Here is a 193,599-nt window from a genome sequence, read left to right on the forward strand (position 1 = left end):
GAAGACGCGCCTGCTCGGGCGTGATCGTCTGACCGGTCTGCTGCTGGTAGTTCTGCAGCCAGCGCCGGAAGGATTCGGTGAACTGCTGGCTGGAAATATCCTGATCGCCGACCGTGGCGAGGGCCGAGGTTGCGCTGAAGCGGAACATATCTTCAATGCCCCAGACGCCAAAGCTCAGGACCAGGAGGCCCATGAGCACTTTGGCCACCCAGCTTTTGGCGGCATTGCGCATACTGTCGAGCATCAACATACCTTCTTGCAAACATTCCCCGGGGCAAGCTCCCCGGAGCGGCGCGCATCATAGGGATGAGGATCAGGCCTCGCAAGCATAGCTTGGCTCTGCTAGGAGGAATCGAACGATGGGGTAGGGGACTGAAATGGCTCAGAAATCACCTAAGCCGCTGGTGGCGGGCAACTGGAAGATGAACGGCACGACGGCGTCGCTCAGGGAAGCGCGGCTGCTGGCCGGCATGCTGAAAGGCGTCCGGCTCAAATGCGAGGTCATGATCTGCCCGCCGGCGACGCTGATCAGCACCATCAAGCCGGTCTTCAAGGGGACCCGGATCAGGCTCGGCGGCCAGGACTGCCACGGGCAGGCCAATGGCGCCCATACGGGCGATATTTCGGCGGAGATGCTCGCCGATGTCGGCTGCGGCGCCGTCATTGTCGGCCATTCCGAGCGCCGCACCGACCATGGCGAGACAGATGAGACAGTGCGCATGAAGGCGGAAGCCGCGCACCGGGCCGGCCTCATTGCCATCATCTGCATCGGCGAGACGCTGGCGCACCGCAAGAACGGCGAGACGCTGGCGGTGATATCGCGGCAGCTGGCGGGCTCGGTTCCCGAAGGCGCGAATGCGGCCAACACGGTCATCGCCTATGAGCCGGTCTGGGCGATCGGCACCGGCCTCACACCGACCACGGTGGAGGTCGCCGAAGTCCATGCCTCCATCCGCACCAAGACCGACCCCGACATGCGCATCCTCTATGGCGGCTCGGTTAAGCCCGCCAATGCGGCCGAGCTGATGGCGGTTACCAATGTGAATGGCGCGCTGGTCGGCGGTGCCAGCCTCAAGGCCGCCGATTTCATCGGCATCATCAAGGCCTATGCCTGAGCCCGCAGAGAAATATGGCAAGGCCGACAAGCAGAAGGCTCGCTGTGCTGAACGCCATGCGCAGATGGTTCCACCATGTCCAGGGTGCTGAATAGCTTGACCAGATGGCTACTGCCTCCTGCGCATCCGCGGGCGTGATGGCCTTCGCGAGGGCATCGTTCAGGGGAACATTGACGGCAAAGGTCGGAACAAGCGCGCCGAGCAGATAGACCACCACGGCCAGCACCATCGCAACAGCCGCAGGCCGCTGCCGCGTCATGAACAAGAACAGCCCGGTCAATGCGGCCATGGCCGGCATGCCGAAAAAGGCGGGCGCGAAGGCGGCGTTGCGGATGGTCGCGTTGATCCCTTGCATCGCGGCGATAGCGTGCTGCGGATCGGCCGCATCGAGCCCGCGCATGACCGAAACCGAATAGGCATAGAAGAAGCCGGCAATGGCGCCGGCGAGCACCAGGGTCGTTGCCGCGAGAATGCCGGTGATGATTGTCGATGTCCGATGCATAGTGTCCCTCCATGAGTACTGGGCGGTACTTGTTGTTATGAGTACCGTATGGTACTCATCTGCGCAACTGAAATAGCGGAGGCTTAATGATGGCCAGGATTACGCCCGAGCGCAGGGATGACATTCTCGAGGCGGCGTTGCGCCTATTACGCGAAAGGGGCGTCGCCGGCGTGACGACCACCGCTTTGGCGCGCGAGGCCAGGTGCTCGAAGGAGACGCTCTACCTGCTCTTCGAGAACCGCGACGCCATTCTGGCGGCGTTGATCGACCGCCAGGCGACGGCACTCAATGCAGCGCTGCAGCAGAATGATCCCTCGCAGCCGGCTATGGAGGCATTGGCCCTGGTTGGCGCGCAATTGCTGCGTCTGTTGACCTCGGAAGGCTCGCTGGCGATAAATCGTGCCGCGTTGTCCGATCCGACCGGCAGGCTGTCACACATACTGATCAAACGCGGGAAGGAACGCTTGGCGCCGAAGATTATCTCACTCATCGAGCGGCTGCATCATGAAGGCACCATTTCTGTCGCCGACATGTCGGACGCCTACCGCACAGTCTATGGCCTCCTGATCGCGGATCGCCAAATTATGGCGCTGCACGGCATGCCCGAGGGCAAAGGCGGGGCGGAGGCTCCGGCCCGGATCGCACAAAGGGCCGTGGAGAGATTTGTCCATCTCTACCGGCCTCGGCCGGCGCCCCCCTGAGGCCCGGCTTGCCGGAGGGTTGCCTCAACCCCATATCCGCGCTAGACGCTGCCCCGAAATTCCAGAAACCGGACTTTAGAGATGCAAACCGTCCTGCTTGTCGTTCACCTGATCATTGCCATTGCGCTCATTGCCGTGGTCCTGCTGCAGCGCTCGGAAGGCGGCGCGCTCGGCATTGGTGGGGGTGGCGGCGGTTCGCTGTTCTCCGCCCGCGGCGTGGGCAACACCTTGACGCGGACGACCGCCATCCTGGCCGTCATCTTCTTCATCACCTCGATCGGCCTGACGCTCCTGGCGACGAATACGGGCGGCGGCTCGATCTTCGACCGCACGACCGCGCCGCAGACCCAGGGCGGAACGCAGGCGCCGGCCGGCACGGGCGGCAGCGCGCTGCCCGAGTTGCAGCCTTCCGGCCAGAACCAGGGTGGCAGCCAGAACCAGGGCGGCACCGGCAACAACAGCGGCCAGCCGCAAGTACCTGTTTCACAGTAAGATGTTTCACAGCTTTCCACAGAAGCCCGGACCCCAAAAATCCGGGCTTCGAATCGTTTGGATGAGAGGTTAGATTAGGGGCCCATGGCGCGGTACATCTTCATCACCGGCGGCGTGGTCTCCTCCCTCGGCAAGGGTCTTGCTTCAGCGGCGCTCGGCGCGCTCCTCCAGGCGCGTGGTTTTTCCGTGCGTTTGCGCAAGCTCGATCCCTATCTCAATGTCGATCCGGGGACCATGAGCCCCTATCAGCACGGCGAAGTCTTCGTCACCGATGATGGTGCGGAGACCGACCTCGATCTCGGCCATTATGAGCGCTTCACCGGGCGCTCGGCCAACAAGCAGGACAATATCACCACCGGACGCATCTATCAGGACATCATCGCCAAGGAACGGCGCGGCGACTATCTGGGCGCCACCGTCCAGGTCATCCCGCACGTGACCGACGCCATCAAGGAATTCGTCACCACCGGCAATGAGGGCTATGATTTCGTCCTCGTCGAGATCGGCGGCACGGTGGGCGACATCGAAGGCCTGCCGTTCTTCGAGGCCATCCGCCAGCTCAGCAACGAGCTGCCGCGCGGCCAGACGATCTTCATCCACCTGACGCTGCTGCCCTATATCCCGACCGCGGGCGAGCTCAAGACCAAGCCAACCCAGCATTCGGTCAAGGAACTGCGCTCGATCGGCATCCAGCCCGATATCCTCCTGTGCCGCGCCGATCGCGAGATCCCGGTCAATGAGCGCCGTAAGATCGCGCTCTTCTGCAATGTGAGGCCTAGCGCCGTCATCCAGGCGCTCGATGTGAAGAGCATCTATGACGTGCCGCGCGCCTATCACGCCGAAGGCCTCGACAAGGAAGTGCTCGACGCCTTCGGTATCACCACCGCGCCCGAGCCCGACCTGTCGCGCTGGAAGACGGTCATGGACCGCATCACCAATCCGGAAGGCGAGGTGAAGATCGCGGTCGTCGGCAAATATACCGGTTTGCTCGATGCCTATAAGTCGCTCAACGAAGCGCTGGTGCATGGCGGTGTGGCCAACAAGGTCAAGGTCAAGCTCGAATGGATCGAGTCGGAGATATTCGAGAAGGAAGATCCCGCTCCTTATCTCGAAGGCGTGCACGGCATTCTGGTGCCGGGTGGTTTCGGTGAGCGGGGCTCGGAAGGCAAGATCAAGGCGGCGACCTTCGCGCGTATCCGCAAGGTGCCTTATTTCGGCATCTGCTTCGGCATGCAGATGGCCTGCATCGAGGCGGCAAGGAGCCTGTGCGGCATCGCCGATGCGAGCTCGACCGAGTTCGGCGAGACGTCGCAGCCCGTGGTCGGCACCATGACGGAATGGATGAAGGGCAACGAGCTCGAAATCCGCCGCGCCGGCGGCGATCTCGGCGGCACAATGCGGCTTGGCGCCTATCAGGCGGCGCTGAAGGCCGGCAGCAGGATCGCCGGCATCTATGGCGATACCCGCATCTCCGAGCGCCATCGCCACCGCTATGAGGTCAACACCGCCTATCGCGAAAGGCTGGAGAAGGCGGGCATGCTGTTCTCGGGCATGTCGCCCGACGGGCTGTTGCCGGAAACCATCGAATATCCCGATCATCCCTGGTTCATTGGTGTGCAATATCACCCCGAGCTCAAATCAAGACCTTTCGAGCCGCACCCGCTTTTCGCTTCCTTCATCGCCGCCGCCGTCGAACAGAGCCGTCTGGTATAACGCCGCCGGCAATTGTAAAACCGCGCCATGACCGCGATCGACATGCGACTTCGTTATGTCCTGGCTGCCTTTTGCGGCCTCCTTCTGCTGACGCTCCAGGCTTTTGCGTTCGACCAGGCGATTTTAGGGGCGGCCGAGCGTGCCGCGGTGTCGCTGCGGCAAGATCTGACCCGTATCCAGAACGAACTGGCGTTGCCGACGCTCACTTCCGATCAGCTCACCGATTTCCGCCGCCAGCTCGACAATCTGCGCACCAGCGCAGTGCGTCAGTCCGAGAGCCTGAACGGGCCTTCAGCCGAGGTCGACCAGCAGCTGAAGAGCCTCGGCCCCGCGCCTTCCGACGGCAGCGCCGAGCCGCTCGAGATCGCTACCCGGCGCACCGACCTGCAGAACAGTCTCAACCGCATCAAGGCGGCGCAGTCGCAGCTCGATCTCATCACCGTCGAGACCGACCAGCAGATCGACCGCACCGCGCAATTGCAGCGCGACCAGTTCCTGAGCCGGCTGCTGGAGCGTACCGGCTCGATTCTGAGCCCGTCGCTCTGGTTTGACGGGCTGATCGCCAGCGGCGTGTTCTTCACGCGGCTGGGCCAGCTCCTCGTCAACTGGTGGGGCGAGGCCTCGCGCACCGGCGATCTCATCGTCCTCATCATCATGCCGCTCTTCCTTGGCATGCTGTTCTTCTTCTATCGGTTGATCCGCCGCTGGTTCATCCGCCGCTATGGCAGCACGTTGTTCGTCCGCAAGCCGCCGGACGATACCGACCGTCTGTGGCGCATCGTGCGCGGCGTCGTCTTCACCGCCGTGGTCGGCACAGCAATCATCGTCGCGACCTTCCTCGGCTTCCAGCTCGCCGGTATCTTCACGGCGCGTTTCGAGCAGATGTTCTCGGCGCTCGTCGACCTGCTGTTCTTCCCCGCCGTATACGCGGCGCTTGCCTATCGCCTGGCGGCGCCCGCCAATCCCGCTTACCGGGTCGTCAATCTCGACGACACAGCAGCCGGCCGCTTCGCGCTCATGGCCGGCGTTGCTGCCTTCCTGTCGCAGGCCAAGAACTTCTTCACCGAGATTTCCGGCGTCCTCTATCTGCCGAATGCCTTTCCGGTGGCGCAGGGCGCTTCGATCTCGATCGCTCTCATCGCCATCATCGCGGCGATCCTCATCGTCACGCGCAACCAGGAAGGACTCGCCAATGCCGCCCATGGCGGGGAGGTCTATTTCGGCTGGGCCCGGCAGCTCGTTCCGCCCGTCTGGCTGCTGCTTGCGGTATCGCTGGGCGCGCTCATTCTCGGCTATACCGCGCTTGCCGGCTTCATCACCGAGCAGATCGTCGACACGTCTTTCCTGGTCGTCGGACTGCTCTTGATCCATCATCTGTCCGATGCGCTCGTCGTGTCGGGCCTCGATGGCGCCTCGAGCTTCGGTCAGTTCCTGCGCCGGCTCACCGGCCTCGGTGATCGCGGCATCTCGCGCCTCAGCACGCTGTTCCGCACCTTCATCGACCTGGCGCTGGTCCTTGTCGGGCTGCCCTTGCTGTTCCTGAGCTGGACGGTGACCTGGATCAGCTTCTCGAGCCTCATCGACCGTGCCTTCGACAGCTTCAAGATCGGCGACATCAGCATATCGCTGTCGGGCATCCTGCTCATCTTCGCCATCCTGGTGATCGGCTTCGGCCTTACCAAGCTGGTGACACGCTGGCTCAACGCACGCGTCCTGTCGCAGACCAAGGTAGATACGGGCGTCCGCGATTCGATCGTGAAGGGCGCCAATTATACGGGCTATGTCGCGGCGACCGGCTTCGCGCTTTCGGCCGCCGGGCTCGATTTCTCCAATCTCGCCATCGTCGCCGGCGCGCTTGGCGTCGGCATCGGTTTCGGCCTGCAGTCGATCGTCAACAATTTCCTGTCGGGCCTCATCCTCCTCGCCGAGCGGCCGGTGCGGGCCGGCGACTGGGTCGACGTCAAGGGAGCCGAAGGCCTGATCAAGCAGATCAATGTGCGCTCGACCGAGATCGAGACCTTCGACAACTGCACCATCATCGTGCCGAATTCGCTGCTGATTACCGAGCCGGTGAAGAACTGGACGCATCGCGACACGATCGGCCGCTTCGTGGTGACCGTGTCGGCGGCGCTCAGCGCCGATCCCGTCAAGGTCAGGGAGGTCATCCTCAAGGCCGCCAAGGACCATGCCCTCGTACTCTATCATCCCGAGCCCGCCGTCGTGATGCGCGATTTCGGCACGCAAGGCTATATCTTCGATTTGCGGGCCTTTGTCGGCGACATCATGAGCGGCGGCGTGGTGGCAAGCGACATCCGCTTCGCCATCCTCGCGGCTTTCAAGGAGAACGGTATCGACATGCCGACAATAGTACGCGATGTGCCGGTCGGTGCGGCGCAATCGCCGGCCGAACCGCCCAAGCCGGCAAAATCATGAAGGGCATCGACCATCTCGTTCTGTGCGGCCGCAGCCACGAAAGCATGCGCGAGAGCTTCTCTGGCCTCGGCTTCACCTTGACGCCGCAGGCCCAGCATCCTTTCGGCACCGGCAACAGCCTGATCCAGCTCGAAGGCTGCTTCTTCGAATTGCTGAGCGTCTTCGAGGCGGGCAAGATCCCGGATCACGAGGCGCAGCGCTTTTCCTTCGGCGCCTTCAATCGCGACTTCCTGTCCCGGCATGAAGGATTGTCGATGCTGGCGCTCGACTCGACCGATGCGCGCGCCGACGTGGCCGCATTCCGTGCGGCCGGCCTCAAGACTTACGAGCCCTTCGACTTCTCGCGCAAAGCGCGCCTGCCGGACGGGCGCGAAGTGACGGTTGGCTTCTCGCTCGCTTTCGTCACCCATCCGGCAATGCCCGATGTGGCCTTCTTCACCACCCAGCAGCACGCGCCGCAGCATTTCTGGAAGCCCGACTACCAGCGTCATGCCAATCGCGCTTTGACGATTCTCGAGGTCTGCCTGGTGGCCGAAAAGCCGGAAGAGCACGCCGCGTTCCTGTCCGCCTTCGCGGGGTTTCCGGCAGGGACGGTCGAGGAGGGCATCACGGTGCGGACAGCGCGTGGCAACATCACCTGCCTGACACCGCAGGGTTTCCAGAAAAGCTTCGGACGCCCGGCGCCGGAATTGAGCAACGGGCCGCGCTTCGGCGGATTCACCATTGGCGTGCGGCGAATAGCCAGGCTGGCCGAGGCCATCACCAGCTCGCGCTTCAGTTTGCAGAAAGACGGGCCACATCGTGCCGTGTTGTCAGTTGACGTAAACGGTAGTGCTCTTGCGTTTTTCGCGCTGAACCGGCAAGACGCTGAGGATGAGCGATGATCATAAGACCTTGACGCAGCGTGAAGAAATCGAGCGGTGGTGGCGGGGCGCCGGTTCACCCCTGAACGAATTGCTCGATATGAAGCTCGTCAGCCTCGGCGACGGCGAAGCGACTTTCGAGGCTTTCCCTTCGCGGAAATTCTATAACCCGCAGCAGCGCACCCATGGCGGCTATGCCGCAGCCCTTCTCGACAGCGCCATGGGTTGCGCCATCTTCTCCAGGCTCGGCCGGGAAGCGAATTTCGGCACCATCGAGCTCAAGGTCAATTTCGTCCGCGGCATTTTCGCCGAAACGGGACGCTTGACCTGCACCGGGAAAGTCATTCATTTCGGCCGGCGCGTGCAGACCGCCGAGGCCCGGATCACCGATGCCAATGGCAAGCTCTATGCGCACGGGTCCGGCACTTTCATGGTCTATAACGAATGAAACCGAATACCACCGTCGCGATCGGCGCGCTCAGGATCGGCAATGCGCTGCCGCTCACCCTGATTGCCGGCCCCTGCCAGCTCGAGAGCCGTGACCATGCCTTCATGATGGCGGGCCGGCTCAAGGAGATCGCGACGCGGCTCAAGATCGGTCTCGTCTACAAGACATCCTTCGACAAGGCGAACCGCACCAGCCTGACCGGCAGGCGCGGCCTCGGCCTCGAGCGGGCGCTGCCCGTCTTCGCCGACATCCGCAAGGAATTCGGCCTCCCGGTCCTCACCGACGTCCATGAGAATCATCAGTGTGCGGAGCTTGCTCCGGTGGTCGACATACTGCAGATCCCGGCTTTCCTGTCGCGCCAGACCGATCTCCTCATCGCCGCGGCCCAGACCGGCAAGGTGGTGAATGTGAAGAAAGGCCAGTTCCTGGCGCCCTGGGACATGAAGAATGTCGCGACCAAGATCGTCGAGAGCGGCAACCCCAATGTCATCCTCACCGAGCGCGGCGCCTCCTTCGGCTACAACACGCTGGTGAGCGACATGCGCGCGCTGCCGGTGATGGCCGAGACCGGCTGCCCGGTCGTCTTCGATGCCACCCATTCGGTGCAGCAGCCGGGTGGGCAGGGCACATCCTCGGGCGGCGATCGCCGCTTCGTTCCCGTCCTCGCCAGGGCGGCCGTTGCGGTCGGAGTCGCAGGCGTCTTCATCGAAACGCATGAGGATCCCGACAATGCGCCGTCCGACGGCCCCAATATGGTGCCGATCGATCGCATGGAGGGCCTGTTGCGCCAGCTCATGGCCTTCGACCGGATTGCCAAGGCGCAATAATACCGGACTTGCAATCGTCATCCATCGCCATCATAGAGACGCTCCGGCCAGCCAATCGGAGTGACCCATGACCGCCATCCTCGACATCACCGCGCGCGAAATCCTCGACAGCCGCGGCAATCCGACCATCGAAGTGGACGTGGTCCTGGAAGACGGGTCCTCCGGCCGCGCCGCTGTCCCATCGGGCGCCTCGACCGGCGCCCATGAGGCGGTCGAGCTCAGGGACGGCGACAAGAAGCGCTATCTGGGCAAGGGCGTCACCAAGGCGGTCGCCGCGGTCAATGGCGAGATCTTCGATGCGCTGGCCGGCTTCGATGCCGAGGATCAGATCGCCCTCGACCGAGCCATGATCGATCTCGACGGCACCCCCAACAAGGGACGCCTCGGCGCCAATGCGATCCTCGGCGTCTCGCTGGCCAATGCCAAGGCCGCAGCCGATGCGGCGGGCCTGCCGCTCTATCGCTATGTCGGCGGTCCCGCGGCGCATGTCCTGCCGGTGCCGATGATGAACATCATCAATGGCGGCGCCCATGCCGACAACCCGATCGATTTCCAGGAATTCATGGTGATGCCGGTGGGCGCCGAGACCTTCCGCGAGGGCCTGCGGATGGGAGCTGAAATCTTCCATACGCTGAAGGGCGCTCTCAAGAAGGCCGGCCACAACACCAATGTCGGCGACGAAGGCGGTTTCGCTCCAAATCTTCCTTCGGCGGAAGCCGGGCTCGATTTCGTCATGAAGGCGGTCGAGCAGGCGGGCTATAGACCGGGCAAGGACGTTTGTCTGGCGCTCGATTGCGCCGCGACCGAGTTCTTCAAGAACGGCAAATACGAATATGAGGGCGAGGGCAAGACCCGCTCGATCGACGAGCAGGTGAGGTATCTGGCCAAGCTCGCCAAGGACTTTCCGATCATCTCGATCGAGGACGGCATGGCCGAGGACGACTGGGACGGCTGGAAGGCCTTGACCGATCTCATCGGCAAGAGCTGCCAGCTGGTCGGCGATGATCTTTTCGTCACCAACACGACGCGACTCAGCCAGGGCATCAAGAAGGGTGTCGCCAACTCCATCCTGGTCAAGGTCAACCAGATCGGTTCCCTCACCGAGACGCTGGCCGCCGTCGGCATGGCCCATAAGGCGGCCTATACCGCGGTCATGTCGCACCGCTCGGGCGAAACCGAGGATTCGACAATAGCCGATCTTGCTGTCGCCACAAATTGCGGCCAGATCAAAACCGGCTCGTTGGCGCGCTCCGACCGGCTGGCGAAATACAACCAGCTTCTGCGCATAGAGGAAGAATTGGGGGCTCAGGCTCAGTATGCAGGACGTTCGATCCTCAAATAGAGGCGGCGGAGGGACGGCGAGATCCTCCAGGCTCTCGAGTTTCAATCTCGGCATCAGCGCCTTTGCCGCCCTTGCCGGCGTGGTCTTCGCCGGCATCCAGGCCTTCGGACCGACCTCGGGAACGGCGCCCATCAATGTGACGGTGGCGCTCGACAAGCCGGGACAGGGGCAGCCAGCGTCCAATCTCGATGTGGCGAAGACCGGCGGGGTCACCGATGCCATCAATATCGGCGGCAAGAGCGACATCACTGCCGCGACCTTGCCGCAGCCGGTGGTCGATACCGCGGCCCTCGACCTCAGCCGCAGCATCGCGACCGCCGCCCTCAAGGACGGCAGCGAGCAGCGCTACCGGTTCGGCGATCTCTTCGATGGCCGCCCGGAGACCTCGCTCACCATTTCGGCGCCCGACCAGGAGATCAATGTGCTTCTCGATCTGGGCGGCGACCGCAAGGTGAGCGCCCTCGATTATGCGCCGCCGGCATCGGCCGACGGCGCGGCCATCGCCAACGTCCTCGATGTGATGGTGCTGCCGGAGGGCCCGCTCGAAGCGTCGGGCCGCCCGGTCTTCTCCTTCCCGTTGCAGACGACCGCCGGCCGCCAGACCTTCTCGCTGCCCGCCGACACCCATGGCAAATATCTGTGGCTGCGCATTGCCGGGCCGCAAGGCAAGGAGAAGGTCGCCGTCGGCGATTTCAAGGTCTTGCAGTAGACGCCTGCGCCATGTCGGGCAGGGCGCGGCGCTGGATCGCCACGCGCTTGCCATGCTCACCAGTGCCGCGAACACGACATAACCGATGAGGTACCAGGGCTGCTTGCCGTTGGCCTCGATCAGATAGGTCGCGATGATCGGCGTAAGGCCGGAGGCGAATATGCCTGAGAACTGGTAGACGAAGGATATGCCGCTATAGCGCACGCGCGGATCGAACAGATCGGCGAAGAGGCCGCCATTGCCTGCCCGCCCCCAGCGCGCGCCTGAGCCTCGACCAGGCGAAAGCACACCTTCCCTTGCTCCAGGAGGCGGCCCGGCGAATGGCTGCGACCCTGCCCTGAGGATCACGCCGCGGCGCGCGATCCTCGCCGCTCGATTTCGCGATCGATGCGTGCCGCGAGCGCGTCGGATACGGGAACCATCGGCAGGCGCAATTCGGGGCTGTCGATCAGACTGATGCGCCACAGCCAATGCTTGACCGGTGCCGGGTTCGGTTCCTGGAACAGCAGTCTCGGCAAGTCCGCGAGGGCTCGCCAATCCGCCAGAGCGCCCGATTGATCACCCTGCAGGAGCTTGCTGCGGATCTGGGCGAAGGCTGCGGTTTCGATATGCGCGGAAGCAAGAATGCCGCCATCCGCCCCTTGCGTGAGCGCCGTGTAGAACAAGGCATCCTCGCCGGTCAGCACCGAAAAGCCGGAAGGCCTCGACCGCGCAAGGTCGAAGGACTGCGCCGCATCGGCGGAGCAATCCTTGACGCCGATGATGTTGCGATGCTCGGCCAGCCTGAGCATGGTTTCGTTGCCCAGATTGACGCCGGTTCGATAGGGGATGTTGTAGATCATGATCGGCCGCGCCGCATTGTCGGCGAGCGCGGAAAAGTGGCGGAAGAGTCCCTGTTGCGACGGCCTCGTATAATAAGGGCAGGCGATCAGATAACCGTCGATCGGCCATGATGCGGTATAAGCGAGCGCCTTGCCGAGCTTGCGGGTGTCGCTGCCGCTGAGGCCGAGAAAGACCGGCATGTTACGACCGGCGACGGTGAGCGCGTGGCGGGTGCTGAGGACGATACGCTCAACCTCGGCATCATCGAGGCTGAGGCCTTCACCGGTTGTAGCGGCAAGGATCAACCCGTCCACAGGCTCATGCGCATAGTGTTCGACCATTCTCCGGAGCGAAATCTCGTCGATCAGGCCGTCGCGGAACGGCGTTATGAGCGGGAGCCACAGGCCTTGCGGCATCGTTTGATTGGTCGGCATTTCATCCATCTCCTGTTGCTGGGCCGGAGACAGGCATGAAAAAACCCCGTCCAAACCGGCGGGGCTGCTTTGATCTTGAGTGCTGGCTATCTGCTACTGCGCACGACGATCATCGTTCCCCGGAATGGGGAATTTTTTCGACTTCGCGGTGAGGCGGCGGATGACCATGGACGGAAAGTGGCGCAAGGAGGCGCTGGCGTCAAGTGAGCGCCTTGACTCGCGCCATGACCCGCCGCCAGATGTCGCTTATGTTCATCGAGACCAAGATGCATCCGCCGCATCTGCGTGGCGCCATGGTGGAGCGCCCGCGCCTCATCGCCATGCTGGAAGCAGCGACAGCCGCGAAGCTCGCCACGGTTTCATCGCCCGCCGGTTTCGGAAAATCGACTCTCCTGTCGCAATGGGGGGCCAAGGTCGCCGCGAAAGGCGGGCGCGTGGCCTGGCTCTCGCTCGATGCGCAGGACAATGATCTCGCCCGTTTCCTTAAATATGTGACGGCAACGCTCAACCGCGCCGATCCCTCGATTGCCGCCAATGCGCTGGCGCTCATCGAGTCGAGTCCGGTGACGCCGGTCGATTCGATCCTGGGCGGCCTGATCAATGATCTGGCCCGTGCCGGCGACCCTGTCTATCTGGTGCTTGACGATGCCCATCTCATCGTCTCGCCCGAGATCGCGCTGTTCCTCAACTCCATGGTGGCCTATGCGCCGCCGGCGCTCCATATCGTGCTCGCGACGCGTGGTGAGCTGCCGGTCGAGCTCATCGCGATGCGCATGAAGGGCCATGCCGTCAATCTCGGCGACAGCGAATTGCGCTTCTCGCTGGACGAGACCGATCACTATCTGCGCGCCATCTGCCGGCTCGATCTGCCGATGTCGGCCATCGTGGCGCTGCATCACAAGACCGAGGGCTGGCCTGCCGGCCTGCAGCTCGTGGCGCTGGCGCTTGCCCATGAAGATTCGCGCGAGACCTTCATCGCCGATTTCTCCGGCAGCCAGCGCGACGTCGCCGATTTCCTCAGCCACGAGGTATTGGCCCGCCAGCCCGAGGCGGTGCAGGATTTCCTGCTGCGCACATCCATCCTCGAGCGCTTCAATCTGGGCCTCGTCGAGGCGGTTTGCCCGGAGCATGACTGCCCGGCGACGCTTGGCCTCATCGAGCGCGCCAATCTCTTCCTGATCGCGCTCGATTCGACCGGGCAATGGTTCCGCTACCATCATCTGTTCAGCGACTTCCTGCGCGGCAAGGTCGAGCGCTGGCCGGCCGAGAAGCGCGCCGCCCTCCATCGCCGGGCATCGTCCTGGCTTTCCGCCAATGGCTCGATCTCGGACGCGGTGGGCCATGCCCTGGCGGCGGGCGACAAGGACCTGGCGGCCCGCCTCGTCGAGGAATGCGCTCTGCCGATCATCATGCAGGGCCATATGCCGATGGTGACGGAGTGGCTCAATCGCCTGCCGCCCGAGCTGATAGCGATGCGCCCGCGACTGCTGCTGACGCGCGTCTGGGCCCATTTTCATATGGGGCGATCGCGCGATGCGGTCAGGGATCTGCGCCGGGCCAAGCTCCTGGTGGTCAGGCAGGCCGGGCAGGGCAGGATCGATGCCGCGACGACCCGCTCGCTGCAGGCGGAGCTGCAGACCCTGACGGCAGGCGTCATCAGCGCCGCCGACTGGCCGCGCATGGCGACGAGGCTGGCGGCCCGCTGGCTTGCCGATTATCCCGAAAGCGAGCCTTTCGCGCGCGGCACCTTGTGCAATATCCGCTCTTTCGCCCATTTCTCGCTGGGCGAGCTCGATGCGTCGCGGCTCTCAGCTCTCAAGGGGCGCGACCACCATACACTGGCGAATTCGATCTTCGGCATTGTCTATTCCGATCTCCTTCTGGGGCTCGTCGAGCTTGCCGCCGGCAATCTGCACCAGGCGCATGACCTGCTTGCCCGCGCCATGCGCCTGTCGCGCGTAGGTCTCGGCGCCAATTCCTATTCGGAAGCCATGTCGGCGATCATCCAGGTCGAGCTCCTTTACGAATGGAACGACCTGCACAATGCCGAAAGGCTGTTGCACCAACATCGCGGCGTTATCGAGGAATGCGGCCTCGTCGTGCATGAGATGGCCTGCAAGCTGCATCTGGCGCGGCTTGCGGCGGCACAGGGCCGCCATGACGAGGCGATCATCTATCTCGAACGTGCCGAGCAGCTCGGCATCGAGAAGCGCTACCGGCGCCTGACCGCGAGCGCGCTCAATGACCGCGTACGCCTGCTGCTGTCACGCGGCGATGTCGCCGCCGCCCGCATGGCGCTGCAACTGCGCGGCATCACCACCGCCATGAGCGAGCGGGCGGAGCATGTCCACCCGCTCGATGAGTATGCCCATATCGGCGCCGCCCGGCTTCTGATCGCCGAGGGCCAGCCGAAGCGCGCCATCGTTGTCCTGGAGCGCATCGCCGAGCGCCAGCGCAAGGACGAGCGTTTGCGCGCGCTGCTGCAGGTTCGGGCCCTCGTGGCGATTGCCGCGCATGCGGCAGGCGAGACCTTGCAGGCGCTCGCCGCCACCGTCGATCTCATGGCGCTCGCCGTGCCGCAGAATGCGGTGCGCTCCCTGGTCGATGAAGGCCAGCCTTTGAAGGCGGCGCTCGATTTCGCGCGCGGACGCATTCCCGCCTGGTCGCGCTCGTCCGAGACCGCGGTCTTCGTCGACCGCATCCTGGCCGAGCTCGGGCGTGGCGGCAGCGAGCGGATACGCCCCATGGCAGGCACGCCGCTCGCGGGAAAGCGCCAGCTCAGCAGCAAGGAAATGGAAGTCGCGTCCTATCTGGTGCGCGCCTATAGCAACCGTGAGCTCGCCCGATCCCTGTCGATGGCGCCCGACACGGTGAAGTGGCATCTCAAGAATATCTTCGGCAAGCTCGGCGTCTCCAACCGCACCGAAGCGGCGCTGAAGCTGCGCGAGATCGGCTTATCCGATTTCGACGCTACGATGCGCTAGACCGGCGCGCGAAGAGCAGCAACGCTCCCAGGCCACACATCGCCGCTCCCGATGTCTGCCGCATCCGGACGATGAGCGTCGGCCGTTGGGCAAGGCCGGATCTCACTTTGGCTGCCCAGAAGGTCACGACGACGTCCACGGCCGTGTTGAGCATGACGGACAGGACGCCGAGGAAAATGAACTGCTGGGCCACATTGGCGGCGGGGTCGACGAACTGGGGAATGAAGGCGAGGAAGAACGCCGCCGTTTTCGGATTCAGCGCCTCGACCAGGATGCCCTCCCGAAACGCCGAAGCGGGTCCGCTCGTTTTCAATGTGCCTTGCTCGTTGAAGCCTGCGGCGCGCCAGGTTCTGACGCCAAGCCAGATGAGATAGAGAGCGCCGGCAATTTTCAGAACGGTGAAGGCTTCGGCGCTGGCCATGACGAGCGCCGATATGCCCACGGCCCCAGCGAAAACATGGACGAGGCCGCCGACACCCGTGCCGAAGCTCGACGCCAGGCCGTCGGGACGGCCGCCGGCGAGCGTTCTTGCCGCGACGTAGAAAATGCCGGGTCCCGGCGTGATGGCGAGCAGCGTTGCCGCCGCCAGGAACAAGATGAAACTATGAAGCTCGGGCACCGCTCACCTCACGATCCGCTGGGGACCAGAGCCGCGACCTCACGATCCTCGTTACGGTCGCTGGCTGACAATCCTTCGATGACGCCGGCACGATCGGCAGCGCTGCGGTTCTGACTCATCTTCCTTTTGCCATCCAGCCGCGAGATCGGCAGGCGCAGGCCGACGATTCCCCGAAGCTGCGACTTGATGAAATCGGCCGGCGCGTCCGTAACTGCCCAAGGCTGCTTTCGCGACCCTTCATGCAGCTTCGTCAGTCTCGTTATGATATCGAGAAGCCGGTCGGCGTCGTCAAAGAACTCGACGGGTCCATAGGCATGGATGGCGATATAGTTCCAGGTCGGAACGACCTTGTGCGTTTCCTGCTTGGTTGCGTACCATGACGGCGTGACATAGGCCTCGGGCCCGTTGAATATGGCCATCGCCTCGCAGGTCGGCGCCAGTTTCCACTGCTGATTGGCGCGCGCCAGGTGAGCATAAAGCGTGCCGCAAGGGCCTTCGCTCTCATCGAGAAGGATGGGCAATGTCGTCCCGATGAGTCCCTCTTCGGTCGCGGTGACGAGCGTTGCCGAGCGCGCCTCGCGCATGCCCCGGTGAATATCGGGAACGTCCTCGACACGGAAAGCTGGCGGGACATACATTGGCGAACGATCCTTATGCGGTCTCGGTACGGTCCATTAAGGCTCAAAGTGGTTTGCCTGAAGCGCCAGTTTTAAGAAATAACGGCAGACCAGTTGAGAGGGGTTAAGAGGGATGGATTGTTGCCCTCCACCCGATCGGGTGGGTCAAAAAACACCACCCCTTACCCGTAAGTGTCGGGACTCCCTGGGGCAGCCGCGCCATCATTGCCTCAATCAATAATGAACAGGGAGCCGCGATGGCGACGGGTTTCGTCTTCCACGAACTTTATCTGTGGCACAATACCTGGAACTGGGCCCAGGTCTTCCCGCCAGGTCTCACGGTGCAGCCCGGCACCCATGCCGAGAATCCCGAAACCAAGCGGCGCATTCGCAACCTGCTCGAAGTGAGCGGTCTCCTCGACAAGCTCGTCGCCATCAAGCCGCGCGAGGCGACCGTCGAGGAAGTCGCCCGTGTCCACACGCAGGCCCATATCAGGCACATCAGGGAGATCAGCGACAAGGGCTATGGCGATGCCAGCCAGCTGACCCCTTTGGGCTCGGGGAGCTACGAGATCGCACTCCTCGCCGCGGGCGGCGCCATCGAAGCGGTGGACGCCGTGGTCAAGGGCAAGGTCGCCAATGCCTATGCGCTCATCCGCCCGCCGGGTCATCACGCGACCAAGGATGTCGGCATGGGCTTCTGTCTTTTCGCCAATGCGGCCATCGCGGTGCGCCACGCGCAGAAGGTTCTGGGCCTCGACCGTGTCGCCACCGTCGACTGGGATGTCCATCACGGCAACGGCACCCAGGCGATCTTCTATGACGACCCGAGCGTGCTGACGATCTCGCTGCACCAGGATAATCTCTTCCCGGCCGCGTCCGGCGGCATTGCCGAGAATGGCGAGGGCAAGGGCAGGGGCTACAATATCAATGTGCCCTTGCCGCCGGGCTCCGGCCCCGGCGCCTATGTCGCCGCCTTCGAGCGCGTGGTGCTGCCGGCATTGGCGCGCTACAAGCCCGAACTCATCATCGTGCCGTCAGGCTTCGATGCGGGCGGTGTCGATCCTCTGGGCCGCATGATGATGAGCGCCGAGGGTTATCGCTCGCTCACCCGGATGCTCAAGGAAGCCGCGGCCGATCTCTGCAACGGCAGGATCGCGATGACCCATGAGGGCGGCTATTCCGAGATGTATGCGCCCTATTGCGGTCTCGCCGTGCTCGAGGAACTGTCGGGCCGCAAGACCAGGATCGATGATCCCTGGGGCCCGATGATGGCCCAATGGGGCGGGATGGATGCCCAGCCGCATCAGCTCGCCGTGATCGATGAAGCAGCCCAACTTGTCCAGAGAATGAGCTAAGATAGAAGGAAAGGGGAAACACCATGAAGCGTAAGTCTGATCTTTCCAAACCGAACGTGATCGCAGGCTCGCGCCGCAACTTCCTGATCAGGGGCAGTGCGGCGACGGCAGCGACCTTGACCGGCCTCCCGGCGATGCTCTTCGCCATGAATAAGGAAGCGCGCGCCGAAGGCGACCCCATCCCGGTCGGCCAATGCGGCCCGACCACCGATTTCGCCGCTCCCGACGGCATCGAGTTCAAGAACGGCCTGACGCTGGCCTGCGAGGAGATCAATGCGCTGGGCGGCATATTGGGCCGGCCGCTCGAACCCTCCTTCGAGGACACGGCGCAAATGGGCGATGCCACCAATGTGCAGGCGGCGCAGCGCCTCATCGATCGCTATGGCGTCCACGCCATCATCAATGGCTACAATATCGGCTCGGGCGCCGCGATCCAGGAAGTCGTCGCCGACAATGGCATCATCTATGTCCATTACGACACCACCATCGGCCACAACAATCTCGTGAAGTCGAATCCCGAGCGTTACTGGGGTTCCTTCATGGGCGATCCGGCCGAGACCTTCTACGGCTCGGGCTTCCTCAAATTCCTGCAGGGCCTCGAGACCAATGGCGAGTGGAAGCGCGCCAACAACAAGATGGCGGTGATCCTCTCGGCCGGCGTCTATGCCTCCAACATCGCCAATGCGGTGAAGGAGCAGGCGGCGCAGTTCGGCTGGGAGATCAGCCTGTTCGAGACGGTGAGCGTGCCGGCCTCCGAATGGGGCCCAACGCTCGCCAAGATCCGCCAGGATCCGCCGGCGGTGATCTGCATCACCCACTTCCTGCCCGCCGACCTCGCCCAGTTCTGCCTGCAATTCGGACCCAACCCGACGCAGAGCCTGGTCTATATGCAATATGGCCCATCGATCCCGGCCTTTCGCGACATCGGCAAGGAGACCACCAACGGCATCCTCTATGCGACGCTGGTCGGCGCCTTGCAGGATGAGATCGGCACGGCCTTCGAGAAGCGCTACAAGGAGAAGTTCGGCGCCAATGCCGGGCATAATTCCGGGGCCCAGCCCTATGACGGCGCCTATGTGTGGGCGACTTCGGCCGCACTTGCCGGCGGCAGCGGCGAGCCCGGCAATAACGACCAGAACAAGAAGGTGGCGGCGCGCATGAGCTCGATGATCTGGCGCGGTGTCACCGGAACGACGCGGTTCGTACCGATCGAGAATGCGGCCTATTCCTACCCGACCCAGGTCAATGACTCATCGCTCGGCATGCCGCATCAGTTCCTGCAGATCCAGGACTATACCAAGGGACCGGCGCTCATCGCGCCCGCACCCTATGGTACGGCGAAATTCGTGATGCCGCCCTGGATCAAGGCGTAACGCACTGATGACCGCCGCCGTGCCGCCGCTTCTGTCCTGCCGCAATGTCGGCAAGTCGTTCGGTGCGCTGGCGGCGGTCAACAACCTCTCCTTCGATCTGACGGCGGGCGAGGTGCTCGGCATCGGCGGACCGAACGGCGCCGGCAAGACGACCTTGTTCGAGGTCATCTCCGGCCTCAATCCGGCGACCAGCGGCAGCATCCTGCTGTCCGGCCGCGACATCACGCGGCTGGCGCCGGAAGAGATCTGTCATGCCGGCGTGGCGCGCACCTTCCAGCTCAATGCCGGCTTCGACAGCCTCACCGCCCGCGAGAATGTCCTGGTCGGCGCTTATTTCGGCCGCGCCAATCGCCGCATGCCGAGTTTCCGCGTCGGCCGTGAGGCCAACGCGGCCGCAGATGAAGCCATGGCGCTGGTCGGCATCACGGCGAGCGCTCATCGCATCACCGGCAAGCTCCCGGTGCTCGAGCGCAAGCTCCTGATGATGGCATCGGCGCTTGCGACCAAGCCGAGGCTCCTGTTGATGGACGAGCCGGTTGGTGGCCTCACCGCCAAGGAGATCGACCGGGTGATGCAGGCGGTGCGCGCCATCAAGGCGGCCGGCATCACCATCATCCTCATCGAGCATGTGATGCGCTTCCTGGTGCAGCTCTCCGACCGGGTGATGATCATGCATCATGGCGAGAAGATATTCGAAGGCCTGCCCGGCAACCTGGTCAACGACAAGACGGTGGTCGATGTCTATCTGGGGCAGGGCGCTTCCGAGCGCTTGCGCCACTTCATGCGCGAAGGGGCCACTGCCCATGGCTGAGCCGGCGCTCGCGCTCAAAGCTGTCAGATCGGGCTATGCCGACCGCATCGTCCTCCAATCCGTCGATCTCACGGTCGGCAAGGGGGAACTGACCGCGATCATCGGCCCCAATGGCCATGGCAAGTCGACGCTGCTCAAGACCATCTCCGGACTCCTGCGTGTGCGCGAGGGCGAGATCGCCCTTGCGGGTGAGCGCATAGACGGTCTCAGGCCCGATGAGATCGTCGAGCGGGGCGTCATCCATGTGCCGCAGGGCGATCTCCTGTTTCCGGCGATGAGCATAAACGAGAACCTGATGATGGGCGCCTATCGGACGCGCGAGGCGGCCGCGATCGCCGAACGGCTCGAAAAGGTCTTTGCCCTTCTGCCCAAGCTCAAGGACCGGCGCAACCAGCTTGCCGGCACGCTGTCGGGCGGCGAGCGGCGCATGTGCGGCATCGGCCGCGGGCTGATGGCGGGCGGTGATCTCCTGATGCTGGACGAGCCGTCGCTCGGCCTCGCCCCCATCGTCATCGATCAGATCTATGAGGTGATCCTCGACCTGCGCCGCGCCGGCTCGACCATCCTCGTGGTGGAGGAGAATGCCGAGCGGATCATGGACGCGGCCGACCGCATCCATCTCCTCGACAATGGCCGTTTCGCATGGGCCGGCAAGGGGCCTGAGCTGATGGCGAGTCCTCAGATCATCGAAGCCTATCTGGGAGCCTGACCGGTGGACGTCCTCATCCAGATCATCGCCTCCGGCCTCACTCTCGGCGCCATGTATGCGGTGGCGACCATCGGGCTCTCGCTGGTCTATGGCTCGCTCAACATGCTGAACATGGCGCATGGCGCGCTCCTGACGCTCGGTGGCTATATCTGCTACGCAACCATCACCCATCTGGGCTTCCATCCGGCACTGGCGCTCATCGCCGCGGCACTCGTTTGCGCGGCGGCCGGTCTCGTCATCTATGCCTTCGCCACGCTGCCGCTGCTGCGGGCCGAGAATTTCGAGACCAATATCTTCATCGCCACCATCGGCATAGGCTCCATCATCGAAAACCTGATGCTGAAGAGCTTCGGTCCCTATCCGATCCCCCAGCCGCTCGGCATTTCGGGGCAGGTGGTGATCGGCAATGTCCACATCCCGGTGCAGAACATCCTGATCCTGGTGACGGCGCTCACCCTGATGGCTGCGGTGGCCTTTCTCCTGCAGAAGACCCGCACCGGCCGCGCCATCCGCGCCACCTCGATGAACCGGGAGGCGGCCCAGCTGATGGGTGTGCGCGTCGGCCAGGTCTATGCGCAGGTGCTGGCGCTGTCGGGCGCGCTGGCCGCAGTGTCCGGCATCATGATCTCCTCGATCGCGACGCTGACCCCAGTGATGGGCGGCGATCCGATGCTGAAGGCCTTCATCGTCTGCGTCGTCGCGGGCCTCGGCAATGTCTATGGCGCCGTCATCGCGGCGATCGTGCTGGGCCTGCTCGAGGCCGCGACGCAATATGTCTTCGGCGTGCGCTGGAGCTTCGCCACCTTGCTTCTCCTTGTCATCCTGGTGCTGATCTGGCGCCCCTATGGCCTGTTCGGCCGTGGCCAGGTGGTGCGCCTGTGACCGGAATCCGCCGCGACATCCTCATCGGTCTCGCCTGCCTGCTGGTGGCGGTGCTCGTGCCCATCCTGCTCGGTGGCCGCTACATCGTCACCCAGGCGACGGTGTTCTTCATCTGGGCGATCGTCGTCGTGCAATGGAACCTTGTGCTGGGCATCGGCGGCATCTTCTCGCTCGCCCAGATGGCGCTCTTCGCGACGGGCGCCTATGCGACGGCGATGCTGGGCTTCTATCTCAAGGTGCCGATGCTGATCGCCATTCCGCTCGGCGGCCTCGTCACCGTGGCAGCGAGCATGATCATCGGGCTGGCGTGCCTCAGACTGCGCGGCCCCTATGTGGCGCTGCTGACGCTCGCCATCGCACAGGTGATGTTCGTGCTGATCGTCAACGACACCGCCTGCTTCACCAACAGCTCGGGCTGCATGCCGCTCTTCGGCGGCGTGCGCGGCATCGGCCAGTTCGGCGATCTCGGCCTGCGCGCGCTGTTCCCGACCAAATGGTATGTGGCGCATTACTACGTCGCGTTGTCACTGCTCGCGATTGCGGTCGTTTTTTCGATCACCGTCATCCGCGGGCCCCTGGGGCTTGCCTTCAAGGCGCTGCGCGACAGCCCGGGCTATGCGCTGTCGCGCGGCATCAGCCGCTTCAAATACCAGCTGTGGATCTTCGCCGTGTCGGCCTTCTTCACCGGCATCGCCGGCGGCTTCTATGCCGTGCATTTCCGCGTGATCGGCCCGACGGTGTTTTCTTTCCCGCTGCTGCTGTTCCTCATCGCCATGATCGTGGTCGGCGGCATGGGCTCGATCTGGGGACCGATCATCGGCGCTGCTCTGCTGATGCTGGCGGATGAAGGGATGAAGGAGTTCTCCGACTACCGCAATATCGGGCTCGGGCTTCTGGTGACGCTCTTCGTCATTCTGTGGCCACGCGGTCTTGCCGGATGGTTCGAGCGGCTGTCGTTGTTGCGGATAAGCGACAGTCAAAAGAATACCTAGGGTAATTTGGGGGCGCTGTGCTGTGGCGAGTCTTTGAGCAATAAGCCATCGTATTGGGCAATCCGCCATCGTGGATTGCAAGGCGACCAAACGGAAGCTCCATTTCCGATTAGTTGTGTAAATGCGGCCGTAACTTAATTTCATTGCCACATATGTGGCGGGACGGGGGCGTTTCTACGGCATCGCTATGGCGAGCGGGGACTTTGCGCATTCACTGGCGCGAAGCAGCTCTCTTATGCGGTCTACCCAGAACATGCCTTGCCTGCACAGGCACAGGAGGCATGGGGCGATGCGGGGGACGGCCGGTGTCGCGGAAGAAGAGCCAAGCAGGCGAGAACGCAGTCGGCAGAGAGTCGAGCCGCATATTCTCGATGTCATTCCCTCAAGCGCGGGTCCCAGGCTGGCGACAGCCGGGGGTGGGGTGATCTATTCGCTCCGCCAGCCCGGATCGCAGTCATTATTGGCTGAAAACCATTTCGTAGCCGTGATGCTCGCCCCGGCGCCGGGAAACCGGGCAGCACTGGCAAGCGACAGGTTGACGCGATACGATGCGCCGATCGGGGCGCTTGTCGTCCAACCAGCGACGGTTGAAGGCCGCGCTATCTGGTCATGCACCAGAGAATCCGTGATCATAGCCATGAAGCCCGAGAGCCTTGCCGATGTGGCGGCGAGCGCGCTCGATGCCGGCCATGTGGCTCTCAGGCCGCCGGCCTTCGGAACCGTCGACCCGATAGCGCTGCGCATCGCGGAAATGATGAAGATCGAGCTGACGCAGGGCGGAACGGCAAGCGAGCTCTTCATGGACACGCTGATCACACTGTTCAGCATTCATTTGCTACGGACCTATTCGGGCGTGAGCGCGCAGCCGGCAAAGGCGAGGGGAGGCCTTTCGGTATCGAGTGCGCGCCGGGTGCACGAATTCCTGAATGAAAACTTCTCGCAAAAGCTGTCTGTAGCCGAGCTTGCCGGAATCTGCGGCCTCTCGCCCTATCATTTCATCGGCGCGTTCACCAAGACCTTCGGACAATCGCCTTACCAGTATCTCCTCGCCCTGCGACTGGCGTTTGCCGAGAAGCTGCTGGTCGAGGGAGGCCTGCCGATTGCGGAGATCGCTTATCTGAGCGGGTTTTCGAGCCAGAGCCATCTGACCGCGACCATGAAGAAGCACCGCAACAGGACCCCGGCCGAGATCCGACCCGGTGCATAAAAATTGCGTGGAATTTTAACGACTGGCGGCTGACAGGTTCCGATGTCATCTGCTCGGTTAGATGTGGCGTAAGTACAACATCCGCCCGGTAAAGTGACATGTTCCGCAATTTGCTGACAGGAAGCGAAGGTTCTTGAAATACTGCATGCCGTGATTCTGATCTCCTGACCGCGGCGGGGCCGTCCGATGTTCGAATCTGTTTCACGCCGATTCGAAGTGATTCGACCATCGGCGGCAATAAAGTCGGGGGCACTTCATGCAGGGTTTCGTTCAGTCGTCAGCGGCAGCACGCCTGTTCTTGTCGAGGGACCTGCTGCTCGCGGGGCGCGACATTGGGCGCAGCGTGCTAGCCGCTCTGGTGATGATCAGCGCAGTCTTCTTCTCGAGCGCTACCGCTCATGCTCAGGCCGGCGGCGCATGCAATCTCGCCGTCAACGGTTCATTCGAATCTCCGAACATTCAAACAGAGCCACAACGGCCGGGTGAGAATACGTCCATTATTAATGGCTATGCGATCTGGCGGACGACGACATATCCCCTCGACGGCTGGCAGACCGTCAGCGGCACGGTGGACCTGCTCCGTTACCACAGCAATGCCAGCGACGGGATGCAAAGCATCGATCTGTGGGGCACCGCGCCGGCAACACTCCGGCAGACCTTCACCGGCCTGCTTCCCGGACAGCAATATACTTTTTCGATCGACTATGCCGGACAGTCGGCTTCGCAATCGATCGCTTCGGTTCGGTTGGGGAATGGAAACGGGGTAGCACCCGTCACCATCGCGACACTTCAGCCTGTTGCCAATTCCATCCTCAACGGGGGCAGTGGTCTTCCTACAACGCCGTATTATACGCAAACCTGGGCCACCTATCAGCATACTTTCGTGGCGGCGGGTACCGCGGCAACGATTCAGTTCGTTAACAATGCCGCCCCCGGTCCCGGAAACACGGGTCTCTTCATAGACAATTTCACCTTCGCCAGCGCCGAGCCGTGCACAGATCTTTCGATCACCAAGGACGATGGCGCAACGACGTTCACACGCGGCTCCAATGTCACCTACACCATCGTCGTCAGCAATAATGGCTCCGTCGATGCGCCGAGCGTCCAGGTCAGCGATCCGTTGCCGACAGGCATCACGACGGCGACCTGGACCTGCGGCAGCGCCACGGGCGGTGCCGCTTGCGGCGTAGCGAGCGGCACGGGTGCAATCAATACGACGGCCGATATGCCGGCGGGTTCTTCGGTCACCTATACCCTCACGCTGACGGTGCCGCCGAGCTATTCCGGCGTCATCCTGACCAACACGGCCACCGTCACCGCGCCGGACGGCATCACCGATCCCGACACGAGCAACAACACGGCGACCGATTCAAACGCGGTGTCGCCAGCGCAGCCGGGCTTTGGCTCGTGCGATGCCAGCTTGTATCTGGCGCAGAACGTTCCGACAGGGCTTTTCGAGTTCAATACCTCCTCGAACCCATTCATCGTCAATCCGGTCGGGCCGGCCTCGTCGGTTCAGTACAACGCAATCGCGATGCACCCCACCAATGGCTACATCTATGGGCTGCAAGGGCCGGCCGGCACACTCGTGCGCATCGGCAGCGACGGCAGCGTAGTGAATCTTGGCGCGATCTCAGGTCTCTCGACCAACAGCGTCTCCGGTGAGATCGGCCCAGACGGCACGTACTATGTGGCGGCAGGCGGCTTGCTCTATCGCATCAATCTGGAAACAAAGTCGGCCACTTCAGTCGTGCTGAGCCAGAACATCGGCACCCTGGATATGGCCTGGCACAATGGGCTGCTCTACACGGCGGTCGACAGCAGCAATCTCTACGCGATCAATCCGGCGAACGGAAGCGTCACCACGATCGGTCTCACAGGGACCACCGGCCCCTTCGGCGGCATGTTCGGCGCCACCAATGGCGTCTTCGGCAGCAACAATAATGGCGGTTTCTATCGGTTCGACCTGACGACAGGTGCGGCCACGCTGATCTCGGCTCTGCAGGGGTCCGGCAGCAACGACGGCGCGAAGTGTGTCACGACGCCGATGAATTTCCCGGCCGATCTGGCGATCACCAAAAACAACGGCACTGACATCTACGCCACGGGCGTGGACACCACCTATACGATTGTTGTCACCAATGACGGCCCCTTCGGCGCGCAGGGCGCGTTGGTCAGCGATCCGCTGCCCACGGGCATCACGGAAGCGACCTGGACTTGCGGCGCTCCGACGAACGGGGGTGTTTGCAGTGTGCCGAGCGGCACCGGTCCGATCGAGAATGTGCCGGTGAACCTGCCTGTCGGCGCCTCCGTTACCTTTGAGCTGACCATCAGCATACCAGATACCCAAAGCGGTTCCTTGAGCAACACGGCAACGGTCACGCCACCCGGGGGCACCACTGATCCTGACCTCGCCAACAATGAGGCCAACGACACCGACCTGCACGAGCCGGCGCTGGAACTCCAGAAGACCGGCATGCTCAACGACCTGAACGGCAACGATCTTATCGATCCGGGCGAAACGATCACTTACTCGTTCCTTGTCCGCAATACCGGTAGCGTCACCCTCACCAATGTCACGGTAAGCGACCCGCTGGTGACGGTCGATCAAGGACCGCAGACGCTGGCACCCAATGCTACTTTCACCTTCACGGCGACCTACGCTCCCACACAGGCTGATATCGATGCGGGGGCGGTGACCAACACCGCCACTACTTCCGGCACCACGCCAAGTGGCGAGACCGCCGAAAGCCCGCCCGACAGCGTCACGGTTCCACCCGCGCAGACGCCGGGCATGACGGTCGACAAGACCGGCACGCTCAACGATCTGGATGGCGACGGGCTTCTCGATCTCGGCGAGACGATCAGCTATTCCTTCCTCGTCCGCAACACAGGTGCGGTCACGCTGACCAATGTCACGGTGAACGACCCGCTGGTGACGGTCAATCAGGGCCCGCAGACCCTGGCGCCCAACGCCACCTTCACCTTCACGGCGACCTACACGCCGACACAGGCCGATATCGATGCCGGCTCGGTGACCAACACCGCCACTACTTCGGGCACCACGCCAAGTGGCGAGACCACCGAAAGCCCACCGGACAGCGTCACGGTTCCACCCGAACAGACACCGGGCATGACGGTCGACAAGACCGGCACACTCAATGACCTGGATGGTGACGGGCTTCTCGATCTCGGCGAGACGATCAGCTACTCATTCCTCGTCCGCAACACGGGCGCGGTCACGCTGACCAATGTCACGGTGAACGACCCGCTGGTGACGGTCAATCAGGGCCCGCAGACCCTGGCGCCCAACGCCACCTTCACCTTCACGGCGACCTATACGCCCACCCAGGCCGATATCGATGCCGGCTCGGTGACCAACACCGCGACAGCCACCGGCACCACGCCGGACGGCGAGACGACCGAAAGTCCGCCCGACAGCGTGACGGTGCCGCCGGAACAGACACCGGGAATGACGGTCGACAAGACTGGCACGCTCAATGATCTGGATGGCGACGGCTTGCTCGATCTCGGCGAGACGATCAGCTACTCCTTCCTCGTCCGCAACACCGGAAACGTGACGCTGACCAATGTCACGGTGAACGACCCGCTGGTGACGATCGATCAGGGTCCGCAGACCCTGGCGCCCAACGCCACCTTCACCTTCACCGCGACCTACACCCCGACGCAGGCCGATATCGATGCCGGCACGGTGACCAACACGGCGACCGCCACCGGCACAACGCCGGGCGGTGAGACGACCGAAAGTCCGCCCGACAGCGTCACGGTTCCACCCGAACAGACGCCCGGCATGACGGTCGACAAGACCGGCACACTCAATGACCTGGACGGCGACGGCTTGCTCGATCTCGGCGAGACCATCAGCTACTCCTTTCTCGTCCGCAACACCGGCGCGGTCACCCTCACCAATGTCACGGTCTCCGATCCGCTGGTGACGGTCGACCAGGGTCCGCAGACCCTGGCGCCCAACGCCACCTTCACCTTCACCGCGACCTACACACCGACGCAAGCCGACATCGATGCCGGCTCGGTGACCAACACCGCGACCGCCACCGGCACCACGCCGGGTGGGGAGACAACCGAAAGTCCGCCCGACAGCGTGACAGTGCCGCCCGAGCAGACGCCGGGCATGACCATCGACAAGACCGGCACGCTCAACGATCTCGATGGCGACGGGCTGCTCGATCTCGGCGAGACCATCAGCTACTCCTTCCTGGTCGGCAATACCGGCGCGGTGACCCTCACCAATGTCACGGTCAGCGATCCGCTGGTCTCGGTGAATGAGGGGCCGCAGACCCTGGCGCCCGGCGCCACCTTCACCTTCACCGCGACCTACACCCCGACCCAGGCCGATATCGACAACGGCTCGGTGACCAACACGGCCACTGCCTCTGGCACCACGCCGAGCGGCGAGACGACGGAGAGCCCGCCCGACAGCGTCACGGTGCCGCCGCAGCAGACGCCGGGCATGACAGTCGACAAGACCGGCACGCTCAATGATCTCGACGGCGATGGCTTGCTCGATCTTGGCGAGACGATCAGCTATTCCTTCCTCGTCCGCAACACCGGCAATGTGACCCTCAGCAATGTCACGGTGAGCGACCCGCTGGTGACGGTCAATCAGGGGGCGCAGACGCTGGCGCCCAACGCGACCTTCACCTTCACCGCGACCTATACGCCGACCCAGGCCGATATCGACGCCGGCTCGGTGACCAACACCGCGACCGCCACCGGCACCACGCCGGGCGGTGAGACCACGGAGAGTCCGCCCGACAGCGTGACGGTGCCGCCGGAGCAGACACCGGGCATGACAGTCGACAAGACCGGCACGCTCAACGACCTCGATGGCGACGGGCTTCTCGATCTCGGCGAGACGATCAGCTATTCCTTCCTCGTCCGCAACACCGGCAGCGTCACCCTCACCAATGTGACGGTGAGCGACCCGCTGGTGACGGTCAATCAGGGTCCGCAGACCCTGGCGCCCAACGCGACCTTCACCTTCACCGCGACCTATACGCCGACCCAGGCCGATATCGATGCCGGCTCGGTGACCAACACCGCAACCGCCACCGGCACCACGCCGGACGGCGAGACGACGGAGAGTCCGCCTGACAGCGTGACAGTGCCGCCGGAGCAGACACCGGGCATGACGGTGGACAAGACCGGCACGCTCAACGACCTCGATGGCGACGGGCTTCTCGATCTTGGCGAGACCATCAGCTACTCCTTCCTCGTCCGCAACACGGGCACGGTCACGCTGACCAATGTCGCGGTCAATGACCCGCTGGTGACGATCGACCAGGGGGCGCAGACTCTGGCGCCCAACGCCACCTTCACTTTCACCGCGACCTATACGCCGACCCAGGCCGATATCGATGCCGGCTCGGTGACCAATACCGCAACCGCCACCGGCACCACGCCGGACGGCGAGACGACGGAGAGTCCGCCTGACAGCGTGACGGTGCCACCGGAGCAGACACCGGGCATGACGGTGGACAAGACCGGCACACTCAACGACCTCGATGGCGACGGGCTTCTCGATCTTGGCGAGACGATCAGCTACTCCTTCCTCGTCCGCAACACGGGCACGGTCACGCTGACCAATGTCACGGTCAATGACCCGCTGGTGACGATCGACCAGGGGCCGCAGACTTTGGCGCCCAATGCCACCTTCACCTTCACCGCGACCTACACCCCGACCCAGGCCGATATTGATGCCGGCTCGGTGACCAATACCGCGACCGCCGGCGGCACCACGCCGGGCGGTGAAACCACTGAGAGCCCACCTGACAGCGTGACGGTGCCACCGGAGCAGACGCCGGGTATGACGGTCGAGAAGACCGGCATTCTCAATGATCTTGACGGCGACGGCTTGCTCGATCTCGGCGAAACGATCAGCTATTCCTTCCTGGTCCGCAACACCGGCAGCGTGACCCTCACCAATGTCACGGTGAACGACCCGCTGGTGACAGTGAATGAAGGGCCGCAGACCCTGGCGCCCGGTGGCAACTTTACGTTCCACGCGAGCTACACGCCGACACAGGCCGATATCGATGCCGGCTCGGTGACCAATACGGCGACTGCCAGTGGCACCACGCCGGGCGGTGAAACCACCGAAAGTCCGCCTGACAGCGTGACGGTGCCGCCACAGCAGACGCCCGGCATGACCATCGACAAAACCGGCGCGCTCAATGACCTGGACGGCGATGGCGTGGCCGATCTCGGTGAGACCATCGGCTACTCGTTCCTGGTCACCAATACCGGCACAGTGACCCTCACCAATGTGATGATCAACGATCCGCTGGTAGCGGTCGATCAGGGTCCGCAGACCCTGGCGCCCGGCGCCACCTTCACCTTCACCGCGACCTATGCCCCGACCCAGGCCGACATCGATGCGGGTGGGGTGACCAACACCGCGACCGCCACCGGCACCATACCGGGCGGCGGCGCCATCGAAAGCCCGCCCGACAGCGTGACCATAACCATACCGCCGCCCGCCAGCCTGACGATCCAGAAGACTGGCGCGTTCAACGACGTCGATGGCAATGGCTATGCCAGTGTCGGCGACACGATCACCTATTCCTTTGCCGTGACGAATACCGGCGGGCAGACGGCCACCGGGGTCTCGCCGCAAGATGCCGGCCCGACCTTCAACGGGCAGCCCGCCAGCAACAGCCTTTCCGCCTTCGAGCCGACGGAAGTGACGCTGGCGCCCGGCGCCTCCCAGACCTTCACGGCAACCTATGTGCTGTCACAGCAGGACATCGACAACGCCGCCGGGGTCACGGACGGCATCAGGAATTCGGCGACGGCGCGCGGCACGTCTAACGGCTCAACCGTGCCGTCGAACACGTCTACATCCGACGAATCGATGCCCGCCGTGGCCGCATCGGACATCACCATCGTCAAGCAGGCCGGGTTGCGGCAGATCCGCCGCGGCGAGAAGGCACCCTTCATCATCAGGGTGACGAATAATTCGAGCAGCAATGTCGCCGGCATAACGGTGACGGATGTCATGCCGTCGGGCTTCCGCTATGTCGACGGCTCGGCGACCGTGGACGGCATTGCCGCCACCCCGGTGGTCAACGGCCTGCGGGTACGTTTCGATAACATCTCGATAGGTCCGAACGCCGAAGTGGTGATCCGCCTCCAGATGCTCGCTTTGAGCTCGGCCGGCCCGGGTGAGCATACCAACCGGGCGATTGCCACCGGTCCGGACGGCCGCGTGCTGGCGGAAGCCAAGGCCTCGGTCGAGATCGTGATCGAGGCGGTATTCGATTGCGGCGACATCATCGGAAAGGTGTTCGATGACCTCAACCGCAATGGCTACCAGGACGACGGCGAACCCGGCCTGCCGGGGGTACGGGTCGCCACCGCCAAGGGCTGGCTGATCACCACCGACAAATTCGGCCGCTTCCACGTGCCTTGCGCTGCCCTTCCGGACCAGCGCATCGGCTCGAACTTCATCATGAAGCTCGACACGCGCACGCTGCCCCTGGGCTATCGCCTGACGACGGAGAACCCGCGCGTGATCCGCCTGACGGCGGGCAAGATGAGCAAGCTCAATTTCGGCGCATCGATCGGCCGCGTGGTCCGCGTCGACCTGAGGGGTGAAGCCTTCGAGGCCGGCAGTGCCGAGCTCAGGCCGCGCTGGGCCCGAAGAATCGACAAGCTGATCGAAGTGCTGAGCGCGGAACAATCCGTGCTGCGCCTCAGCTACATCGATGCGCGGTCCAATGAAGCCATCGCCAGAAAACGCCTGGATCACTTCAGCGAGCTGATCCGCGAGCGGTGGCGAGAAAGGGGAGGACGGTATCGGCTGGAAATCGAGACACGGGTGGAGGTGGGCCAATGAGAACGATCGTCGGCAACCCCGTGACCAATGGATCCTGGGCCATGAACACCTCGCGACGTCAGAAGCTTTTCCTGGGCACGGCGCTGTCCTTCCTCATGCTGGTGAGCGGCGAAACCTTCGCGCAGAGTCCCGGCGACTGCGGGGACGATGACTGCATGCCGCAGGTCCGCGGCAAGGTGCTCGACGACAGTTCGTCAGGCCATATCCCCATCGGCAAGAACACCGAGCGCGAGACCCCGGCCGATGAGGGCGATATCCCGTTCTCGATCAGCGTCGATGGGAAAGCCATCGATGGAAGCGCTTCGAAGGCGGAGGCCAAGCCGGTCGACAGGCAGAGAAGGATAGACACGGCACTGAGCTCGGTCGACATCCAGATCAAGTATGACGGCCTGGAGAAGGGAACGCTGCTCAACATATCGACCGTGCCGGTCAGACGGGTCTACAAGGCGGGCGAGCCGGTCCATTTCCTCGCCACCGCCAACTATCCGGCCTTTATCGAGCGCTCGGAGATCCGCATCTACGAGCGGAAGAAGGAACGGAGCGAAGGGCCGTTCGAGATCATTCCCGTCACCATCAATGGCGAGGCCGAATGGACCATGCCCTCGGACGAGGACGAGGTGAGGGAGTTCTACTATGTCCTGCGCGTATATGATGCCGAGGGCCGCTATGACGAGACCGCGGCCCTGACAATCGCGCGCACCGAGAAGGATCTGCCTCCCGCGGCGGACAAGGCTTCCTTCGCGCCGGGGATGAGCGAGGACCGCACGGCGCTGCGCAACATTCCGGTGAATGGCGGCGCCGTCACGATCTATGGGCGCAACGTGCCGGAAGGCTATTCGGTCGAAGGCTTCGGCGAAGCGATACCGCTCGATCGCAACCAGGCCTTCGTCGTGCAGCGCATCCTCCCGCCCGGCGATCATGTGGTTGGTATCGCCGTCAATGGGCCGTCAAGGAAGAGCGGGTTGCGCTTCAACCGGGACATCAACATCCCTGATAATGACTGGTTCTATGTCGCTTTGGCCGATCTGACCGTCGGCATGCGCACCGGCGATTCCAGGATCGAGACCGTTCGCCCCGGCGAATATGACAAGGTCTATGCCAAAGGCCGCACCGCCTTCTATCTGAAAGGCAAGATCAAGGGCGAATATCTGCTCACCGCTTCGGCCGACACGACCGAGGACGATCTCGACAAGCTGTTCAGCAATCTCGACGGCAAGGATGCGAAGCAATTGCTGCGCCGCCTCGATCCGGACGACTACTACCCGGTCTATGGCGATGATTCGACCTTCACCGAGGACGCACCGACCAAGGGCAAGTTCTATGTGCGCCTCGAACGGGGCGACAGCCATGTGATGTGGGGCACCTACAAGACGCGGATCACCGGGCCTGAATTCATGCGCTCCGAGCGTGAGCTTTATGGCGCCAATGCCGTATACCGATCGCAGGAGGCGACGTCCTTCGGCGAACGCAAGACCGAGGTGACCCTCTACGCCTCGCAGCCGGACACGCTGCCGCAGCGCGAGGAGTTCCTGGCAACAGGCGGTTCCGCCTACTTCATGAAGCATCAGGATATCACGGCGGGCTCCGAGACGATCACCATCGAAATCCGCGATGAGGTGACGGGACGCGTCATGGAGCGCCGCACCCTGAGCTATGGTGATGATTACAGTTTTGATTATTTGCAGGGCGTTCTGATCCTGAAGCGCTCGCTCTCATCGACGCTGGGTACCGACGAGCCGGTGCGCAATGGAGCTTTGGGCGGCAACAGGGTCTACCTGATCGCCCAGTACGAGTTCACCCCCGTCCTGGAGGATGTGGACGGCTATAACTATGGCGGCCGGGCCCAGCAATGGCTGGGCGAGAAAGTCCGCGTCGGCGTGACCGGAATGAACGAGACCACGGGGGCCGACGACCAGCAGGCGCTTGGCGCCGATATCCAGCTGCGCCACTCGGAGAGGACCTTTGTTGAAGGCGAGTTCGCCCACTCCGAGGGGCCGGGCTTCGGCCTTTCGCGCTCGACCGACGGCGGACTGAGCTGGGGCGATACCACCGGCAGCAATCGCAACCGCAAGGGCGATGCCTGGCGAGTGCGCGGCCAAATGGCTCTCGAGGAGCTGAACGACAGCGGCCTGTCCGGCGTCGTGGGCGGCTACTATGAGGAGAAGCGGGCGGGTTTCTCAACGCTCGCGCAGGAAATCGACTATGACCGCACCATCTGGGGCGTGCATGGCGATGTCGATGTGAGCGAGAGTGTCCGCGTCGCGATCACCTATGATGACTTCGCAGACGACGAAGGGCAGGAGAAGCGGGACGGAAAGGCCAGCGTTACCTGGGAACTGGATGACGAGTGGAAGGTCTCCTTCGGTCTCGGCTATACGGAGATCATGTCGCCGCTGGCGATTGCATCGGGCAAATCCGGATATGACGGCTCGCGCGTCGATGCAGGCGTCAGGGTAAGCTACCGGTGGGACGATGATCACAAGGTTTACGTGTTCGGTCAGGGCACTCTCGACCGTTCGGGCAACATCGACCGCAACGACCGCATCGGCATCGGCAGCGCCATCCGGCTGACGGAGAAGATCGGCCTCGAGAGCGAGCTTTCCTACGGCACGCATGGCATAGGCGCGCTGGCGGCGCTGACCTATGATCCGACCGCCGACGACCACTACTATCTCGGCTATAAGCTCGACCCGGACCGCGGCTATGACCTGGACCGGGTCTACGATCTCTTCGGCACCGACCTGGGTGCCATCGTGGCGGGCGTCAGAAGCAAGATCAGGGAGGATATCTCGGCCTATTCCGAGAGTACTTACGACATGTTCGGCGACCGGCATTCGCTCGCCCAGACCTATGGCGTGGTCTATACGCCGGCTGCGGCATGGACCATAGATGGCGGGCTCGAGGTCGGGCGGATCCGGGACGAGACCGTCGATGCAGGCACGGGCTTCCAGCGCGAGGATTTCGATCGCTACGCACCGTCTCTGCTGATCGCCTACAAGGACGAAGAGGCCGGAATCAGCGGCCGTGTGCGAGGCGAGGTGCGCATAGAGCGCTCCGATGACGATACGCGCGATCAGAACAGCTATCTCTTCGCGGCCGGCGTCGCCTGGAAGACGAGCGACAATTGGCGGCTGCTCACCAATGTGGACGCCGTCCTGTCGGACTCGACCTCATCGGCGACGACGTTCCAGGATACCAATTATGTCGAGGCATCGATCGGCTATGCTTACCGGCCAGTGGACAATGATCGCCTCAACGCGCTGTTCAAATATACCTGGCTCTACGATATGCCGGGCAACGATCAGCTCGACAGCGAGGACACCTTCGCGCCCGCTCAGCGCAGTCATATCCTCTCCGCCGACGTCATCTATGACTTGACGCCCTGGCTGTCGCTCGGCGCCAAATATGGCATGCGCTTCGGTGAGGTCCGCAACAGGACCGATGACGGGCAGGGCACCGATTTCGAGGATGACTGGGAAAGCTCGACGGCGCATCTCGGCATCATCCGTTCCGATCTTCATATCGTGAAGAACTGGGACGTGATGCTCGAAAACCGGGTGCTGCACATGCCCGAGGCCGATACGACCGACTACGGCCTTCTCGCCGCCTTGTACCGGCATGTCGGCGACAACTTCAAGGTCGGCGTCGGCTACAATTTCGGGGTGTTCTCGGACGATCTGAGAGACCTTACGCTCGACGACGAAGGCGTTTTCGTGAACATCATCGGCAGTCTCTGAGATGATTGTCTTGCATTCGCTTCGACACGCTTCCTCCTTCGAAAGCCGTGTCACTCAATTAGCCTGTCTCACCCGCGGGGTGCAGTCCAGTCCAGTCCACAGTCCACCAGGGTCGGATACAGGGAATTACAGGGAATTACAGGGAATTTTCGCAAAAAGAATCTCGCCTCAGCTATTTCAATGACTTAGCAAATCGAGCAGGGAATTTCGGTATCCTCGTCAAATCCTGCCTCAAAGCTGTCCAATCCGAGGGGTGCGCTCGAAAGTCCGGGTAAGCGCGCACCGCTCGCGATCCTCCTATTTCCCAATTCCACGGTCCTGACCGCAATTTCAAGCAGGATCGACGCATAGGGGAAAGAGGACGAACGATCCCGGCGCAGAGCCGGTCCCGGTCGAAATCTCCCGCTTTGCCCCAAGGCTCGGACGGCATACGATCGATATGCCGCGCGAGCCCGGCCTGTCGCTTGGGCGGATCGCGAAGCTTCCGCAACGGGGCATCGCCACCGCAGCCACTGTTTGACAAGACGAGATTGCGCCATAGATGACGAACCAATTGTCTTTCCCTCTGCCGACCGAAGCTGACCTTCGCGAGCTGACGGCTTTCCGCCATGAGCTGCACCGTAACCCTGAGCTCTCGGGTGAGGAGCGGGAGACTGCGCGCCGTGTCTGCAACATGCTGGGACCGACACGGCCCGACAAGGTCCTGACCGGACTTGGCGGTCATGGGGTCGCGGCAATCTATGACAGCGGTGCCCCCGGACCGTCGATCCTGTTCCGCTCGGAGCTCGATGCGCTGCCCATCCAGGAATTGGGCCGCATCGACCACCGTTCGACCGTTCCAGGCAAGGCGCATCTGTGCGGGCATGATGGCCACACCACGATCCTGCTCGGCCTGGGGCGCATCCTGGCGCGGGCGCGCCCGACCAGCGGGCGTGTCATCCTGATGTTCCAGCCTGCCGAGGAGGATGGCGCCGGCGCCGCGGCCGTGATTGCCGATCCGCGCTACCGCGAGATCAAGCCGGATTGGGCCTTCTCGCTGCACAACATGCCCGATGTGGATTTCGGCTCGGCCAAGCTCGGCGCCGGCGCCACCAACTGCGCCTCGCGCGGAATCTGGATCCGCCTGACGGGCAGCACCGCCCACGCCGCACACCCCGCCGACGGCCGCTCGCCCATGCAGGCGATCTCGGAGCTGATGCCGGCCCTGGCTGCCTGCGGCAGCGGCAAGCCCTTGGGACCGGGCTTCGCGATGGTCACCGTCACGCATGCCTCGATGGGGGCGGAGTCCTATGGCGTGGCGCCGGGCGAGGCGAAAATCCTCGCAACGTTGCGCACCTTCGCGGATGGGGAGATGGATGCGCTGGTCGCGCAGGTCGAAGTCCTGGTGCGCGGCGCAGCCGAGCGCCATGGGCTCGACTGTGAATGGGGCTATGATGACGTGTTCCTGGCCTGCACCAACGATGCCGACGCGACCGCCCTTCTGCAGAGCGGGGTCGAGCGGGCAGGCCTTCGGCATCAGATCCAGACTCTGCCGTCGCTTGGCTCTGAGGATTTCGGCCGGTTCGGGCTGAGCGGGGCGAGATCGGCGATGGTGTATCTCGGCGCCGGTCCCGATCGGCCAGGCGTGCATACGCCGGAATATGATTTCAGGGACGAGCTGATCCCGATCGGCATCCGCATTTTCTCGGAAACCCTGGCGGCCTGCCTGGAAAATCACTGAAGCATCGAGAGGCTGTTCATGCTGACTTACGTCTATTTCGGCACCAATGATCTTGCCCGCGCGATCTCTTTTTACGGACCTGTGTTGACGCCGCTCGGCATGCAGCGCTGCGTGACGGGCGATCCCGCATGGGACCGCACATCGGCGGGCTGGGGGACTTATGAGCAAGACGGCCTCAACGAGCTGGCCTTCTGGGTCGGCCTGCCTTTCGACCAGCGGCCCGCAACCGTCGGCAATGGCAGCATGGTCGCCTTCAAGGCGCGGTCATGGGCTGCGGTCGACGATTTCCATGCCGCGGCTTTGAAGCATGGCGGCACATGCGACGGCCCGCCGGGGCTGCGCTTGCACTACAACCCGGATTTCTACGTCGCTTATGTCCGCGATCCCGACGGCAACAAGATTGCCGCGGTCTGCCGTGGCTTCACGGCACGTCAATAACTTGCAGCATTTACAATATTGCTGTATATTTCAGCTAACGAAGGTATTTGACGATGACCAGTTTCACCACAAGCGACCTCAGCCGAAAGTCAGGCGATATCATCGCCGAGGCACTACGTCGGCCCGTGACGATCACCCAGCGCAACAAGCCGCGGCTCGTTGTTCTGAGCATCGAAGACTATCGCCGGCTGGTTGCTCACGGCGATACGCGCAAAAGCGGTACCATCGATAAGATTTCGAATGAACGCCTTGCCGAGATCGATGCCGCTGTAGCGGAGTATGAGAATGACGGAACAGAGCGTTGAGCTTTGGCGATCTCAAGACTGGTGTTGTCATTGAGTATCCATTTCTGTGGTCAATCGAGGCTCAGCGCGGCGAGACCGAAGGACGAAAGCCTCGTCCCGCTGCCGTAGGTGTACGCATACCGAGAGCATCGGGCGACATCCTGCTTCTGTTTCCGATCACGACCAAGCAGCCTGAAATGGATCGCTTTGCTGTCGAAGTGCCTGACATCGAGAAGCGGCGAGCAGGCCTTGATCCGCAGGCACGGTCATGGCTGATACTCGACGAATACAACGAAGACATTATCGGCCAATCTTTCTATTTGGAGCCGACGCCACCTTTAGGGCAATTCAGTCGGGCGTTTTTCCTGCCCGTGATCAGAGAATTCGTTGCACGCGCGAGGTACGCCAAGCGAATCTCACGCCGCTGAATCGACGGGCTCACTTAAGCGATCTGGTTGGCGATGTCGTCGAGGGTGGTGGTGGCGAGCGCCCGCTCCAGTGCCTGTTCGGCCGAGCGCAGGGGCTCGGCGACGATCTTGACGATGGCCGCACCCACCGGGCACTTGCCCTTGGGATCGGTCTTGTGCATGCGGAAGATGTTTTCGTCTTCCACCGCCTTGTAGATGTCGGCGAGGGTGATGCGCCCGGCATGGCGTCCGAGGATGAAGCCGCCGGCGCGCCCGGTGACTGAAGCGACCAGGGCCGCCTTTTCCAGATCGCGCATCAGCCTGCGAATCACCACCGGATTGGTGTTGACGCTTTCCGCCACGATGGTCGAGCAGACGGGGCGGCCATCGCTCATCCGGGCGATGACGCTCAGCGCGTGAACCGCGACCATGAATCGGCTGCTCGACAGCATAATGCAACTCCGTCCATTACATATTTAAGGTGCCGGCCCCCGACAAGCAACGCAATGTTAACCGTAGGGCTGCAGTTTCAGCCTATGGTGAAGCGCAAATTCGACCTCATCGTCATGACTGTCTGCCTGGGCCTGCTCGGTTATTTCGGCTGGCACGGCTTCTACGGTCCGCGCAGCTTCGATGCCCGCGATGCGCTGGCCGCCAAGGCGGAAGCTCTCGAGGCCAGGCTCGCCACCATCCGCGACGAGCGCCGGGCATTGGAAAGCAAGGTGGCGCTGATGCGCCCGCAATCGATCGATCCCGACATGCTGGACGAGCTGGCGCGCGAGAGCCTCAACTACGGCAAATCCTCCGAGCTCATCGTCAAACTGCCGAACTGAAATCCGCCTTAAGATTCCAGTCGATAAACCATATTCCGGTTAATCGCAGATTTCCGTGTTGAACCAAGCATTTACTGCTATAGTCTGCACCAAGAAATCGAACGGAAGGCGGATCCATGGCAGTCAAATCGGCCTATATCGCGAAGAAATCCCACAAAAATCAGCCGAAGGGAGAGGCCAAGGCCGGAGAGGCCAGGGACCTTTTCGACAAGGACGAGGAGCTTCAGGCCTATCACGACATGCTGCTGATCCGCCGCTTCGAGGAGAAGGCCGGCCAGCTTTACGGCATGGGCTTCATCGGCGGCTTCTGCCACCTCTATATCGGCCAGGAGGCGGTCGTCGTCGGCATGCAGATGGCGCTGAAGCCGGGCGACCAGGTCATCACCTCCTATCGCGACCACGGCCATATGCTGGCGACCGGCATGGATCCCAAGGGTGTCATGGCCGAACTCACCGGCAGGCGGGGCGGCTATTCCAAGGGCAAGGGCGGCTCGATGCACATGTTCAGCCGCGAGAAGCAGTTCTTCGGCGGCCACGGCATCGTCGGCGCCCAGGTGCCGCTGGGCGCAGGCCTCGCCTTCGCCAACAAATATCGCGGCAATGACCACGTCGCGCTGACCTATTTCGGCGAGGGCGCGGCCAATCAGGGCCAGGTCTACGAGACCTTCAACATGGCGGCGCTGTGGAAGCTGCCGGTGATCTTCATCATCGAGAACAACCGCTATGCCATGGGCACCGCGGTCACCCGCTCGGCCGCCAAGTCGGAGGAGCTGTTCAACCGCGGCTCCGTCTATGGCATTCCGGGCGAGCAGGTCGACGGCATGGATGTGCGCGCCGTGAAGGTCGCGGGCGAAAAGGCGGTCGCCCACTGCCGCGCCGGCAACGGCCCCTATATCCTGGAGATGATGACTTATCGCTATCGCGGCCATTCGATGTCGGACCCGGCCAAATACCGCGCCAAGGAAGAAGTGCAGAAGATGCGCGAGGAGTCCGATCCGATCGAGCAGGTCAAGAAACGCCTGGTCGAGACGAGGGCCGCCACCGAGGACGAGCTCAAGAAGATCGATGCCGAGATCCGCGCCATCGTGATGGAGGCGGCCGAATTCGCGCAATCCGATCCCGAGCCCGATCCGGCCGAATTGTGGACCGACATCTATGTGAAGGCCTGACATGGCGGCGCTCATCCATGTCGTGCTCTTCGTCGCGGCGCTGATCGCTTTCATCGCCTGGTCGATCGCCGCCCTCAATGCGATGATCGTCACGCGCGTGGCACTGCCGGGCGAGAAGCTCTCCACCTATTTCAGGCTGGGCTTGTGGAAGTTCGCCCAGCTCGAGGCCCGCCTTGGTCCCGGTATCGCGCCGCATATCGCCCGCTACAAGCGGGCCTTCCTCATCTTCTTCGCGACGATCGGCGTCATACTTGTCGTTTCGATCTCAAGCCTCTTCGTTAAATCCGCCTGATTGCCCCCTTCGGAGACGTGATCCATGCCGAATATCCTGATGCCCGCGCTTTCTCCGACCATGGAGGAAGGAAAGCTGTCGAAATGGCTCAAGAAGGTGGGAGACAGCGTCAAGTCGGGCGATGTCCTGGCCGAGATCGAGACCGACAAGGCGACCATGGAGGTCGAGGCGGTCGATGAGGGCAAGCTCACCGAGATTCTGGTGCCGGAAGGTACCGAGAATGTGAAGGTCAACACGCCGATCGCGATCATCCTGGGCGAGGGCGAGGCGGCACCGGCACCTGCCGCCCAGAAGCAGGCCCAGGCCGTGGAGGAGAAGCCGGCGGCGGAAGCCAAGAGTGAAGCCCCGGCCGCTCCGGCAATCGCGTCTTCCTCCCTCAAGGACCCGGAAATCCCCGAAGGCACCGAGATGGTGTCGATGACGGTGCGCGAGGCCTTGCGGCTCGCCATGTCGGAGGAGATGCGCCGCGACAAGGACGTGTTCCTGATGGGCGAGGAGGTCGGCCAGTATCAGGGCGCCTACAAGATCAGCCAGGGCATGCTGGACGAGTTCGGCCCCGAGCGCGTCATCGACACGCCGATCACCGAGCATGGCTTCACCGGCGTCGCGGTCGGCGCCGGCTTTGCGGGCTTGAAGCCCATCGTCGAATTCATGACCTTCAATTTCGCCATGCAGGCGATGGACCACATCATCAATTCGGCGGCGAAGACCCTCTATATGGCAGGCGGCCAGATGGGCTGCCCGATCGTCTTCCGCGGCCCCAATGGTGCCGCCGCCCGCGTCGGCGCCCAGCACAGCCAGGATTATGCCGCCTGGTATTCGAGCGTGCCCGGCCTCAAGGTGGTGATGCCTTATTCCGCCGCCGATGCGCTGGGCCTGATGAAGTCGGCCATTCGCGACCCCAATCCGGTGATCTTCCTCGAAAACGAGATCCTCTATGGCAAGAGCTTCGAGGTGCCGAAGGTCGAGGACTGGATCGTTCCGATCGGCAAGGCCAAGGTGACGCGGCCCGGCAAGCATGTGACGATCGTCTCCTTCGGCATCGGCATGACCTATGCCCTGAGCGCCGCCGACAAGCTGGCGGCGGAAGGCGTCGAGGCCGAGGTCATCGATCTCAGGACCATCAGGCCGATGGATATCGCGACCATCGTCGAGAGCGTGAAGAAGACCAATCGCTGTGTCACCGTCGAGGAAGCCTGGCCGCAATGCTCGGTCTCATCCGAGATCGCAGCGCAACTGATGACCCATGCCTTCGACTATCTCGACGCCCCGGTGGCGCGCGTCAACGGCAAGGACGTGCCGATGCCCTATGCCGCCAATCTCGAAAAGCTGGCGCTGCCCACTGTCGATGACGTCGTCCAGGCGGCGAAGTCCGTCCTCTACGTTTGAGCTGCGATCGAGTCATGTTTGGAAAAGTCATCCCTCTTGACCGTCACCCCGGCGAAAGCCGGGGCCCATTAAACTCTCGCCACGCGAGCAGTGCTGTCCGCGTTGCGCTTATTCAATGGATCCCGGCTTTCGCCGGGATGACGAATGCGGGGAATAGAGAAACAGATTTTAAGGGAGCGCGCTGATGCCCACCAATATCCTCATGCCCGCGCTGTCGCCGACGATGGAGAAGGGCAAGCTCGCCAAATGGCTCAAGAAGGAAGGCGACAACGTCAAATCCGGCGACATCCTCGCCGAGATCGAGACCGACAAGGCGACGATGGAAGTGGAAGCCGTCGACGAGGGCATCGTCGGCAAGATCCTCATCGCCGAAGGCACCGATGATGTGGCGGTGAACACGCCGATTGCCGTGCTGCTGGGCGAGGGCGAGAAGGCCTCCGATATCAAAGCGCCGGCGGCAGCGGCCCCCAAGCCCGCCGCGGCGGCGCCGAAAGCTGAAGCGCCAAAGGCCGAAGCCGCCGTGCCGCAGCCCAAGGCGGAAGCGCCGAAGCCGCAAGCTCCAGCGCCTGCCGCCAGGACCAATGGCCAGGCGAGCGGACGCGTCTTCGCCTCGCCGCTGGCACGCCGCATCGCCAGGGAGAAGGGCATCGATCTGGCGGCGCTCAAGGGCTCAGGACCGCATGGCCGCGTCGTCCTCAAGGATGTCGAGACAGCGAAGCCCGGCGCCAAGGCACCGGCCGCCGGCGCACCGGCTTCCGCCGGTCTTGCCGCCCCCATGGCCGATGATGCGATCGCCAAGCTCTATGAGCCGGGCTCCTATGAGGTCGTGCCGCATGACGGCATGCGCAAGATCATCGCCGCGCGCTTGCTGCAGGCGAAGCAGACGATCCCGCATTTCTATCTCTCGATCTCCTGCGATCTCGAGAACCTGCTCAGCGTGCGCGAGCGCCTCAATGCGCATGCGCCGCGCGACAAGGAGAAGAACCCGGCCTGGAAGCTCTCGGTCAATGACTTCATCATCAAGGCGCTGGCCCTGGCGCTGCAGCGCGTGCCCGACGCCAATGCGACCTGGACCGAAGGCGGCATGCTGAAGCATAAGAATTCCGATGTCGGCGTCGCCGTCGCGGTCGAGGGCGGCCTGTTCACGCCGATCATCCGCAAGGCCGAGACCAAGACGCTCTCCGCCATCTCGCTCGAGATGAAGGACTTGGCCGGGCGCGCCCGCAAGCGCCGTCTGGCGCCACAGGAATATCAGGGCGGCACCACGGCGGTCTCCAATCTCGGCATGTTCGGCATCGAGAATTTCTCCGCCGTCATCAACCCGCCGCACGCGACCATCCTGGCGGTGGGCGCCGGCGAGAAGAAAGCCGTCGTGGTCGGCGACAAGATCGAGATCCGTACCCAGATGATGTGCACGCTCTCGGTCGATCACCGTGCCGTCGATGGCGCGCTTGGCGCCCAGCTGCTCCAGGCCTTCAAGACGCTCATCGAAGAACCCGCGCTGATGATGGCGTAAGCGCCACCATGAAGCACATCCTCGCTTTCGGAGACTCGCTCACCTGGGGCTTTCAGGCCGGCACCTGGATGCGTCACGCTTTCGAGGATCGCTGGCCGAATGTGCTGGCCGCTGGTCTCGGCGGCAAGGCGCGCGTCATCGAGGAAGGCCAGAATGGCCGCATGACGGTGCATGACGATCCTTATGTCTTCGAGAACCGCAGCGGCGCCGAGGCACTGCCCATCTTGCTGTCGACCCACCAGCCGCTCGATCTGATGATCATCATGCTGGGCACCAACGACCTCAAATGGGAGGGCCGCCAGCGCGCGCTCGATGCCCGCCTCGGCATGGCGCGCCTCGTCGAGATCATCCGCACCTATGTCTACAAGCCGGGCTGCGGCGTCCCTGAGATCCTGCTCATGTCGCCGCCCCATCTCGGCAAGACCGAGGACGAGGACTTCGCCGGCTATTTCGAGCATGCCATCGCCGAGTCGAAGAACCTCGCCCGTCAATATGCGAAGCTTGCCGGCGAGACGGAGTGTCATTTCTTCGATGCGGCGAGCATCGCAAAGGCCGACCCGACCGATGGCGTTCATCTCGACGCCGCCAATACGCGCTCAATTGGCACTGCCCTGATCCCGGTGGTGAAGCGCATTCTTGATCTGTGAAGGAGTAATCCATGGCCGATACCGAATTTGACGTCATCATCATCGGCTCAGGCCCCGGCGGCTATGTGACCGCCATCCGCTCGGCCCAGCTCGGCTTCAAGACGGCGATCGTCGAGCGCGAGCATCTGGGCGGCATCTGCCTCAACTGGGGCTGCATCCCGACCAAGGCGCTCCTGCGCTCGGCCGAGATCTATCACTATATGCAGCATGCCAAGGACTACGGCCTTGTCGCCGAGAAGATCGGCTTCGACGCCAAGGCCGTGGTGCAGCGCTCGCGCGCCGTGTCGGGCCGCCTCAATATGGGTGTCGGCGGGCTGCTCAAGAAGAACAAGGTGCAGGTCATCTGGGGCGAGGCCAGGCTCGGCAAGGCAGGCGAGGTCATCGTCGCCGATCCGTCCAAGGCGCCGATGCAGCCGCAGCATGCGCCGCCCCGGGGCACGCTGGGGGCAGGCACCTATAAGGGCAAGCACATCATCATTGCCACCGGAGCGCGTCCGCGTGTGCTGCCGGGCCTCGAGCCCGACGGCAAGCTGGTCTGGACCTATTTCGAGGCCATGGTGCCGCCCGAGATGCCGAAATCGCTCCTGGTCGTGGGGTCGGGCGCCATCGGCATCGAATTCGCCTCCTTCTATCACGCCATGGGCGTCGATGTGACGGTGGTCGAGATCGTCGACCAGATCATGCCGGTCGAGGATGCCGAGATCGCCAAGATCGCCCAGAAGCAGCTCGAGAAGCGCGGCCTCAAGATCAAGACCGGCGCCAAGGTCAGTGCGCTGAAGAAATCGGCCAATTCGGTGACGGCGACGATCGAGCAGGGGGGCAACAAATCGGAGCTCACCGTCGATCGCGTCATCTCGGCCGTCGGCGTCGTCGGCAATATCGAGAATCTGGGTCTCGAGGCGCTTGGCGTGAAGACCGAGAAGGGTTGCATCGTCATCGACGGCTTCGGGCGCACCAATGTGCCGGGCCTCTATGCGATCGGCGATGTGGCAGGCCCGCCGATGCTGGCGCACAAGGCCGAGCATGAAGGCGTCATCTGCGTCGAGAAGATCAAGGGCCTCGATGCCCATCCGATGGACAAGAACAGGATCCCGGGCTGCACCTATTGCCAGCCGCAGGTCGCCTCCGTCGGCCTGACCGAGGCGAAGGCCAAGGCGGCGGGACGCGAGATCAAGGTCGGCCGTTTCCCCTTCCTCGCCAATGGCAAGGCGATCGCTCTCGGCGAGGACCAGGGCCTCGTCAAGACGATCTTCGACGCCAGGACCGGCGAGCTTCTGGGGGCGCATATGGTCGGCGCCGAGGTGACCGAGCTGATCCAGGGTTTCGTCATCGCCATGGGGCTGGAGACCACCGAGGAAGAGCTGATCCACACCGTCTTCCCGCATCCGACCTTGTCGGAAATGATGCATGAGAGCGTGCTCGACGCCTATGGCCGCGTGATCCATATGTGAGGAGATGCTTCTCACTACCGTCATCCCGGCGCAAGCCGCTATCATATGCGCACAATTCGCGGGCGAGCCTTTCACCCTCGCCCCGCTTCAGCGGGGAGAGGGTAGGGGCCCGCCGCGCAGCGGCGGGAAGGGTGAGGGGCCTGCGCGCAACGTTATAAAGTCCCCTCACCCTCCCATTGCTTCCGCAATGGGGCCCTCCCTCTCCCCGCTGAAGCGGGGCGAGGGCAAGGTCGCAATCCCTTCTACGATTTGTGAATCCGATAGCGGCGAAAGCCGAGATCCCCTGAATGCGGGCAATTCAGGCAGCGCTGTGCGCGTTTCGCAAATTTAATAGGCCCCGACTTTCGTCGGGGTGACGACAAGAGAGTATCACTGTCGGCGCAGTGGGGCATGGCTGCACTGCCCATTTTGCAAAAGTGGAGCGACATTTGCGTTGAATAACGGTGCTAGTTTGCGCGCTTTCCGTTATGGGACATAGTTTGCCGTTCAGGAGTGCCGTATGTTTGTCCTTGCCGATATCTCGACCGAGCTCGAATCCATCCGCGCGCAGTCTTTGTGGAAGACCGAGCGCCCGATCGTGTCGCCGCAGGACGGCCATATCAAGGTCATCCGCGATGGCGTCCGCCATGAGGTGCTGAATTTTTGCGCCAACAACTATCTGGGCCTTGCCGACCATCCGGCCCTCATCGAGGCGGCGAAGGCCGCCATGGAGAGCCATGGGCTGGGCATGGCCTCGGTACGCTTCATCTGCGGCACCACCGACCTCCATCGCGAGCTCGAGGCCAGGATCGCCGACTATGTCGAGCAGGAGGATTGCATCCTGTATGCCGCCTGTTTCGATGCCAATGGCGGCGTCTTCGAGCCGCTTTTCGGGGCCGAGGACGCGATCATTTCCGACAGCCTCAACCATGCTTCGATCATCGACGGCATCCGGCTCTCCAAGGCCAAGCGCTTCCGCTACCGCAATGGCGACATGAATGACCTCGAAGCGCAGCTCAAAGCCGCCAAGGCCGAGAATGCCCGGCGCATGATCATCGTCACCGACGGCGTCTTCTCCATGGACGGCTATCTGGCCAAGCTCGGCCAGATCCGGAAGCTCGCCGACGCGCATGGCGCCATGATTATGGTGGATGATTGCCATGCCACCGGTTTCATCGGCCCGCAGGGGCGCGGCACGCCGGCCAGGGCCGGCGTCAGGGTCGACATCATCACCGGCACGCTGGGCAAGGCGCTGGGCGGCTCGGCCGGCGGTTTCGTCGCGGCAGCGAAGCCCATTGTCGATCTGCTGCGCCAGCGGTCGAGGCCCTATCTCTTTTCCAACTCGCTGCCGCCCCCGATCGTCGGCGCGGCGATCCAGGCTATCGACATGGCGAGGCGTGGTGATGAATTGCGCAACGGCCTCTTCGACAATGCCCGGCGCTTCCGCATCGCCATGAGCAAATCGGGCTTCAACCTCTTGCCGGGCGAGCATCCGATCATCCCGGTCATGCTGGGCGAGGCGAAGGTCGCCCAGGACATGGCGGCGAAGCTCTATGAGCGGGGCATCTATGTGACGGGCTTCTTCTACCCCGTGGTGCCGCAGGGGGCGGCCCGCATCCGCACCCAGATGTCGGCCGCCCACACGCCACAGGATATTGACAAGTGCGCCGCGGCATTTACGGAAGTGGGCCAGGAACTGGGCGTTATCTAGGGAAGGCCCTCATGCGCGCATTGGTCAAGGCGGAACGGGCGGAGGGCCTCGTCATGCGGGACGAGCCGGTTCCCGAGATCGGCTCCGACGACATCCTGATCAAGGTCAAGAAGACCGGCATCTGCGGCACCGATCTCCATATCTGGAAATGGGACGAATGGGCCCAGAAGACGATCCCGGTGCCGATGGTGGTGGGCCACGAATTTTCAGGCGTGGTCGAGGCGATCGGCAGCCATGTCCGCACCGTCAAGGTCGGCGACCGGGTGTCGGGCGAGGGCCATCTGATCGGCATGAAGAGCCGCATGGCCAGGGCCGGCCATTTCCATCTCGATCCCGAGACCAAGGGTGTCGGCGTCAATGTGCCGGGCGCCTTCGCCGAATATCTGAAGATCCCGGCCTTCAACGCCATCCATCTGCCGCCCGAGGTCGATGACGAGATCGCCTCGATCCTCGATCCCCTGGGCAATGCGGTCCATACCGCGCTGTCCTTCGATCTCGTCGGCGAGGATGTGCTGATCACCGGCGCCGGACCCATCGGCATCATGGCGGCGGCGGTGTGCCGCCATGTCGGCGCCCGCCATGTGGTGGTGACCGACATCAATGATTTCCGCCTCGATCTCTGCAGGGAGGTCGCCGATGTGGTGACCGTCAATGTCTCGCGCGAGGATTTGCGTCAGGTGATGGAGCGGATCGGCATGCGCGAGGGCTTCGACATCGGCCTCGAGATGTCGGGCGCTCCGAAAGCCTTCGACCAGATGGTCGAGCATATGATCATGGGCGGCAAGATCGCCATGCTGGGCATTCCTTCGGGGAAGACGCCGGTCGACTGGAATTCGGTGATCTTCAAGTCCCTCACCATCAAGGGCATCTATGGCCGCGAGATGTTCGAGACCTGGTACAAGATGATCGCGATGCTGCAATCGGGCCTCGATATCCGCAAGGTCATCACCCATCGCATGAAAGCCGCCGACTACGCCCAGGGATTCGCATTGATGAAGCAGGGTTCCTGCGGCAAGGTGGTTCTGGACTGGAGCACCTGAACATGGCACGGGACCGACTATGTTGGTGTCTTATGGAACGGCCAACGGCTGCCTGACCGAGTTTCCGCAAGCGGACAAACCCGTCATCCCGCCCGGCACCGTATGGATAGATCTGGTCGAGCCCAGCCACACGGAAGAAACCGCCGTGGAGGAAACGCTCGGCATCGACATTCCGACGCGCGAGGAACTGGCCGAGATCGAGGCGTCGAGCCGGCTCTATGCCGAGGACGGCGCCGCCTTCATGACCGCCAATCTCATCCGCCGCGGCGAGAACGACCGCCCCGAATCCTCGCCCGTCACCTTCATCATCAAGGACAACACGCTCGTCACCATCCGCTATCATCACCCGCAGGCCTTTCCCGTCTATGTGCGCCGCGCAATGAAGCCGCAGACCACCTCGATGTCGGGCTGGGGCGTGCTGATCAGCCTGCTCGAAGCCGTGGTCGACCGCGCCGCCGACCATCTCGAGCGGGTCGGCACCATCGTCGACGACACGTCGCGGCAGATCTTCAATTCCGACCGGCATTCGCATAGCCGCCGCATCCGCAAGAAGGCGCCCAACCTGCAGGAGCTTCTTGAGAAGATCGGGGAGGAGGGCGACTTCAATTCCAAGATGCGCGAAAGCCTCGTCTCGATCGGCCGGCTCGCCGCCTTCATGTCGGCGGTCATCGAGCCGATGAAGCAGACACGCGAGATGAAGGATCACCGCGCCCGCATCAAGATCCTGCAGCGCGACATCATCTCGCTCACCGACCATGCGAGCTTCCTGTCGGGCAAGATCGCCTTCCTGCTCGACGCGGTTCTCGGCATGATCTCGATCGAGCAGAACGGTATCATCAAGATATTCTCGGTGGCGGCCGTCGTGTTCCTGCCGCCGACATTGGTGGCCAGCATCTATGGCATGAATTTCGATGTCATGCCGGAGCTGAAATGGGCGCTGGGCTATCCCTTCGCGCTCGGCTTGATGGTGCTCTCGGCGATCCTTCCCTATCTCTATTTCAAGCGCAAAGGCTGGCTATGAGCAAAGTGACTCTCATCAAGGCTTCGCATGCCCTGGCATCGGCGGAACTGGGCGATGCGGCGAAGGCGAACGAGCCGCAGGGATCGCCCATCGCCATGATCCGCTCCAAGGACTACCGCGAAGGCCCGGATGCCGGCGTGTGGGAATGCACGCCCGGCAAATGGAAGCGCGCCGTCAGGAACGCCGAATTCGCCCATTTCGTGAAGGGCCGCTGCGAGTTCCACCACGAGGACGGGACGGTGCTCGAGATCGCCGCCGGCGATGCCGTCTATTTTCCCGCCAATACGCGCGGGCTCTGGAATGTCATCGAGACGGTGCGCAAGACCTATTTCCTGCTGCCGATGGAGTAGTGCCGCAGGCATGATGAGTTTTCGTTCATCCCCCTTTCCGTCATCCCGGCGAAAGCCGGGACCCACTAAATTCCTTCCACGCGAGCAGCGCCTCCCAAGTTGCTCTTATTCAATGGGTCCCGGCTTTCGCCGGGATGACGGAATTGGGAAGAGAGTGGGCGCGAAGCCATGGCGCTGACGCTCTGGGTCGGCATCGGCGGCGCCATTGGCGCGATCCTGCGGCATTTCCTCAACATCGTCATCGCGCGGGTCTCGGGGTCGGACTTCCCCTGGCACACGATGCTCATCAACATATCGGGCTCCTTTGCGATGGGCCTGCTGATCGCTCTGATGGCGCAGCGCTGGAACGTGTCGAATGAGCTCAGAGCCTTCCTGACCATCGGCATCCTGGGCGGCTATACGACCTTCTCCGCCTTCTCGCTCGATTTCGCGTTCCTGGTCGAGCGCAAGGCCTATATGCTTGCCGGCGCCTATGCCCTGGGATCCGTCGTCATTTCGCTGGTGGCGATCTTCATCGGCCTGGCGCTCGGGCGCGCTTTCGCATGAGCGAGGTCACGCACCGGCGCGTGGTGCGCGATGAGGACGGCATGCGGCTCGACCGCTGGTTCCGCATCCATTTTCCGCAAGTGACCTTCGCCTATCTCAACAAGCTCGCCCGCACCGGGCAACTGCGCGTGGAGGGCAGGCGGGTGAAACCCAATGCCAGGCTGGCAGAGGGGCAGGAGATTCGCGTGCCGCCGCTCGCTTTCGAGGCGCGGCCGGCAGACACGCCTTCGGCGGAAGCCAAGCCCCTCAGCAAGGAAGAGAAGAAGCTCTTCCAGTCGATGATCCTGCATGAGGACAAGGACATCTATGTCCTCAACAAGCCCGCAGGACTCGCCGTGCAGGGCGGAACGAAAACTCACCGTCATATCGATGGGCTGCTGATCGGGCTGGGCGCTGAGCTTGGGGAGCGGCCGCGTCTCGTCCATCGTCTCGACCGCGAGACATCGGGTGTCCTCGTGATCGCCAAAAGGCGCGCGGTCGCGGCGTCCCTCGGCAAGCTCTTCGCCACGCGCACCGTGCGCAAGATCTACTGGGCGGGCGTCAAGGGCGTGCCCAAGCCGGCGCAGGGCAAGATCGATATCGCGCTCATCAAGGCGGCAGGCCCCGATGGCGACCGGGTGCGCGCCGCCGATGCCGATGAGGAGGAAGCCCAGCGCGCCGTCACCCATTACAGCGTGATCGACAAGGCGCCGCCGGTGCTGGCCTGGATGTCGCTCAAGCCTTCGACCGGCCGCCAGCATCAGTTGCGCGCCCATATGGCGCATATCGGCCATCCGATCCTGGGCGATGACAAATATGAGGGCGACAAGGACCTGCCGGCCGCGATCCCGAACCGATTGCATCTTCATGCACGGCGGATCGTATTCCCCCATCCGCGCGGCGGCACGGTCGATGTGACGGCGCCGCTTCCGCCCCATATGCTGGAAACCTGGGCCCTGTTCGGCTTCGATCCCGGGCGCTATGACGAGGGACCAGAGGAGAAGAACCGCAAGTGAAGCTCGCCTTGTTCGACATCGACGGCACGCTGATGGACAGCCAGGCCATGATCCTCGCTTCGATGACGGCCGCTTTCTCGACCGAAGGCCTGCCTGCGCCGTCACGCCCCGAGATGCTGGGTGTCGTCGGGCTCTCTCTGGTGAAGGCGATGAGTGTGCTGTGTCCGGAGCACGAGCCCGTCCGGCATGAAAGCCTCGCTCAGGCCTATAAGCAGGCCTTCTGGTCTTATCGTACCGACGGATCCTTTCCTGAAATGCCCTTTGACGGCGCGCTCGATCTGCTTCGCGCGCTGAAATCCCGCGATGACGTGATGATCGGCATCGCCACCGGCAAGTCGCAGCGCGGCGTGCGCCACATCATCGACCAGTTTGGGCTTGAAGGCGTCTTCTCGACCATCCAGACATCGGACGATGCACCGTCCAAGCCCCATCCGGGCATGATCCTCCAGGCCATGGACGAATGCGGCGCCACGCCGCAAGATACGGTCATGATCGGTGATGCCGTCTTCGATATCGACATGGCCCATGCGGCGGGCGTGAAAGCCGTGGCGGTCGCCTGGGGCTTCCAGCCCACGACCGTTCTGGCGCGCGCCAACCCTCACGTAATCGTCAATAATTTCAATGAATTGGACGGCGTGCTTACATCCCTATGGCAGGAGCCGGTGCCGGCATGACAGAGGCTCCGGCGCGGCGCTTCTACAAGACGGTGGCCATTGCCGGGACGAGCCCGCCCTATGCGGTCACGCTTGATCAGCGCTCGCTGCGCACACCCCTGAAGCAGGCCCTCGATCTGCCGACCCGCCCACTCGCCGAGGCGGTCGCCGCCGAATGGGAGGCGCAGGCCGAGAAGATCGATCCCCAGTCCATGCCGTTCACCAAGCTCGTCAATACCGCGCTTGACCGCGTGGCGAGCGACCGCGCGCGCATCATCCGCGAGATCGTGCAGTTCGCCGGCTCCGATCTCGTCTGCTATCGCGCCGAGAAGCCGCAGGAGCTCGTCGAGCGCCAGGCGCGCGGCTGGCAGCCGGTTCTCGATTGGGCGCGCGGCACTTTCGGCGGCGAGTTCGTGGTCACTGAAGGCATCGTCCATATCGAGCAACCCGAGGCAGCGCTTGCCGCCATGCGGGACTATCTTGACGGCAAGTCGCCCTGGGCGCTGACCGCGCTCCACAATATGACGACATTGACCGGCTCGGCGCTGATCTCGGCCATGGCCTGCGATGGCGGGATCCTGCCGGCCGAGGCCTGGCTCGCCGCCCATATCGACGAGGACTGGCAGATCGAGCAATGGGGGGCCGACGAAGAGGCCAGCCACCGCCGTCAATATCGCAAGCGCGAATTCGACACCTGCCTGCGCTTCAGCGCGCTTTCAAGATAACACCGAAGGAAGGGGAGGGATCCGATGCAGGATATCCTGGAGAAGCTGGAAGAGCGCCGCGCCAACGCCCGCCTCGGCGGCGGACAGAAGCGCATCGAGGCCCAGCATGGCCGCGGCAAGCTTACCGCCCGCGAGCGCATCGATCTCCTGATGGATCCGGGTTCCTTCGAGGAGTTCGACATGTTCGTCGAGCACCGCTGCACCGATTTCGGCATGGAGAAGTCGAAGATCCCGGGTGATGGCGTGGTCACCGGCTGGGGCACGATCAATGGCCGGGTCGTCTATGTCTTTGCCAAGGACTTCACCGTCTTCGGCGGATCGCTCTCCGAAGCCCATGCCCGCAAGATCACCAAGATCCAGGACATGGCGGTGCAGAACCGCGCCCCCATCGTCGGGCTGTTCGATGCCGGCGGTGCCCGCATCCAGGAAGGCGTCGCGGCGCTGGGCGGCTATGGCGAGGTGTTCCAGCGCAATGTGCTGTCCTCGGGCGTCATCCCGCAGATCTCGGTGATCATGGGGCCCTGCGCCGGCGGCGATGTCTATTCCCCGGCGATGACCGACTTCATCTTCATGGTGCGCGACACGAGCTACATGTTCGTGACCGGGCCCGATGTGGTGAAGACGGTGACCAATGAGACGGTGACGGCGGAGGAACTGGGCGGCGCTTCGGTGCATACGACGCGCTCGTCCATTGCCGACAAGGCCTTTGACAACGACGTCGAGGCGCTTCTGCAGATGCGCCGCTTCATCGACTTCCTGCCGTCCTCCAATACCTCGCCCGTCCCCGAACTGCCGAGCTTCGACGATGCCGAGCGCTTCGACATGTCGCTCGACACGCTGGTGCCGCGCAATCCCAACCAGCCCTATGACATGAAGGAGCTGATCCTCAAGGCTGTCGATGAGGGCGACTTCTTCGAGATCCAGGAGGCCTTCGCCCGCAACATCGTCACCGGTTTCGCCCGCATGGAGGGGCGCACGGTCGGCATCGTCGCCAATCAGCCCCTGGTGCTTGCCGGCACGCTCGATTCCGATGCCGGCCGAAAGGCCGCGCGCTTCGTGCGCTTCTGCGACTGCTTCAATATTCCGATCGTCACCTTCGTCGACGTGCCGGGCTTCCTGCCGGGCACCGCGCAGGAATATGGCGGGCTCATCAAGCACGGCGCCAAACTGCTCTTTGCCTATGCCGAGGCGACGGTGCCCAAGATTACCGTCATCACGCGCAAGGCCTATGGCGGCGCCTATGTCGTCATGGCCTCGAAGCATATTCGCGGCGACGTCAATTACGCCTGGCCGACGGCCGAGATCGCGGTCATGGGCTCGAAGGGCGCAGCCGAGATCATCTATCGCCAGGAACTGGGCGAGCCCGAGCGCATCAAGGCCAGGGTCAAGGAGTATGAGACGCGTTTCGCCAACCCCTTCGTCTCGGCCGAGCGCGGCTTCCTGGATGAGGTGATCATGCCGCATTCGACCCGCAAGCGCGTCGCCCGCGCGCTCAATATGCTGCGCAACAAGGAGCTGCAGAATCCCTGGAAGAAGCATGACAATATCCCGCTGTAAGTGATGGAACGCGAAGACCTTTTCCTGCGCCTGGGACTGGCGCTCGCCATCGGCTTCCTGATCGGCCTCGAGCGCGGCTGGAAGGACCGGGACGAGAAGGAGGGACAGCGCACCGCGGGCTTGCGGACCTTCTCGCTCATCGCGCTGCTCGGCGGCATCTTCGGCGCCCTCACCCGGGACCAGAACTTCCTGCTTCTGGCTTCGGGATTCGTGGTGGTGAGCGGAGCGCTTGCCGCCTTCTTCTGGCGCGAAGGCAAGAGCGAGGATGATTTCAGCGCCACCAGCGTCGTCGCCGTCATGCTCACTTTCATGCTGGGCGCTTTCGCGGTCCTGGGCGATCCGGCGGTGGCCGCGGGCGCCGGAGTGGCCGCGGCCGTGCTGTTGGCCATCAAGGCGCAACTGCATGGCTGGCTCGCCCGCATCACCTGGCCCGAATTGCGCGCCGGGCTGGTGCTGGCGGCGATGACCTTCATCGCTCTGCCCTTGCTGCCGCATCGCGCCGTCGATCCTTATGGCGCGATCAATCCCTATGAGCTCTGGCTGATGACGATCCTGATCGCGGCAGTTTCCTTCGCCGGTTATGCGGCGATCAGGATCGCAGGACCCGAGCGCGGGACGATCATGGCCGCCGGGGCAGGCGGGCTGGTCGCCTCGACCGCCGTGACCTTGACGCTCGCGCGGCTGGCCCGCGACAACCCGGCCCGCATTCCGCTTCTGGCGGGCAGTGTGACCCTGGCCAGCGCCATCATGCTGCTCAGGGTGCTGGTGGTGGTGGCGGTGATCAATCTCGCCCTGGCGGCTTCCCTGGCACCGGCCTTGATCGCCGGCGCGCTGGCGATGGCAATCCTTGCCTGGTGGCTCATTGGCCGCGCGCCCGACGGCAAGAAGGAGAGCCGCACCGATTTCAAGCTGCAGAATCCGTTCAAGCTGGCCGAGGTCCTGCGCTTCGGACTCATCCTGACGGCCGTCATGCTGCTCGCGGTCGCGGCCCGGCATTTCTTCGGCGAGGCGGGACTCATCGGTCTTGCCGCCATTTCGGGCCTGGCCGATGTGGACGCGATCACTCTGTCGATGGCGAAGGCAGCGCAGGCCGATGCGGCGTCGGGACCGGGTCTGGCGATCCTGACGGCTGTCGGCGTGAATACGGTCGCGAAGAATGTCTATGCCGCCTATGTCGGCGGGTCGCGTATCGGCCTGATCGTTGCGGCAGGCACGGTTCTCGGTTTTGTCGCGGCGGGCGCGGCCTATATTTTCGTTCCGGTGTAACGCTGAAGGAGCCTTTGATGTCGAAGAACGATGATCCGGCCTTCTGGGCTTCCGCGCGCCGGCATCTGTTGCGCTATGGCGGAAGCTTCGAGAAGCTGATCATCGAGCGCGCCCGGGGAAGCTATGTCTACGATGCCGATGGCCGCGCGATCCTCGATTTCACCTCCGGCCAGATGAGCGCCATCCTGGGGCATTCCCATCCGCGGATCGTGGCGACCGTCCAGGCGCAGATCGCCGAGCTCGATCATCTGTTCAGCGGCATGCTGTCCCGCCCCGTGGTCAATCTGGCGCAGCGGCTGGCGAAACTGGCGCCGGGTCTCGACAAGGTCATCCTTCTGTCGACGGGAGCCGAGGTGAACGAGGCGGCGATACGCCTGGCGAAACTCGTCACCGGCAAGCATGAGGTCGTCGCTTTCTCCAAGAGCTGGCATGGCATGACGGGTGCCGCCGTGTCGGCGACCTTCAGCGCGGGCCGCAAGGGCTATGGGCCGGCCGCGGTCGGGTCCTTCGCGATTCCGGCCCCCAATGCCTACCGCCCGCGCTTCACCCATAAGGACGGGACACTCGACTGGCAGACCGAGCTCGACGATGCCTTCGCGCTCATCGACAGCCAGTCGACCGGCAATCTCGCCGCCTTCATCGCCGAGCCTATCTTGTCGGTCGGCGGCGTGCTCGACCTGCCGCCGGGCTATCTTGCCGCCCTCAAGCGCAAATGCGCTGAGCGGGAAATGCTGCTCATCCTCGATGAGGCGCAGACCGGCATCGGGCGCACCGGCGCCATGTTCGCCTTTGAGCGCGACGGCGTGACGCCTGACATATTGACCTTGTCCAAGACGCTGGGCGCCGGCCTGCCGCTGGCGGCGATGATGACCACGGCCGAGATCGAGGAGAAAGCGCATGAGCGCGGCTATCTCTTCTACACGACGCATGTCTCCGACCCGCTGACGGCCGCTGTCGGATTGACGGTGCTCGATGTGGTCGAGGACGAGAAGCTGGTCGACAAAGCGCGCCGCGCCGGCGACAGGCTGCGCCAGGAACTGCTGGCGCTGCAGCAGCGCTATGATTGCATCGGCGATGTCCGTGGCCGTGGCCTTCTCATCGGCATGGAGATCGTGAGTGAGCGGAAGGGCAAGCAACCGGCCTTCGAGCTTGGCAGCCGGATCGGCGAGGAGGCGATGCGCCGGGGCCTCAGCACCAATATCGTGAAGATGCCGACCATGGGCAGCGTCTTCCGCATCGCGCCGCCGCTCACCATCTCGGACGAAGAGATTTCAAAAGGTGTCAGGATCTTCCGGGAAGCGATTGATGTCGCTTTAGCGGCCAGGTGACGCTGAAGCTGAAAGGCGCGAAGCGGGCATGAGGCAGGCCGGCAGCCGCAAGGGCATCTGCCGCCCATTGGTTGCAGGTACGCAGCGGCGAGTAGCGTCCTTTGGCGAGATAATAGGCTTCGAGGCCAGACTGGGCCACCGGCGGGTGTAGGGCTTCGGTAGAGAGGCTGAAACGGATATGGTCGATCAGGGCCTGTCTTCCGGCACGGTCGATGCGCAGCGGCAGACACTCCGGATCATTGACGGGCGGATTGACGGCCATCACCCTCAGCGCCGTGTCATTGAGGCCCACCAGGGCGGCAAGCGCCACGGACAATCTGACATCGCCCCAGGTCGGAGTCTCGCGAAAGAACCGCAGATCGCCCCAGCCGACAGCGAGATAGGCCTCGGAGGGCAGGCCTGGCGGAACGACGGCCGGGAAGAGAGTGCTCCAGTCGATGAGCGGATCCCGGCTCGGCATGAGGATGTCGGCATGGGCAAGCGAGGTGCAGACATAGACAGAAGGCTCGCCATCGGCCTGCTGCGACCGGCCGGCAGCGGGGAAGAGCGCAAATCCGAGAGCGGCGAGGAAGTAGAGGAAGACCGAGAGAGCGAGTGAGACAAGAAGGTGGGCGCCGAAACGCAGCGCGTGACGCCCCATTCGTCAGCCGATCTTCTCGCCGATCAGGTCATACTCCTCCGCCTCGACGATCCGTGTACGGATCATATCGCCGGGCTTGAGGCCTGTCTCGCCGGGCAGGAATACATTGCCGTCGATCTCGGGCGCATCCCAGGGGGAACGGCCGACCGCTTCCTCATTCTCCTCATCGATCTCATCGATGAGGACGTCGATCTCGCGCCCGACCTTCCTGGCGAAGATATCGGCGCTGATCTCCTGCTGGGTCTGCATCAGCCGGTGCCAGCGCTCCTCCTTGACTTCATCGGGAACCGGGGCGGCGCCGATGTCGTTCGCCGTGGCGCCGGCGACCGGCTCATATTTGAAGCAGCCGACACGCTCGAGCCGGGCTTCCTTCATCCAGTCGAGGAGATAGGCAAAATCCGCTTCCGTTTCGCCCGGGAAACCGACGATGAAGCTCGAGCGGATAGCGATGTCGGGGCAGATCTTGCGCCAGGCCTTGAGCCGGTCGAGCACCTTTTCCTGGTTCGCGGGGCGGCGCATGGCTTTCAGCACATTGGGGGCTGCATGCTGGAAGGGGATATCGAGATAGGGAAGGATCTTTCCCTCCGCCATCAGCGGGATCACCTCATCCACATGCGGATAGGGATAGACATAGTGCAGCCTGACCCAGGCATCGAACTGGCCGAGTTCCTTGACGAGATCGGCGAATTTCGCCCGAACCTCGCGGCCGCGATACTTGCTCTCGGCGAATTTAAGATCGATGCCATAAGCGCTCGTGTCCTGCGAGATGACGAGCAGTTCCTTGACGCCGGCTTTGACCAGCCGCTCCGCCTCATAGAGGATCGAAGCGGCGGGCCGGCTGACGAGATCACCACGCAGCGAGGGAATGATGCAGAAGGTGCAGCGGTTGTTGCAGCCTTCCGAAATCTTGACATAAGCGTAGTGACGCGGCGTCAGCCGCAAGCCTTGCGGCGGGATGAGATCGAATTTGGCGTCATGCGCCGGGGGCACGGCGTCATGCACGGCGGACACGACCGCCTCATACTGATGGGGCCCGGTGACGGCGAGGACGGCGGGGTGGGCGGCGCGGATCGTATCGGCCTCGACCCCCATGCAGCCGGTGACGATGACCCGGCCATTCTCGCTCACCGCCTCGCCAATGGCGGCCAGCGATTCGGCCTTGGCGGAATCAAGGAATCCGCAGGTATTTACGATAACCACGTCGGCGGCGTCGTAGCCCGGCGAGATCATATAGCCCTCGGCCCGCAGCTGGGTGAGGATGCGTTCGGAATCGACCAGGGCCTTGGGGCAGCCGAGGCTGACCAGGCCCACTTTCGGTATATGTCGTGCGGCAATTGTCATGTTGGCGGGGTCAATAGACCAGCCTGTCGTTTGCCGCAAATGGTCTTGATGCTAGACTGGGCTTAAGCCATATGTTGGGAAAGCCCAGCCGCTGATGGGGATAAAATCATGGATGCCCGAAATATCGTCATTGCCCTGGTGATCGGCCTGGTGGCCGGCTGGCTTGCCAGTTTCGTGGTCGGGGGCTCGGGCCTGGTCCGCTACCTGATCAGCGGCGTGATCGGCTCCTTCGTCGGCAGCTTTCTCTTGAGCAAGGCGGGCATCAATCTCGGCATCGGCAATGAGATCGTGCGCGATATCGTGACCGCCACGATCGGCGCCATCATCGTGGTCTTGCTGGCGCGTTTCATCGCATAGTTCAGAAAGCAGGAGGCAGCTATTATGGAACCGCAAACTCTCATGGATCTTGGTGGTGGCGTCGGCTGGATCGGCACCTTGCTGATCGGCGGCATCGCCGGGTGGATCGCCGAAAAGGTGACGAAGAGCGACATGGGCGTTCTGATGAACATCATTGTCGGCATCATCGGCGCCTATATCGGTGCCTTCCTGGCCAATGCGCTCGGCATCCATCTGGGCGAGATCTTCCAGGGCTGGTTCTGGGGCAATCTGCTGGTCGCGGTGGTGGGCGCGGTGCTTCTCCTTGCCGTCCTCAAGATGTTCCGTGGTCGGAGCGCCTGATTTAGAGTTCCCATGGTTACCGTTCTCGACACGCTGAAAGCCCGGCCGCGCCATCCTGAGAAGGCGCACAAGCCTGACACGCCGATCCTGCGCAAGCCGGACTGGATCAGGGTCAAGGCGCCGGGCTCGGCGGTCTATAACGAAACCAGGGCGATCGTACGCGAGAACCGCCTCGTCACCGTATGTGAGGAGGCGGGCTGCCCCAATATCGGGGAATGCTGGTCGAAGAAGCACGCGACCTTCATGATCATGGGCGACACCTGCACGCGCGCCTGTGCTTTCTGCAATGTGAAGACCGGGTTGCCCGAGGCGCTCGACAGGGCCGAGCCCGAAAAGGTTGCCGACGCGATCGCCCGCATGGGCCTGTCCCATGCGGTCATCACCTCGGTCGACCGTGACGACCTTGCCGATGGCGGCGCCGATCATTTTGCCCAGGTCATCCGCGCGGTCAGGCAGCAGTCGCCGTCGACCACCATCGAGGTCCTCACCCCCGATTTCCTGCGCAAGGAAGGCGCGCTCGAGCAGGTCGTCGAGGCCCGTCCCGATGTCTTCAATCACAATCTGGAGACGGTGCCCTCGCTCTATCTGCGCATCCGCCCGGGTGCCCGCTATTTCCATTCGCTGCGGCTGCTGCAGCGGGTGAAGGAGCTGGACCCGCAGATGTTCACCAAATCGGGCATCATGGTGGGGCTGGGCGAGACCCGCGACCAGGTGCTGCAGGTCATGGACGACATGCGCTCGGCCGATATCGATTTCATTACCATCGGCCAGTATCTGCAGCCCTCGCGCAAGCATGCCGCGATCGACCGCTTCGTGCCGCCCGACGAGTTCAAGTCCTATGAGACCATCGCCTATGCCAAGGGCTTCCTGATGGTGGCCGCGAGCCCGCTGACGCGCTCCTCGCACCATGCCGGCGATGATTTCGCGAGATTGCGCGCCGCCAGGGCGGCCAAGGCCAAGCCCGAATAAATGCCGAAATTCAACGTCACCCGCGAGATGCCCTACAAGGCCGCGGAACTGTTCGCCATTGCGGCGGATGTTGACACTTACAAGGATTTCCTGCCGCTGGTCGAAAGCTCCCGCACATTCGACCGCGAGCGCGTGAGCGAGGGAACAGAGCGTTTCAAGGGCGAATTGCGGGTGCGCTACAAGAAGCTCCATATCGACGAGACTTTCGTGAGCGATGTCCTTGCCGACCAGCCGAAGCTCACCGTGTCGTCACGCTCTGAAGGCGGCCTGTTCGAGCATGTCAATGCCGAATGGCGCTTCAGTGACCGCAAGTCCGGCGGTGCTACGGTCGAGTTCCAGGTCGACTACAAGGCGAAGAGCCGCTCGTTGCAGTTCTTCATGTCCGGCATGTTCGATTACATGGTGCGCAAGATCAACAACGCCTTCGAAGAGCGGGCGAGGGAGCTCCATGGGCGAACTCGATTGCCGGCTCATGGCTGAAGAACTGTCGCGTCTTTCGTTAGTTTCTCGAATCTGAAGCAGACCGACTTTCCAGCAATCGGTTCGTTCCAGCTATCGCCGGGCTTCAGACCCACGCCGCTACCAAAGAGCATGAACAGCAACCAGTTCCTCTGCTCGAAGCGAACGGGGTGCTTGACCCATGTGACGGTGAGAACGTAGCAACTGGCTTCCAATTTGAGGGTCGGTAGCGCATCCGTCCCGTCAAGCCAAATAATGGATCGGCCGACATTGGGCTTGGCAGGTTGATTGCTGTCGGCCACTTCGAGAAAGTAGCCCGCCGGATCGAGCATGCTTTCTGAATAGCGCCACAAGCGCAAGGAAGACCCGGTCGCGTCGTCTCTGATTTCGCTGGTCAGGCTATAGATCGTCGGGTCAGGGGCGGGGAAGCCACAAGCCGTCAACAAACAAAGCACTATCGCAACAAGCATCAAGTGGTGGCCTTGTCCAGATTTCACGGGTGGGGATCCGGATGTTGTTGGTGCACTCAGCGTGCCAAACGCGCGTGGCAAAGGTGAGGCCAACGAGGGGAGCGAATTCGACGAACTCAAGCCAGCCGTGAGGCCGTGCCAAGTTGAGATTCGATGAAATCCAGTGCCGCTGCGACCGAGCGCAGGCGAACTTCACTGCGATCTGCCTTCACAAAAATGAATCGGCGATGATTGGTTTCGCCGCCGGTTGAGGCGCAGCTCAAATGCACGAGTCCTACCGGCTTCTCGGGCGATCCACCGCCGGGGCCGGCAATGCCGGTGACCGAGACCGCGATATCGGCATTGGAGTGCTTGAGCGCGCCTTCGGCCATGGCCCTGGCGCAAGCCTCGCTCACCGCGCCATGCAGCTCGATGACGCTGGCTGGTACGCGGAGCAGGCTGATCTTGGCCTCGTTCGAGTAGACGACGAACCCGCGTTCGACGACGTCGGATGAGCCGGCGATTTCGGTGAGGAGGCCGGCGATAAGCCCGCCGGTGCAGCTTTCCGCCGTGGCGAGCTTGAGGCCGCGGCGGCGCAGCAGGGCCAGCAGCTGTTCGGCACGATGGAGGAGGGCGGCATCGAACATGAGGTCTATCCCGGCAGCCTGACGATCACAGTGGCGAAAGCGGTGATGCCTTCGCCGCGCCCGACAAAGCCCAGTTTCTCGGTCGTCGTCGCCTTGATGGCGATCCTGTCTTCGCCGATGCCAAGCAGCGCGCTGAGCTTCGCCTTCATGGCGGGCAGATGCGGCGCGATGCGCGGCGCTTCGGCGAGGATGGCGATATCGGCATTTCCGACCTTGCCGCCACGCTCGGCGACCAGCGATACGGCCTTGGCCAGGAAAATCGACGAGGCGGCGCCTTTCCATTGGGGATCGTTGGGCGGGAAGAAAGTGCCGATGTCGCCTTCGCCCAAGGCGCCCAGTATCGCATCGGTCAGGGCATGAAGGGCGGCATCCGCGTCGGAATGGCCGGCAAGCCTGTGCGTATGCGCGATCTCAACACCGCACAGCATGACATGATTGCCTTCCGCAAAGGGATGGATGTCGACGCCCATGCCGGTGCGGATGTCGGCAAGCGCGTTGAGCGACTTGCTGAAAGAGCGATTCGCTTCGGCAAGATCGTCGAAGGTGGTCATCTTGCGATTCTCAGGCCCGCCCGGAACCACGGCCACCGTAACCCCGGCGAGCTCTGCGACGGCGGCATCATCAGTGAGATTGGCCTGGCCCGACTGGCGCGCCTGCTCATGGGCAGCGCGAATCGCGGCAAAGGCGAAGCCCTGCGGCGTCTGCACCACCCACAGGCCGCTCCTGTCGATGGTGCGCTCGATCGTGCCTTGCGGGGCTTTCTTGATCGTGTCGGCGACGGCGATGCCCGGCACGACGCCCTGGTGCTCTTTCAGCCCCGCAATCACACGACTGATAAGATCGGCCGATATGAAGGGGCGGGCGGCGTCATGGATGAGAACATGGGTAAGATCATGCTTCGCCAGCGCTTCAAGGCCCAGACGGCAGGATTCCTGGCGGGTGGCGCCCCCGGTGATGGGCGGTTCGACCGCCAGTCCGGCCGCGGCCTGCGCGAACAGAGTTTCCTGGCTTGCCCCGATGACCGGCTGTATATGTGAGACGAGTGGATGGTCGCAAAAGGACTTGAGCGCCCACCAGACCACCGGGCGACCACCAATAGATTGATATTGTTTTGGTTTTTCGCCCCCGGCCCGGCTGCCGGTCCCGGCGGCTACGACCACTGCGCCAATCTTCATGGGCATGCCCTCTAACAGCGGCAATTGGTCTGAGCAAGTCGTCTTGACGCGGCTATCCAGCTCACTAAACTGCATAAAAAACATACAGCAATATAACATGCCTAATTAATGAGCATATCGATTGGCCATATCAGATTGCGCAACAGGGTTCTCCTGGCGCCCATGTCGGGGGTGAGCGACCGCCCGTTCCGAGAGATTGCCGATTCATGCCATGCGGGCCTTGTGGTCACCGAGATGGTGGCGAGCCGGGAACTTGTTGAGGACCGCGCCGACATGGTCCGCCGTGCCGAGCGCCCACTCAAGGGCTCGCTCTTCGCCGTGCAACTGGCCGGACGCGAGGCGCGATGGATGGCGGAAGGGGCGCGCATGGCGGAAAGCCTCGGCGCCGACATCATCGACATCAATATGGGCTGCCCCGCGCGCCAGGTGACGGGCGGTTACTCGGGCTCGGCACTGATGCGCGACCTCGATCACGCTTTGACGCTCATCGACGCGACGGTCACGGCGTGCAACGTGCCGGTCACGCTCAAGATGCGGCTCGGCTGGGACGACCGCATGATGAACGCGCCGGAGTTGGCGCGCCGCGCCGAAGAGGCCGGCGTCCGCATGGTGACCGTGCATGGACGCACCCGCTGCCAGTTCTACAAGGGAAAGGCGAACTGGAACGCCATTGCCGCGGTGAAGAAAGCGCTCAAGACGATACCGCTGATCGCCAATGGCGATGTGACGACGAGTGCCGACATCAAGGGCATACTGGCTGACTCGGGCGCCGATGGCGTCATGGTCGGACGCGGCAGCTATGGCAGGCCCTGGTGGCCGGGCGTGCTTGCCGAACGGCTCGATCCGGGCAGCGGCATGACGGCACCTGACCTCGCGGGCGAAGCCGAGCTCATCGATCGGCAGCACCAGTCGATCCTCTCGCTCTATGGCCATGACCATGGCAATCGCATCGCCCGCAAGCATCTGGGCTGGGTGATCGACCGCAAGCTGGAAGAGAACCGTCTCACGCCCGAAGCTGCCGCATCGTGGCGGCGTAAGCTCCTGGGCGAGAGCGACAACGACAATGTGCGCCTCACCTTGCGCGATCTCTATGCGACGCTGCAGGACGCAGAGAAGAGGGCCGCGTGAATTTCGCACGTGCCAACGAGACCGGGACGTCACCCGACATGGGTGTCCTGATCGACGCGTTGCCCAATCCGCTGCTGGTGCTCGACGACAAGGACCATATCCATCTCGCCAATTCGGCGGCCGAGGATTTCTTCCAGGCCGGCAAGGCGACCCTCCTGCGCTCGAGCTTCGCCGATCTCATGCCGCTGGCGAGTCCGGCCCTCAACGCCATTGCCGAGGCGCGTCATTCGGGCGGCGTGGTCAACGAATATTCGATCAGCGCCGGCACGCCCCGTTTCGGCAGCGAGCGCAATGTCGATCTGCAGGCCGCTCTCGTGCATGAGCAGCCGCATTTCGTGATCGTGATGCTGCTCGAGCGCTCGATGGCGCACAAGATCGACCGCCAGCTCACCCACCGCAATGCGGCGCGCTCGGTCTCAGGCATGGCCGCGATGCTGGCGCACGAGATCAAGAACCCGCTCGCCGGCATCAGGGGCGCCGCCCAGCTCATCGAACCGACCCTGTCGGGCGAGGACCGTCCCCTGGCCCGCCTCATCTGCGAGGAAACCGACCGCATCCGCGATCTCGTCGATCGCATGGAAGTATTCTCCGACGAGCGCCCGCCGGAGCGTGAGCCGGTCAATATCCATGCGGTGCTGGAGCGGGTGAAGGCGCTCGCCATTGCCGGCATGGCGCAGCCGATCCCGATCCGCGAGGAATATGACCCGTCCTTGCCGCCGGTGATGGGCAGCCGCAACCAGCTCATCCAGGTCTTCATCAATCTGGTGAAGAACGCCGTCGAGGCGATCGAAGCCGACGGCTCGGGCGGCGAGATCCAGCTCACCACCGCTTTCCGCCCGGGCGTCAGACTGTCGATCGCGGCGTCAGGCGAACGCGTGACCTTGCCGCTCGAAGTATGCGTGAGGGATACGGGGCCGGGCGTTCCGGCCGATCTCAGGCCGCATCTTTTCGATCCCTTCATCACCACCAAGCCCGGCGGGCGCGGTCTGGGTCTCGCTCTGGTGGCCAAGATCGTGCGCGACCATGGCGGGATCATCGAATGTGAGCCGCTCGAGCGCGGCACCGCCTTTCGCGTGCTGCTGCCAATGCTGCGCGTCCCTCAACAGCCTGCAATGGAAGAAGTGAAGTCATGAAGGCCAAGACCGTTCTCATCGCCGATGATGACAGCGCTATCCGCACCGTGGTGTCGCAGGCGCTCTCGCGCGCCGGCTATGCGGTGCGCTCGACTGGCACCGCCGCCGGCCTGTGGCGCTGGGTGACCGAAGGGGCGGGCGACGTGATCGTCACCGATGTCGTGCTTCCCGACGAAAACGCCTTCGATGTCCTGCCGCGCATCAAGAAGCTGAGGCCGTCCCTGCCGGTCATCGTCATGAGCGCCAAGAACACGATCATGACCGCGATCGCCGCGGCTGAGCGCGGCGCCTATGACTATCTGCCGAAGCCTTTCGATCTCACAGCACTCGTATCGATGGTCGGGCGCGCCGCCCAGCATCTCGAGGTCCGTCCGGTCACCCCGCCCAACACGCCGGCCGAGAATCTCCCCATCATCGGCCGCTCGCCGATCATGCAGGAAATCTACCGCGTCATCGCCAGGCTCACCCAGACGGATCTCACCGTCATGATCGAGGGTGAATCGGGCACCGGCAAGGAGCTTGTCGCACGCGCCGTGCATGACTACGGCAAGCGCCGCCGCGGCCCCTTCGTCGCCATCAACATGGCGGCGATCCCGCGCGAGCTCATCGAATCGGAGCTGTTCGGTCATGAGAAGGGGGCCTTCACCGGCGCCACCAGCCGCATGGCCGGCCGCTTCGAGCAGGCGGAAAGCGGCACCTTGTTCCTCGACGAGATCGGCGACATGCCGTTCGAGGCGCAGACACGTCTCTTGCGCGTCCTGCAGCAGGGCGAATATACGACAGTTGGCGGCACTCAGCCGATCAAGACCAATGTCCGCATCATCGCCGCCACGCACCGCAACCTGCGCCGCCTGATCGACCAGGGCCAGTTCCGCGAGGACCTGTTCTTCCGGCTCAATGTCGTGCCGATCCGCCTGCCGCCTTTGCGCGAGAGGATCGACGACATTCCCGATCTCGTTCGCCATTTCCTGGCGCAAGCCGAGCGCGAGGGCCTGCCGCGCAAGATCATGCCGGCGCAGTCGGTGGAGCGTTTGCAGGCGCATCGCTGGCCTGGCAATGTGCGCGAGCTCGAGAACCTGATCCGCCGTATCGCGGCGCTCCATCCCGAAGAGACCGTGTCGGCCGAGACGATCGATCGCGAGCTGGCCTCCGTGGCGTCATCGACCAATCCGGAGCAGACCGACGATACCGGCGGCCTGAGCGGCTACCTGGAAAACCACCTGGCCCGGCAGTTCGCGAGCTTCAGCGACGGCCTGCCACCGCCCGGCCTCTACCACCGCATCCTCGCCAATGTTGAGCCGCCCTTGATCCGTGCCGCGCTGGCCGCGACCAAGGGTAACCAGATCAAGGCGGCGGAGCTTCTGGGGCTGAACCGCAATACGCTGCGGACCAAGATCCGCACCTACGGTATCCAAGTGGTACGCGGGCTCTGAAGGCGCCAAATACCGGCATCAGCTGCCTCTGGATGATCGGTCCAGGGGGTTAATAAATTGAAATATAACGATATTTTTCTACTGTCGCAAATTGGCCACGATAGTTGTTGATTCCTTGCCACAGTGCTTTTAAGGCGCCGGGAGATCATGGCCCTGACCGACGTCAATCCAGACCATCATTCACGTCTTTCCCGCCTTCCCGGAATTGTCGGGATTGTCGTTGTCTGCCTGTCCATCCTGGCCGGCCTTGCGACCTATACGATCCTGACCGGCCTGTCGCCGATCAAGCCCACCCCCGACATCATCACCTGGCTCCTGGGCGGCAATCTCGTTCTGGTCCTGCTGATGGTCGGAATGATCCTGTGGCAGTTCTGGGCGCTCATTGCCTCCAAGCGTCGGGGCACGGCGGGCGCCGGCCTCCATATCAGGCTGGTGTCGCTGTTCAGCCTGATCGCCGCCCTGCCGGCCCTGATCGTCGCCGCCTTTGCCGCCGTCACCCTCAATCGCGGTCTCGACGCCTGGTTCTCCGAGCGCACGCGCTCGATCGTCGATTCCGCCGTGACCGTTGCCGAGGCCTATATGCGCGATCACGGCGAGACGGCGCGCGGCGACATCGCGTCGATCGCCGCCGACCTCAACAACCAGAGGCTTCTCTTCGACACCGACCGGCCGGATTTCGTGCGCCGCGTCGCCCGCCACGCCGCCTTGCGCGGCCTCGTCGGCGCTTTCGTGTTCGACACCAACGCCAAGCGGATCGACGCCAACATCACCCTGAACAACAAGATCGTCTTCCGCGCCCCGACGCCCGAGGCGATCGAGCGCGCCGACAAGGGCGAGCTCGTGGTCATACCGCCGGGCGAGGGTGGAAATATCATCCGTGCCCTGATCAAGCTGACCAACTATCCTTCCGAATATCTCTATGTCTATCGCGCGATCAATCCATCGGTCATCGATCAGCTCGACGAGACGCGTGCCGCCAAGGCCGAATACGACCAGCTGCTCGAGCAGCGCTCGGGCGTGCAGATCACCTTCGCCCTCATGTATGCCGGCGTGTCGCTGATCTTCCTGCTCGCCGCCATCTGGCTCGGCCTGTGGTTCGCCGACCGCATCGTGGCGCCGGTGGTAAGCCTGCTCAATGCGGCGCGGCGGGTTTCCGCCGGCGACCTCGATGCCAAGGTCACCGAAGTCCAGGGACCGGGTGACCTGCAGACCCTGGCGCGCGCCTTCAACCGAATGACCTATCAGCTGAAAGAGCAGCGCAACGAGCTGATGACCGCCAATCACCAGCTCGACGAGCGCCGCCGCTTCACCGAGGCGATGCTGTCGGGCGTGACCGCGGGCGTCATCGGCGTCGAGCCGGACGGGATCATCTCGCTCGTCAACCCGTCCGCTTTCACGCTCACCGGCATGTCGGAGCAGGAGCTTCTCGGCCGCAGCCTTGCCGAAGTGCTGCCCGCCTTCTCCGTCGTCTTCGAGCAGGCGGCCTCGCGCGTTTCCGGCTGGGCCGAAGGCCAGGTGAATATGCGGGTCGGCACCCAGGAGCGCAATTTCGTCGTCCGGGTCACCACCGAGGCCGCCGACAGCGACGATCATGGCTATGTCGTCACCTTCGACGATATCTCCGAGCTGGTGACGGCGCAGCGCAATTCGGCCTGGGCCGACATTGCGCGGCGCATCGCGCATGAGATCAAGAATCCGCTGACCCCGATCCAGCTCTCGGCCGAGCGCCTGAAGCGCAAATATGGCCGCGAGATCCAGACCGACAAGCAGGTCTTCGAGCAGTGCACCGACACGATCATCCGCCAGGTCGGTGACATCGGCCGCATGGTCGATGAGTTCTCCGCTTTCGCCCGCATGCCGAGCGCCAGCCTCGAAATGCAGGACCTGGCGGCGGTGGTGCGCGAGGCGACGATCCTGCAGCGGGTGAGCGCCGGCGAGCTCGAGATCGAGGTACGTGTCTCCGACGAGCGCATGGCCTTCCCCTTCGACCGCCGCCTGATCACCCAGGCCGTCACCAACCTCGTCAAGAATGCCCGCGAGGCGATCGAGGCGCGCCAGCACGAGGACCAGGCTGTGAAAGGGCACATCCTGGTCGAGGCCGGCCTCGATCACCAGGCCCCCTTCGTCAGCGTGACCGACAACGGCATCGGCCTGCCGAAGGAAAACCGGCATCGCCTGACCGAGCCCTATATGACCACCAGGGCCAAGGGAACCGGTCTCGGTCTCGCCATCGTCAAGCGCATCATGGAGGAGCATCAGGGCCGTGTCGTCCTCGATGACGCGCCGGCGGACTTCGACGGCGGGCGCGGCGCCCGCGTTACGCTGAGCTTCATGCCGCTGCCCGAAGAGCAGGTGGCGGTAGCCGATCCGGAATTTGTCAATTGAGTCTTGGCCCGCGTGGATCGGCAGCGATCCGGGTGGGCCGTCGAATGGGGTAGTTTTGATATGGCAGCCGATATTCTCATCGTCGATGATGAAGCCGACATCCGTGAGCTCATTTCGGGCATCCTCCAGGACGAGGGCTATGAGACGCGGCTGGCGCGCAACAGCGATGCGGCTCTTGCCGCAATGGCCGACCGGCGGCCGTCGCTCATCGTGCTTGATATCTGGCTGCAGGATTCGAAGCTCGACGGGCTCGACCTGATGACCGTCATCCGCGAGCGTCATCCGGAACTGCCGGTCGTCATCATTTCCGGCCACGGCAATATCGAGACGGCCGTGTCGGCCATCAAGCGCGGCGCCTATGACTATATCGAGAAACCGTTCAATGCCGACCGGCTCATCCTCGTCGTCGGCCGCGCCCTCGAAGCTTCGCGCCTCAGGCGCGAGAACGAAGCGCTGAAGGGCCGCGCCGGCGCCGATGTCGAATTGCTGGGCTCGTCCATGGCGATCAGGCAGCTGCGCCAGACGCTGAAGAAGATAGCACCTTCCAACAGCCGCATCCTCATCACCGGACAGATGGGAGCGGGCAAGGAACTGGCGGCCCGGACACTCCACGAGATGTCGCAGCGCAATAACGGCCCCTTCGTGATCCTGAGCGCCGCGACGATGGCGCCAGAGCGCATGGAGGAGGAACTCTTCGGCATCGAGGACGGATCGGGCGCGACGCAGCGCGTCGGCGCCCTCGAAGAGGCCCATGGCGGCACGCTCTATCTCGACGAGATTGCCGACATGCCCATGGAGACCCAGGGCAAGGTGCTGCGCGTCCTGGTCGAGCAGACCTTCCAGCGGGTAGGGGGGGGCAAGAAGGTCAAGGTCGATGTGCGCATCGTCTCTTCGACCGCGCGCGATCTGGCGACGCTCATCGGCGAGGGACGCTTCCGCGAGGATCTCTATCATCGCCTGAGCGTCGTGCCGGTGCGCGTGCCCTCGCTGGCCGAGCGCCGCGAGGATATCCCGGAGCTCATCGAATATTTCGGCAGGCTCTATTCGCTGAGCTCTGGTCAGCCGCAACGCAAGCTCGCAACCGACGCGGTCGCCACGTTGCAGACCCAGGACTGGCCCGGCAATGTGCGGCAATTGCGCAACAATGTTGAACGGGTGATGATCCTGGCCGGCGGTGAACCGGGCAGCGAAATTACCGCCGCCATGCTCCCGGCGGAGGTGGGCGCCGGCCTGTCGCCCGCCGCTTCAGGGTTCGGCGGCGAGCATCTTCTGGCCCTGCCGTTGCGCGAAGCCCGCGAGGCCTTCGAGCGCGATTATGTTGCGGCTCAGCTTTCGCGCTTTGGCGGCAATATCTCCCGCACGGCTCAATTTGTGGGCATGGAGCGGTCGGCCCTGCACCGCAAGATCAAGCTTCTCGGGCTGGCTGTCAGAGGAGAGGGAGAGGAAATACCCGCAGGCGTTGAGTGACGCAAGGTAAAGGCGTGCTCTTTACCTTAACCATTTACTAATTGTAACAATTCTGCACAGGTTAGGCCCGGTTCGGGCTTCCCCTGAAGCCTGAAATTCAATTAAAACTTGATGCGATTTCGGTGCGCCATATGAAGACGCACCAGCTGCACATATAAGGGCCGCAAGGCCAGGAACGCCCCGCGGGTCAGGTCCGCCGCATCTCCTGAAACAAGGGGCTACAGCCGGTCCGGAAGCGCATCGAGTGGCCTCCTCGATCTTACGCATCCGGGCCGGCGCCCTATCCAGCCAGACTAGAGCTGGATGAAAGTGTGCTTGATCTGCTGATATTTTTCCAAGGCATGCAGCGACTTGTCGCGCCCCATGCCCGACTGCTTATAACCGCCGAAGGGAGCGGTGATGTCGCCGCCATCGGTCGCATTGATGTTCACCGTGCCGGCACGCAGGCTGCGCGCCACCTTGTGGGCACGCGTGATGTCGCGCGTCCACAGGCTTGCCTGCAGGCCGTAGATCGTGTCATTGGCGATCTTCACGGCATCCTCGTCGTCCTTGAAGGTGATGGTGGCGACCACCGGCCCGAAGATCTCCTCCTGGGCGATGCGCATTGAGTTCTTCACGTCATCGAAGATGGTCGGCTCAACATAGAAGCCGCCGGTATTGCGCCGGGCCCGCTCGCCGCCGAACGCCACCTTGGCGCCTTCCTTGCGGCCGATGTCGATATAGCCGAGCACGCGCTCCATCTGGCCCTCGTCGACCATCGACCCCATCGACGTCTTGGGATCGAGCGGATCCTTGGGCCGCCATTTGTCGGCATGCTTGGCGACGAGCTCGATGAACTGGTCCTTGATCTTCTCCTGGACGATGATGCGCGTCGCCGCGGTGCAGACCTGGCCTGCATTATAGAACACCCCGGCAGCAGCGGCGGCGGCGGCGTGGTTGATGTCGGCGACATCGCCGAACACGATATTGGGCGACTTGCCGCCGGTCTCCAGCGCCACATGCTTCATATTGCTCTCGCCCGCATAGCGCAGGAAGAACTTGCCGACCTCGGTCGAGCCGGTGAAGGCTATCATGTCGACATCCATGTGACGGCCGAGCGCCTGGCCGGCGGTCTCGCCAAAGCCTGGCAGCACGTTGAGGACACCGGCGGGGAGGCCCGCTTCGGCGGCGAGCTCGGCGACGCGGATAGCGGTCAGTGGCGACTGCTCGGCCGGCTTGAGGATGACCGAATTGCCGGTGGCCAGAGCCGGTCCGAGTTTCCATGACGCCATCAGCAGGGGGAAGTTCCACGGCACCACGCAGCCTACGACGCCGATCGGCTCGCGGGTGATCATCGAAATCGAATCGGGCCGCGCCGGCGCCAGCTCGTCATAGACCTTGTCGGCGGTCTCGGCATACCACTGCAGGCATTTGATCGTGGAAGAGAGATCGACGGCTTGCGCCTGGGTGATCGGCTTGCCGACATCGAGCGTCTCGAGCAGGGCGAGTTCCTGGGCGTGCTTCTCGACAAGGGCCACCCATTTGAGCAGGATTCGCTTGCGCTGCATCGGCGCCATCTGCGACCAGCTGCCCTTTTCGAAAACCGCGCGCGCCGCCTTCACCGCAAGGTCGACATCTTCCTTGTCGCATTCGGCGACCTTGGTCAGCACCTTGCCGTCGATCGGCGAAATGCAGTCGAAGGTCTTGCCCGAGGCCGCGGCGGTGAACTTGCCGTTGATGAAGGCCTGATGGCGATAGGAAACCTGGGAAGTCTGGGTGCGATAGTCTTCAGCGGCAGCCATGGCGCATCTCCTTCGAGGCGAGGATGGGGAATGGGCGCATCATATCAAAAAGGCACCGCCCGGCGGGCAGTGCCTTTCATGCAATAACCGAATACCAGGATTACTTGATCTTGGTTTCCTTGAACTCGACGTGCTTGCGCGCCACCGGATCGTACTTCTTGAAGGTGAATTTGTCGGTCTTGGTGCGCGAGTTCTTCTTGGTGACGTAGAAGTAGCCCGTGTCAGCCGTCGACTGCAGCTTGATCTTGATTACATTGCCTTTGGCCATAATAAATCTCCTCGAGCCCCAGGGCCCGGCTTTGGTTGGCGTGGGGTATGGCCGAAGGCCGGTTGAAAGTCAAGAAACCACCCGAACCGGGACAATGGCGCCTGGTTACGCATGCCCCATGACCGCGGCCTGAGCCGCGGCAGGGATGTCCTTGATGGCCCCCGGGCCCGGTATGGCGCCCGGCGGGCATTTGCCCAGGATGATCATGCCCAATACCTCGTCCTTGGTGACATCCCTCACATGCGCGGTGCCGACCACGCGGCCGTTCTTCATGACAGTGACACGGTCGGCAAGGTCGAAGACGTCGTGGATATCGTGGCTGATCAGGAAAATGCCGATGCCTTCTGCCTTGAGCTGCTTGATGAGTTCGCCCACCTGGGCGGTTTCCTGCGGTCCCAGGGCCGCGGTCGGCTCATCCATGATGAGGATGCGGGCGTTGAAATGGATGGCGCGCGCGATCGCCACCGATTGGCGCTGTCCGCCCGACAGCGATTTTACCGGCTCCTTGAAGCGCCGGAAATTCGGATTGAGCCGCCCCATCACCTGCCGGCATTGCGATTCCATCGCGATGTCGTCAAGCGTGCCCCACCTGGTTCTAAGCTCGCGTCCGAGATAGAGGTTGGCGGCCGCATCGACATTGTCGGCGAGCGCCAGCGTCTGATAGATCGTCTCGATGCCGAGCGCCTTGGCGTCGCGCGGATTGTCGATCTTGACCGGTTCGCCATTGATGAGGATGTCGCCGGCATCGCGTTTATAGGCGCCCGACAGGATCTTGATGAGCGTCGACTTGCCGGCGCCGTTATGGCCGAGGAGGCCCACCACCTCGCCCTGGAAGAGATCGATCGAGGCGTGATTGACCGCCTTGACGCCGCCGAAGGCGATTGACATGTCGCGCATCTCGACGAGCGGCGTCGGCCCGCTTGAACCTGTGTTGTCGCTCATCTTTCCCTCACTTCATGCGTGCCCGGTAGACCTGGTCGAGCCAGACGGCCGTCACCAGCACGGCGCCCACCACCATGTCCTTGTAGGCGGATTCGAAATTGAGCAGCGTCATGCCCGATTGCAGCGACTGCATGAGGAGCGCGCCGAGCAGGGCGCCGTAGATCGTGCCGATGCCGCCGGCAAGCGATGTCCCGCCGATGACGGCAGCAGCGATGACGTAGAGCTCGTTGAATTGTCCCAGCGAGTTGGTGGCGGAGTCGAGACGGGCGGTGGAGATGAGGGCAGAGACGGCGACCAGCACGCCCATGAGCGTGAAGATCATCACCGTCAGCCGTTTGGTGTTCACGCCGGCAAGCTCGGCGGCTTCCGGATTGCCGCCGGTCGCATAGACATAGCGGCCGAAGCGCGTGCGCATGGCGAGGAATGTCATGAGAAAGCCGACGGAAATGGCGATCAGCACCGGAATGGCATAACCGGTCTCGAAGCTGAGGCCGTTCACGCAGCGTACGATCTTGTCTCCTTCCCGGCAGATGGCGTCGCCTGAAGCGTCGAGCGCGCCGTCGGGAATGGGGATGTTGTGCTCGAGCGCGTATTTCTCGATGACCTTGGGCGCCCAGGGATAGGAGTTCACGAGCCAGGTGGCCCCGAGCGCGACGAGGCTGCCCACCACGCCGATAACGGTCTCGGCCCAGATCGGTCGCAGCGGAAATTTGAACCGTCGCCGCTGCTGACGTCCGGTGATGATCGCCGCCACGATGCCGCCGCAGGCCAGGAAAGCCAGGATCCAGCTCCAGAAAGGCCCGATCGAGGCGAGGGGGCCATTGCCGCCGATCAGCTTGTAGGTCTGGTCCATCGGCGCCACGGTCTCACCCCGGATGACCCACCAGGCGAGGCCGCTATAGGCGATGAGGCCGCCGAGGGTCACGATGAAGGACGGAATTCGCAGATAGGCGATGAGGACGCCGTTGAGGCAGCCGACCAGCGCGCCCATGACGAGGGCGAACAGAACTGCGATGATCCAGATCGCAGGATGACCGACGCCAAGCGCCGGACCCAGGCCATAGACCTGCAGGTAGCCCACCGAGACGGCGATGAAGCTCAGCATCGACCCCACCGACAGGTCGATCTGGCGCATCACGATGATGAGCACCATGCCGGTCGCCATGACAGCGATCGAGGATGTCTGCACCATCAGGATCCACAGATTGCGCGGGGTCAGGAAGGATCCGCCGAAAAGCCCATCACCGGGCCTGAGGATGCCGCTGTAGATGTCGAAGCCCGCCCAGATGACGAGGAGCGCGCCGACCATGCCCAGCATGCGCGTGTCGAGTTCTGTGGCGTTGAGGAAACGCCGGATCAGGCCTTCCTCGCTGGCGGGATCATGCGATCCGATCGCCGGTGCTGACATTATCCCAGTCTCCTCCCCGAAGCCGGCACAGATATGATTGCGCCGCCTTTCAGGGCGGCGCAATCCGAGCGCCCGATTTTTATCAGTGCGATCCCGTGATCGTGATCAGTCGCAGGCCTTCACCGCGCCAGCTTTGACGCCGGCACAGGCTTCCGCCTTGCTGATCCAGCCAGCATCGATCACCTCGTTCAGTGTGTCCTTGGTGATCGCATTGGGGGTGAGCAGGATGGCGTTGACCTCGACACCCTTCTTGCCGCTGTTGAACTTGGTCACGCCCGCCAGCGAAGCGGGATCGGCGCCGCCGGCAATGGCGACGGCAGCCTCACCTGCCGCCTTGCCCAAAGCGCGCGAGTCCTTCCACACGGAGACGGTCTGCGTGCCGAGCGCGACACGGTTGAGCGCCGCCTTGTCGCCGTCCTGACCGGAGACGGGAACCGAGCCCGCGAGCCCTTGAGCATCGAGGGCCGCGACCACGCCCGAGGCCATACCGTCATTTTCAGACACCACGGCATCGACCTTGTTGCCGGTCGAGGTCAGGCACTGCTCCATGTTCTTCTGGGCATTGTCCGGCTTCCAGCCATCCGTGAAGGTCTCGCACACATTCTTGATCTTCCCGGAATCCAGAGCAGCCTTGAGAACTTCCGTGATGCCCTGGAAGAGGAAGGTGGCGTTCGGATCGCCCTTGTCGCCCTTGATGAAGGCATAGTTGCCTTCGGGCTTGGCGTCCTGGATCACTTTGGCCATCAGCCGCCCGACGCCCACATTGTCGAAGGTGACATAGAGGGCGTTCGGATCCTCGACCAGCACGTCATAGGAGAGCATTTTCACGCCCGCATCGCTTGCGGCCTTGAAGGACGGCAGGATCGCGTCTGAATCGAAGGCGACGACGAGAATGACATCGACTTTCTGGGTGATGAGCCCCTCGATATCAGCAGCCTGTTTCTGGGCTGAACCCTGGGCGTCGGTGGAGACGAACTTGTCGCCGGCCGCCTCGACGACCGCCTTGATCGCAGCCTCGTCGGTCTTCCACCGCTCTTCCTGGAAGGTCTTCCAGGAAACGGCTATGGTCTTGCCGGCGGCCATGGCCGGAAGCGGCGACAGGCCGAGCAGCAAAGCGCCGACTGCAGCGGCCAGAAATCTGGTCTTCATATTATCCTCCCTGTGCTCCGTAGCGCGCCTCACTCTTCCGGTGCTTAAGCCGGATTACGGATCCATTGCATGGACTGTATCGACTTCAATCGGCGGCAAAAAAATGTTGCGACAATCGCGCATTCAAGTCAACTGAACGCTCCCGACTTTCCCGCGACCAGGTATTGTGTCCAGGAAGCGCCGCCGGGCTTGATCCCGAAGGCCTATGGTTACTATCCTGTCCGGGCAGGCAACACGGACACCATCCATGGGCGCGCTCCACAGGCTTACTTTGCTTGTCTTTCTGGTTCTGTTCGCCGTCGGGGCGCCGGCGGGTGCGGCCGCTGCGGAGCCGGAGGCTCGACGCGCCGAACAGGCGCTGACCGCCTGGTACAGGCTTTCTCTTGCTCTGGTGCGGCACACGCCGACCTATTCGCCGCCGGTGGCCAGCCGGACTTTGGCCTATATGGGGGTGGCGTCTTTTGAAAGTGTGGCGAGCGGTGACGAGAATATGCAGTCGCTGGCCGGCCAGTTGAACGGCCTGCGCCCGCTGCCGGAGCGCAATGCGGGGGGGACCTATGACGGCGCGGTGGTGATCAATGCCGCATTGTCATCGGTAGTGCGCGATCTGTTTCAGAATACCGGTCCGACTGGTCAACGTGTCATCGCGCTTCAGGACGCCAAGTTGCACAAGCTGGTCGCGGAGGGCTTGCCCCGCGATGTCGTCGCGCGCAGCGAGGACTATGGACGGCAGATTGCAACGCATGTGCTCTCCTGGTCGCGTGACGATGGCGGTGCCGTCGTCGAGAACATGGGATTTCCCTATGAATACGAGCTCGCAGCGGGCCCGGCGCGCTGGGTGCCGACCAGTCTGATCTCACAGCAGCAGTTGCCACTGCTGCCGAAATGGGGAGCCAATCGCACCTTCGCGATGCCCACCGGCAAGTCTTGCGGCCTAGCCGCACCGCCGGAATACAGCGAGGACAAGGCGTCGCCCTTTTATGCCGAGGCGTTGGAGGTCTATCAGACCGGCAAAACCCTGAGCCCGGAGCAGCGCGCTGTTGCACGCTTCTGGTCGGACGACCCGATGCTGTCGCCCACTCCTCCCGGTCACTGGATTTCGATCGCGCTTCAGATCATCGACCAGGACAAGCCCGATCTTGCGAAAAGCGTCGATGTGCTGGCGCGTCTCGGCATCGTGCTGGCCGACGCTTTCATCGGGTGCTGGGAGACCAAGTTCCACTACGATTTGCTGCGGCCGGTGACCTATATTCACCGGATGATTGATCCGAAATGGGAAACGCTGCTCATCACGCCACCTTTTCCCGAATATCCGAGCGGCCACAGCACCCAATCGGCTGCTGCCGCCGCCGTTCTGACCGATATCTTCGGCGAGGATTTCGCCTTCGAAGACAGGACGCGTGAAGGCGATGGCCTGAAGCCCCGCCGCTTTGCCAGCTTCTGGGCCGCCGCCGATGAAGCCGCCATATCGCGGCTGCTCGGCGGCATACATTTCCGTTCCGCCATCGAGCGCGGTCTGCAGCAGGGGCGGTGCATCGGCGAATACACGAACGCGCTGCGCACGAGGAGATAGGGCATGCATTGGCTATTGCCGGGAATCACGGCCTTCGTCTGGGGATTTGCCGGCCTCGCCCAAGCTTGCCTTGCCGAGCCTTCGCTCGTCGTGCCGCGTTTTATCGATGAGACAAGGAGCGCGGGGATAGACAGCGTCTATTCGGGCGAATGGGAATACATGGTCGGCGGTGGTGTTGCTGCCTTCGACTGCAGCGGGGATGGTTTTCCCGACCTGCTGCTGAGCGGCGGCTCTTCACCCGCCCGGTTCTACCGCAATGCGAGCGCCCGGGGCGGCGCCTTGCGGTTCACGATGCAGCCGAGCGGCCTCGAGCTGGACAAGGTGATCGGCACCTATCCGGTCGATATCGATGGCGACGGGATCACCGATCTGGCGCTGCTGCGGGTTGGCGAGAACGTGGTGATGCGTGGACTCGGCGATTGCCGGTTCGAGCGGGCCAATGAAGCCTGGGGTTTCGATGGCGGGGATGCCTGGTCGGCGGCTTTTGCCGCCACCTGGGAGAGGGGTGCCGGCTGGCCGACACTGGCGATCGGCAATTATGTCGACCGCGCCAGGGAGATGGAGCCCTGGGGCTCCTGCACCGACAACTGGCTGCACCGGCCGTTCGTGACGGACGGCCGGAGCATGCGCAAATTCGCAAACCCGATCCCCTTGAAGCCAAGCTTCTGCGCGCTTTCGATGTTGTTCACCGACTGGAACCGGTCCGGCACGCCGGCGCTGCGCGTCTCCAATGATCGCGAATATTACGAGGGCGGGCAGGAGCAGCTTTGGCGGATCGAACCCGGCAAGCCGCCCAGCCTCTATACCGATGCCGACGGTTGGAAGCTCCTGCGCATATGGGGCATGGGCATTGCGAGCCAGGACATAGACGGCGACGGTTACCCCGACTATTTCCTCACCAGCATGGCCGACAACAAGTTGCAGACGCTCACCAGCCCGCCACAAGACGGACCGGCGAGGCCCGACTACAAGGATGTCGCCTTTGCCAAAGGCGTGACTGCGCACCGGCCGTATTCCGGCGGCGACTTGCGGCCGAGCACCGCCTGGCACGCGCAATTCGAAGACGTGAACAATGATGGCCTGGCCGACCTGTTCATTGCCAAGGGCAATGTCGCGGCCATGCCGGATTTCGCAGCGAAGGATCCCAATAATCTTCTGCTGCAGCTTCCGGATGGCAAGTTCCAGGAAGCGGGCGATGCGGCCGGCATTGCAAGTGTCGCTGTCGCGCGTGGCGCCGCGGTCGTCGATTTGAATCTCGACGGACTCGTTGATCTGGTCGTGGTCAACCGCTGGCAGACGGCCGAGCTGTGGCGCAACACGACGAGCGATGCCGGTCACTGGATCGAAGTTCGGCTCAGCCAGGAAGGGTCAAATCGCGATGCGATAGGCGCCTGGGTCGAGGTGCGCTGCGGCGATGCCGTCACGCGCCGCGAGATCACGGTCGGGGGCGGCCATGCGAGCGGTGAGCTGGGCTGGCGGCATTTCGGTCTGGGGGAGGGCGCCCAGGCGGAGATGCGCGTCACCTGGCCGGATGGCGCAATCGGCGAATGGGAGCCGCTCAACGGCAACGCGTTCTATATAGTTGAGCGCGGCAAGCCAGCCCGCCAGTGGTCGCCGTGACTTCAAGCCGGCTGAGGGGCATCGCCCTTCCGGATTTCGGCCTGCCGGGCGAGCCACCGCGGATACCGCCATCGACCTATGAGCGGCGCTGCCGCAACGCCTACAAGACGGCCGGCGCCAAGTGGCTCGTCGTCTATGGCGATCGCGAGCACTTCGCCAATATCATGTTCCTGACCGGCTTCGACCCGCGCTTCGAGGAGGCCTTGCTGGTGCTGGGTCCCGGCGAGCGCCGCATCATCATCGCCGGCAATGAATGTGTCGGCTATGCCGGGCTCGCGCAGCTGCCGGCTGTCGAAATTGTGCTGGCCCAGTCCTTCGGCCTCATGGGCCAGGATCGCAGCCGCGCTCCGCGTCTTTTGGATGTTCTGAAGCAGGCCGGGATCGGGGCCGGCGACAGCATCGCGCTGGCGGGATGGAAATATCTCGAGCCCGGGGAATGGACGGGCGCCCTGCCGACATTCTTCGTGCCGTCCTTCATCGTCGACGTCCTGCGCGCCATCGCCGGGGATGCCGAGGCGGTCAGCGACGCGACCCCGGTCCTCATGCATCCGATCGAAGGTCTGCGCGCCATCGCCGATGCCGATCAGATCGCCTTGCACGAATGGGCGGGGTCACGCGCCTCGGCGGCGCTCTGGCACATTCTGTCGGCGGCGAAGGTCGGTGACAGCGAATACACGGCCGTGTCGCGGATGAGCTACGAAGGCGAGCCCTTCAATGTGCATCTGATGCTGGCGAGCGGCGATGCGGCTTCGCCGGTCATGGGCTTGCGCAGCCCAAGCGCCCGCATGCTGAGATACGGCGACGGCATTGTCGGCGCCATCGGTCTGTGGGGCGGGCTGTCGGCGCGTGGTGGCTTGCTCTGCGATCACGATGACGGCTTCCTGAAGATTGCCGTCGCTTATTTCGAAGGTCTCATGGCTTGGTACGAGACGGCCGATATCGGGACGCGCGGAGGCAGGATTTTCGAGGCGGTTACCGAGACATTGGCGCGCGGCGGCTTGCGCTCGTCGCTCAATCCCGGCCATCTCACAAGCTTCGATGAGTGGCTGCACAGCCCGATCCAGCCTGGCTATGCCGGCGAGATCAGCTCGGGCATGCCATTCCAGGTCGACATCATCCCCGCGCCGATGCGCGCCGGTCATGCGCTGAACTGCGAAGATCCCGTGGTCTTTGCCGATCAGGCCCTGCGCGCGGACATTGCCGCGAGGCACCCGGCGGCGGCGCAGCGCATCGCCGCGCGCCGCGCCTTCGTGCGAGACGCCCTCGGCATCGACCTCAAGGAGACGATTTTGCCCTTGTCGTCGACGCCGCTCTGCCTGGCGCCCTTCTGGCTCAAGCCCAATCTGCTGCTGGCGCGGAATTGACAGAGCTTGCGGTCAATAACGCAGGCAAACCCCCAGGGGGTGCCGTCGAGATGGCAGAGGTCGCCCATCATGGAATGCTCGGCCGCCTGGTCGGGCCCGAAATCGACCCGGACGCGCGTCGCGGCATCGGGTTTGATGACGAGGTCGCCGAACGGACCCCAGGGGCTGGGCGCGATCGGCCCAAAGCCCGAGATCATGATGTTGGTCGGGGTCCAACCGATGCCTTTGATCAGCCTTTGGGGGAGGTCCGAAGCTGGAAAACCCTTGCCGCGAATCTGCCCGGCGAAATCGCTGGCGCACAGCATGACGATCTCGTCGCACGTCATTTCTCCGTCTGAATCAAAGTCTTAGTGGCGTGATCTGCAGTTGCCGGAAGCGGTTCCGGCCACTATTAAACCAAACTCGTCGGCCAATAGGAAGCAAAGCGGCGCTGGTCCGGCGGCAAGGTCGGTTTCCCGGGCAGGGCTTGCATTTAGGGCTGGTTGCGCCTAAAAGGCCGGCCATCCCGACCCATATCAAGGATTGAACGAGCCCCATGGCGCGCGTCACTGTAGAAGATTGCATCGACAAGCTCCCCAACCGGTTTGAGCTGGTCCTTTTGTCCGCCCATCGTGCGCGGATGATTTCGCAAGGCGCTCCGCTCTCCGTCGATCGCGACAACGACAAGAATCCCGTCGTCGCCCTGCGCGAGATCGCCGACGAGACGGTGAATACCGACGATCTGCGTGAGGAATATATCCACGCCATGCAGAAGCATGTCGAGGTGGACGAGCCCGAGCAGAGCGAAGTCCCGCTCATCCAGCAGTCGGGCGACATGTCTGTCATCAACGACCAGCCGGAAGCCGATCAGGCCGACATGGAACGCATGACCGAAGAGGAATTGCTGCGCGGCCTTGAAGGGCTTCCCCCTGCAGAAAGCCCCGGCAGCCAGCGTAACGGCTACTGAGGCGGGCGCGCGGGATGCGAAAAGTGGGTACCGGCTTTTCGCGCCAATCCCGCGCCAATATCAGCTCCCGATCACGTTCATGAGCTTGGTTCGTAAAGATCCAAACTCGACATGATCTAGGGGCCGCTCCAGGCTTTCATCGCATCGATCTTCTTTTGGCGCTGCTCTTCGGGCGGCGTCTTGAAGTCATGGCCGTAAGCGGCCGATTCCCATGAGCCATAGGTCGGGTTGGGAATGGCGATCCAGTCCTTGCCCCAGTGCTGGGCATTGTCGTCGAACACCCTCTGGCGTTCCTCGACTGAGCCCTTATAGGCGTCGGTGAAGTCGCCGAGATTGTCGCCGACCAGCAGCAGGATGCGGTAATCTCTGGCGATGAAGGCGCGCCGCGTGCTCTTGGCCGAGCCCCAGTCCTCCTGTTCCTTGGCGGTGAGGATGGTATCGACATTGTCGCCCATCGCGAAGCCGAGCTCCTTGAGCCGTTCGGCGGTCGCAGGTTCCTCTTCCTTGGTCCGGTTGGTGACGTAGAAGACCTTGGCGCCCCTGGACGCCGCATATCGGGTGAAATCGGAAGCGCCGGGTATGGCGAAGTCTATCTTCGCGTTCACATAGGGTGTCCAGGTCTTGGGATTGAAGGACGTTCCGGCTTTTACATTCCATGCCTGGTATTGCGAGGTGTTGAGCACAGTGTCGTCGACATCGAGGACCACCGCCGGCGGCTTATTGGCGAAATCGCCGGTCTGGACGGCCGGATCGGCGGTTCGGCTCCTGTCGGCAAGCGCCTCGTCGAAGCGGATGCGGGCCAGCGCATAGGCTTGCACCATCGTCGCCTTGGCTTCGACCGCGGTCTGGTCCCACAGAACCGCATTGAGATTGTCGTTGGCGGCAGGCCCCTTGGCCTCATCCGGCGGCAGATCGGCGGCGATTGCCGGCAAGCTCGCCGTCAGGAAGAGAAATGTTGCTGCATATTTCATCACGATCCTCCTCAGCCACAGACCTGAAAATTCTAAGCATCGGACCGAAAAGTGTGAAGCGGTTTTCGGGCGATCCGATGCGCAAATAAAGAGGCAGACCTGCCTTCCACAATCGGCCGAGCCCTCGCTTTAAGCTTTTTTTCCGTTACTATTGAGGGAATTTGCGAGCGAAGAATGGTTAAAGCGGCGCCGATACGACAATACGAGCTGGTTGAGCGGGTCATGTCCTACGACAAGGGCGCCGACGAGGATCTGCTCAACCGCGCCTATGTCTATGCCATGAAGGCGCATGGCGGCCAGAAGCGCGCCTCGGGCGAGGCCTATTTCAACCACCCGCTCGAAGTGGCGGCGATTCTCGCCGAGATGAAGCTCGACGGCGCCACCATCGCCGCCGCCCTTCTTCATGATGTGGTTGAAGATACCGAGGCAACCCAGAGCCAGATCGAGGAGAAGTTCGGCCACGAGATCGCCGCCCTGGTCGACGGCCTGACCAAGATGAAGCGGCTCGATCTTGTCACCAGGGAAGCGACCCAGGCGGAAAATCTGCGCAAGCTCCTGCTCGCCATGGCCAAGGATGTGCGCGTCCTGCTGGTCAAGCTCGCCGACCGTCTGCACAACATGCGCACCCTGGGCCACATGGCGCCCGACAAGAAGATCCGCATCTCCCAGGAGACCATGGACATCTACGCGCCGCTCGCCGGGCGCATGGGCATGCAGAATGTCCGCGAGGAGCTCGAGGACATCGCCTTCCGGGTGCTCAATCCCGATGCTTTCGCCACAGTGAAGAAGCGCCTCGACCGCCTGCATGAGGAAAGCGGCAGCCTGCTGGTCGAGATCGAGAAGGAGCTCAAGGGTGAGCTCAAGGCCAATGGCATCGATGCCAAGGTAACGGGACGCGAGAAACGCCCGTACTCCATCTGGCGCAAGATGGAGCGCAAAAGCCTGTCGCTCGGCCAGCTGTCCGATATCTTCGGCTTTCGCGTCATCGTGTCGTCGAGCGACGAATGCTATCGCGCTCTGGGTGTCGCGCACCGCACCTGGCGCGCCGTGCCGGGGCGGTTCAAGGACTATATCTCGACGCCCAAGCAGAACGACTATCAGTCGTTGCACACGACCGTCATCGGCCCGCATCATCGCCGCGTCGAAATGCAGATCCGCACCCGCGAGATGAACGAGATCGCCGAGCGCGGCGTCGCCGCCCATGCGCTCTACAAGGACGTCAAGCGCACGCAGGACGCCATCAATGGGGTGCGCGTGCCGTCGGCCGAATCGAACGCCTATCGCTGGCTGCGGCATCTGGTCGAGATGCTGTCTGAAGGCGAAAGCCCGCGCGAGTTCCTCGAGCATACGAGGCTCGAGCTGTTTCAGGACCAGGTGTTCTGCTTCACCCCCAAGGGCCAGCTCATCGCACTGCCGCGCGGCGCCACGCCCATCGACTTTGCCTATGCGGTGCATACCAGCATCGGCGACAGCTGCGTCGGCTGCCGCATCAATGGCCGCCACGCCCCGTTGGTGACGCAGCTCGACAATGGCGATGAGGTCGAGATCATCCGCTCGGAAGCTCAGGTGCCGCCTGCCGCTTGGGAAGGGCTTGCCGTCACCGGCAAGGCGCGCGCCGCCATCCGCCGCGCCACCAGGCTTGCGACTCGGCGCCAATATGCCGGCCTCGGCAAGGAGATCGTCGAGCGGCTGCTCGAGAAGGTGGGCAAGACCTTCGTCAAGGAAGATGTCGCATCCGCCATCTCCCGCACCGGCCACAAGAATCTGGATGACGCGTTGTCGGCCGTCGGGCGCGGCGAACTCGCCGCCGCCGACATCCTCAAGGCGATGGGGCTGGTGGTCGAGTCGCCGACGCCGCAGCGCCGCAAGCCCGCCTCCCGTCACGGGGAGGCGGAATCAGGCATTCCGATCCGCGGCGCCGGCCGCGACCAGGCGATGAAATTCTCGCTGGCGACAGGCGCAATTCCGGGCGAGCGCATCGTCGGCATTCGCATGCCGGGCGGCGGCATTGTCATCTATCCGATCTTCGCGCGGGCGCTCGAGGGCTTCGACAGTGAACCCACCCGCTGGATCGATCTGACCTGGGACACGACGACCGAAGGGCAGCGCTTTCCCGCCCGCATCCTCGTCAAGGTTCACAACGAGATCGGCGCTCTGGCACAAGTGACCCAGGTGATCGGCGATTCGGGCGCCAATATCGACGAGTTGCAGATGGTCACACAGGAAGGGGCGCGGGATTTCTTTGATCTTGACGTTCTGATCGAAGTGCACGATCTCAAGCATCTCAATCAAATCATGCGCGATCTCGAATTGAAACCCCTGGTGAGCTCGGTCGACCGCGCCGAAGGATAGGACTGGCTGGTGTGGTGGTTCAGAAAGTGCCCTTACGAATCTGAAGTTCGCTCGGAAGGTGCTGCAAGTGGTTGCGAACTTCGGATGCGGGGCACGAGATGACCAAAGACGAGGTTCTGGCGGAATTCAGGGCGGCGGGCGCCTTGCTGGAGGGGCATTTCATTCTCTCATCGGGCCTGCGCAGCGCGCGCTACCTGCAATGCGCCCGCGTATTGATGGATCCCAAACGCGCCGAGCGCCTGTGCGCGGCTCTGGCCGCCAAGGTGCGCTCGCTGATCGGCGGCATCGACCTCGTCGCATCGCCCGCCATGGGCGGCGTCATCGTCGGCTATGAGGTGGCGCGGCAGTTGGGAGTCGACTCGATCTTCTTCGAGCGTGTCGAAGGCAAGTTCACCTTGCGCAGGGGCTTTTCGATCGCCAAGGGCGCCCGTGTTCTTATGGTCGAGGATATCGTGACCACGGGGCTGTCGTCGCGCGAATGCATTGCCGGCATCGATGCGGAGGGGGGGAGAACGGTGGGTGCTGCCTGCCTGATCGACCGCTCCAACGGCAAGGCCGATCTCGGCGTGCCACTGGCGAGCCTCGCCGGCATGGATATTCCCGCCTACCCGGCCGATCAGCTGCCGCCTGATCTGGCGGCTTTGCCGGCAGTGAAGCCCGGGAGCCGTGGCCTCAAATGATCATTGGCCTCGGCAATGATGTGATCGACATAAGGCGGGTCGAGAAGACGCTGGAGCGCTATGGCGAACGCTTCACCCGCCGGGTTTTTACCGAGATCGAGCGCCGCAAGTCGGATCGCCGCGCCGCCCGCGCGGCCTCCTATGCCAAGCGATATGCCGCCAAGGAAGCCTGCTCCAAGGCGCTGGGCACCGGCTTCAGCCGGGGCGTCTTCTGGCGTGACCTGGGGGTGGTGAACGAGCCTTCCGGCAAGCCGACAATGGTCCTGACCGGCGGGGCGGCCGAGCGGCTGGAGGCGCTTGTTCCCAAAGGACACCGGCCTCACATTCATTTGACCATAACGGACGATTTCCCCTATGCCCAGGCCTTTGTGATCATCGAGGCCCTGCCTTTGGAAAGCTGACCGCCAGGATGTAATCATTCCTACGTTGAATCAGGCCTATATGCGTATTATAGGCTGGAAAACGGGGCCTGCCCGGAATTGGCATGAATACTGTGAAACATATGAGAGATCATGATATGGCGGCGGCGGCGCGCGAGCCCCGGAAAAAGTCCGAGGATGGCTTCTGGGATACGATCAAGGTCATCATCCAGGCCCTGCTGATCGCCTTCGCCGTCCGGATGTTCCTCTATCAGCCGTTCAACATTCCGTCCGGGTCGATGTATCCCACCCTCAAGGTGGGCGACTATCTGTTCGTCTCCAAATTGTCCTATGGCTACAGCAAATACTCCTTCAATTTCGGCTTGAACCTCTTCGGCACCGAGCTGTTCAAATTCGGTCCTATACCGATCGATGGCCGCTTCGTCTTCCCGGCCGAGCCCAAGCGCGGCGATGTGGCGGTGTTCAAGCTGCCGCGCGACAATGAGACGGACTACATCAAACGGGTGATCGGCCTGCCCGGCGATCACGTCCAGATGCGCGAAGGCGTCCTCTTCATCAATGGTGTGGCGGTCCCCAAGCAGCGCATCGCCGATTTCGTCGACGTGAAGGGCGAGGGGGGTGGCCGTCCGATCCCGCAATATGTCGAGACCCTGCCGAACGGCGTGACCTACAACGTTCTCGATTTCACGCCCAATGGCGCCGCCGACAACACCGAGGAGTATGTCGTGCCGCCCGATCACTATTTCATGATGGGCGACAACCGCGACAACTCACTCGACAGCCGGTTTGGCCAGAACGCGCCGGGCGGTGGCGTAGGCTTCGTGCCTTATGAGAACTTCGTCGGGCGCGCCGACATCATCTTCTTCTCGATCGAGCCCGATGCCGCCTTCTGGCAGATCTGGAAATGGCCCACCTCGATACGCTGGCTGCGTTTCTTCAATCTCGTGAATTGAGGCCGTGACTACCGACCGGACGCGCTTCTCCGACCAGGAATTCAAGGCGATAGCGGCGCTCCTCGGCTACACCTTTACCAATCGTGACCTGCTCAAGGCGGCGCTCACCCATGGCTCGAGCCGCAAGGGCAAGCTCTCCACCACCTATCAGCGCCTCGAATTCCTCGGCGACCGGGTCCTGGGTCTCGTCATCGCGGAAGAGCTCTATGTCCGCAATCCGCGCAAGGCGGAGGGGCCGCTGGCCCAGAATTTCAGCCTCCTGGTGCGCGCCGAAGCCTGCGCCGAGGCGGCGCGCGATCTCGGTATCGCCGATCACATAAGGGTCGGCCTCAAGGAGAAGGCGCAAGGCATGGCCAGCCAGAAGCTCATCCTGGGCGACGTCATGGAATCGATCCTCGGCGCCGTGTATCTCGATGGCGGGCTCGAGCCGGCACGCGGGCTCATCATGCGCCTGTGGGAGAAGCGCCTCTCCAACCGCACCAAGCTGATCAAGGACGCCAAAAGCTTCCTGCAGGAGTGGGCGCTCGGCCAGGCAAAGCCCATACCTGCCTATCGCGTCGTTTCGCGCGACGGCCCCGATCATTCACCCCATTTCACCATCGCCGTCATGGTCGACGGCTTCACCGAGGCGATTGCCAGCGCCCAGTCGAAGCGCATCGGCGAACAACTCGCGGCGGAAGCCTTCCTGCGCCGGGAAAAGATCAGAAAGTGACAGAACAGCAAACCCGTTGCGGCTTCTGCGCCATCATCGGCGCCCCCAATGCCGGCAAGTCGACCCTGGTCAACGCGCTGGCCGGGGCCAAGATCTCGATCGTATCGCACAAGGTGCAGACGACCCGATCGCGCCTGCGCGCCATTGTCATCGCCGGCGTAAGCCAGATCATCTTCGTCGACACGCCCGGCATCTTCAAGCCGAAGCGCCGGCTCGACGAGGCGATGGTCGAGGGCGCCTGGGCCGGGGCCGGCGAGGCGGATGCCGTCGTCCTGCTGGCGGATGTCCGCCGGGGCCTGAACGACGAGGTCCTGGCGATCATCGAAGGGCTGAAGAAGAACGGCATCCAGGCCTTCCTCGCCCTCAACAAGATCGATCTGGTGAAGCCTGAGCAGCTTCTCGACCTGTCCGGCAGGTTCAACGAAGCCTTCGCCTTCCGCGAGACCTTCATGATCAGCGCGCTCAACGGCAGCGGCGTCGAGCGTTTGCGCGACAAGGTCGCCGCTCTGATGCCGGATGGGCCCTGGCTCTATGCCGAGGACCAGATCGCCGATGTGCCGCTCCGGTTCCTCGCCGCCGAGACGACGCGCGAGAAGCTCTATGAGCGCCTGCATGAGGAATTGCCCTATGCCTCGACCGTCGAGACGGAGAAGTGGGAGGAGCGCAAGGACGGTTCGGTGCGCATCGATCAGGTGATCTATGTCGAGCGCGAGAGCCAGCGCAAGATCGTGCTGGGCAAAGGCGGCCAGACCATCAAGGCGTTGGGCCAGGCGGCGCGGATCGAGCTCGAGAAGGTATTCGAGCGACGCGTGCACCTGTTCCTGTTCGTCAAGGTGCGCGAGAACTGGGCCAAGGACCCCGAGCGTTTGCGCGCGATGGGCCTGCTGGATTGAAAGCCCTATATATCGTCACCCCGGCGAGGTGTGGAGAAAAATTGGCGCGTCTCTGAAAATGGAATGGAAAGACGAAGGCATAATCCTCGCCGTCAAGCGCCATGGCGAATCGAGCGCCATCGCCGAGATTCTGACGGCAACGCGCGGACGCTCGCTGGGCCTCGTGCGCGGCGGCCGCTCGCGCCAGATGCGCCCGGTGCTGCAGCCGGGCAATATCGTCCTTGCCACATGGCGGGCGCGGCTCGAGGAGCATCTGGGGAATTTCGCCATCGAGCCCATGGAGCTCAAGGCCGGGCTCCTGATCGGCGAGGCGATGCGGCTGGCCGCCTTGACCACGCTGACGGCGGAAGCCCAGTTGCTGCCGGAGCGCGAGCCGCATCCGCGCATCTATGAGGCGATGCGGGTTATCCTCGATGCGCTGCCCGATGCCGATACCTGGCCGCCTTTGCTGGTGCGCTGGGAGCTGGGGCTCCTTGATGAATTGGGGTTCGGGCTCGATCTGGCGCGCTGCGCCGCCACCGGCACGAGCGAGGATCTTGCCTATGTGTCGCCCAGGACGGGGAGGGCAGTGAGTCGCGACGCGGGGCGGGCCTATCACGACCGGCTGCTCGTCCTGCCGCAATTCCTCAAGGGCATTCAGGCTGGAGCGCCGGGACCTTCGGACGTCATTGACGGACTCAAGCTTACCGGCTTCTTCCTCGACCGGCATGTCTTCGGTCCCCGCGGCGTGCCGGCGCCCGAATCCCGACACTGGATCGTGAGCCATCTCGCCACGCGGTAAGGCGCGAATGCGGCGCAAAGGCCGCATTGATCGCGTTGCGAGGCTTCCATAGATTGCGCCGCGCCGAAAGGAGCACCCATGCTTGGCCGCTTGAACCATGTCGCCATCGCCGTCCCCAGCCTCGAACAGGGGATCAGGACCTATCGCGATGTGCTGGGGGCGAAAGTTTCCCGGCCCCAGGCCGAGCCCGCTCATGGGGTGACGGTGGTTTTCGTCGAATTGCCCAACACCAAGATCGAGTTGCTCGAGCCCTTGGGGGATGCCTCGCCGATCAAGGGCTTTCTCGACAAGAACCCGTCCGGCGGCATCCATCATGTCTGCTATGAGGTCGCCGACATCATCGCCGCGCGCGACCGGTTGAAGGCCGAAGGCGCCCGCATCCTGGGCGACGGGGAGCCCAGGATCGGCGCGCATGGCAAGCCGGTTCTCTTCCTTCACCCCAAGGATTTCTCCGGCACGCTGGTGGAGCTCGAGCAGGCATGAAGATCGGCACCGCAATAGCGATCTATTTCGTCGTCTGGTGGATAGTCCTGTTCGCCATCCTGCCGCTCGGCGTGAAGAATGCCCATGAAGCAGGCGAAACGACGCTCGAGGGCAATGAGCCGGGTGCGCCGGTGAAGCATCAAATGGGAAAGAAGGCGCTGATCACGACCGTGGTCGCGGCGATCGTCTTCGCGATCATCTATTATTCGATCCAGTACTTCTGGCCCTGGATTGTCGACCCGAAGTAAGGCGGGTAGGCCCCAATGAAAAAAAGCAAGGCTTTCGCCTTGCTTTTTGTTGAGTGTGTTGTCTTCAACTGCACTCCGGGACTTCGTCCCGTGGCGGCTGCTGCCCTTGTCGGCGCGCCGGAAGACTCCTCCCCAGACTTGGGCTTGTGACCCTCATCCTTGTCGTTATTGGAACGCGACGCTAGACTATTTTTCATCGTCCTGTCACGTGAAATGTGACGGAACAGTGGCGAAAATTTCGGGCAGCATTTGACGCCAAACCGGGCAGGCAATACCTGACTGGCATACCGGAAAATGCCGTACAGGCTTGAGTTCCGGGCGGATTCGCTCCAAAAGGTCCGGCAATTTCCCTCCCACCAGGATTCTCCATGCGTATTTCCCAGTATTTCATGCCCATTCTGCGCGACGACCCCAAGGAGGCCGAGATCGCGTCCCACCGGCTCATGCTGCGCTCCGGCATGATCCGCCAGGAGGCGGCGGGCAGCTACTCCTGGTTGCCGATGGGCTTCCGGGTTCTCAAGAAGATTGAGCAGATCGTGCGCGAGGAGCAGGACCGCGCCGGCGCCATCGAGGTCCTGATGCCCACCATCCAGTCCGCCGACCTTTGGAAGAAATCCGGCCGCTATAACGCCTATGGGCCGGAGATGCTGCGCATCCGCGATCGCCATGACCGCGACATGCTCTATGGGCCCACCAATGAGGAGATGATCACCGACATCTTCCGCTCGGTGCAGAGCTACAAGGACCTGCCGCGCAATCTCTATCATATCCAGTGGAAGTTCCGCGACGAGGTGCGCCCCCGCTTCGGCGTCATGCGCGGCCGCGAATTCCTGATGAAGGATGCCTATTCCTTCGACCTCGATCGCGAGGCCGGCCAGCATTCCTATAACAAGATGTTCGTCGCCTATTTGCGCACCTTCGCGCGCATGGGGCTGAAGGCGGTGCCGATGCGCGCCGAGACCGGCCCCATCGGCGGCAAGGACAGCCACGAATTCCTCATCCTCGCCGATACGGGCGAGAGCGAGGTGTTCTTCGACCGCGATTTCTACGACATGGACTGGAGCAATTTCGATATCGACTATGACGATGTCGGCAAAGTGGCGAAGCTCGTCGATGACTTCACCAGCAAATATGCGGCGACCGACGAAAAGCACGACAAGGCCGAATTCGAGCAGCGCGTGCCGGAAGCCCGCCGCCTGACCGGAAGGGGTATCGAAGTCGGCCATATTTTCTTCTTCGGCACCAAATATTCTGAGCCCCTGGGATGTCTGGTCCAGGGACCGGATGGGAAGCAGGTGCCGGTGCAGTCGGGATCTTACGGAATTGGCGTGTCGCGCCTGGTGGGCGGCATCATCGAGGCGAGCCACGATGAGAACGGCATCATCTGGCCGGAGCCGGTGGCGCCCTTCAAGCTCGGCCTCATCAACCTGAAGGCCGGCGATGCCGAGACCGACCAGGCCTGCGAGAAGATCTATCGGGGCCTCGCCGCCAAGGGCGTCGAGGTGCTTTATGACGACACCGATGAGCGTCCGGGCGGCAAGTTCAAGGTCATGGACCTGATCGGCCTGCCCTGGCAGGTCATCATCGGGCCGCGCGGCCTGAAGGACGGCATTGCCGAGGTGAAGAATCGCAAGACGGGCGAGCGCAGCAATGTGCCGCTGGCCGACATCATCGGCAGGTTCTCCAACTGATGGACAAGGCGCTGCCGGACACCAGGCCTTTCGCTCCCTTCGAGCGGATGCTGGCATTGCGCTATCTGCTGACCCGCCGGCGTGAAGGCTTCGTCTCGGTCATATCGCTGATCTCGTTTCTGGGCATCACGCTGGGCGTGGCCACTCTCATCGTCGTGATGGCGGTGCTGAACGGCTTCCGCGCCGAGCTGCTCGACAAGATTCTGGGCTTCAGCGGCCACGCGACTTTCTATTCGAGTGATTATACGCCGATCACCGACTTTGAAAATATTTCAGCCCGTATTGCCAAAGTCCCAGGTGTCGTCCACGCAATGCCCTTTGTCGAAGGCCAGGCCATGGCTTCCTCAGTGCGCAACAATACCGGAGCGCTGGTGCGCGGCGTGCATGAGGCTGATCTCAAGAAGCTGCCCAGCATCAATAACGACAAGCTCATCACTGCGGTCAAGGATGTCGGCACGCCTGATCCGAAGCCCACTCTTGACGGCTTCGAGGCTTCGGGTGGTGTTGCCGTGGGGGTGGGGCTGGCTTCGCGACATGGCTTGGGCCTGGGCAGTACACTGACCATCATTTCGCCAAGCGGGCCTGAGACGGTCATGGGAACAGCGCCGCGCATCCGTGACTATCCGGTCGTGGCGATCTTCAAGATCGGCATGTCCGAATATGATGAGAGCGTCATCTACATGCCGCTAGCCGAGGCGCAGGATTACTTTGTCGTCGACAATGCCGCTTCTGCGATTGAAGTAACTGTCGACAACCCCGATGCGATTGAGGAGATGAAACCGGCACTGCTCGATGCAGCGGGTCCCGGTCTCGGGATACAGACCTGGCAGCAGCGCAACACCGCGTTCTTCAGCGCACTGGCGGTGGAGCGCAATGTCATGTTTCTCGTTCTGGCCATGATCATCCTGGTGGCGGCCCTCAACATCATCTCGGGCCTCTACATGCTGGTGAAGGACAAGGGGCATGATATCGCCATCCTGCGCACCATGGGCGCTACGAGTGGTAGCGTGCAGCGGATTTTCTTCATGACCGGGGCGATCATTGGCGTAGTCGGCACTGTGGCTGGTTTCGTGCTGGGCCTCATCATTTGTCTCAATGTCGAGAACATTCGCCGCTTCATCACCTGGGTGTCCGGAACGGAGGTTTTTTCGCCGGAGCTCTACTATCTGTCGCAGCTGCCCGCCAAGATGGAGCCGATGCAGACGGCAGGCATCGTCCTCATGTCGCTGGTCCTGACCTTTGCGGCCACTCTCTATCCCTCCTGGCGTGCCGCCCGCCTCGATCCCGTCGAGGCTCTGCGCTACGAATGACGGACACGCTCAAGCCGGCCCTCGAACTGCGCCATGTGGCGCGCTCCTTTTCCGAAGGCGCGCGTCGGCTCGACGTGTTCCTCGATGCCAGCATCACGGTCGAGCCGGGCGAGATCGTGGCGCTGGTCGGACAATCGGGATCGGGCAAGTCGTCGCTTCTTCATATCGCCGGCCTGCTCGAGGCGCCGACTTCAGGCGAAGTCTTCGTCGCCGGGCAGAACTGCACCGCGCTCGACGACACTTCGCGCACCCGCGTGCGCCGCATCGGCATCGGCTTCGTCTATCAGTTCCATCATCTGCTGCCGGAATTCTCCGCCCTCGAGAATGTCATGATGCCCCAGCTCATCGCCGGCGCCAACAAGGCTTCGGCCCAGCGCCGCGCCCGCGAGCTGCTCGAGCGCTTCGGCCTGGCGGCCCGTCTCGAACACCGTCCCGCTGAATTATCAGGCGGCGAGCAGCAGCGCGTTGCCATCTCGCGCGCCCTGGCCAACCGGCCGCTGCTGCTGTTGGCCGACGAGCCGACCGGCAATCTCGATCCGAAGACCTCGGATCAGGTCCACGCCGAATTCCTGCGCGTCATAGCGGAGGAGGGGGTGGGGGCATTGGTCGCCACCCACAATATCGAGCTGGCGCGCCGCATGACCCGCCTGGTGCGGCTCGAAAACGGCAAGCTACTGCCGGAATAGATCAGGCCTCGAGCCGATAGCGGGCCGTGGCCAGCAGCGAGGCCTTGATCTCGCGGTTGGCTTCGCCATAGGGCGATGACGCCACATAGACGAGCTCGACCGCTTCCACCGCCTCGAACGTGCCGGATATGCGCGCCGGCAGATAGAGCACATCGCCTTGCATGGCGGTGATGAGCTTGTCCTTGCTGCGGATGATGCAGGTGCCCATGGTGACCACCAGCACCTCGTCATAGGGGAATTCGAAGCTGCTGGTCGATCCCTTGGGTGCTCTGAGGAAGCCGACCGCGCCGAGCTTCGCCTCCGGAGCCTCGTCCTCATTGACGACATCGCAGAGCGAGATGCCTGACCACTCCATCCAGTCGCGTGCGCCGGCGCTGGTGTATTTCCGGATATTATGCGCGTCGAACATAGGGTCCTCGTGCCTTGCTGGTTTCGGCCGCTTTCCTACAAGTTCAAGTCAACTTGAGGTCAAGAGGCAAAATCGGTATCAAGGCGTATGGACAACCTGCTGACGATCAACCAGATTTCCCGCCGCAGCGGCGTCGCCGCCTCGGCGCTGCGCTATTATGAGGAGCGCGGCCTCATCGCCTCCGAGCGGGCGGGATCCGGTCACCGGCGATTTCCGCGCGCCATCCTGCGGAAGCTGGCCTTCATCGTCTTCGCCCAGCGGCTCGGCATGTCGCTCGATGAGATTCGAGCCGAGCTCGACAAGCTGCCGGCCGACCACGTGCCGAAGGGCCGTGACTGGGCGCGCCTGTCCGGGCCGTGGACGAAGCGCATCGATGAGCGGATCGCCGAGCTCGAGCGCCTGAAAGCGGGTCTTGCCGAGTGCATCGGTTGTGGCTGCCTGTCGCTCGACCGCTGCCGGCTGGTGAATCCGGCCGACCGGGCAGGCCAGCTGGGCCCCGGGCCGCTCTTCTGGGTCGGCATGGAGCGGGCAAGGTCACGGCGAGGGGCGTGAGCTTCGGCTTGTGGATGAGACTGCCGCCCATGTCGCTTTCACAGCCCCGATTGCGCTAGGCTCAGCCCATGCCGGACGAGTCGAAAAACAGTGTCACCTTCATCCACCTGCGCGCTCATTCCGCCTATTCCCTGGCGGAGGGTGCCCTTCATATCAAGCAGATGGCGGGCCTCGCCAAGGATATGGGGAGTCCGGCACTCGCCATAACCGACACCGGCAATCTGTTCGGCGCGCTCGAATTCTCCGATGCCTTGAGCGAAAAGGGCATCCAGCCCATCATCGGCTGCACGCTCAGGATTGCCTGCGAGGAAGCTTCGCCCGAGGTGGTTCATCGGCAGCGGCCGGGCCTGCGCAAATTGCCGAGCCTCGCTTTGCTGGCCAAGGACGAGGCCGGCTACCGCAACCTGATGAAGCTGACGAGCCGCGCCTATCTCGATACGCCTGACACGGCCGAGCCCCATGTGGGCATGGACTATCTGGCGGCCCATGCGGAGGGCCTGATCTGCCTGACCGGCGGGCCTGGCGGTCCCATCAATGAGGCGCTCGTCCAGGGTCAGCCGCCCGTGGCGCGCAGCCGCATCGAGGAATTGATCAGGATCTTCGGTGACCGGCTCTATGTCGAATTGCAGCGCCACGGCACAGAGAATGAGCAACTGGCCGAGCCGGGCCTCATCGATCTCGCTTATGAGTTCGATGTTCCGCTTGTCGCCACCAACGAGCCTTACTTCGCCAAGCAGGACGATTATGCCGCCCATGACGCGCTGATCTGCATCGCCGAGGGTGAGGTTGTCGCCGCCGAGGATCGGCGCCGGTTGACGCCCGAGCATTATTTCAAGACGCCCAAGCAGATGGCGGCGCTTTTCGCCGACATACCGGAAGCCATCGCCTCGACGGTCGAGATCGCCCGGCGCTGCGCCGTCAAGGTCAGATCGCAGAAGCCGATCCTGCCGCGCTATGGCGAAGGCGATGAGGCCGAGGAGCTGCGCCACCAGGCGGTGGAAGGACTTGCGGCGCGCCTCAAGGAGCGAGGCCTGTCCGAAGGCCACAGCGAGGAGGACTACAGGCAGCGCCTCGATTTCGAGCTCGATGTCATCATCAAGATGAAATATCCGGGCTACTTCCTCATCGTTTCCGACTTCATCAAATATGCGAAGTCAAAGGGCATCCCGGTGGGGCCGGGACGTGGCTCGGGCGCGGGCTCGCTCGTCGCCTATTCGCTCACCATCACCGATCTCGATCCCCTGCGCTTCAAGCTGCTGTTCGAGCGCTTCCTCAATCCCGACCGCGTGTCGATGCCCGACTTCGACATCGACTTCTGCCAGGACCGGCGCGATGAGGTGATCGACTATGTCCAGCACAAATACGGCAAGGACCACGTCGCCCAGATCATCACTTTCGGCAAGTTGCAGGCCCGCGCCGTGTGCCGCGATGTCGGCCGCGTCCTGCAGATGCCCTATGGCCAGGTGGACCGGCTGTGCAAGCTGATCCCGATGAACCCGGCCAATCCGGTGAGCCTCGCCCAGGCCATCGACGGCGAGCCGCGCCTCAAGGAAGAGCGCGACAAGGACGCGACGGTGCGCACCATGCTGGAGATCGGGCTCAAGCTCGAAGGGCTCTACCGGCATGCCTCGACCCATGCCGCCGGCATCGTGATCGGCGACCGGCCGCTGGAAGAGCTGGTGCCGCTCTACCGCGATCCGCGCTCATCGCTGCCTGCCACCCAGTTCAACATGAAATATGTCGAGAAGGCCGGGCTGGTGAAGTTCGACTTCCTCGGCCTCAAGACGCTTACCATCATCGACAAGGCGCAGCGTCTCATCCGCCAGCGTATCGCGGATTTCGACGCCAACAAGATTCCTCTCGACGACCAAGCCACATTCGCGATGCTGGGGCAGGGCGATACGGTGGGGGTGTTCCAGCTGGAAAGTGCCGGCATGCGCGATGCGGTGCGCCAGATGCACGCCGACCGCTTCGAGGACCTCATCGCGCTCGTCGCCCTTTATCGCCCGGGCCCGATGGCCAATATTCCGCTCTACTGCGCGAGAAAGCTCGGCCGCGAGCCGATCGAATACATGCACCCCGCGCTCGAGCCGATCCTCAAGGAGACCTTCGGGGTCATCACCTATCAGGAGCAGGTGCAGCAGATCGCCAAGGATCTCGCCGGCTACACGCTGGCCCAGGCCGATCTCCTGCGCCGCGCCATGGGTAAGAAGATCAAGGCGGAAATGGATGCGCAGCGCGACAACTTCCTCAAGGGCGCCATCGAGCGCGGCGTCGATGCGACGATCGCCACCAATATCTTCGATGCCTGCGCCAAATTCGCCGAATATGGCTTCAACAAGTCGCATTCGGCCCCTTATGCCTATATCAGCTATCAGACGGCCTTTCTCAAAGCCAACCATCCGGTCGAGTTCCTGGCCGCCTCGATGTCGCTCGATATGGGCAACACCGATAAACTGCAGGTCTTCCGCCAGGAGGCGCAGCGCATCGGGGTCAGGATCATGCCGCCTTCGATCAACACCTCTGAAGTCGATTTCGCGGTGAAGGACAATGCCGTGCTCTATTCGCTCTCGGCGCTCAAGAATGTCGGGTCGGGGGCCATCCACCATCTAGTCGAGAAGCGCAACGCCGAAGGGCCTTATGTCTCGCTGGGTGATTTCGCGCGCCGGATCGACGCCCATATCCTGAACCGCCGCGCCCTGGAAAGCCTGGTAAAGGCGGGCGCCTTCGATGATCTGCAGCCCAACCGCGCCCAGGTCTTCGACGGTGTCGACGCCATCCTTGCCATGGCCAACCGCACGACGGCCGAGGCCGAGGCCGGCCAGCATGATCTTTTCGGCCAGGCATCCGGGCGCAAGGAAGACGTTCCCCTGGCCGTACGCGAAGCGTGGCTGCCGATGGATCGCCTTTCGCATGAGTTTGAGGCGGTCGGCTTCTATCTGTCCGGCCATCCGCTCGATGACTACATGACGAGACTGCAGCGTCTCGGCGTCGATACCTGGACCTCCTTCCATGACAAGGCGCTGACCAAGGGCGCTACGGCGGCGAAGCTCGCCGGCACCATCACCCATCGCCAGGAGCGGCGCTCGAAATCCGGCAACAAATTCGCCTTTGTCGGCTTCTCCGACCCGACCGGACAGTTCGAGACCATCTGCTTCTCCGACACGCTCGCCGTGTCGCGCGATATGCTCGAGCCCGGCAAGGCCGTCATCGCCCGGGTCGAGGCGGATGTCGATGGCGAGGAGGTGCGGCTGCGCCTGCAAGGAGTGGAAGAGCTCGACAAGGTGGCGGCGCAGATCACCTCCGGCCTCACCATTTTCGTGCGCGATGCCAGGCCAATCGACTCGATCGCCCAGCGCCTGACCAATGGCGGCCGGGCGCCGGTCAAGCTCGTCCTGCAGATGGACAAGGGGCGCGAGGTCGAGGTGGTGCTCGGCAACAAATTCACCGTGACGCCGCAGATCAAGGGCGCGATAAAGGCGATCACCGGTGTCGTCGATGTGCAAGATCTATGATCGTGGCAGAGATCCATTCCCTTGAAGGCGGCTGCTTCTGCGGCGCCGTGCGCTATCGGCTGAAGACGCCGCCGATGTTCGTGAATTGCTGTCATTGCCGCGATTGCCAGCGCCAGACCGGCAGCGCCTTCGTGATCAACGGCGTCATCGAGGCGGATCGCATTGAATTGCTTAAGGGCAAGCCGGAAGCCGTGAGCATGCCGACCGAAAGCGGCCGTCCGCATGATATTTACCGCTGCCCCGAATGCCGCATCGCTCTGTGGAGCGACTATGGCCGCAGGCCGATGCGCTTCGTGCGTATGAGCACACTCGATGACGCCGCGGCCTTTGCGCCCGACGCTCATATCTTCACACGCTCGAAGCTGCCCTGGGTCAGGCTTTCCGAGGATATTCCGGCCTTCGATATTTTCTACGACATGAAGACGCAATGGCCAGCCGACAGCTTGAAGCGCCGCGAGGCGCTGCTGGGGCAGGGGAAATAACAAGAAGGGAGAGACGACATGGGACAGGATCTGGAGAAGGGCATCACCGCCAATGGCGCCGGTTTCGCCGGCAAGAGCTGGAACATCCTGGGGCAGCTCTATTTCCCCAAGGCTGTGTGCGACTCGACCTTCGCCTTCGAGACCAACAGCCAGCCCGGCCAGTTCGTGCCGGTGCATGTTCATCCGACCCAGGACGAATTCATCCTGGTGCAGGAGGGTGAGCTCGACCTCAAGCTCGACGGCAAATGGCTGAAGGCCAGGGCCGGCGATCTGGTGCGCATGCCGCGCGGCATCCCGCACGGCTATTTCAACAAGTCGGACAAGCCGGCGCGGGCGCTGTTCTGGGTGTCGCCTGCCCGCATGCTGGAAGAGCTGTTCAACAAGCTCGACAATGTCGCCGATCCCATGGAGGCGGTGCGGATCTCGGCCGAACATGAGGTCGACTTCCTGCCGCCGGAAGCCAATGCCTAGGGGCTAGCCCCCGGGGCTGGCCTTAACGTAAACTCTGATTCCTATGGAAGACGGCTTCATTGGTCTCGCAATCCTGATCGGACTGGGCATTTTTTTCGCCCCGCTGATCCTTTCCATCGTGGCGCTGAGCCGGACCGGAGACCTGCGGCGCAAGATCACCGTGCTCGAAGGCAAGCTTGCTTCCCACCAGGCCGCTGGACCTGTGCCGGAGGCCGCGCCGGCTGCTGATGCGCCGTCTGCGGCGGCGACCGGCAAAGTGTGGGCCGAGGCCAGCCAGGTCGCGGATAAGCCGATTGCGGTGGAGCCGCCGCCCGAACCCGTCATCGAGCAGCTGGAGCCGGTCGAAGCCTCCGGGGCGGTCGACGCCGCAGGTCCGCCGCCGCTGCCGCCTGCGGCGACGCGCGCCGGCATCGAAGAGCGGCTTGCCTCGCGCTGGCTTGTCTGGCTCGGCGCCGTGGCGCTGGTTTTCGCCGGCATCTTCCTCATCAAATACTCGATCGAGAATGCGCTGCTGACGCCCGCCATGCGCGCGACCTTCGGCCTGGTCCTCGGCATCGCGCTGACGGCTGCGGGCGAATGGCTGCGCCGCCGCCCGCTGCAGAAGCAGCTGGCGGCGGTGAAGCCCGATTACGTGCCGGGTGCGCTCACCAGCGCCGGTCTCTTCATCTCCTTCGCCAGCATCTATGCGGCCTATGGCCTGCTGGATCTTCTCAGTCCGACCGTCGCCTTCATCGGCCTCGCCATTGTGGCGCTGGTGGCCTTTGCGCTGGCGGCCCTCCACAGCCCGATCGTGGCGATCATTGGCCTGCTCGCGGGCTTCGCCACGCCGGGCCTCGTCTCCTCGAACGAGCCCAATGCCGCGATCCTGTTCGCCTATCTGGCGCTCATCGCCGCCGCCGCCTATGCCGTCGTCATCTATCGCGGCTGGGGCTGGCTGGCTTATGGCGCGACGATCGGCGGGCTCCTGTGGACCTGCGCCTGGATCCTGGGCGCGATGCAGGCGCGCGATCTCATGATCATTGCCGCCTTCCTGGCCGTGCTCAGCGCCGCCGCCATCTGGCTGGCGCTCAGACTCACGCCGGACGACGCGCCGGTCATCTGGGAAAAGCCGCACCAGCCGCAAGGACCTGAATTCAACGGCTGGCTGGCGGTGACGGGCAGTGTCGGCCTCATGGGCCTTGCTGCCTCATTTGCCAATGCGCCGATGGTGAGCCTCGTACTTGCCGCGATTGGCGCCGTGGCGCTCGCCTATGCCGGCCGGCGTTTCCAGCGCTTCGACGGCCTCATCGCCCATGCGGCGGCACTTCTACTCATCACGCTCCTTGTCTGGGACGTGCAAGACATTCTGGATAGGCAGCTCATTCACGACGGTAATGTTAATTTCTTTGCGATTAGCGCGCCACTATTTCCGCGGGAGGCCAAGAGTTTTGTCCTTTCTTATCTTTTCTCAGGCGCGCTGATCGCCGGTCTGGGGTTCTTCATGCTGCGCGGCAGCGCACGGCCGGCGGTCTGGGCCGGCATTTCTCTGCTCGGTGCCTTGCTCATCCTGGCCGCCGCCTATGCGAAGAGCCGCCTCTTCCCCATCTTCTTCACCACCGATCTTCTCTGGGCGCTCACCGCGACGGCAGCCGCCGGCCTTGCCGTCACGCTGGCCGGCACCCTCAACAAGAAGCGGGAAGAGCGGCCCTATCGCCTGGCGCTCGGCTTCTATGCGGCGGCAGCCCTTGCCGGCGTCAGCTTCGCTTTCGCCTTCGTCTTCCATGAGGCCTGGCTTACCGTAGCACTTGCCTTGCAGCTTCCGGCACTCGCCTGGCTCGAGAAGACGCTCGATCTCAAGGAACTGCGCAAGCTGGCGCTCGCCGTCGCCGCCGTCATCCTGGCGCGGCTCGCGCTCAACCCCTATGTGCTGAGCTACGAGACCAACCACGCCCTGGGCACCCAGTGGATCCTCTATGGCTATGGCATTCCCGCACTCGCCTTCTTCGTGGCGGGCTGGATGTTCAGGCAGCGGCTGAATGATCTCACCGTCACCGTCATGGAAAGCGGTGCCTTCGTCTTCGCGCTTCTCCTTGTGGCGCTGGAGATCAGGATATTCACCGAGGGCCGGATCGCGTCGGAAGAGGTGGGCCTGTTCGAGCTGTCGCTCCATACGCTGGTGTGGCTCGCCGCCGGCTGGTGGCGCTTGCGCAACTATGCCGCCTCCGGCCGGGCGGTCGACAAATGGTGGGCGATCATCCTGATCGGCCTGGGCCTTGCCGGCGTCATCATCGGGCAGTTCCTCGTCCTCAACCCGCTCTTCAGCTATGAGAGCATCGGCAACTATCCGATCTTCAACCAGCTGCTGGTCGCCTATCTGGCGCCGGCCGTGCTGATCGGCCTCATCGGCTACACGGCGCCCCCGGTCGCCGGGTTGCCGCAGCTGCGCATCGTCTTCTTTGCCATGGCGCTGACCCTCATCCTCACCTGGGTCACGCTCGAGACCAAGCGTGCCTTCCAGGGACCGGTGCTCGACCTCTGGGCCAAGACTGATGGCGAGTACTACGCTTATTCGGTGGTCTGGCTGATCTCGTCCCTGGTTCTGCTGGGCATCGGCCTGTGGCGAAAGGCGCCATGGCTGCGGCATGGGGCGCTTGCCATCCTTATCCTGACCGTCTGCAAGGTGTTCCTTTCCGACATGGCGGCACTCGGCGGTCTTTACCGGGTGGCCTCGTTTCTGGGGCTCGGCCTGTTCCTGGTGGGAATCGGTTACATCTATCAACGTTATGTTTTCACAGGGAAAAAAGCTGACGAGAACGTGGCGAAAGCGTAGCGATTGTTTCAGTACAAATGTTTTGCCTTGAACTTGCAGCTCCAGCTACAACATCCCCCGAGTCAGGCAGGAAACTATAACGTTGCGTAAGAAATCAGCGAGGTTCTAGCGATCATGACGCCTTTCGCCATTGCCGGCATTCAGATGCAGCTGGGCCACGGCTCCAACATCGATGCCATGCGCCAGCGGATCGATCTGACCATGCACCTGTTCCCCTGGGTGCAGATGGTGATGTTCTCCGAGCTCGCCTGCTACGGGCCCCTGCTGCAATATGCCCAGCCGCTGCCGGGAGCGGCGGAAGACGCGTTCCGCGATATCGCCCGTCATCACCGCATCTGGATCATTGACGGCTCCATGTATGAGCGCCGCGACGGCGGCATCTTCAACACCACCTCGGTCATCAATCCGGAGGGAGAAATCGTCGGCCGCTACCGCAAGATGTTCCCCTTCCTGCCGCTCGAGCAGGGAGTCCAGGCCGGCAAGGAGTTCTTCACCTTCGATATCGAAGGCGTCGGCCGGTTCGGCATCCTCAACTGCTATGACATCTGGTTCCCCGAGACCGCGCGCCAGCTCACCGCCATGGGCGTCGATGTCATCCTGCATCCGGTGATGACCCACACGATCGACCGCGATGTCGATATCGCCATCAGCCACGCCACCTCGGCGATGATGCAGTGCTACATCTTCGACGTGAACGGCCTGGGCGCCGGCGGCAATGGCCGCTCCTGCGTCTTCGACCCGTCCGGCCACGCGCTGTTCATGGGCGATGCGACCGAGCAGATCATCCCGATCGAGATCGACATGGAGCTGGTGCGCCGCTCGCGCGAGCGTGGCATCAGGGGCCTGGGCCAGATGGCCAAGAGCTTCCGCGACCGCGCCGCGGACTTCCCGGTCTATGATCGCGAGCGCTTCGATGCGAGCTATCTCGATTCATTGGGTGCGCTCGCCACGCCGCGCCGCGTCGATGCGCCGGCGCCGAAGAACGTGCACACGCTTCCCGTGCGCCGCAGCTTCGTGAATTAGGCCTCCTCCAGCACCTTCGGCCTGATCTCGGATGCCGGCATCGGCCGGTTGAAATAGAACCCCTGCAGGAGCTCGCAGCCCGCGAGGCGCAGGAACTTGGCCTGGAACTCGTCCTCGATGCCTTCGGCCGTCACTCTCAGCCCCATCGAGCGGGCGATGGCAATGGTGCCCTGGACCAGCTGCTGTACATTGGCGTTGATCGTGATGTCGGCGCAGATCGAGCGGTCGAGCTTCAGCCGGTCAAAGGGGAAGGTGCGCAGATAGCCGATGCTTGAATAACCGGTGCCGAAATCATCGAGTGCGATCGAAATGCCGCGTTCCTTCAGCCGCCGCATGACCTCGAGGGCGATGTCGGGCTCGATCATCAGATGTCGCTCGGTGATCTCGAGCTCGAGACGGTCGGCCGGAAAGCCGGTTTCGGCGAGCGCCTGGCCGACCATCTCCTCGAAGCGCGGATTGCGGAACTGCACCGGCGACACGTTCACCGAAAGGTGGAATGCCGGCCAGGCGAGGGCATCCATGCAGGCGCGGCGCAGCACGTAGTTGCCGAGGACATCGATGAGCCCGCCTTCCTCGGCAAGCGCGACGAAGATATCTGGTCTGATCACGCGTCCGTCGAACATCGTCCAGCGGGCCAGCGCCTCCACTCCCTTGGCCTCATGCGTCGCCGCATCGACGATGAGCTGATAGTTGACCGACACTTCGCCCGCCCCCAACGCCTCGCGCAAGTGATGGGTGAGGGCGGCGCGCTCCTGCATGCGCGCATCGATATTGGCGTCGTAATTGGCGATGCGGTTGCCGCCGAGCTTCTTGGCTTCATACATGGCGATGTCGGAGCGGCGCAGCAGCTCGTGGATGGTCGTATCCATGGAGCAGCCGGCAGCGATGCCGACGCTGGTGCCGAGCCGGAGCTCGCCCTTGGGCGTCCTGAGCGGCTCGCGCAGGAATTCGATGAGCTGCTCGGCCACCTTGCGGCCGGTCTGCAGGGCTTCGGGACCGGTGGAAAGGAAGGCGAACTCATCGCCACCGACGCGCGCCAGCACTCCCTTGCCGGCCGTGATGTGGCTGAAGCCGGCGGCGCAGCCGAGCAATGCCCGGTCGCCGGCGAAATGGCCATGCGTGTCATTCACGTCCTTGAAGCCATCGAGGTCGAGGAAGACGACGCATACATCGTGCTGCATGCGCAGCGCCTTCTCGCCGCCGATCGGCGTGGCGAGCAGGGAAGCGCGGTTGGGCAGGCCGGTGAGGAAGTCATGCGAGGCGGCATGCTCGGCCTCCTCCTGGCTGCGCATCGTGGCGCGCAGGTTGCTCCAGGCGGTGAAGACGACGGCCATCATGATCAGCGACAGCAAGGCGAGAATGGTCGAGACGACAGGGTGGATGGTGGCGAGCGCATTGGAGCCATGCGTTCGGATCGACCAGACAAGCCGCCCGATCGGCTGGTCGGAGGGATCGCTGAGGACGACGCTCTGCTCGGCCGGTGTCTGCGCATCTGCGAAGGCGAAGCCGGTAATGACGAATTCTTCGCCGAGACGGCGCACGGTCGCGGTTGTCAGATGCCTGGCAATCACCAGCATCCGCTTCTGGCCGGGTTCGAGCGGAATGCCGTAGGAGAACGGCACGACAGGTCCGGCGACGGCCGCCGCGATTCCGTCCGGGGTCTTGAAGAAGCCGCTGGACGAGGCATACAGGCCCGGCGGACCATCGCTGCGCTTGAGGATGAGAGCAAGCGCCGGGCCGAAATAGTCCCGGGACGAGATGGCGAGTGATTGGCCGTCGCGCAGCGCGAACAGGTCCTTGCCGTTCTCATCGATCAGGAATGCGGTGTCGAAGATGATCCCGGTCGAGGTGGAATCGGCGTAGCTGCTTTGCACGAAGTCCGGATTGGGGACGCCAAAGAGGCTGGTCGCCGCGTCGTCCCAGCGGGCATAGTCCTGATGGCCGTCATGCAGCTTGCGGATGAATGATTTGACCGCCGCTTCGGCGGTCTGCCGGGTCAGCTTCCGGTCGGTACGGTCGACCTCGTCGGCGAGATGGTTCAGCGAATAGAAGACGACGGCGATCGTCGCGAGGAGCGCTGCCCCCGCCAATAGCGCCATCCAGAATTCGAGTGTCCCCTTGCGCCCGAAGCGCGCCAGAATTGCGCGGAAATCCATTGCCTTGCCTTGCCCCGATGCGACAGGCTAGCGGCTCGCCGTGACTAAATGATTAGTGACTTGTCTGAAAACTCGGATGTGCCGGAAGATTTTGTTAACACCTGCGCCCGCTATGGGGTGTGCCGGCTGGATGACGGCAACCTTGGCGTGATGCGGGCCGCATATCGAGGTTGGAGCCTGTTTGGCCTCAGCGTGCGCGCTTCAGGGCCGGCCGCTCGGCGCAGCGCTGCTTCCACGCCGCCACGCGCGGATGATCGCCGAGCGAGATGCCGAGGCTCGTGCCGAATATCAGCCCGCCGGAACAGGCGACATCGACCAGCGTGAAATCGCCGAGCATGTATTCGCGCTTGGCCAATCGCGTTTCGAGCGCATCGAGGCAGCGCTGGAACTGCGACAGGCTATAGTCGCCGGCAGCGCGGCTGCGGTCCGCCGGGTCGTATGACACGGGCGTATCCGCTCCGTGATAGAGATACTGCATCATATGGGCGCCGAGTTCGACAAAGGCCCAGACGGTCCATGACATCGCATCCGCGTGCTCCTGGCTGCCGGGTGCGGGCCACAGACGGCGCGATACGCCATAGGTGTCGCCCAGATGCAGGATGATGGCGCCCGACTCGAAGAAGCTGCACCCGCCATCGACCAGCGCCGGCACCTTGCCCATGGGATGCAGCGCCAGATGGCGAGCCGACAGGTTTTCGCCTTTGCCGGCGTCGAGGGCGACATAGTCATAGGGCACAGCGAGCTCTTCGAGCACCCAGGAGATGCGTGTGCCCGAACTGCGTGGCCATGAATGAAGCTGGATGACCATGGTGGCCTCCCTGGTTCAGAACATCTTGTTGGCGCTGTCCATCGGCGGCGGTGTCGGCGCCGACGAGCCTTCGAGCGGGATTGCCGCGAATTGCCTGTAGAGCGCATCGACCCAATGCCTGGCGCGGTCCTTCAGCTTGCGGTCATCGGTCTGCATGCGCCCGCGCGACACCAGTATGCCCATATCGGCGCCGTGATAGCGGTAATCGCCGGCGGTATAGACGCGCAAATAGAAGGCCTCGTTCTCGCCCGACACCAGGAACCAGTCGATCGACTTGCGGATGAGCGAGATATTCCCATCATCGTTCATCTGCCAGATGCCGGAAGCCGGCGCCTTGGTGATCATCTCGACCCGATCGACCGGGTATTTGAGGATGAGCTGGCTCCAATTGTCATATTCGGTCCAGCGCTTCTGCACTTGCGCCGGGTCGATCTCCCAGTCGACATCCATGAATTCGAGCATGTGGAAGAGGTAGATCGGGCAACCGCCATAGGTCGAGGTGATGAGATTGGTGAGGGGGGAGGCACCCGAGACCCGCGGATTGATCTCGCCCAGATAGACTTCCCGCGTATCGGTATCGATGAGGAAGTCCATGCAGAAGGCGCCCTTGTAGCCCGCCTTGTAGAGCCGGTCGCCGAGCTTCTGCGCCATGCGCGTGACGGCCCGGCGCTCCTTGTCGAGGCCGCCGACAAAGACGTCATTGCCGCACCAGCCGCCCTTGTAAGGGGTCACCTCGGTGAAACCGGTAATGTCGGTCTGGAGCGGGCCGACCAGGGTTCCATGCCTTGTCGCCACCGCCTCGACGGTGCCGGGCAGGTGATTGATCCGGCGCATGACCTTGAGCTGCTCGCCCTCGATCTTGTCGTGATATTTGTTCCAGTCCGCCGCGCTCTTGATGAAGAAGGTGGTGCGGCCGGAATCGCCATAGGGCGTCTGGACCACCAGGTCGGTGCCCAGCTTCGCCTTCTGAGCAAGCTTCAGGAGTTCCGCGTAAGTCTTTGCTTTACCGAGCACATTTGGAGCGCTCTTGATGCCGGCTTCGTTGCCGAGCTGGGTGGTGACGATCTTCGAGTCGATATGCTTGCGCAATTTGACGGGCGGCAGCGCGATCTTGAGGCCGAGTTCCCTGGCGATCTTCTCGGTCTCCTCGTCGAGCATCACCAGGATGAGCAGGCCCTTGCCGCGCTCGGCGATCCGGGCCCGGACCTCCTTGTGGCGCAGCAGATAGTTGTTCACATCCTCGATCGAGCGGAACTCGTGCGGTCCATGCTCGCGCGGCACCGTGATCTTGGGATGGGTGCCGTCGAAACTGTCGAAGAAATTGATGTATTCGAATTTGTTGATCCAGCGCCCGAGACCCAGAAGATTGTAGGGGGTAGGCGAGAGGAAATAGATCGGCGTCTGGTTGTGGCGGAAGAATTTGTAGATATCTGAAAGGCTTGTGAGCTTTTGCCGCTTTACCCGTTTAGCCATGTGTTCCCTCCGACCGGGCTTATGGACGCCCGTTCCGGAAAGACTACGCAAAAATGCCTAGAAAGGCCAAGAGGGTGTTTCCGGACGGGAGGGGCGAGGGCGACAAAAGCCTTGTCTTTAGCGGCCGCCTTGCCTATAAGCCGCCCCGTTAACTCACACGCGAATGCGGGATGAAGGACATGGGAGCTTCGGTTCCCCTCATAGTTTTTCGTCCCTCCGGTGCCGGATCATCCGGTCACATCATTCGCGGCGGATCAACCGGAAAAGGAACTTAAGGCATGGCTCTGCCGGAATTCACTATGCGCCAGCTCCTCGAAGCGGGCGTTCACTTCGGTCACCAGACCCACCGTTGGAACCCCAAGATGAAGTCATACATCTATGGGTCGCGCAACGGCATCCACATCATCGACCTCGCCCACACCGTGCCCTTGCTGCACCAGGCGCTCCTTGCCATCTCGGACACGATCTCCCGCGGCGGCCGCGTGCTGTTCGTCGGCACCAAGCGTGCTGCCCAGGACGGCATCGCCGATGCGGCGAAGAAGTCGGCCCAGTACTACATCAACTCGCGCTGGCTCGGCGGCACGCTGACCAACTGGAAGACGATCTCCAACTCGATCAAGCGCCTGCGCTCGCTCGAGGAAACCGTGTCGAAGGAAGGCCAGGGCCTGACCAAGCGCGAGCTGCTCACCCTCACGCGCGAGAAGGACAAGCTCGAGCAGGCGCTGGGCGGCATCAAGGACATGGGCGGCACGCCCGACATCCTGTTCGTCATCGACACCAACAAGGAGCAGCTGGCGATCAAGGAAGCCAACCGGCTGGGTATCCCGGTCGTCGCCATTCTCGACACCAACAGCGATCCCTCGGGCGTCACCTATCCGATCCCCGGCAATGACGATGCCGGCCGCGCCATCACGCTCTATTGCGATCTCGTCAGCCGCGCCTGCATCGAGGGCATCTCGCAGGCCCAGCGCGGCGGTGGCCGCGACATCGGCGAATCCGAGAATCCGGTCGGCGAGGAGCTGCCGGAAGCGGCCAACGCCTGATCACTGATCACGTGCCGAGTCCGTCGCTGGCGGCGGACTCGCAATTTTTCCACGAGGACAATTATGGCTGAGATCACCGCAGCAATGGTGAAGGACCTGCGCGAGAAAACCGGCGTAGGCATGATGGACTGCAAGGCGGCGCTTGCCGCGACGAAAGGCGATATGGATGCGGCGGTCGACTGGCTGCGCGCCAAGGGTCTGGCGAAAGCGGCTAAGAAGTCGACTCGCGTCGCTGCCGAAGGGCTGGTCGGGCTTGCCGTCGATGGCAATACCGGTGCGCTGGTCGAAGTCAATTCCGAGACCGATTTCGTCGCGAGGAACGACAAGTTCCAGGCGATGGTGTCCGATATCGCCAAGCTGGCGCTCAAGGCAGACGGTTCGACCGAGAAGCTGAAGACCGCGCACTACCCGGGCTCCCAGCACGCGGTCGGCGAATATGTGGCCGAGATGGTGGCCTCGATCGGCGAGAATATGGGCGTCCGTCGCACCGCGGCGCTCAGCGTCAAGGACGGCGTCATCGGCAGTTATGTGCATAACAGCATAGCGCCCGGTCTCGGCAAGATCGGCGTGATCGTGGCGGTTGAATCGACCGGCAAGAAGGACGAACTCGCCCAGTTCGGCAAGGACCTTGCGATGCATATCGCAGCGATCAATCCGGTCGCTATCGATCTCACCGGGGTGCCCAAGGAGACGATTGATCGCGAGCGGGCCATTCTCGCTGAGAAGAATGCCGGCAAGCCCGAGAAGGTCTTGGAAAAGATCATGGAGAGCGGCCTCAAGTCGTATGCCAAGGAGAACACCCTTCTTGAGCAATCCTATGCGAAGGACAGCACCAAGTCGGTGAACCAGCTCATAGCTGAAGTCGCCAAGACGGCCGGCGCACCGATCAAGATTGCCGCCTTTGTGCGCATGCAGCTCGGTGAAGGCATCGAGAAGAAGGAAGACGATTTCGCCGCCGAGGTCGCCAAGGCGGCCGGCGCCTGATCCGCAAAGTCAATTGCTCCGAAATGGCCGCCTCGCTCGAGGCGGCCATTTTTTTGCGCCGAAGGACAGCATTTGACGCCCTTTCCAGGGGGCCCTACGAATCAAGGTCGCCAGCGCCGAAAATATGCTATCTCGCTCAAACCCTTCCAATTTTTACCAGGTGTCCATGGCCAAGCTAGCCTTCAAGCGCGTCCTCCTGAAAGTTTCGGGCGAAGTCCTCATGGGCAACCAGCCCTTCGGCATCGATCTCGCAACCGTCGAGCGGGTGGCGGACGAGGTGATCGAGACCCTCAAGACCGGTGTCCAGCTCAGCCTGGTGATCGGCGGCGGCAACATATTCCGCGGCATGGCGCAGGCGGCCAAGGGCATGGACCGGGTGAGCGGCGATCACATGGGCATATTGGCGACCGTCATGAATGCGCTCGCCATGCAAGGGGCGCTCCAGAGCAAGGGCGTCGATGCTCGCGTCCTCTCGGCCATCGCCATGCCGACCGTCTGCGAGACCTATGCGCGCGCCAAGGCCGTCCATCATCTGGAGGCGGGCAGGGTGGTCATTTGCGCGGCCGGCACCGGCCTGCCGTTCTTCACCACCGATACCGGGGCGGCGCTCCGGGCAGCCGAAATGGGCTGCGATGCGCTGTTCAAGGGCACCAGCGTGGATGGCGTCTACTCCGCCGATCCCAAGACCGACAAATCGGCCAAGCGCTTCGACCGCATCACTTTTAACGAGATTCTGGCGCGCGATCTGCGCATCATGGACCCTGCGGCCATCGCGCTTGCGCGCGACAACGGGATTCCGGTAGTTGTGTTCTCCATCCGCACGCCCGGCGCGGTGCTCGCCGTTCTGCAGGGCGAGGGCAAATTTACGATAGTGACGAAAGACTAAAACGCCATGGCACAACCAACCCCCTTCGACTCCAAGGAAATCAAGCGGCGCATGCATGGTGCGGTCGATGCCCTGAAGCACGATTTCGGCGGCTTGCGGACCGGGCGCGCCGCCGTCAGCCTTGTCGATCCCATCCATGTCGATGCCTATGGCGCATCGATGCCGCTCAACCAGGTGGCGACCGTCACCGTGCCTGAGCCACGCATGCTGTCGATCCAGGTCTGGGACCGGGGCCTCGTCATTGCCGTCGAGAAGGCGATCCGGGCGTCCAATCTCGGCCTCAACCCGCAGACCGAAGGCCAGGTCATCCGCCTGCGCATGCCCGACCTCACTCAGGACCGGCGCAAGGAGCTGGTCAAGGTCGCCCATCAATATGCCGAGAAGGCGCGAGTCGCGGTGCGCAATGTGCGCCGCGACGGCATGGATCACCTGAAGGCGCTCGAGAAGGCCCATCAGATGAGCGAGGACGAGCATCGTCAAAAATCCGACGAGGTCCAGAAGATGACCGACGATACGATCAAGGAGATCGATGCCGCGCTCAAGGTCAAGGAAGGCGAGATCATGCAGGTCTGAGAGGACCGCGCCTATGAGGGGCCGCATATGACCATCACCGCCGGCAGATCCGCCATGCCGCAGCATGTCGCCATCATCATGGATGGCAATGGCCGCTGGGCGAACGCGCGCGGGCTGCCGCGCTCGGCCGGGCACCGCAAGGGCGTCGAGGCGCTACGCACCGCGGTCCGGGCGGCAGGCGAGATGGGCATCGAATATTTGACCATCTTCAGCTTCAGCTCGGAAAACTGGTCGCGGCCGCCGGCGGAAGTCTCATTCCTGCTCGACCTGATGCGCCATTTCGTGCGCCAGGACGTCGCCGAGCTCCATCGCGAAAATGTCCGTATAAGGATCATCGGCGAGCGCCAGGGACTGGCGCCCGACATCGTGGCGCTGATCGAGGAGACCGAGCTGCGCACCCAGGCCAATACCGGCCTCACCCTTGTCGTCGCCTTCAACTATGGATCGCGCCATGAGATTGCGACGGCGGCGCGCGAGCTCGCCCTGGCGGTCAAGTCCGGCCGGGTCGCGCCCGACAGCATCACGCCGGAGCTGTTCGGCAGCTTCCTGTCGACCGAAGGCATTCCCGATCCCGATCTCCTCATCCGCACCAGCGGCGAGCAGCGCCTCTCCAACTATCTTTTATGGCAGTGCGCCTATACTGAGTTCGTCTTCGTCGACGAATTCTGGCCGGATTTCAGCCGCGAGACGATGCAGCGCGCCATCACCGAGTATCTCGCGCGCGAAAGGCGCTTTGGCGGCCTCACCGCGCAGTCGGCCTGAGCGATGACCGTGATCTCCGATCCGCCGCAGGGCGCCAATTGGCGCGACCTCGGCATTCGCACCCTGTCCTCCGCCATCCTCATCCCCGCCGTCCTCCTCGATGTCTGGCTGGGCGATATCTGGTTCCATCTGCTGATCGCGCTGCTGGCGGTGATGATGGCGTATGAATGGACCACTATCGTGCACGACCGCAGCTCCGCGCAATTCGCGCTCCATGCGGCGGGGGCGCTGTGCGGCGCGTTCCTGTCGCAATCGCTGGGCTGTGGCGTGACGCTCATCGTCATCGCGGTCATTTCAGCCCTGAGCGTGGCGCTCGCCGCGATCCAGAACCGCAAGCCGCGCCTGTGGGCGGCGACGGGCGTCGCCTATGTCGGCCTGCCGGCTCTCGCCTTCGTGGTCCTGCGCGGGGAAGGGGCCTCGGGCATGCTCACCATCATGTGGCTGTTCGCGGTCGTCTGGGCGGCGGACATCTGCGCCTATTTTGCCGGTCGGCTGATAGGAGGTCCCAAACTGGCGCCCATTATTTCGCCGAAGAAGACCTGGGCGGGGCTGTGGGGCGCCATTGCCGGTGGAATCATCGCCGGTGTCGCGGTCGCCCTCGGGGCCGGCCTCTCGGGATGGATCATTCTGGGGCTCCTGGGCGGCGTCCTGGCGATCGTCGAGCAGATGGGGGATCTGTTTGAATCTGCCCTCAAACGCCATTATGGGGTGAAGGATTCGGGCAGGCTCATTCCCGGCCATGGCGGCGTCCTCGACCGGGTCGACGGCCTTGTCGCCGCCTCTCTCGCCCTCGCCGTCATCGTCATTGCCGCGGATTATCTCGCTGCCGGTAACGAACTTTTTGTCCGGTAACCATAGGCTGTCGAAATGTTGTCGCAATGCCGGGCTTTCGTGGTTAATAAACCATGAATGCCTTTGGCTTGGTTGGCACAGGCTTTGCGGGCGTTGACAAGGCCGGCGTATCAGACCGGAATTGAGACAGGAAATCACAATGGACTTTCTCGCGAATTTTCCGGCAACCATCCTCGGTTATGGCGGCAATATCGCAGCCCTCCTGGTCGCCTTGACCGTCATCGTTTTCGTCCATGAATACGGGCACTTCAAAGTGGCGCGCCTGTGCGGGATGAAGGTCGACGTGTTCTCGATCGGCTTCGGCCGCGAGATCTGGGGGCGGAACGACCGCTACGGCACGAGATGGAAAGTGGGCTGGCTGCCGGTGGGTGGCTATGTGAAATTTGCCGGCGATGCCAATGCCACGAGCATGCCGGATCCGGACGTGCGGCCGGCACCGGACGAGTTCCACGGCAAGCCCATATGGCAGCGCGCGCTTGTGGTGCTCGCCGGGCCCTTGGCCAATTTCATCCTGGCGTTCTTTCTCTTCGCCGGCGCCTTTTACCTGCTCGGCGACCCCACACCCGGGACGAGAATCGGCAAGGTGATGGCCGGTGAACCGGCGGCGGAAGCAGGCTTCCAGCCCGAGGATATCGTTCTCAGAATCAACGGCGGGGAAGTGAAGTCGTTCAACGATGTCGTGATCATCGTAAGGGAGAGTGCCGGCAAGACTCTGGCATTCGATATCGATCGTTCCGGCCAGCTTCTGACCCTGACGGTGGTTCCGCGCGTCGAGGTTCTCGATGGCGGCTTCTACGGCAAGGTCAAAGTTGGTTTGATCGGCGCGGCCCCCAGCACGGATCCGTCGAACTATCCCGATGTCTCATTTCCGCGCGCGATCGAGATGTCGGTCGAGCAGATCGAGCGCATCGTGACATTGACCCTCAAATATGTCGGCCGCCTCGTCATCGGACAGGATACTTTCGCTCAGCTCGGCGGGGTGGGGACCATGGCCAAGCTCACCGGCGATGCCGCTTCGAACGGTGTGTTCTACTATGTGTCGACCATCGGCCTGCTCTCGGTGAGTATCGGATTAATTAACCTCTTTCCTATTCCAATGCTCGATGGCGGCCATCTGGTCTTCTACGCGTTGGAGGCAATTCGTCGCAAACCGCTGGGTCCGCAGGCCCAGGAATGGAGCTTCCGCATCGGTTTTGCCGTGGTTATTTTCATCATGCTGGTGGGCAATATCAACGATTTGATAAGAGCCGCCGTGGGAAACCTAGCTTATTGAAATAAGGCAAAAATCTTCATTTGCATTCGTTATGAAACAGCGTAAAACGGCTGCCGGGTGAGGGGATTCTAGCGGGACTAAAGCGCGTAGCAGGGGATTGAATTCGAGGGAATGCGTTACCAGTCAGTCATTGTCGCAGTTTTTGCGTGCTTGTTGTCGTTTGCGCTTCCGGTCGCTGCACCTCAGGTCTTTGCTCCGGCGGCGCAGGCCCAGACCGTCGGGCGCATCATTGTCGAAGGCAACCAGCGCATCGAGACCGAGACGGTTCTCTCCTACATGCAGATCGGCCCCGGCGACCCGTTCGATTCGGAAAAGATCGACGGGTCGCTGAAGGTCCTGTTCCAGACCGGCCTGTTCTCCGACGTGCGCATCTTCCGTCGCGGCAGCAACCTCGTCGTCGTGGTCGAAGAGAACCCGATGATCAACCGGGTGAACTTCGAGGGCAACAGCGAGGTCAAGGACAAGGACCTCGCCAAGGAAGTCGAGCTCAAGGAACGCACGATGTTCACTCGCGCCAAGGTGCAGAGTGACGTCCAGCGCATCATCACCCTCTACCGCCGCCAGGGCTTCTATTCCGCCCGCGTCGAGCCCAAGATCATCCGCCTGCCGCAGAACCGCATCGACCTCGTCTACGAGATCACCGAGGGTGTCGAGACCAAGGTCTCGAGCATCACCTTTGTCGGCAACGAGGCGTTCAGCGACAGCGATCTCAGATCGCGGATCACCACGGCGGAGCACGCCTGGTGGAAATTCATGTCCACCGCGGACCGGTACGATCCCGACCGGCTGGCCTACGACAAGGAACTGCTGCGCCGTTACTATCTCAAGAACGGCTTTGCCGATTTCCGCGTGATTTCCGCCGATGCCGAGCTGGCGCCCGATGGCGAGAGCTTCTACATCACCTTCACCGTCGAGGAAGGCCCGCTCTACAAGGTCAACAGCGTCGCCATCAACAAGGGCGACACCAATCTCGACGAGGAAGCGCTGCGCAAGGCCGTGCGCCTGACGCCGGGCGAGGACTATGACGCGACCAAGGTCGACAAGTCGGTCGAGAACATCACCATCGAGGCCGGCAAGGCCGGCTATGCCTTCGCCAAGGTCGAGCCCGACATCAAGAAGGACGAGCCCAACCGCTCGCTCGACATCACCTATAACGTCACCGAGGGGCCGCGCACCTATATCGAGCGCATCGACATCATCGGCAATACCCGCACGCTCGACGAGGTGATTCGTCGTGAGCTGCGGCTGTTCGAAGGCGACGCCTATAACCGCGTGCTGGTCGAACGTGGCCGCCGCCGCCTGACGTCGCTCGACTTCTTCGAGAAGATCGACATCCGCGACGAGCCGGGATCGGCGTCCGACAGGGTCGTCCTGATCGTCGAGGTCGCCGAGAAATCGACAGGTTCGCTCAATCTCACCGCCGGCTATTCGACATCGGACGGCGTCATCGGCGGCATCAGCGTCACCGAGCGCAATCTCCTCGGCCGCGGCCAGAATGTCAGGCTCGACACGCAGTTGAGCTGGGACCGCCAGACCGTCGATTTCGGCTTCACCGAGCCTTATTTCCTCGACATGCCGATGTCGGCGGGCTTCGATCTCTTCGGTACCCGTTCGAGCGATACCGACACCACCAGCTATGACAGCACCCGCTATGGCGGCGCGCTGCGCACCGGCTTCCGCCTCGACGAGTGGCAGTCGCTCAGCTTCAAATATACGCTCTCCCGCCGCGAGATCACGATCGACAACGACCTGCGCAACGACGTGTCGCCGGCCATCCTCGACTCCGAGGGCGTGACCTGGAAATCGTCGCTGTCGACGGGCTATGTCTATGACGACCTCGACAACCCCTCCAAGCCCACCAAGGGCTTCCGCGGCAGGGGCGTGCTCGAAGTCGCAGGCCTCGGCGGCGATGTCTACTATGCCAGCCTCGATACCTCTGCCTACTACTTCATGCCGTTGCTGTTCGACGGCGTCGTCCTCAAGCTCGAGGCCAATGCCGGCCATATGGAGCCCCTGACCAGCGACGATATCCCGATCCAGGACCGCTTCTTCAAGGGCTCCGACTCCTTCCGCGGCTTCAAGCGCGGCGGTGTCGGTCCGCGCATGGACAATACCCGCGGGGATTCGGACGCGATCGGTGGCCAGACCTATGCCATTGGCACGGTCGAGACCACCTTCCCGCTGGGCCTGCCGGATGAATTCGGCCTTGAAGGCGCCGTGTTCAGCGACTTCGGTACGGTGTTCGGCGCTCCCGAAAAGTCGGTGACTGAAAGCGCCACGGGGCTATGCCTTGATGATGGCAATGCCCCCGCGGATGAGGAATGCACGGTCCACGATACTATGGCCTTCCGCCTGTCGGTCGGCGCCGGGTTGATCTGGCAGTCGCCCTTCGGCCCGCTGCGTGTCGATGTCGCCTATCCCCTGATGAAGACCGATTACGACGAGGAAGAGCTGTTCCGCTTCTCGGTCGGCACGCGCTTCTGAGGGCCCTGCCGAGCCCGTGCTAGACGGCGTGTCGGCAAAGCGATAAATGTTCCAGCGGACGGCACAAGCTGCCGTCCGTCGTCGTTTTGAGGATGCACGGCATGGATACTGGGGAACCGAGAACGCTGGCCAGCGCCGACATCGCGCGCATCATGCAGCTTTTGCCGCATCGCTACCCCTTCCTGCTGATCGACCGGCTGGTGGAGCTGGACGGCGAGCAGTCGGGCGTCGGCATCAAGAACGTCACCATGAACGAGCCCTTCTTCCAGGGCCATTTCCCGGGCCGGCCGGTGATGCCGGGCGTGCTGCTGATCGAATGCATGGCCCAGACCGCCGGCGCCATGGTGCTGCATCACCTGGGCGATGAGCATGCCGGCAAGCTCGTCTTCTTCATGTCGATCGACAAGGCGCGCTTCCGCAAGCCGGTGGTGCCGGGCGATACGGTGCGTTTCCCGGTCAGGCTGATCCAGCGCCGGCCGCCGGTCTGGCGCTATGCGGCGGAAGCCATTGTCGACGGCAAGAAGGTGGCCGAGGCCGAGATCGGCGCCATGCTCATGAACGAGCGCGGCCAGTAACCGGGGCAAGCCGCCGCCCTGAGAAGACAGCGCGCGCGCGAATGTGCTAGAGCCAAAAGATGCAACCGCCCCCGTCCCGGGAAAGCTTCCTGCACCCCATGATGGCCCGCTCATGAACCTGCGCCGTCCCGTCCTTTCAGTCTTTCTGGCTGTCCTGCTGGCGGCGTTCCTGGCCGTGGGACCGGCCGCCCGGGGACAGACCAAACCTGTTGCCGATCCCCCGCCCGAAAAGGTCGATCAGCTCATCAAGCTGCTCGCCGATCCCTCGGTCAGGGACTGGCTCGCCAGGCAACTGCCAACCGCAAGTCCACCGGACGCTACCGCGGCCGACCAGCCGGCGCCGGCCATGGAGCAGTCGATGGTTTCCTCGATGCTCGACCGGATCAAGCACCATGTCGGGCGCATTACCGCGGCATGGCCCGGGCTGCCGGCCAAGTTCGAGCGCACCTGGGACATCCTCATGGTCGAATTCGCCGATCGGGGCGTTGCCGGGATTGCCCTGGTCATCGCCTTTTTCGTCGCTGTGGGCGTCGGATTGGCCTATCTCGTGTTCAGGCTCTCGCGTCCTCTGCGCCTGTGGATCATTGCCCTGCCGCGGAATACGCCGCAGGGCAGGCTCAAGAAGCTCGGAGGCCGGGCGCTCTTTGTCGTGCTGACGATCGGCGCCTTTATCCTCGGCAGCGCCGGGACCTTCCTGATGTTCGATTGGCCGCCCTTGTTGCGCGAGATCGTGCTCGCCTATCTCACTGCCGCTATCGTGATCTGGGGCGGGCGCATGTTCGCCCGCTTCCTGCTGCTGCCGCCAAAATTGCAGATCGATCATGCCCGCGAGGTTCGGCCCTTGAATATGACCGACGAGCGCGCGGCTCACTGGTATCGCTGGACGGTCGCGCTCATCAGCGTGTTCGCGCTGGTCGGGGCGACATTCACCTTGCTGCCGACATTCGGTTTCCAGGTCGACGATCTTCTGGCGCTCGCTGTTCCCGCCGATCTCGTATTGCTGGCGATCGGGCTCATGGCGGTCTGGTTGCGGCCGCGGCTCGAGCCGGGCGAGGGCGAGCGATCCGGCAGGGTCGGCTCTACCGCCGTGTCGTGGCTGCTGACGGCTTATTTCGTCGCCCTGCTGGTGATCAGGAGCAGCGGCGCCTTCACGCTTTTCTGGTTCACCGCCGCCGCCGTGGCGCTGCCGGCCACCATCGTCATGATGCACCGCGCCGTCCACTATCTTCTGCGGCCGCCGGAAGCTGGCACGGACGCCAGGCCCATCCCGGCAGTGACGCTTGCCGTCATCGACCGCGGCATCCGCATGGCCCTGATCCTGCTCGCCGCCTTCCTTCTCGCCCGGGTCTGGGGCCTCAATATGCGATCGATGGAAACGGGAGACCCGGCCATCATGATATTCCTGCGCGGATTGCTCAATGCGATCATCATCGTGCTCGCCGCCGATTTCGGTTGGAGCATCATAAAGGCGCTGATCGAGCGCAAGCTCGGCGGCACGCCGGCGTCCGGAGCGGGAGAGGAGCATGTGCTCGATCCGCAGCAGGCGCGCATCCGCACATTGTTGCCGATCATCCAGAACATCACCTTTGCCGTCATATTGATCCTGGCAATTCTCACCATCCTGTCCTCGATCGGCATCCAGATCGGTCCGTTGATCGCGGGTGCCGGCGTCGTCGGCGTCGCTGTCGGCTTTGGCGCGCAGACCGTGGTGAAGGACGTCATCTCGGGCGTCTTCTACCTGCTCGATGACGCCTTCCGCGTCGGGGAATATATCAGCAGCGGCAAATACATGGGGACGGTCGAAAGCTTCAGCCTGCGCTCGATCAAGCTGCGCCATCATCGCGGGCCCTTGTTCACCATTCCCTTCGGCGAGCTCGGTGCGGTGCAGAACCAGAGCCGCGACTGGAAGATCGATAAATTCAACATCACGGTCGGTTACGACACCGATCTCGATGCGGCGCGCAAGCTGATCAAGAAGATCGGCCAGCAGCTTGCGGCCGACCCCGAATTCGCCCCCTGGGTGATCGAGCCGATCAAGATGCAAGGTGTCCAGGAGTTCGGCGATTACGGCATCGTGCTGCGGATGAAGGTGACGACCAGGCCCGGCGGCGCGTTCGGCATGAAGCGCAAGTTCCATGTGCTGATCAACAAGGCGTTCAGGGAGAACGGCATCGAGCTGCCGCTGCCGACGGTGCATGTGCAGCAAGGGGAAGCGGTGGAAGCCGCCGTCGCGCAAGACCGCGTCGCCGCAAAGAAGAGGGAAGCTGCCGAGGCGGCGGCCAAGGACGCTGCGGAATGAATGGCGCCGCTCCGGCAGCAGCCCCGATTCTGTCGGAGGCCGCGCCGGATATCGGAGGCAGGGAATCTACTTGCCGCGCTTGCTCATCTGCACGTAATCGCGGTGCGTCGAGCCGGTATAGAGCTGGCGCGGCCGGCCGATGCGCTGCGAGGGATCCTCGATCATTTCCTTCCACTGGGCGATCCAGCCGACAGTGCGCGCCACCGCGAACAGCACGGTGAACATGCTGGTCGGGAAGCCGAGCGCCCGGAGAATGATGCCGGAATAGAAATCGACATTGGGATAGAGCTTGCGCTCGATGAAATAGCTGTCACTGAGCGCGACGCGCTCCAGCTCGCGCGCCACGTCGAGCAAGGGGTCGTCCTTGATGCCGAGCTCGCCCAGCACCTCATGCGCTGTCTTCTGCATGATCTTGGCGCGCGGATCGTAGTTCTTGTAGACGCGGTGGCCGAAGCCCATCAGCCGGACATTCGCGTTCTTGTCCTTCACCTTGGCGATGAAGTCCGGAATCTTGTTGGCGTCGCCGATCTCTTCCAGCATCTTGAGGGCGGCCTCATTGGCGCCGCCATGCGCCGGGCCCCACAGGCAGGCGATGCCGGCCGCGATGCAGGCGAAGGGATTGGCGCCTGACGAGCCGGCGAGCCGCACCGTCGAGGTCGAGGCATTCTGCTCGTGATCGGCATGCAGGATGAAGATGCGATCCATGGCGCGCGCCAGGATCGGATTGACCTTGTATTCCTCGCACGGCACCGCGAAGCACATGCGCAGGAAGTTGGCGGCGTAGGACAGGTCGTTCTTCGGATAAACGAAGGGCTGGCCGATATGGTATTTGTAGGCCATGGCCGCGATGGTCGGCAGCTTGGCGATCATGCGGCGCGACGCGATCTCGCGCTGCTTGGGGTCGTTGATGTCGGTCGAGTCGTGATAGAAGGCCGACATGGCGCCGACCACGCCCACCATGACCGCCATCGGATGCGCGTCGCGCCGGAAGCCCTGGTAGAAGCGGGTCATCTGCTCATGGATCATCGTATGCATGGTGATCGCATGCTCGAATTCGCGCCGCTGGGCGGGCGTCGGCAGGTCGCCGTAATAGAGCAGGTAGCAGGTCTCGAGGAAGTCGCCATGCTCCGCCAGCTGATCGATCGGATAGCCGCGATAGAGGAGCACGCCCTCATCGCCGTCGATGAAGGTGATGTCGGACTCGCACGCCGCCGTCGAGGTGAAGCCGGGGTCGTAAGTGAAGATGCCGGCATCGCGGTAGAGATGGCCGATATCGATGACGTCGGGCCCCATCGTGCCCTTCTTCACCGGTAGATCGTAGGTCTTGTTGCCAAAGGTAAGAGTAGCTGACTCTTCCGTCGCCATCTCAGTGGGTTTCTTGGTCGCGGCTGCTGTTGTCATGTCTTCTGTCCCTGCCGTTTTCCATTGCTTTATGAGGAAAGTTTATTGCACTGCAGCATGACGGTCAACTTAACTTAAGGCCATCCTCAATACGTTTTAGTGACTCCTCGCGCCCGAGAACATCCAGGACATCGAAGATACCAGGGGACGTATTTGTTCCCGTGAGCACCGCGCGCAACGGCTGCGCCAGCTTGCCGAGCTTGGCGCCAGAGGCTTCCGCATATGCTTTAACCGCGGTCTCCAGGCCCTGTGCAGTCCAGTCCGCGCCGGTGAGCACGGGCAGCAGCCCCTGCAGGGCCGCGACACCGCCATCGGCCATGATCTGCCTTGCCTTGTCGTCCAGCGCGAGCGGGCGCTGGGCAAAGAGATATTGCGCGCTTTTCATCAGATCGACGAGGGTCTTCGCGCGTTCCTTCAGTCCCGGCATGGCGCGTTTCAGCTTGGCCCGCATGGCATCATCGATGCGGGCGAGCATTTCGGGCCCACCCGCCACATGCGGTAGAAAGGCGAGAAACGCCTGCAGCAGCGTCTCATCGTCCGTGTGCCGCATATAATGGCCGTTCAGGTTCTCGAGCTTGACGAAGTCGAAACGCGACGGCGACTTGCCGATGCCGTCGAGCCCGAACCAGTCGATCATCTGCCGGGTGGAGAAGATCTCGTCATCGCCATGGCTCCAGCCGAGGCGGGCGAGATAGTTGCGCATCGCTTCCGGCAGGTAGCCCATGGCGCGATAGGCCTCGACGCCAAGCGCCCCGTGGCGCTTCGAGAGCTTGGCCCCGTCCGGTCCATGGATCAGCGGGATATGCGCCATGTCCGGCACCGTCCAGCTCATCGCCCTGTAGATCTGGGTCTGGCGCGCCGCATTGGTCAGGTGATCGACGCCGCGGATGATATGGGTGACGCCCATATCGTGATCATCGACGACGACCGACAGATTATAGGTGGGATTGCCGTCTGACCTCAGGATAATCAGATCGTCGAGCTCTTTGTTCTGGAAAACGACCCGGCCCATCACATGATCGTCGATGACGGTTTCGCCATCCTGCGGCGCCTTGAATCGGATGGCGGGCCTGACTCCGGCCGGCGCGCTTGCGGGATCGCGGTCGCGCCAGGTTCCGTCATAGCGCACCGGGCGCTTCTCGGCCTCCGCCCTTTCCCGCATCTGCTGCAGCTCCTGGGGCGTGCAATAACAGCGATAGGCCAATCCGCGGGCGAGCAGGATCTCGGCCACCTCGCGGTGACGCGAGGCACGGGAAAATTGCGACTCCGCCTCGCCATCCCAATCGAGACCGAGCCAGGTCAGGCCATCGAGGATGGCCGCGACAGCCTCGGGCGTCGAGCGCTCGCGATCGGTATCCTCGATGCGCAGCAGCATCTTGCCCTTGGTTTTCCTGGCGAAAGCCCAGTTGAAGAGCGCGGTCCGGCCGCCGCCGATATGGAGAAAGCCGGTCGGCGAGGGGGCAAAACGTGTGATGACGGACGATGACATGGCCGCCTTTCTTGGCAATGATAGGTTCGGGATGGCGCCCGCTTAGCATAAGGGTCGGGCGCGTGTAAGGGGCGTGGCGTGGTCGACGGGGTTCAGGATTTCGCCGTCCTCGACGGCGGCAGGCGGGCCGGCTGGCGCCGTCGGGCGAAGGACATCCTCGCCGTCCAGGCGGGGACATTCTTCCTCTGGGCGCCCGTATGGCTGATGGCCGGCATCTGGACCTATTTCGCCCTGCCGCGCGAGCCGCCTTTGCTGGCTTTCGCCATCATCGCCGTCATTCTCATGCTTCTGGCTGGGATGCTGCGCCGGCGGCGCAGCGTGCCGGGCAAGATCCTGCTCATGCTGCTCGTCGGCTTCTCGCTCGCCAAGATCAGGACCGAATGGGTCGCCCCATCCACCTTGCGTGCCGCGACCGGCGAAGCCGTGCTGACCGGCGTCGTCGAGGATTTCGAGGCGAAGGGACCGCGCCGCGCCGTCGCGGTGATCCGCATCACGGGGCTCGAGGGCAAGGGGGTGACACGCATTCCCTCGCGCGCCAGGATTACCGTTTCGGGCGCAGCACCCTTGCGGCTCGGGCAGATCATCAAGGCCAGGGCACAGCTCTTCCCGCTGTCGCCGCCCGCCGTTCCCGGCGGCTATGACTATGGCCGCAGCCTGTGGTTCGAAGGCATTGGCGCCACGGGCAGGATCTATGGCGACATCAGCGATGAAGGCATGGACCCGTCGCTGGCGTTGCGCCTGCGCGCCGCGCTCGAGGAACTGCGCCAGGCGATCGGCGTCCGCATCCGGGCCGTCATGCCGAGGGAGCGCAGCGGCTTCGCGGAGGCGCTGATCACCGGTGAGAGAGGCACCATCCCGCACGCCGTCAATGACAGCCTGCAGACATCGGGCCTCGCCCACATTCTCTCGATCTCAGGCCTTCATATGTCGCTCGTCGCGGGCGGCGTGTTCTGGCTGGCGCGCGCGCTGCTGGCGTTGTCGACGACGCTGGCGACGCTCCATCCGATCAAGAAATGGGCGGCGCTCGTGGGGCTCACGGCGGGTTTCGCCTATATGCTGCTGGCCAGCGCGTCGGTCGCCACCCAGCGGTCCTTCATCATGCTGGCTGTCATGTTCATCGCGATCCTGGTCGATCGTCCGGCGCTGTCGATGCGCAACCTGGCCATCGCCGCTCTCGTTATCCTCATCGCCTTTCCGGAAACGGCGCTCGGCGCCAGCCTGCAGATGTCCTTCCTGGCCGTCATGGGGCTCCTCGCTTTCCATGAAGCATGGAGCGGATGGCGCGCGCGTCACGAGGGCGCCAGTCATGGATTCATCGGGCGCATTGCCGGCGCCATGTCGCGCAGCGTCGTCGCGGCCGGTTGCACCACTTTGGCGGCTGGCGGCTTCTCTTCGATCGCAGCCGCCTATCATTTCGGCCGCCTGGCGCCCTACAGCCTCATCGCCAATCTGCTCGCTTTACCGGTGATGTCGTTCATCGTGATGCCGATGGCGGCCATTTCCGTCCTGCTCATGCCTTTCGGTCTCGAAGCCTATCCCCTGCGCGCCCTGGATGAGGGCCTGGCGCTCATCCAGGCCATTTCGGACTGGACCAGCGGCCTGCCGCAGGCGCGCGGCCTGATCCCGGCGCTGCCGCTTCCGGCAGCTCTCCTTCTCACCTTGGCGGCGGTCATTCTTTGTCTGTTCAGGGGCGTGTTGCGCCTTCTGGCGCTTCCGGTCGCGGCCGTGGCGTTGGTGATGGCCGCCACCGCGGAACGGCCGGATCTTTATGTCGAGCGCGCGGCGAAGAACGTCGCGGTCCGCACCGACCGGGATGAGCTGGCGGTGGCGCATCCGCGCCGTGGCCGCTTCGCCGCCGCCATATGGCTCAGGATGGAAGGCGACGGCATGACACCGGCCGAAGCGTCGCGCCGCGCCGGCTGGGCCTGCGCGGAGGCGGTATGCCGCATCAGCGTCAAGGGCAGGCGCATCCTCTATCTGACGGACGAGCGGGCCGCCATGACGATCCCTTGCGCCGAAGCCGACATCCTCATCGCTGCCTTCCCGTTGCGTGGCCGCTGCCGCTCCGTGCCCTTGCGGATCGATCGCTTCACCGTTTGGCGCTCGGGGGCGCAGGCGCTTTATCTCGATGATGACGGCATCCGCCTCGCAACCTCGCGCGATGAGCAGGGCGAGCGACCCTGGGTCATCGTTCCCGAACCGCGTCGCAAGGACACATCGCGCTGATCCTGCCAAAGGTGCATGGCTTGCCGCATGATGAGCAAGCAACCGCCGAAGCCTTCATCCTCGCTCGCCGATCTGCGCCGCGAGATCGATGCCCTCGATGCCGAGCTTGTTTTGGTTCTGGCCCGCCGTCAGCGCTGCGTCGAGCGCGTGATCGAGATCAAGCGCGCGCAAAATCTCCCCGCCCGTCTGCCGGATCGCATCGATGAGGTCCTGAAGCGGGTGAGCAGCCTCGCGGCGGCACAGAAGCTCGATCCCGATCTGGCGGCGGCCGTATGGCGCGAGATGATCGAGCAGTTCATCGCCTTCGAGGAACGCATCCTCAAGCATTAATCGCAGATCTTCCTGAGGCTCTGCCAATCCGTGTCGGAGAGCGCCGGCCGAGCCGCCACGCCTTCAGGCAAGGGCTTGATGGCTTCGATCCGCTCATCGGTGACGGGATGGGTCGACATCATGTCGCCCATCGCATCGAAGAGGCCGCCGCCCGAGCCGCCGCTGCCCTCCAGCTTCTTGAGCTCCTCGAAGAAGCGCTTGAAACCCATCGGATCGATGGCGGCATGGACGAGGGCCGTCTGCGCAAAGCTGTCGGCCTCGCGCTCCGCATCGCGTGAGTACTGCAGGATGGCGAGGAGGCCGGCGAGGCTGCTGACCGTATCGCCCCCACCCGAGGCGATCCTGAGCAGGAGCTCGATGCCCATGGCCCGGATAAGCTGCGCCTCGGAATGGCGATGATAGACATGGCCGATCTCATGGGCGAGGACGCCCGCAACCTCGTCGGGTGTCCTGGCCGCATCGATGAGCTTGCGCGTCATCACGATACGGCCACCCGGCAGCGCGAAGGCATTGAGGATCTTGAGATCATAGATCTTGACCTCGAAGCTCGGTATTTCCGGATTGCCCTCCGTCATCCGCGCCGCAAGCCGGCGCAGCGTGTCATTGCCGGCGCTGGTGGCGCAGAGCTTGCCGTCATTCGCCAGTGTCGCCTCGACCTGGTTGCCGAGGCTGTCGCGCCAGCTGTCGGGCAGGACGAAGGCCAGAGTCTGCGGCGCGTAGGACAAGAGCACATAGAGCACGCCCGCAGTGGCAAGCGCGCTGGCCGCGACGATGGCCGCAATCCGGCCGGCACGTCGCGGATTGAAACCGCCGGCGAGATGCGGGGCACGCGCCACAAGCTCGCGGGCGAAAGCTTCCTGCGTGATCACGAGACGGGCGCCGGGCTCCGATTCATGGCTGAGCCGGAAAGGATAGCCTGGCTGCGGCGGCGTCACGGCGGTAAGGCCCGACAGCGACCAGATGCGCTGCGCCACATCGAGGCCCTCGATCTGCAGGCCCTGGGCTGTGATCTCGGCCACGGCCATGTGGTCGCGCGCGATCTCGCCATCGAAGAAGCGCGCGTCGGTCCGCATCAGATCCAGCTCACATCGAAGGCATCGGCGAGACCTTCGCCGGTGCGGCCAACGGCCTCACGAGATTGCAGGATGGCATTGACATCGACGATCCCATCGGCGCTGAGGCGCGAGACCAGGTAGCGGACCAGACGCTGCTGTGCGAAGGGCGTGGCGATGCCGAGCGTGAAGACGATGAGCAGGAGATTGCCGAGCACCAGCCAGATGAGACTGCCGGCCGTCGTCTCCAAGCGGAAGCGCGCATTGTCGAGGGTCGTGTAGGAGGCGAAGATCGACAGCTCGCGTGCGACATAGAAGGCCCAGGTGATTGACGATACGATGGCGAACAGGACGAAGGCGCCGACGATCGCGAAACCGATCACCAGGCCGATCCTGTGGGCGTCGGGCACTGGATTGGATGGATCGGTTGTGACAGAGCCCCCGATGGCCTTCAATTCGTCGCCAAACAGCCCATAGACGCCGAAACCTGCCAGCAAAGCCACTGCAATGAAAGCCAGGAGGGTGACCACCCAGCAAATCGCATAGGGCCCGTAAAGCGGTCCGGCGCGCCCTTTGAAGCGGAATGGCATGCTGCCGATGCGCATGTCGCCCGTCATGCGCTCCTGCAAGTTGAGGTTCATGGCAGGCGTCGACCAGCCGAGTGTCATACTGCGTAGCAACATAGCGCCGAAGTAGAGCAGGCTGTAGGTCATGGACGAGCCGACAAGCGAGGCACGGATGCCGCGCCACAAGGTGCGGGACAGCTGATACCGGCGGGCCCGGTAGAGCGCCATGCCCCAAAGTAGGAAGATGACCAGGACAAGCACGAGGTTGGCCCCGATAAGGAGCGGGTGCTCGGGACCGAGGCTGAGCTGCAGGACCGTGAGCACCACGGAGACCGGCAGGAAGAACACAGCAAAAACGATCAGGAAGCCGAGAAAGAGCTCGATGCCCCGCCCGGTATATTCGAGCGGCTCGCCATTGATATGGACACAACCCCAGATGTGTCTCCGGACATTTGTCTTCGCCCAGAAGCGGTAGACGGTGAGTGTCAGGACCATGAGGAGGGCATTGAGCAAGGCGATTTTGCCCAGGCCGGGCTTGTCGACATAAGTGAAGGAGAGAGGGGTGTCGCTGCCGCTACCCCTGGCACCAAATGCTTGAAATGTCATGGAATCATGCCGTCCTTGATGAGTCCTGGGCCCATTCTACAGGTAATTTCGGGGCGATCCAGAGTCGCGCAACTTTTAGTGTATGTAACGGAATGTTGCGGAAATGTCACAAGGCCAGCTTTTGTTTAGGATGACACTGACCCTGCCACAATCAACCTTCCATCCGCCCAATTTTGCCAATAACCGTAAGGGTTAGGTAGGTGTCGGGCTGGTAAACAGCGCCAAAATGGGACAGGAGCCGGCTGGCTGGCTCCGTGGTGTGGATAGACGATGGATGCAAAAACCATAACAAAAACAAGACTTCCCAGCCGTCATGTGACTGAAGGCCCGCAGCGCGCCCCGCATCGCTCGTTCTTCTACGCCATGGGGTTGTCGCAGGCCCAGATCAACCAGCCCCTGGTTGGCGTCGCCTCCTGCTGGAACGAGGCCGCGCCGTGCAATATTTCCCTGATGCGCCAGGCCCAGGCGGTGAAACGCGGGGTTGCGGCGGCCAATGGGACCCCTCGCGAGTTCTGCACCATTACGGTCACCGACGGCATCGCCATGGGTCACCAGGGCATGAAGGCGTCGCTGATTTCGCGCGAATGCATTGCCGATTCGGTCGAGCTCACCATGCGCGGCCACTCCTACGATGCGCTTGTCGGCGTGGCGGGCTGCGACAAGTCCTTGCCCGGCATGATGATGGCCATGGTCCGGCTCAACGTGCCCTCTGTGTTCATCTATGGCGGGTCGATCCTGCCCGGGACTTTCAAGGGCCGTCCTGTCACCATCCAGGACGTTTTCGAGGCCGTCGGCATGCATTCGGTCGGCCGGATGAGCGATGCCGACCTTGAGAAGCTGGAGCAGGTGGCCTGTCCGTCGGCTGGCTCCTGCGGCGCCCAGTTCACCGCCAATACGATGGCGACGGTGGCCGAGGCGATCGGCCTCGCTTTGCCTTATTCTTGCGGCGCGCCGGCGCCCTATGAGATCCGCGATACCTTCTGCTTCGCTTCGGGCGAGAAGGTGATGGAGCTGATCGCCCGCAATATCCGCCCGCGCGATATCGTCACCCGCAAGGCGCTTGAGAATGCCGCGACCGTGGTTGCCGCTTCCGGCGGGTCGACCAATGCCGCGCTCCATCTCCCCGCCATCGCCCATGAGGCCGGCATCAAGTTCGATCTCTTCGATGTGGCCGGGATATTCAAGCGCACGCCCTATGTCGCCGACCTCAAGCCCGGCGGCAAATATGTCGCCAAGGACATGTTCGAAGCGGGCGGCATCCCGCTGCTGATGAAGACGCTGCTCGATCACGGCTTCCTGCATGGGGATTGCCTTACAGTGACCGGCCGGACCGTGGCCGAGAACATGGCCAAGGTGAAGTGGAATCCCGATCAGGACGTCGTCCGGCCGGCCGATAAGCCGATCACCCGCACCGGAGGCGTCGTCGGCCTCAAGGGCAATCTGGCGCCTGAGGGGGCCATCGTGAAGGTGGCCGGCATGAAGAACCTGAAATTCTCAGGGCCGGCCCGCTGCTTCGATACCGAAGAGGCCTGTTTCGAGGCGGTGACCCACCGCCGGTACAAGGAAGGGGAGGTCCTGGTCATCCGCTATGAAGGGCCGCGGGGCGGTCCCGGCATGCGCGAGATGCTGGCGACGACGGCTGCCCTTTACGGCCAGGGCATGGGTGACAAGGTGGCCCTGATAACCGACGGCCGCTTCTCTGGCGCCACCCGCGGCTTCTGCATCGGCCATGTGGGGCCGGAAGCCCAACTTGGCGGGCCGATCGGGCTGATCGAGGACGGTGACATTATCACCATCGACGCCGAGGCCGGGCGCCTCGATGTAAATGTCACAGTTGAGGAACTTTCTCGCCGTAAAAAGGACTGGAAACCGCGCGAGCATGGCTATGGAGCCGGCGCGCTATGGAAATATGCGCAGCAGGTCGGTCCTGCCGTGAGCGGCGCAGTGACCCATCCCGGAGGATCACACGAAGGTGTCTGCTACGCCGATATATGATCGGCGCGCGAGTATGTTGGCGCGTGGAATGGGTGCGACAGTTGCGGTCATCGCCGTCTGGTTCGCGCTCCTTCCGGATTCTGCCCGCGCCGAGGAGGACGGCTGGACCTCCGATTTCTACTCCTATCTGCCGGCCGCCCCCGACATCAAGGCGCCGGACCTCGATTTCATCCCGTTCTGGACGGGCGATCTCAAGAAGGCCAAGCGCGCGTACAAGGACGGCGACTTCGACAAGGCGCGCAAATATTTCGAGCGCGCTTCCGATGACAACAACATCGTGGCGGACTGGTATCTGGGCCACATGTATCGCCTGGGCCGCGGCGTGCCGCGCGACGACGCCAAGGCCTTTTCCTATTACGGACGGGTCGCCGATGCGTTCGATTCGGAGGAGAGCGACCAGAATCGCCTCAGGATCATGGTCGACGCGCTGGTCAGGGTCGCCGACTACTACCGGACCGGCAGCAAGGCCGCGGGCGTGGCGCAGAATTTCGACCGGGCGAGCCGCATCTATCGCCTCGCCGCCACCTATGGCCACCCGGCCTCGCAATATGCGCTGGGCGTCATGGCAATGCGCGGGCAAGGCATGCGCAAGCAGCCGGAGCAGGGTTTGCGCTGGCTGCTGGCGGCGGCGAAGAAGCGCTATGCGCCGGCGGAGGCGGCCCTGGGCGATCTCTATTGGCGGGGCGATGTCGTGCGCCGCGACCGGACCCGCGCCATCATGTGGTATCTGCTCGCCCGTTCGACGACGCGGCCGGGCGAGCAGCCGGCGATCTACGACCAGCTCGACAAGATGCTGGCCGAGACCAGCGAGGCTGAAAGGCTCGAGGCGGAAGCGCGCGCCACCGTATGGGCGGACCAGTATCCCGCCGATGACGAGGACAATCAGACGCCGGAATAGCCTTGGCATCCCGCCCCGGGCGAGTGGGCGCGCATCGCGAGCAGCAATGAGCAACCCATGAGCCAGCGTATCGATTTCACCAGCCAGGACTACTTCCGCAATCCCGCCGCCGGGATCGAAAAACTGAGGGCATCCGGCCCGGTTGTTGCGGCCAGATTCCCGATCATCGGGCCAGTCTGGATCACGACGACACATGAGCTGGCCAATCGCGTCCTGAAGGACTCGGAAACCTTCACCTTGCGCCGCAATGGCAGGGTCGCCGGGCTTCGCTGGTGGATGCCCGGGCTGATACGCGCGGTCGCCGACAACATGCTGATGATGGACGAGCCTGACCACACGCGGCTGCGCAGCATCGTGGACGAAGCCTTTCGCCGGCGCGCGATCCTCGCCATGGAGCCGCGCATCGCCGCCATCGCCGACGAACTCGCGGCCAAGCTGTTCGACCATGGAAGTCCCGCCGATATCGTCGAGAGCTATGCGCGCAGACTGCCGCTCTCCGTCATCTGCGAACTGCTCGGCCTGCCGGAAGCGGACAGGCCGAAATTCATGGCATGGACCGGCCGCTTTACCCGCCTCACCGGTATCTTTGGCTTGCTTGGCCTCTTTCCGGCCCTGGCGGCGATGCGGCGTTACCTGGCTGCACGTCTCGAGGCGGCGCGCGAAACGGGAGGCGAGGGTCTGATCGCCGAGCTTGTCCGCGTGGAGAAGGAGGGCGGGCGCATCAGCTCCCGAGAGATGGTGGCGATGGTCTTCCTGCTGCTCGGCGCCGGCACCGAAACCACCACGCACCTGATCAGCGGTTCGGTCTACGAGGTGACGAGAAACCCGCAGCTGCGCGACTGGCTCGAGGAAGACTGGACCCGCGCCGGCCTGGCGATCGAGGAATTTCTCCGGTTCGTTTCGCCGGTGCAGTTCTCCAAGCCGCGGCACGTGCGCAGGGACGTGGATCTCGACGGCGTCCGCGTAGAAAAGGGCGAGAGGATAATGGTGATGCTGGCGGCCGCGAACATGGACGCGCAGGTGTTCGAGCGGCCGGGCGTGCTCGAGCTCGAACGGCGGCCCAATCCTCACATCGCCTTCGGGACCGGTATCCACTTCTGTCTTGGCCATCAGCTTGCGCGCATCGAGGGCAGATGCGCGTTGCAGGCATTGTTCAAACGCTGGCCGCGACTTGAACTGGCCGTGCCGGAAGCAGAGATTCGGTGGCGGCCGCGGCCGGGTCTCAAGGCGATAGCAAGCCTGCCGGTAAAGACGCGCACATAACAGACCAAAATCGAGAACGGAGCCTTACGCCGCCAGTTCGACCAGCACCGGCACGTGATCCGATGGCTTCTCCCAGGCACGCACATGCTTGTCGATGCGGGTCGATGTGAGCCGGTCGGCGGCCTGCGGCGAGAGCAGCAGGTGATCGATGCGGATGCCGTTGTCGCGCCGCCTGGCGATATCCTGATAGTCCCAGAAAGTGTAGATGCCGGGCTCCGGATTGAGCGTGCGCACCGCTTCGGTGAAGCCCAGATTGATCAGCTCACGGAACTTCGTCCTTGTCGGCGGCAGGAACAGGGCGTCGTTCACCCACACTTGCGGGTTCTTGGCGTCGATCGGCTGCGGGATGACATTGTAGTCGCCGGCCAGCACCAGGGGCTCCTCGAATTTGAGAAGTCCGTCCGCATGGGCAATGAGGCGGTCCATCCAGGCGAGCTTGTAGGCATATTTCTCGCTCGCCACCGGATTTCCGTTGGGCAGATAGATCGAGGCGACGCGAACGCCGGAGACGACCGCCTCGACATAGCGAGCCTGTTCGTCGCCATCATCGCCGGGCAGGCGGGTCTTCACCTCATCGAACGGAAGCTTCGACAGGACGGCGACGCCATTATAGGTCTTCTGCCCATGGACGGCGACATTGTAGCCGAGATCCTCGAAGGTCTGGCGCGGAAACGCATGATCCTCGCATTTGAGCTCCTGAAAGCAGGCGACATCGGGGGACGCTTCCTTCAGCCAGGCGACGATGGTTTCGAGCCGCGCCTTGGCGCTGTTGACGTTCCAGGTTGCGATCAGCATGGGGACACCACTGAAGATGAGAGAGAGCAGGCGATGATTGCAAGCTATCGCGCGATCGCGCAAGCGCTGATGAAGTCTCCCGCAGCTGCTACTGACAGAAAGGAACCTAGCTGGCGCTCGCCTCAGTGAGCTGTTTGACCTCGACGGCTGTGAGCTCGAGTTCCGTCGCCTTGATCAGATCGCCGAGCTGCTCGATACCGGTGGCGCTGGCGATCGGGGCCACGAGTCCGGGGCGCGCGATGAGCCAGGCGATGGCGACCTGCGCCGGGGTGGCGTTCCTGGCTTTCGCCACGGCATCGAGCGCGCTCAGGATACGCAAGCCGCGCTCGTTGAGATAGTTGCCCATCTCATCGCCGCGCGCCGCGCTCTTGGCGAAGTCGGCGGGCTTGCGATATTTGCCGGAAAGAAAGCCCTTGGCGAGTGAGAAGTAGCTCGTCACGCCGATCTCGTTCTCGGCGCAGAAACCCTCGAGCTCGGCTTCATAGCCAGAGCGGTCATAGAGATTGTAGTGGGTCTGCAGGTTCTCAAAGCGCGGCCAATGATGCCGGGCGCTGATGGCGAGCGCATCGCGCATGGTCAGGGCACTGTGGTTCGAATTGCCGATGACGCGCACCTTGCCTTGCTTGACCAGATCGGCATAGGCGCCGAGCGTGTCCTCCATATCGGCCTCGGGATCCTCCCAGTGGGAGAGATAGAGATCGATATAATCGCTCTGCAGGCGCTTGAGCGAAGCCTCCACGGCACTCAAGATGTAGCGGCTCGACAGGCCCTTCTTGCCGGGGCCCATTTCGGAGCCGACCTTGGTGGTCACGATCACGCTCGAGCGGTTGCCCCGCGCTTTCATCCATTTGCCGATGATGGCTTCGGATTCGCCGCCCTCATTGCCCGGCTTCCAGCGCGAATAGACGTCTGCCGTATCGATCAGGTTGAATCCGGCAGCGACGAAGGCGTCGAGCACCGCGAAAGAGGTCTTCTCGTCGGCGCTCCAGCCAAATACATTTCCGCCGAGCCCCAGTGGCGCGACCATGAGGTCCGATCGGCCTAGTCTGCGTTTTTGCATGGGATCAGATGGAGAAGCTGGTGCCGCAGCCGCAGGACATGGTCGCCTGCGGATTGTTGATCTTGAAGCTCTGACCGATGAGATCGTCGACGAAATCGATCTCCGAGCCCCCCATATAGACGAGCGAGACGGAATCGATCAGAACAGTAGCGCCATCTCTCTCGATCACCAGATCGTCCTCCGCGCGTTGGGAGTCGAGCTTGAAGTCATACTGGAAGCCGGAGCAGCCGCCGCCCTCGACCGCGACACGCAAGGCCGTGGCGCCGGGCTGTGCCGCCACGATATCCTTGATGCGGGTGGCCGCACGAGGCGTTATGGAAACCGTATCCGTCATAGCTACATATGTCGTGCGCCGAAAGGGTCTTGTCAACCGGGGGAGACCCTAGGCGCATGCGGGCCCCCTATGCGTCAGACCCGGCCAAGAGCCGTGGCCGGCTGGTTCCCGAGCCCGAAGCCCCGCCGCGCACGCCCTTCGAGCGCGACCGCGACCGCATCATCCATTCATCCGCCTTCCGCCGCCTCAAGCACAAGACCCAGGTCTTCGTCTATCATGAAGGTGATCACTACCGAACGCGACTCACCCATTCGATCGAGGTCGCCCAGATCGCCCGTTCCATCGCCCGGGCGCTCCGGCTCGACGAGGACCTGACCGAAGCGCTGGCGCTCGCCCATGACCTTGGCCATACGCCCTTCGGCCATGCCGGCGAGCGCGAGCTCGACCGGCTGATGCGCGACCACGGCGGCTTCGACCACAATGCCCAGAGCCTGCGCATCGTGACCAGGCTCGAACGCCGCTATGCCGCATTCGACGGGCTGAATCTCACCTGGGAAACGCTGGAAGGCCTGGTGAAGCACAATGGACCGCTGATCGACGGCGAAGGCCATGCGCAGGGTGCCTATCGCGAGACCGGCTTGCCGGCCGCCATCATCGACTATGCCGAGGCGCATGACCTCATGCTGGCCTCTTTCGCGTCGGCCGAAGCCCAGGCCGCGGCGATCGCGGACGACATCGCCTATAACGCCCATGACATCGACGACGGGCTCAGGGCCGGCCTGTTCGATGTGATAGACCTGGGCGACGATCCGCTCGTCGGCGCCGCTCTGGCGCAAGTGCTGAAGGCCTATCCAAGGCTCGAGCGCCCGCGCATGATCCATGAGACGGTGCGCCGCCTGATCTCCGCCATGGTGGGCGACGTGCTTGCCGAAAGCGGCCGGCAGCTTCGCGCCTTCAAGCCGACATCGGCCGAGGAGGTGAGGGCCTTGCGGATGCCGATGGTCAGCTTCGGTGCGCAGATGAAGGAAAAGAACCGCGTGCTGCAGGCGTTCCTGTCGCATCGCATGTACCGCCATGAGCGCGTGCTTGCCATCATGGAGCGCGCCCAGCGCGTCATTCGCGATCTCTTCGAAGCCTATATGGACAAGCCCGCGCTCATGCCGGCCGACTGGCGCGAGGATTCATTCACTGACGACAGGAGCGGCTTCGCCCGCCAGGTCTGCGATTTCATTGCCGGCATGACCGATCGTTACGCTCTTGACCAGCACAAGAAGCTGTTCGACCTCGACCCGCTGTTCAGATGACCTGAAGTCCGGTAGACTTCGCCGCGAGAGGCGCGCGGAGACACGAGCATGGCCGACATCGTCCTCATCAACCCGAAATTCGAGATCTCCTTCTGGGGCCTGGAACATGCGTTGCCGCTGCTCGGCAAGCGCGCCAACATGCCGGTGGCGGCACTGCCGCTCATTGCCGCGCTGACTCCCGAGCCGCACCGCATCACCCTCATCGACGAGAATGTCGAGGCGATCGATTTCGAGCGCTGCGCCAAGGCTGACATCGTCGCGGTCACCGGCATGATCGTTCAGCGCCATCGCATGCGCGAGATCCTGACCGAATTGAAGCGGCGTAATTGCTACACGGTCGTCGGCGGCCCGTGGGTCTCGGTGAGGGAGGACTATTTCGGCGCACTTGTCGATGCCATCTTCGTCGGCGAGGCGGAGGAGACCTGGCCCGAATTCCTGGAGGACTGGGAGGCGGGGACCGTCAAGCCGCGTTATGAGCAGGCCGAGAGGACGGACTTGAGCAAAATACCGCCGCCACGCCTCGATCTGCTCAAGATGAATCGTTACGCCTTCGGCTCGGTGCAGTTTTCGCGCGGCTGTCCCTTCACCTGCGAGTTCTGCGACATCATCGTCATCTTCGGCAGGAGACCGCGACTCAAGACTTCGGACCAGATCCTGGTTGAGCTCGAGGCGCTGCGCGCCCAGAAGCTGGAACTCGTCTTCATCGTCGACGACAACATCATCGGCAACAAGAAGGCGATCAAGGAGGTCCTGCACAGCGTCATCGACTGGCAGCGCCGCAACGGCTATCCGCTGATGTTCGTCACCGAGGCATCGATTGATCTCGCCGATGACGAGGAGCTGATGCAGCTGATGGTCGACGCCAATATCGGCGCCGTCTTCGTCGGCATCGAGACGCCCAACGAGGAATCGCTCAAGGAGGCGAAGAAGCTGCAGAATCTGCGCAAGGGCGGCAGCCTTGCCGACAAGGTGCGGCGCATCCAGGACCACGGCATGGAGGTGTGGGCCGGGATGATCCTCGGCTTCGATAATGACGATGAGAAGATATTTTCCGCCCAGGAGCTTTTCCTGCGCGAGGCGCGCATCTCGACCGCCATGGTGGGCATGCTTTCGGCCATTCCGCGCACGCCGCTCTATGATCGTCTCAAGCAGGCGGGCAGGCTCGATGAAAATGACGATCCGGCGCATGGCACCAATGTGCTGCCCGTCAACATGTCGCGCGAGGCGCTGAGCCAGGGCTATGTCAAGCTGATGGCCGGCCTCTATGAGCCCAAGGCCTATTTCGACCGCGTCGATGATCTCTATCGCGACGGCGGCATCGTCATCGACCGGGCATGGCAGGATTACGGGCGCCAGCATCCCTGGGCGCACCGGGCCCGCCGGGTGCGGTTGTGGGCGGAATCGATCGGCCTCCTGCTGCGCGTTCTCGCCAAGGTTCCCGACAGCTCGCTGCGCCGGGTCTACCGCCGGCGCTTCATGGCGTTCCTGAAAGCGCGTCCCGAGCCGTCGGTCCTGAGGATCTATGCGTTGAAATGCGCCATCCACTGGCACATGCACAAATTCATCCGCAGGCTGATGACCACGGAGAAGCCGCTGGTCAATACCTATTGAGCCCGAGCAGGCTTACCGTGGGCAGGGGAAGCCCGGCGCGATCTTGCACTTCTTGGGCGGGCGTGGGCGATGCGGCGGGCGCGGCCGATGCGGGCGGCCCGGACGCCAGTGATGCGGCCGGTAATAGTGACCGGGGCTGATATAGATCTCCGGGCGCAGCACGATCACGCTGGTGGGTTCTTCGCCACGGGCCAGATAGTTGCACGACACCCAGCCGCGCACGCCACGGCTGCGCACCAGGCACCAGCCATCCTCGCTGTCGATCACATCGACGCCGGTGTCGGCAGGAAGCGTTGCGATTCGGTCGAACTGAGTGCCCGGGCCGGTGCGCACATTGAGATCGGTCGCCGTATAGGCTTCCGCCGCATAGGCGGCACCTGCCGTGATGAGGCCCGCGCCAAGCAGCGCACAGGCGACGAGGGTGGATTTCAGGGTGAGCAGCCGCATGACAGAACTCCCGGATTCGCTGAACCCCTGCTGATTATCATCCAGCCTTCGAATGGTCACGATTTTCAGGCACTTACGCCTTGATTCTTTTCCTTCATCGTAAATGACGAGGCGTCATTCCTCCGTCGCAGCGTTTGACGCCCCTTACGTCATCCGGTAGGGCAGAGCCGGACCAAAAACCCAAGTCGTTTGCAGAGTTACATGAACCTTTTCGCCCATTTCCAACAGATCGTCCGTGCCGAAATCGAAGCGCTGGCAAAGGCCGGCAAGCTGCCGGCCGGTCTCGATGTCAGCCGCGTGGCGGTCGAGCCGCCGCGTGAGGCCTCGCATGGCGATCTCGCCACCAACGCCGCCATGGTGCTTGCCAAGCCTGCCGGCCTCCAGCCGCGCGGCTTGGCCCAGCTTCTGGTCGGGCGGCTCGCCGACAATCCCGATATTCAGTCGACGGATATTGCCGGGCCGGGCTTCATCAATATCAGGTTGAAACCGGCCTTCTGGCCGAAGCTCCTGGCCTCCGCTTTGGCGCTGGGCGATGGCTACGGCCGCTCCACGCTGGGCGCGGGCGGCAAGGTCAATGTCGAATATGTTTCCGCCAATCCGACAGGACCGTTGCATGTCGGTCATTGTCGCGGCGCCGTCTTCGGCGACGCGCTGGCCGAACTCCTGAGCGTCGCCGGCTTTGCGGTGACGCGCGAATACTACATCAACGATGCGGGCGCGCAGGTCGACGTCCTCGCGCGTTCCGCCTATTTGCGGTACCGTGAAGCGCTGGGCGAGGACATCGGCGAGATTCCCTCAGGCCTCTATCCCGGCGACTATCTGAAGCCCGTCGGTGAGGCTCTCGCCAGAGAGCATGGCCGGTCGCTGCGCGATCGCTCGGAGGAATTCTGGCTGCCGATCGTGCGCGACAAGGCGATCGCCATGATGATGGACCTCATTCGCGACGACCTGGCGGCGCTGAACATCCACCAGGAAGTCTTCGCTTCGGAGAAATCACTGCACGAGACGGGCGAGGTCGATCGCACGGTCGAGGATTTGCGCGCCCGCGGCCTTATCTATGAAGGTCGCCTGCCGCCGCCCAAGGGCGAGCTGCCGGAGGATTGGGAGGACCGCGAGCAGACGCTGTTCCGCGCCACCCAGTTCGGCGACGACATCGACCGCCCGCTGATCAAGTCGGACGGTTCCTATACCTATTTCGCCTCCGACATCGCCTATTCGCGCCACAAGATCCGGCGCGATTTCAAGGAGCTCGTCTATGTTCTGGGCGCCGATCATTCGGGTTATGTGAAGCGCCTCGAGGCGATCGGTGCCGCCAATGCCGGCAATCGCGACGTGAAGGTCATCGTCAGGCTGTGCCAGCTGGTGAAGCTGTTCCGGGGCGGCGAGCCGGTGCGCATGTCGAAGCGGGCCGGGGAATTCGTGACTTTGCGCGATGTCGTCGAGGAGGTGGGGCCGGACGTCGTGCGTTTCATGATGCTCTACCGCAAGAACGAGGCGCCCCTCGATTTCGACTTCAAGAAGGTCACCGAACAGTCGAAGGAGAACCCGGTTTTCTACGTCCAGTACGCCCATGCGCGGATCTGCTCGGTGTTCCGCAATGCCGGCCCAGCTCTTACCGAAAGCGCGGAAAAGCCCGATTTTTCGCGGCTTGTCGACGAGGCGGAACTGCAGATGGTGCGCCGGATCGGCGAATATCCCCGGGTCGTGGAAGCCGCCGCCGCGGCTCACGAGCCCCACAGGATAGCGTTTTATCTGTATGATCTCGCTAGCGATTTCCATGCCCTTTGGAACAAGGGCAAAGAGTCGCCGCAATTAAGATTTATTTTGGGTTCCGACATGCAAACTAGCCTTGCACGGCTCGCTTTATTGCGCGTGATTCGCTATGTTCTGGCCAACGGACTAAGAATCCTCGGAGTGAAGCCCGTAGAGGAAATGTAGACGCGGGAACAAGTTGATGGATCAAGATACTTCGAACAGTCCCGGCAAGGCTCGTTGGCGCGAAAGGCTGGGCATGGGGAATTCCGGCAAGGAGCTGCCGAAGATTTCCGATGATTTCAAGCCCGTGTCGCCGCCGCCACCGAAATCGGCCTCGCCGCGCGATGCGCGGCTGCCGCAGGCCAGTATTCACGGCCATCAGCCCGTGACCCGGCCGGCGCCGATGGCGCCGCGCACGCCGCCGCAGGCTGGCGGTCAGCGCAGCCCGCAGGCGAGCGGCGCCCGCCCGATCGCCCCGGTGCCGCAAGGTGCCGCCGGATTGGGGGATCGGCTTCGCGCCGAGCGTCAGGCTGCCGAGCGCCTTGCCGAGCAGCGTGTCGCCCAGGCGCGCGGCAAGAGCATGGATCGGCCGCTGACGCCGCCGCAGAACATGGCTCCGCCATCGCCGCGGCCCGCCGCGCCCGAGCGGCCGAAATTCAGCTTCTCGCCGGAAGAGCTGGCCAAAGACAAGCGCGAGGCAGCCCCGCCGCCGGAACGTAAGCGCGAAGCTCCACCCCCACCGCCGGAACGCGAATATCCATCCTTCTCCGCCAAGAGCAGCGCCGGCGCAGCGCCGCCACCGCCCTTGACCCCGCCGCGTCCCGCTCTGGGCAATGCCGGTGCACAGCCGCAGCGCCAGGCGCCCCCCAAGCCGCAGGCGAGCAATCTGCCACCAGCGGCGGGGCCGGCTTTCCAGCCGCGCTATAACGGCCCGCCGCAGCCCACGGGCGGCAATTATCGTTCCCTCGACCCGCCGCCAGGCAGTCTGGCACCGCGGCCGCGGCCCTATGCCGACACCGCTGCCTATCGCGAGGAGCCGCTGGCGCGCCGTGAGGAGCCGCTTGCGCGCCGTCCCGCTCCCGCCAATCGCGAATATGACTCCTATCGGCGCGGGCCTGCTTTGCCGCCGCAGCCGGCCTATGGCGACGAGACGAACGGTCCGGTCTTTGCGGACTATCGCCGCCGTCAGCAGGTTCCGGCGCGCGCCCGCCAGCCGGCTTATGACGAGGATGTCAACGAGGTCTTCGAGGATGATGAGCCGCAGCGGCCGCAACGCCGCCGCGCCTCGGCCCAGGACTATAACCGCGCCTATCGCGACTATGAGGATGGCTACGAGGCGGAAGCGCCGCGTCGCCGCGGCCCCTGGCTGTGGTTGCTGGCAATTGCTCTCGGTGGTGTGCTCGTTACCGGTGGAATTATCTACTACTACTTGAACTATTATAAACCGCTCGGTCAGGCCAATGGCGGCAATGTGCCGACGATCGAGGCGCCGGAGAACAGCCCCAAGACCGCGCCCGAGACCCAGGGCGGCTCGCTGTCAGGAACGTCGCAGCCCGCCGCCGGCGGCAAAAAAGAGATATATGATCGCATCCTCGGCGATGACGAGGTGGGCGGCAACCAACTCGTGCCGACGCAGGAGCAGCCGCAAACAGTCCAGCCGACGGGTGACAATCAGGGACAGGATGCCGCGCCTATCCCCAACCCGGCCAGCGGTACTCAGGACAACAGCGCCGAGCCGTTGCCCTTGCCTTTGCCTCCGCCAGGGGAGCAGGGCAGCTTGCCCAGCAATGCAAGCCAGCAGACAGCAGCTTTGGGAGCCGTGAACAACGGCACGGCTCCCCAACCGGTTCCGGAACCCGCCTCGAGCAACACCGCCGATACCGGCGCGCCCGTTCCAGGGCAGCTCGCCAAAGCGAGCGAGCAGATCGCCTCATCGCCGCCGCCGTCCGCCGAACAACCCGCTACCCAGCCGCCGCCCGCCGTCGAACAGGTCGTCAGCGCTCCCGAGCCGCTCCCTGTCAAGCCCGCCAAACCGAAGCTCAAGGCCGAGAAGAAGGCCGTCCAGAAAGTCGCCGCGACCGATGACGGTGAGCAGGGCGGCGTCGAGCCGCTCGTTCTCGTTCCGCCCGCCCAGCCCGCGAACAACCAGGTCGCCGAGCCCGACGCCTTGCCGCAGAATGTCGAGAATGCCGCGACCGAGCAGAAGTCGAAATCCTTCTTCAATTTCGGCACCACCGGCAAGCGCAAGCTGACCGGCAAGGCCGCCGAGAATGCCGCCGCACGCGGCACCGCCGCCAGCGGCAACTGGGCCAATTCGCCCGATCCCAACAGCGTGCCCGCCGACAGCGAACCGCAGCAGCAGGTCGCTTCCATCGCCCCGGAGCCCGAGCCGATACCGGCGCCTGAGCCGCAGCAGCCGGCCAAGCAGGCCAAGCCCTCAGGCACGGGTTTTGTCGCGCAGCTCGCCTCCTTCCGCTCGGAGGCGGAAGCGATGGCCGAATACGACCGTCTTCGCGCCAAGCACGGCAGCATACTGAACGGCTTGAACCCGCGCGTCGTCAAGGCGACGGTTGCCGGCGCTTCCCGCTATCGTCTCGGCGTCGGCCCGATGGCTTCGCGCGATGCGGCTTCGAAAGTCTGCAATTCACTGATCGCCGCCGGCGAACGTGACTGCCTCGTGCGCGGCAACTGAACTTTCGGGACACTCGTGGCAAAATCGAAAACCGTGGGCGCGCTGATCGTCGGCTGCGCCGGTACTGCGCTCACCGACGCCGAGATTTCGTTCCTCCAGAGATACAATCCCTGGGGCTTCATCGTGTTCAAGCGCAATTGCGAGTCGCCGGAGCAGTTGAAGCGGCTCACCACGGCGTTTCGCGATGCCGTCGGACGCCGCAATGCGCCTGTTTTCATCGACCAGGAGGGTGGGCGCGTGCAGCGCATGGGGCCGCCATCCAATGTCTGGCGTAAATATCCGGCTGCCCGCCTCTATGGCGCGCTCTATGAGCGTGACATGATGGCGGGACTTAGGGCCCCGCGCCGCGTGGGCCGCCTGATGGCGGAGGATCTTTTTGAAGCCGGTATCACCTGCGATTGCGTGCCGGTGCTCGATGTGCCGCAGCCCGGCAGCCACGAGATCATCAGCGATCGCGCCTATGCTGTTTCCGCCGAGCGGGTGGCGCTCCTGGCGCGCGCCCACATTGCCGGCCTTGTCGATGGCGGTGTGCTGCCGGTGATGAAGCATATACCGGGCCATGGCCGCGCCGGCGTCGACAGCCATGTGAGCCTGCCGGTCGTGGATACGCCGCTGGCGGAGCTGAGCGCGGTCGATTTTCTTCCCTTCGCGGCCTTTGCCGACGCGCCCATGGCCATGACGGCGCATGTGGTCTACACCGACATCGATCCCAACCAGCCCGCCACCCTGTCACGCAAGGTCATTGCGAAAGTGATTCGCAAGACCATCGGCTTCGACGGGCTCTTGATGACGGACGACCTGTCGATGCGGGCCTTGAGCGGCAGCTTCACCGACAAGGTCAAGGGAGCGCTTGCCGCCGGTTGCGACATCGTCCTTCATTGCAATGGCAATCTGGATGAGATGACGGAGGTCGCGGAAGCTGCAGGCGCGCTGAAGGGCAGGTCGATGACCCGGGCCCGGCGCGCCCTCAAGGGCCAGCGCAAGCCTGGAAAATTCGACCGGCGGGCGGCGCTCAAGGACCTCGAACGGCTCGAAAAGCTTTGAATCTGGGGATAATCTGTCGGGAGTGGGGCGAATCACTACCGCTTTCTGCGACAAGCGGATTAAAGCGACCGGACGACGATGACCAACGAAGAAAACAGCACTGAGACCATATGGCCGGACGGCGAAGGGCCGGTTCGCCAGGAGGCACCGCCTGCCGATGAAGAGACCTTCATCGTCGATGTGACGGGCTTCGAAGGGCCACTCGACCTGCTGCTCGAGCTGGCGCGCCACCACAAGATCGATCTCTCGCAGATATCGATCGTGGCGCTGGTCGACCAGTATCTCGCTTTCATCGAGCAGGCGCGCCAGCGGCGGCTCGAGATCGCCGCCGACTATCTGGTGATGGCTGCCTGGCTCGCCTATCTCAAGTCACGGCTGCTGCTGCCGCGGGCGCCGGGCGAAGAGGAGATGCCGGCAGAAGATCTGGCCGCCCAGCTCTCGTTCCGCCTGCAGAAGCTGCAGGCGATGCGCGATGCCGCCGCCCAATTGATGTCGCGCAACCGCCTGGGCCGCGATGTGTTCGAGCGTGGCGAGCCGGAGAAGCTCGTCTTTGACACCAAGGTCGAATATGTCGACAATCTCATCGATCTGCTGAAGGCCTATGCCGAGCGCCGCCAGAGACGGTCGCGCCACAACACCTATACCGTGAAGCGTATCAAGGCCTGGTCGATCAAGGATGCCCGCCAGCTGCTCGAGCGCCTCGTCGGACGCATGGACAATTGGGACAGTCTCGATGCGTGGCTCGCGGACTATGTCGGCACGCCGGAAGGCCGCACGACGGTGATCGCTTCGAGCTTCACGGCAAGCCTTGAGTTGGCGCGCGAAGGCGTGATCGAGATCCGCCAGGAACGGGCCTTCGAGCCTATTTACATGCGCCGGCGCGCCAGCGCCGCGTGAAAAGTGCGTAAGAAGGAAATGAAGCCATGACCAGGCCACAGGCTATAGCGACAGACATCGGGACCGACGAACCGGTGGCGGAAGAGACCGTGTCCGAAGCCGGCGACAATGTGACCATGCATCCGCGCGCCGACCGCTCGAGCCATCTGCGCATCGTCGAAGCCTTGCTGTTCGCGGCCTCCGAACCTCTGTCGACGGAGCAATTGAGCGCCGCCTTGCCGGAAGGCGCCGACTTGCCGTCGCTGCTTGCCGATCTGCAGGCGAACTACGCCAATCGCGGCGTCAATGTCGTCCAGGTCTCCGGCAAATGGTCGTTGCGCACCGCCGGCGATCTGAGCTTCCTGCTGCGCCGCGAAGCGGTGGAGCAGAAGCGCCTGTCCAAGGCCGCGCTCGAGACTCTGGCGATCATCGCCTATCATCAACCGGTCACCCGCGCCGAGATCGAGGAGATCCGCGGCGTCGCCATTTCCAAGGGCACGCTCGACATGCTGCTCGAGATCGGCTGGGTGCGCATGCGCGGCCGCCGCCGCACGCCTGGCCGTCCGGTGACCTACGGCACCACCGCGGCTTTCCTGTCGCATTTCGGGCTCAACGAGATTGGCGACTTGCCGGGCATGCAGGAATTGCGCGGCGCCGGTCTCCTCGATGCCACCATGCCGCCCGGCTTCGACATGCCTGTTCCCAGGGTGACCGACGAGTTGACCCCCGATGAGGATCCGCTCGACGGTGATGAGCAGATCCCGCTCGAGATGCATTTGCCGGAAGATGATCCGGCGCCGGAAGCAGAGACCGGCGAGGCAGGTCAGGGCGAGAGCGGGACCAATTCCTGATCGCAGCGGTCGGCCTTCTTGGTGACACTTGGCTGATGGTGTACACCGCCTGTCATGAACAAGACAGAATTGGTGACCGGCGCGGAGGAGCGTCCGCATCGTTGGGGCCCGCGTGGCACCGCAGCCGCAACTTTTGCCGGCCGGCTGACCTTCGAGCATGTAAGCCTGAGCTTCGGCCCCATTCCTGCGGTGCGTGACGTCAGCTTCGACCTCGCGCCGGGTGAGATCGTCTGTCTTCTCGGCCCCTCGGGCTGCGGCAAGACGACGCTTCTGCGGATCGCGGCGGGAATCGAGCGGCCGGACGAGGGGCGGGTGCTGATCGACGGCGAGGAGATCGCCGGGCCTGAGAAATTCGTGCCGCCGGAGAAGCGCAATATCGGCCTCATGTTCCAGGATTTCGCACTGTTCCCTCATATGAGCATCATTGCCAATGTGGCCTTTGGCTTGCGCGGACTCAGCCGCGCCGAGGCGCTTGCCGAGGCGCGCCTCGCCCTGAAGCGCGTGGGGCTTGCCGATTACGAAAACGAGTTTTCGCATCGCCTGTCGGGCGGCGAGCAGCAACGCGCGGCACTGGCGCGAGCGATCGTGCCCAGGCCCCAGGTCATGCTGATGGACGAGCCGTTTTCCGGCCTCGACCAGCGCCTGCGCGACAGCGTGCGCGCCGAGACCCTGGCCCTGCTCAGGGAAACCCGCGCTACGGCTATGCTGGTAACCCATGATCCGGTCGAGGCGCTTGGACTTGCCGACCGTATCCTGCTGATGCGCCGCGGCCGTCTCGTCCAGGCGGGAACCCCGGCCGATATCTATCGCCATCCGGCCGATGCGGAAGCGGCACGCTTCTTCTGCGACATGAACGAAATGATCGGTCGCGTGCGCGCCGGACGCGCCGAAACACCGCTCGGGACCTTTGCCGCACCCGGTCGCGCCGAAGGGGAGCCGGTCCTGGTCATGATGCGCCCGCAGGCCTTCTCGGCGGCACCGGAAGGAATCGGCCCAGAGGGCTTCGTCCTCGCTTCGCGCTTCATTGGCGATGCCACGGTATTGAGCGTGATTTTCAAGGGCCTGGAGACGCCCATTACGGTCCGCCTGCCGGCCGCCGTGGCCCCGAAGCAGGGGACAAGCCTGGCTTTTGCCATCGATCCGACCCAAGTTTTGGCCTTTACGGCCGATGGTTCCGCCCCCATCTAGGAAAAGGGCAGTTTTGTTGCGGCGCTGACCCCTTTCTGCAATAGTGCGCGCGACGCGGGGCGGGACAGGCCCCTGAATGGTTCAAGGGAGTAGTAAATGGGTTCGCTTTCGATTTGGCACTGGCTGCTGGTGATCCTGGTGGTTGTCCTCCTGTTTGGCCGCGGCAAGATCTCCGATCTGATGGGTGACGTTGCCAAGGGCATCAAGAGCTTCAAGAAGGGCATGGCCGACGACACGACCGAAGCCAATGCCGGCGACGACAAGGCGAAATCGCTCGAACAGTCAGCCGAGACCAAGGTCGGCGACAAGGTCAAGAGCTGACCTTGAGCGCGGCCCGGATGTGACAGGGCCAGAGAATTTGCAATGTTCGATTTTGGCATCGGCTATACCGAACTGGTGGTGGTCGCGCTGGTGGCGGTGATCGTCATCGGCCCGAAGGACCTGCCCAAGGTTCTGCGCGCTTTCGGCCGCACCATGCAGAAGGTGCGCGGCATGGCGCGCGAGTTCCAGGGCCATCTCGACCAGGCGATGCGCGAGGCGGGTGTCGATGAGATCAAGAAAGAGATCACCAATCTCAAATCTATGAACCCGGTGGAAGATGTGAAGAAGGAGATCAATTCGATCTCCGCCGCCAATCCGATCCCGACGGTGGCCAAGGATCTGGCGAGCGATCTCAAGAAGCAGGATGACGACTTCAAGAAATATTTCGGCGAGAACGGCTCCAAGCCGGCCGACGTGGCGCCGCCTGCGCCCGAGCCGGTGAAACCCGCCGAAACCGCGGCTGCCAAGGCGGAAACGCCGCCCGTGGTGCTTTGATGAGCCAAGCCGATATCGATGCCACGGAAGCCCCGCTGCTCGATCATCTGATCGAGTTGCGCAAGCGCCTCATCTATTGCGTGGTCGGCTTCTTCCTGGCCTTCGTGCTGAGCTTCGCCTTCTCAACCCAGATCTTCAACATCCTGATCATGCCCTTCGAATGGGGCACCCATACCTCGGCGAAGCTGATCCAGACCGAGTTGCTCGGCTTCTTCATGGTGAAGCTCAAGATCGGCTTCTTCGGCGCGCTGTTCATCACCTTTCCGCTGATCGCCATCCAGGTCTACCGCTTCGTGGCACCCGGCCTGTACAGCAATGAGCGCAACGCGTTCCGGCCTTACCTGATCGCGACGCCGATCTTCTTCCTGCTTGGCGCATGCCTCGTCTTCTTCTTCCTGCTGCCGGTCGCCATCCGGTTCTTCTACAGTCTGATCGAAGGCACGGGCGGCGGCGGCCAGACGCCGGTCGAGCTCATGCCGGATGTCAGGTCCTATCTCGATTTCGTCATGATGCTGGTCCTGGCCTTCGGCCTGTGCTTCCAGCTGCCGGTCATCCTGACGCTGCTCGGGCAGATCGGTATCCTGTCCTACGAGCAGCTGAAGAGCGGCCGCAAATTTGCGATCGTCGGCGTCTTCGTCGTGGCCGCGGTCCTGACGCCGCCCGATCCGATTTCCCAGATCGCCATGGCGGTCCCGCTGATGGGCCTCTATGAGGTCTCGGTCCAGGCGGTGAGATTGCTCCAGCATCGCCGCGCTGTCGCTGCGGCAAAGGCGGAAGCCGAGGAAGCTGCCAAATCGGCCTGAGCCTTTTCGTCTCTTAATTCCTATCGTCGTCAGGCTTTGCCTTAGGCGTCCGGAGCTTTATAGCATCCCGCAACACGGGAATCGGACATGCACGACATCAAGACCATCCGCGACAATCCGGAAGGCTTCGACCAGGGCCTCGCCAAGCGCGGGCTGCCGGGCCAAGCCAGGGAACTTCTGGCCCTCGACGACACGCGCCGCGGGCTTATCGCCCGGCTGCAGGCGCTCCAGGAGCGCCGCAACGCCGCCTCCAAGGAGATCGGCCAGGCGATGGGCAAGGGCGACAGGGCCAAGGCCGAGGAGCTCAAGACCGAAGTGACGCGCATCAAGGACGGCATGCCGCAGGAGGAAGAGGCGCTCAAGGCCGCCGAAGCCGCTCTTCACAATGCGCTTGCCGCCATTCCCAATATTCCGGGCGATGACGTGCCGGTGGGACCGGACGAGACGGCCAATGTCGAGGTCCGCCGCGTCGGTCGGCCCAAGGGCCTCAATGCCGCCAAACAGCATTTCGAGATCGGCGAAGCCTTGAAGCTCATGGATTTCGAGACGGCAGCCAAGATATCGGGTGCCCGTTTCGTCGTGCTCAAGGGTGCGCTGGCCAGGCTCGAGCGCGCCCTCGGATGCTTCATGGTCGATCTCCACACAAGCGAGCATGGCTATACCGAAGTGGCGCCCCCCCTTATCGTGCGCGACGAGACCATGTTCGGCACGGCGCAGTTGCCGAAATTCGTCGACGACCAGTTCCACACCACCGACGGGCGCTGGCTCATCCCGACGGCGGAAGTCTCGCTCACCAATCTGGTGCGCGAGTCGATCCGCGAGGAAGAGGAGCTGCCGATCAGGGTGACGGCCTGGACGCCGTGCTTCCGCGCCGAGGCGGGAGCGGCCGGGCGCGACACGCGCGGCATGATCCGCCAGCATCAGTTCGCCAAGGTCGAACTCGTCTCGATCACCAGCCCTGAGCAATCAACCGATGAGCATGAGCGCATGACAGGCTGCGCCGAGGAAGTGCTGAAGCGGCTCGACCTGCCGTTCCGCACGCTCACGCTCTCGACCGGCGACATGGGCTTCTCGGCCCGCAAGACCTATGACATCGAAGTGTGGTTGCCCGGCCAGAATGCCTATCGCGAGATATCGTCCTGCTCGGTCTGCGGCGACTTCCAGGCGCGCCGCATGGATGCGCGCTACAAACCGAAGGAGGGCAAGGGCCCGCGTTTCGTGCACACGCTCAACGGATCGGGCGTGGCGGTTGGACGCGCTCTCATCGCGGTGCTCGAGAACTATCAGAACGCCGATGGCAGCGTCACGATTCCCGACGTGCTGCGCCCTTATATGAACAATGAAACGACGATCAGGGCCTGATATGCGCATTCTCCTTACCAATGACGACGGCATCCATGCCGAGGGCCTCGAGTCGCTCGAAAGGATCGCCCGCGCGATCTCCGACGACATCTGGATCGTGGCGCCCGAATCCGAACAGTCGGGCGCGTCGCATTCGCTCTCGCTGTCCGACCCCTTGCGCCTGCGCAAGATCGGCGAGCGGCGCTTCGCGGTTCTGGGCACGCCGACCGATTGCGTCCTGATGGCGGCCCGCAAGGTCATGCCGGTGGTGCCGGACCTCGTGCTGTCCGGCGTCAATCGCGGCCAGAACATCGCCGATGACGTGACCTATTCCGGCACTATCGCCGCAGCGATGGAGGGCACGACGCTCGGCATTAAGTCTTTTGCGTTGTCGCAGGTGATCGGCATCCACAATCGCGACGCTCTCACTTATGACGTGGCCGAAAAGCATGGCGCGGCCGTCCTCAAGCAACTCGTCGATCTGCCATTGGGCCCGGGTGTTCTGCTCAACATCAATTTCCCCGACTGCCGGCCGGACGAGGTCGTGGGTGTCGAAGTGACGCGGCAGGGCAAGCGCGACCAGAATCTGCTCCACATCGACGAACGTAAGGACACACGCGGCCGGCCCTATTACTGGCTGGGCTTCCAGCGCGAGCGCGGCAACCCGCCGGTCGGCACCGATCTCCGGGCCGCTTTCGAGAAACGCATCTCGGTGACGCCGCTGCATATGAATCTCACGCAGCTTGATGCCTTCGAGCCTTTGCGGAAGGCGCTGGAGAAGATGTGACCGAGGACTATCGCAAGATCGAGTTGATCATGGCCCTGCGCAATCAGGGCATCCGTGACCAAGCTGTCCTCGAAGCGATAGAGCGCACGCCGCGCGAAATGTTCCTGAGCTCCCCGTTTCAGCCGATGGCCTATGCCGACCAGGCGCTGCCCATCGCCTGCGGCCAGACGATCAGCCAGCCTTATGTCGTGGCCTTCATGACCGATCGTCTGAAGCTCAATGACCGTTGCAAGGTGCTCGAGATCGGCACGGGCTCCGGCTACCAGACGGCGATCCTGTCGCCGCTGTGTCGCCGCGTCTATACGATCGAGCGCTATCGCACTTTGGCCAAGGAGGCCGAGGAGCGCTTCAAGACGCTGGGACTCGCCAATGTCACGCAGATGGTGGGCGATGGTCATAAGGGCTGGCCCCAGCAGGCGCCTTTCGACCGCATCATCGTCACGGCGGCGGCGAGCGAGGTGCCGAAGGCGCTGGCCGACCAGCTCGCCATTGGCGGCATCATGATCATTCCGCTGGAGGAGGGGCCGATGGCCCAGGAGCTCTACCGGATCACCCGCGACGAGACAGGATTCACGCGCGAACGGCTCCTGCCGGTGCGCTTCGTGCCCTTGGTGGAAGGCGTGGCGCGCGAAACCTGAGGATCAACTGTGAGGGGCATGACATGCGCAAGAATACCGACGTTCCACGCGGCACCATCCATCGGCTCACCGTCGACAGCAAAGTCCTGAAAGGCAATCTCCTCGGCGACCCGGCTGACCGCGCGATCGATGTCTATGTGCCGGCGGGTATGAAGCGTGACGGCCTGCCGCTGCTGGTCGATCTCGTCGGTTTCACGGCGGGAGGGCCGGCGCACACCAACTGGAAGAATTTCGGCGAGAATGTTCCTGACCGGCTCGACCGCCTGATCGGCGAGGGCGCCATGCCGCCTTGCATCGTCGCTTTCCCGGATTGCTTCACCAAGCTGGGCGGCAACCAGTATGTCAATTCCGCCGCGATGGGCCGGTGGGACGATTTCCTGTTGCAGGAAGCCGTACCTTTTGTGGAGGCGAAGTTCGGTTGCGGCGGCACTGGTCGGCGCGGCTGCTTCGGCAAGAGCTCGGGTGGTTATGGCGCCATGGTGCAGGCAATGCTGCATCCCGATTTCTGGAGTGCCTCCGCCTCGCATTCGGGCGATGTCGGTTTTGAGCTGCTGTTCATCCCGGATTTTCCTAAAGTGTTGCGCGCTCTGGCGACGACGGACAACTCGATTCAGAAGTGGCTGGAAAAGTTCCTGTCAGCACCCAAGGTAAAGGATGCGGATGTCCATATCCTGATGGTCCTGGCCATGGCCGCAACCTACGATCCCGACCTCAGCGCTTTTATGGGCGTGCGCCTTCCGGTGACGATCGATACCTGTGAGCTCATCCCTGAGCGCTGGGCGAACTATGTCAAATGGGATCCCCTGACCCTGGTCGAGAAGCATGGCGAAGGGCTGAAGAAGCTGAAGAGCTTTTATATCGATTGCGGCGACGTCGATCAGTATAACCTCGTCTATGGCTCGCGCCGCATGCACAAACGGCTGACCGAGATGAAGGTGCCGCATGTCTATCAGGAGTTTGCCGATGATCACACGGCGGTCGACTATCGCATGGACATCAGCCTGCCGATCCTGGCCAAGGCGCTTTCGGCTTAGCGGTTATCGGGTGGCGCGCGGCGGCGAATGAATTAGGGTGTCGATATGAGCACCATTCTGACCGACCATATCGAAACGCCCATTGGCCCAATGCTGCTGATGGTCGAGGACGACGTGATGATCGGGCTCGAATTCGACGACCAGCCCGAGCGCTACATGAAGGATTTGCGGCGGCGCTATCCCGAACTTGCAATGAAGGAGATCGCCAATCCGTGCGGCTTCTCGGATCACTTGCGCGCCTATTACCAGGGCGATCTCGGCGCCGTCGACGGCCTGCCGACCAAAGGCGGCGGCACGCCGTTCCAGGAACGGGTCTGGGCGGAGCTGCGCCGCATCCCGGCCAGCACCACGATATCCTATGGCGAGCTTGCCGGGAGGCTGGGCGACGAGAACGCCATGCGCGCCGTCGGACTTGCCAATGGCCGCAACCCGATTTCGGTCGTCGTGCCCTGCCACCGCGTGATCGGTTCCGATGGAACCCTCACGGGCTATGGTGGCGGCTTGCCGCGCAAGACCTGGCTGCTCAATCATGAGGGCGTTCCCATCCGCAATGGGCGCGTCGACCGGCAGGCCGATCTTTTTGAGGCGTGAGCGTTTGATGATGTGAATCGGGTGGCTCGCCGGTCGCGTTCGGGCACACTGGCCTTCACGATCAAGGAGACTCACATGCGTGCCATCTCATTCACATCCATGGACACCAAGGAGGCCCGTGCTTTCCAGTCAGGCGCAGCCGACGCCAATGGCCAGGCGCCGGAACGTCATATCTCGGATGGTGATGGTGTGCCTTGCCGCCATTGCCAACGCGACGTCGCCAAGGGTGACGCCTATCTCATCCTGAATTACCGTCCCTTCGGCGAGTTGCAGCCTTATGCCGAATCAGGCCCGATCTTCCTGCATGCCGAACCTTGCGAGCGTTACGCCGATAGGGCGGAAGCGCCGGCGATGTTCTTCAAGAATGGCCGCCGCTATCTGATCAAGGGCTATTATGCCAATGACCGCATCGCCTATGGCACCGGCCGGATCGTCGAGCCGAAGGATATGGCGGAGGCGGCGAGCAAAATACTTGCGCGGCCGGACATCGCCTATGTGCATGTGCGCTCGGCCCTCAACAACTGCTATCAGCTGCGCATCGACCGGGCCTAATTCCAGTCCTCCTCGACTAGAGCCCGCAAGCGGTTGATATCCGGAACCTGCAGGGCCCGACCTTGCTTGACGATGAAGCCTTGCGCTTCCAGCCAGGCGAATTCGCGCGTCACCGCCTCGCGATGCGTGCTGATCCGGCTGGCGAACTCGGCATGGGTAGGAGCTTGCGAAAGCAGCGCGCTCGCTTTGCCTTTGCCGGCCTTCTCGGCCATGCGCAGCAGCTCGGACCTGAGCCGCTGGCGCACCGCCATGGTGCTGTATTCGAAGACCCGCGTCGTCATCGACCGCATCTGGCCGGCGAGATGACGCAGCACCGCCATGGTGAATTGCGGCTGGCTGGCGATGGCGGCCAGGAATTGCGGCTGGCGCATCACAGCCGCCACGCAGCCTTCGACACATTCGACCGTGGCCGAGCGCGGCTGGCCGTCGATCGCCGACAGCTCTCCGAATATCGTGCCGGCCGAGACATCGCGGAATTCGACGCGCTGGCCGTCGGCCGAATAGAGGCTGACCCGTGCATGGCCGGCGAGCAGGAAGAGCACATCGAAGGTCTGGTCATTATGGCCGATGATCAGCTCCTGCGGCCCATATTCGCGAATGGTGCAATGCCGCGTGATTTCAGCGAAAGCCGCCGCATCCAGCGCGCTGAAATAGGGAACGGACCGCAATGCGTCCAATGAATGCTTGTTCATGACCGATGGCGAAAAAGACCAGGAGGCGAAGGGCGCGATAAGATCACCAAAGCGCCCGGGCATCAACCCTGCAAAAAAATCCCCCATTCCGGGCGTCGGGACCGGAATGGGGGCAGGTACCTCCGGAGGAAGACCAGAGGCTCAGGGAGACTTCAAGTTTCGCCGTCGTGGCTGGCCAGCAGGTCGGCGGACAGAACACCGAGCGCCACGGCCAGCGCGAAGACGAAAGCCATGAAAGCGGCGATCGCCACGAAGCCCGAGGCTTCATAGGCCGCAACCGCCAGATTGGCGCCCGGCCAGATCAGGCCGGCGGCCACCATGGCAAAGAGATAGAACGCGAGCTCCTTGAGAGAGGGCGTGAGGAACTCGCGTCCCGCACTCAGTGCCGCGAAGAGCACGAGTGGGAGGAAAAGCAGGCCCGCAGCGGTGATGCTATCGGGCTGGGTGGCGAACAGCGCCTGCGCCGCGATCAGCAAGGCGGCCACCAGCAGGAAGGAGGCGAAGAAGCGCCGGCGCAGAACCGTGCGGCGAAGCAGTGAGCTGGTGAGGATGAGACGGATCTGCATGAGGAGCTCCTTCATCACCACTGCCGCCGCCGGTCCGAGTCTTCCGTCGAAGGGGCGCTCTTCGCACCACCCAAATGGGGGTTGCGCTCATGCAGGTTGCCCATCTCGACGCCGATATCGTTGAGGAGCTTGGGCTCGATCGCGCTCAGGGAAACGACGGTCTTTTCTTCCATCTGGCGCGCGCGCCGGGCCTGCCACCTGGCGCTCACCCACGCAACCAGCCGGCAGAACGGCGTGCGTCCGGGTAGAGAAGATGCCAGGGGACGGTTGGCGCGAATGTTCATGATAGCTCTCCTGCACTGCATTCCAGCTCTTGGCGGCTGGATTCGAAAACTGATGGTGCGGAGACTAGTGAGCGGTGGCGAGGGAGTCTGTGGGGAAACTCACATCGGCATAAGAATTTGATAATTATGAGTTTTTTGAAGTTTTCCGGTTGCGCAGAACATGCTCATGGCCGGCATCGTAAAGGGCTGAATCGCGAAATTCCTCATGCGTCAGGACAGGTCCGACAATGACCAGCGCGGTCCGGGTCAGCTTCGCCGCGCGGACCTTCTTGGCGATGGTCGACAGCGTGCCGTGGATGATCTGCTCATCCGGCCAACTCACCCGGTAACCGACGACGACCGGGCAGTCGGGACCGTAATGCGATGTCAGCGCGCGCTCCACGTAACCCAGATTGCGCACCGAGAGATGGATGACGAGCGTGGCTTTCGACCGGCCGAGCTCTTCCAGCGACTCGCCTGCAGGCATGGGCGAAGCCTGCATCGCGGTACGGGTGAGAATGATCGTCTGTGCGACCTCGGGCAGCGTGAATTCGGTCTTGAGGGCTGCTGCCGTAGCGGCAAAGGCCGGCACGCCGGGCGTCACGTCATAAGGAATGCCGAGCCGGTCGAGCCGGCGCATCTGCTCGGCAATGGCGCCATAGATCGAGGGATCGCCCGAATGCACGCGCGCGACATCCTTGCCCGCTTCATGCGCCGCTGCGATCTCATCGATGATCTCGTCGAGATGGAGAGGAGCAGTGTCGATGACGCGCGCACCTTCGGGCGCCGCCTTCACGATCTCTTCCGGCACCAGCGAGCCGGCATAGAGGCAGACCGAGGATTTCTGGATGAGCCGCAGCCCCCTGAGGGTGATGAGATCGGGAGCGCCGGGGCCGGCGCCGATGAAATGAACGGTCATGCGGATTGTCTTTTCCTGGCATAGCCACGTGGCGTGTAAGCGTAGATGCGACCGTCGCCGCGCCGGAGCGATCGCGATTGCGATGAGCCGATCATGACGAGGGTCAGCATGTCGACGACACTCGCGTCGAAGTCCTTGAGTGCCACGATGCGGACACTCTCTTCCGGGCGGCCGAGATTACTGGCGATGATGACGGGCGTGTCGGGGCTGCGATGTGGTTTCAGGATGGCGATGGCGCGGTCGAGCTGGTCGCGGCGCTTGAGCGAGCGCGGATTATAGAAGGCCGTCACGAAATCGCCCTGTGCCGCCGCGGTAAGCCGTTGCTCAATGACCTCCCAGGGCGTGAGCAGGTCGGAAAGCGAGATGCAGCAGAAATCATGCCCGATCATGGCGCCGGCCCGCGCCGCCGCGGCCTGGAACGCCGAAATGCCGGGCAGCACCTCGACGGCGATGCGCTCAGGCTCGAGATCGAGCACTTCATAGACGAGTGCCGCCATCGCATAGATGCCGGGATCGCCGGAGCAGATGAGCGCCACCTGGCGCCCCTCGCGGGCCAGCGCAATGGCATGGCGGACGCGGTCTTCTTCGCCGCCCAGCGGGAAGCGGTGCTCCTGCTGGGCGACTTTGAGATTCTGGGCAAGGTCGAGATAGAGGCCATAGCCCACCCAATCGCTGGCCCGGCGCAAGGCCTCGCTCGCCGCCGGGCTGCGCGTCGCGGGACCGCCGGGGCCGAGGCCTACAAGAGAGAGCGTCCCCTGCGCCCGTCCGCGCAGCTCGAGCACGGGCGAGGCTGCCAAAGCAAGCGCGCAGGTCGCGCGCGCGGACTTGGTCTTGGCGACGATCAGTTCGGCATCGGGACCTGCCAGGGCCAGTGCCGCGCCCTCGGCGACGCCCGGACAGCCCACTTCCCGCAGAACCACATCGGAAGGGGTCTTGAGGCGAGGCGTTTGCTCACTGAGCTCGGCCGCGCTGAAGACGCGCAGAGGCAGGCCGAGACGACGCGCCAGCGCTTGGATGGCCGTTTCATCTTCCTTCAAGTCGATCGAGCCAACCACAGCTAGCGATGCCTTGGCGAGGCGATGCTGCGCCAGGGTGGTCTCGACCAAAGCGATGAGCTCTTCCGCGGCGACACCACGTTCGCCGCCGACGCCCAGCGTCAGCACCTTGGGGTGATAGACGAGATGGGCCGGCGAGCCTTGAAGGCTTTCATGAGTCGCCGTGATGGCGAGCGCCGCATCGTGTGAAGACGGCAGATCGAGCCATGGCAGAGCCCCCGTAATCCCCACCGTGGCACCGGCAAGCAGCCGCGCCGCGAAATCCTTCATGTCTTGCGGGTTGGCGAGCACCCAGCCTTGTGGCGGCTCATCAAAGGCGGTGCCGAATCTGAGATCGCTGGCCGTGGTGATGGCGGCATGGCCGCCCGTGATCCGGGCGACGTCGCGCGCCAGCTCATTGGCGCCATGATGGCCGCCGAGCAGGGGCACGATCGAGCTCCCATCTTCGGCAAGTGCGATCACCGGCGGTTCCTGCCGCTTGTCGGCGAGCACAGGCGCCAGAGCGCGAATGACGATCCCGGCGGCGCAGAGCGCGATGATGGGCCGTCCTTCCTGGAAGAGGGCTTGCAGCGCCGCCGTCGCCTTGTCGTAGCCGCGATCAGGGCCGTTCACGCAACGAGGCCCATGGATCTCGCCACCCAATACCGATTTCAGCTTGCGGGTGAGCGGCAAGGCCGAGCTGCCGAGGATGAAGATGGCAGGTGTCGTCACCATGCTTCGCCCCCCTTATGGACGAGGATGGTCGAGAAATAGGGGCGTTCGCCCTCCGGCACGTCCTTGAGCGCGGTGATCTTCTCATCGTCGCGCGTCGCCTTCTCGATGATGACGGCGCGGTCGGCCAAAGCAAGCTCACTCAGCACGCCGCGAATCTTGTCGAAATGCTGCCCGACCTTCATGATCGCGATGGCCTCGGCGCCGGCGATCTCCTCCTTGAGGCGCCGGGCATCGAGCGTGCCCGGCAGCACTTTCAGAATATCGTTGCGCGCGGCGAGCGGTCGGTTGATGGCGGCGGCACAGGCGGTGATCGAGGTGATCCCGGGAACGACTTGCGTCAGATAGGTTTTGGCAAGCCGGGCCAGGAGATAGGCGAAGCTGCCATAGAACAAGGGATCTCCCTCGCACAGGAAGGCGACATCGCGGCCCTGATCGAGATGCGCGGCGATTGTCCTCGCCGCCTCATCATAGGCCTCCTGCGCCGGCTCTCTTTCGACCCGCATCGGTACCGGGATGGCGAGCTCGATCACGTCCTCGGGAATGAAGGGGGATGCGATGCGGCGCGCCAGGCTGTCATTGCCATTGGCGGCCGGATAGACGATCACCGGCACCTGTGAGATGATGCGCCATGCCTTCAGCGTGATGAGCTCGGGATCGCCCGGGCCGACACCCAGACCATAGAACGTGCCGCTCATGGCTTGACCGCCCGCCATTGCAGCACCGACATGCGGGGCTTGAGCGCGCGCAGCTCACCGATCTTCGCCAGATAGGAGATATCGAGGCGCACGAGATCGCCGCCATGCTTCTCCTGCAGATCGACGAGATGCAACTCGCCTTCGAGCGTGACCACATTGGCCACCATGCGGCCCTGCGGCTTGAGCGCCGCCCAGCTCGTCTCGAAAACGCCAGGCACGCCCATGCCGCCGCCGATGAACACGGCATCGGGTTGCCTGTGCCCGGCAAGGCTCGCGGGCGCTTCGCCGGCAATGACCTTGAGGCGCGGCGTGCCGAGACGGTCGGCATTCTCACCGATCATCCTGAGGCGTTCGGGGTCACTTTCGAAGGCAAGGGCCTCGGCGCCACGCGCCGCGCGCATCCATTCGATGGCGATCGACCCGCAGCCGGCGCCGACATCCCACAGAAGCGCATCCGGATAGGGCGCAAGCGCGGCCAGCGTCGCGGCACGCACTTCGCGCTTGGTGAGCTGGCCGTCATGGATGAAGGCGTCGTCGGGCAGGCCCGGAACGCGCGGCAAGAGCACAGCGCCTGGTGCGGCCTTGCAGTGGATCGCCAGTGTATTGAGATCTGAGAACGAGCCGCCGGCAAATTCATCGGCACGGAACTGCACGCTCTTCTCGTGCGGACCGCCCATATTCTCGAGAACCGTGATCTCGCTCGCGCCATAGTCGCGTGCGATCAGTTGGCGGACGACCTCCGCGATCGTGCCGGCATCGGCGGTAAGCGCCAGCAGCCGGACGTTGGGCTGGATGAAGGCTTCCAGATTGGCCGCGGGCCGGCCATGCAAGGTGATCGTGTCGCAGTCGCCCAACGGCCAGCCCATCCGCGCGGCGGCGAGGCTGAAGGACGAGAGATGGGGGATGACCTCCATCTCGGCAAAAGGCACGATCTCCATGAGCTTGCGGGCGACGCCGAAATTGAGCGGATCGCCGGTCGCCAGCACGACGGTGCGCCGGCCGCGCAAGGGCTTTATGCGGTCGATCACGGATCCGAAGGGCTGCGGCCATTCATGCTGCTCGGCTTTGGTCTTCCCGGTCAGCGCAAGCAGGCGTTTCGAGCCGACGACCACTTCGGCCTCCTGCAGCAGGGCTTGCGCCCGCGCCGACAGGCCATCGCGCCCGTCTTCGCCCATGCCGATGACGCTGAGCCATTTCATGAGGCAAGCTCCGCCGTCACTGCATTGATGACCGACGACGCCATGGCCGAGCCGCCGCGGCGGCCGAGGACGGTCGCATAGGGAACACCGCGCGGATTGCCGGCCAGCTCATCCTTGGATTCCCTGGCGCCGATGAAGCCGACCGGCATGGCGATGATGGCGGCGGGCTTGTCGGCGCCGGCATCGAGCGCCTCGAGCAGGGCGAACAGGGCGGTGGGTGCGTTGCCGATGACGACGACGGCGCCATGGAGACGCGGCAGCCACAGGGAGACGGCCGCAGCCGACCGGGTGACCTGCCGTGCCAGGCCGATATCCCGGGCCTGCGGGTCGTTCAGGGTACAGACGATCTCGACGCCCGAGGGGAGCTGGCGGGCGATAATGCCATGGCGTACCATCTCGCTATCGGTGAAGATCGGCGCGTGGCCCGACAGGGCATGTGCGATGGCCGCCGGCAGATCGCCCGAGATGCGCAGGTCGTCGACGATATCGGTCATGCCGCAGGAATGGATGACGCGCTCGGCGACGCCTCTTGCATCAGCCGGAACGGCCGACAGATCCGCTTCGGCGCGGATCGCCGCGAAGGACTGCCGATAGATCTCGGCCGGATCGCGCAGGTAATCTCTCACCGCTTCTTCATGCTCCGGGGGCCCAGCGGATGGTCGGCATGGGGATAGGGATGGTGATGATGACCGTGATCGTCATCGCCATGATGATGGTGATGATGGCCATGGTGATGATCATGATGATGGCCATGATCATGGGGATGATGGTCGTGAACATGATGGTGATCATGATGTCCTGCCTTGGCCGTGCCGATGCCTTCGACATGGTGATGGTGGCTCTCCTGTGGCGCGCCGACTTCCGCCTCGAAGCCCAGAACCTGGGTGCGGAACTTGCACATCTGGCAGTTCATTGCCGTCTCGCCCGTCATGATCTGCTCGACCCGCTCGACGAAGGTGTCGATCACCGCCGGATGGTCGTTGAGATAGGGCGCCTTGATGAACTGGATGCCGGGATAGCGCTTCGCCACCGCATCGGTCGCGTCATAGATGCGCTGCACCAGGATGCCGGTGAACAGGAAATAGGGGAACACGATGATGCGCCGATAATTGAGCCGTGCTGCATGTTCGAGCGCCGGCTCCACCAGCGGGAAGGTGACGCCCGAATAGGCCGTCTCGGCCCATCCGAAGCCGAAGCCTTCCCACAGCAGGCGGGTGACCTTCGAGACATTGGAATTGGCGTCGGGGTCGGAGGCGCCGCGCCCCACCACGACGAGGAGCGTTTCGTGCCGGCCGATATCGCCGGGAGCGCCGCTCAATGCCTCCTCGACCCGTTCGGCGGCGGCCCTGATCATCTTGGGATCGATTCCGAGCTCCTTGCCGTAATCGATCTTGAGGCCGTTCTTCGCCGCATAGGTGTTGAGGACGGAGGGGATGTCGTTCTTGGCATGGCCCGCGGCGAACAGCATGCCGGGAACCGCCAGCACCTTGTCGACGCCTTCGGCCCTGAGCCGGTCGAGCCCGTCGCGGATGATGGGGGTGGCGAATTCGAGGTAGCCGAACTCGACCGGATGGCCGGGAAACCGGCCCTTGAGATGCTGGGCCAGGACGGCGAATTCCTGGACCGCATCCTCATCGCGGCTGCCATGGCCGCACAACATCACACCGGTCTTTGCTTGCATGGGATCCTGCCTCGTTCATTCGCAAGAAAGGACAGGTTCCGGGCACGATGGTGCCGGTTTGCTGCAGCTCCGGCATTGGCCCCCGATTTGGGTCGGCCGCACCGGACTTGCTTTCAGTTCCTTCTGGAACGCTGCTTGTCTTGCTCCCCGAACACCTAGCGGGGAGAGGTTCCGGGGTCAATCATCCCCGGCGACCAAGGATGGCTTAAAGCCGTCGTTTTCATCACCCTGCCAGACTGGTACTTCTGGACCCAAGGTGAGGTCGAACCTGCTGATTCGTAAATTCATGGCATTGGGGGCACTGACGGCAATTGCGGCTTGCGCCTCTGTGCCGAAGCTGCCCTATGAGCATGGCGTCGGTGTCGTCGATATCCTGCGCAATGTGAAATGCGAGCTGGCCTTGGCCTATGCCGACAATGTCGTTCGCTATCCCTGGCTCAAGAGCTGGGCCGCCGGCATCGAGCTCACACTGGATGTGACGGAAACGCGCCAGGGCGGCGCCTCGGCACAGATCCTGGTGCCTGTCCATGTCACCGACAGTTTCCGCATGGGCGCCGATGCGCGACGCGACGCGCGCGGCCAGAGCGTGTCCTCGGTCACCTTCTCGACGGCACTTGCCGGCCTGAGCCAGACGGAATGCGCCAACCACATGCCGCAGGCGGGACCTGAGCCGCTGCTCAAGGGCAATCTCGGCCTCAAGACCTGGATCAGCCGGGCCGCCGAGGCGGTCGATGCGGCGGGGATTGCCGAGCAGACGGACGGCATGGGCTACATCATCGAATTCGGCATCGAGGCGAATGCCGGTATAGATCCGGGCTTCAATATCATCCGGATTGGTGACTATGAGCTGGGGGCCAGCGCCGGCCTTTCGACGAGCCGCGAGGACACCCATACGCTCAATATCGCCATGGCGCCGATCCGGACGCTGCCGCCGACTCCGGTCTATGTCACCAATATGACGGGACCGCAGCCGCAGACCCGGGCGCCGTCGACCGCAACCGGACAGAAGCGTGCTACCGCGCGGCCGGCGACCGGTGTGCCGCAGCAGACCCAGCAGGATTTGAGCAACATCATCCGCAGCCTGAAACAGAGCCAGACCGGAAGAGATTAGATGAAAGTCATGTATGCTGCGTCGATCGCAATGGCGATGCTGACGAGCGCTGCCTTGGCCGCCGGCTGGCAGCCTTATGTCAATGAGCGCTTCGGCGCCGCCGCGGACGTGCCGGCGGACTACCGGGCCGGCGATCCGCCGGCCAATGGCGATGGACTGACTTTCGCCTCTCCCGACGGCGCGGCCACGATCGCGATCTGGGGAGCCTTGGCAACCGTCACCGACGAAAGCTTAGCCGACTACGCCAAGCGCCTTGTCTCCTATGACAAGGATGATGGCTGGGATGTCAGCTATTTGGCCGGCAAAAGCGACTGGTTCGCCTTCTCCGGCAGCAAGGCAGACCGCATTTTCTATGAGAAGGTGATCAAGGCCTGCAACGGCGAGATCGCCAACCATGTCCGCCTCGAATATCCCGCGGCGCGCAAGAAGGAATTCGACCTCATCGTCGCCCATGTGGCGCAGTCCCTGCGCTCGGAGAAGGGCTGGCAGTGCTGAGCTTGAGTCTGGTAAAGACTCGCCGGACACGAGGGATAAGCCATGACCAGCCCGTCACAGCAGATCATGAGATTGGGATTTGGGTTTGCGGCGTCGCAGGCCTTGCGTGTCATCATCGAGCTCGGCATTCCGGATCTTCTGGTCACCGGCAAGCGGTCTGTCATCGAACTGGCCGCCGCCACGCAGTCGAATAGCGAAGCACTCTATCGCGTGATGCGTCTTCTTGCGGCGGAGGGGGTCTTCAGCGAGGTTAGCCCCCGTCATTTCGAGCTGACGGACCTCGGCGCCGCGCTGCGCTGCGATCGTCCCGGGCCGCGCGACTTCATCCACATGATCAACAGCGAGGCCTATCTCGCTTTCGAGCAGCTCCTGCATTCCGTCCGCAGCGGCAAACCGGCCTTTGACAAGGTGTTCGGCAGTCCGCGATTTGACTGGCTGTCGGAACATCCGGAGCAGGCTGCCCTGTTTCAGCGCGCCATGGTGGCTTTGAGTCAGGGCAGCAACGAGGCTGTCGCCGAGGCCTATGATTTCAGGCCGTTCACGCGTGTCGTCGATCTTGGCGGCGGACATGGCCAGCTCCTCTCGGAGATTCTTAAGCGCAACCCTCATTTAGACGGTGTGCTTTTCGATCTCCCTTCCGGCGTCGCCGCGGCACAGCAAGGGGCAGGGGGCGCTCTCCCGCGCACCGATTTCGTTGCCGGCGACTTCTTCGAGAGCGTTCCTGCCGGCGACCTCTATGTTCTCAAGAAGGTGATCCATGATTGGGACGATGAGCGTTCCGAGGCGATCCTGCGCAATTGCCGGAAGGCGATGCCGTCGAACGGGAAAGTGCTCCTGGCCGAGACGCTCGTGCCGCCAGGAGACCAGCCGAGCCAGATCAAATATGTCGATGTGGTCATGCTCGCCGTGACCGGCGGTCTGGAGAGGACAGAGGCGCAATATGCAAGCCTGTTCGCCGCCGCCGGGCTGAAGCTTAACCGGGTGATCCCGACACAGGGCCCGATCTCCATTATCGAGGCATCTGCGGCCTAGTACTCGATCCCCATCTGCGCCTTCACACCCGAGCGGAACGGATGCTTCACCTGTTCCATCTCGGTGACGAGATCGGCGATCTCGATCAGCTCTTCCTTGGCATTGCGGCCGGTGACGATGACATGCTTGTCGTTGGGCTTGTTGCGCAGCACCTCGATGATCTCATCGCTCGGCAGATAGTCGTAGCGCAGCACGATATTGAGCTCATCGAGCAGCACGAGCCTGTATTGCGGGTCGGCGATCATGCGCTTGGCTTCCTCCCAGCCGGCACGCGCATGGGCGATGTCGCGCTCGCGGTCCTGGGTCTCCCAGGTGAAACCTTCGCCCATCGCCTTGATGGTCACGAGATCGGGAAAATTCTCGAGCACGGTGCGCTCGCCCGTCGCCCAGGCGCCTTTGACGAACTGCACCACGCCCGATTTCATGCCATGGCCGATGCAGCGGAACACCATGCCGAAGGCGGCGGTCGACTTGCCCTTGCCCTTGCCGGTATGGACGATGAGCAGGCCCTTCTCGATCGTCTTGCCGGCCATGATCTTGTCGCGTGCCGCCTTTTTCTTCTGCATCTTGTCGTGGTGACGGGCATTTTCGTCTTCGCTCATGGGTGGCGTCCTTCCTTGAAAACTTTTAACTGGCCATAGGCCGAATTGGAGCGTGGCGTCCAAAGGCCGCGGGCAATGGCCTCATCCAGTCGTTCGGCAATTTCCACCAAAGCCGCGGGGTTGTTGCGGGCGATGAAATCGCGCGTCGCCTCATCGGCGAGAAAGGCATCGTAAGCCAGGTCGAAGTGATGGCTGACGACGGCGCCGGTGGTCGCCGCGAAGGCGAACATGTAATCGATCGTGGCGGCGATCTCGAAAGCGCCCTTGTAACCGTGGCGCTTGACGCCATTGATCCATTTTGGATTGACGACGCGCGAGCGCACCACGCGCCCCACTTCTTCTTCCAGCGTGCGGATCACCGGACGTTCGGGGCGCGAATGGTCATTGTGATAGACGCGAGGCCGTGCGCCCGACATTTCCTCGACAGCGGCCGTCATGCCGCCCTCGAACTGATAATAGTCATCGGAGTCGAGCAGGTCGTGCTCGCGATTGTCTTGATTATGGACCACCGCTTCGATCCGCTTGAGCCTTTCGGCGAAAGCGCGCTCGTCGTTGGCGCCATTGTCGCGCGCGCCATAGGCATAGGCGCCCCAGGCGATATAGGCGCGGGCGAGATCCTTGCGCTCGCTCCACAGCCGCTCGTCGATCATCGCCTGCAGGCCCGCGCCATAGGCGCCGGGCTTCGACCCGAAGATGCGGTGGCCTGCGGTGTGACGGGCTTGCTCGGGGCTGGCGCCGGCGGCTTCGAGGGACTGCGCCTCGCGCCGCATGCGCGCCGCGATCGGATTGTCCGCCTCGTCCTCTTCGAGAAGGCTGACCGCGCGGATCGCCTTGTCGAGGAGCTCGATCTGGGCCGGGAAGGCATCGCGGAAGAAGCCCGAGATGCGCAAGGTGACGTCGATCCGTGGCCGGCCGAGCTTCGGCAAGGGGATGACTTCGTATCCTGTCACCCGCCAGCTCGACGGCTCCCAGACCGGCTTCACACCGATGAGCGCCAGGGCCTGCGCGATATCGTCGCCGCCGGTGCGCATATTGGACGTGCCCCAGGCGGAGAGGCCGAGCGCTGAGGGATAGCGGCCGAAATCCTGGAAATGCCGGGCGAGCAAGTCCTCGGCCGATGCCTGGCCGAGCCTCCAGGCCGTCGGCGTCGGCACCGTGCGGTTGTCGAGCGAATAGAAATTGCGCCCCGTCGGCAGGACATCGAGCCTGCCGCGCGTCGGAGCACCTGAGGGACCGGGCGACACGAACCGGCCGGCGAGGCCGCTGAGCACGGCGGAAATCTCTTGCGCAGCCGAGGCCCGCAATCTCGGCCGGATGCTGTTGGCGATCTCGGCCATCACGATGTTTGATTGCATGCCGATACCGGCCAGGGTCTCGATGCACGCCGCCGCCAGAAGCTCGAGACGCTCGACCGTATCGCCCTGGCTGCGCCAAGGCTCGCCGGATACGGCCGCGAGCCGCGCCGGCTGTGGTCCAGCCCAGGGGAGTCCCATGTCGCAAATGAGCGGATCGAAATCATCGAGACCGAGATCTTGCGCCAGGGCCCGGATCAACGACTGGTCGGCACCTTCGCCGAGACCGCGCGGCACGCGGGTCAGGGCGACAAGGAGGTCATTCTCGAGCCGCCCATCGGGCGCTGTGCCCAATATGTGAAGCCCATCGCGGATCTGGGCTTCCTTGAGATCGCACAGATAGGCGTCGAGCTTCTGCAGGTCGCTCGTTTCATCGCCGGTGAAGCCTGCATCGATGTCGAGCCTCTGGCTTTTGGTGAGGTCGATGATGTCGCGTTTCAGCGCATCGAGACGGCGCCGGTCGAGGCCGGAAGCGAGATAATATTCATCGACCAGCGCCTCGAGGTCCTTGAGCGGTCCATAGGTTTCGGCGCGCGTCAGCGGCGGGGTCAGGTGATCGATGATGACGGCCTGCGCCCGGCGTTTGGCCTGCGTGCCTTCACCCGGGTCATTGACGATGAAGGGATAGAGGTGGGGCAGGGGCCCGAACGCGATCTCGGGATAGCAGGAAGAGGACAGCGCCGTCGCCTTGCCCGGCAGCCATTCGAGATTGCCATGCTTGCCATTGTGGATAATGGCCTGCACCTTGAAATGATGCCGCAGCCAGAAATAGGTCGCGAGATAACCATGCGGCGGCACCAGCGCCGGGTCGTGATAGGTGGATTTGGGATCGATATTGTAGCCACGCGCCGGCTGGATCGCGATCGCAACCCGGCCGCACAGGAGGAGCGGAAGCTGGAACGCCCCCTGGGCAAAGAACGGGTCGGTTTCAGGAGCGCCCCAGCGTGCGGCGATCTCTTCGCGCACCGGAGCGGGCAGGGTGGCGAAATGCCGGCGATAATCCTCAGCCGGGAGCGTCGTGGCGCTCTGATGCCGATGCGCGTTGGTCCGTCCCTTCTGCAGTGCTTCGACCAGCGCATTGCCGTCATCCGGGATATCCCTGATGCCATAGCCGGCAGTCTTCAGAGCGCGGAGGATCGCTATCGTGCTCGCCGGCGTGTCATAGCCGACGCCATTGGCGATGCGGCCATCCTTGTTGGGATAATTGGCGAGGACGATCGCGATGCGCCGGTCTGCCGGCTTACTGCGGCGGAGCCCGATCCAGTTCGCCGCCAGATCGGCCACGAAATCGATCCGGTCCGCGACCGGGCGGTAGGTGACGATCCGGCATTGCGTCCGCTCGTCCCAGTGGTCATCCGTCTTGAAGGAGACGGCGCGCGACAGGATACGCCCGTCGAGCTCCGGCAGGACGACATTCATCGCCAGATCGCGGGCATTGAGCCCTCGCGCGCTGTCGGCCCATGCCGCTTCACCCGAGCCTGAGAACACGACCTGCACGACCGGACAGTCATAGGGGGTGAAAGGCGTTTCATTTGCGGTGCTGCCGGACGACACCGCGAAGGCGGTGGCATTGAGGATGATATCGGGCGGGTCTTCACCGAGCGTGGCGGCAATGAAGTCGGCGCTCGCTCTGTCCTTGAGGCTCGTCACATAGATGGGCCGGACATCGATGCGGCGCTGCGTGAGGGCGGCGATCAGCGCATCGACAGGGGCGGTTTGCGCGCCCTCCAGCACCGAGCGGTAGAACACCAGCGCCGCCAGGGGGGCGCCTTCCATGCGCGCGGGACTGGCATGGAGGCCCGCTTTGGCAAGCGGGCGCGGAGGGGCTGGAGCCTCGCCACGCTTGAGAAGATGCAGGCACAGGCACAGGAATCCTTGCGCGTTCTCCTGGCCGCCGGCGGTCAGATATTGCCTGAGCCTTTCGCAGTCGGAAGCCGGCAAGGTCGAATGTGCGATGAGTTCGGGATCGGGATTGGCATCGCCTGGAAGCACGGCCAGGGGGATTTTGAGTTCGCGCGCCAGCGCCTCGATCTCGGCCAGGCCATAGGGCCAGTATTGCACGCCGCCCAGCAGCCTGAGCACGATGAGCTTCGCCTGCGCCAGCGTCCTTTCGAGATAGAGATCGACGGAAAGATTGTGCTGGAGCTGGAGCAGATTTGCGAGCCGCAGACTGGTGCCTTCGGGCGCGAATGAAGCCCAGGCGCCCGCCAGCGCCGCAAGCTCGCTGTCAGCGGCGGAGAGTACGACAATGTCTCCCGCCGTTTGAGCAAGGTCGATCGCTTCGGCCGCACCGTCAATGACGCCCGTCTGGGTGGCGAGGAGATGCATCAGCCTATGAGGCGGGCCTCGACCTCGGCCCGGTCCAGTCCCTTGAGACCAATGACGACGATCTCGGTGGCGCGTCGTTCATCCGCCCGCCAGGGGCGGTCGAAATAGCTGTTGAGGCGCGGACCGACGGCCTGGATCAGGAGCCGCCCCGGCGCGCCCGTGACGGACGCGAAGCCCTTGAGCCTGAGGATATCGTGATCGGCAATCAAATCCTGGATGCGCCCGAGCAGCGCGCCGCGGTCGGCGATCTCGCCGAGCGGCACCACGAAGGTGACGAAGTCGTCATGATCGTGCTGCACTTCGCCTTCCATCTCGTGATGCGAAAGGCGGTTGCCCATGTCGTCCTCGGCTGCCGAGCCGAGACCCAGCAGCGCGCTCGAATCAAGCGCGCCATGCTGCGCCGGCACCAGCTTGGTGCCCTTGCGGATCTGCGCCTTGAGATCGCCCGCCACCTTGTCGGTCTCATGCTCGGCGAGCAGATCGGTTTTGTTGAGGATGATCATGTCGGCGCAGTTGATCTGGTCCTCGAACAGTTCCTCGATCGGGTTCTCATGGTCGAGATTGGGGTCGGCGGCGCGCTGGGCGGCCACCGCTTCCTCATCATCGGCGAAACGGCCTTCGGCCAGCGCCTTGGCATCGACGACGGTGACCACGCCATCGACGGTGACCCGCGACTTGATCTCGGGCCAGTTGAAGGCGCGCACCAGGGGCTGCGGCAGTGCCAGCCCCGAAGTCTCGATGACGATATGCTCGGGCGGACGATCGCGATCGAGGAGCTTCTTCATCGTCGGCACGAAATCATCCGCCACCGTGCAGCATATGCAGCCATTGGCAAGCTCGACCACATCCTCCTCGCGGCAGACATCGTCGCCGCAGCCTTTGAGGATTTCGCCATCGACGCCGATATCGCCGAACTCATTGATGACGAGAGCGATCCGCCGTCCCCTGGCATTCTGCAGGAGGTGACGGATCAGGGTCGTCTTGCCGGCGCCGAGGAAGCCGGTGATGACGGTGGCCGGTATCTTCTGAAGGGACACGCTCAGGCCTCCTTCACGAACCGGTCCATGGCGACGCCCAGGAAGCCGCCGATCGCCAGCCACATCAGAGCGGCGGCGGCAATCGTATTGGCCGCGAAGGCGGCCGAAATGACAGCCGGCACGGCGCTTTCATGTGTGGGAGGCATGGGCACGCCGATGATATGCGGCAGCGCCACCAGGACGACAGCCGCGACCTTCGCCCATATCTCGGTGCGCTGGGTGAAGAGCCAGATGGCGATGCCGGTCGCTGCGATCGCGCCGACCCACCAGACCTGGCGCACGAGGAGATCGCCGGCCGGCATGCCGGGAAGCTCAGGCGGCAGGCTGGCGGCGGTTGCGACATTCACGGCGAGAAAGCCGGCAAGCCCCCACAGGATGCCGTTATGCCGGGTAATCCTCAACCCCGTAAGGAGGCTGACGCCGGCCAGCACCGCGGCAAATCCGGCAGCGGCGACGATGCTGGACAGGAACGTGTAGAGTGTGCGCTCGGCACCGTCGGCAGGTGCCCAGGCCTCTCCTTCACCGGCAGATTCGGCAGCAGCCAGCGGCGCTTGCTCGGTCGTGGTGTTGGTGGCCGCGGCGCCATGGTCATGCGAATGACCATCGCCCGCATTCTCATATTTCTCAGCTTCGAGAATCAGTGGTGTGAGCCGCACATGCTGGATCGCACCATAGAACAAGCCAGCCGCGATCCCTGCAAGGAGCGCGGCGAGGATCACTCGCCCGATCATGTTGATGCCTGCTTAGTGACAGGGAAAGCCGATCGAGTGGCGCGTGTCATGCGCCGCATTGTGCAGCTTGTCGGCATGGGCAAGGCCGACGCCGAAGACAAGCAGCAGGCCGAACGCCATGGCGCTGATGCCTGCGGCGACGCGTTGCGAAATGGTGAGAGACGAAGAAATCCGGTCCGTGGTCATGAGCGTAACACCCTCCGTGTGCTCAAAAATGTTTTGAGGGCAGGGCCCTCGGTGGCACGCGGCAGGTCTCCTGACTTGCGGCTTGGGCGGATGCACGCGGCCTTCCCGGTTGCCCAGTGGCCAATTCTGCGTACGTCCTCACCGCTCACAGTTGCGGGGGCAGTCACGGTTTTGGCCCCGATTGGGTCATCCGCACCGTGTTCCCTGTTCGGTTTCTAGCCTCATGGCATCGAAACACCGCGTCCGACATGGGTGCCACGCGCATAACCGCCCGTCAAGCTTAAGCTTTTTCAAGGCTCGCTCAGCAGTCTCTTCCTATTGCTTTCCGGGGCCCGGAAGAGGTATATTGATTGAACGTTCAATTAGAAAAGGAGGGCCACAAATGGACGCGATGAACCTCGTAACGCCGAACCGCCTCACCGATGACGAGCGCTCAGGCCTTCCCCCCTGGACCTATTTCAACAAGGAGCTCTTCCAGATCGAGCAGGACGAGCTGTTCCGCCGCCACTGGCAGCTCGCCTGCCATGTGAGCGACATCCCCAAGGATGGCGACTGGACGACCTTCGACATTGCCGGCGAGAGGGCCCTCATCGTCCGCGGCAAGGACAATGTCGTGCGCGCCTTCCACAATGTCTGCCGCCATCGCGGATCGCGCGTGGTGGCGGGCGAGAGCGGACGCTGCAAGAGCGCCATGGTCTGCCCGTTCCATGGCTGGTCCTATAATCTCGACGGCACGCTGCGCGCCGTGCCCAAGGCCAAGACCTTCCCCAGGCTGGATCCCGTCACCCACGGCCTGGTGCCGCTGGAGCACGAGACCTGGCATGGCTTCGTCTTCGTCCGCTTCAAACCTGGTCCGCAGGGCTCCGTGGCAAGCCTCATGGCGCCGCATGATGCCGAAGCGTCGGGCTACAAGCTCACCGACATCAAGCCTTATAGGCCGCAGACCCGCGACATCCTGGAGGTGAACTGGAAAGCCGTCCGCGACGTCGACAATGAGGGCTATCATGTGCCGATCGCCCATCCCGCCCTCTATGATCTCTATGGCCAGGACTATCACGATGGCCGGCCGCATAAGGGCATCTCACGCTCCGAGGGCCGCATCAGCGGCGTATCGCCGCGCTACTGGAGCGTACGTAATTATGTGAAGCACCGCCCGGACATGGAGCACCTGCCGGAAGAGGCGAAGGGACGCTGGGTCTATCTCGGCATGTTCCCCAATCTGGTGATCATGCTCTATCCCGATCTCATCGGCTATTACCAGGAACTGCCGCTCGAAGTCGGCAAGACCGTGCAGCGCATGGCCTATTACGCGCCGCAGAAGGATGGAAGGAAGGCGAAAGTGGCGCGCTATCTGGCGCACCGCATCGACCGCGTCACCGGCGCCGAGGATGCGCAACTCATCAAATGGTCGTGGGAATCGATGCAGTCCTCGGGCTTCTCGAGCATGATCCTGTCCGATCTGGAAGCCGGCGTGCGCGACTATCACGACAAGCTGCGCCGGACGATCCCCGTGGCGGCCCTTGCGGATGAGCCGGCGCGCGGCCAGGTCGAGACGATCAACCAGACCTTGCTCGCCGCGCGCAGCAACTGATGATCAGTCTTCTGTGGAGCGAAACGGCCTCACCCTCAGTTTAGTCTTGTGGGGGACGCCGGGCTCTTCCGGCGGACCGCTGAAATAGTCACGTTGCCATTTCTTCTTGCTGGCAATCGTGCCCTTCTTGCCTTTGTCCGTTCGCCAGTCAATGCGGCTCAAAACATGGGCCGAATAGCGCTGCCAGAGATCGGGGTTCTCCTCGCCGGACATGATGATCGGATCGAATTCCTCGATCAGACCGCGCGGCACCGGAAAGATCGTGCAGTAAGGTTCACCCTTCTCAAACCTGATCGTTTGATGGGGAGCCGTGAACAGCCAGTTCATGGTAAAGAAGAAGTCGGACCAGTCGTTTTCAACGATTCCCGAAAGCGCACAGAGTCCGTGTTTTGGCTGGTTCAGCGGTCCGGTGACAAAAAGGTCGATCCCTGGTGGCGTTCTGAAATGACCATGGGCACTGAAAGTCAGCACGCCGTAGCCAAAATTACTGTAGCCGACGGGACGCCCATCATCGGCATCCCGCGTTATGGTGATTGCCTTGATGTCTTTCCCGCCGTCCCATGTAGCCGTGAATCCGACGGGACATTTGAGGTTCCAGCCGTGGGTGTTGGCAATGTTCATCGGCAAGCACAGATAGGGGAATTTGCTGCCCGTTGCGTCCATCCAGTCGCGTGCGAGGGGCGCTGGTTCGATCTCGATGCGATGCGGGTCATCGGTTGTGTATATCAATGGAAGCTTTGAGTCCGGTTCTTTCGGCTTCGGCAGCGGGATTTTCTGGACTGCGATGAACGGATAGTCGCGATGGACGGCGAATTCCTCATGACGAGCCCATGCGCCGGACGGCTCGTCGAAGCCAAGCTTCTTGAACTGGCCGGTTCTCTTGTCCGCGTCAAGCCTGTCCAGGGCCATCAGGATGAACCATCCTCTGTCGCGCAAGACATCGCGGACTGCGAGGATTGTGGCGACATCCTGCGCGTCCTGCGTCCAGGTTTCTCCGATCACGACGAGATCGTAGGCGTTTGATCCGAATGCCTTACCTGTAAGGTCTCTGGTCTCACCGTCGACCAGGCTGACGTTCTTCATCTTCAGGAGGCCGGCACGCAAGGCAAGAGGGCAACTCAATGTAAGGATGCGGCCGTGACGCGAAAATGAAACATTGTCCTTGACCCAGGCGACAACAAGGCGGGACCATTCGTCGGAGTTGCAGCGCGGGCAGGCCCGCAACTTGTATCGACCTTCTTTGGTCTCCACCGAGCCGGCCGGCTTGAACTGCGTGGCGGTATGGCCGCAGATAGGACAAGTGAACGCCATGCTTGGTTTCCCCATGGCCAGTGATTGCCTGGTTGCAGACTTCATAAGGGACCAGGAGGCTCTTAGTCCAGTCGGACCAAGCCGCCGGCTTTTAATGAACAGGGGGCGATCATCCGATTGATTCTACTCCCAATCTGCCCCCTTGCAGGCCGAAAGCCGGGCATGGCACAGTCATGTCCCAACAAGAAGCCTGCAGGGAGGGAGTACAATGAAAGCACTGAAATGGATGTCCGCCGCCGTCAGTACCGGTGCGGCGATGCTGCTGGCCGCGGGGCTTGCCCAGGCGGCCGACAAGCTCGTGATCTCGAACTGGGACGGCTATATGCCGAAGGATCTGCCGGAGAAATTCAAGGCAGAGACCGGCATCGAGGTCGAGGTCGCGGTGCATGCGACCAATGAAGAGATCATGGGCAAGGTCGTGGCCTCCAAGGGCGAGGGCTATGACGTGCTCTTCGTTTCGTCACCCTTTGCCGAAGCGCTGAACAAGCTTGGCATCGCCGCCAAGCTAGATCACGCGAAGATACCCAATATCGCCAACCTCTATCCGGAAGCCACCCAGCTCAAGCATGATCCGGGCAATGTCTTCTCGGTGCCCTATACCTGGGGCACCACGGGCCTGTGCTACCGCTCGGATGTCGTGAAGAGCGAGCCCGCGAGCTGGAACGACCTGCTCAAGCCCGCCGATGATCTCAAGGGCAAGACCACCATGCTGTCGACCGACCGCTGGCTGATGGCGGCGGGCGAGCTCGCCATGGGCATGTCGGTCAATGAGACCGATCCGGCCAAGCTCGACCAGGTCAAGACGCAGCTGATCGAGACCAAGAAGACCTTGCTCGCTTATGACGACACGACCTTCTATTCGAAGCTCGTCTCGGGCGAGGCCTCGCTCGTCCATGCCTGGGACGGCTGGTGCAATTACGGCATCGCCCAGAAGCCCGAGATCAAATATGTGATCCCCAAGGAAGGCTCCGATCTCTGGGTCGATACGATGGTCGTCGTCGAAGGCTCGAAGAACAAGGACGCCGCCTACAAGTTCCTCGACTACATCCTCAAAGCCGACAACGGCAAATGGGTGGTCGAGAACATCATGTACAAGTCGCCCAACAAGGCGGGCATGGATGCGCTCGACAAGGCCATGTTCACGCAGTATCCGAACATGGCGATCACGCCGGCCGATCTCCTGAAGTATGAGCAGCTGCGCGATCTGGGCGACGGCATGAAGGCCTTCTCCAAGGTCGTCACCGAAATCCTGTCGGCAAAATAATACCAACCTCGGCAAGGCGGTCGGAACGGCGTTCCGGCCGCTTGGCTTTTCAACGGTGTCATGCCGCAACGACTGGCTTCCTGGTTATTGATGCTGCCCGGCCTTCTGTGGCTGGGACTTCTGATGGTGGTGCCCTGCGCCATCATTCTCGTCACCGCTTTCTATGAGCGTGGCATCTATGGCGGGGTCGACTGGTCGGTCGCGACTCTCGCCAATTTCGTCCGCGCCGGCGAATGGCTCTATCTCTCGATCTTCCTCGATTCGGCCCGCATCGCCGGCCTTGCCGCCATCTTGGCACTTCTGATCGGCTATCCCGCGGCCTATGCGATCACCAAATCCTCAGCCAGGCATCAGACGGCGCTGTTGTTCCTCGCCATGCTGCCCTTCTGGACCAACTACCTGATCCGCACCTATGCCTGGATCGTGCTGCTCAACCCGGCCGGGCTCATCAACAATTTCCTGCAATTGACCGGGGTGACCTCTGGTCCGTTGCCCATTCTCTACAATGAATTCGCGGTGATCCTGGGCCTCGTCTACAATTACGTGCCCTTCGTGATCCTGGCGATCTATTCGGCCCTGCAGCGGCTCGATCCGTCCTATGCCGAGGCTTCACGCGATCTGGGCGCCACGGCGCTGACCACCTTCTGGCGTATCACCTTGCCCTTGACCGCACCCGGCGTGGCGGCAGGAGCGGTCTTCGTCTTCGTGCTTTCCATCGGCAATTTTGTGACGCCCGACCTCTTAGGCGGCGGCAAGCTGCAGATGGTCGGCAATCTCATCTATGACCAGTTCCTGACGGCGCGCGACTGGCCCTTCGGCTCGGCACTCTCCGTCATCCTGATCGCCGTCATGCTCTTGCTGCTTTTCGCGCAAGCCCTTGCCGCCAATCGCGCGCGCGGGGAGGGCCGGTCCCATGCGTAAGGCCTATCTCGCTCTGGTCTATCTCTTCCTCTACACGCCGATCGCTGTGCTGATGATCCTGTCCTTCAACAAAGCGGGCCTGCCCACCGCCTGGACCGGCTTCTCGACCGAATGGTATGGCCGCCTTCTCGAAAGCCCGAAGATCATCGCAGCCGCCAGGAACTCGCTGATCGTCGCCATCGTCTCGACATTGATCGCGACCGCGATCGGCACGCTTCTGGCGCTCGGCGTCGAACGCCGCAAGGCTTCCGCCGGCCTCGATGCGCTGCTCTTCACCCCGATGATCATTCCCGACATCGTGCTGGCGATCGCCCTTCTTTCCTTCTTCACGCTCATCAAGTTTACGCTGGGTCTGCATTCGATCATCCTGGCCCATGTCGTCTTCAACATCGCCTTTGTCTGCGCGGTGGTGCGCGCCAGGCTCAAGAGCTTCGACTGGTCGCTGACCGAGGCCTCGCGCGATCTGGGTGCCGGCGCGGTGACGACCTTCCTGCGCATTACCTTCCCATTGATCTGGCCGGCGGTGATCGCGGCGGGACTTCTATCTTTCACCTTGTCGGTCGATGAATTCATCATCGCCTATTTCACGGCGGGAGCCGGGCAGGGCTCGACCACCTTGCCGATGCAGATCTATGCCATGATCCGCTTCGGCGTGACCCCTGAGATCAATGCGATGGCAACCATCATATTGCTCGTCAGTTTCGTCCTGGTGCTGCTGGCGCAGCGTTTCAACCGCGCCAGCGTGCCGGGCGCGGCATAATCTGTTAGAGAAGAGGCGAAAGGGATCGCATCATGGTCAAGAAGGCAGCGAAGAAAAAAGCGGCGAAGAAGTCCGCAAAAAAGGCAGTAAAGCGCAAGGCGCTGAAGAAACCGAAAAAGGTGATCGCGCTGTTCCCCGAAGCGGCCTTCGGCCCGGCGCTCAATTCGGTCGGTATCGGCCAGGCGCTCGAGAAGCTTGGCCACAAGGTGGTGTTCCTGTCGGATCCGGGCTTCCTCGATGTCTATAAGGCCTATGGCTTCGAGGCCCATGCGGTGAACCTGTCGGAGCCCTTGCCGCCCGAGGAGATGGCGAAATTCTGGGTCGACTTCATCAACGGTCATATCCCGAACTTCCGCAAGACGCCCTATGACCAGATCGACAATTACGTGAAGGGCTGCTGGGAGATGATCGTCGAAACGGCCAAATGGGCCGAGAAGGATCTCCCCGGCGTGCTCGCCCGGGTGAAACCCGATGTCGTCTGCGTCGACAATGTCATCCTGTTCCCGGCGATCAAGCATTATGCCCGCGACAACGAAAAGCCCTGGGTCAGAATCATTTCCTGCTCGGAGAACGAGATCGAGGATCCGGATATCCCGCCGCATCTGTCGGGCTGCGGCGAGAAGGATAAAGCGGGCTTTGCCCGCTACCGCGACCGCTTCAACCAAGTGATCAGGCCGATCCACGACAACTTCAACCAGTTTCTCAAGAGTGTCGGGGAAGCGGAATATCCAATCGGCCAGTTCTTCGAGGCCTCGCCGCATATGAACCTGCTGCTCTATCCTTCCGCGGTGAAGTTCAAGCGCCGGCACAAGCTCTCGGCGAAGCAGTTCCAGTATCTCGAAGGCTGCGTGCGCAAGGACGCGCCCTACAAGGTGCCGAAGTTCAGGAGGAACAACGACAAGCCCTTGCTCTATGTGAGCTTCGGCTCATTGGGCTCGGGCGATGTCGATCTCCTGAAGCGGCTCATCGCCACGATCGGCAGGTTGCCGGTGCGCGCCCTGGTCAATGTCGGCGACTATATGGACCAGTACACCGATGTGCCGCCCAATGTGCATATCGACAAATGGTATCCGCAGCCTTCGGTGATCCCGCAGGTCGATGCCGTCATCCATCATGGCGGCAACAACTCCTTCACCGAATGCCTCTATTTCGGCAAGCCCGCCATCATCATGCCCTATGTCTGGGACGGACATGACAATGCGACGCGCGTGCAGGAGACCGGGCATGGCTTCAAGCTCGACCGCTATGACTGGACGGACGACGTCATGGCGGACCGCATCACAAGGATGCTGACCGACAAGAAGATGAAGGCGAAGCTCAAGAAGACTTCGAAGGACATGCGAAAGCAAAAGGGACCGGCCAAGGCCGCGAAGGTCATTGACGGGCTCCTCAAGCGCAAGAAGGCCGCCTGATGTCCAAGGGGCTTGCATCGACAGCGCCTCATATGGCGGATCCTGCGCATTATGCGGGGCCGCTCAAGGATTGGGGCCACCAGCCCGATCCGATCGCGGGCAATTCCAAAAGCGATGGGGTGCTCCTGCATAAGGGGCCGAATGGCCAGCCGGAAGTGGGACTGTGGCAATGCACTCCCGGCACATGGCCGCTGTCGATCCCGCGCGACGAGCTCTGCTATTTCGTCGCGGGGCGCGCCACCTATACCCACCAGTCGGGCGAGAAGATCGAGATCGTGCCGGGCACCGCGGTGCTGTTCCCCGCCGGCTGGACCGGTATCTGCGTGGTCCACGAGACCATGCGCAATGTGTATATGCTGAGCTAGAAACCGATGATCTCGCACCCCTCTCATCCGTCATCCCGGCGAAAGCCGGGATGACGAAAATAGGGAGAAGGCGAGGATACTGATCAAGGAGTGACACTGCCAATGAGCTTGAATTCATCAGCCCCGCATATCGCGGATCCGGCGAGATTCCCGGGTCCCTTCAAGGACTGGGGCGTCATCCCGACCATGATCGAAGGGGAATCGCGCACCTCCGGGATCGTCCTGCATAAGGGGCCGGAAGGCCAGAGCGAGACCGGCATCTGGATCTGCACGCCGGGCTATTGGAACTGTCACGTCACCAGGGACGAGTTCTGCCATTTCCTGCTGGGCCGCTGCACCTACACGCATGAATCGGGCGATGTCATCGAAATCACACCCGACACGACGGCCTTCTTCCCGCAGGACTGGAAGGGCACCTGCCGGGTGCATGAGACGATCCGCAAAGTCTATATGATCCGCTAGACATGGCTTTCGATCCGGCAGCCGGCCAGATCTTCCGCGCCAATGACTGGGTAACGCCGCAGGGCGCCGCCTTTCGCGACATCATCGACCCGGCCGATCTCAGCGTCGTCGGGCGGATCGTCCAGGCCTCACCGGCCCTGGCTGAAGATATGGCACGGGACGCGCTCGCCGCCCAGCGCGAGTGGAAACGTGTCGACGCCAAGACGCGGGCGCGGTTGATGCATGACCTCGCGAACGAGATCGCCAAGGCCGACATGCATGACGTTGCCCGCCTGATGGTGCTGGAAATGGGCAAGCCCTATCCGGAAGCGGTCGGTGAGCTTCTCAATGTGGCACCGGCTTTCCGCTATTTCGCCGAGATGGCGCGTGACGATGCCGGCAAGGTGGCAGGTACGACGCAAACGGGCTCGTTCCAGTTCGCACGCTACGAGCCCTATGGCGTCTCCGTCCATATCATGCCGTTCAACTTCCCCATCCTGCTGATGTGCTGGACGATGGCCGCCTCGCTCGCCGCCGGCAATGCCTGTATCATCAAGCCGGCGGAAGCGACGAGCCTGTGCACGCTCGCTTTCATGGAGCATTTCCGCAAGGTGCTGCCGCCCGGCCTCGTGTCGTGCCTCACGGGCGGCGCCGATGTGGCGCAAGCGCTGATCCGTTCCCGCAATACCCACGCCATTGCCTTCACCGGCAGCGTAAAAAGCGGCCGCGCCGTCGCCATGGCCTCAGCCGAGCTGTTCAAGCCGGCGATCATCGAAGCGGGCGGCAATGATGCGATGATCATTTCGGAGCATGCGCCGCTCGATGTGGCGGTGCCGGGCGCCACCATGGCGGCGTTCCATCTGTCGGGTCAGATATGCACCTCATCGGAGCGCTTCTTCGTGCATGAGAAGGTGCATGACGAATTCGTCGAACGCCTGGCGGGCATGGCGCGAAAGCTGCGCATCGGCCATGGCCTCGAGGAGACCGAGATCGGCCCCCTGGTCTCGGAAGCCGCCCGCGCCAAGGTCATCCGTCTCGTCGCCGAGGCCAGGGAGCAGGGGGCGAAGATCGTTTGCGGCGGCAGGGTACCGCCCGGACGCAATGTCGGCTGGTTCTATGAGCCGACCATCCTGACCGGCTGCACGCCGCAGATGACGGTCATGCGCGATGAGATCTTCGGTCCGGTCGCGGCGATCTGCAAGGTCGCTTCCTTCGAGGAAGCCCTGGCGCTTGCGAATGACAGCGATTTCGGCCTCGGCGCCTCGGTCTTCACCACCGACCTGAAAGAGGCGATGCAGGCGGCAGAGACGCTCGAGGCCGGCATGGTGTGGGTAAACAACCCGCTCATCGACAATGACGCCTTGCCCTTTGGCGGCTGGAAGATGTCGGGCCTCGGCCGCGAGCTCGGCCGGCAGGGACTCGATGCCTTCCGGCGCTCCAAGATGGTCGTCATCGACCATGAACCCGCGGTGCAGGACTGGTGGTATCCCTATCCGAAGGAGTGGTTCTACAAGGGAAAGGGCCGCGTCTAGGAGGTAGCAACCGGCTCGAAGAGCACGGGATCGGCTTGGGCGAGCGGACCCTTCCACCGCGTGATCCGACGGTAAGTCGTGGTACGATGCCTGATGCCACTCTTCGTGCCGGACTGGATGCCGATGGCCGAGCGCGCAGCGCGCCAGCTGCGCGTGACGACGACGGGTACCAGCGGTGCGCGTCATGCGCTCTATGTCGTGCTCCTGAAGGACACCCGACGCATCGGTCGCTGGGGTCTCTATGTTGGCGAGACGTCGCTCGATCCCGATCTCCGCTTCGATCAGCACAAGACCGGCTACAAGGCGAGCCGATACGTGAACCGGTTCGGCGTCCGCTTGCTTCCGCCGCTCTTCGAGCATCTCAACCCGCTGCGCCGCTGGGAAGCCGTCGAGCTCGAGCCGGCGCTAGCGGAGGCCTTCCGGCACGCCGGCGTGCCGTGGGTGGAAGGCGGACATTGAACTACACAACCCCGAGCCCTCTCCCCCGTTGGGGGAGAGGGGATGAGTCCTCACTTCACGATGATATTCGCGAACTGCCAGGGATCGCGCTTGTCGATATCTTCCTCGAACAGCGTCTGGCGGTCGGTGAGCGGGTTCCAGCTCGTATAGACGCCGGTCATCTGGCCGAGATAGGGCAACTGCACTTCGAGGCAGCGGCGGAAGTCCATTTCGTCGGTCTCGACGACGCCGGCTTTCGGATTCTCGATCGCCCAGATCATGCCGGCCAGCACCGCGCTCGTCACCTGCAGGCCGGTGGCGTTCTGGTTCGGCGCCAGTTTGCGCGCTTCCTCTATGGTCAGCTGCGAGCCATACCAATAGGCGTTCTTCTTGTGGCCATAGAGCAGCACGCCCAATTCGTCGCGGCCATCGACGATCTCGTCCTCTTCGAGGATGTGGATCTTGGACTGCTTCTTGCCGCCATTGCCGAACATCTCATGCAGCGACAGCACCGCGTCATTGGAGGGATGATAGGCATAGTGGCAGGTCGGCCGGTAGGCGACCTTGCGGCCGTCGCGCACGGTGAAATAATCGGCGATCGAGATCGCTTCATTGTGGGTGACGAGGAAGCCATATTGCGGGCCGGGCGTGGGTGTCCAGGAACGCACTTTCGTCTCGGCGCCGGGCCTGGTGATATAGATCGCCGCACCGCAGCCCGACTTGTGCTTCTTGCCGCCGGGCGGCAGCTTCTTCTCATGCGTGCCCCAGCCGAGCTCGGCCGGCTGCAGGCCTTCCGAGATGAAGCCTTCCACCGACCAGGTGTTGACGAAAGTGTCGAGGGGCTTCGGCCTCTTGGCGCGCTGGGTGTCGCGCTCGGCGATATGGATGCCCTTGACCCCGAGGCGCTTCATCAGCTTGCCCCAGCCCTCGCGCGTAGCAGGCTCCTTGACCTTGACGCCGGTTTCATCGGCGATGTCGAGCAGCGCCTGCTTCACGAACCAGGACACCATGCCGGGATTGGCGCCGCAGCAGGAGACCGATGTGTGGCCGCCCTTGTATTTCTCCTTGAGCGCCAGGACATGCTCGCGCATCGCGTAGTTGGTGCGATCCGCATTGTCGAGCTTGCTGTTGTAGTAGAAACCGGGCCATGGCTCGACGACGGTGTCGATATAAAGGGAGCCCGTTGCCTGGGCGAGCTTCTGGATGTCGACGGAGGACACATCGACCGAGAGATTGACGATGAAGGCCTGGCCTGGCCCCGCGGTCAGCAGCGGCGTCAGCAGCGACTTGTAGTTCTTTGCCGTGACCGCTTCCTTGATGAAGGCGATGCCTTCCTTGTCCGCCAGATGCCTGTTGTGGTCGTCGGGATCGATGATGGTGAACTTGCTCCGGTCACAGGCGATATGGCGCAGGATAAGGGGGAGGGTGCCTCGCCCGATCGAGCCAAGGCCGATCATTACGATGGGGCCGTTCCAGGTCGCGTGTCGTGGCCAGAGGGTCATTTTATGCAAGCACTCCGTTGAAGTTGGGGATTGCCGCTCTTTAGCCGAGAGTCTTGTCGCACAACACCAGAAAAATGAGCTAGCCTCGGGCTGCGCGACTTCGTAGGATAACGGGCCGCAGCCGGGCTGTAGCAGGGGACCCATGCAGAAAACCGCGATACTTCTTTTGGCCGCTTTGGCGGTGACCGGATGCGCCGGACGTTACGGCCATGACGAGCAGAGCTATCAGCAATGTGTCCGCCTGGCGCGCGAGGAAGGCCAGGTCATCAAATATATCGACACCACCTTGCAGTACCGCCGCAAGCATCATCCTGGTCCCGATGTCGAGGAAGAGCTGAGGCGCGCCAAGGAAGAGCGCCGCGCCATTCACGCCGAGCGCCGCCATCTCGGCTGCATCTGAGCCATTTTTAACCCACATGCTGAGGTGCGAGCGCGGCGAGCCTCGGAGCATGATCCAGGCACAAAGGCCTTGCCGCTGGCCACCCTTCGAGGCCCGCCTGCGGCGGGCGCCTCAGGATGAGGGGATAGGTACCGAAAAACCTGCAATAACGGCTGTTTCCGGCGCAAGTTGCCGAAAACTTTGCATGTATTTGAGCCAATAAACGCTCCCTTAACCTAAACGCGCCATTGTTGCCCGGTCAGTTGGTACTTGGAGTTTTGGGTATGCGTTCCTCTTCCGTGCGCGCCGTCGGAATACCGTCGAAAGCGTCGCTCCTTCTCAGCGTTGCGGCTGCTGTTCTGCTCTCGGCCTGCTCCGGCTCGGTCGACCGCTTCGCCGACACTTCATCCTCGTCTTCGGAAGACACGATCTACACCGCCTCGGTGCCGAAGAACGTGCAGCGGTCCGGCGATGACCAGGACGTGGCCTCTGCCGCGTCCGATCGCGATACCGTGACGCGTCGCCCGATGGCCAACAACACCAGCAAGGCGGCCGAAAATTATGCCAGCAACGGCTATAATTATCAGCAGACCTACAAGCCGGTTTACAAGCAGACCGGCGGCTATCAGCAGCCCAGCTATCAGGCCAATAACAGCCAGCCGGCCGGAGCCGAGCCGTCCTATAACGACCAGCCCGACATGGCAGCCAAGTCCGGTTCGGTGCGCATCGAGCCCGGCATGACGCTTTATTCGATCGCCCGCGCCAACAACATGACCGTTGGCGAGCTGGCCCGCGCCAACAACCTTGCCGCGCCCTATTCGGTGGCGGTCGGCCAGACCTTGCGTGTGCCCGGCCGCGGCAATGCCATTGCCCCGCAGCCGGTTGCCTATGCCAAGCCCGACAATACGCTGACGCCGGGTGGCGACCATACGGTCCGCGCCGGCGAGACGCTCTATTCGCTGGGCCGCACCTATGGCGTTTCGCCCTTCGCCATCGCCAAGCTGAATGGACTGTCCAACAATGCGGCCCTCCGTCAGGGCCAGTCGGTCCGCATCCCCAAGGGCGGCACCGGCGGCAGCCCGGTCGTGGCCAGCAACATCAAGCAGCCGGATCGGATGCCGGCGGCCAATGATACGACGGCCGATGCCGACAGCGGCGATCAGATCGATCAGCCTGCGACGGATATGGCCCAGGCCCAGCCTAAGCCGGTCCAGCAGCCGCCACAGCAGATGGTCGACACCCAGCAGCCTGCCCAGGAAGCGGGCAGCCTGGCCTTCCGCTGGCCCGTCAAGGGCCGGGTCATCTCGGGCTATGGCTCGAAACCGGGCGGCCTTCGCAATGAAGGCATCAATATCGCGGTTCCGGAAGGCACCGATGTGCGCGCCGCCGAGGCGGGCGTCGTCGCCTATGCCGGCAATGAGCTGAAGGGCTATGGCAACCTCGTGCTCATCCGCCACGAAGGCGGCTGGGTTACGGCCTATGCCCACAATAAGGATCTCTTCGTGAAGCGTGGCGACACGGTCAAGCGCGGCGATGTGATCTCCAAGGCCGGCCAGACCGGCTCGGTATCGAGCCCACAGGTGCATTTCGAGGTGCGCAAGGGCGCCACCGCCATGGACCCGATGCGCTTCCTCAACGCGGCGACCGCCTCGAACTGACGCTACCGAATATCGACTGACACAAAAGCCTGGCAGATTCTGCCGGGCTTTTGCTTGCGCGCGACGTAAAAACATTACAATCATCGCTCACCATCAGGGAGATGACGATCATGATCGAAGTTTGGGGCCGCCGCAGTTCCAGCAACGTGCAGAAGGTGATCTGGGCGCTGGGCGAGCTTGGGCTAGACTTCAAGCGCCACACGGTGGGCGGCAGCTTCGGCGGCGTGCGCGATGCAGCCTATTTGAAAATGAACCCCAATGCGCTGGTGCCGGTGCTGCAGGACGGCGACATCACCATGTTCGAATCGAACGCCATCGTGCGCTATTTGGGCGCCCGCTATGGCGAGGGCACATTGCGGCCGAAGGAGCCCAAGGCGCTCGCTCTGGCCGAGCAATGGATGGAATGGCAGCAGCTCAATGTCGTGCCGCATATTTCGGTGATCTTCTGGAACCTGGTGCGCTCGCCTGCCAAGCAGCGCAATGACAAGGCCGTCGCGGACGCGAATTCCAAGCTCGCGGATATACTGCCCATCGCCGACCGGGCGCTGGCTTCCGCTCCCTGGTTCGCCGGCGACCGGTTCTCCTTCGGCGACATCGTGCTGGGCGTCCTCTATTGGCGTTACAGCTGCCTCGACTGCAAGAAGCCCGACACGCCCAACATCAAGCGCTGGCTCGAGGCGCTCAAGCAACGCGAGCCCTATCAGAAATGGGTGATGGTCCAGGCCGGGCACAACATCGCCGAATGGAACGCCCACGAGAAGGCGGTGGGTTAGCCTTCCGTCTTCACGCCAAGCCTGCCGGCAAGATCCTGCACGAACTGCCAGGCGACGCGGCCGGAGCGGCTGCCGCGCGTCGTCGCCCATTCGATGGCTTGCGCGCGCATCTCTTCCGGTTTGACCTTGAGCTTGAAATGCCGGGCGTAACCCTCGATCATTTCGAGGAATTCATCCTGCGAGCAGTTGTGGAAGCCGAGCCACAGGCCGAAGCGGTCGGAGAGCGAGACCTTCTCCTGCACCGCTTCGGAAGGATTGATGGCGGTCGAGCGCTCATTCTCCATCATGTCGCGCGGCAGCAGATGCCGGCGGTTGGAGGTCGCATAGAAGATCATATTGACCGGCCGCCCCTCGATGCCGCCTTCGAGTGCAGCCTTCAGCGACTTGTAGGACGTGTCATTGGCATCGAAGGAGAGGTCGTCGCAGAAGACGATGAAGCGCAAGCCCGCATGCGCACGGATCAGCGTCATCAGCTGAGGCAGGCCTTCGATGTCCTCGCGGTGGATCTCGACCAGCTTGAGCTTGCCGCCCGACTCTTCGTTAACGAGATGGTGAGAGGCCTTGACCAGCGAGCTCTTGCCCATGCCGCGGGCGCCCCAGAGGAGGGCGTTGTTGGCGGGCAGGCCTTTGGCGAAACGCCTGGTATTGTCGATGAGGATGTCGCGGGTCTGGTCGATGCCGCGCAGGAGGTCGATATCGACCCGGTTGACCTTGGCCACGGGTTCGAGCCGGCGCGCCTGGGCGTTCCAGATGAAAGCCGCGGCGGTTGCGGGGTCAGGAGTCTTGGGCGGGGTCGGGGCCAGCCTTTCCAGCGCCGCGGCGATCCGGCTCAAAGTGGCGGCAAATTCGTCGTTTGACAGGTCCTTGGGCATGGCGCCGGTCCTTAAACCCCTGACACCAAACGGGCAAGATTGCGGCCTGCATGGACGCCCGGCGGAAAAGAGGGGCCTTGAACAGGCTAAGGCTTCCGGTTGCAATGGTTATTTTCGGCGCTATATACCCCTGAACCCAGAACCGGGCGGCCCCTTTCCATACCCGCCTTCGCCGCTCAGAGGAGACGTCCTGAATGTTCATTACCCCTGCTTTTGCCCAGGCCACGGGGACCCCCGGCACCGGCGATTTCATCGGCATGATTTTGCCACTTGTGATGATCATGGTGGTGTTCTGGTTCCTGCTCATCCGCCCGCAGCAGAAGCGGCAGAAGGAGCATCAGGAGCTGATCGGCAAGGTTGCCCGCGGCGACACGATCGTGACCTCGGGTGGCCTCATCGGCCGGGTTTCCAAGGTGGTGGATGAGCGCGAGCTCCTGGTCGAAGTGGGCGAGAATGTGAAGGTCAGGGTCGTGCGCAGCGCCATTGCCGAGGTGAGAGCCAAGGGCGAGCCGGTCAAAGACGATCAGGCCAAGAAATAAGGCGACCGCATGCTTTATTTCTCGCGCTGGAAAGTCATCGCCATCCTGCTTTCGGTGCTGGTGGGCATCCTGTTCGCGGTTCCCAATATCCTGCCCAGGGAATGGCAGGATATTTTGCGCGAACGCACCATCCTGCGCCCGGTGACGCTCGGCCTCGACCTCCAGGGCGGCTCCAACGTCCTCATGGAAGTGGATCGCAAGGAATTCACCAACACCCTCATCACCCAGCAGATGGGCGATGTGCGCGCCGCGCTCCGCACTGCCCGCATTGCCTACAAGCTCAATCGCACGCCGAATGGCGTCACCGTGCAGATCACCGAAGCCGCCGATGCCGACAAGGCCTATGACGTCCTGAAAGGGCTCACCCAGCCCATCGACACGGGCCTGTTCGGAACCGGCGTGGCGAGCAGCATCTTCACGCTCGAGCGTTCCGGCCAGCAATTCACCTATTCCTTCTCGGAATCGGGCATCGAGGCGCGCGTGAGCCGGGCCGTCGAGCAGTCGCTGCGCATCATCGAGAACCGCGTCAACGGCTCCGGCATCGCCGAAGCCTCGATCCAGCGCCAGGGCAGGGACCGCATCGTCATCCAGCTGCCGGGCATCGGCGATCCCGACCAGGTCGTGAAGATGATCGGCCAGACGGCCAAGCTCACCTTCCAGCTCGTTTGCGAAAGCCAGCCCAACGCCGCGACGGACAATCCGCCGCCCGACTGCGTCTCTTATCCGATGAAGGAGGACCCGCAGCAGAATATGTGGGTGCAGACCTCGAGTGCCGCGACCGTCGAGGGTGGCGACCTCCAGGATGCGCAGGCCGCTTTCGATTCGCGCACCAACGAGCCGATCGTCAATTTCCGCTTCAACCAGAAGGGCGCGTTGCGCTTCGGCAAGCTGACGGCCGAGAATGTCGGCAAGCCCTTCGCCATCGTGCTCGACCAGCAGGTCATCTCGGCGCCGCGCATCAACGAGCCGATCCTCGGCGGGTCCGGGCAGATTTCAGGCAACTTCACCACCGAGGAAGCCAACACGCTCGCCATCGTCCTGCGCTCGGGCGCCTTGCCGGCGCGGCTCATCCCGGTCGAACAGCGCACTGTCGGCCCGAGCCTTGGCTCGGATTCGATCCATGCCGGCGCCGTCGCCTCGGTCATAGCGCTTGCCGCCGTCATGGTCTTCATGCTGATCGCCTATGGTCTGTTTGGCATATTCGCCGACATCGCGCTGATCGTGAACCTGCTGCTCCTCATCGGCGTCATGTCGGTCTTCGGCTTCACCCTTACCTTGCCGGGCATCGCCGGCATCGTGCTCACCATGGGCATTGCGGTCGATTCAAACGTGCTCGTCTTTGAGCGCATCCGTGAGGAATGGCGGCATGGCCGCACTGCGCTCAATTCGATCGAGACCGGCTTCAAGGCGGCGCTCGCCACGGTGCTCGATTCGAATCTCACCTCGCTCATCGCGGCCGTGGTGCTGTTCGGTGTCGGCTCAGGCCCCGTCCGCGGCTTCGCCATCGCCCATGCCATCGGCATTCTCACCACCTTGTTCACCGCCTTCACCCTCACCCGTCTCATCGTTTTCTGGTGGGTCAGGACGACCAAGCCCAAAGAGGTTCCGCTGTAGGCGGATTGTCACATGTTCAAGCCCATCCGCTTCATTCCCGACGACACCAAGATCAAGTTCATGCTGCTGAGCCGGTATGGCTATTTCGCCTCCGGTGTTGCCTGCCTTGCCGCCATCCTCCTGTTCGTCTTTGTCGGCCTCAATTACGGCGTCGATTTCAAGGGTGGCACGGTCTTCGTCATCCGCACCGAGCAGGTGGCCAATCTCGACGAGCTGCGCGGCAAGATCAACGGACTTGGATTCGGCGATGCGGAACTCCAGGAGTTCGGCACCGGGGGGCATGAGGTGCTGATCCGCCTGCCGGCCATCGAAGGCGGCGAGGACGTTCAGCGCGTCGTCCAGGACAAGGTGAAGCAGGTTCTCGGAGCAGGGGTCGAATATCTGTCCATCGATGTCGTCGGCCCGAAAGTGTCGGGCGAGCTGGCCCAGCAAAGTATCATGGCCGTGCTTATCGCCATTATCGGCATCCTGATCTATATCTGGTTCAGATTCGAATGGCAGTTCGCCATCGCGACCGTGATGTCGCTCCTGCATGACGTGCTGCTGACCGTCGGTTTCTTCTGCCTCATCGGCATCGACTTCAACCTGCAGATCATCGCCGCCATCCTCACCATCGTCGGCTATTCGCTGAACGATACCGTGGTGGTGTTCGACCGCATCCGCGAGTACTTACGCAAATATAAGCAGTTGCCGCTCGCCGACCTGATAGACGTCTCGATCAACAGCGTGCTGCCGAGGACGCTCTTGACCGCGGTGACGACACTCCTCGCCTTGATCGCGCTCTATATATTCGGCGGCGAAGTGCTGAAGGGCTTTACCCTTGCCATGATCTGGGGAATTTTCGTCGCCACCTATTCGTCGATCTTCTCGGCCGCCTCGCTCCTGGCGCTTCTCGGTGTCAATCGCGACGCGATCCAGATTCAGCCGAGCGGCAGCAAGGCGGCGGCCGCCCGGCCCTAGCGGCGCGAGGTTCAGATGCAGAGGCTTCCAGAGGAGGGGAGCCGCTTTCTCCCCGAGCGCGCGCCTATCGATTCCTACGGGAATGGCGGCTTCCGTTTCGCCACCATGTCGCATCAGGGCTCGCTGCTGATCCTTGCCGATGGCATGCATGCGTGGCGGCCGGTCGTGTTCGCCGATGTAACCCTGGCCGATTTCGCCGCCGTGCTGGGCGCGAGGATCCGGCCCGGCTTCCTGCTGTTCGGTACCGGTAGCCAGATGCATCTGCCGTCCGCACCCTTGCGCAAGGCCTTTGCGGATCATGGCGTGGCCCTTGAAGCCATGACGACGGGCGCCGCCGTGCGCACCTACAATATCCTCCTCGCCGAAAAACGCGATGTGGCGGCGGCATTGCTCGCCGTCGAGACGGTCCGATGAGCGCGGGCTACTGTGAAGATCTCGTCCGCGCCGGCGATAAGGACCGCTATCTCGCCGCACTTTTCGCACCCGATGACTTGCGCCCGCATCTCTTCGCCCTTTATGCCTTCAATATCGAGATCGCCCGCATCCGCGAAACGGTGAGCGAGGCGGCGCTGGGCGAGATCCGTCTGCAATGGTGGCAGGACGCCATTGCCGGCATCTATGCGGGGACGAGCCAGGGCCATCCGGTCATCGAGGCGCTGGCGCCCGCCATCGCCAAGGGTGGCCTGCCGCAACAGGCGCTCGCCAACATGATCGAGGCCCGCCAGTTCGACCTCTATGACGATGCCATGCCCTCGCTCAATGCGCTCGAGGGATATCTGGGCGAAACATCATCCATGCTGATCCAGCTCGCCGTCATGATTCTCGCTCCGGCGCGGGCGCAGGGCCTGGCCGAGATATCGGGACTCGCGGGCGTCGCCATGGGGATCAGCGGCCTCCTGCGGTCCCTGCCGCTGCAACGCGCCCGCGGCCAGTGCTTCGTGCCGGCGGACCTTCTGGCTCGCCACGGCCTGACCCCGACGCATCTCCTGGCCGGACGCGAGACCCGAACGATCGCAGAAGCCCTGGCCGAGCTTGGCGCCCATGCCGGCAAGCGGCTCGGCGAGGCGCGGGCGCTCGCCAACACGGTCCCGCCCGAAGCCTTCCCGGCCTTCCTGCCGGCGAGTCTCACCGGCCTCTATCTGAAACGGCTGGCGCGGCTGGGCGAACGCAGCCTGACCGAGATTGCCGAAGTGGCCCAATGGCGCCGTCAATGGAGCTTGTACAGACACGCGAAGTCTCAGACATTGTAGCGCCACATTCTCTGTCACACTCGTTGCCGTAACGCTACGGAGCCCATATGAGTCTTGCCGGCCGCCTGAGCCGCCTGGTCCCGGACCTCTCCGAGACCCTGGCGCGCTTTCCCATCCCCGCACTGATCTCCGTCCTTGTCTTCATCTACGCCCAGCTCGATATCGCCGATATCGTGAGCGATGGCGGGCAGCCCGGCAACCATGTCTATCTGGGAGGAGCGGCGGCCTTTCTCGCGGCGGGAGCGGCGCATTATTTCGCCCATGGCCGCAATCTGGCGAAGCTCGCCGAAGTCGCTTTGGCCGTGCTGGCCGCCATCGTCGTGGCGGGCCTGGCCTATTGGGACACAGGCCTCAGGACCTCGCACCTCTTCCTGTTCGCTGCCCTGGTTCCGCTCCTGATGATCTCAGGGTTCCTGCGCCCCGATGCGAAGCAGGGGGCGATCTGGCTGTTCAATCTGCGGCTGGGCCTCGCCATATTGCTGGCGATCGTCGTGGGACTGATCTTTGCCGGCGGTGTCTCCGCCATCCTCGAAAGCCTCAAGTTCCTTTTCGAGGTCAGTATCCCGTGGCGCTCTCACGAGCATGTCTGGTCGACGGCGGCGGCCCTCATCGCCCCGATCTACGGCCTGTCGCTGGCGCCAACGAACCTCGATGAGGAAGTGACGCTCGCCCATACACGCGACACACTGCTCGAGCGCGGCGTCTCGGTCCTCGTCAATTACGTGATGGTGCCGATCGCCGTCATCTATACCGTGATCCTGCATGCCTATGCGGTGAAGATCCTGCTCAATGGCGCGCTGCCCGAGGGCCAGATCGGTGTCATGGTCACCGTCTTCGCTCTGGGCGGTACCGCGACCTGGCTCATCGCCTGGCCGTGGCGCGAGACCGGCACCTGGCTCTTGCGCTTCTTCATGCGCTACTGGTTCTGGTTCACCATCGTCCCCGTCATCCTGCTCGCCATCGCCATCTGGGAGCGCATCTCGACCTACGGGGTGACGCCTGACCGCTATGGCATCGTCATCGTCGCCGTCTGGCTGGCGCTGGTGACCCTTTATCTGGCGATCCGTCGCAACCAGGCCGACATGCGCGTGCTCCTCGGCAGCTTCGCGCTGCTGGTGCTGGTCGGCTCGACAGGCCCCTGGGGCGCCAACAGCGTGTCGGTGGCAAGCCAGTTCGAGAGGCTTATCGGTTACCTCCAGGCGGATAAGCTTCTAACTCCGGAGGGGAAGGTCGTCGATCAGCCACCGCGCTTGAGTGATGTCAACCGGAGCGAGATCGACAGCCTCATCTGGGCACTGAACAATATGGGGGGCCTCGACAAGCTTGCGCCGCTATTTGCCGGCCACAAGGATGATCCCTTTGCGACCGGGGCCGACAAATGGGATGTCTTCTCGAAGATCCGTACGGCTTTCGGCCTCGATATCTATACGCCGCCACCCGAGCAGGTGACCTTCGCCTCGAATACCCCGATCACGGAAGACTTCGTAAGCCAGGGCCGCCTGATTGGACCGATCATGACAATCCCCGGCAACGGAACCGTCGCGGCGGCCAACCCGCAAGCCACGATAGACGGAGACAACCTGATCATCAAAATTGGCGACCGGCGATGGTTGATTCCGGTCAAGTCATTTCTCGAAAAGGTGAAGGCGGTGCCGACCGCAAGCCAGCAACAACCCTTGGCCTATGACATCGACACGGAACTGAAGCTGATCATCACCGAAACCTCAGGCACCCTTGGCGACAAGCCGACGCTCTATCGCGCCGTCTTCTGGATCATTCTGCGGCAATAGCCGGCCTCGAATTCAGCCACTGGTCGAAGTCGCGCAGAGCGCGCGCCGTATAGGCGTGCTTGCGGGCGATCTGCTTGTCCTTGCCACGTGGCTTCCTGCCATCAGGGCCCTTCGGAATCTCGACCGGCGGGAACAGGCCGAAATTGACATTCATGGGCTGGAACGAGCCCGAATTGTTGTCGGTCGTCTCGATATGGCCGCCCGTGATGTGGTTGATGAGGGCGCCATGCGCGGTGGTGGGCGGTGGAGGCACAAAGCTCACCCCGAGCCGCTCGGCGGCCGCCATGCGTCCGGCCATCAGCCCCATCGCGGCACTTTCCACATAGCCTTCGACGCCGGCGATCTGTCCGGCAAAACGCAAGCGCGAACAAGCCTTTAACCTCAGCCTCTCATCCAGAACCTTGGGGCTGTTGAGGAAGGTGTTGCGATGCAGGCCGCCAAGGCGCGCGAATTCCGCCGTCTCGAGCCCGGGGATCGTCTCGAAGACGCGCAGCTGCTCGCCATGCTTCAGCTTCGTCTGGAAGCCGACCATGTTGTAGAGCGTGCCGAGCTTGTTGTCCTGGCGCAGCTGCACGACCGCATAGGGCTTGCGGTCGGGCTGATGCGCATTGGTGAGGCCGCGCGGCTTCATCGGCCCGTGCCGCAATGTCTCAGGCCCGCGCTCGGCCATCACCTCGATCGGCAGGCAGCCGTCGAAATAAGGCGTCGACTTTTCCCATTCCTTGAAATCAGCCTTGTCGCCCTCGATCAGCGCACGGATGAACGCCTCATACTGCTCGCGGGTCATCGGGCAGTTGATATAGTCCTTGCCGGTGCCGCCGGGCCCTGGCTTGTCATAGCGCGACTGGTACCAGGCGATGGTCATGTCGATCGTGTCGCGATGGACGATGGGGGCGATGGCATCGAAGAAGGCAAGCCCCTCATCGCCGGTGAGGCCCTGGATCGCCTCGGCGAGGGCAGGGGATGTCAGCGGTCCAGTCGCCACGATGACATTGTCCCAGTCCTCGGGCGGAAGGCCCGCCACTTCATCTCGGGCGATGGTGATGAGCGGATGTCCGGCAAGCGCTTCGGTGACAGCGGCCGAGAACCCGTCGCGATCGACGGCAAGGGCGCCGCCCGCCGGCACCTTGTGCGCATCGCCCATGCGCATGATGAGGGATGAGGCACGCCGCATCTCTTCATGCAGCAGGCCCACGGCATTGCTTTGCGCGTCGTCGGACCGGAAGGAATTCGAGCAGACGAGCTCGGCCAGACCTTCGGTCTTGTGGGCGTCGGTCATGCGTTTGGGGCGCATTTCATGCAAGATGACGGGCACGCCGGCCTCCGCCGCCTGCCAGGCGGCCTCGCTGCCGGCCATGCCGCCGCCGATGATGTGGATAGGGGTCAGTTTCATGGGGCGGGACCTATCACGGCAAGCCATTTTCTCCAATATAGCGTGAGTTTACCTCGATTTCCCAACCCGCTATGAAGACCCGGAGTTGGGAGGAATAATGTTCAAGAAAATACTGATCGCCAACCGGGGCGAGATCGCCTGCCGGGTCATCAAGACGGCGCGCCGCTTGGGGCTGAAGACCGTCGCCGTCTATTCCGATGCTGACGCAGCGTCCCTTCATGTCGAAATGGCCGATGAGGCCATTCATATCGGGGCTCCTCCCGCCGCCCAGTCCTATCTGGTGATCGACAAGATCATCGACGCCTGCAAGCGCTCGGGCGCCCAGGCCGTCCATCCGGGCTATGGCTTCCTCTCCGAGCGCTCCGCCTTTCCGCGCGCCCTCGAAGCGGCCGGCATCACCTTCATCGGGCCGAATGCCAAGGCCATCGACGCCATGGGCGACAAGATCGAATCCAAGAAGGCGGCGGCCGCCGCCAAGGTTTCGACCGTGCCCGGCCATCTCGGCATCATCGAGGATGAGGCCGAGGCGGTGAAGATCGCCAGGAAGATCGGCTATCCGGTGATGATCAAGGCCTCCGCCGGCGGCGGCGGCAAGGGCATGCGCATCGCCCATTCGGATGCCGAGGTGAAGGACGGCTTCGCCCGCGCCCGCTCGGAAGCGAAATCATCCTTCGGCGATGACCGCGTTTTCATCGAGAAATTCATCGTCAATCCGCGCCATGTCGAGATCCAGGTGCTGGGCGACAAGCACGGGCATGTCATCCATCTGGGCGAGCGCGAATGCTCGATCCAGCGGCGCAACCAGAAGGTCGTCGAGGAGGCGCCATCGCCCTTGCTCGACGAGAAGACGCGCAAGGCCATGGGCGAGCAGGCAGTGGCCCTCGCCAGGGCGGTCAATTACGACTCGGCCGGCACGGTGGAATTCGTGGCCGGCCAGGACCGCTCCTTCTATTTCCTCGAGATGAACACCAGGCTCCAGGTCGAGCACCCGGTGACCGAGCTCGTAACCGGCATCGATCTGGTCGAGCAGATGATCAGGGTCGCCGCCGGCGAGAAGCTGGCGCTGCAGCAGAAGGATGTGAAGCTGAAAGGCTGGGCGGTGGAATCGCGCGTCTATGCCGAGGATCCGTTCCGCAATTTCCTGCCCTCGACCGGGCGCCTCATCAAATATCGTCCGCCCAAGGAGAGTTCGGCCGACGGCATCACCGTGCGCAACGACACCGGCGTCTTCGAGGGTGGCGAGATCTCGATCTACTATGATCCGATGATCGCCAAGCTGTGCACCCATGCACCCGATCGCGCCACCGCCATCAGCGCCATGGGCGAGGCCCTCGATCAGTTCTATGTCGACGGCATCCAGCACAATATCCCTTTCCTTGCCGCCATCATGGAGAATGAGCGCTGGCAAAAGGGCAAGCTCTCGACCGGCTTCATCGCCGAGGAGTTTCCGGGCGGCTTCACCGGCAACGCGCTGACATCAGATCTGAAAGCGATCCTCTCGTCCGTGGCGGTGACGGCCGATCACACCGAGAACCGGCGCAAGCGCCGCATCGGCGGCCAGATGAACGGCAAAGCCGTCAAATACAGCCATGAGCGCGTGGTGCGCCTGGGCAATGACTGGCTGCCCGTCACCATCGTCAGCGAGGACGACCGGGTGGTGACGCTCGACAATGGCAAGCCATGTTTCGTGCGCAGCCAGTGGGCGCCGGGCGAGCCGGTCTGGACAGGCGAGATCGACGGCAAAGCGGTTTCTGTCCTGATGCGCAAGATCCTCAATGGCTATCGCCTTTCGCACAAAGGCGTCAGCGTCGATGCCTTCGTCTTCACCGAGCGTGAGGCCGAGCTTGCGCGCCTGATGCCGGCGAAGAAGCTGGCCGACACGTCGAAGAAGCTGCTCTGCCCGATGCCGGGCCTCGTCGTGTCGATCGCGGTGGCGGAAGGCCAGGAGATCAAGGCCGGCGAGGCGCTGGCGATCGTCGAGGCGATGAAGATGGAGAACATCCTGCGTGCCGAGCGCGACGCCCTCATCAAGAAGGTGCATGTGAAGAAGGGCGACAGCCTGGCGGTCGATGCGGTGATCATGGAATTCGCATGACCAAGGTCCTGCATGCCGTCATCACCGGGCGCGTGCAAGGGGTAGGCTATCGCGCCTGGGCGGCCAACCGGGCGACGCTGCTCGGCCTGAAGGGCTGGGTGCGCAACCGCCGCGATGGGTCGGTCGAGGCGGTGTTCAAGGGCAATGAGCAGGCCATCGTCCGCATGCTGGATGACTGCTGGCGAGGGCCGCGCAGCGCCGCGGTGGTCGATGTCGTGGCGACTTCGATTGCCGATGAAGCCTGGCCCGACTTTTCCGTGCGCCCGACCGCCTAGCCCGGATTTCTCAAACTAAGGAGCGCATCGGAGCGCCGAATCAGCGAAAGTTGTTGTGCTGCAATAACTTCGATGGATTCGAGGAGCGCTCCGATGCCGACAGATTGTATAACG

At 63.2% G+C, this 193,599-nt stretch carries 174 protein-coding genes, 3 pseudogenes and 1 riboswitch (1 of these 178 only partly in view); of the genes and pseudogenes, 128 read left to right on the forward strand and 49 right to left on the reverse strand.

The annotated features are described in order from the left end of the window. Positions 1-244: the 5' end (the start) of a peptidylprolyl isomerase gene (locus DT068_RS20350; protein WP_162914337.1), read on the reverse strand. It extends 1,646 nt beyond the left edge of the window; only the first 244 of its 1,890 coding nucleotides appear in the window; its start codon is at positions 242-244; the stop codon falls past the left edge of the window. Between the two features lie 133 nt (positions 245-377). Between DT068_RS20350 and tpiA the strand changes: the two genes are divergently transcribed. Further along, positions 378-1,115 carry a triose-phosphate isomerase gene (gene tpiA / locus DT068_RS20355; RefSeq protein WP_119391725.1) on the forward strand — a complete coding sequence of 246 codons (738 nt, stop codon included), beginning with the start codon at positions 378-380 and terminating at the stop codon, positions 1,113-1,115. Here tpiA and DT068_RS20360 read toward each other — a convergent pair. Then, a complete protein-coding gene (locus tag DT068_RS20360; RefSeq protein ID WP_119391726.1) occupies positions 1,099-1,617 on the reverse strand; it encodes an anthrone oxygenase family protein in 519 nt (172 codons plus the stop codon). The two genes, tpiA and DT068_RS20360, sit on opposite strands and share 17 nt — an antisense overlap. An 86-nt stretch (positions 1,618-1,703) precedes the next feature. Here DT068_RS20360 and DT068_RS20365 point away from each other — a divergent pair, with 86 nt between their 5' ends. From DT068_RS20365 to DT068_RS28110, 9 genes are all read left to right on the forward strand, one after another. Continuing rightward, on the forward strand, positions 1,704-2,318 hold the full coding sequence (locus DT068_RS20365) for a TetR/AcrR family transcriptional regulator (protein WP_119391727.1): 615 nt from the start codon (positions 1,704-1,706) through the stop codon (positions 2,316-2,318). Positions 2,319-2,399: 81 nt separating this feature from the next. Beyond that, the gene (secG, locus tag DT068_RS20370) at positions 2,400-2,810 is read left to right on the forward strand and encodes a preprotein translocase subunit SecG (protein ID WP_119391728.1); all 411 of its coding nucleotides are present in this window, start codon (positions 2,400-2,402) and stop codon (positions 2,808-2,810) included. Positions 2,811-2,894: 84 nt separating this feature from the next. Continuing rightward, entirely contained in the window at positions 2,895-4,523 is a 1,629-nt protein-coding gene (pyrG, locus tag DT068_RS20375; RefSeq protein ID WP_119391729.1) for a CTP synthase, read from the forward strand. 27 nt (positions 4,524-4,550) lie between these two features. Next, positions 4,551-6,956, forward strand: coding sequence for a DUF3772 domain-containing protein (locus DT068_RS20380; RefSeq protein WP_119391730.1), 2,406 nt, complete (start codon positions 4,551-4,553; stop codon positions 6,954-6,956). Beyond that, on the forward strand, positions 6,953-7,840 hold the full coding sequence (locus DT068_RS20385; RefSeq protein WP_119391731.1) for a VOC family protein: 888 nt from the start codon (positions 6,953-6,955) through the stop codon (positions 7,838-7,840). Before DT068_RS20380 ends, DT068_RS20385 begins: the two co-directional genes overlap by 4 nt. Continuing rightward, positions 7,830-8,267, forward strand: a complete 438-nt coding sequence (locus DT068_RS20390) for a PaaI family thioesterase (RefSeq protein WP_119391732.1) — start codon at positions 7,830-7,832, stop codon at positions 8,265-8,267. The genes DT068_RS20385 and DT068_RS20390 overlap by 11 nt, the downstream gene beginning before the upstream one ends. Then, the gene (kdsA, locus tag DT068_RS20395) at positions 8,264-9,094 is read left to right on the forward strand and encodes a 3-deoxy-8-phosphooctulonate synthase (RefSeq protein ID WP_119391733.1); all 831 of its coding nucleotides are present in this window, start codon (positions 8,264-8,266) and stop codon (positions 9,092-9,094) included. Before DT068_RS20390 ends, kdsA begins: the two co-directional genes overlap by 4 nt. A 67-nt stretch (positions 9,095-9,161) precedes the next feature. Continuing rightward, on the forward strand, positions 9,162-10,436 hold the full coding sequence (gene eno, locus DT068_RS20400; protein WP_119391734.1) for a phosphopyruvate hydratase: 1,275 nt from the start codon (positions 9,162-9,164) through the stop codon (positions 10,434-10,436). Next, the gene (locus DT068_RS28110; protein WP_162914338.1) at positions 10,411-11,145 is read left to right on the forward strand and encodes a hypothetical protein; all 735 of its coding nucleotides are present in this window, start codon (positions 10,411-10,413) and stop codon (positions 11,143-11,145) included. Before eno ends, DT068_RS28110 begins: the two co-directional genes overlap by 26 nt. Before the next feature lie 42 nt (positions 11,146-11,187). Here DT068_RS28110 and DT068_RS28405 read toward each other — a convergent pair. Together DT068_RS28405 and dapA are read right to left on the reverse strand one after the other, a co-directional pair. Beyond that, a pseudogene (locus tag DT068_RS28405) lies at positions 11,188-11,376 on the reverse strand (MFS transporter); the annotation flags it as partial. A gap of 113 nt (positions 11,377-11,489) precedes the next feature. Next, positions 11,490-12,401 carry a 4-hydroxy-tetrahydrodipicolinate synthase gene (gene dapA, locus DT068_RS20410; protein WP_119391735.1) on the reverse strand — a complete coding sequence of 304 codons (912 nt, stop codon included), beginning with the start codon at positions 12,399-12,401 and terminating at the stop codon, positions 11,490-11,492. Between the two features lie 203 nt (positions 12,402-12,604). On the opposite strand from dapA, the gene DT068_RS20415 reads away from it, so the two are divergent. Next, positions 12,605-15,385, forward strand: a complete 2,781-nt coding sequence (locus DT068_RS20415; RefSeq protein ID WP_162914339.1) for a winged helix-turn-helix domain-containing protein — start codon at positions 12,605-12,607, stop codon at positions 15,383-15,385. On the opposite strand, the gene DT068_RS20420 is transcribed toward DT068_RS20415, so the two are convergent. Together DT068_RS20420 and DT068_RS20425 are read right to left on the reverse strand one after the other, a co-directional pair. Further along, positions 15,372-16,004 (reverse strand): LysE family translocator, encoded by a 633-nt coding sequence (locus tag DT068_RS20420; protein WP_119391737.1) that lies wholly within the window; start codon positions 16,002-16,004, stop codon positions 15,372-15,374. The two genes, DT068_RS20415 and DT068_RS20420, sit on opposite strands and share 14 nt — an antisense overlap. Positions 16,005-16,012: 8 nt before the next feature. After that, positions 16,013-16,642 (reverse strand): FMN-binding negative transcriptional regulator, encoded by a 630-nt coding sequence (locus tag DT068_RS20425; protein WP_119391738.1) that lies wholly within the window; start codon positions 16,640-16,642, stop codon positions 16,013-16,015. 236 nt (positions 16,643-16,878) lie between these two features. Here DT068_RS20425 and DT068_RS20430 point away from each other — a divergent pair, with 236 nt between their 5' ends. The 13 genes from DT068_RS20430 to DT068_RS20490 all read left to right on the forward strand — a co-directional run bounded on the left by DT068_RS20430 (position 16,879) and on the right by DT068_RS20490 (position 38,436). Next, a complete protein-coding gene (locus DT068_RS20430; protein ID WP_119391739.1) occupies positions 16,879-17,979 on the forward strand; it encodes a class II histone deacetylase in 1,101 nt (366 codons plus the stop codon). 23 nt (positions 17,980-18,002) lie between these two features. Further along, positions 18,003-19,352, forward strand: a complete 1,350-nt coding sequence (locus tag DT068_RS20435) for an ABC transporter substrate-binding protein (RefSeq protein WP_368904862.1) — start codon at positions 18,003-18,005, stop codon at positions 19,350-19,352. A 7-nt stretch (positions 19,353-19,359) separates the two neighbouring features. Beyond that, positions 19,360-20,163, forward strand: a complete 804-nt coding sequence (locus DT068_RS20440; RefSeq protein ID WP_119391740.1) for an ABC transporter ATP-binding protein — start codon at positions 19,360-19,362, stop codon at positions 20,161-20,163. Then, positions 20,156-20,872: an ABC transporter ATP-binding protein gene (locus DT068_RS20445; protein ID WP_119391741.1), complete on the forward strand. Its 717-nt coding sequence runs from the start codon at positions 20,156-20,158 to the stop codon at positions 20,870-20,872. The genes DT068_RS20440 and DT068_RS20445 overlap by 8 nt, the downstream gene beginning before the upstream one ends. Before the next feature lie 3 nt (positions 20,873-20,875). After that, positions 20,876-21,754 carry a branched-chain amino acid ABC transporter permease gene (locus DT068_RS20450; RefSeq protein WP_119391742.1) on the forward strand — a complete coding sequence of 293 codons (879 nt, stop codon included), beginning with the start codon at positions 20,876-20,878 and terminating at the stop codon, positions 21,752-21,754. After that, on the forward strand, positions 21,751-22,746 hold the full coding sequence (locus DT068_RS20455; RefSeq protein ID WP_119391743.1) for a branched-chain amino acid ABC transporter permease: 996 nt from the start codon (positions 21,751-21,753) through the stop codon (positions 22,744-22,746). Before DT068_RS20450 ends, DT068_RS20455 begins: the two co-directional genes overlap by 4 nt. Positions 22,747-23,035: 289 nt before the next feature. Further along, a complete protein-coding gene (locus tag DT068_RS20460) occupies positions 23,036-23,953 on the forward strand; it encodes a helix-turn-helix transcriptional regulator (RefSeq protein WP_119391744.1) in 918 nt (305 codons plus the stop codon). 256 nt (positions 23,954-24,209) lie between these two features. Beyond that, the gene (locus DT068_RS20465) at positions 24,210-31,829 is read left to right on the forward strand and encodes a CLIPPER-2 domain-containing protein (RefSeq protein WP_119391745.1); all 7,620 of its coding nucleotides are present in this window, start codon (positions 24,210-24,212) and stop codon (positions 31,827-31,829) included. Then, on the forward strand, positions 31,826-35,566 hold the full coding sequence (locus DT068_RS20470) for a TonB-dependent receptor (RefSeq protein WP_119391746.1): 3,741 nt from the start codon (positions 31,826-31,828) through the stop codon (positions 35,564-35,566). The genes DT068_RS20465 and DT068_RS20470 overlap by 4 nt, the downstream gene beginning before the upstream one ends. Before the next feature lie 541 nt (positions 35,567-36,107). Next, the gene (locus DT068_RS20475) at positions 36,108-37,286 is read left to right on the forward strand and encodes an amidohydrolase (protein ID WP_119391747.1); all 1,179 of its coding nucleotides are present in this window, start codon (positions 36,108-36,110) and stop codon (positions 37,284-37,286) included. Between the two features lie 18 nt (positions 37,287-37,304). Beyond that, complete coding sequence (locus DT068_RS20480; RefSeq protein ID WP_119391748.1) at positions 37,305-37,724, forward strand: VOC family protein; 420 nt, start codon at positions 37,305-37,307, stop codon at positions 37,722-37,724. 53 nt (positions 37,725-37,777) lie between these two features. Then, positions 37,778-38,029: a type II toxin-antitoxin system prevent-host-death family antitoxin gene (locus DT068_RS20485; protein ID WP_119391749.1), complete on the forward strand. Its 252-nt coding sequence runs from the start codon at positions 37,778-37,780 to the stop codon at positions 38,027-38,029. Continuing rightward, positions 38,026-38,436 carry a hypothetical protein gene (locus DT068_RS20490; protein ID WP_119391750.1) on the forward strand — a complete coding sequence of 137 codons (411 nt, stop codon included), beginning with the start codon at positions 38,026-38,028 and terminating at the stop codon, positions 38,434-38,436. Before DT068_RS20485 ends, DT068_RS20490 begins: the two co-directional genes overlap by 4 nt. A gap of 14 nt (positions 38,437-38,450) precedes the next feature. On the opposite strand, the gene DT068_RS20495 is transcribed toward DT068_RS20490, so the two are convergent. Continuing rightward, positions 38,451-38,846 (reverse strand): Rrf2 family transcriptional regulator, encoded by a 396-nt coding sequence (locus DT068_RS20495; RefSeq protein ID WP_162914340.1) that lies wholly within the window; start codon positions 38,844-38,846, stop codon positions 38,451-38,453. Positions 38,847-38,951: 105 nt separating this feature from the next. Here DT068_RS20495 and DT068_RS20500 point away from each other — a divergent pair, with 105 nt between their 5' ends. The 18 genes from DT068_RS20500 (at position 38,952) to DT068_RS20585 (ending at position 56,883) form a co-directional block, all read left to right on the forward strand. Then, entirely contained in the window at positions 38,952-39,248 is a 297-nt protein-coding gene (locus DT068_RS20500; protein ID WP_162914341.1) for an FtsB family cell division protein, read from the forward strand. Positions 39,249-39,385: 137 nt separating this feature from the next. Next, the gene (gene pdhA, locus DT068_RS20505) at positions 39,386-40,417 is read left to right on the forward strand and encodes a pyruvate dehydrogenase (acetyl-transferring) E1 component subunit alpha (RefSeq protein WP_438816451.1); all 1,032 of its coding nucleotides are present in this window, start codon (positions 39,386-39,388) and stop codon (positions 40,415-40,417) included. 1 nt (position 40,418) lies between these two features. Then, on the forward strand, positions 40,419-40,709 hold the full coding sequence (locus tag DT068_RS20510; RefSeq protein ID WP_119391754.1) for a hypothetical protein: 291 nt from the start codon (positions 40,419-40,421) through the stop codon (positions 40,707-40,709). Between the two features lie 24 nt (positions 40,710-40,733). Next, positions 40,734-42,098, forward strand: a complete 1,365-nt coding sequence (locus tag DT068_RS20515; protein WP_119391755.1) for a pyruvate dehydrogenase complex E1 component subunit beta — start codon at positions 40,734-40,736, stop codon at positions 42,096-42,098. A 184-nt stretch (positions 42,099-42,282) separates the two neighbouring features. Next, entirely contained in the window at positions 42,283-43,614 is a 1,332-nt protein-coding gene (locus tag DT068_RS20520; protein WP_119391756.1) for a pyruvate dehydrogenase complex dihydrolipoamide acetyltransferase, read from the forward strand. Between the two features lie 8 nt (positions 43,615-43,622). After that, positions 43,623-44,261 (forward strand): SGNH/GDSL hydrolase family protein, encoded by a 639-nt coding sequence (locus DT068_RS20525; protein WP_119391757.1) that lies wholly within the window; start codon positions 43,623-43,625, stop codon positions 44,259-44,261. 11 nt (positions 44,262-44,272) lie between these two features. After that, positions 44,273-45,712 (forward strand): dihydrolipoyl dehydrogenase, encoded by a 1,440-nt coding sequence (gene lpdA / locus DT068_RS20530; protein ID WP_119391758.1) that lies wholly within the window; start codon positions 44,273-44,275, stop codon positions 45,710-45,712. A 499-nt stretch (positions 45,713-46,211) separates the two neighbouring features. Next, positions 46,212-47,402: a glycine C-acetyltransferase gene (kbl, locus tag DT068_RS20535; RefSeq protein ID WP_119391759.1), complete on the forward strand. Its 1,191-nt coding sequence runs from the start codon at positions 46,212-46,214 to the stop codon at positions 47,400-47,402. Positions 47,403-47,413: 11 nt separating this feature from the next. Beyond that, positions 47,414-48,442, forward strand: coding sequence for an L-threonine 3-dehydrogenase (gene tdh / locus DT068_RS20540; protein ID WP_119391760.1), 1,029 nt, complete (start codon positions 47,414-47,416; stop codon positions 48,440-48,442). Between the two features lie 19 nt (positions 48,443-48,461). Beyond that, the gene (gene corA, locus DT068_RS20545) at positions 48,462-49,463 is read left to right on the forward strand and encodes a magnesium/cobalt transporter CorA (protein ID WP_119391761.1); all 1,002 of its coding nucleotides are present in this window, start codon (positions 48,462-48,464) and stop codon (positions 49,461-49,463) included. After that, positions 49,460-49,813, forward strand: a complete 354-nt coding sequence (locus DT068_RS20550) for a cupin domain-containing protein (RefSeq protein ID WP_162914342.1) — start codon at positions 49,460-49,462, stop codon at positions 49,811-49,813. The genes corA and DT068_RS20550 overlap by 4 nt, the downstream gene beginning before the upstream one ends. 168 nt (positions 49,814-49,981) lie before the next feature. Beyond that, on the forward strand, positions 49,982-50,359 hold the full coding sequence (crcB, locus tag DT068_RS20555; protein WP_119391763.1) for a fluoride efflux transporter CrcB: 378 nt from the start codon (positions 49,982-49,984) through the stop codon (positions 50,357-50,359). Beyond that, the gene (locus tag DT068_RS20560; protein WP_119391764.1) at positions 50,356-51,354 is read left to right on the forward strand and encodes an RluA family pseudouridine synthase; all 999 of its coding nucleotides are present in this window, start codon (positions 50,356-50,358) and stop codon (positions 51,352-51,354) included. The genes crcB and DT068_RS20560 overlap by 4 nt, the downstream gene beginning before the upstream one ends. Next, positions 51,351-52,028, forward strand: a complete 678-nt coding sequence (locus DT068_RS20565; protein ID WP_119391765.1) for an HAD-IA family hydrolase — start codon at positions 51,351-51,353, stop codon at positions 52,026-52,028. Before DT068_RS20560 ends, DT068_RS20565 begins: the two co-directional genes overlap by 4 nt. Continuing rightward, complete coding sequence (locus DT068_RS20570; protein ID WP_162914343.1) at positions 52,025-52,732, forward strand: ATP12 family chaperone protein; 708 nt, start codon at positions 52,025-52,027, stop codon at positions 52,730-52,732. Before DT068_RS20565 ends, DT068_RS20570 begins: the two co-directional genes overlap by 4 nt. Before the next feature lie 24 nt (positions 52,733-52,756). Beyond that, complete coding sequence (locus DT068_RS20575) at positions 52,757-54,289, forward strand: acyl-CoA carboxylase subunit beta (RefSeq protein WP_119391767.1); 1,533 nt, start codon at positions 52,757-52,759, stop codon at positions 54,287-54,289. Positions 54,290-54,292: 3 nt separating this feature from the next. Next, positions 54,293-55,555, forward strand: a complete 1,263-nt coding sequence (locus tag DT068_RS20580) for an MgtC/SapB family protein (RefSeq protein ID WP_119391768.1) — start codon at positions 54,293-54,295, stop codon at positions 55,553-55,555. 17 nt (positions 55,556-55,572) lie between these two features. Continuing rightward, complete coding sequence (locus DT068_RS20585) at positions 55,573-56,883, forward strand: aspartate aminotransferase family protein (protein WP_119391769.1); 1,311 nt, start codon at positions 55,573-55,575, stop codon at positions 56,881-56,883. Here DT068_RS20585 and DT068_RS20590 read toward each other — a convergent pair. After that, a complete protein-coding gene (locus tag DT068_RS20590; protein WP_119391770.1) occupies positions 56,837-57,523 on the reverse strand; it encodes a DUF2459 domain-containing protein in 687 nt (228 codons plus the stop codon). The two genes, DT068_RS20585 and DT068_RS20590, sit on opposite strands and share 47 nt — an antisense overlap. Before the next feature lie 3 nt (positions 57,524-57,526). Then, positions 57,527-58,864 (reverse strand): 30S ribosomal protein S12 methylthiotransferase RimO, encoded by a 1,338-nt coding sequence (rimO, locus tag DT068_RS20595; RefSeq protein WP_119391771.1) that lies wholly within the window; start codon positions 58,862-58,864, stop codon positions 57,527-57,529. 108 nt (positions 58,865-58,972) lie between these two features. Here rimO and DT068_RS20600 point away from each other — a divergent pair, with 108 nt between their 5' ends. The 4 genes from DT068_RS20600 to DT068_RS20615 are packed head-to-tail and all read left to right on the forward strand — an operon-like array spanning position 58,973 to position 60,991. Beyond that, positions 58,973-59,221: a GlsB/YeaQ/YmgE family stress response membrane protein gene (locus DT068_RS20600; RefSeq protein ID WP_119391772.1), complete on the forward strand. Its 249-nt coding sequence runs from the start codon at positions 58,973-58,975 to the stop codon at positions 59,219-59,221. A 24-nt stretch (positions 59,222-59,245) separates the two neighbouring features. Then, entirely contained in the window at positions 59,246-59,542 is a 297-nt protein-coding gene (locus DT068_RS20605; RefSeq protein ID WP_438816449.1) for a GlsB/YeaQ/YmgE family stress response membrane protein, read from the forward strand. 12 nt (positions 59,543-59,554) lie between these two features. Then, a complete protein-coding gene (gene lipA, locus DT068_RS20610; protein ID WP_119391774.1) occupies positions 59,555-60,511 on the forward strand; it encodes a lipoyl synthase in 957 nt (318 codons plus the stop codon). Beyond that, on the forward strand, positions 60,512-60,991 hold the full coding sequence (locus DT068_RS20615; RefSeq protein ID WP_119391775.1) for a type II toxin-antitoxin system RatA family toxin: 480 nt from the start codon (positions 60,512-60,514) through the stop codon (positions 60,989-60,991). Here DT068_RS20615 and DT068_RS20620 read toward each other — a convergent pair. The 3 genes from DT068_RS20620 to DT068_RS20630 all read right to left on the reverse strand — a co-directional run bounded on the left by DT068_RS20620 (position 60,982) and on the right by DT068_RS20630 (position 63,241). Then, entirely contained in the window at positions 60,982-61,467 is a 486-nt protein-coding gene (locus tag DT068_RS20620; RefSeq protein WP_162914344.1) for a hypothetical protein, read from the reverse strand. The two genes, DT068_RS20615 and DT068_RS20620, sit on opposite strands and share 10 nt — an antisense overlap. An 89-nt stretch (positions 61,468-61,556) precedes the next feature. Further along, positions 61,557-62,066 carry a CinA family protein gene (locus tag DT068_RS20625; protein ID WP_119391777.1) on the reverse strand — a complete coding sequence of 170 codons (510 nt, stop codon included), beginning with the start codon at positions 62,064-62,066 and terminating at the stop codon, positions 61,557-61,559. A gap of 5 nt (positions 62,067-62,071) precedes the next feature. Continuing rightward, positions 62,072-63,241, reverse strand: a complete 1,170-nt coding sequence (locus DT068_RS20630) for a bifunctional 2-C-methyl-D-erythritol 4-phosphate cytidylyltransferase/2-C-methyl-D-erythritol 2,4-cyclodiphosphate synthase (protein ID WP_119391891.1) — start codon at positions 63,239-63,241, stop codon at positions 62,072-62,074. Positions 63,242-63,349: 108 nt separating this feature from the next. Here DT068_RS20630 and dusB point away from each other — a divergent pair, with 108 nt between their 5' ends. The 5 genes from dusB to ntrX all read left to right on the forward strand — a co-directional run bounded on the left by dusB (position 63,350) and on the right by ntrX (position 70,787). Further along, entirely contained in the window at positions 63,350-64,369 is a 1,020-nt protein-coding gene (gene dusB, locus DT068_RS20635; protein WP_119391778.1) for a tRNA dihydrouridine synthase DusB, read from the forward strand. A 38-nt stretch (positions 64,370-64,407) separates the two neighbouring features. Next, on the forward strand, positions 64,408-65,502 hold the full coding sequence (locus DT068_RS20640; protein ID WP_119391892.1) for a two-component system sensor histidine kinase NtrB: 1,095 nt from the start codon (positions 64,408-64,410) through the stop codon (positions 65,500-65,502). Next, entirely contained in the window at positions 65,499-66,935 is a 1,437-nt protein-coding gene (gene ntrC, locus DT068_RS20645) for a nitrogen regulation protein NR(I) (RefSeq protein ID WP_119391779.1), read from the forward strand. The genes DT068_RS20640 and ntrC overlap by 4 nt, the downstream gene beginning before the upstream one ends. Positions 66,936-67,082: 147 nt before the next feature. Further along, the gene (locus tag DT068_RS20650; RefSeq protein ID WP_119391780.1) at positions 67,083-69,320 is read left to right on the forward strand and encodes a sensor histidine kinase NtrY-like; all 2,238 of its coding nucleotides are present in this window, start codon (positions 67,083-67,085) and stop codon (positions 69,318-69,320) included. A gap of 60 nt (positions 69,321-69,380) precedes the next feature. After that, positions 69,381-70,787: a nitrogen assimilation response regulator NtrX gene (gene ntrX, locus DT068_RS20655; RefSeq protein ID WP_119391781.1), complete on the forward strand. Its 1,407-nt coding sequence runs from the start codon at positions 69,381-69,383 to the stop codon at positions 70,785-70,787. A gap of 293 nt (positions 70,788-71,080) precedes the next feature. On the opposite strand, the gene DT068_RS20660 is transcribed toward ntrX, so the two are convergent. The 5 genes from DT068_RS20660 to DT068_RS20680 form a co-directional block, all read right to left on the reverse strand. Then, positions 71,081-72,568, reverse strand: coding sequence for an aldehyde dehydrogenase (locus DT068_RS20660; RefSeq protein WP_119391782.1), 1,488 nt, complete (start codon positions 72,566-72,568; stop codon positions 71,081-71,083). Positions 72,569-72,668: 100 nt separating this feature from the next. Beyond that, positions 72,669-72,836, reverse strand: a complete 168-nt coding sequence (gene rpmG / locus DT068_RS20665) for a 50S ribosomal protein L33 (protein WP_119391783.1) — start codon at positions 72,834-72,836, stop codon at positions 72,669-72,671. A gap of 105 nt (positions 72,837-72,941) precedes the next feature. Beyond that, positions 72,942-73,778, reverse strand: coding sequence for an ATP-binding cassette domain-containing protein (locus DT068_RS20670; protein ID WP_119391784.1), 837 nt, complete (start codon positions 73,776-73,778; stop codon positions 72,942-72,944). A 7-nt stretch (positions 73,779-73,785) separates the two neighbouring features. Continuing rightward, a complete protein-coding gene (locus DT068_RS20675) occupies positions 73,786-75,186 on the reverse strand; it encodes a sugar ABC transporter permease (RefSeq protein ID WP_119391785.1) in 1,401 nt (466 codons plus the stop codon). Positions 75,187-75,291: 105 nt separating this feature from the next. Continuing rightward, positions 75,292-76,335: a substrate-binding domain-containing protein gene (locus DT068_RS20680; RefSeq protein ID WP_119391786.1), complete on the reverse strand. Its 1,044-nt coding sequence runs from the start codon at positions 76,333-76,335 to the stop codon at positions 75,292-75,294. A gap of 247 nt (positions 76,336-76,582) precedes the next feature. On the opposite strand from DT068_RS20680, the gene DT068_RS20685 reads away from it, so the two are divergent. From DT068_RS20685 to DT068_RS20695, 3 genes are read left to right on the forward strand one after another with little or no spacing between them, the layout of a single operon-like run. Next, entirely contained in the window at positions 76,583-77,908 is a 1,326-nt protein-coding gene (locus DT068_RS20685; protein WP_119391787.1) for a vanadium-dependent haloperoxidase, read from the forward strand. Between the two features lie 3 nt (positions 77,909-77,911). Next, the gene (locus DT068_RS20690) at positions 77,912-79,528 is read left to right on the forward strand and encodes a CRTAC1 family protein (RefSeq protein WP_119391788.1); all 1,617 of its coding nucleotides are present in this window, start codon (positions 77,912-77,914) and stop codon (positions 79,526-79,528) included. Then, a complete protein-coding gene (locus DT068_RS20695) occupies positions 79,525-80,892 on the forward strand; it encodes a Xaa-Pro aminopeptidase (RefSeq protein WP_368904874.1) in 1,368 nt (455 codons plus the stop codon). The genes DT068_RS20690 and DT068_RS20695 overlap by 4 nt, the downstream gene beginning before the upstream one ends. Before the next feature lie 92 nt (positions 80,893-80,984). Here the strand turns inward: DT068_RS20695 and DT068_RS28410 are convergent. Then, positions 80,985-81,218, reverse strand: a pseudogene (locus tag DT068_RS28410) (glutamine synthetase); the annotation flags it as partial. A gap of 209 nt (positions 81,219-81,427) precedes the next feature. On the opposite strand from DT068_RS28410, the gene rpoZ reads away from it, so the two are divergent. Next, positions 81,428-81,838: a DNA-directed RNA polymerase subunit omega gene (gene rpoZ, locus DT068_RS20705; protein WP_119391790.1), complete on the forward strand. Its 411-nt coding sequence runs from the start codon at positions 81,428-81,430 to the stop codon at positions 81,836-81,838. A 116-nt stretch (positions 81,839-81,954) separates the two neighbouring features. On the opposite strand, the gene DT068_RS20710 is transcribed toward rpoZ, so the two are convergent. Next, positions 81,955-82,809: a 5'-nucleotidase, lipoprotein e(P4) family gene (locus DT068_RS20710; protein WP_119391791.1), complete on the reverse strand. Its 855-nt coding sequence runs from the start codon at positions 82,807-82,809 to the stop codon at positions 81,955-81,957. A gap of 222 nt (positions 82,810-83,031) precedes the next feature. Between DT068_RS20710 and DT068_RS20715 the strand changes: the two genes are divergently transcribed. The 12 genes from DT068_RS20715 to DT068_RS20770 all read left to right on the forward strand — a co-directional run bounded on the left by DT068_RS20715 (position 83,032) and on the right by DT068_RS20770 (position 93,978). After that, entirely contained in the window at positions 83,032-85,161 is a 2,130-nt protein-coding gene (locus tag DT068_RS20715) for a RelA/SpoT family protein (RefSeq protein WP_368904877.1), read from the forward strand. A 98-nt stretch (positions 85,162-85,259) separates the two neighbouring features. Further along, complete coding sequence (gene pyrE / locus DT068_RS20720) at positions 85,260-85,841, forward strand: orotate phosphoribosyltransferase (protein WP_119391793.1); 582 nt, start codon at positions 85,260-85,262, stop codon at positions 85,839-85,841. Continuing rightward, positions 85,838-86,242 (forward strand): holo-ACP synthase, encoded by a 405-nt coding sequence (gene acpS, locus DT068_RS20725; protein ID WP_119391794.1) that lies wholly within the window; start codon positions 85,838-85,840, stop codon positions 86,240-86,242. Before pyrE ends, acpS begins: the two co-directional genes overlap by 4 nt. A gap of 101 nt (positions 86,243-86,343) precedes the next feature. After that, positions 86,344-87,174 carry a signal peptidase I gene (lepB, locus tag DT068_RS20730; RefSeq protein ID WP_119391894.1) on the forward strand — a complete coding sequence of 277 codons (831 nt, stop codon included), beginning with the start codon at positions 86,344-86,346 and terminating at the stop codon, positions 87,172-87,174. Between the two features lie 4 nt (positions 87,175-87,178). Further along, the gene (gene rnc, locus DT068_RS20735; RefSeq protein ID WP_368904880.1) at positions 87,179-87,886 is read left to right on the forward strand and encodes a ribonuclease III; all 708 of its coding nucleotides are present in this window, start codon (positions 87,179-87,181) and stop codon (positions 87,884-87,886) included. Beyond that, on the forward strand, positions 87,883-88,779 hold the full coding sequence (era, locus tag DT068_RS20740) for a GTPase Era (RefSeq protein ID WP_119391795.1): 897 nt from the start codon (positions 87,883-87,885) through the stop codon (positions 88,777-88,779). Before rnc ends, era begins: the two co-directional genes overlap by 4 nt. A gap of 58 nt (positions 88,780-88,837) precedes the next feature. After that, positions 88,838-89,560 (forward strand): DNA repair protein RecO, encoded by a 723-nt coding sequence (gene recO / locus DT068_RS20745; protein ID WP_119391796.1) that lies wholly within the window; start codon positions 88,838-88,840, stop codon positions 89,558-89,560. A gap of 78 nt (positions 89,561-89,638) precedes the next feature. Then, positions 89,639-90,043, forward strand: coding sequence for a methylmalonyl-CoA epimerase (mce, locus tag DT068_RS20750; protein ID WP_119391797.1), 405 nt, complete (start codon positions 89,639-89,641; stop codon positions 90,041-90,043). Beyond that, entirely contained in the window at positions 90,040-90,291 is a 252-nt protein-coding gene (locus DT068_RS20755) for a DUF1467 family protein (RefSeq protein ID WP_119391798.1), read from the forward strand. The genes mce and DT068_RS20755 overlap by 4 nt, the downstream gene beginning before the upstream one ends. A 368-nt stretch (positions 90,292-90,659) precedes the next feature. Beyond that, on the forward strand, positions 90,660-91,982 hold the full coding sequence (gene proS, locus DT068_RS20760; RefSeq protein WP_119391799.1) for a proline--tRNA ligase: 1,323 nt from the start codon (positions 90,660-90,662) through the stop codon (positions 91,980-91,982). After that, positions 91,982-93,292, forward strand: coding sequence for a lipoprotein-releasing ABC transporter permease subunit (locus DT068_RS20765; protein WP_368904884.1), 1,311 nt, complete (start codon positions 91,982-91,984; stop codon positions 93,290-93,292). The genes proS and DT068_RS20765 overlap by 1 nt, the downstream gene beginning before the upstream one ends. Beyond that, positions 93,289-93,978, forward strand: coding sequence for an ABC transporter ATP-binding protein (locus DT068_RS20770; RefSeq protein WP_119391800.1), 690 nt, complete (start codon positions 93,289-93,291; stop codon positions 93,976-93,978). Before DT068_RS20765 ends, DT068_RS20770 begins: the two co-directional genes overlap by 4 nt. 1 nt (position 93,979) lies before the next feature. Here the strand turns inward: DT068_RS20770 and DT068_RS20775 are convergent, their stop codons facing one another. After that, positions 93,980-94,387: a EutQ-related cupin domain-containing protein gene (locus DT068_RS20775; protein ID WP_119391801.1), complete on the reverse strand. Its 408-nt coding sequence runs from the start codon at positions 94,385-94,387 to the stop codon at positions 93,980-93,982. A gap of 87 nt (positions 94,388-94,474) precedes the next feature. Between DT068_RS20775 and soxR the strand changes: the two genes are divergently transcribed. From soxR to DT068_RS20805, 6 genes are all read left to right on the forward strand, one after another. Next, a complete protein-coding gene (gene soxR / locus DT068_RS20780; protein ID WP_119391802.1) occupies positions 94,475-94,939 on the forward strand; it encodes a redox-sensitive transcriptional activator SoxR in 465 nt (154 codons plus the stop codon). Between the two features lie 68 nt (positions 94,940-95,007). Further along, positions 95,008-98,454, forward strand: coding sequence for a DNA polymerase III subunit alpha (gene dnaE / locus DT068_RS20785; RefSeq protein WP_119391803.1), 3,447 nt, complete (start codon positions 95,008-95,010; stop codon positions 98,452-98,454). A 2-nt stretch (positions 98,455-98,456) separates the two neighbouring features. Continuing rightward, entirely contained in the window at positions 98,457-98,936 is a 480-nt protein-coding gene (locus DT068_RS20790) for a GFA family protein (RefSeq protein ID WP_368904887.1), read from the forward strand. Positions 98,937-98,954: 18 nt separating this feature from the next. Continuing rightward, entirely contained in the window at positions 98,955-99,407 is a 453-nt protein-coding gene (locus DT068_RS20795; RefSeq protein ID WP_119391805.1) for a cupin domain-containing protein, read from the forward strand. Between the two features lie 43 nt (positions 99,408-99,450). After that, positions 99,451-102,216 carry a DUF2339 domain-containing protein gene (locus tag DT068_RS20800; protein ID WP_119391806.1) on the forward strand — a complete coding sequence of 922 codons (2,766 nt, stop codon included), beginning with the start codon at positions 99,451-99,453 and terminating at the stop codon, positions 102,214-102,216. A gap of 114 nt (positions 102,217-102,330) precedes the next feature. Beyond that, positions 102,331-103,239: a carbon-nitrogen hydrolase family protein gene (locus DT068_RS20805; protein WP_119391807.1), complete on the forward strand. Its 909-nt coding sequence runs from the start codon at positions 102,331-102,333 to the stop codon at positions 103,237-103,239. On the opposite strand, the gene DT068_RS20810 is transcribed toward DT068_RS20805, so the two are convergent. The 3 genes from DT068_RS20810 to DT068_RS20820 form a co-directional block, all read right to left on the reverse strand. Further along, on the reverse strand, positions 103,236-105,395 hold the full coding sequence (locus DT068_RS20810; RefSeq protein ID WP_119391808.1) for a bifunctional diguanylate cyclase/phosphodiesterase: 2,160 nt from the start codon (positions 105,393-105,395) through the stop codon (positions 103,236-103,238). The genes DT068_RS20805 and DT068_RS20810 overlap by 4 nt on opposite strands. Positions 105,396-105,582: 187 nt before the next feature. Further along, on the reverse strand, positions 105,583-106,203 hold the full coding sequence (locus tag DT068_RS20815; protein ID WP_119391809.1) for a glutathione S-transferase family protein: 621 nt from the start codon (positions 106,201-106,203) through the stop codon (positions 105,583-105,585). Between the two features lie 15 nt (positions 106,204-106,218). After that, positions 106,219-107,676: a biotin carboxylase gene (locus DT068_RS20820; protein WP_119391810.1), complete on the reverse strand. Its 1,458-nt coding sequence runs from the start codon at positions 107,674-107,676 to the stop codon at positions 106,219-106,221. A 278-nt stretch (positions 107,677-107,954) separates the two neighbouring features. On the opposite strand from DT068_RS20820, the pseudogene rpsB reads away from it, so the two are divergent. The 10 genes and pseudogenes from rpsB to DT068_RS20870 form a co-directional block, all read left to right on the forward strand. Next, positions 107,955-108,713: pseudogene (gene rpsB, locus DT068_RS20825) on the forward strand (30S ribosomal protein S2); the annotation flags it as partial. A gap of 69 nt (positions 108,714-108,782) precedes the next feature. After that, complete coding sequence (tsf, locus tag DT068_RS20830) at positions 108,783-109,703, forward strand: translation elongation factor Ts (protein WP_119391812.1); 921 nt, start codon at positions 108,783-108,785, stop codon at positions 109,701-109,703. A 166-nt stretch (positions 109,704-109,869) separates the two neighbouring features. After that, the gene (pyrH, locus tag DT068_RS20835; RefSeq protein WP_119391813.1) at positions 109,870-110,589 is read left to right on the forward strand and encodes a UMP kinase; all 720 of its coding nucleotides are present in this window, start codon (positions 109,870-109,872) and stop codon (positions 110,587-110,589) included. Positions 110,590-110,595: 6 nt separating this feature from the next. Next, on the forward strand, positions 110,596-111,162 hold the full coding sequence (gene frr, locus DT068_RS20840) for a ribosome recycling factor (RefSeq protein ID WP_119391814.1): 567 nt from the start codon (positions 110,596-110,598) through the stop codon (positions 111,160-111,162). Between the two features lie 27 nt (positions 111,163-111,189). Next, a complete protein-coding gene (locus DT068_RS20845; RefSeq protein WP_162914345.1) occupies positions 111,190-111,924 on the forward strand; it encodes an isoprenyl transferase in 735 nt (244 codons plus the stop codon). A gap of 3 nt (positions 111,925-111,927) precedes the next feature. Then, positions 111,928-112,776, forward strand: a complete 849-nt coding sequence (locus tag DT068_RS20850) for a phosphatidate cytidylyltransferase (RefSeq protein WP_119391815.1) — start codon at positions 111,928-111,930, stop codon at positions 112,774-112,776. A 211-nt stretch (positions 112,777-112,987) separates the two neighbouring features. Then, the gene (rseP, locus tag DT068_RS20855) at positions 112,988-114,049 is read left to right on the forward strand and encodes an RIP metalloprotease RseP (RefSeq protein ID WP_162914346.1); all 1,062 of its coding nucleotides are present in this window, start codon (positions 112,988-112,990) and stop codon (positions 114,047-114,049) included. Between the two features lie 153 nt (positions 114,050-114,202). Then, positions 114,203-116,533 carry an outer membrane protein assembly factor BamA gene (bamA, locus tag DT068_RS20860; RefSeq protein ID WP_162914347.1) on the forward strand — a complete coding sequence of 777 codons (2,331 nt, stop codon included), beginning with the start codon at positions 114,203-114,205 and terminating at the stop codon, positions 116,531-116,533. Between the two features lie 101 nt (positions 116,534-116,634). Then, positions 116,635-117,108: a 3-hydroxyacyl-ACP dehydratase FabZ gene (gene fabZ, locus DT068_RS20865; RefSeq protein ID WP_119391818.1), complete on the forward strand. Its 474-nt coding sequence runs from the start codon at positions 116,635-116,637 to the stop codon at positions 117,106-117,108. Between the two features lie 112 nt (positions 117,109-117,220). Then, positions 117,221-119,407: a mechanosensitive ion channel domain-containing protein gene (locus tag DT068_RS20870; RefSeq protein WP_119391819.1), complete on the forward strand. Its 2,187-nt coding sequence runs from the start codon at positions 117,221-117,223 to the stop codon at positions 119,405-119,407. A gap of 66 nt (positions 119,408-119,473) precedes the next feature. Here the strand turns inward: DT068_RS20870 and gltA are convergent, their stop codons facing one another. After that, complete coding sequence (gene gltA / locus DT068_RS20875; RefSeq protein WP_119391820.1) at positions 119,474-120,772, reverse strand: citrate synthase; 1,299 nt, start codon at positions 120,770-120,772, stop codon at positions 119,474-119,476. 100 nt (positions 120,773-120,872) lie between these two features. Further along, positions 120,873-122,297 (reverse strand): glutamate--tRNA ligase, encoded by a 1,425-nt coding sequence (gltX, locus tag DT068_RS20880; RefSeq protein ID WP_119391821.1) that lies wholly within the window; start codon positions 122,295-122,297, stop codon positions 120,873-120,875. A gap of 78 nt (positions 122,298-122,375) precedes the next feature. Between gltX and DT068_RS20885 the strand changes: the two genes are divergently transcribed. Next, positions 122,376-124,523: a ComEC/Rec2 family competence protein gene (locus tag DT068_RS20885; protein WP_119391822.1), complete on the forward strand. Its 2,148-nt coding sequence runs from the start codon at positions 122,376-122,378 to the stop codon at positions 124,521-124,523. Positions 124,524-124,550: 27 nt separating this feature from the next. Continuing rightward, the gene (locus DT068_RS20890) at positions 124,551-124,853 is read left to right on the forward strand and encodes a chorismate mutase (RefSeq protein WP_368904894.1); all 303 of its coding nucleotides are present in this window, start codon (positions 124,551-124,553) and stop codon (positions 124,851-124,853) included. Here DT068_RS20890 and DT068_RS20895 read toward each other — a convergent pair. Further along, positions 124,850-125,926, reverse strand: coding sequence for a M48 family metallopeptidase (locus DT068_RS20895; RefSeq protein WP_119391823.1), 1,077 nt, complete (start codon positions 125,924-125,926; stop codon positions 124,850-124,852). The two genes, DT068_RS20890 and DT068_RS20895, sit on opposite strands and share 4 nt — an antisense overlap. After that, on the reverse strand, positions 125,926-127,077 hold the full coding sequence (locus tag DT068_RS20900) for a YjgN family protein (protein WP_119391824.1): 1,152 nt from the start codon (positions 127,075-127,077) through the stop codon (positions 125,926-125,928). The genes DT068_RS20895 and DT068_RS20900 overlap by 1 nt, the downstream gene beginning before the upstream one ends. Before the next feature lie 270 nt (positions 127,078-127,347). Between DT068_RS20900 and ilvD the strand changes: the two genes are divergently transcribed. Genes ilvD through DT068_RS20915 form a run of 3 tightly spaced genes read left to right on the forward strand, consistent with a single transcriptional unit; the run spans position 127,348 to position 131,233 of the window. After that, positions 127,348-129,072, forward strand: coding sequence for a dihydroxy-acid dehydratase (ilvD, locus tag DT068_RS20905; protein ID WP_119391825.1), 1,725 nt, complete (start codon positions 127,348-127,350; stop codon positions 129,070-129,072). 28 nt (positions 129,073-129,100) lie between these two features. Further along, complete coding sequence (locus DT068_RS20910; protein ID WP_162914348.1) at positions 129,101-129,970, forward strand: tetratricopeptide repeat protein; 870 nt, start codon at positions 129,101-129,103, stop codon at positions 129,968-129,970. Positions 129,971-130,027: 57 nt separating this feature from the next. Next, a complete protein-coding gene (locus tag DT068_RS20915) occupies positions 130,028-131,233 on the forward strand; it encodes a cytochrome P450 (RefSeq protein WP_119391827.1) in 1,206 nt (401 codons plus the stop codon). A 24-nt stretch (positions 131,234-131,257) separates the two neighbouring features. Here DT068_RS20915 and xth read toward each other — a convergent pair whose 3' ends face one another. The 3 genes from xth to erpA all read right to left on the reverse strand — a co-directional run bounded on the left by xth (position 131,258) and on the right by erpA (position 133,422). After that, positions 131,258-132,028, reverse strand: coding sequence for an exodeoxyribonuclease III (gene xth, locus DT068_RS20920; protein WP_119391899.1), 771 nt, complete (start codon positions 132,026-132,028; stop codon positions 131,258-131,260). A 106-nt stretch (positions 132,029-132,134) separates the two neighbouring features. Further along, complete coding sequence (locus DT068_RS20925; protein WP_119391828.1) at positions 132,135-133,088, reverse strand: aldo/keto reductase; 954 nt, start codon at positions 133,086-133,088, stop codon at positions 132,135-132,137. A gap of 4 nt (positions 133,089-133,092) precedes the next feature. Further along, positions 133,093-133,422, reverse strand: coding sequence for an iron-sulfur cluster insertion protein ErpA (erpA, locus tag DT068_RS20930; protein WP_119391829.1), 330 nt, complete (start codon positions 133,420-133,422; stop codon positions 133,093-133,095). Between the two features lie 56 nt (positions 133,423-133,478). On the opposite strand from erpA, the gene DT068_RS20935 reads away from it, so the two are divergent. Both DT068_RS20935 and DT068_RS20940 read left to right on the forward strand, forming a co-directional pair. Next, a complete protein-coding gene (locus DT068_RS20935) occupies positions 133,479-134,666 on the forward strand; it encodes a deoxyguanosinetriphosphate triphosphohydrolase (RefSeq protein WP_368904897.1) in 1,188 nt (395 codons plus the stop codon). A gap of 48 nt (positions 134,667-134,714) precedes the next feature. Then, a complete protein-coding gene (locus DT068_RS20940; protein ID WP_119391831.1) occupies positions 134,715-136,277 on the forward strand; it encodes a B12-binding domain-containing radical SAM protein in 1,563 nt (520 codons plus the stop codon). Positions 136,278-136,289: 12 nt separating this feature from the next. On the opposite strand, the gene DT068_RS20945 is transcribed toward DT068_RS20940, so the two are convergent. Beyond that, complete coding sequence (locus tag DT068_RS20945; protein WP_119391832.1) at positions 136,290-136,724, reverse strand: SH3 domain-containing protein; 435 nt, start codon at positions 136,722-136,724, stop codon at positions 136,290-136,292. Positions 136,725-136,925: 201 nt separating this feature from the next. Between DT068_RS20945 and argS the strand changes: the two genes are divergently transcribed. From argS to DT068_RS21020, 15 genes are all read left to right on the forward strand, one after another. Then, positions 136,926-138,662, forward strand: a complete 1,737-nt coding sequence (gene argS, locus DT068_RS20950) for an arginine--tRNA ligase (RefSeq protein ID WP_119391833.1) — start codon at positions 136,926-136,928, stop codon at positions 138,660-138,662. Positions 138,663-138,678: 16 nt separating this feature from the next. Then, positions 138,679-141,171 (forward strand): SPOR domain-containing protein, encoded by a 2,493-nt coding sequence (locus DT068_RS20955; RefSeq protein ID WP_119391834.1) that lies wholly within the window; start codon positions 138,679-138,681, stop codon positions 141,169-141,171. A gap of 15 nt (positions 141,172-141,186) precedes the next feature. Beyond that, on the forward strand, positions 141,187-142,215 hold the full coding sequence (nagZ, locus tag DT068_RS20960; RefSeq protein WP_368904900.1) for a beta-N-acetylhexosaminidase: 1,029 nt from the start codon (positions 141,187-141,189) through the stop codon (positions 142,213-142,215). A 78-nt stretch (positions 142,216-142,293) separates the two neighbouring features. Beyond that, the gene (locus tag DT068_RS20965) at positions 142,294-143,112 is read left to right on the forward strand and encodes a segregation and condensation protein A (protein WP_119391836.1); all 819 of its coding nucleotides are present in this window, start codon (positions 142,294-142,296) and stop codon (positions 143,110-143,112) included. Between the two features lie 26 nt (positions 143,113-143,138). After that, positions 143,139-143,942: an SMC-Scp complex subunit ScpB gene (gene scpB, locus DT068_RS20970; RefSeq protein ID WP_119391837.1), complete on the forward strand. Its 804-nt coding sequence runs from the start codon at positions 143,139-143,141 to the stop codon at positions 143,940-143,942. A 54-nt stretch (positions 143,943-143,996) separates the two neighbouring features. Then, a complete protein-coding gene (locus DT068_RS20975; protein WP_119391838.1) occupies positions 143,997-145,130 on the forward strand; it encodes an ABC transporter ATP-binding protein in 1,134 nt (377 codons plus the stop codon). A gap of 96 nt (positions 145,131-145,226) precedes the next feature. Further along, complete coding sequence (locus DT068_RS20980) at positions 145,227-145,451, forward strand: twin-arginine translocase TatA/TatE family subunit (RefSeq protein WP_119391839.1); 225 nt, start codon at positions 145,227-145,229, stop codon at positions 145,449-145,451. A gap of 42 nt (positions 145,452-145,493) precedes the next feature. Further along, entirely contained in the window at positions 145,494-145,946 is a 453-nt protein-coding gene (tatB, locus tag DT068_RS20985) for a Sec-independent protein translocase protein TatB (RefSeq protein ID WP_119391840.1), read from the forward strand. Continuing rightward, complete coding sequence (tatC, locus tag DT068_RS20990; RefSeq protein WP_119391841.1) at positions 145,946-146,749, forward strand: twin-arginine translocase subunit TatC; 804 nt, start codon at positions 145,946-145,948, stop codon at positions 146,747-146,749. The genes tatB and tatC overlap by 1 nt, the downstream gene beginning before the upstream one ends. An 87-nt stretch (positions 146,750-146,836) precedes the next feature. Then, a complete protein-coding gene (serS, locus tag DT068_RS20995; RefSeq protein ID WP_119391842.1) occupies positions 146,837-148,111 on the forward strand; it encodes a serine--tRNA ligase in 1,275 nt (424 codons plus the stop codon). Position 148,112: 1 nt separating this feature from the next. Next, positions 148,113-148,877 carry a 5'/3'-nucleotidase SurE gene (surE, locus tag DT068_RS21000; RefSeq protein ID WP_119391843.1) on the forward strand — a complete coding sequence of 255 codons (765 nt, stop codon included), beginning with the start codon at positions 148,113-148,115 and terminating at the stop codon, positions 148,875-148,877. Then, on the forward strand, positions 148,874-149,515 hold the full coding sequence (locus DT068_RS21005) for a protein-L-isoaspartate(D-aspartate) O-methyltransferase (protein WP_119391844.1): 642 nt from the start codon (positions 148,874-148,876) through the stop codon (positions 149,513-149,515). Before surE ends, DT068_RS21005 begins: the two co-directional genes overlap by 4 nt. Positions 149,516-149,538: 23 nt before the next feature. Beyond that, positions 149,539-150,549, forward strand: coding sequence for an alpha/beta hydrolase (locus DT068_RS21010; RefSeq protein WP_119391845.1), 1,011 nt, complete (start codon positions 149,539-149,541; stop codon positions 150,547-150,549). A 45-nt stretch (positions 150,550-150,594) separates the two neighbouring features. Next, positions 150,595-151,140 (forward strand): methylated-DNA--[protein]-cysteine S-methyltransferase, encoded by a 546-nt coding sequence (locus tag DT068_RS21015; RefSeq protein WP_119391846.1) that lies wholly within the window; start codon positions 150,595-150,597, stop codon positions 151,138-151,140. A gap of 75 nt (positions 151,141-151,215) precedes the next feature. Continuing rightward, entirely contained in the window at positions 151,216-151,692 is a 477-nt protein-coding gene (locus tag DT068_RS21020) for a DUF1203 domain-containing protein (protein ID WP_119391847.1), read from the forward strand. Here the strand turns inward: DT068_RS21020 and DT068_RS21025 are convergent. The 9 genes from DT068_RS21025 to DT068_RS21060 all read right to left on the reverse strand — a co-directional run bounded on the left by DT068_RS21025 (position 151,689) and on the right by DT068_RS21060 (position 159,476). Then, the gene (locus DT068_RS21025) at positions 151,689-152,384 is read right to left on the reverse strand and encodes a Crp/Fnr family transcriptional regulator (RefSeq protein ID WP_162914349.1); all 696 of its coding nucleotides are present in this window, start codon (positions 152,382-152,384) and stop codon (positions 151,689-151,691) included. The two genes, DT068_RS21020 and DT068_RS21025, sit on opposite strands and share 4 nt — an antisense overlap. Positions 152,385-152,536: 152 nt before the next feature. Further along, positions 152,537-152,950 carry a hypothetical protein gene (locus DT068_RS21030; RefSeq protein WP_162914350.1) on the reverse strand — a complete coding sequence of 138 codons (414 nt, stop codon included), beginning with the start codon at positions 152,948-152,950 and terminating at the stop codon, positions 152,537-152,539. Positions 152,951-152,964: 14 nt separating this feature from the next. Continuing rightward, the gene (locus DT068_RS28115) at positions 152,965-153,234 is read right to left on the reverse strand and encodes a hypothetical protein (RefSeq protein ID WP_162914351.1); all 270 of its coding nucleotides are present in this window, start codon (positions 153,232-153,234) and stop codon (positions 152,965-152,967) included. A gap of 124 nt (positions 153,235-153,358) precedes the next feature. Continuing rightward, positions 153,359-154,132, reverse strand: a complete 774-nt coding sequence (gene cobM / locus DT068_RS21035; RefSeq protein WP_119391850.1) for a precorrin-4 C(11)-methyltransferase — start codon at positions 154,130-154,132, stop codon at positions 153,359-153,361. Further along, positions 154,129-155,901, reverse strand: a complete 1,773-nt coding sequence (gene cobJ, locus DT068_RS21040; RefSeq protein WP_119391851.1) for a precorrin-3B C(17)-methyltransferase — start codon at positions 155,899-155,901, stop codon at positions 154,129-154,131. Before cobJ ends, cobM begins: the two co-directional genes overlap by 4 nt. Continuing rightward, positions 155,895-156,596, reverse strand: coding sequence for a precorrin-2 C(20)-methyltransferase (cobI, locus tag DT068_RS21045; protein ID WP_119391900.1), 702 nt, complete (start codon positions 156,594-156,596; stop codon positions 155,895-155,897). Before cobI ends, cobJ begins: the two co-directional genes overlap by 7 nt. Continuing rightward, positions 156,593-157,795 carry a precorrin-6y C5,15-methyltransferase (decarboxylating) subunit CbiE gene (cbiE, locus tag DT068_RS21050; RefSeq protein WP_119391852.1) on the reverse strand — a complete coding sequence of 401 codons (1,203 nt, stop codon included), beginning with the start codon at positions 157,793-157,795 and terminating at the stop codon, positions 156,593-156,595. The genes cobI and cbiE overlap by 4 nt, the downstream gene beginning before the upstream one ends. Beyond that, positions 157,792-158,421, reverse strand: coding sequence for a precorrin-8X methylmutase (locus DT068_RS21055; RefSeq protein WP_119391853.1), 630 nt, complete (start codon positions 158,419-158,421; stop codon positions 157,792-157,794). The genes cbiE and DT068_RS21055 overlap by 4 nt, the downstream gene beginning before the upstream one ends. Further along, positions 158,418-159,476 carry a sirohydrochlorin chelatase gene (locus DT068_RS21060; RefSeq protein WP_119391854.1) on the reverse strand — a complete coding sequence of 353 codons (1,059 nt, stop codon included), beginning with the start codon at positions 159,474-159,476 and terminating at the stop codon, positions 158,418-158,420. Before DT068_RS21060 ends, DT068_RS21055 begins: the two co-directional genes overlap by 4 nt. 286 nt (positions 159,477-159,762) lie before the next feature. Between DT068_RS21060 and DT068_RS21065 the strand changes: the two genes are divergently transcribed. From DT068_RS21065 to DT068_RS21075, 3 genes are read left to right on the forward strand one after another with little or no spacing between them, the layout of a single operon-like run. Next, positions 159,763-160,587: a hypothetical protein gene (locus tag DT068_RS21065; protein WP_162914352.1), complete on the forward strand. Its 825-nt coding sequence runs from the start codon at positions 159,763-159,765 to the stop codon at positions 160,585-160,587. Further along, positions 160,588-161,082, forward strand: a complete 495-nt coding sequence (locus DT068_RS21070; RefSeq protein WP_119391856.1) for a hypothetical protein — start codon at positions 160,588-160,590, stop codon at positions 161,080-161,082. A 42-nt stretch (positions 161,083-161,124) separates the two neighbouring features. After that, entirely contained in the window at positions 161,125-162,114 is a 990-nt protein-coding gene (locus DT068_RS21075; RefSeq protein ID WP_119391857.1) for a methyltransferase, read from the forward strand. On the opposite strand, the gene cobO is transcribed toward DT068_RS21075, so the two are convergent. Genes cobO through DT068_RS21100 form a run of 5 tightly spaced genes read right to left on the reverse strand, consistent with a single transcriptional unit; the run spans position 162,111 to position 168,350 of the window. Further along, positions 162,111-162,716, reverse strand: coding sequence for a cob(I)yrinic acid a,c-diamide adenosyltransferase (cobO, locus tag DT068_RS21080; RefSeq protein WP_119391858.1), 606 nt, complete (start codon positions 162,714-162,716; stop codon positions 162,111-162,113). The two genes, DT068_RS21075 and cobO, sit on opposite strands and share 4 nt — an antisense overlap. Continuing rightward, a complete protein-coding gene (gene cobN, locus DT068_RS21085; protein WP_119391859.1) occupies positions 162,713-166,396 on the reverse strand; it encodes a cobaltochelatase subunit CobN in 3,684 nt (1,227 codons plus the stop codon). The genes cobO and cobN overlap by 4 nt, the downstream gene beginning before the upstream one ends. Then, positions 166,396-167,433, reverse strand: a complete 1,038-nt coding sequence (gene cobW, locus DT068_RS21090) for a cobalamin biosynthesis protein CobW (RefSeq protein WP_119391860.1) — start codon at positions 167,431-167,433, stop codon at positions 166,396-166,398. The genes cobN and cobW overlap by 1 nt, the downstream gene beginning before the upstream one ends. Before the next feature lie 2 nt (positions 167,434-167,435). Next, on the reverse strand, positions 167,436-168,164 hold the full coding sequence (locus DT068_RS21095) for a CbtA family protein (RefSeq protein ID WP_119391861.1): 729 nt from the start codon (positions 168,162-168,164) through the stop codon (positions 167,436-167,438). Between the two features lie 12 nt (positions 168,165-168,176). Then, entirely contained in the window at positions 168,177-168,350 is a 174-nt protein-coding gene (locus DT068_RS21100) for a CbtB domain-containing protein (protein ID WP_119391862.1), read from the reverse strand. A gap of 43 nt (positions 168,351-168,393) precedes the next feature. Continuing rightward, a riboswitch (cobalamin riboswitch) is annotated at positions 168,394-168,607 on the reverse strand. Between the two features lie 125 nt (positions 168,608-168,732). Between DT068_RS21100 and DT068_RS21105 the strand changes: the two genes are divergently transcribed. Continuing rightward, complete coding sequence (locus DT068_RS21105; RefSeq protein ID WP_368904910.1) at positions 168,733-169,941, forward strand: aromatic ring-hydroxylating oxygenase subunit alpha; 1,209 nt, start codon at positions 168,733-168,735, stop codon at positions 169,939-169,941. 3 nt (positions 169,942-169,944) lie between these two features. Here DT068_RS21105 and DT068_RS28415 read toward each other — a convergent pair whose 3' ends face one another. Beyond that, positions 169,945-171,252: a DUF6065 family protein gene (locus DT068_RS28415; RefSeq protein ID WP_368904912.1), complete on the reverse strand. Its 1,308-nt coding sequence runs from the start codon at positions 171,250-171,252 to the stop codon at positions 169,945-169,947. 208 nt (positions 171,253-171,460) lie between these two features. On the opposite strand from DT068_RS28415, the gene DT068_RS21115 reads away from it, so the two are divergent. From DT068_RS21115 to DT068_RS21150, 8 genes are all read left to right on the forward strand, one after another. Then, complete coding sequence (locus DT068_RS21115; protein ID WP_119391863.1) at positions 171,461-172,516, forward strand: polyamine ABC transporter substrate-binding protein; 1,056 nt, start codon at positions 171,461-171,463, stop codon at positions 172,514-172,516. A gap of 60 nt (positions 172,517-172,576) precedes the next feature. Beyond that, positions 172,577-173,437, forward strand: a complete 861-nt coding sequence (locus DT068_RS21120) for an ABC transporter permease (protein ID WP_368904914.1) — start codon at positions 172,577-172,579, stop codon at positions 173,435-173,437. After that, on the forward strand, positions 173,430-174,197 hold the full coding sequence (locus tag DT068_RS21125; protein ID WP_119391865.1) for an ABC transporter permease: 768 nt from the start codon (positions 173,430-173,432) through the stop codon (positions 174,195-174,197). The genes DT068_RS21120 and DT068_RS21125 overlap by 8 nt, the downstream gene beginning before the upstream one ends. Positions 174,198-174,229: 32 nt before the next feature. Continuing rightward, the gene (locus tag DT068_RS21130) at positions 174,230-175,609 is read left to right on the forward strand and encodes a glycosyltransferase (protein WP_119391866.1); all 1,380 of its coding nucleotides are present in this window, start codon (positions 174,230-174,232) and stop codon (positions 175,607-175,609) included. Then, complete coding sequence (locus tag DT068_RS21135) at positions 175,609-175,974, forward strand: cupin domain-containing protein (RefSeq protein ID WP_438816450.1); 366 nt, start codon at positions 175,609-175,611, stop codon at positions 175,972-175,974. Before DT068_RS21130 ends, DT068_RS21135 begins: the two co-directional genes overlap by 1 nt. Before the next feature lie 186 nt (positions 175,975-176,160). Beyond that, positions 176,161-176,436, forward strand: a complete 276-nt coding sequence (locus tag DT068_RS21140) for a cupin domain-containing protein (protein WP_368904925.1) — start codon at positions 176,161-176,163, stop codon at positions 176,434-176,436. Positions 176,437-176,438: 2 nt separating this feature from the next. Next, the gene (locus DT068_RS21145; protein ID WP_119391868.1) at positions 176,439-177,947 is read left to right on the forward strand and encodes an aldehyde dehydrogenase family protein; all 1,509 of its coding nucleotides are present in this window, start codon (positions 176,439-176,441) and stop codon (positions 177,945-177,947) included. A 93-nt stretch (positions 177,948-178,040) separates the two neighbouring features. Then, a complete protein-coding gene (locus tag DT068_RS21150) occupies positions 178,041-178,406 on the forward strand; it encodes a hypothetical protein (protein ID WP_119391869.1) in 366 nt (121 codons plus the stop codon). Between the two features lie 50 nt (positions 178,407-178,456). On the opposite strand, the gene DT068_RS21155 is transcribed toward DT068_RS21150, so the two are convergent. Continuing rightward, complete coding sequence (locus DT068_RS21155) at positions 178,457-179,887, reverse strand: homospermidine synthase (RefSeq protein ID WP_119391870.1); 1,431 nt, start codon at positions 179,885-179,887, stop codon at positions 178,457-178,459. A gap of 142 nt (positions 179,888-180,029) precedes the next feature. Between DT068_RS21155 and DT068_RS21160 the strand changes: the two genes are divergently transcribed. From DT068_RS21160 to DT068_RS21170, 3 genes are all read left to right on the forward strand, one after another. Continuing rightward, positions 180,030-180,287 (forward strand): hypothetical protein, encoded by a 258-nt coding sequence (locus DT068_RS21160; RefSeq protein WP_119391871.1) that lies wholly within the window; start codon positions 180,030-180,032, stop codon positions 180,285-180,287. 263 nt (positions 180,288-180,550) lie between these two features. After that, a complete protein-coding gene (locus DT068_RS21165) occupies positions 180,551-181,924 on the forward strand; it encodes a peptidoglycan DD-metalloendopeptidase family protein (protein ID WP_119391872.1) in 1,374 nt (457 codons plus the stop codon). Between the two features lie 110 nt (positions 181,925-182,034). After that, the gene (locus DT068_RS21170; protein WP_162914353.1) at positions 182,035-182,697 is read left to right on the forward strand and encodes a glutathione S-transferase family protein; all 663 of its coding nucleotides are present in this window, start codon (positions 182,035-182,037) and stop codon (positions 182,695-182,697) included. Here DT068_RS21170 and DT068_RS21175 read toward each other — a convergent pair. Then, positions 182,694-183,569 (reverse strand): ATP-binding protein, encoded by an 876-nt coding sequence (locus DT068_RS21175; RefSeq protein WP_119391874.1) that lies wholly within the window; start codon positions 183,567-183,569, stop codon positions 182,694-182,696. The two genes, DT068_RS21170 and DT068_RS21175, sit on opposite strands and share 4 nt — an antisense overlap. A gap of 194 nt (positions 183,570-183,763) precedes the next feature. Between DT068_RS21175 and yajC the strand changes: the two genes are divergently transcribed. From yajC to DT068_RS21205, 6 genes are read left to right on the forward strand one after another with little or no spacing between them, the layout of a single operon-like run. Continuing rightward, positions 183,764-184,108 carry a preprotein translocase subunit YajC gene (yajC, locus tag DT068_RS21180; RefSeq protein WP_119391875.1) on the forward strand — a complete coding sequence of 115 codons (345 nt, stop codon included), beginning with the start codon at positions 183,764-183,766 and terminating at the stop codon, positions 184,106-184,108. 9 nt (positions 184,109-184,117) lie between these two features. Next, positions 184,118-185,722, forward strand: coding sequence for a protein translocase subunit SecD (secD, locus tag DT068_RS21185; RefSeq protein WP_119391876.1), 1,605 nt, complete (start codon positions 184,118-184,120; stop codon positions 185,720-185,722). A gap of 12 nt (positions 185,723-185,734) precedes the next feature. Next, on the forward strand, positions 185,735-186,682 hold the full coding sequence (secF, locus tag DT068_RS21190; protein ID WP_119391877.1) for a protein translocase subunit SecF: 948 nt from the start codon (positions 185,735-185,737) through the stop codon (positions 186,680-186,682). A gap of 15 nt (positions 186,683-186,697) precedes the next feature. After that, positions 186,698-187,096, forward strand: coding sequence for an Mth938-like domain-containing protein (locus DT068_RS21195; protein ID WP_119391878.1), 399 nt, complete (start codon positions 186,698-186,700; stop codon positions 187,094-187,096). Beyond that, complete coding sequence (locus DT068_RS21200; protein WP_119391879.1) at positions 187,093-187,932, forward strand: phytoene/squalene synthase family protein; 840 nt, start codon at positions 187,093-187,095, stop codon at positions 187,930-187,932. Before DT068_RS21195 ends, DT068_RS21200 begins: the two co-directional genes overlap by 4 nt. Before the next feature lie 47 nt (positions 187,933-187,979). Continuing rightward, the gene (locus DT068_RS21205; protein WP_119391880.1) at positions 187,980-189,722 is read left to right on the forward strand and encodes a DUF4153 domain-containing protein; all 1,743 of its coding nucleotides are present in this window, start codon (positions 187,980-187,982) and stop codon (positions 189,720-189,722) included. Here the strand turns inward: DT068_RS21205 and trmFO are convergent. Continuing rightward, entirely contained in the window at positions 189,706-191,115 is a 1,410-nt protein-coding gene (trmFO, locus tag DT068_RS21210) for a methylenetetrahydrofolate--tRNA-(uracil(54)-C(5))-methyltransferase (FADH(2)-oxidizing) TrmFO (RefSeq protein ID WP_119391881.1), read from the reverse strand. The genes DT068_RS21205 and trmFO overlap by 17 nt on opposite strands. Positions 191,116-191,212: 97 nt before the next feature. Between trmFO and DT068_RS21215 the strand changes: the two genes are divergently transcribed. Continuing rightward, positions 191,213-193,210: an acetyl-CoA carboxylase biotin carboxylase subunit gene (locus DT068_RS21215; protein WP_119391882.1), complete on the forward strand. Its 1,998-nt coding sequence runs from the start codon at positions 191,213-191,215 to the stop codon at positions 193,208-193,210. Next, a complete protein-coding gene (locus tag DT068_RS21220; RefSeq protein WP_119391883.1) occupies positions 193,207-193,485 on the forward strand; it encodes an acylphosphatase in 279 nt (92 codons plus the stop codon). Before DT068_RS21215 ends, DT068_RS21220 begins: the two co-directional genes overlap by 4 nt. Positions 193,486-193,599: the final 114 nt, after the last annotated feature.

Source organism: Taklimakanibacter lacteus, assembly GCA_003576695.1.
GTDB lineage: Bacteria > Pseudomonadota > Alphaproteobacteria > Rhizobiales > Aestuariivirgaceae > Taklimakanibacter > Taklimakanibacter lacteus.

Excerpts from the sequence above, each read along its gene's own strand:
- DT068_RS20510 (WP_119391754.1), top strand. The coding sequence starts at position 40,419 with ATGGCGGCGCTCATCCATGTCGTGCTCTTCGTCGCGGCGCTGATCGCT.
- DT068_RS21060 (WP_119391854.1), bottom strand. The coding sequence starts at position 159,476 with ATGCAAGCAAAGACCGGTGTGATGTTGTGCGGCCATGGCAGCCGCGAT.
- lipA (WP_119391774.1), top strand. The coding sequence starts at position 59,555 with ATGGTTACCGTTCTCGACACGCTGAAAGCCCGGCCGCGCCATCCTGAG.
- DT068_RS21015 (WP_119391846.1), top strand. The coding sequence starts at position 150,595 with ATGAGCACCATTCTGACCGACCATATCGAAACGCCCATTGGCCCAATG.
- DT068_RS21215 (WP_119391882.1), top strand. The coding sequence starts at position 191,213 with ATGTTCAAGAAAATACTGATCGCCAACCGGGGCGAGATCGCCTGCCGG.
- pyrE (WP_119391793.1), top strand. The coding sequence starts at position 85,260 with ATGACCAAAGACGAGGTTCTGGCGGAATTCAGGGCGGCGGGCGCCTTG.
- secG (WP_119391728.1), top strand. The coding sequence starts at position 2,400 with ATGCAAACCGTCCTGCTTGTCGTTCACCTGATCATTGCCATTGCGCTC.
- DT068_RS20795 (WP_119391805.1), top strand. The coding sequence starts at position 98,955 with ATGGGACAGGATCTGGAGAAGGGCATCACCGCCAATGGCGCCGGTTTC.
- DT068_RS21130 (WP_119391866.1), top strand. The coding sequence starts at position 174,230 with ATGGTCAAGAAGGCAGCGAAGAAAAAAGCGGCGAAGAAGTCCGCAAAA.
- DT068_RS21070 (WP_119391856.1), top strand. The coding sequence starts at position 160,588 with ATGAAAGTCATGTATGCTGCGTCGATCGCAATGGCGATGCTGACGAGC.
- pyrH (WP_119391813.1), top strand. The coding sequence starts at position 109,870 with ATGGCCAAGCTAGCCTTCAAGCGCGTCCTCCTGAAAGTTTCGGGCGAA.
- DT068_RS20810 (WP_119391808.1), bottom strand. The coding sequence starts at position 105,395 with ATGGATTTCCGCGCAATTCTGGCGCGCTTCGGGCGCAAGGGGACACTC.
- DT068_RS21170 (WP_162914353.1), top strand. The coding sequence starts at position 182,035 with ATGATCGAAGTTTGGGGCCGCCGCAGTTCCAGCAACGTGCAGAAGGTG.
- cobM (WP_119391850.1), bottom strand. The coding sequence starts at position 154,132 with ATGACCGTTCATTTCATCGGCGCCGGCCCCGGCGCTCCCGATCTCATC.
- DT068_RS21195 (WP_119391878.1), top strand. The coding sequence starts at position 186,698 with ATGCAGAGGCTTCCAGAGGAGGGGAGCCGCTTTCTCCCCGAGCGCGCG.
- DT068_RS20485 (WP_119391749.1), top strand. The coding sequence starts at position 37,778 with ATGACCAGTTTCACCACAAGCGACCTCAGCCGAAAGTCAGGCGATATC.
- DT068_RS20440 (WP_119391740.1), top strand. The coding sequence starts at position 19,360 with ATGACCGCCGCCGTGCCGCCGCTTCTGTCCTGCCGCAATGTCGGCAAG.
- DT068_RS21205 (WP_119391880.1), top strand. The coding sequence starts at position 187,980 with ATGAGTCTTGCCGGCCGCCTGAGCCGCCTGGTCCCGGACCTCTCCGAG.
- DT068_RS21105 (WP_368904910.1), top strand. The coding sequence starts at position 168,733 with ATGGACGCGATGAACCTCGTAACGCCGAACCGCCTCACCGATGACGAG.
- tatB (WP_119391840.1), top strand. The coding sequence starts at position 145,494 with ATGTTCGATTTTGGCATCGGCTATACCGAACTGGTGGTGGTCGCGCTG.
- DT068_RS20980 (WP_119391839.1), top strand. The coding sequence starts at position 145,227 with ATGGGTTCGCTTTCGATTTGGCACTGGCTGCTGGTGATCCTGGTGGTT.
- DT068_RS21020 (WP_119391847.1), top strand. The coding sequence starts at position 151,216 with ATGCGTGCCATCTCATTCACATCCATGGACACCAAGGAGGCCCGTGCT.
- trmFO (WP_119391881.1), bottom strand. The coding sequence starts at position 191,115 with ATGAAACTGACCCCTATCCACATCATCGGCGGCGGCATGGCCGGCAGC.
- crcB (WP_119391763.1), top strand. The coding sequence starts at position 49,982 with ATGGCGCTGACGCTCTGGGTCGGCATCGGCGGCGCCATTGGCGCGATC.
- DT068_RS21150 (WP_119391869.1), top strand. The coding sequence starts at position 178,041 with ATGCCACTCTTCGTGCCGGACTGGATGCCGATGGCCGAGCGCGCAGCG.
- dnaE (WP_119391803.1), top strand. The coding sequence starts at position 95,008 with ATGCCGGACGAGTCGAAAAACAGTGTCACCTTCATCCACCTGCGCGCT.
- DT068_RS21030 (WP_162914350.1), bottom strand. The coding sequence starts at position 152,950 with ATGCAGATCCGTCTCATCCTCACCAGCTCACTGCTTCGCCGCACGGTT.
- ilvD (WP_119391825.1), top strand. The coding sequence starts at position 127,348 with ATGGATGCAAAAACCATAACAAAAACAAGACTTCCCAGCCGTCATGTG.
- DT068_RS21120 (WP_368904914.1), top strand. The coding sequence starts at position 172,577 with ATGCCGCAACGACTGGCTTCCTGGTTATTGATGCTGCCCGGCCTTCTG.
- corA (WP_119391761.1), top strand. The coding sequence starts at position 48,462 with ATGTTGGTGTCTTATGGAACGGCCAACGGCTGCCTGACCGAGTTTCCG.
- DT068_RS21160 (WP_119391871.1), top strand. The coding sequence starts at position 180,030 with ATGCAGAAAACCGCGATACTTCTTTTGGCCGCTTTGGCGGTGACCGGA.
- argS (WP_119391833.1), top strand. The coding sequence starts at position 136,926 with ATGAACCTTTTCGCCCATTTCCAACAGATCGTCCGTGCCGAAATCGAA.
- DT068_RS20680 (WP_119391786.1), bottom strand. The coding sequence starts at position 76,335 with ATGAAGACCAGATTTCTGGCCGCTGCAGTCGGCGCTTTGCTGCTCGGC.
- kdsA (WP_119391733.1), top strand. The coding sequence starts at position 8,264 with ATGAAACCGAATACCACCGTCGCGATCGGCGCGCTCAGGATCGGCAAT.
- DT068_RS20390 (WP_119391732.1), top strand. The coding sequence starts at position 7,830 with ATGAGCGATGATCATAAGACCTTGACGCAGCGTGAAGAAATCGAGCGG.
- lepB (WP_119391894.1), top strand. The coding sequence starts at position 86,344 with ATGAGAGATCATGATATGGCGGCGGCGGCGCGCGAGCCCCGGAAAAAG.
- DT068_RS21165 (WP_119391872.1), top strand. The coding sequence starts at position 180,551 with ATGCGTTCCTCTTCCGTGCGCGCCGTCGGAATACCGTCGAAAGCGTCG.
- DT068_RS20470 (WP_119391746.1), top strand. The coding sequence starts at position 31,826 with ATGAGAACGATCGTCGGCAACCCCGTGACCAATGGATCCTGGGCCATG.
- DT068_RS20585 (WP_119391769.1), top strand. The coding sequence starts at position 55,573 with ATGTCGAAGAACGATGATCCGGCCTTCTGGGCTTCCGCGCGCCGGCAT.
- DT068_RS20590 (WP_119391770.1), bottom strand. The coding sequence starts at position 57,523 with ATGGGGCGTCACGCGCTGCGTTTCGGCGCCCACCTTCTTGTCTCACTC.
- DT068_RS20360 (WP_119391726.1), bottom strand. The coding sequence starts at position 1,617 with ATGCATCGGACATCGACAATCATCACCGGCATTCTCGCGGCAACGACC.
- DT068_RS21220 (WP_119391883.1), top strand. The coding sequence starts at position 193,207 with ATGACCAAGGTCCTGCATGCCGTCATCACCGGGCGCGTGCAAGGGGTA.
- gltA (WP_119391820.1), bottom strand. The coding sequence starts at position 120,772 with ATGGCGACGGAAGAGTCAGCTACTCTTACCTTTGGCAACAAGACCTAC.
- DT068_RS20515 (WP_119391755.1), top strand. The coding sequence starts at position 40,734 with ATGCCGAATATCCTGATGCCCGCGCTTTCTCCGACCATGGAGGAAGGA.
- rimO (WP_119391771.1), bottom strand. The coding sequence starts at position 58,864 with ATGACAATTGCCGCACGACATATACCGAAAGTGGGCCTGGTCAGCCTC.
- cobN (WP_119391859.1), bottom strand. The coding sequence starts at position 166,396 with ATGCATCTCCTCGCCACCCAGACGGGCGTCATTGACGGTGCGGCCGAA.
- DT068_RS20605 (WP_438816449.1), top strand. The coding sequence starts at position 59,246 with ATGGAACCGCAAACTCTCATGGATCTTGGTGGTGGCGTCGGCTGGATC.
- DT068_RS20575 (WP_119391767.1), top strand. The coding sequence starts at position 52,757 with ATGCAGGATATCCTGGAGAAGCTGGAAGAGCGCCGCGCCAACGCCCGC.
- DT068_RS20945 (WP_119391832.1), bottom strand. The coding sequence starts at position 136,724 with ATGCGGCTGCTCACCCTGAAATCCACCCTCGTCGCCTGTGCGCTGCTT.
- DT068_RS20675 (WP_119391785.1), bottom strand. The coding sequence starts at position 75,186 with ATGTCAGCACCGGCGATCGGATCGCATGATCCCGCCAGCGAGGAAGGC.
- DT068_RS21100 (WP_119391862.1), bottom strand. The coding sequence starts at position 168,350 with ATGACCACGGACCGGATTTCTTCGTCTCTCACCATTTCGCAACGCGTC.
- DT068_RS21010 (WP_119391845.1), top strand. The coding sequence starts at position 149,539 with ATGCGCAAGAATACCGACGTTCCACGCGGCACCATCCATCGGCTCACC.
- DT068_RS20925 (WP_119391828.1), bottom strand. The coding sequence starts at position 133,088 with ATGCAAAAACGCAGACTAGGCCGATCGGACCTCATGGTCGCGCCACTG.
- soxR (WP_119391802.1), top strand. The coding sequence starts at position 94,475 with ATGGACAACCTGCTGACGATCAACCAGATTTCCCGCCGCAGCGGCGTC.
- DT068_RS20380 (WP_119391730.1), top strand. The coding sequence starts at position 4,551 with ATGACCGCGATCGACATGCGACTTCGTTATGTCCTGGCTGCCTTTTGC.
- mce (WP_119391797.1), top strand. The coding sequence starts at position 89,639 with ATGCTTGGCCGCTTGAACCATGTCGCCATCGCCGTCCCCAGCCTCGAA.
- tpiA (WP_119391725.1), top strand. The coding sequence starts at position 378 with ATGGCTCAGAAATCACCTAAGCCGCTGGTGGCGGGCAACTGGAAGATG.
- yajC (WP_119391875.1), top strand. The coding sequence starts at position 183,764 with ATGTTCATTACCCCTGCTTTTGCCCAGGCCACGGGGACCCCCGGCACC.
- DT068_RS20690 (WP_119391788.1), top strand. The coding sequence starts at position 77,912 with ATGCATTGGCTATTGCCGGGAATCACGGCCTTCGTCTGGGGATTTGCC.
- frr (WP_119391814.1), top strand. The coding sequence starts at position 110,596 with ATGGCACAACCAACCCCCTTCGACTCCAAGGAAATCAAGCGGCGCATG.
- ntrX (WP_119391781.1), top strand. The coding sequence starts at position 69,381 with ATGGCAGCCGATATTCTCATCGTCGATGATGAAGCCGACATCCGTGAG.
- ntrC (WP_119391779.1), top strand. The coding sequence starts at position 65,499 with ATGAAGGCCAAGACCGTTCTCATCGCCGATGATGACAGCGCTATCCGC.
- DT068_RS28110 (WP_162914338.1), top strand. The coding sequence starts at position 10,411 with ATGCAGGACGTTCGATCCTCAAATAGAGGCGGCGGAGGGACGGCGAGA.
- DT068_RS20770 (WP_119391800.1), top strand. The coding sequence starts at position 93,289 with ATGACGGACACGCTCAAGCCGGCCCTCGAACTGCGCCATGTGGCGCGC.
- xth (WP_119391899.1), bottom strand. The coding sequence starts at position 132,028 with ATGCTGATCGCAACCTGGAACGTCAACAGCGCCAAGGCGCGGCTCGAA.
- DT068_RS21025 (WP_162914349.1), bottom strand. The coding sequence starts at position 152,384 with ATGAACAAGCATTCATTGGACGCATTGCGGTCCGTTCCCTATTTCAGC.
- DT068_RS20445 (WP_119391741.1), top strand. The coding sequence starts at position 20,156 with ATGGCTGAGCCGGCGCTCGCGCTCAAAGCTGTCAGATCGGGCTATGCC.
- DT068_RS20870 (WP_119391819.1), top strand. The coding sequence starts at position 117,221 with ATGAACCTGCGCCGTCCCGTCCTTTCAGTCTTTCTGGCTGTCCTGCTG.
- tatC (WP_119391841.1), top strand. The coding sequence starts at position 145,946 with ATGAGCCAAGCCGATATCGATGCCACGGAAGCCCCGCTGCTCGATCAT.
- DT068_RS20460 (WP_119391744.1), top strand. The coding sequence starts at position 23,036 with ATGCGGGGGACGGCCGGTGTCGCGGAAGAAGAGCCAAGCAGGCGAGAA.
- acpS (WP_119391794.1), top strand. The coding sequence starts at position 85,838 with ATGATCATTGGCCTCGGCAATGATGTGATCGACATAAGGCGGGTCGAG.
- DT068_RS20525 (WP_119391757.1), top strand. The coding sequence starts at position 43,623 with ATGAAGCACATCCTCGCTTTCGGAGACTCGCTCACCTGGGGCTTTCAG.
- DT068_RS21140 (WP_368904925.1), top strand. The coding sequence starts at position 176,161 with ATGATCGAAGGGGAATCGCGCACCTCCGGGATCGTCCTGCATAAGGGG.
- DT068_RS20500 (WP_162914341.1), top strand. The coding sequence starts at position 38,952 with ATGGTGAAGCGCAAATTCGACCTCATCGTCATGACTGTCTGCCTGGGC.
- rpmG (WP_119391783.1), bottom strand. The coding sequence starts at position 72,836 with ATGGCCAAAGGCAATGTAATCAAGATCAAGCTGCAGTCGACGGCTGAC.
- cobO (WP_119391858.1), bottom strand. The coding sequence starts at position 162,716 with ATGAGCGAAGACGAAAATGCCCGTCACCACGACAAGATGCAGAAGAAA.
- DT068_RS20560 (WP_119391764.1), top strand. The coding sequence starts at position 50,356 with ATGAGCGAGGTCACGCACCGGCGCGTGGTGCGCGATGAGGACGGCATG.
- secF (WP_119391877.1), top strand. The coding sequence starts at position 185,735 with ATGTTCAAGCCCATCCGCTTCATTCCCGACGACACCAAGATCAAGTTC.
- DT068_RS20475 (WP_119391747.1), top strand. The coding sequence starts at position 36,108 with ATGACGAACCAATTGTCTTTCCCTCTGCCGACCGAAGCTGACCTTCGC.
- DT068_RS20660 (WP_119391782.1), bottom strand. The coding sequence starts at position 72,568 with ATGGCTGCCGCTGAAGACTATCGCACCCAGACTTCCCAGGTTTCCTAT.
- cobI (WP_119391900.1), bottom strand. The coding sequence starts at position 156,596 with ATGAGCGGCACGTTCTATGGTCTGGGTGTCGGCCCGGGCGATCCCGAG.
- DT068_RS20895 (WP_119391823.1), bottom strand. The coding sequence starts at position 125,926 with ATGCGGACCGACGCGCGCTTCTTCGATGGCGAGATCGCGCGCGACCAC.
- gltX (WP_119391821.1), bottom strand. The coding sequence starts at position 122,297 with ATGTCATCGTCCGTCATCACACGTTTTGCCCCCTCGCCGACCGGCTTT.
- secD (WP_119391876.1), top strand. The coding sequence starts at position 184,118 with ATGCTTTATTTCTCGCGCTGGAAAGTCATCGCCATCCTGCTTTCGGTG.
- DT068_RS20955 (WP_119391834.1), top strand. The coding sequence starts at position 138,679 with ATGGATCAAGATACTTCGAACAGTCCCGGCAAGGCTCGTTGGCGCGAA.
- DT068_RS20915 (WP_119391827.1), top strand. The coding sequence starts at position 130,028 with ATGAGCCAGCGTATCGATTTCACCAGCCAGGACTACTTCCGCAATCCC.
- recO (WP_119391796.1), top strand. The coding sequence starts at position 88,838 with ATGGAATGGAAAGACGAAGGCATAATCCTCGCCGTCAAGCGCCATGGC.
- DT068_RS21125 (WP_119391865.1), top strand. The coding sequence starts at position 173,430 with ATGCGTAAGGCCTATCTCGCTCTGGTCTATCTCTTCCTCTACACGCCG.
- DT068_RS21075 (WP_119391857.1), top strand. The coding sequence starts at position 161,125 with ATGACCAGCCCGTCACAGCAGATCATGAGATTGGGATTTGGGTTTGCG.
- eno (WP_119391734.1), top strand. The coding sequence starts at position 9,162 with ATGACCGCCATCCTCGACATCACCGCGCGCGAAATCCTCGACAGCCGC.
- DT068_RS20600 (WP_119391772.1), top strand. The coding sequence starts at position 58,973 with ATGGATGCCCGAAATATCGTCATTGCCCTGGTGATCGGCCTGGTGGCC.
- cobJ (WP_119391851.1), bottom strand. The coding sequence starts at position 155,901 with ATGGTGACGACACCTGCCATCTTCATCCTCGGCAGCTCGGCCTTGCCG.
- DT068_RS20765 (WP_368904884.1), top strand. The coding sequence starts at position 91,982 with ATGGACAAGGCGCTGCCGGACACCAGGCCTTTCGCTCCCTTCGAGCGG.
- rpoZ (WP_119391790.1), top strand. The coding sequence starts at position 81,428 with ATGGCGCGCGTCACTGTAGAAGATTGCATCGACAAGCTCCCCAACCGG.
- DT068_RS20900 (WP_119391824.1), bottom strand. The coding sequence starts at position 127,077 with ATGACATTTCAAGCATTTGGTGCCAGGGGTAGCGGCAGCGACACCCCT.
- DT068_RS20815 (WP_119391809.1), bottom strand. The coding sequence starts at position 106,203 with ATGGTCATCCAGCTTCATTCATGGCCACGCAGTTCGGGCACACGCATC.
- DT068_RS28415 (WP_368904912.1), bottom strand. The coding sequence starts at position 171,252 with ATGGCGTTCACTTGTCCTATCTGCGGCCATACCGCCACGCAGTTCAAG.
- DT068_RS20850 (WP_119391815.1), top strand. The coding sequence starts at position 111,928 with ATGACCGTGATCTCCGATCCGCCGCAGGGCGCCAATTGGCGCGACCTC.
- DT068_RS21095 (WP_119391861.1), bottom strand. The coding sequence starts at position 168,164 with ATGATCGGGCGAGTGATCCTCGCCGCGCTCCTTGCAGGGATCGCGGCT.
- DT068_RS20820 (WP_119391810.1), bottom strand. The coding sequence starts at position 107,676 with ATGGCTAAACGGGTAAAGCGGCAAAAGCTCACAAGCCTTTCAGATATC.
- pyrG (WP_119391729.1), top strand. The coding sequence starts at position 2,895 with ATGGCGCGGTACATCTTCATCACCGGCGGCGTGGTCTCCTCCCTCGGC.
- DT068_RS21200 (WP_119391879.1), top strand. The coding sequence starts at position 187,093 with ATGAGCGCGGGCTACTGTGAAGATCTCGTCCGCGCCGGCGATAAGGAC.
- DT068_RS20650 (WP_119391780.1), top strand. The coding sequence starts at position 67,083 with ATGGCCCTGACCGACGTCAATCCAGACCATCATTCACGTCTTTCCCGC.
- DT068_RS20800 (WP_119391806.1), top strand. The coding sequence starts at position 99,451 with ATGGAAGACGGCTTCATTGGTCTCGCAATCCTGATCGGACTGGGCATT.
- DT068_RS20685 (WP_119391787.1), top strand. The coding sequence starts at position 76,583 with ATGGGCGCGCTCCACAGGCTTACTTTGCTTGTCTTTCTGGTTCTGTTC.
- DT068_RS28115 (WP_162914351.1), bottom strand. The coding sequence starts at position 153,234 with ATGAACATTCGCGCCAACCGTCCCCTGGCATCTTCTCTACCCGGACGC.
- DT068_RS21175 (WP_119391874.1), bottom strand. The coding sequence starts at position 183,569 with ATGCCCAAGGACCTGTCAAACGACGAATTTGCCGCCACTTTGAGCCGG.
- DT068_RS20580 (WP_119391768.1), top strand. The coding sequence starts at position 54,293 with ATGGAACGCGAAGACCTTTTCCTGCGCCTGGGACTGGCGCTCGCCATC.
- DT068_RS20630 (WP_119391891.1), bottom strand. The coding sequence starts at position 63,241 with ATGAAGATTGGCGCAGTGGTCGTAGCCGCCGGGACCGGCAGCCGGGCC.
- DT068_RS20890 (WP_368904894.1), top strand. The coding sequence starts at position 124,551 with ATGATGAGCAAGCAACCGCCGAAGCCTTCATCCTCGCTCGCCGATCTG.
- DT068_RS20365 (WP_119391727.1), top strand. The coding sequence starts at position 1,704 with ATGATGGCCAGGATTACGCCCGAGCGCAGGGATGACATTCTCGAGGCG.
- DT068_RS20805 (WP_119391807.1), top strand. The coding sequence starts at position 102,331 with ATGACGCCTTTCGCCATTGCCGGCATTCAGATGCAGCTGGGCCACGGC.
- fabZ (WP_119391818.1), top strand. The coding sequence starts at position 116,635 with ATGGATACTGGGGAACCGAGAACGCTGGCCAGCGCCGACATCGCGCGC.
- dusB (WP_119391778.1), top strand. The coding sequence starts at position 63,350 with ATGAGCATATCGATTGGCCATATCAGATTGCGCAACAGGGTTCTCCTG.
- serS (WP_119391842.1), top strand. The coding sequence starts at position 146,837 with ATGCACGACATCAAGACCATCCGCGACAATCCGGAAGGCTTCGACCAG.
- DT068_RS20940 (WP_119391831.1), top strand. The coding sequence starts at position 134,715 with ATGGCCGACATCGTCCTCATCAACCCGAAATTCGAGATCTCCTTCTGG.
- DT068_RS20480 (WP_119391748.1), top strand. The coding sequence starts at position 37,305 with ATGCTGACTTACGTCTATTTCGGCACCAATGATCTTGCCCGCGCGATC.
- DT068_RS20710 (WP_119391791.1), bottom strand. The coding sequence starts at position 82,809 with ATGAAATATGCAGCAACATTTCTCTTCCTGACGGCGAGCTTGCCGGCA.
- DT068_RS20640 (WP_119391892.1), top strand. The coding sequence starts at position 64,408 with ATGGGTGTCCTGATCGACGCGTTGCCCAATCCGCTGCTGGTGCTCGAC.
- tdh (WP_119391760.1), top strand. The coding sequence starts at position 47,414 with ATGCGCGCATTGGTCAAGGCGGAACGGGCGGAGGGCCTCGTCATGCGG.
- lpdA (WP_119391758.1), top strand. The coding sequence starts at position 44,273 with ATGGCCGATACCGAATTTGACGTCATCATCATCGGCTCAGGCCCCGGC.
- DT068_RS20465 (WP_119391745.1), top strand. The coding sequence starts at position 24,210 with ATGCAGGGTTTCGTTCAGTCGTCAGCGGCAGCACGCCTGTTCTTGTCG.
- surE (WP_119391843.1), top strand. The coding sequence starts at position 148,113 with ATGCGCATTCTCCTTACCAATGACGACGGCATCCATGCCGAGGGCCTC.
- DT068_RS20430 (WP_119391739.1), top strand. The coding sequence starts at position 16,879 with ATGGCGACGGGTTTCGTCTTCCACGAACTTTATCTGTGGCACAATACC.
- DT068_RS20570 (WP_162914343.1), top strand. The coding sequence starts at position 52,025 with ATGACAGAGGCTCCGGCGCGGCGCTTCTACAAGACGGTGGCCATTGCC.
- DT068_RS21065 (WP_162914352.1), top strand. The coding sequence starts at position 159,763 with ATGGCATTGGGGGCACTGACGGCAATTGCGGCTTGCGCCTCTGTGCCG.
- DT068_RS20520 (WP_119391756.1), top strand. The coding sequence starts at position 42,283 with ATGCCCACCAATATCCTCATGCCCGCGCTGTCGCCGACGATGGAGAAG.
- DT068_RS20615 (WP_119391775.1), top strand. The coding sequence starts at position 60,512 with ATGCCGAAATTCAACGTCACCCGCGAGATGCCCTACAAGGCCGCGGAA.
- dapA (WP_119391735.1), bottom strand. The coding sequence starts at position 12,401 with ATGCCGACCAATCAAACGATGCCGCAAGGCCTGTGGCTCCCGCTCATA.
- DT068_RS20975 (WP_119391838.1), top strand. The coding sequence starts at position 143,997 with ATGAACAAGACAGAATTGGTGACCGGCGCGGAGGAGCGTCCGCATCGT.
- DT068_RS20550 (WP_162914342.1), top strand. The coding sequence starts at position 49,460 with ATGAGCAAAGTGACTCTCATCAAGGCTTCGCATGCCCTGGCATCGGCG.
- DT068_RS20495 (WP_162914340.1), bottom strand. The coding sequence starts at position 38,846 with ATGGTCGCGGTTCACGCGCTGAGCGTCATCGCCCGGATGAGCGATGGC.
- proS (WP_119391799.1), top strand. The coding sequence starts at position 90,660 with ATGCGTATTTCCCAGTATTTCATGCCCATTCTGCGCGACGACCCCAAG.
- kbl (WP_119391759.1), top strand. The coding sequence starts at position 46,212 with ATGTTTGTCCTTGCCGATATCTCGACCGAGCTCGAATCCATCCGCGCG.
- DT068_RS21145 (WP_119391868.1), top strand. The coding sequence starts at position 176,439 with ATGGCTTTCGATCCGGCAGCCGGCCAGATCTTCCGCGCCAATGACTGG.
- DT068_RS20935 (WP_368904897.1), top strand. The coding sequence starts at position 133,479 with ATGCGGGCCCCCTATGCGTCAGACCCGGCCAAGAGCCGTGGCCGGCTG.
- tsf (WP_119391812.1), top strand. The coding sequence starts at position 108,783 with ATGGCTGAGATCACCGCAGCAATGGTGAAGGACCTGCGCGAGAAAACC.
- DT068_RS20625 (WP_119391777.1), bottom strand. The coding sequence starts at position 62,066 with ATGTTCGATGCCGCCCTCCTCCATCGTGCCGAACAGCTGCTGGCCCTG.
- DT068_RS20845 (WP_162914345.1), top strand. The coding sequence starts at position 111,190 with ATGACCATCACCGCCGGCAGATCCGCCATGCCGCAGCATGTCGCCATC.
- DT068_RS20670 (WP_119391784.1), bottom strand. The coding sequence starts at position 73,778 with ATGAGCGACAACACAGGTTCAAGCGGGCCGACGCCGCTCGTCGAGATG.
- DT068_RS21115 (WP_119391863.1), top strand. The coding sequence starts at position 171,461 with ATGAAAGCACTGAAATGGATGTCCGCCGCCGTCAGTACCGGTGCGGCG.
- DT068_RS20385 (WP_119391731.1), top strand. The coding sequence starts at position 6,953 with ATGAAGGGCATCGACCATCTCGTTCTGTGCGGCCGCAGCCACGAAAGC.
- DT068_RS20775 (WP_119391801.1), bottom strand. The coding sequence starts at position 94,387 with ATGTTCGACGCGCATAATATCCGGAAATACACCAGCGCCGGCGCACGC.
- DT068_RS21135 (WP_438816450.1), top strand. The coding sequence starts at position 175,609 with ATGTCCAAGGGGCTTGCATCGACAGCGCCTCATATGGCGGATCCTGCG.
- DT068_RS20715 (WP_368904877.1), top strand. The coding sequence starts at position 83,032 with ATGTCCTACGACAAGGGCGCCGACGAGGATCTGCTCAACCGCGCCTAT.
- cbiE (WP_119391852.1), bottom strand. The coding sequence starts at position 157,795 with ATGAAATGGCTCAGCGTCATCGGCATGGGCGAAGACGGGCGCGATGGC.
- DT068_RS20755 (WP_119391798.1), top strand. The coding sequence starts at position 90,040 with ATGAAGATCGGCACCGCAATAGCGATCTATTTCGTCGTCTGGTGGATA.
- DT068_RS20910 (WP_162914348.1), top strand. The coding sequence starts at position 129,101 with ATGGGTGCGACAGTTGCGGTCATCGCCGTCTGGTTCGCGCTCCTTCCG.
- DT068_RS21155 (WP_119391870.1), bottom strand. The coding sequence starts at position 179,887 with ATGACCCTCTGGCCACGACACGCGACCTGGAACGGCCCCATCGTAATG.
- scpB (WP_119391837.1), top strand. The coding sequence starts at position 143,139 with ATGACCAGGCCACAGGCTATAGCGACAGACATCGGGACCGACGAACCG.
- erpA (WP_119391829.1), bottom strand. The coding sequence starts at position 133,422 with ATGACGGATACGGTTTCCATAACGCCTCGTGCGGCCACCCGCATCAAG.
- DT068_RS20435 (WP_368904862.1), top strand. The coding sequence starts at position 18,003 with ATGAAGCGTAAGTCTGATCTTTCCAAACCGAACGTGATCGCAGGCTCG.
- DT068_RS20425 (WP_119391738.1), bottom strand. The coding sequence starts at position 16,642 with ATGTATGTCCCGCCAGCTTTCCGTGTCGAGGACGTTCCCGATATTCAC.
- DT068_RS20965 (WP_119391836.1), top strand. The coding sequence starts at position 142,294 with ATGACCAACGAAGAAAACAGCACTGAGACCATATGGCCGGACGGCGAA.